The sequence below is a fragment of the Desulfurivibrio dismutans genome (genome assembly GCF_029210385.1).
GTDB classification, from domain to species: Bacteria; Desulfobacterota; Desulfobulbia; order Desulfobulbales; family Desulfurivibrionaceae; genus Desulfurivibrio; species Desulfurivibrio dismutans.
On sequence record NZ_JARGDQ010000002.1, the window covers coordinates 1 to 230,686 of the forward strand.

Genomic DNA, 230,686 nt, shown 5'->3' on the forward strand with positions numbered 1-230,686 from the left:
TGCCGGGATGTGGATAGGGAACTTTGCGCATGATCCATACTCCTTCAGTGGTAATCGACAATCTCGACATCCTTGGGGCCTTCCGGTGTCCACACAAAACAGATCCTCATCTGCTCGTCAACGCGAATGCTGTACTGCCCGGCCCGGTTTCCTTGCAGCGCTTCCAAGCGATTGCCTGGCGGCACCCGCAGATCGTCAAGCTTACCGGCCCGGTTCAACATTGCCAGCTTGCGCATGCCCACGGATTCGATATTCACGAACCGTTTGACCCGCTGACCAGCGAACAGCCTTTGCGTATCCGAACATTTGAACGACTGAATCGACATGATTTATACTAACGGCACACGACCGTATTGTCAAGCGTTAGGGAAAGAAAGGAAGAATGTAAAATGGGGACAGATTGAACGAGTTCTCAGGCGGAATTGCCGTGAAATTGGGTCGCGGTAGGGATGCCGGTTGCCCGGCACCCCCCGCGCAGATCCCGGCGTGCGGGACTACCGCACCGGACTCCTGCCTCGGACCAGGCGCGGGACTACGTTGGTCGCTTCCGGGATCTCCCGGCTTCCGGACAAAGGGCGTGCTGACATGCCTTGGTTCTACGACTCCGCGGGTTCACTGAAGCACTCGCGATAGTGCACTCCAGCATGCTGCCTTCCCCATCAGACAACAAGGTCGGCAACCCGGATGAGGTGATTTCGGAGCTCAATAGCCCGGCCTGCCAGTACCCCTGTCAACGCTTCGCCGCCCGCCTTACAACGGGCCGACGCATGACTCGGGGCCATGACTGGTCGCTAGCCTTTATCATGCGGGGGACTTACACCCCCTACCCTTTGCCGGCTTTGGCCGGCGCTTTCGGTCTGACCCCAATTTCCCCTCAATTTCCACCCAATTTCCCCATTTTCTCAACAGGCCGGGGATGCCCGGTACGCTGGGCAAACAAAAAAGGACAACGACCAAGCAAGTGGTCGTTGTCCTTTGGTTTTTGGTAGCCGGTGCCAACGGGCGCCGGTTTATTGGTTGTTATCAGTTACATGATCATCCCGCCGGTCGTTTTGGCCACCGGGGGATGATCACTGGGGATGTTACTGGTGACAGAACATGCAACCCTCACCACGTCCCAGCCAGTCTTCGTGGCTGCTGTTGCCCTGCATATCACCGCCCATGGCGGTCATGTGGGCCTTCAAGTCAGCCTTGGCAACGGCATCGTCTGGCTCATGGCAAGAGAAGCACACCGATGACAGCGGCGAATTAACTCCGGTACCGATACCATCATCGTAATCAGCCTTGCCACCATCGGCGATTACCCCAAGGCGCTTGCTGGAGTCAACCGGCAGCTTTTGGCTGTCGTTGACGTGGCAGGCGTTACAATCGAGGATGGTGTTGGGGTAGGTGATGGCGTAATTCCGGTACGCGTCAAATTCAACCTCGTATCGGCGCTCAAAGGTATCACGTTTTTCACCCACCCCGTGGATGGCGTGGATCATAAACATGAAATCAACGGTACCCTGAACCTCGCTGCCATCACGGCTGAGCGAGCCGGCGTTGTGACAGGTTACACAGGAGGTTACACCGGAGGCCACATCGGCGGTGGTGCCGTGCCGGCTAACCGTGGTGTGACAGCCAAGGCAACTCTCGGTGGCCACAATGGCGCGGCGATCAAAAGTCACCACCTCGCCAGCAACAGCATCCCACTTAATTGACTGCACGGTGCTGCTGATGCCGCCTTGATCGATCACCACAAAACCGTTGCGATCAGCCAGGCCGGCAAGAAAACCAGTAAAGATGGTGGTTGCCTCGTTATCGTCGACGTTAATTGCGGTTTCAGAGGCGTCGGAGCTAATCTGTTCTACCGGACGCCCATGATCACCGTTGCTGGTCACCCCACCTTCATTGGTCCAGTCATCGCCGTAACCAAAGCCGACGCCTATACGCGCACTGTTTTCTCCACCATCGTGAAATTCAGTGAACGTCACCGGGACACCGTCCTTAAACACTTGCCAGGTAACCACCAGGTCGTCAACATTTGCCATAACAACCTCAGTAATCTCATACTGATAGCTGCGCGCTTCGTTAAGCTCGGCAATGACCGCCGCTAAGCCCTTGTTGTCATCAAGCTCACCATGGTAGAAGTCAGCGGTACCAGCCGTGGTACCACGTGCGGCTTCTTGGTTGGTGTGACACTGGGTGCAATCATTAGCGGCAAAATGGAAGATGGTGTCCGGGTGGTTAACCGGCTCGGTATGACAGGAGACGCAGGTGTTCAGCGTTACCCTGTTCCAGTCTTGGTTAGCAGCGGGAACCTCACCCGTATGGCAGGAGGTACAGTTCTGAGCCCCGTTTTCACCGCTTCCGGTCCGGCCAAAAAGCCAGTCGGGGTAGGTGGTGGCGCTGTAGTCGCCGCCGGCGTTACCAGCGGCCAAGTATCTGTCACCGCCCACATGGATGGTGTGAATCATGGTCATCATGTCCACCGGGTTCCAGCCATCAACCTCGGGCACGGAGCTGTAGGCTTCGTAGGTGAAGGCGTTGTGGCAGGTGGTGCACTGCTGCGGGGAGTAACGACTGGTGTGCTTGTCGAAGGCCACCAAACGTTCACCGTAGTCACCCTCACCACGGTCACCGTGACACTTGACGCAGGATGCCAGGGTTTCGGCGGTGACCGCCTGGGGAATCTCGGCGTCATCAGCCAGTACAGTGCCATCACCTGTAATGTATGCTACAGCCATGTATTCAAAGGGCACGAAACGGTCGCCGTTTACCTCAGTTTCCTGCGAACTGACGGAAATGCGGTAAATTGCCTCATCATCCCACACGGCTGCGGCATCAATATCTGCCACTATCCCTTGGACATAGGCTTGATAGTCGGCATCACCTTCGGTCCCGTCGGGGCGATCATTGGTCCAATAAGCGCCGGCGGAAAAGTCGATGGGGGTACCATCGTCGGCGAAGGTATAGCTAAACACGCCGTCGGCATCCGCCTCTACATAGTCACCACGACGAACCCGCAGGTTGCCGGCACGGGCTACAACTGCCCCTAACATCTCTTCATTATCATCTGTCCGCAGCCGACTGCGCTGCAGCATGCTGACCCAGGAGTTGTCCGCGGCCGACCATTTGGCAATGGTAAATTCGGCCGGCACTTCGTCCTGGCCGTCAACGGTGAACTCCATGGTGATGGTACGCGGGCCATCGCCTACGGTAACGCCGGTGATTTCAGCGTCCAGCGGCATCAGCACACGATGCGCCTCTTCAGCACTCAGACTGAAGGCATCCTGACCCGGAGGACCCTGAACGCCGTCAACGCCGTCAACGCCGTCAACGCCGTCAACGCCCGCAGAACCTCTTTTACCATCGTCGCCGCTACAGCCGAACAGGGCCAAAGACCCTCCCAGCAGGCCGATAGCAAACAATCTTCCCAAATCCAATTTCTTTTTCATCAGCACATCTCCTCCCTAACGCTATTGTTTTTTATGGGACACCGAGGCCACTTTCACAGCCCCAGTCCATCCACTATGGTTGCAACGGTCTCCCAGGCCCACCTTCTTGGCGGGCATGGCGCCGCATACCCAACCGCCTCCCTCAACCGGACAGAAACTCTGACCGGACTTCAAATTATTGGTAATTCTAGCCTCCCGTCCCGCTTACTGCAAGCAATAAATTGGTCATCATCACCTATTTCCTGCACAGATATTCAACCATTGTCGCTTGGGGAAGGACAGCTACCAGACAGGCTTACTGGCCGCATGAGGGTCATGGCAGCCCATACAGGCATTTTCGGAAGCAGGATTCACCGGCCAGCCTCCACGCGCCCCATCCTTGGTGGCAAAATGGGTATCCCAGATCACCCAGGCCGACGGCACCGGTAAACCGGCGTCGTCAAGCGCGCCATGGAATGGAATCTTCTCGGTGTCAAGATAGTAGACAAAGACTTGCTCGGCGGCACTATACTCAGCCTTGAGAAAGACCTGATGGCATGCGGTACAAAGATTGAACAGACGGGAATATTTAGTTATCTCTTTACCATCTTTTTGCACCACCGTCGGTGACGCGCGCAACTCGCCGGTATGGCCGTCGTGGCAGGTCCGACACTGTATCGGCGAGGGGTCTGCAATGGCACCAGCACCGGGCAAAAACTCCGTCAGCTCCTCGCCATCCATCCCGACCGTCTGGCCGGCGTAGGCACGAAACCCTTCGTCGCTATGACAGCGCTGGCAAAGCGCGCCAATCTTGTTGACTTGGCCGGCATGGGCGCTTCCTCGATACGTATCCAGAATATCATCGGCATAATAGCCGGTGAAACTCCCCTGGCCGGCGTAGGCGCTGTGCCCGGCCGGCAAGGCTTGGTGGCATTGGCCGCAGGCCTGGTAATCCGGGGTCGGGTTGGGGTGTTCCGGGAAATTAAGCCAGTGCAGGGTGCCGGCGCCGTGGCAGGCCTCGCAGCCCACGGCGGTCATGCCGGCCGGGGGCTGCTGGTGGTCGGTAAACCAGGGGCCCAGGTTGAGGCCGTCGCCGATGGGATCGTGGCAGGCCAGGCATTGCTGGTCGGCATCGGCCCCGATGGTGCCGGGGGTGGCGTGGCGGGAAGCCAGGTAGGTGGCGGCGGGATCGGTGTTGGTCACCTTGCCGGGGTTTTCATGGCAGGAGAGGCAGCGGTCGGCGCCCACATAGCGGGCGCCTTCGGCATCGGTGCCGTAAAGCGGGTCAAGAATATTGTCCGCCGCCGGGTCGGCATCGCTGCTGCAGGCGGTGAACAGCAGCAGGGTGAAGATCGCCAGCAGCAGGGCCAGGTTTTGGCCGAGCTGCAGCAGCCGGCCGGTTGGGGGAGAGAAATTATCGTTGATCCGGTTCATCTTGATTCGGTCGGTTCCAGGTTTGGTGTTCATGGTTTCAGTGGCAGCGCCCGCAGGTGGCCCCACCGGAGGCCTTGCGCAGGCGGTCGGCCCGGGTGGAGGACCAGTCGGAGCCGTGGGGACTGATGCCGCCGGGGCCGGACTTGGCGCTGTGGCATTGCATACAGGTGTCACCGCCGGGGTGGCAGGCCTGGCAGGTCTGCAGGTTGCGGCGGGCCTCGCGGGCGTGGTCCTGGCCCCAGGAATGCATGCTGGGGGCCACGGTGTCGGAACGGTGGCAGTCATCGCAGCGCGCCAGGGCGCCGGGGCCACGGAAATCTTCATGGATGGCGGCGATATCGCCGTCCATGCCCAAATCGAAAGTGCGGCGGTGGGACGGGCTGCCGGGCCGGAGATCGCCCCGGCGGCGGAAATCGCTGTGGCATTCGTTGCACGAGGCCGGCTCATGGCAACTGGCGCAGAGCCGGGGGTTGGTGCGGGCGGCAAGAGGATGACTGACCCGGAAATCGCTGCGGTGGACGTTGAGCAACGAGCCGCCGAACTTGCCCATCTCCTGGGCCGGACCCTGGGCGTGGCAGTTGAGACAGTAGTTCTGCTGATGGCAACCGGCGCAGTCCAGTTGGCGGTTTTTGGCCAGCGGCCCGTGGTTGAAACCCCACAGCGGGCCGTGGGTGTTGACCATGCCGGGAAACTTGACCATTTCGGTAAACTCCTGGTCGTGGCACTGCAGGCAGGCCCGCCGCTCCGGGGTAATGGTGGGGGTATCCGGCAAATGGCAGGTAATGCAGGGCGAGCCGGGAAAGACCAGGTAGCGGTGCTGCTCGTGGTCGAAGGTAAACTGGTAGTCCTGCTGGGCGGCGACCGGCGACGGCCCGGCGACGGTGAAAATCAGCAGCCAGCCGCACACGGCCGGCAGACAAGCGCTGAATATGATTTTTAAGCTCGGCATGGTTCTTTTCTATCAGAAGTTCAGGTTCAAGCGCAAGGTGGCGCGGTTATGGTAGCCCCAGTAGCCGCTGCTCTGGGCCCGTTCCAGGCGGGCCTGGAGATCGAGATCGCTGGTCAGCCGGGCGGTTAGATCGGCCCAGAAGCGGGAACTTAAGGTGTCGTCTTCAAACTCGTCCAGGCGGCGTTCCAGCACGTCCAACTCGGTGCCGATGCCGCCCTGGACGTGGGGGGTGAAGAGCCAGGCAACCCGGGCCCGGACCCCCTTCATGTCCTGGCCTGAGTCGCCGGCGTAGCGCCAGACGCCGCTTAGGTGACCGGAAAAGCGGTTGATCCGCACCTGTTCCAGGCCGGCTTCAAAAACATCGGCGTCCCGGTAGTCTTCATAAATCTCCCGGCTGTAGCGGATAAAGCTGCGCCGGCCCTGGCCGTGGTAGTAATTGAGTTCCGCCATGGCCTCCCGGTACTTGCTGACCGCAAAGACCGAATAGATGGAGGTGGCGGAGAATACCGGCAACGAATAAAGATATTCGGTGCGCAGGCCCCAGCGGTCGCTGCGGTGGTAATTGGAGCCGATCAGGCCGTAGCTGACCCGGTCGCCCAGGTAATCGTACTGGATCTCGCCGTAAAGGTTGAGCAGCTGGCGAAAGCCGTAGTCGAAATCGGCCCCGATGAGCTCGGTGGCCTTGTCGGAATCCTCCCGGCGCTGCACATAGGAAAGCCCGGCCACCAGGGTGTCGTCGTTAAAGCGGCCCCGCACCTCGCCGCCCATCAGGGTATCCTTGGCGGAATAACTGGTGTAGAAGGCCACGTCGCCGCCGCCGAAAAGGCTGAAAGTAAAGGGCGAAAGCGCCCCGCCGGGGCGAAAGTCCAGGGTCAGGCCATCAAGCAGCGAAGCGCCGGCGGTGACCGCGATGAACTGGCGGCCCAGGCGAAAGTCGATTTTGTCGAAAAGGTCTTCCTGCTGGTAATAGGCGTAATAGAGGCGACTGTCGGCCCAGTCGTCCTCGTTGCGAAGGTCGGTGCCAAGCCGGCCGTAGGCGTAAACGGCGTATTTCTCTTCCACTTCCTCGTCAAAGTGGCGCAGGTTGAGCTGCAGGTACTGAAAGAGCGGGGCCGAATCGGAACGGCGGGATTCGGTGCGGTACTGGATCTCACTGGAGGCCCGACCGCTGATCTCCACCCCGGGGGTGGATTCTTCGATGTATATCGGCGTCAAGGCCGGATCGCCGACCGCCGTAGTCGCCAAAGGCAGCGTCTGGGCGGCCAGGGGGGCGGCGACGAGGCCAAGAAGCAACGGAACCGCCAGGAGGAGCGGGAGAAAAAAGGGGACCGATTGATTTTTTGCCTTTTTTGCCGGGGGAAAAAAACAAATCGGTCCCCATTTTTCCCTCGGCCGAGTTGCTGAAGCCATGAAATCTTGTCGCTTGGTTAAAGTTAAGGTTGCACGGGGCGCAGGTGACCGCGCAATTCGCCCGGCACATGGTGGCGGGTGTGGACGTCGGCGAAAATCATGCCTTCCTCGATGGCCGCCACCAGGGCCGCCAGCTCGTGGCCGGCCAGGGGGCCCTGCAGGTCCTCAGCCCGGATTTCGCCCTGGGCCAGCACCCCGTCGAAACGGCCCTCCACCACCTCCCGGCGTTTGCCGTCTTCGGGGAAGAGCCAGACCACGATGGGGCCGTAGCGGTCTTCCGGGCCGCCGTACTGGAGGTGCGACATGAAGGCGTCCTGCAGGTTTTCCACCTCCAGCTTGTAGGCCAGCACCAGGCCGTCGGCACTGAGTTCCATGGTCAGCCGACCGCCGGCATGGGTTTCCACCGGCCGCACACCCATGGCATCCGGCTGCAGTTCGGCGATAAAGAGTGGGCCGGCGGCGGCGGGCTTACCGGCCGCCGCCACCAGAGCGCCGCCGATCCCCAGGGCCAGCAGGAAGGCGAGAAAAGAGAAAAAACGGTACTTGTTCATCATGCTACCTCGTATTTACCGGGAACACTGCTGCCGGGCGGCCTCGGCTTCGTCCTGGGCCGGTTCCAGGGCCAGGGCCCGGTCGATGTAAGCGGCGGCCTCTTCACACTCACCCTGGTGGGCCAGGGCCAGGGCCGCCATGCCGTGGGCGGCGGCCAGGTCCGGATCCAGTTCCAGGCTGCGCCGGGCGGTGTCCAGGGCATGCTGGTAGTTACCGATATCGAGAAAACGCTGGCCCATGCGCAGGTTGCGCCGGGCCACCGCGCTGTCGGCCCGGGGGTCCACCGAGCGGGGGCTTAAGCGCTGCTGCAACTCGGCGTCGTCGATCTCGCCCAGGGTGCGCAGTACCTTGGCCTTGACCCGGGAGCAGAAGTTGATCTGGGTGTAGGGCTGGTAGGCGGTGAGCAGGCCGTCGGCGTCGGTCACCCCCACCACCGGATGCAGGCGAACGCCATAGCGGCCGTAAAGGGTGTTACCATCATCCACCAGCACCGGGCCTCGAAAATTGGCGTTTTCCACCACCGCCTTCACTTCCTCGGCGGGGTAGCGGTCGGAAACCAGGGCCGTCCAGCGAACCGGGTAGGCGGCCAGATCCTCGCCGCAGCGGGCCATGTCGGCCAGCCCCCGGCGGGATGGCTCGGGGCCGGGGCGAAAGAAGATAAAGACGTTGGCCCCCATTTCATGGTCCAGCAGGGTGGCCTCGCCGCCGTCGATGGTGGGCAGGGTAACGTTTTCCAGCACGTCCTTACCGGCTTCCAGGTTATAAAAAGCCGCCCCGGGCTCGGACCAGACCAGTTGCGGCAACAACAGCATCGCGGCCATGGCCAGCGACCCCAGCCAGTGTCTACATTTCATACCGACCTCCCCGGGGAACTTTCCCCTGCGGCATTTTTACGACATTATTCTTTGGTGTTATCGTAGCTCAGGGTCTGATGACAGGTACGGGCACAGGAGCCGCCGGTGTCGGTCTTGGTGTAGTTAATCGGCAGCATCCAGTTACGCGGCCCAAAGGGGACGGCGTCGCGGACCTGGTGCGGGTTTTCCGAGGCATGGACCTCGTGGCAGGCGCGGCAGGTGCGGCCCCGGTCGGGCTTATTGACATGAACGTAGTGCAGATTGCGGGAGCCATCGCGAAAGCGGGTGGTGGTGGTGGTTTCCGGGTCCAGCATGTTCTCTTCGTTGTGGCAGCGAAAGCAAAGGGCGTAGTTGTCGCGCTCGTAAGGGGCGTAGAAGCGCTCGGGGAACGCATCCACCAGCAGACTCTGGTGTTCACCGCCGTGGGTCAGGTGGCAGGCGCTGCAGTCCTTGCCTTCCACCGGCCCGTGATGGTAGGGGTTTTCTTCCAGCAGGGTGGCGAAATTGGTCCGCACCCGGCCGTCGGCGCCCGGCTTGTCGTGGCTGTGGCAGGAGATGCAGAGATCGAAGGGCAGCTTGGTGAGCAGGTGCTGAATATCGGAAGCGTGAGGGTTGTGGCAGTTGAGGCAGGCCATCTCGTCGATCACCGCGTCATGCTGCACCGCAGCCTCGGTGATGGTCTGCTGGATCTCACCGTGGCAGCCCAGGCAAAGGTTTTTGGGTTCCTCCACCAGCAGGCTGGGAGCCGGCGAGTTGTGCGGGTTGTGGCAGGCGGTGCAGCTCATCATGGCCGGCGCATGGACCACCGAACTGCCTTTGATCTCCTGATCCATGTCGTAATGGCAGGTGGCGCACAGGGCCCCAACATCATCGGCGATCTTGCCGGGGCTTTTGCCGTCCGGCTCACTGGCATCATGGCACATGCCGCACTGGCCGGTGAGATAGGGGGCGTGGGCGGAAACCGCCTGGTCATCGGCAATCGGGGCTAACGAAGGCATGGCGGCGGTGCCGGTGGTGGTGGCCACCAGGAAGCCGCCGGCGACCAGCGACCCGGCCACCAGCAGGGCGGCGGCAAAGGAACGAACGTTGAACATGATGCGAACTCCTCTCTCACAGTTGTTAATAAAAAAACCTGCGGTCTAAAAAGGACTGCTGCCAGGGGTAAAACAAACGGTACACCGTCATTACAAAATATTTACACCCGTGCCTGGAACTATGTAGTAGGAGAAGGCCGTTCTGTCAACGAAAAACACGATAACCGCTCTCAGAACCGGTACTCCTCCTCGGTTTCCAGCCTGATCTCCCCCTGGATGTTACCGCGCACAATATAACGGCGTAACACCGTGTCGGCGGCCATGGCCAAGGCAAAAGGGGTGACCTCGCCGCCGGGAAAGAAGTAGATCCGGGGCAGCAGGCGCTGGTCGTCTTCATGATCCAGGTAGGGCAGGTTAACCGGGGTGTCGTCGTCTTCCAGGAACCGCAGTTCCAGGCTGAAGTCGTGGTCCAGCTTACGGGGACGCAGGGCGCCGGCGGTGAGCAGATGCCAGTCGCCGTCGCCGAAGCGGTAGAAACGATATCCTTCGGCATGAAAGCCGACGGCGGTGGGGGTGGAGGTAAGCAGGGTCTCCTGGCCGGCCAGCCGCAGCAGGGCCGCCAGCCGCTCGGCCTCGGTTTCCAGGGGGCGCTCCCGGGTGCCCAGGGAAAGACCAACCACCCCCACCAGCAGGCCAAGGATCAGCAGAACAACAATGACCTCGATAAGAGTGAACCCTTTATTATTGCAACCGTTCACCAAAGCCCATAACCTGCTGATTTGTCGACTATTCTATTCAATGTTCCAGTTGCCTATCTCGGCGTTGATTCCCTCGCCGCCGGGGCGGCCGTCGGCGCCATACGAGAAAATGTCGATCTCGCCGTGCACCCCGGGGTTGAGATACTGGTATTCGCCGCCCCAGGGATCGCGGGGCAGGCGGTCGATGTAGCCGCCTTCACGCCAGCGCCGTGGTTCGGGCTGGGTGGTGGGCCGTTCCACCAGGGCCTCCAGGCCTTGTTCGGTGGTGGGATAGAAGAAGTTATCCAGCCGGTAGAGACGCAAGGCGCTTTCCAGGGCCCGGATATCCTGGGCCGCCTTGGTCAGCCGGGCCTGGTCGGGGCGATCCATGATCCGCGGCACCACCACCGCCGCCAGAATCCCCAGGATCACCACCACCACCATGATCTCGATCAGGGTAAAACCGGCCTGCCGTTTCATTTGTTCCTGCTTATTGTTCGGCCAACGCATTTTTGCTCCTCACTTTTGCTCCTCACTTCCTTACTATGGTTGTTGATCAAACTTATGGTTGTTGGTCAAAAGTCCTTGGTTCTGGCAACGGTGCTCCGGACGCGCTCACCAGCGGCCGGAAAAACGTAACGGGATAGCCCCGTCGCGACCCGGGGAACCCAGGAAGGCCAGCACTCTGGTCAGCTCCCGGTCCTCGGGGTCCCGGGGGGTAAGCCCGGTGTTGAGCTGGTAACCTTCGGCATCAAAACGCACCACCCCGTCGACGGCCAGGGGACCGCCCTGGTCCCGGAGATTTAGCAGCAGTTCTTCCCCGGCGGACTCGAAGGTGCCGGTGAAATCACCCAACTCCAGGGGGACCGGCTGCAGGGCCTGGAAGTTCAGCAGCCAGATCTCCCCTTCCGCCGCCACCGGCCGCCCGTCTTCCAGTACCAGCCGGGGCAGCTCAACGGCCAATCGCCCGTCAACCGCCAGGCCGAAACGGCGCAACTGGTCGGCAAAGGCCGCCAAGGGCACCTCGGCCCGCAGGTCGGTCAGTTCCGCCCGGCCGAACTGGGGCCCTCGGTAGCCGCTGCTGAAAGCGGCGGCCAGCCGCCCCTCGCCGCCGAAAATCAGTTCGATTTCCCCCCGGGCCGGAGCCCAGGGCAACGGTTTAAAGCGCCAGGAAAGCTCGCGCACCGGGTTGCCCAGCACCCGGCCGGCGGCGGCGTTGCCGTGGTGCCAACTGCCGCTTAAGCCGTGCAGTTCCACCAGATCCACCCCGGCCTTCTGCAGCAGCGGCCAGGCCAGTTGGGCCGGAAAGTAATAGACCAGAAAAAAGATAAAAAAAGCAAGCCCCAGGACCAGGTGTTTCTTCCAGGTAAACATGATTCAACTTGCCTCGACGTCACGAATTAAAGTCAGGCGGGCGTTGACCCGAGCCGCCTGCCCGCCCCGGGCCGGCTCCACCACCACCTCCACCACTTCAATGCCGTGCCGGCCGCTCAGGCGGTCCAGCCAGCGCAGCAGGTCGTCGAAAACGGCGTCTTCCAGCCAGACCCGGACCTCGCCGCCGTCGCCGGGCTCCACCCGCTGCATGGCCCGGCCCAGGCCGTACTCCCGGGCGCTGCTGTCGATGGCCGCCAAAGGCGAGCCGGCGGCGCGGCCACCGTCGTCGGCGGTGATGGCGTAACGCCGAACCTCTTGGGCCGCCTCCCGCATCCAGGCCAGTTCCTGCTCCCGGGTGGCGATTTCCCGCTGCAGCGTATCACGGGAAGAGCTCAGTGGCGCCAGCAGCAGCAGCCAGACCAGTAACGGTACCAGCAGGCCCAGACCGATAAACAGCAGCGGTCGCTGCCGGGGCGGCACGTCGGCCAGCAGACTTTCCAGGCGGGCCTCCAGTTGGGCGCGGATTTCTTGCAGTTTGCTCATCGCGGCTCCCTCACCTGCAAACGGGCCTGTACCCGGTCGTCGCGGGTGGTGGCGGTGCGGATATCCACCTCCAGGTCGTGGCTCTCCAGTTGCGCCTTGAGTTCATCCAAGGCCCGCAAATCGCTGATGGTAAGCTCCAGGTCCAGTTCTCCGGCCCGGTAGCGCAGGCCCCGCAACTGCAGGCCGTCCGCTCCGCTCAGCACCGGGCCGCCGTCGGCCAGCAGGGGCAGAAAACCGCGGCCGTCACCGGCGCCGCCGTCGGCGCCGCGCAAGGTCTGGAGCTGGTGTTCCATTTGGGCCCGGGGATTGACAATGCGCTGGGCGGCGGGAAAGGCGGTACGATAAACTTCGATTATTTCGTCGTGCAACCCTTCATGGTAACGGCTCAGCCGCTGGTTTTCCAGCAACCCCAGGCCGGTGTGGGAAAGCAGCAGCAGCAGGACCAGCACCACGGGCAGGCGCCAGCGCCGCCAGTGCTTTTCCCAGTGGGCCTGGGGGCGGTACTCGCCCTGCAGCAAGTTGAGGGTCGCTTTTTCCCTGAGGTTCTCAGCCAGCAAGGCAAAAACATCACCGATCCGGTGGCGTCGGGCCACCAGCACGGCCAGCTCTTCCGGCAACTCCGGGGCTTCTTCCTCATGGTAAAGGGTCAGCCGCGGCTCATTGCCAATACCCGGCATGCCGGGCAGAATGGCCAGGCTGTCGCGGTCCATCCCAAAACCGTCCTGGAGACCACTGCGGACCAGGGCCGAACCGTTGGCGGTGAGCAGCAGCGACGGCCCGGGGGCGGCCGCCTCTGGACCGTCGGAGTCGGCCAGGGGGACGGCCAGAGTGTCGGGCACCAGGCCGGTGGGGACCAGGCCGTGCGCCCGGCATAGTTCAAGCCAGTAGTCCAGGCGCTGCCGGGTGATTACCGCCACCGCCAGGGCGCCGCTTTGGTCGGCCTCCCCCACCGCGAAATGCTGGTCTTCCACCTCGTCGGCTAGAAATTCTTCCAGGGCGTAGGGAATGGCGGCCAGCAACTGCTTGCGGTTGCCTGGCGGCAGGCTGACCCGGGTAAGCAACACCTCGCTGCCGGGAATCAGCACCCACAGGCGATAGCCGGCCGCCAGGGCAGCCAGATCGGCCAGGCTTCCCCAGCCGGCCACTTCCGCCCCGTCGGCCTCAAACTTCCGCCAGACGCATTCGGCCGGCGCCCGCTCATCCAGCCTGACAATAATTTTCTTCATAAATATAAATTACCTACTTCTTTGGAGAGTCCGGACATTTTCCCCTTCCCTTTGCAGCAGGCTGTGCAGCATCACCCGGCTCTGTCCGATGACGGCCTCGGATTGTACCATAAAGTACCGGCCTTGGACAGTGAGCAAAGGGCCATCCTCGGTTCCCAGGCCGGTGCCGGCCAGGGCCGGATGTTCGAGAAATTCCGCCATGGTGTAGCCCATCTCGGGCCGATCCGCCACCAGCTGTTCAGCCCGGTACGGATCTATTCCTTCGGCCAGAGCCGCCAGCACCGGGGCCGGCGCGGTGTTGACGTTGACCGCGGCAACCTCGGGCAGGGCGGTGAGCAGGGGCTTTAAACATTCTTCGTAGCCCTCGTGCTCAAAACCGTAAACCAGGGCCAGTTCGTCGGCGTCGGTAAGCGGCCGATCAGCGGTGCGGTAGGGCGGATTACGCCGCAGGTATTCACCGTCTTCGGCACCGCCGGGAAAACGGGGTTCCTGGTCGGCGTCCAGCCAGTCCGACACCGCCTGCTCCAGTTCTTCTTCCAGGCCGCAGTAACGCAGCAGGCGACGAAACATCAGCCGCTGATGCTCCTGCCCGCTCTCACTGCCCAGCACCAGGTTGTTGACGTTGAACAACCCCTGCAGGTCATCCACCCGCACACTGAGATGCCCCCCTTCCACCGGGATCGGCGGCAGGGTGTGACCCAGGTATTCATACTCCTCACCTTCGGCGGCCCGCCCCAGCAGCAGCCCGGCCCAGGACTCCACCCCCCGGGCGTACAGATAGGCCTGATCACCATGGATGATGTTGCCGGTGCGGCGAATGTCAAGCTGCTGGGCGGAGATCATCGCCGCCGCCACGCTGGCCACCAGAGCGGCGGCCAGCAGGGCGCTGATGAGCGCTGCTCCCCTTTCGTTGCGAAAACGCCCGGCAGCACCACAGCTTGCGGCGATCAACCCGGCTTGCGTACCCGGTGTACGCGGCGCCGGGCTGCTTGCCGCAATCTGCGTCTCTGCTGGAAGTTTTCCAGGCCGGTTACCACAAACTAACACTACTGACTTTTTTTTAATTACCGTCATCCAGCGTCACCTTGGCTGATGGGGAAAAGGCGGCGCAGGCGGCCCCAGTCCTCCAGTTCCAGCCAGATCTCCACCCCGGCGGGCAGCAGTTCCACCGGGAAAGCCACCGGCGGCGGCTCCTCCCCTTCTTCCCGGTCGGCGGCCGGCGGCATTCCCGGCTGGACGGTGTCCGGCGGCCAGCGTTCGTGCCAGCTGCCCTGCTGGTCCAGGAACCGGATTTCCAGCGCCTCCACCCCATCCAGCAGACGCTGGCTGAAGGGTTCCAGGCGCGGCCCCCGATCCAGCACCGGCCAGGTTTCCCGGAACAGCTCGCCGTCTTCCAAGCGGTAACGCAGCCGCTGCAGGGAATTGCCGGCCCGGCCGGGCACGTAAACCGCCCGGCCACCCCGGGTCATGGACAGCCCATCGTCGGGGTTGAGGCCGTAATACATGGCGGGCCGGTGGTTGCCGTATTCATCCCGGACCCCCCGGGCCCTGGCCTGCTGCAGGTCCAACTCCAGGCGGGCAAAGGTCATCTGCACCGCCGCCAGGCGATCGGCCTCCAGCCTAGTCTGCTGGCGGCTGTCCAGCATGGCCTGGATACTGGTGAAGGTCAGCATGGAGAGCACCGAAAACAGCGCCAGGGCCACCAGCAGTTCCAGCAGCGTAAACCCACCGCTTACCTTCATTGCACTCTCCGGAAGACGGTGAGCACCGCCGCCGCCTCACCTTCTTCACCGCCGACGGGCCAGACCCGGATCTCCACCTCGCGCATCTCCGGCTCCGGGGTGTCCTTGATCTCGATTTCCCAGGACCATTCGATATCCGCCAGCATGGCCCGGCCGCTGTTGGGATCCCGTTCCCAGCCCACCGGTGACAGGGTGATCTCCGCCGCCCGGTTCATCGCCACCCAGTGAGCAAAGGTCTGTTCCTTAAGGTGGAACAGGTTATTGACCGCATTCCCCGCCGCCTGCACCGCACTGACCGCCACCAGCCCCAGCACCAGCAGGGCGATGATAATCTCGATCAGGGTAAATCCCCCCTCGGAACGAGCCCGGCACATTACAGCTTTTTCCCCAAAAAACAAAGATTTACCAGAAAATAAACGTTCAGCAGTGCCGCAGATTCGGGCAAGCGGCCCGGCGCCGCGTACCCCGGGTACGCAAGCCGGGCCGATCGCCCGAAGGTGCGGTGCTGCCGGACGTTTACCAGGCGGCTCATTGGACCAACTGGTTAAGTTCAAAGATGGGCAGCAGAATGGCCAGGACAATGACCAGGATGATACCGCCCATGACCACGATCATCAGCGGCTCGAACAGGCCCATGGTGGCCGAGATCACCGTTTCCGTCTCCCTTTCCTGGGTGGCGGCGGCCCGGTCCAGCATCTGCTCCAGGTTGGAACTGGCCTCGCCGCTGGCGATCAGATGGATGGTCAGGGGGGGGAAATAACCTTCGGCCTGCATGGCCTTGCTGATGCTGGCCCCCTCCCGGACTTTGGTCCGGACTCGCTCCAGGGCCTCGCGCAGGGTCAGGTTGGCCACCACCCGGGAGGATATTTTCAGCCCTTCCAGCACCGGCACGCCGCTGGCGATCATGATACTGAAGGAACGGGCAAAACGGGCCGAATCCAGGGTGCGGATAAACTTGCCGATCAGCGGCAGGAAAAGCAGACGGCCATGCACCCGGCGGCGGATTTTTTCCCTTTTCAGCAGCACTTTAGCCAGAAAAAAGGCACCGACGGCCAGCATCAACAGGATCAGGCCGTTGGCCTGGAGAAAATCGCTGACCGCAATCAGGCCGACGGTGAGCGCCGGCAGAGTTTGGTCAATATGGGCAAAGACCTCCACCACCTGGGGCACCACGTAGACCAGCAGGGCGGAAATGACGGTAAAGGCCACCACCGTGAGCAACACCGGGTAAAGCAGGGCCAGAAAGACTTTTTGTTGCAACTGCTGGCGGGATTCGGTGTAATCGGCCAGCCGTTCCAGCACCACGTCCAGGTGACCGGCCTGCTCACCGGCGGCCAGGGTGGCCCGGTAAAGTTCGGGAAAGACCCGGGGGAAGTCGCCCAGGGCCCGGTCGGCGGCGTAGCCCTCCAGGATGCGGGAGCGCACCGCCATCAGCACGCTTTTCAGCCGCGGCTTTTCCGCCTGCTCGGCCACCGCTCCCAGGGCCTCTTCCAGCACGATGCCGGAACGGACCAGGGTGGCCAACTGGCGGGTAACCACCGCCAGGTCCGAGGCCTGAATCCGGCCGCCGCCCAAGCGACGGCCCGGGGACTTGCCCCGCCCTTCGGCCACCGGGTTGACCGCCAGCGGCATCAGTCCCTTTTCCCGCAGTTGCTGGCGCACCTGGCGCGGGGTGTCTCCTTCCAGCACCCCCTTGCGGGTCTTGCCAACGGCGTCCACCGCGGAATACTCGAAGGCGCCCATCTAATCCTCCCTGGTAACCCGCAGCACTTCCGTCACCGTGGTGTCGCCGGCCAGGATCCGGCGCCAGCCGTCCTGGCGCATATCCGGGCTCCTGCTCCGGACGTACTTTTCAATCTCGTACTGGCCGGCCTGGTTATGGACCATCTCCTGCAGATGCGCATCGGTGGCGACCAGATCATAGATGCCGGTACGGCCGGTAAACCCCTGGTGGTGACAATGATCGCAGCCCCGGGGGCGATAAATGGTGGGCAGGTTGTTGATGTCGGCCTCGACGCCGAGGTCGGCCAGCTCGGCCGGGGTTACGGTGTAGGGCTCCTTGCAGTGGGAACAGAGCACCCGCACCAGGCGCTGGGCCAGCACCCCCACCAGGGTGGAAGAAAGCAGGAAGGGTTCGATGCCCATGTCCCGCAGCCGGGTCACCGCGCCGACGGCGGTGTTGGTGTGCAGGGTGGAGACCACCAGGTGGCCGGTGAGGCTCGCCTGCACCGCGATTTCAGCGGTTTCCAGATCGCGGATCTCGCCCACCATGACCACGTCGGGGTCCTGCCGGAGGATGGCCCTGAGCCCCCGGGCGAAGGTCATTTGCACCTTGGGGTTGACCTGGGTCTGGCCGATGCCGTCCAGGTAGTACTCGATGGGATCTTCCACGGTCATGATATTGCGGCTGCTTTCATTGAGCCGGGTGAGGGCGGCGTACAGGGTGGTGGTCTTGCCGCTGCCGGTGGGGCCGGTTACCAGGATGATGCCGTTGGGGCGATGAATCATCCGGTCCATCTGGGCCATGGCCTCCGGGGCCATGCCCAACTGTTCCAGGTCCAGGCGGCCGGCCTGCTTGTCCAGCAGGCGCAGCACCACCCGCTCACCGTAGCCCGAGGGAATGGTGGAAACCCGCACATCCACCGGCCGGCCGGCGATCTTCAGCGAGATCCGGCCATCCTGGGGCAGACGTTTCTCGGCAATATCCAGCCGGGCCATGACCTTGAGCCGGGAGATCACCAAAGGGGCCACCAGCCGGCTGGGCTGCATCACTTCTTTCAGGATGCCGTCCACCCGAATCCGCACCCGCAGGCGGTTTTCAAAGGGTTCGATGTGGATATCGGAGGCGTTTTCCTTGACCGCCTGGGTCAGCAGCCCATTGATCAGGCGGATGATGGGGGCGTCATCCTGGCTTTCCAGCAGGTCTTCGGGCTCGGACAACTGCTGGGCGATGGAATCCAGGTCGAATTCCTCGCCGAAATCGCCGCTGTTGAGCAGATCCTGCTCCGCCCCGCCTTCGTAGGCCTGCTGCAGCAGGGTTTCATAACGCTCGCGGCTGACGCTTTCCACCTGCAGCGGCAGGCCGAGAAAACGGCGCACCTCGGCCAGGGCCGCCGGAGTCGCCCCGACCCGGCTGATGACCCGGGCCTTGCCCTGGTCGATTTCGGCCACCAGCACCCCCTGCCGTTTGGCAAAGGAAAAGGAAGGCCGTTTACTGGGGGCGGTTACACTCAAAGCTGCTTACTCTACCGGTTCCAGAGATTCCAGGGGGACCGGCTCGACCGGGGCCGCGCCGGCGTCTTCACCGGCTTCCGGGGCTTCCGGGGCCGGATGGAAATGCTGATCCTCAAAGGCCTCAAACTCCAACAGCACCGGCTGGTCCTGACCTGGCATCAGTTTGACCCCTTTCCGATCCCGTTCCAGTTGCTGTTCACGCAGCATATCGTACTGCCCCTGGGAGATCCGGCTGCTCATATCCTGATCCCGGAGAATGACCGGGCGCAGAAAAACCATCAGGTTGCGCTTGGAGCGTTCACTGCGGGTATGGCGAAAAAGGGCGCCCAAAAGGGGGATGTCCCCCAGCAGCGGCACCTTGGAGACCGTCTCCTGGACATCGTCACTGATCAACCCGCCCAGCACCAGCACCTTGCCGTCCTCCACCAGGACGCTGGTATTGATGTTGCGGGTATTGGTCACCAGACCCGCCGCCAGGTCATCGCGCTCGACACTGGAAACCTCCTGCTCGATCTGCAGCCGGATGACATCACCCTCGGTAACCTGGGGCTTGACCCGCAGCTTGATCCCCACATCCCGGCGCTCCACGGTCTGGAACGGGCTGCCGCCGACCCCGGTGGCGCCTTCGGTGAAGCTGCCGGTGAGAAAGGGCACGTTCTGGCCGACGATGATCTCCGCCTCCTGGTTGTCCATGGTCACCAGACTGGGAGTGGAGAGGATGTTGGTATCCCCATCCCGGGCCAGGGCGTTGACCAGCGCCCCGAAGTTGAAAAACTCCCGCCCCATGATCTCGGTGCTGCCGGAAAAGACCCCCATGTTGAAGCCGCCCAGGCCGGCCAGGGCGGCGATGCTGCCCTCGTCGCCGGCGGCAATGCCGCTCATGCTGGCCCCGGAGCCGGGGAAGTTGGTGCCACCGATTACTTTGTCGGCATCGGCGGAAAACCACTGGATCCCCAGGTCCACCGCCTTGGCGGTGGAAACTTCGGCGATCACCGCCTCGATCATCAACTGGGCCCGGCGGATATCCAACTGGCGGATCACCGTCTGCAGGTTCTGCAGCACCGCCGGCGAGCCGGTCATGATCAGGGCGTTGGTGTTGGCGTCGGCCTGGATATCCACCTCCTGGCGCTGCTGGGCCCGGCGCTCCTCGCGGGAGCCGTCATAACTGCCCATGCCGGTTAGAATCGGCACCAGGTCTTCGGCCTTGGCGTGCCGCAAAAAAATCACCTGGGTATCTCCCCCCTTGGCCAGGGGGGTGTCCAGGTGCAGAATGGTGGCCTTGATCCGCAGCAGGTGATGCGGATCACCCTGCAGCAGCACACTGTTGGTCCGGTTGTCGGCCACCAGTCGCAACTGCTCGGCGGACAACCGGCCGGTGCCCAGTTCCATCTCCCGGATCACCGACACCACGTCGCGGGCGTCGGCATGCTCCAACCTGACGATTTCCATTTCACCGCCGGAGCTCTGGTCCAGGCGGCGGACAATGCGCAGCAGGCGCTCGACGGTGCCGGCCCGTTCGGTGATGATCAGGGCATTGCCCTCCTTGATCGCCAGAGCCGACATCTGGCCGGAGCGGGTATTGAGCATGGGACGCAGAATGGGAACCAGACGGTCGGCCTGGAGGTACTGCAGGCGGTAGATGCGGGTGACGATGCGGTCTTCATCCAATTCCAGCGGCTGGTCGGTATCGGCGGTGATCACCAGATCCTGCCCGGCCTTGGCGGCGGGAATGATCTTGACCACGCTGCCGGTCTCGACGGCGGCATAATCATGAACCTGGAGGATGGAGAGAAAAACCCCGTAAACCTCATCGGCCCGCAGGGGTTGCGATGAAACGATGGTGATTTTACCCCGCACCGCCGGGTCAACGATAAAGGTCTTGCCGGTGATCCGGGCCACCGAGTTGATCACCGACTCGATATCGGCTTCCTTGAAATTGAGGGTGATGGTTTCGCTCAGCCCGGGCCGGGGCAGCAGCAGCAGGCCGCAAAGCAGGATGCCCGCCAACAGCAGCATCAATCTCAATGGACGCCGCAACCGGCGCCGGGTGGAAAAAACTTCAGATGAAACCATAAATTCCTCAACTAATTAAGCAGGCCGACTTTCTGCGCCGGGGCCACGGAGTCAGCGAATGGCGATGGTACTGCTGCGCTGCTGACCGTCCCGTTCGAACACCAACCGTATTTCCCGGGCGTTGCGCAACTCCTCGAAGGCGACCATGGCCGCCCCGGCATCGGACAGCGGGATGCCGTTGACTTCATATAAAATATCGTCGGGCTCAAGCCCCAGGATATCAAGAAAATCGCTGCCCCCCGGAGCCGCCAGGCGAAACCCGTGCCGCCCCCCCTCCGGATTGTGGATGTATACCTCCACCTGGCGGGCCAGATCCGGCAGGTTGGCCAGGGTGCTGTTGACAAAAGAACGGCTTACCTGCCGCCGCTCACCCCCGGCGGGCGCCGTCGTGGCCGCCGGGGCGCGCCGTCCGGCCACCGGCAGATCCTCGTCCCGGTCCTCCAGGTACAGGGTTTCCAGCTGCCCGGCCCGGCGCAACAGCACCCGGTCGGGATAGATCGCCTCGATTTCCGCGTTGCCGGGCACCGTGTCGCCAACCCCGTAGACCTCGTCATCCCCCCGGCGTTCGGCAATCACCGCCAGGCCGCGTCGGCCGTCGGCGGTGGCCAGCAGTCCTTTCAAGGTCAGGCTGAGGGTGGTTTCAGGGGCCTCGACCATGGCCAATGACAGGGCGGCGGCCTCGGCCTCGGGATCGGCTTGCGGGTCGGGTTGACCGAAGAGATGCAGCGCGGCCAGTTTTTCCCCTCTGGCCGGGTCCACCGCCACCCCGTCGGAACGCCGAGCCGCCGGGCCGGTGGCGGCGGGAGCGCTGATGACCGGGGCCGGCTCCGGGGCGGGCAACAAAAACGCCCAGACCAGGCGAGCCGAGGCCTGGGCCAGGAAAATAACCAGTACCAGCACGCACAGGGTACGAAACTGCTCCAGGCGACGTTCATTGGCCACCAGGGCGCGCCAGAATTCACGGCCGGGCAAAGCCGTGGGCCATGACCCGGCGCCACCGGTCCGCTCCCGTAACCACGTTGTGGAAAAAATACTCACGATCTCAGGTTTATCCGCAGGCTGCTGCTTGCCGGCCATAAAACCGGTAAATAGTTTGTAAAACTCAAGGGATCAATCTAACAGAGTGCCGTATTATCGGCAAGCAAGTTTTGATGATTGCGCAAGAAGTCATCAACGCGCCCCCCGCTTCCATGGACTCTTTTTGCGACTTCATCAGTTTTGTGCAGGCGTTCACCACAACTCCAGCTCCCGGTGGGCCAGTTCGGCGCGAACCTCGTTCCAGCGCCGGCGCAACTGCGCCAGCCGCTCCTGTTCCCCGGGGCGGCTCATCAGGCCACCCTCGCGGGCGGCTCGGGTTTCCCGCACCAGTTGATCTCCCAACCGGCGATAGTAGCCATGCAACTCATCATCCGTCATGACCAGGTAATCCCGTTGCAGCAGCGCCTCGCTCTGCCGCCCCAGTTCCGGGGCGCAGGCCCCGGCGGTCAGCAGCAGGACGGCAAGTATTGCCACCAGCAGGGATAAAAAATTATTCCGCACCAAGTTTCTCCGCCAGTTCAATGACCGCCATGGCGTAGCGGAAGGAGTTGTTCCAGTGGGTGATGGCCTGAAAGTTGGGGTAGGCGGCCAGATAACGGTGGCCGCCGCCGGCCTGCTCCAGGGCCACGATCCGCAGCGGGCGATTATCGTGGGAGGGCGGCAACTCAACCCCTTGGGCCTGTTCGATGACCGGCCGGGGCAGCACCCCCCGCCGACCGGCCCCGGCGGCCTCGGTCAGGCGTGGATCATGCAGTTGGGGGCCGAGTTCGGCATACCAGGGTTCACCGTAACGCCAGCCGAAGTGGCGCAGGTAATTGGCGATGCTGGCCAGCACATCGGGCACCGAGTTGATGATATCGCGCCGGCCGGAGCCGTCGAAATCCACTGCATAGGCGCGATAGCTGGAGGGGATGAACTGGGCCTGGCCAAAGGCGCCGCCATAGGAGCCACGCACGGTCCGGGGGTCAAGTTCCAGCTCCCGACAGATCAGCAGGAAATCAATCAACTGCCGACGGTAAAATTCGCTGCGGCGGGGATAGGCGGCAAAGATGGTATTCATGGTGCGAAAGATCCTGAAAGAGCCCGACTGGCCGCCGTAGTTACTCTCAAGGCCCCAAATGGCGACCACGATCTCCCGCTCCACCCCGAACTCCTCTTCGATGCGATCCAGCAACCCGGCATGGCGTTTAAGCAGCACCCGACCGTTGCCGACATTCCACCAGGCGTGCAGCGGCGCGGCATAACGGTGATAGGGCCGGGCTTCCCACTGGGCGTCCATCAGCTCCAGCACCCGGCCCTGGATAGTCACCCCGCCGAACCACTGCTCCAGTTGCGCTTGGCGAAAACCGTGCTCATCGACCAACTCCCGCAGCAGTTCCCGGTAGGCCGCGGAGTCCAGCTCCAGCGGGCGGCCGTCGGCGGCCGGGGCCGCGACCTCGGCGGGCAACTCCCCGGCGGCGGCCGGCGACACCCCCGACCACAGCAGCATCGTCAACCCCAGAACCAGGCAAAATAAAGCAGGGTATCGCACAACCTCTCCCTTCATCAGCGGCCTAAAAGGCGGCCTCGAAGGCTCGCCGGAAATCACCAAGTTGGTCCGGGGGCAGGACGTTGATGCCGGCGGCGCCGGCCCGGCCGCCGCCGGTGGGAAAAGCCCGGCACAGGGTATCGGCCCCCCGGGGCCGCGCCAGGGGGGCCCGCACACTGACCAGAAAACTGCCGTCGGCGCTTTCCACCAGCAGGGCGTGGGCCTGTTCCGGGTTGGCACGGGCCAGCTCGTTGGCAAAAACCCCGCTGACCCGGCGGGCCCAGGACTGGTCGGGCAGGCGCCAGACCCGGCCGGCCGGAGTTTCCTGCCAGGGCGCCACGGACCGGGCCTGTTCCAGGTCGTCATGGAAGCCCTGGCGCAGGATGGCCAGCACCGGCGAACGATGACAGAACTCCCAGGGATCGGTATAACCGCTTACCGCCCGGTACAGCTCCACCGGGTCGAAATGCAGATCCGTTACCGAGGCGCCGTAGCCGTTGTAATTAAAAAGCTCGCCCAGCTCCCGCAGGGCTGCCGTCTTCTTCTCATCCAGCCCCAAAGAGATAGCGGCCCGGCGGGCCGGGCCGTGGAGGTTGTCGCCGAAGGCGGCGGCCACCGCCCAGGGGCGAAAACGGCCGTCCAACAACTGATCGACAATCAGCGAGGTGCAAAGTTCCGGGTCCGGGTTGATATGGGCCTCGAGATGGGTATGCTCGGGAATGTCGCCGGCGTGGTGGTGGTCGACGTACAGCACCCGGCAGGCGGGCAGCAGTTGCTCCAGGGCCTCCCGGTTGCGATCCAGCGAAATATCCAGCACCGTCACTTCGGCCCGGGCCGGCGCCGCTTCCGCCACCACTCGGGCCAGCAGGGCGATATCCCGCTTGACCCCGCTGACCAGCCGGGCCCCGGGGCGGGGCGAGGCCAGCCGCAGTTGGTGCAGGGCGCAAATGCCGTCGGCATCGCCGTTGAACACATCAAAACAAAGTCTGGTCATCAGATCCCCCTTTTCAGCCAGCGTGGTATTTCCCCCAGGGTATCCAGGGTGAAGATCACCATGAAGCTCTTTTCATCAACGTAGCGCCGCACCTCCATCTCCACCGCCCAGCAGTGGGGGTGGTAAGTCACGCCAAAGGAGGCCTCGGCGATATAATCTTCGGTCAGCGATTTATTGACCATGCCGCGAAAGGTCAGGGATTTCCCCACCGGGGCGGTAAAGCCGGCCCGGACATCACGACTGCTGTCCCCGGCTTCGGTGTAAAAATAAGGCTCCCGCATACCGAGATGCTTGAGATAACGGTAATTGAGGGTCAGCGAACCGCCGGCCAGACGATAGGTGCCCTGGAGTTCGTAACGGTTGACCTTCTGGCCGTACATGCTGAGGTTGGTCTGGTAGCGCAGATCCAGGCTGGGTAGAGGCGAGGCCTGCAGGTCAAAACGCAGGTCGGAAAGCTCCCGGCGGCTCTCATCGGCCACCAGGTCGCGCCGGGCTTCATCGATATCATAGGTCTGCATCATCTTGAAAAAAGCCAGGGGCCGGGACCAGAAGTCGCCGGCCGGAGCCGCCGGTTGCACCTCCAACGGCGCCGGCGCCGGGTCATCCAGGCCGGCCGGGTTTTGCCGGTCACCGTTAACCGTCGGCACGGTGGCCGCAGTGGCCCGATGGCCGAAAACTTCGAAATAATTGTTCAGCTCGTAGGTCAGCCAGTTTTTCCGCTCCAGCCGATCAATACTGTCCAACTCCGGCAGTTCGCGCTCGCCGCTGCGGCTGACATAGGTGTAGACCAGGTTGGGTCGCACCATGTGCTCCAGACCCGGCGAGGTTACCGGGTGATCCAGGGCGGCCCGGGAGCGCCCGCCGGGAGTCAGCCGGAAATCCCGTACCAGGGTGGTGGCGAGATTGGCCTCGAAGTCGAAGGCGGTGCGATCCTGGTAACGGTCGTACTCCCACTGGTGGTCATCGTGCTCGGTAACCTGGTACATGGTCTGGCGCACCCCCACCGTGGCCCGCCCTTCGGTCCAACCCCCGCTGCGGGGCAGGGGCGCGATCAGCTGGGGATGAAGATCGAGCCGGTGGGCGCCGATTCCCTTCTGGCGCCAGTAATGGACATATTCATTGCTCCAGGACATGCTAAGGGGCTGGTTCCGCAGGGGGCTGCGGCCGGAGGCATGCAGCCGGGGCAGGGCCTGCAGCGGGGTACCCAGGCGATTACGGTCAACAACCTGCCCCTGGTAGTTCAGGGTGTGGCGGCTGTCCTGCTGGGCCATCAGCTCACCGGCCACCAGGGTAGTGGGGCGGAGACGGAAAAGCTGCAAGGTGGAACGGCGAGTGGCCAGCGAAGGCTCCTGCAACTCGCGGTCGAACAGATCCTCGAAATCGCTGGTGGAGCGAGCATACCCCATGCGGCCGGAATCGAATTCCATGATAAAGTCCTGGTCGGAAACCAGGTCCAGATCCAGCCGCAGCAGCAGGTCGTCGCCGAAATCGTGATCGGCCTTGCCCCGCAGCCAGTAGCGCTGGCTGCTGTCCCGCAGCCAGCCGTCATTACGATAGTTGTCATCGACGGCGTCCTCATGCTCGTCCTGCAGGTAGGTGAGCTGGAACATGCCCAAAGAGCCGGGGGCGGCGGCATAACGGAACTCGGCGCCGGACTGCAGGCCGCGCCGGTCCATGTACTTGGGATACAGGGTAAGATCGGCACTGGGCGAGAGGTTGATGAAATATGGCAGGGCCAGGCCGTCGCCCCGGCGGTTGGAGCTGGAGAGCTCCGGGGCCAGGAACCCGCTCTGGCGGTGAACATTGGCCGGCGCCATCAGGTAGGGCGAATAGATAGCGGGCACTTCCTTGACCTGAAAGCGGGGATGAACAAAGTGGGCCAGGCCGTCGATGGTAAGGTGGATCCGCCGGCTTTTGATGGACCAGGCGGGGCGGCAGTCGTCCTCGGGGCGGCAGGCGGAATACCAGGCGTCTTCCAGATAGTAGCTTTCCGGACCGGTTTTTTCGATATGCCTGCCCCTGATGTAAACCCCGCTTTCCACCAGATGGATGGTGGCCTGCTCCAGGCTGCCGGTCTGGCTTTCCAGGTGCAGCACCAACCCCGCAGCCGCCACCTCTTCGGCAGGCGACTCCAGACGTACCCGGCCATGGGCTTCGACGATGCCGCCTTCCGGATCGTAAACCATCCGGTCGGCCCTGATCGCCAGGGGGGCCCCATGGCTCTCCGGCCGGGAGAGCACCACCTCACCCTCGGCAATTACCCGGCTCGGCTCCACCTGGTGAGTCAAACTGTCGGCGCTGAGCTCCCACAGCGGCACCGCCGGACTCCGCCGTTCCTGGGCCCAGGCTCCGACCGGCAGCAGCAGGAGCGGTAACAGGAGCGGCAGCAGGAGCGGCAGCAGACGCAAGTGATCGCTGGCCACTGGTATCCTCTTTCCCCGGGCCTTAGGCCCCCGGTGCCGTTTTACCGCCACCGCCCAGGGTACACATGATGGCGCCGGTGCAGCCGGAGCTGACCATGGCGGCGTAACGGGCGGCATAACCGGTGGTGAGCTTGGGCGCCGGCGCCGTCCAGGCGGCCCGCCGCTGGTCCAGCTCCTCTTCGGCCACTTCCAGTTTCATACGATGCCGGGGAATATCGATGCTGATTTCATCCCCCTCCCGCACCAGGGCAATGGGACCGCCCACGGCGGCCTCCGGCGAGACATGGCCGATGCAGGCGCCCTGGGTGCCGCCGGAAAAACGGCCGTCGGTGATCAGGGCCACGCTTTTGCCCAGGCCCATGCCGATGATGGCGGCGGTGGGTGAAAGCATCTCCGGCATCCCGGGCCCCCCTTTGGGGCCGCAGTAGCGAATGACCACCACGTCGCCGGGGTTGATCTCGCCGTCCAGAATGGCGCTGTGGGCGTCGGTTTCGCCGTCGAAAACCCGGGCCGGGCCGCGATGAACCAGCATCTCGTCGGCCACCGCCGACTGTTTGACCACCGCCCCGTCCGGCGCCAGGTTGCCGTAGAGCACCCCGATGCCGCCCACCTTATGGTAGGGGTTGCTCACCGGCCGGATCACCTCGGCATCGTAAGTTTTTACTTTTTCCAGGTTCTCCCGCAGGGTTTTGCCGGTGGCGGTCATCACCTCCAGGTTGATATCCACCCCGCCCTTGACCAACTCATGCAGCACCGCCGGGACCCCGCCGGCCTCATCCAGCTGCTGCAGGCTGTGGGGGCCGCCGGGGATCAGGCTGCACAGGTGCGGGGTGCGGGCGCTGACCTCGTTGAAATGGCTCAACGGCAGCTCCACCTCGGCCTCATGGGCGATGGCCGGCACATGGAGGACGGTGTTGGTGGAGCAGCCCAGGGCCATGTCCACCGCCATGGCATTCTCAAAGGCCTCGGCGGAAGCGATGTCCCGCGGGCAGATATTTTCCTTGAGCAAGTCCATCACCGACATCCCCGCCTGCTTGGCCAGGCGGATGCGGGCGGCGGCCACCGCCGGGATGGTGCCGTTGCCGGGCAACGCCAAGCCAATGGCTTCAGCCAGGCAGTTCATGGAGTTGGCGGTGAACATGCCGGCACAGGAACCACAACCGGGACAGGCCTTGTCTTCCAGTTCGTTGAGCTCCTCCATGGTCATGGTATCGGCCCGAACCTTGCCCACCCCTTCAAAAACGCTGACCAGGTGGACATCCTGGCCGCGAAAGCGACCGGTGAGCATGGGCCCGCCGCTGACCATCAGCGCCGGGATATTGACCCGCAACATGGCCATCAGCATGCCGGGGGTGACCTTGTCGCAGTTGGGCACCGTTACCAGGGCGTCGAAGGGGTGGGCCATGGCCATGATCTCCACCGAATCGGCGATGATTTCGCGGCTGGCCAGGGAGTATTTCATGCCGGTGTGGTTCATCGCCAGGCCGTCACAAACCCCGATGGTGGCAAAGGAGATGGGAGTGCCGCCGGCCATCCGCACCCCGGTTTTGACCGCCTCGACGATCTTGTCCAGGTGCACGTGGCCGGGGATAATCTCGTTGTGGGCATGGGCGATCCCCACCAGGGGGCGACGGATCTCCTCATCGCTGTACCCCATGGCCTTAAGCAGGGAACGATGGGGGGCGCGTTCCAGTCCTTTGCGCAGGGCGTCGCTTCGCATGGCTGTGGTTTCCTTATCAGAGTAGAGTTAAGGGATGGAAAATACCGGTGAACCAGGGAACAAAAACCTCAGGACGGCACACCGGGGAGCATTTTTGCAAAATCCATAACCTACGCAAGGGTCGGGCTACTGTCAAGCGTTAAACCTTAACCCAGCCGGGCAGGGTCAAAATCGCGTGGGGTCTGAACAGGGGCCAAGACCGATGACTTTAACCCTGCCCCGCCGTTTGTCTCCGTAAAATGGCTTGCCAATTGCCGACCTTAGCGGTAAGCTGACCCAAACTATCTCATTGAAAAAGAAGACCTTACCTGAATACTAACCATATGAACTTCATCTTCGGCCCGGTCAACTCCCGCCGCCTCGGGATCTCTTTGGGCATCGACCTGCTGCCCCCCAAAATCTGCAATTTCAACTGTATTTATTGCGAGGTGGGCCCCACCACCGAGTTCACCAACGAACGGGGGGAGTATGCCGACACCGCCGCCATTATCGCCGAAATCGAGGCATTCCGGGCCGATGAGGCGGCGGTGGCACGTCTGGACGTCCTGACCATCACCGCCTCCGGCGAGCCCACCCTGCACCTCGGCCTGGGAGAAATCATCGCCCACTGCAAAAAAAAGATCGCCAAGCCGGTGGCGGTGCTCAGCAACGGCTCCCTGCTCCATGACCCCCAGGTGCGCCGGGAACTGGCCCAGGCCGACATTATCATTCCCTCGCTGGACGCGGCTCGGGATGAGAGTTTTCGCCGCATCAACCGACCGGACCGGCAGTGCCGCTTAAGCGAGATCATCGACGGTCTGGTCGCTTTCCGGCGAGAGTTTACCGGCCATTACTGGCTGGAGATCCTGCTGGCCAAGGGGATCAACGACACGCCGGCCGACCTGGCGGCCCTGGCGGCGGCGGTGGCAAGGATCAAGCCGGAACGGGTGCAGCTTAACACCGTGGCCCGCCCGCCACTGGAAAGTTTCGCCAGACCCCTGCGGGCCGAAGAATTACGGGCGGCGGCGGCGGCGCTGCCGGTGACGGTCGATATTCTCACCGACCGCGCCGCCGATGCCCCCCCCCTGGTAAGAGATGTTTTGGCCAGCAAACGAGGCCGTCGCGAAGACGAAGAGGAGGTGCTGCACCTGCTGCGGCGCCGACCCTGCACCGCCGCCGACATCAGCACCGCTCTTGGAATGGAACGGGAACGGGTTGACCAGGCCACGGCGCAACTGACCGCAGCCGGCCATGTCGGCACCTCCCATCATCGCGACCAGAAATATTACATTGTCCTGCCCCGTGGGCAGGAGCATCCACAGGATTAAACCATGAGCGACGAACGAACACGTTCCGTACTGGACCGGGTCAGCCAATGGCTGGGCCGCAAGAAAGACACCAACCCCAACGAATCCCAGCCAGAGGAAAACGGTAATATGCCGGAAAAGCAAAATAAGCCAGCGGCCGCAATAGTGACCGACCATCAGCAACCGGAAGCGCAAGTCGAGGCCAACGGCAACGGCGAAACGTCAACCGGTGGCAAAAAACCTGCCAAAAGCCCTTCCGCCCGCCGCCGTGAGCAACGGGCCCGGGCCAAGGAGCGGGCCGCCAAGGCGGCCAACGATGAAGCTCCGGAGCTGGATGGCAAACCAGCCCCGGCTGAAGCCCAAAAAACATCGGCCACCGGCAACGCTTCGGCTAAAACCGCCGGCGGCCGGAGCAAAGGACGCAGCCCGGCCAAAGCCAAGGCTAAAGCCACCGCTGACAAGGTTCCAGCTAAGACCGACCCGGATTCCACCGCGGCCAAGCCCCGGAGAAAAAGTCCGGCTAAAAGCCAGGCCAAACCAAAAACCGAAGACACGGCCAATACCGCCGACACAGCCAGCGGCAAAAGCCGCCGCCAACCACCGGCCAAAGGTAAGACCAAAGAGAAATCCGAAGGCGCCACCGGGGTTAAGTCCACCCCCAAAGCCGGGGCCGGGGCCAGTTACAAGCTGCTGATCAACACCGACGAGCCTGAGGAGTGCCGCCTGGCCCTGGTCGAAAACGGTAAAGTGGAAGGCTTTTACATCGAATCCACCAGCGGCGCTCAGTGCAAGGGCAATATCTACAAGGGCCGGATTACTTCGGTGGAGGCCAACCTGCAGGCGGCCTTTGTCGATATCGGCCTGCCCAAAAACGGCTTTTTGTCCTTCAGCGAGATCCACCCCGAATACTATGAAAAGGAGGTGGACCCGGACACCAACTGGAAAAGTCTTAAAATCCAGGACATGGTCAAAAAAGGCCGGGAGGTGCTGGTGGAGGTGGTCAAGGATGCCACCGGCAACAAGGGCCCCAGCCTGACCACTTATCTCTCCCTGCCCGGCCGCTGCCTGGTGCTGATGCCGGGCAGTGATTCCGCCGGCATTTCCCGCAAGATCGACGATGAGGAGCAGCGCCGCAAACTGCGCGAGATGGTAGAGGGGCTGAACATCCCCGAAGGGATCGGCTATATTATCCGCACCGCCAGCCAGGAGATCACCAAGACCGCCCTCACCCAGGATCTGCGCTTTTTGCTCAACCTCTGGACCGAGATCAAGAATAAAGGCCAGAGCGTTCCGGCTCCGGCCCTGCTTTACAAGGAACAGAACATCATCGCCCGTTTCCTGCGCGATCATTACACCACCGACATCAAGGAGATTCTGGTGGACAACGAGGAGGCCGCCGAACAGGTGAAGGATTTCCTGCAGTTGCTGCCGGCGACCCAACGCAAGAAGACCACCGTCAAGCTGCACCAGGGCAGCCAGCCGATCTTCCATCAGTACCACGTGGAAAAGCAGGTCGAGCAGATGTTCCAGCCCACCGTTTCCCTGCCCTCCGGAGGAAGCATCGTCATCAATCCCACCGAGGCCCTGGTGGCCATCGATGTCAACTCAGGCCGCACCGCCTCCAAAGACCGGGATTTCGAAGAGAGCATCTTCATCGCCAACATGGAGGCCGCCGAGGAGCTGGCCCGCCAGCTCAAGATGCGAGACCTGGGCGGACTGATCGTGGTGGATTTCATCGATATGCGCTCCGCCGCCCATACTCGGGAGGTGGAGAAAAAGGTGCGGGAGTGCATGAAAAAGGACAAGGCCAAGGTGGATTTCTCCCGGATCTCCAAATTCGGCCTGATGCAGATCTCAAGGCAGAAGATGGCCGCCCCCATCCAGACCACCAGCTACAAGACCTGCCCCCACTGCGAGGGTCGGGGCATGATCCGCTCGGTGGAAAACATGGTGCTGAGCTACCTGCGCCAGATTCAGACCGGGCTGCACCAGCGCAAGGCCAGCAAAGTAAAGTGCCGCCTGCCGCTGGAAGTGGCCCAGTACATCTTCAACAAGAAACGGGAAGATCTGCTGGAACTGGAAAAGGAGTATCAGGCTGAGATCATCATCGAAGTCGACCCCCTGATGCTGTCGGCGGATACCAACATCGAATTTTTAAAGGAGTAGATTATCGCTGGTATAAATTTACCGCCCGGTTGTGCTCGCGGAGGTTGGTGGAAAAATGGTGGGAGCCGTCGTTGCGGGAGACGAAGTAGAGGTAATCGGTGTCTTCCGGGTTGAGCACGGCGGCAATGGCCTCGCGGCCGGGGTTGGCGATGGGCCCGGGGGGCAGGCCATGGATGGTGTAGGTGTTGTAAGGCGTGGGGGTGCGCAGATCCTGGCGGGTGAGGCGGCGGTCGAAACTTTGCAGCCCGTAGATCACCGTGGGGTCGGTCTGCAGGCGCATGCCCTTTTCCAGGCGATTGAAAAAGACCCCGGCGATTTTCGCCCGCTCCTCGGCCCGGCCGGTTTCCTTTTCGACGATGGAGGCCAGGGTCATGATCTCCCGGCGGTTCAGGCCGACGTCGTTGCCCATCTCCGCCAGCAGTTCATCCAGCACCGCCCGGGCCCGGCGAACCATGACGGCGGTGATCTCTTCCTTGCTTTGCCCACGGGTAAAAAAATAGGTATCGGGAAAGAGCCAGCCTTCCAAGGTGGGCGAGTCCACCGCAAAAAGCGCCGGGGTTGCCGGCGCGGCGGCAAAGGCGACAAAACTCTCCTCGGCCAGCAGTTGCTGTGCGCCAAGTAGCCGGGCCACCTGGTACAGGTTGGCTCCTTCGGGAATGGTGACCTGGCGGCGGACGGTACGGCCGGAAGCAAGCAGTTGCAGAATTTGCCGCGGGCTGGCGCCGGCCGCCACCGCATATTCCCCGGCCTTCAGTTGCCCGCGATAACCGCCAAAAGCAGCCAGCCAACGAAAGCGCCGATCGGGGCGCAGTACTTCCGCCTCCACCAGGGTCCTTTCGATGACCGAAAAGGGTGAGCCCGGTACGATATAAACCAGGGTTTCACTCCTGGCCGGACCGGTCCCCATGGCATAAGCCCAGAACCACAGCAGGGCCGTCAACCCCGCCAGCAGCCCCAGCCATAAGGCCGGGCGGCGGCGGAAGTTCCGGGGCCCGGACAGCCACCGATCCAGTTCCATGATTAGCTAAAGATCATTTTAAGGATCTGCTCCATGTTCTTCACCGGCACAAAGGTGATCTTGTCTCGCAGATCCTTGGGGATCTCCTCCAGGTCTTTCTTGTTGTGCTGGGGGATCACCACCGTGGTGATCTCCGCCCGCAGGGCCGCCAGGGCCTTTTCTTTCAGACCGCCGATGGGCAACACCCGGCCCCGCAGAGTAATTTCCCCGGTCATGGCCACGTCGGGGCGGACTTTCTTGCCGGCCAGGGCCGAGTAAAGGGCGGTGGCCATGGTGACTCCGGCCGAGGGGCCGTCTTTGGGGATGGCGCCGGCCGGGACATGGATATGGATATCCAGGTCATCAAAATAGTTCTCTTCCAGCTTGAGCTCCTTGCGCCGGGTGCGGCAGTAGCTCAGGGCGGCCTGGGCCGACTCCTTCATCACCTCGCCCAGCTGACCGGTGAGGGTCAGGTTGCCCCGACCCTTCATCAGCGACACCTCGACGTAAAGGATCTCGCCGCCCACCTCGGTCCAGGCCAGGCCGGTGGCGATCCCGGGCCGGTCGATCATTTCGCTTTCCGCCTCGGGCAGGTAACGGGCCGGCCCCAGGTAACCGTGCAGGGTCCGGCTGCTGATGGAATACGGTCCCTTGCCACCCTCGGCGATCTTGCGGGCCACTTTGCGGCACAACGCCCCGATTTCCCGCTCCAGATTTCGCAGCCCCGCCTCCCGGGTATAGTGGGTAATCAGCCTTGAAATTGCCGCCTCGGCAAACTTGATCTGGTTCGGCTTTAAACCGTTTTCCTTGATCTGCCGGGGAATCAGGTAGCGTTTGGCGATTTCCACCTTTTCTTCATGGGTGTAGCCCGCCAGGCGGATGACCTCCATGCGATCCAGCAGGGCCGCCGGGATGGTGTCGGTCATGTTGGCGGTGGTGATGAACATCACCCGGGACAGATCAAAGGGCAGGTTGAGGTAGTGGTCGGAAAAATCGGTGTTCTGGGCCGGATCCAACACCTCCAGCAGAGCCGAGGAGGGATCGCCCCGGTAGTCGGTGCCCACCTTGTCGATCTCATCCATCATGAACACCGGGTTGTTGCTCTCCACCGTCTTCAGACCCTGGATGATGCGGCCCGGCATGGCTCCGATGTAGGTCCGGCGATGGCCCCGGATTTCGGCTTCATCCCGCATACCGCCCAGCGACAGGCGGTGAAACTTGCGCCCCAGGGCGCGGGCAATGGACTGCCCCAGCGAAGTCTTACCCACCCCGGGCGGGCCGACAAAGCAGAGAATCGGCCCCTTGCTGGACTTGTTGAGCTTGCGCACCGCCAGGTACTCGAGGATCCGTTCCTTGACCTTTTCCAGCCCGTAATGGTCGGCGTCCAGAACTTCCCGGGCCACTTTCAGGTCCAGCCGGTCTTTGCTGGACTTGCGCCAGGGCACATCCTGCAGCCAGTCGATATAGGTGCGGATGATGGAGGCCTCGGAAGCGTCGGGGTGCATCATCTCCAGGCGCTTGAGCTGCTTGAGGCCTTCTTTTTTTACATCCTTGGGGAAACTGCCCTTGTTGAATTTATCCCGCAGTTCTTCCAGCTCCTGGGATCGCTCGTCGACATCACCCAACTCTTTTTTAAGGGCCTGGAGCTGCTCCCGCAGGAAGTACTCTCGCTGGCTGCGCCCCATCTCTTCCTTGGCCTCGGACTGAATCCGGGCCTGGACGGTGGAAACCTCCAGCTCTTTCTGCAAAAATTCGGCCACCTTGCGCAACCTGGCCACCGGGTCCAGCAATTCCAGCACCGACTGGGAGTCGGACACCTTGAGCTGCAGGTTGGACACCACCAGGTCGGCCAGCCGGCCCGGCTCCTCGACGTTATTGAGCACCACCATCAGATCCGAAGACATGATGCCCTTGAGCGCCAGGATTTTTTCCGTCTGCTCCCGGACGTTGCGCATCATGGCCTCGATTTCCACCCCAATTTCCTCGACGTCATCGTCGTGCAGGAGTTCAATATCGGCCAGCAAATAGGGCTTTTCCTGAGCAAAATTGGTAATCCGGGCCTTGTTCACCGCCTGCACCAGCACCTTGAGCCGGCCGTCGGGCAGTTTCAGGGTGCGCATCACCATACAGACCATGCCGGTGTGATAGATCTCCTTGATGCCGGGCTCATCCACCCCGGCATCTTTCTGGGCCACCAGCACGATCAGCTTGTCACGGCTCATGGCCTCGTTGACCGCCCCCACCGAAGAAGGCCGGCCAACAAAAAGCGGCAGAATCATGTAATTGAACACCACCACATCGCGCACCGCCATCACCGGCAGCTGAGCGGGAATATCCCGTTCGTTGACCTCGGCAGCACCTTCGAATTCGGGGTCGATACTGTCTTCCATATGCACGAAATATCCTCCTTATCGGGATAGAAAATGGGCAATTGCAGCAGGCCCTTCACGGCCTGGGCGATAGAGGAAACTAAGCATCCCCGCCCGGCAAGTCAAGGGGAAACGCACCTGTCCCGCTTACCGCAATCCGGGGCGCGGTTGGATAGACCAGCAGCCTACACTTTGGCCAGCCAGTGAGCAACCGCCTCCTGCAGGCGGGCGCGATAGCCCTCGCCGCCGCCCAGGCCGCTGCGGCCAAAGGTATAATTAATTTCCAAAAAAAGCGGCTCCTGCCCGCCGGACGGAAAAATCAGGTCGAAGCCGGCCAGGTTGATGCCAGTCTGCCGGCAGAAATCCCGCACCATGGACCGACCCCGGCGCTGCAGCTCGGGGTCGGCCTGGCGGTCGATCACCCCGTTGCGAGCCAGGTTATGATGAAAGGCGTTGGGGTTGACCCGCCAGTAACTGAACAGTTGCTCGCCGATCACCGTCACCCGCAGATCCCGGCCGGTGCCGGGGATGTATTCCTGCACCACAAAACCCCGTTCGCCTTGCCACTCCCGCCTCTCCAGGCCGGTCAGCAAATGCTGCAGCTGCGCATCGTCAGCCACCAGCCAGGTGCTGCCGCCCTCACCGCCAAAGCGGGCCTTGAGCACCAGGGGAAAAGTGGGCCGTTCCACCTTGAGGCCCATTTCGGGATGCTCCCCCACCATGGTCTCCACCCGGGGAAAAATCTGGGTCCGGGGGTGAGGCACGTGATGCTGCCAGAACAGCAGGGTGTCGCCGGTCTTGCCTTCCCAGCGGAACCGGCAGTCGTAATTGGGAAAGACCGCCGGGGCACAGTGGCGACACAAAAAATACAACTCCCGCCCCACCGTCTGGGGCAGAATCACCGCCCGGCTGCGCCGCAGCAACTCCGGCAACTCCGGCTCCCAGACGGAACGGTCCCAGATAAACCGGTCCCCTTCAATTTCCGGATGAAAAGAGATTATCTCCCCGGCGGCGGTCATCGGGACGCCCTTAAATTGCTTGCAAAAAGCATGAGCACCTACCATTATGCATCGTCGTTTTTTACTTGATTCTCTGAAAGAGGAAACCATGTCCCTCCCCGCCGCCCCCCAAACTCCCGAGATTTTATCCGCCGTCGCCTTCTTTGCCGACCAGGCCCCGCCGGCCCCCGAGCTGTTCCCGGCCGCCGCGCCGGTCTGGGAAGGCCTGCGGGGGCTCAAGGGCCTGCTGGAGCAGCGCGATTATCCCGCCTGGACCCATAAGCTGGGCGCCGCCGACGGTCCCCTGCCGCATACCATGGTAATCTATCAACCCCACCAGGACAACGGCGCGGTCCCCGCCCCGGTCACGGTGATCCCCGGCGAGGAGTGCGAGATCATCTACGGCAGCGCCGACAAAGGGGGGCTTCAGGTCCGCCGGGGCGGTGAACTGCTGGCCGGAGCCAGTGTCCTGATGGCGGGCACGATCATCATGGGGCGACGTTTCGATCTGGGCCGGGGGGTGCTGGTGGAATCCGGGGCTTTCCTGAAAGAACCGCTGGTGGTCGGAGACCACTGCGAGATCCGCCAGGGCGCCTACCTGCGCGGCTATTGTCTGATCGGCCGCCGCTGCGTGGTGGGGCATGTCACCGAGGTCAAACATTCGATTTTCTGCGATGACGCCAAAGCCGGACACTTTGCCTACCTGGGCGACAGTATTCTGGGGCCCGGGGTCAACCTGGGAGCGGGCACCAAACTGGCTAACCTGCGGTTTGCCGCCGGCGAGGTCCAGATTCGCTACCCCGGCGGCCGGATCGCCAGCGGCCTGAAAAAATTCGGCGCCATTTTGGGGGCCGGCTGCCAAACCGGATGTAACGCGGTAACCAACCCCGGCACCCTGTTGGGGCGGGGCAGCGTCGTCATGCCCAACACCACCGCCCCGGCCGGTTATCATCGGCCCAAAACCATGATCAGGTAAGCCCCTCAGACAACCGTGGCGTAGTGGTGCAGGGCAAAGATAAATTCATAACCCAGGGCGATGAGCAAAAAGATCCGGGCAATCCCGAAGCGAGATGGAATCTGCCCCGCCACCTTGCGCACCACCAGCACCACCAGGTAGGTTAAGGCGGCCAGCAAAGGCAGCGACTGCAGCATGTGCCCCAGGGTGGCCAGCAGGGTGTCCAGGGGCTGCCCCGGAAAATAGCGCACCGAGGCCAGCAGATAGAGGACCGCAAGGATGGTGATAATGATCGTCGGACGTAAGGACATGTTTTTATTTCAAAAAAGATTAACCCTATAACAACTTACTGGCTGCGAACTTAACATATGAACCCTGTTTTCGCTCTTTATTTTCCCGACACTCTGCCCCCCACCGCCACCGTCAACGGCCTGGCGGCGCTGCCTTTTTCCATCCACTGCCTCCGCTGCTGGCCGGGCGATCAGCCGCCCGCTCCCTGGTCCGAGCTGGTCGCCGCCGGGCGCCTGGCAATGGTTACTTCCTTCGACCCCGGCGAAGACGGCCGGCGGCTGCAGAACCTGCTGCGGGAACTGGAAGGCCGCCGGGGGGAAGACGCCCTGCTGTTCGCCCAGGGGTTGGCGGCCGAATTCAGCGCCCGTCGGGAAGAAACCGCCCCGGAACTGATCGGGCCGCTGCTGGGCCAGACCAGAGACCACCACGCCGACCGGCAGCGGGAAGAACTATGGCAGGCCCTGCTGCTGCTCAAACTGGCGGAGAACCTGGAACGGGGGGAGCTGGAAATAGAGACCGAACTGCAGGCTTTCGAGGCCAGGCGGGCCGCCCTCTTTCGGCGGCTGAACGGCAACGAGGAAGAGGCAGCGGCCAGCCAGAGCCCGGCCCAGATCGAGGAACCATCTGGGCCTGTACGCCCCTGGCGCCAAGCAAGGCGATTGCTGCGGGCCTGGAGCCGGCTTTTTCTCCGCAGTGGTGTCTACCCGGAACTGCTGCTCAGCGCCGACGCCGACGCCTGGAGCCTGTTAACTGAACATGCCGAAAAAATGGGCTGCCCGCCACAGCCTTTGGCCACTCTGCAACTGCCGCGCCTGACCACCGGGCCGGAGGCAGCCACGGCCACCGCAAAACAATGGCCGGGGCTGGAAGCCGGACAAGGGCTGATCAGCGCTTTACAGCAGGCTGCAAATGAGGGCGGCGGAGAGCAGGCGGCCGCGGCGGCGGCGGAGTGGAACCGGCAGGTGGCGGAGCACGAGCAAAACCACCCGCCGGGGAGCCAGGCATTAGAGCTTCAGCTTCTCCCTGGGATCCCGCTGCCTCGGTTAATCAGCGATTTCAGCCGGGAGGCCGAGGCCCCGGAGGCAAAAACGACCGGACCGGCCCATGGCTTGCTGGCCCTGTATCGTGCCCGTTAAAAACGGGGTGACGGCGCTCATAACCACGCCCACGAGGGGGCGGTTATGAGCGATAGGGATTGATGCTGATCACCGGACAATCGGCCCGCTTGATCACCTTTTCCGCCACGCTGCCAAACAGCACCCGTTCCAGGCCGCGGTAACCATGGGTGCCGATGACGATCAGATCCACCCCGGTCCGGGTGGCATGCTCGACAATGCTGTCGGCCACATCGCCGGTGAGCACCCGGGTCTGCACCTGCGCATCGGGCGCCAGGCATTCCTGGATAAAGCTCTGCATCTTCTCTTCGGCGTTGCGGATCATCTCCTCCTCAAACTGGGCGATGGGCTCGCGGGGCACGAAAAAGCCGGAATAATCATCGAAGCTCTGCACCACGAAAACCACCGCCAGCTCCGCCTTGAAACGCTGGGCCAGCGAGGCGGCCAGGGCCATAATTTTGCACGAGTTGGCGGAAAAATCCACCGGCACCAGAATTTTACGGACATCGTCCATTACCGACCCTCCCCGGAAAGATGATAAACTCACCATGATTAACCGAAACCATGCCAAGGCCAAGGCCGCCACCGGCGAACCTGAAGACAGGCTACCAGCGGCTCCGGAAGATTGTCAAGCGCTATGCTCCGCCGCCTTGGCCATGGAGGAAATTTTCGCCGCCGACGGCCTGCTGGCCCACCAACTGCCGGGTTTTGAGGCGCGGGAGGGACAACTGGCCATGGCCCGGGCGGTGGCCGCCACCCTGGCAGACCAGCAAAATAAAGGAGTCGATCCTTATCTTGAACAGGACGGCCGGAACTACGACGACCCACATGCAGCGACGCCCCCCCGTGACCACTCACAACGCCTGCTGCTGGCCGAAGCCGGCACCGGCACCGGCAAGACCCTGGCCTACTTGATTCCCGCCGTACTTTCCGGCCGCAAGGTGGTGGTCTCCACCAACACCATCAATCTCCAGGAACAGATCCTGGCCAAAGAGATTCCCTTTATCCGCCGGCATCTGGCACCGGGGCTCAAAGCGCTTTGCGTTAAAGGGCGGCAGAATTACCTTTGCCTGTACCGTTGGCACCAGTTGCAGGTCAACCCCCAGGGTCGGCTGTTCAAGGGAAGCGCCGCCGACCACGGCGAGCAAAACCTGGAGACCATCGCGGCCTGGCTCAACGAAACCCACACCGGCGACCGGGGCGAACTGCGCGGCCTGGCCGACGACTCACCGTTGTGGGCCGGCATCAGTGCCGCCGCCGGCCACTGCCTGGGTTCATCGTGCCCCCACGGAGCCGACTGCTTCATCACCCGACTGCGCCAGCGGGCGGCCCGGGCCCAGTTGCTGATCGTCAATCACCATCTGTTCTTCTCCGATTTGGCGGTGCGCCGTTTCGGTCATGCCGAGGTGCTGCCCCGCTACGAGGCGGTGATCTTTGACGAAGCCCATCACCTGGAGAACATCGCCACCCGCCATTTCGGGCTGTCTTTAAGTCATTACCAGATCATCGATCTGGTGCGCGATCTGGAAGCCATGGCCGAGGCCCGGCTGCGGGAGCGGGACCGGGCCGGGGTGGTGCAAACCGCCCGGGCCCTGGCCGCCGAGGCCGGCGCCTTTCTCGATTTTTTCCCCTCCCGCCGGGGCCGCTTCCCACTGCGGGAGTTGATCGCCGCCGAGCCCATCTGGCCAGAGCTTTGCCAGTCGCTGACCACTGCCTTTACCGCCGTTATCCGACCGCTGGAAGAACTGGCCCGCAAGGAGGAGATCTGGGGCCCGGTGCTGCGGCGCTGCCAGGACCTGCTGGCCACCTTCAAAACCATCACCAACCCGCCCCCGGTCGGGCAGGCGGCGGCCGAACAACCACCCGGCCACGCCTCCATGCCCCAGCTGCCCCGCAACACCGACGGGCTGGCCACCTCCCCGGCCGACGGCGACCAGGCGGCACCCCCGGCCCCGGTGGCCGCCGATGCCGCCATCTACTGGTACGAGCGGCGGGAAAAAACGGTGCAACTGGCCGTCTCTCCCATCGACGTGGCCGGCCACCTGCAGGAGCACCTTTACCGCCAAGTCAAGGCGGCGGTCTTTACCTCGGCCACCCTGCGCACCGGCAACGATTTTCGCTATGTCAAAGCCCGCCTGGGCCTGCCGGCGGACTGCCCGGCCCTGGACCTGGCCACCCCTTTCGACTACGCAAACCGCACTCTGCTTTATGTGCCGGATCAGGATTTTCCCGAACCCAACCAGCCGGCCTATCCAGCTCGGGCCCGTCAGGCCATGCGGGAGATCATCGGCCACTCCCGGGGCCGGGCCCTGCTGCTCTTTACCAGCATCAGCGCCATGCGCCAGGCCGCCGAAGAGCTGGCCGGTTGTCGTCTGCCCTACCCGGTGCTGGTGCAGGGAGAGGCGCCGCGTTCGCTGCTGCTGGAGGAGTTCCGCCGTCAAACCCGCTCGGTGCTGCTGGCGGTGGCCAGCTTCTGGGAAGGGGTGGATGTGCCCGGGGAATCGCTGAGCTGCGTGATCATCGACAAACTGCCCTTTGAGGTTCCCAGCGATCCTGTTATTATGGCCCGGGTCGACAAGATCAAAGCCGAGGGCGGCAACCCCTTTTTCGATTTCCAGGTGCCCCGGGCGGTGCTGACCCTGCGCCAGGGGGTCGGCCGCCTGATGCGCGCCACCAATGATCGGGGGGTGCTGGCGATCCTTGATGTCCGGCTGTTCAACAAAGGTTACGGCCGTATTTTTCTGAAAAGCCTGCCGCCCAGCCCCCTGAGCCGGGAACTTGGGCAGGTAAAAAAATTTTTCAGCCGGGAGCAAACATGAACCCCGAGGAATTAAAACAGCAACTGGCCACCGCGTCCGGTGAAATCAACCAGGTTATCCAACAGGATCTGGCGCTGGTGACCAACCCCCGACTGGCGGCCATCCTGGAGCATGCCCTGCTGGCCGGCGGCAAACGAATCCGCCCCCTGCTGACCCTGCTGGCCGCCCAAATGGTGCAGAGCGCAGCGGCGGCAGAGCCCCCTCCGGCCGCAACGGTTGCCACCCCCGAAGCATTGCAGCAGTTGGCCATTTCTTTTGAATATCTGCACACCGCCAGCCTGCTCCATGACGATGTCATCGACCATGCCTCCCTGCGGCGGGGCTGGGAAACGGTCAACACCCGCTGGGACAGCGGCAGCGCCATTCTGGCCGGCGATTTTCTCCACGCCCGGGCCCTGCTGCTGGCCGGTCGGGCCGGCGGCATCGACTGCCTGGAATTGATCGGCACCGCCACCCAGGCCATGGTCGACTCCGAGTTCATCCAGCAGGAGGCGGCCGCCAACCAGGACTGGCGGGAGGAAACCTATTTTGCGGTGCTTAACGGCAAGACCGCGGCCCTGATCGCCGCCGCCTGCGAAGCCGGCGCCGCCGCTGCCGGTGGCACTCCGGCCCGGCGCCGGGCGCTGCGTACCTACGGGGGCAACCTGGGCCTGGCTTTTCAGATCATTGATGACCTGCTGGATTACCTGGGCGAACCTGGCACCACCGGTAAGGCGGTGGGCAACGACCTGCAGGAAGGCAAGATGACCATGCCCCTGCTGCTGGCCCGACAACGGGCAACCGCCGACCAGCAGGCCGAACTGGCGGCGGTGCTGGCCGCTCCGCCGGAACAGCGACCGGCCCATTTCACCAGCGTCAGGGAACTGCTGGAGCAAACCGGGGCGCTGGCCGCCTGCCGACAACGGGCGGAAGAGCTGATTGCCGCCGGCGAGCAGGCCCTGGCCGTCTTTCCCGCCAACCCCCAGCGCAGCCTGCTGAACGCCCTGGGTCAATACGTGCTGCAGAGGGACAAATAACATGCCTCCCGCTCCCCGCAAAAAAACCGGGACCACCGCAAAACGCCCCGCTGCCGGGACTCGCCGTAAAGCACCGGCCAAGGCCCCCAACCGACGTCGCTCGGCCAAAAAAGGGCGCCTGCTGCTGCCGGCCTGGCGGCCTCTGTTGCTGGCGTTGCTGCTGCTGGTCAGCCTCGGGGCGCTGGCATACCTGGTTTTTCTGCACCAGCCCCAGCCCGGCGATTTTCCCGCCGAACCGTCCCCGACGCCAAGCAGTCTGTTGGACCCCCGGGAGGAAGACATTGCGAAAACTCCCGGGGATTCTCCACCCACGGCAGCCACCCGCGGCCCATTACCCCGGGAAGCTTTACAACCCCCAGCGCCGGCGACCGAAACGCCGCCGGCGCTGGCCGATGACCCTCGCCCCCGGCTGGCCCTGATCATTGACGATATGGGTTACCGTCCGGAGATCGAGCGCCAGATGCTGGAACTCGGTCTGGAGCTGACCTTCTCTTTTCTCCCCTTTGCCCCCCACCGCCACGAGATCCTGACCCGGGCCCGGGAACAGCACCGAGCCATTCTGCTGCACCTTCCCCTGGAAGCCCTGGACGACAAGTGGAACCACGCCACCGGTCTGCTGACCACCAGGATGAGCGACGAGGAAATCGTGACCGGTTTTGCCGCCGCGTTAAACGAAATTCCCATGGCCACCGGGGTCAGCAACCACATGGGCTCCCGCTTCACCGCCGACCGGCGGGGAATGCAGGTGCTGCTGGCGCAACTGCCCCGCTTTGACCTCTATTTTCTCGACAGTCTGACCACCTCGGCCAGTGTCGGGGCTGAAATTGCCGCCGACCAGGGCCTGCCCTTCCTGCGCCGGGATGTCTTCATTGATCATCATCGGGAACCGGAAAAAATCCGGGCGCAAATCGACCGTCTGCTAAGCATTGCCGAAGAACGAGGCTGGGCGGTGGGCATCGGTCATCCCTATCCGGAAACCCTGCAGATTCTGCAGGAAAAAGAAGCCGCCCTCAGGGAGCAGGTAAGGCTGGTCAAACTGGATAAGCTGGTCAAACTGCATGGTCAACCCTGACCCGACCCCAGGTGTGCCCCGAGAAGTATTTTTTTCTTTACTTTCGGGCCGCGAGCTATTAAACCAACAACTTAAGCGCAGCTTGACAAGGCTTCGCCGCTTCGCCACATTGTTCCATTACCTACCGGGTGCCGCACAATGAATGAGAAGAATATTGCCGAGATGGCCAAACTGCTGAAAACCATGGCCCACCCCATCCGGCTGAAAATCCTCTGCCTGCTCCAGGACAAGGAGTTGACGGTGGGGGAAATCCACCGCCAGGTCCAGACCACCAACGCCAACGTCAGCCAGCACCTCAACATCCTCCGCAACCAGGGCATCATCGACTTCCGCAAAAACGCCAATTTCATCGTCAACCGGATCAGCGAAGGCCGCATCCTGGAGTTGATCAAAACCATGCACGAGCTTTTCTGTTCCGAGGAAGAATAGCAACCCACCTTCTTGATAATTTTGGTTCACACCCCTGCCGGTTAAGTGAACATCTTTTCCCTGGATTTCCTGGTTGATTTTCGCCAAGCTTCTGTTCCGGTAAGGTACCCGGCCAACACTCCGGTGGACTTTCCCGGATCGCCGAGGCAAGAACCCCCTGGTGGCGACCCTCCCTATGCAACCAGGAGTTTCTTGTTGTTTCACGATCCCTCCGTCATCTTCTTGGGCGGAGGGATTTTTTGTTATGTAAACAAAGAGTAAGCATTCTGTTAACTCTTGTTCACAGATTAGCCCAAGCCGAGAATCAGGCTTATCTATCATTTCTCCTCCCTCTCTGTTTATGTCTGTTAATGTCTGCCGTAAAAATTGCGATCTCAGGATCCAAAATCGGTGTTTTACCAACCGAAGACAGACGGCAAGACGCCATCATTAACACTATTTTAAAGAGTTGGGAGGTAGAGAAATGGAAAGAAAAGGCAAAAACAGCCTGATCAAATCGCTTGCGCTGGCGGCGGTCTTGATTTTGGGCACCGGGCTGTCCGGCTGCAGCGGCTCGGACGGCAAAGACGGCAAAAGCGTGAACATGGATGATGTAACCCAAGCCGTCCTGGACGAACTGGCGGGCGAAGAAACCATCACTCTGGAACCACGACCGGAAGACGAGGAACTGGCCGGTCAGCCAAGGGGCGATTATGTTGGCTCCGCGGCCTGTGTTGAGTGTCACTCCGGCGAACATGCCGGCTGGGCCGGCACCGTACATGGCAAGATGATTCAAGTGGCCAACGAAGACACCATGGCCCCCTGGGCCCGGGAACAGTTTGAAGATTTACTGGCCAACGACCCCGACAGCATTTACCTGGGCATCGGCCGCGACGGCTGGCGCGGTCAGTTGCAGTCAATGGACCAGATCAGGTACGTGGTCGGCGGCAAATGGAAGCAGCGTTACGTGGTGAAGAGCGACGAAGGTCACGTCTTTCTCCGCTACCAGTACTACTGGTCCAAAGCGGACGGCACTCACGACCACTGGTCCGAAGGGGACGATCGCGATGATCGCTGGCATGATTACGGTGGCAACAACGGTTGACCGGGCGTGGCAAACCCTGAGCCACCGCAGCAGCCGCCACCAACTGGCAAATTTCCTGCCGCCGCAGCTTATCGTGCCTGGTTTCGCCCTCAAGCTGGAGCAACTGTTTACCAACATCTTCCACAACGCCCTGGACGCCACCCCGCCGGACGGAACCATTACGGTCTACGGCCATAAAGACCAAGACCAGGTCATTATCACCGTCAGCGACCAGGGCAAAGGGATGGACCACGAACAACGGGAACTGGCCATGGATCCCTTTTACACCACCAAAGACGCCGGCCATGGTTCCGGGCTGGGGCTCTCCATCTGTTACGGTATCATGATCGAACACGGCGGCGAGATCAACCTGCTGCCCCGCCCCGACGGCCGGGGCACCACGGTAAAGCTGGTTTTCCCGGTTGACCTGCCGGGTTTTCGCCAAAAGCATGAAAGGGGGGAGGTAACCACACATGACCAGGATTCTGATCGTCGATGATGACCATGAACTGCGGGAAACCATCAAGGAAGTTATTGAACAGGAAAATTTCCAGGCCACCACCGCCCAAAACGCCGATGAAGCCCTGGCCCTGGTGCAGCATGATTCTTTTGACCTGATCATCCTGGATATGGTGATGCCGGGGACCGACGGCATGAACGCCATCCCCCTGCTCCGCAGATACTCACCCGGCAGCCGAATCGTGGTGATCACCGCTTTTTCCACGGTGCAGAATGCGGTGCAAGCTTTGCGCCAGGGAGCCCACGATTATCTCAGCAAACCCTTTACCATCGAAACCCTGCTGGCCACCATCGGGAAAAACCTGCAGGAAGCCAGTTTTACCGATTGCGCCGAAACCCTGGATAGTGAAGATATTTTCCAGGGGCTGGCCAATCAGTTGCGACGGCAGATCATCTTTACCCTGAAACAGCAGGGTAATATGTGTTTCATGGAGTTGGTCCGGGCGCTGGCCATTGAGGATCACACCAAGGTCAACTTTCACCTCAAGGTCTTACGCGAAGCGGGGTTTATCGAACAGGATCAGAAAAAATGCTATATTTTGACCTCGGCCGGAGAAAAGGCGGCTTCCTGCCTGGCTTTCATCAACAAAAACCTGGGCCTGACCGACTGACGCCCCCCTTAGGTGATATTTTGCTTGACAGCCGACCTCGATATAAATACATTTGTATATGTTGAATTTGACTGGCGCAGGCTCAAGCGCAAAACTTCACCATCAGGAGGTGCATTATGAGCTGGCTGTTCATTGTGGCGACCAACGACGCCGAAACCGTGTTCAATGCCGCCCGGCTGGCCAATGCCAGTATAAAAAAGGGCAAGGAAGTCAACATGTTCATGCTGGGCAAGGGGGTGGAGTATGAGCAGATCGGCACCCCGGAGTTTGACGTTAATGGGCAACTGGCCGAATTCGACCAGTTGGGAGGCAACTTTCTGGTCTGAGGCAGCTGCGTAAAATCCCGTGGTCTTACGGGATCAGCCTCCTGCCCCCTTGGCGTGATGACCGATCTTTATGATATGATCGAGGAAAGCGAACGGGTTTTCACTTTTTAACCAGCCGGCGGCGCAAACGCCTTAAGGGCGGCCTCGGCAACGGCAATCCCGACCGCAACCGGGGACAGATTTGAGATTTTAAATCTGTCCCCGATTGCACGTTTAAGCTGACCCGATCGCCACCAGTGGTGGCGCCCCTTTTCCGCTTACGGTGAATTCGGGCCACCGGGCCGCCACCCTCAACCAAATTCTGGAGACAACATGGGCAACGGCAAAAAAATCCTGGTGCTGGGCGGCTCCTTCGGCGGCCTAACCGCCGCCATGGAGATTAAGCGCCGGCTCGGCAACAAAGCCGAGGTCACGATAATCAGCAAGGACGACCACTTTGTCTTTTTGCCCTCCCTGCCCTGGCTGGTCACCGGCCACCGGACGGGAGAACGGCTTTCCCTGCCGTTGAGCCGGATACTGCCGCCCCGGCGGATCGAGTTTATCCGGGCCTCGGTCAAGGGAGTTGATCCGGCGGCCCAGCAGGTGCAAACCGACCAGGGAGCGCACGGTTACGATTACCTGGTGATTGCCACCGGCCCGCACCTGGCCTGTGAGGAAATCCGGGGCCTGGGGCCGGAGCAGGGTTTCACCCACTGTGTCTTCTCCCTGGAAAACGCCCGGCAGGCCAAAGCCGCCTGGGAAAAGCTGCTGGCCGACCCCGGCCCGGTGGTGCTGGGCTCCACCCAGTTCGCCAGTTGCTTCGGACCCTACTACGAACTGGCCTTCGAGCTGGATTACCAACTGCGCCGCCGCAAGCTGCGCCACAAGGTACCCATGGTTTACCTCAGCTCCGAGCCTTATCCGGGCCACATGGGCATCGACGGCGTGGGCCGCTCCCGCCGCTTCATCGAGGACGAATTTGCCGAGCGAGACATCAAAACGGTGGTCAACCAGTCGGTGGCCGGTATCGAAGCCAACACCATCCATTTGGCCGACGGCTCCACCCTGCCCTTCAAGCTGGCCATGCTGGCCCCGCCCTTCAAGGGGGTGGGAGGGGTGGCGGAGCTGGGCAACCCCCGGGGCTTTATCCCGGTGGACCAACATTACCGCCACCCGCAGCACCCCAATATTTACACCGTGGGAGTGGCGGCGTCCCTGGCCCCCCGGGAACCGACCCCGGTGCCCACCGGGGTGCCGAAAACCGGTTACATGACGGTCAAGATGGCCCAAACGGCGGCGGCCCACCTGGCCGCCGAGATCGATAACCGCCCGTCCCCGGCCGGTCTGGCCATCGACGAGCTAACGGTGATCTGCATGCTGGACATGGGCAACACCGCCACCCTGATGCTGGCCGACCCCATCCTGCCGCCGCGCCAACGCACCATCCTGCACAAAAAGCGCTGGGTCCGCTGGGCCAAGGCGGGGCTGGAACGTTATTTTCTCTGGAAGATGCGCCACGGTCGTAGTAATCTACCCTGAATACGGTAAAATCACTCAGCCGATGGCCAAAAGCGGTGATCGGCCTGGCTGAGGGTAGGCTGACAAAGCTGAGGACGGCAAACGACAACAGGGTCTGACTTTGAAAAACGGGAACTCCGACACCACCAACACCACCGGCCCCGACCTGCGTGACCTGACGGCCCTACTCAAGGGGCTGGCCGATGAAAACCGGCTGCGCCTGCTGCTTTATCTGGCCGCCGGCGAGAAAACGGTTTCCAGCCTGGTGGCGGCAAGCGGCCTTTCTCAGCCCCTGGTCTCCCATCATCTGAAGGAGTTACGCCGGGCCCTGCTGGTGGAGGTGGAGCGCCGCGGCCCCTTCGTTTTCTGCCGCCTGGCCGACCCGCGCATCACCGCACTGCTGGAACAGTGGCAACAACTTACCACCGAGTTGGTGGCCCGTCGGCACCATTTATAAAGAGCGCCCGGCTTACCAAAAGCGCCCGGGCCACGCCGCCGCTTTTGGTAAGCCGGGTATTCAACAACCCCTTAACAGTCCGTTTTTCAACGGGCTGCTAACAAACCCGGCAACAGAGCGGAGAACAACCATGCAGGAACTGGAAAAAATACTCACCGACCAGGAACCCGACGACGCCCTGGAGCAACTGCTGCCTCTGGCCCGGCAACTGCTGAGCCATCTGGACGACGAGGCCCGCCGCGCCTGGTTCACCCGCCTGCTGGAAGGCGATGACCGGGACAAACTGGCCGGAATGGTCAACCTCTGACTGGCCCGCTGCCTGGACGAAGGTGTCGATCCAACCAACATGTGCCAGAACCTGGTCCACAAAGTTGCCGCTTCCAAACAGCTGCAGGCCGTGGCCGAACCGGAAATCCTCGGCCTGTTTGAAAGCTGGCTCGATGAGCTGGAGGAAGAGGCCGCCGCCTATCTGAAGAAAAACCCCGCCGCCGACCATTTTGAACTTGCCTCCGCCCTGGGGCTGTCGGCCAGTGGCGCCGCTTTTCTGCTGGCCAAGCACAAAAACGGCGGTGTGGAACAGTAGCATGACCTACGAAGAACTGCGGGCGGCCCTGGATCTTTTCGATCTGGACGAAGGCGCCACCCTGGCCGAAATCAAGCAGCGCCACCGGGAGCTGGTCAAACGGCATCATCCCGACCACCACGGCGGCGACCCCGCCGATGATGCCGTTGCCACCGGTGATGTTTCAGGTCACCGGCAACCGACAGCGGCAAACACCGACCACCGGAACCAGGAATTGATCCGGCAAATCAATGCCGGTTACCGGCTGATCCTCGATTATATCCACAACTACCGATTTTCCTTCACCCGGGAAGAGTTCTACAAGCAAAATCCCGACCAGCGGCTGCGCCACCAGTTCGGCAACGACCCCCTGTGGGGCAACGGCTGGCGGTAATGGTTGATTTTCTGGTGTAAAATTTTGCGATTAGCCATTCCATGGACTTTAAATTCAGATCCTGCATCGCCAACCATTACCTGCTGGACGTTCAGTCTGACCGGTTGAAAAATCCCGTCTGCTCCCTGACCGAACAGCAGTTCACCATCACCGGCGCCCTGGATTTCCTTTTTCAGAGATTTTAGCAGATCCGCGCGCCAAGCCCCTGCCACCCCGCCATGTTCCATTCCTGAAACACTCCCCGCAACAACAAGTACTCTGGCCATGGCGTTCGCGTCATTTCGGAAAAAAGCTGACAAAAAGCGATTCGGCTTGACAGTGCCTCTTTATATTAATACATTTTTATATGTCAATTGGCTTGTGCTTGCATGTTACCCCAAACTAGGAGGAGATACCATGAAGATCAACAAGTTAGGCAAAACAGCGGCAGCCGGGACCATTATGGTGGGAATTCTGCTTTTCCTGGCGGTCCAGGGGGCCTCGGAACGGCTGGCCCCCCGCAACTGGCAACCGACCGATGCCAACCCTCGCCTGCTGGTCACCCCGCTGGAGGTGTGGGAGCATCGGGATCAATGGCTGGTGGTGGACCTGCGGGACCGGGAATCATACCTGGCGGGCCACCTTCCCGGCGCCATCCATTTGGGTGATCGGGCCCACAAGCTGCTGCGCACCGACATGTTCGTTCCCGACTTCCGCCGGGAAGAAAGCCCCCGAGCCGGCGAGGTTTATGAGCACCTGGCCATGCAGCCGGTGGCGGAACTGGAACGAGTTTTTTCCCGGGCCGGCATCAGCCATGGGCAGACGGTGGTGCTTTACAGCGACTACGAGGACACCCTGCCCGGCTACACCTTCGTACCCTTCGTGGTTCTGGAATACCTGGGCCACCCCGATGTCCGGGTGATGGACGGCGGCATCGAAAACTGGTGGGCCCACCGGCTGCCCGTCGAAACCAGGGAAAACCGCCTGCCGCCCAGTAACTTCCGGACCCGACTCCGGCCTCAGGTGATCGCCGACGAGACGGAGGTACTCAGCATCGCCCTGATGAACTTGGCGGTGCTGGATGAAATGGGAATCGACGATCGGCGAATCGACATGCCTCAGTTGGTGGACAGCCGGATCGCCGATGAACATTCCGGCGCCCAACCGGCACCCCCCGGCCACGCACTGTATGAAGCCGGCGCCCGGGCCGGTCGGATCCCCCAAACCACGGTCAACGTGCCCCACTGGCAGCAGTTCGCGGACATGGAAACTCTGCTGCTGAAACCCATTCCCGAGCTGGCAGCCATGTACGCCGCCCTTGACAGGGAAAAGAGAACCATCGTATACTGCTACATTGCCAACCGGGCCTCGATGACGTACTTTATTCTGCGCCTGCTGGGCTTCAACGACCCGGCCGTGTATCATGACAGCTGGATTGTCTGGGGCAACAACCCGCAACTGCCGCTGGCCTTCGATCGCGGCGTGTCCGGGGCAACCACCCCCAGAGCGGGCGGCTACCAATAATCAACAGGTTTTGCGCGCCGAAGTCGAGCAACTGCAACGCGCCCGTTCCGCCGATTGAGCATCGGCAAATCACCTTTACTGGAAGAGATCATGTCCGGACACCAATGGATTCTCCCCGCCCTCAACCGCCCCCGGCTGACCATCGCCCTGCTGGTGCTCTTCGCCCTGGCCCTGGCCGCCATGCTTCCCCGCATCACGGTGGACACCAACCCGGAAAACATGCTGGCCGCCGACGAGCCGGTGCGCCTGTTCCATGACCAGGTTAAGAAGGAGTTCACCCTGCACGACATGGTGGTGCTGGGAGTGGTCAACGAGGAGCACCCCGACGGGGTCTTCAACCCCGAAACCCTGGGTCGGGTACTGGATCTTTCCCGTTTCGCCCAGGACCTGAGCGACCCGGACAACCCGGAACATCGGGTGGTCAAACGCTACGTCATTGCCCCGGACGTGGTGGACTCCATCGAACAGGACGGGCCCGGCCAGATCCGCTTTGAATGGCTGATGCCTGCCGCCCCCACCACCCGGGAAGAAGCCCTGGCGGTGCGGGACCGGGCGCTGAACAACCCCATGCTGGCCGGCACCATGGTTTCAGAAGACGGCCAGGCCCTGGCCATCTACCTGCCGCTGAGCACCAAGGAGTACGCCTACCAGGTACGCCGCGCCCTGCTGGACAGGATCGAGCAGTTCGGAGCGGTACCGGAAGAGTTTCACATCACCGGCCTGCCGGTGGCGGAAGAGACCTTCGGGGTGGAGATGTTCATCCAGATGGCCATCTCCGCCCCCCTGGCGATGGTGGCCATCTTTCTTTTGATGCTCTTTTTCTTCCGCCAGCTCAACATGATCATCGCCCCGATGATCGTCGCCATGCTCACCGTGATTTCCACCATGGGGCTGCTGATCGGCACCGGCCAGACGGTGCACATCATGAGTTCCATGATCCCCATCTTCCTGATGCCCATTGCGGTGGTGGACAGCATCCATATCCTCTCGGATTTTTTTGATAAATACCAGGAGAGCCGCAACCGGGAAAAGACCCTGAAGGAGGTCATGGACCACCTCTTCACCCCCATGCTGTTCACCTCGCTGACCTCGGCCGCCGGCTTCGCCTCCCTGGCCCTGACCCCGATCCCGCCGGTGCAGGTGTTCGGCATCTTCGTGGCCATCGGGATTATCCTGGCCTGGCTGATCACCATCCTGCTGGTTCCCGCCTACATCATGCTGCTGAAAGAAGAGAAGCTGGCCAATTTCGGCCAGCGGCCGGTCGCCGGTGAGCTCAAGGCCGGAGCCGCCGTCGGCGCCCCCCTGCTGGTGCGGCACCTCAACTGGCTGGGCGGCTTTACCTACCGGCACGCCAAGCTGATTGCCGGCGGCAGCGCCCTGGCCCTGGTGGTGGCGGCCATCGGCATCAGCCAGATCCAGGTCAACGACAACCCCATGAAGTGGTTCACCGAAAAGCACCCCATCCGCCAGGCCGACCGGGTGCTCAACCAGCACTTTGCCGGCACCTACGAGGCTTATCTGGTGCTGGAGGGCCTTGATCAGGAACCGGCACCCGCCGCCCTGGCCACCGAACTGTGGGAGTCGCTGTGGAACCAGCATGCCCATCCCGACCGGGTGCCCTGCGATCTCTTCCTCGATCCGCCCGAGTGGTGGACCCTGGAGGCCCGCTATGAGGCGGAAAACCTGGCCAAGGAAGTCACCGACCCGGACGAGTTTTTCCGCCGCCTGGAAAACAAATGGGAAGAGCGCCTGTTTGCCGCCGAGGATGACGCCAATTACGATTTCTGGCTCGACGCCCTGGACCGGCTGGGTGAGATGCAGGGCCGGGGGGCGACCTTCCGCCAACCGGAGGTGCTGGCCTGGCTCATCGAGCTGGAAGAGCACCTGATCCGGGCCGGCACGGTGGGTAAAAGCAACTCCCTAACCAGCCTGGTACGCAAAGTCTACCAGGAACTGCTGGGCGGCGAACCGGCGGATTACCGTCTGCCGGAAAGCGCCGCCGGGGTTTCCCAGACCCTGATGGCCTTTCAGAACAGCCACCGACCCGACGATCTCTGGCATCTGACCACCCCGGATTTCCGCAAGGCCAATATCTGGCTGCAACTTAAAGACGGCGACAACATGGTGATGGAGCGCACCCTGGCCGACCTGGAGGAGTTCCTGGCCGCCCATCCGCCGCCGGTGGAGTTGCGCCACGACTGGGCCGGGCTGACCTACATCAACGTGATCTGGCAGGAGAAGATGGTCTACGGCATGCTCTGGGCCTTTCTCGGCAGCTTCGCGGTGGTTTACCTGATGATGACCCTGCTCTTCCGCTCGCCGTTGTGGGGCCTGCTGGCCATGATCCCCATCAGCGTCACGGTGGCCTTCATTTATGGCTTGATCGGTTTTATCGGCAAGGACTATGATATGCCTGTAGCGGTGCTCTCGGCCCTGACCCTGGGGCTGGCGGTGGATTTCGCCATCCACTTTTTGCAGCGCTCCCGCCAGGCGTACCAAGAAACGGGAAGCTGGGCGGCGGCCCGCAGCCGGGTGTTTGCCGAGCCGGCCCGGGCCATCAGCCGCAACGCCATCGTGGTGGCGGTGGGTTTCATGCCACTGCTGGCCGCCCCGCTGATGCCCTACAAAACGGTGGGCTTCTTCCTGGCGGCGATCATGGCGGTGTCGGGGCTGGCCACCATGTACATGCTGCCGGCGGCCATCCGGCTGCTGGAAAAACGACTCTTCAAGAGGTAATTTATGACTTCGCGGATCCTTGCCCTTTCCCTGCTCTTTTTGCTCGCTTCCGCCACCATGGCCTGGGCCATGCCGGTGGCGGAGATTGTCGAGCGGGCCAACCTGGCCTCCTACTACGCCGGCGACGACGGCCGCTCCGAGGTGCGGATGACCATCACCGACGCCCAGGGCCGGGAGCGCCAGCGGCAGTTCGTGATTCTACGGCTCAACCTGGAAGAGGGCGGCCGCCAGCTCTACTACGTCTATTTCGAACGGCCCGCCGATGTCCGCCGCATGGTCTTCATGGTTCACAAATACCTGGAACGGGAAGATGACCGCTGGCTCTTTCTGCCCGATCTCGACCTGGTGCGCCGCATCGCCGCCGCCGACAAGCGCAGCAGTTTCGTCGGCTCCCACTTCCTCTATGAAGACGTCTCCGGTCGGGCCCCCACCGAAGACCGGCACGAGTTGGCGGAAGAAACCGCCGTGCATTATGTGCTGGACGTCACCCCCCGGGAACCGGAGACGGTGGAGTTCTCCCGCTACCGGGTGTGGATCGACAAGGAAAATTTCCTGCCGGTAAAGGCGGAATATTACGACCGCGGCGACAACCACTACCGGACGGTGGAGGCCCTGGAGATCGAAGAGATCGACGGTTTTCCCACCGTGGTCAAGTCCCGGGTAATGGATCTGGAAGGCGGCGGCGAGACGGTGATGGAATTTGCCAGCGTACGCTACGATATCGGGCTGGACCAATCCCTGTTCACCGAACGCTACCTGCGCCGCCCACCGCGCGAGGTGCGCCGGTAAACGTCCAGCAGCACCGCATCTTCGGGCGATCACGGGGCGCCTCAGGGCAAGGGGCAAGCCGGGTGAAACATGGACGGGGGGCGCGGAAACCGGTAGCGGCGGGTTTGTCGGCGGCCGGGCGCATGGACGCGCAGGAGGACGCCGACACCTCGGAGGCGGGCAGGAGGCCCGCCGAGAATGAGCCGCTGCCGGTTTCCGCGCCCCCCACCCCCTGGCCACAACCAAGTTCTTGGGAGCTTGCCGGCTGGCCATCGGCCCTGGTTAACACTGAACTATTGGAAAAATTATGACTCGTCTGTTTAAACATATGCTGCCGGCGGCTTTGACCGCCCTGTTGCTGCTGCCGCTGCCGGCGGATGCCGAAATTGCCGGGGTGCAGGATTATTTTTATGACCGCTTTGAGGTGGACCTGCACGGTTTTACCGAGGGCCGGGGCGGGCTGCGGCTGGACCGGGAAGAAGATCAGCGGGACGCCTCCATCGGGGAAGCGCGGCTGCAGTTGGATTTCAGCCGCTGGCTGGGCGACGGCGAGCTGCGGTTGAAAACCGACCTGCTGGCCGACGGGGTGGAGGAAGAGCTGAAGCTGGAGCTGCGGGAGGCCAACTATGCCTTCTCACCCCATCCCGACCTCGATATCCGCCTGGGTCGCCAGGTGCTGACCTGGGGCACCGGCGATTTGCTCTTCATCAACGATGTCTTTGCCAAGGACTGGGAGTCATTTTTCATCGGCCGCGACGACGAATACCTGAAAAAGGCCGCCGATGCTGTGCGGCTGGGGGTGTTTGCCGGGCCGGTCAATCTGGACCTGGTCTATGTGCCGCTGGTCACCCACTCCACCTACATCGACGGCTCCCGGCTTTCGTACTGGCATGGCGGGCGGCAGCAGATCGTCGGCCGCGACGAGATCGCCCGCGACAAAAGCCGCAACCGGGTCTTCCGGGACAGCGAATACGCCCTGCGCCTGTATCGCCAGCAGGCCGGCACCGAGTACGCCCTGTACGGCTACTACGGTTTCTGGAGCACCCCGGAAGGGATGCAGCAAAGCTCCGGCCGCCTGATCTATCCCCGGCTGGCGGTCTACGGGGCCAGTGTCCGCCGGCCGTTGCTGGGCGGCATCAGCAACCTGGAGGTGGGTTATTACCACTCGCTGGATGACTCTTCCGGCCGCGATCCCCTGGTGCGCAACAGCGAATGGCGGCTGCTGGTCGGCCACGACCGGGAACTGGCCCGCGACCTCACCGCCGGGATCCAGTACTACCTGGAGCGCAAGGTGCAGTACAACAATTACCTGGCCTCCCTGCCCCCCGGCGCCCCGGCGGCGGACCGCAACCGCCACCTGCTGACCCTGCGCCTGACCCGGCTGCTGCTGCAGCAGAACCTGACCCTGTCGCTGTTTGTCTACTGGTCACCGTCGGACCAGGACGGCCACCTGCGCCCCAAGGCCAATTACAAGATCAGCGACCAGTTGGCGGTGGAGGTTGGCGCCAACCTGTTCCGCGGCAGCCGTGACCATACCTTCTGGGGACAGTTTGAGGACAACAGCAACGTCTACTTAGGCCTGCGCCGCACTTTCTAATCTTTACAAACGGAGACCAACCACATGATTGTCAACGACTGGATTCACGTCTTTGCCGGCACCTTTATCTTGGTCGGCCTGGCCCTGGGCACCTGGGTACACCCCTACTGGTATTTCCTGCCCGCCTTTGTCGGCGCCAACCTCTTTCAGTACGGCTTCAGCAAATTCTGCCCCCTGGGAATCATCCTCAAAAAACTGGGCGTACCGGAAAACCGAAGCTGACAGCCAAGTAAGCTGGCCAGTTGTAAATGATTACGCCCCCTCTGGGGTAAGTGCTCACAGGTACCGAAGGTTGCGGCAAGCGAGACGGCGATGCGTACCTTAACGTGAGGCCGGCTCGATCGCCGCAAGACGCGGTGTCCTGTGAGCGTTTACGACCAGTTTCCCATATCTTCTTGCTGCACTCTCGCCCGGAACGGAACAACCGCTCTTCTTCCGCCACTCAATGTCTTAAACGGCTCCCAAACAAAGCAGAAAAAAGGGAGCTTTTTCTTCGCAATCTGCGGCTGGTCAACGAGCGGGCCGGGGTGGAGCCGGAAGTGATCGACCTGCTGGAAGCCTTCGCCCGGCTGGAGCTTGACCGAGGACGGCCGCCCAACCTGGCGCCGGCCCGGCCGCCCAATCCAGCCAAAAAGGTTCGCCTGTTCCTCGCCGCCAATAACCACCTCCCCGCCCCGGCCCTTGACTTTCTGGCCGCCTATTGTCAGCGAATTTACGAACAGGGTGTGGTTTGCCTCCTGAATCCCGCCCATCTGGCCCAAACCGTTTCCTTGCCCTTGAACCGGTTGCAGCATCTGGCGGCCACCGCCGAGCGCCATTACTTTTCGTACCCGATCCCCAAAAGTGACGGCAGCACCCGCCTGATCCACGCTCCTCGACCTGAATTGAAAAAGGCGCAACGGGGCGTTCTCGATGAAATTCTCGCTTTTGTGCCCCTCAACCCCCACGCCGAGGGCTTTCGCCGCCGCCGCTCCATCGTCACCAACAGCCGGCGGCATGTGGCAAACCGGGTGGTTGTCAAGTTGGACATTGAGGATTTTTTCCCCAGCATCACCGCCCAGCGAATTTTCGGGGTGTTTACCGGCCTGGGCTATCCCCGACAGGTAGCCGAACTGCTGACCGGCCTGACCACCCGCCGGGGAGTCTTACCCACCGGCGCGCCTACCAGCCCCTTTCTTTCCAACCTGGTCTGTCGCCGCCTGGACCGGCGGCTGGCGGGAGTCGGGGAGAAGATGGACTACGAGTATTCGCGATATGCCGATGACCTTACCTTTTCCAGTCAAAACAGAAACATGACCCAACTGCTGCCTTTTCTGCAGGAGATTATCCGGGAGGAGGGCTTTGCCGTCAAGACTGCCAAAACCCGCATCCAGAGAAACGGCGGCCAGCAAAAGGTCACCGGGATCGTGGTTAATTCCCGGCCCAATATCGCCCGCCGGGAAATCCGCAACCTCCGAGCGATAATTCATAACTGCCGCCGGCAGGGAGAGCTGCAATTGCAGGCATACAGATACGCCGCCGCCCGGGGAGCGGCCCGGCCGGAACAATACACCATCGACGCCCTCCAGGCTTCTCTGCGGGGCAAAATCAATCTGGTGCGGCAGGTCAACCCGGAAATCGGAGAGCGCCTGTTGCGGGATTTTCTGACGATCAGCTTTCATGGTTGAAACGAACACCACCAAATTTTCCCGGTTCCTGCTTTGGCAGATACTGTTTGGAGCAGTATTGCTTTTTCTGCTGCCACCGGCCTCCTGGGGGGCAACCGGGATCATTGTCGCCCGGACCGATGCCTTCGAAAGCATCAGGAGCCTGATGAGCAATACCTCGACCCTGACCAGGGCCGGCAGAGAGTATGTCACCGGTCGCCATGCGGGCCGGGATTTGGTCCTGGTGCGCTCGCCCATGGGCAAGGTCAACAACACCATCACCACCCAGATCCTGTTATCCGAATTCGAGGTTGACCTGGTGATCTCCATCGCGCCGGCGGGGGCAGTAGATCAAAACCTGAAAATCGGCGACATGGTTCTGGCCGACCGGGTTTACCAGCATGATTTCGGCACCATCAAACCTTATGGCTTCATCTGGGGCAGAACGCCGGACGGCACCGGCTGGGAAGATGAGGGGTACAATGCCCATCCGGAAACCGCCGCCATGGAACAGGCCTGGAGGAGATCTAAACCGGCCGGGCAGAAAGGATGGAAACTGGTCATTGGCCCCGTGGTCAGCGGTGATCAGATGATCGCCGACGAAGAAAAGCGTGACTGGTTGCGGAGCAAATTTCAGGCGGTGGCCGTTGATATGAGCGGGGCTGCCATCATCCAGACCTGTTTCGCCAATGGAGTGCGCGGCCAGATTGTCCGGATCATCACCGACCAGGCCGATATCGCCGCCCGCAGCGATTTCGAGGCCTCTTTCGGTCCGGACAATTACGAACCTGACTACCGGCTGCTTATCAAAATTCTCCTCGACGCCGCCCCCTGAGCGCAATCATAAAGTTACCCCGAAGAGACCCGCCATGCAGAAAAAAATTTTAATCTTCTCGATCACCTGGTTGCTGCTGTTGTCGGCCCTGCCGGCTGCTACCCAGGCCGCGGATCGTTATTACCTGCTCGTTCAGGCCCGAGCCGCTCTTTCCCTGGGAGAGCAGGGGACCGCCATCGAGAAATACACGGAATACATCGCCGCCCACCCGGCGATCACCGGCCGCAAAACCGCATCGTTTCGCAGAAATTCGCAATACTACCTGCGCAACCTGCTCATTGCCTACGGCGGCCTGATCGAGCAGCAGCAAGCCTTGGGACTATACGAACAAGCACGGCAGAATCTGGATCGTCTGCAGCAGGTTCGGCAGGATAATCAGTTCGGATCCAAAAACCTTTACAACCTGGCCAAAATATATCGTGACCATGGCCGCACCCGGGAAGCGCACGCCGCCCTGCTGACCATTGTTGCCGACCAGCAGCGGGCTCCCCAAAAAACCAACAACAAGGTATTTGTCCGGGCCAGCGCCGAACTGGCGGAAATTCACCGGGAAGAAGACGACCAGCAAGCCCTTGCCGCAGTGCTTGACGCCGCCGTCAACGGCATTGAACTGTTTGGGCTCGATCTGAAGGATCGTTACCGGATAGGCCGATTGCTGCTGGATAATGGTGATCGTCCCAAGGGCGAAAAGATTCTGCGCGACATGATCGAATCCATGACCCTGGATGATCTGGCCGCCGAGGAACACGCCCTGATCCGCGCTGTTTCAGCGTTATTGCGGCTCAGGGCGGCCGACAAGGAGACCACCGCCCAATTGCTTGCTGGTTTGGATCGCTTTGAGGGGGTTTATGAACTGGGCCTGCGCAATCAATATTCCCTGGCCATCGCCTGCCTCAACACCAGTCATCATCAAGCCCGTGGGATCCGGATGCTGGCCGAAATCAAAGATCGGTTCCCCGCCACCACCTATGCCCGCCGGGCGCTTTTCGTCCTGGGCCGTACAGCCGCAAGCGCTGAAGAGTGGGGCCAGGCCATGCACCATTACCAGGAATACATCGACCGCTACCCCGAACCGCGTTTTTTCTCATTGAAGGCGTATTCTCGCCTTATCGACAGCCAGTGGGCCAAACTCAAGGATCACGAGCTCATTCGGGCCGAATCCCGGCGCCTGGCCGATCTGGTCAACGATATCGCCGATTACGAAACCCAGTTGAACCTGGCCCGGGATCTCCGGGACAAGGGTTTCGATGAATTGGCGGCAGCCACCTTCAGTCTGGGGGAGGCCGCCGCCAGTGAGCAGTTGCGGCGGGAACAGCGGGCCGAAAAGCGGCTGCGAATCTTATGGAACCTGCAAAGATACGGCTATCCCTTGCAGCGATTTTCCCTGGTGGAGGAATCGGCCGCCGCGGCCCTGGAACTGATCGACGATCCCCGCAACACCTCTACGCGCGCCAAGGAAAGCACCAATTTTATCAAATCCCAGAGCCTGATCTGGCTGGGCCAGGCGCAACGGCGACAACAGCAACCTGATGCGGCCCGCAATGCTTTCGCGACTTTTCTCAGGGAGTTCCCCGACAGCCCGGACGCCGATTATGTTCGTTTCAATCTGGCCGACATCCACGAAGAAGAAGGAGAAACTGCCTTGGCAGATGAACTCTACCGCCGAATTGAGACCGGAGTCTGGCGGGAGCGAGCGGAGCGCCGGCAACAGCGGGGGAACAGCCGATGAAGTGGGCCAAATTTGCCCTGCAATTACTGCTTTTGCTGTTTCTTTTCGTTCCTGCCACCGCTGTCGCCTGGGAATGTTCGGCCTCCATCGCAGGACCGCATTGGGTAAAGATCGGGCGGACCATCACCTTAACGGCTGAAGGATTGCCGGCGGGTGGTTCTTACAGCTGGTCCGCCACCCCGAATCTTTTTCCCCGTGGCTCCACGGCCACCCTGACCGGATATAAGCCCTCCACCTCCGATTACATCAGGGTGTCGATGCGCTACGCCACCCCCAAAGGCAACTCCTGCAGCGACACCAAGTGGATTTACGCCCACCCGGCCTGCGAAGTGCTGGTTTCCGGGCCGGGCCAGGCCGGGGTGGGGGAAGCGGTCAACCTGGGTGCCGCCGCCGATCCGTCTGATGGCGTTTTTGCCTGGAGGATCAGCTCGGGTAGCGGTAGCATTGCCGGTGATGGCCCCAAAGCAGTTTACATCGGCGATCAACCGGGGGAGGTGGAGATCGAGGTTGCCTACACCACCAGCGACGGGGCCGAAACTTGCAAGGGTTACCATCAACTCAGCATTGTGGAGGAATGCTCATTGACCATTGACGGCCCCAGTGAGACCCCTTTGGGTGACACCATCGGCCTGCTGGCCACGGGAACTCCTGACGGCGGATCATACCAGTGGACGCCACTTACCGGCCTGACCCCAAGCGATGACCACCAAAGCGGAACGGCTTATTTCACCCCGGAAACCGCCGGGTTCCACGGGTTGCACTTGCAGTACACGACTACCAGCGGCGAGACGTGCCAGGACAGTTATCCGGTGGTGGCTTATAAACTGGAAAGCCTGACCCCCACAGCGGTCTGTTATGACTCCGGCACCACCCTCCAGCATTCTGATTTTGACCTTTTGACCATGCCGGCGGGCTATGAGAGCACGGTAACCTTTATCCCGGCAACGGTGACCACCTTATGGCGAACGGAGGAGGTAGAGGTAACCGGCTCGTGCAGCGACGGAGACAGCAACAATGCCGTTAGCACGGTTCTGGTGGTAAACAAGGACGTCAAACAAACGACATCAGTTGCCATCGAGATTCCGAACTATGTAAATGACGCCTTGGAGACAATCGGAGTCGGCGACGCCACCGACCTCAGGATGGCAACAGATTTCGAAAGATACAGCGAATGCTGCTCCGGCACCAAAGTCGGCTCTTCCACCAGCGGGAGCGCGACAGCCGGGTTGCATATCGATGCCGGCCCGTTCACCATTGTCGGCATACCCCTGCCGCCTAAGATCAAAGATTATGTCACTCTCGACGCCATGGCGGTAACGGTCACCGGCGGTACCGATGCAGAGATCAACGGCAATTACGATGCTTGTCAGGACTCCACCCAATGGAGCGGCTCCGGAGGTTTGGCGGCGACAATCGAAGTGGGTGGTGAGGTGAAAGCCCAAAGCCCTAATGAGGTTGTAGTTTTTAAAGGAAAACTTAGCGGAAAATCAGGCGTATCGCAAACACTAGAGGTTGAGTCGGCAGGTCTGCTTATTTCTGGTGAATGGTCTGGTTTAAATGTTTCCGGGACAATATCACTAAGATTGCGCCGAATGACTATAATTGAAGAATCTGTCCATAGATTCATGGTTGATAGAAAAGAGCTGTTGCCTGCTTATGTGTCATTACCAGTTTTAAATGACTAAAATTTAGGAGATAAAAATGGTAAAAAAAATTCTAATTTTATTTTTCGTATCATTGCATCCTATAGTATGTTATGCAAGCAATTATGATGACCCGATTAAGATAACCACCATAACAAGAACACAAGCCGATTACTTGTCGCCGGAAAATACTTTGTTTGCTGTACAGTCTTGTTTAGAGACTCAAGATATGGATTGGTGTGACGAGCTTATGACCAATAAATCACTCGCTCGCGATATAAAACTTTTTCAGGAAGCAGGTATAGATCGTAGCGAAATGTTCCGGTTACAAAAAAGCGTTAAAGAATCATTTATAATTGACAAATTTGAATTCAAGGATGCTGTGGTTATTTTGGTTGAGGATCATGAACATAACGGCAGTGTTAATATCATACCGTCGACTTTTGTCAAAGAAGATGGATTATGGAGGTTAACAAATAAATATTCTGCCGACCAAGATCTCCATAAATATTTTTATTATATCCCCCCGCTTTTCTACGGCAAGGGGGGGCGCCCAACCGATGTGAACAAGTTTCTAGGCTACGCCCAGCCCACCGAGGCTCGAACCGAACTTGCTCCCGGAGCGAACAGCTATACTGTTCACGTTTATTATGGCCGAACTGTCGATCCGGCCACTTTTTCGGCGGAACTGAACCGGGAGGATATCAGCGCCCTGTTCTCTCCCGAGCCCTTCACCGACGAGGAGCTGGAAATTCCTCTCCAGCCGGGCCGCAACACCCTGGTGCTGTCCATCGAAGGGGGTCGCAATGATGGCAAAACGGCCCGGGATACCGATCGCCTGGTCTTTATCGTGCCGTGACACACGGAGATACTCTATATTGGGGTGGCTACGAAAGCCCCGGTTGGCGCAAAACTCTTAATATGGTATGGTGCAAAAAACTTAACAAACCATATTAAGAGCTGGTGGCGCCAATGCCGTATTTGGACTCAAAAGCAACAAACCGTCTGGACGAGAAATTATCCCTGTTGAATTCCTGTCGACCTTTCCCCGAGGCGGCGGTTAGAAAGCTTAAGGAGCAGTTCGGCTTGGAAATGACTTACAACTCCAACGCCATCGAGGGGAACAGCCTTACACTCAAGGAAACCTTTCTGGTCATAAGCGAAGGTCTGACCATCAAAGGTAAGCCACTCAAGGACCATCTTGAGGCGAAAAGTCACACTGAAGCCCTGGAGTATTTATACGAATTAGTGGCCAAGGGCCGGGGCATCACGTTCTCGGAGCGCCTGATCAGGGAGTTCAATCAGATTGTGATGCGCGATCTCGATAAAGAATGGTCCGGCCGGTACCGGAACAGCAACGTAATCATCGGCGGGGCCGATCATCAGCCGCCCGAAGCAATGGAGGTTCCCCGGTTGATGCGGGAACTGGTCGCTTGGGTACGGCGAAACAGGATGGTTCTGCACCCGGTTGAGCTGGCGGCCTTGTTGCACCACCGGCTTGCCCACATTCATCCTTTTTTTGACGGCAACGGCCGGACCTCCAGGCTGGTCATGAATGTTGTCTTGATGCAGGCCGGTTTTCCATTGGTGGTTATCCTGAAAACCGATCGAAAAAAATACTACCGGACCCTGGCCGAGGCCGACCGGGATAATCATGGCCCCTTCGTACGCTTCATTGCCCAGGCGGTTTTTCGGTCACTCGATATCTATCTTAAAGTGCTCACCCCGGCCCGGAAGGCCGGGGAACGTTTCATCCCTTTAGCCGAGCTTGCCAAGCTCTCACCGTTTTCTCCCAAGTATCTCAATCTGTTGGCCCGCACCGGCAAGCTTGAAGCCCATAAAGAGAGGCGCAACTGGTTGTCGTCGGAAGAGGCGCTCAAAAGGTATCTGGACAGCAGGGAGAGAAAGAGAAGAAGCTAAAGTTGCGCTCCGGGCTTCGGCGATTTGGCGGCAGCGACCAATCGGCAGGCTTGACGGTTACCGCCGGAACCGCTACGCTTAGTTGCCATGGAGCCCAGAATCTTCACCGCCAAATACCTGCTCAAGACCAACCCCTATTTCTTTGCGGTGCTCCGTGAGGCCCAGGATCTGGAAAGCGCGCGCGGGCGTTTGCTGCAACTGGTTGACCGGTGTGAAGCCCGCAGCGGCGGCAAAGAACTGGGGCAGGGGCAGGACGCCGGCATCCGGGCCCGCGTCCGCGACTGCGCTGGCGTCCTGCGTTCGATGATCAAACCGGACGCGGAGGAAGCGGCGGGATTCAGTGTGGCGCAAGCCCTGTGGGATATCGCCCGCCATCAGCCCCGGCCGGAACTGACCCCGGCCTTTTATGCCGAAATTTTTTATCTCTGCAAAGGGCTGGAGGGGCAAGGACCGCGCCGGGCGCTGGATTCCATCCATCTCACCGCCATCGAGGCCAGCGGCCGCCCCGCCGCCCGCATCCGCTCCCGCCAACTGGACGATCTTTGGAGCGAGGTGGACCGCTACATGGAATCCTACCCCCTGGGGATGAACGAAGCGGCGGTGGCCCGGCGCCAGGGCCGCCGGGATAAGATCATCAAGGAACTGGGGGCCGATCTTGACTCCTGGCATGACTGGCGCTGGCAGATCCGCCATATCGTGCGGGAGCTTGAACCCCTGGAAAAACTGGTCAGGCTGAGCGAGACCGAACGGGAAGCGGTGGCGCTGGCCCGCAAGCACCGGTTGCCGTTTGGCATCACCCCCTATTACCTGAGCCTGATGGATGACGACCCGGGCGGTCGGGACGCCTCCATCCGGGCCCAGGTGCTGCCGCCCATGAGCTATGTGCAGGGGGTGCTGGCCGCCAAAGACCCATCCTGCCTAGATTTCATGGGTGAAGAGGACACCTCGCCCTTTGACCTGATCACCCGCCGCTACCCCGCCATCTGCATCTTGAAACCCTACAACACCTGCCCCCAGATCTGCGTTTACTGCCAGCGCAACTGGGAAATCGACGAGGTGATGGCCCCGGGAGCCTTTGCCGGCATGGACAAAATCAAGGCGGCCATCGGCTGGATCCACGATCACCCGGCCATCCACGAGGTGCTGATCACCGGCGGCGACCCCCTGGCCATGGGCAACGAAACCCTGGCGGCGATCCTTGACCAGGTGGCGGCGATCCCCACCGTGGAGCGGATCCGGCTCGGCACCCGGACCCTGGTCACCATGCCCATGCGCTTCACCGAGGAGCTTATGGAGCTGATCGCCCGCCATCACCAGCCCGGCCGGCGGGAGACGGCGGTGGTAACCCATATCCAGCACCCATATGAGATCACCCCGGAAATGGTGGAAGCGGTCAACCGCCTGCGGCAGCATGGAATTCCGGTCTACAACCAGCTGGTTTACACCTTTTTCATCTCCCGCCGCTTCGAGGCCGCCTGCCTGCGCCGCCAGCTGCGTTTAAGCGGTATCGACCCCTATTACACCTTCAACACCAAAGGCAAGGACGAGACCATCGGCTACCGGGTGCCCATCGCCCGGCTGATCCAGGAGCAGGAAGAGGAGGCCCGTTTGCTGCCGGGCCTGGGCCGCACCGACGAGGCGGTGTTCAACGTGCCGCGCCAGGGCAAGTGTTATCTAAGAGCCCGGGAATACCGCAACCTGCTGGCCATCAAACCCGACGGCGCCCGGGTGTACGAGTTTCTCTCCTGGGAAAAAAAGGTCTCCCAGCACACCTCCACCTATCTCAACGAAGACGTGCCGATTCTCGATTACCTGGAGCGGCTGAAAAACATCGGTGAGAGCATCTCGGACTACGAATCCATCTGGTATTACTACTAGGAAAAAGTGCGCCAGCACCGCATCTTGCGGGCGATCAGTCCCGGCGATATAGCGCTGCTATAATCGCCGGGACTGCTTGCCCCAACCTGCGGCACTGGCGCACTTTTTCCGCGATGCTTGCTGGTTTTTGCTTACTGAATTTTTACTTAATGGCAGAGCAGCGCTTGGGATATTTTTTCGCCGATGGGGGTGAAGGCGGTTCGGGCGCTGGGGTGATCTGGGCAACGGGGCAGGCGGCCGAGGATGGTGGTTTGGCCCAGTTCGGCGATGGTGCGCCGGTTGTCGTTGACGATGACCTCCGGCGGGCTTGTTTCCTCGTCGCTGAACACCAGGCCCGCTACAGGGATATCGCGGCGGCGCAGGGCCTCCAGGGTCAGCAGGCTGTGGTTGATGGTGCCCAGGCCGCTGCGGGCCACCAGCAGGGTGGGCAGTTTGAGTTCGGCCACCAGGTCGATGAGCAGCAACTGCCGGGTTAGAGGCACCAGCATCCCCCCCACTCCTTCCACCACCAGCACCTCATGGGCCGCCCGGGCCTCTGTAAACAAGGACAGCAGACGGGCCGGGTCAATTTCCCGGCCTTCCTGATCTGCTGCCAGGTGGGGCGAGGCGGGCAGGCTGAAACGATAAGGCACCGCCAGCTCCAGGTCGAGACCGGTCAAAATACTTGGTCCTGGCACGACTTTGGTGATCCCATGAAGATCCGGGTCGGCACCGCCCGGCCGGGGAGGCTCACCGGTCAGGGCCTGCACCGTTGCCAGGTCTTCGGGCAGTTCCTCCTCACAGCCGGTGGCGGCCCATTTCTGGTAGCCGGCGTCAATGCCCCGGCGGCGGAGAAAATCCACCAGCAGGCCGCTGATCAGGGTCTTGCCGACGCCGGTGTCGGTGGCACCGACAAAGATCGCTCGGGGTAACTTTTTCATGGGGGTTTACTCCTTTTGGGCCTGCACCAGGAAAACCTGGAAGCTGATCCGGTAACCGTGGGGTTGGCCGGCAAACCAGCGGCTCAACTCGCGGTAGTGCCGGGTGGTAAAAGCGGCGGTATCGGCCGGGCGGCCGGGACCACCGGTGCCGGTGTAACGAAAGTGTCGCAGCAACTCGCCGAGATCGGAAAAGCGGCGGTTTAAAAAATATTCCTCCACGGTGGCGGCGGGGAACACCGCCGTCACCATGGCCTGCAGTTGCTGATAATCGACAAAGTTGCGGGCCGCCACCCGGAGCCCACCGCCGGAGACCGCCCGCAACCCGGCGTCCAGTTCCGGCATGGACCGGCGCCCGAAAATGGTGGTCAGCAGCCGTCCGCCGGGCTGCAGGCCGGCCTGGATGGCGGTCAGGGAGCGGGGCAGGTCGCTGAACCACTGGAGGGTGGCGTTGGCGGTGACCAGGTCGAAAGCGGCACGGTTGGCGGCCAGAAACTCCTCCCCTTCCCGGCACAGCAGTTCCAGACGGGGCGAGTTGAGGCATTTCTCCCGGGTCTGCCGCAGCATGGCTTCGGAGAAATCAAGGGCTGTGATGTGAGCGTGCGGGAAATTATCGAGCAGCCGCCGGGTCCAGTTGCCGGTGCCGCAACCCAGTTCCAGTACCGCCCGCGCGGCCGGGTCCGGCGGCAGCCGCTCGGCCAGCAGGGCCAGGGTACGCCCCTGGACATCGGCATGGGCATCGTAGGTGGCGGCGGCCCGGCTGAAACGCCGACGGATGCCTTCCTTGGCATTATCATCCGTCCTCCGTCCTCTATCCTCTGTCTTCGATCTTCCGTCTCCCGTCTTCTGCTCCAGAAAAATCGCATGCCCGCCATGTTCCAGCAGCCGCTCCTCGGCGCCGGGCCAGCGCAGGCGCTGTTCCACCGGGGCGATCACATCCCGGCGGCCATGGACGGCCACAACCCGGCAGCCGGCCGGCAGTCCTTCAGGAGCGGGCATCGGGGCGGCCAGCAGTGCCAGCCCGTGCGCCAGCACCTCCGGCGCCCGCTCGGCCGCCGCCAGGCACTCTTCCTCCAGTTCCCGCTGAAAACGGCGGTACGCCGCACGATAGCCCAGGAAGCATTTACGGTAAAAGGAGCGCAGGAAATCTTGTGGTTGCCGCGCCAACTCGGCCCGGATGTCGGCCAGTTCGCCGGCGGGCCAGGCGGCGCGTACCGCCAGCAGATGCACCGCCGTCACCCGGCCGGGATAAAGCCGGGCCAGTTCCAGGGCGCAACGCCCCCCCAACGACCAGCCGATGATTTCACACTGCTCGATGCCTTGTCGATCCAGCCAGGCGCCGAACCCCGCCGCCAGGGCATCGGGGTCAAGCACCCCCCCGGCAACCGGACAAAAAGCCGGATCTTCGCCACCCAGGATGCCCACCCGGCCGGTAAATCCCCAGCCGGGAAGAAAAACTACGGGACGCCGGGAATCATCTCGAGAGGGAGGGTAACTATCGGTGATCACTGTGGCCATTTCGGATTGATTGCCGACAAATCAGGGTTTGCCGGGCCGGATCCTGGTCGGCCCGGCAATGTTTGCCGTTGCTGGCGGTCAAAAGCGGGCAGTTTTCGGTGGCGGTGGCGACCACCATGGCGTCACCGGCCCGCAGCCCGCGCATTTCCGGCGTGATGTCTATATGGACTGGACATAATGTCTTCCGGCCACCAGGTTGTCAACGATAAATATCCTCTCCGAGCCGGGTCAAGCGGGCTGGTTTACCAAAATTTTCGGGAGCCGATTTACTTTCGGCCGTGGCAAGCCCACAGTGTAACAGAAGCTTGGAGAGCCGCCGGCCTTTTGCCGGAGGAAGTTGATTCATCAACCAAAAGAGGAGAACCGACCATGAGCACCCAAATCAAGTGGCACACCGAAATGAACGAAGCCCTGGAACTGGGACGGGAGACCGACAAACCTGTTCTGCTGGATTTCTTCAACCCCCAATGAATTGGCTGCCAACAGTATGGATACAGTTACGTATCCCGAAAGCAAAGTGGCACAGTTCATCGAGAAAAACCTCGTTCCGCTGCGGATTCCCTCCGACAGCAAGCCTTACCCGGAAAAATTCAACATCAAATGGACACCGGCGCTGATCGTGCTGGGTCCGAATAGGGAGGAGCACCACATGGTTGAGCAGATGCCAGAGCCAACGGACGGACCAATTTATGATTGACAACGGCTTGTTTTTCCGCTTTATTCTTCCGGGTTCAGGTTGGCCGCCACGGAGTGGCAATACCACGCCGCCCGACGGCCGGCCGCCGAAGTAAAACGGAAACTGTAGCCATGCCCATAAAACCGCTGCTCAACCCTTTTTCGACGCCGCCCGGTGGGTTGCCACTCGGCCGGCGGCTGTTGCTGCTGCTGTTGCTGTTGCCGTTTTTTCTGTTGCCGGCGCAGCCCGGCGGGGCGGGGGCCGCCGCCCCGCTTTACGCCGCAGCCCATGCGGCAAACTCCCCGGCGTCCGAGACCCGTCCCCTGGTGCTGCGGCTCAGCGGCTGCTCGGTGAGCCGCACCGGCTACCTGGAACAGTTGAGCGCCGCCTTCACCCAACGCACCGGCATCCGGGTCTTGCTCAAGGGCGGCGGCTCCATGACCGGACTGCTCACCTTGGATGCCGAAGCCTCGGACCTGGCGGCCAGTTGCCTGCCCCCTTCGGCCGATCACGTTCCCGCAAGCGTTCGCCTGGTACCGGTGGCCGGTGATGCCCTGGTTTTTGTCACCCACCGGGACAACCCGGTGGGTGATATCGGCCTGGAGCAGGTACGGGAGATATTCCTGGGCCAGATCGACAACTGGCGTCAACTGGGCGGCCCCGACCGGCCGTTGGCGGTTTACCTGCAATACTCCCGCCATGGCGCCAGAGGCAGCGGCTTTGACAACCATGGCATCCCTTTCACCCTGCAGCAACAGGTGCTGGACGGCCGGCCCATCGCCGTGGCTCCGCAAGTCTTTTTTCCCCGCCCCTCGGGCGGCCTGGTTGAAGAAAGCGTGGCTCGCGACCCCGACGGCTTCACGGTCAGCGGCTTCACCTCGGCCCGTATTCGCCCCGGTCTGAAAATGCTGGCCATAGACGGCATCGCCGCCAGCAAGGAAAACATCAGCAGCGGCGCCTACCCCACCCAACTGCACCGCCACCTCTACCTGGGACTGGCTGACGACGCTGCCCCCGCCGCCCGCCGTTTTCTCGCATTCGCCCTTTCACCCGAAGGCCAGCAACTGATCTCCGGGCTCGGCGCCATCGCCCTACATGAACTGCCATGAACCACGCTCCCCGCTTTATTCCCCTGGCCATCCGGATTTCGACCATCGTGGTCGGGGTGGTGGCGGCAATAGGCCTGGCGGCCACGGTTTTTCTGGTGAACCATCTGGCCAAGGATACCGAGGCCCAATTTGTCCAACGGGGCCAGACCCTGAGCCTGATCCTGGCCAAACTGGTCAGTGAAGGGATTGCCGAAGAGAATTTGGACCTGGTCAACCGGGCTTCGTATATCATCAGAGAGAAGGATGTGGTCCAGGTTTGCGTCTACAACGAGTTCTGGGGCCGGATAGAAGTTTACCCCCAGCAGACCGGAAGCGTGCACGAGCCGGAACTGCCGCCGACCATCCTGGCCGCCGCCAATTTTTTTGCCTCCTCCCCCGAAGCCCGTTTTTTTTACACCCGGGACGACCACGGCCCGCAGCACGTTTTTTTTGCCCGGGTGTTCTACCAGCCTTTCCACGATGCCCCCCCCATGGATGCCGGCTTCGTGGTCGTGCACCTCAGCGACCGACAACTGGCAACGGCCCGCCGGGAAATGGTGCGCACCCACCTGGCGACAGCGGCGCTCTTCAGCCTGGTCACCATCCTGCTGCTGGTCTGGCTGCTGCATGTCCAAGTGGTCAAACCGCTCAAGGGCTTGCACCGGGAAATGGAGGATTTTACCCGGCAGGGCGCCCCACCGGCCCCGCCGCCGACGGTCCGCGACGAAGTCGGCGAGTTGAAGCGGCAATTCAGTGAAATGGCGCGGACCATTCGCCGTCGGGAAAGGGAAAGCCACCGTTTTCAGCAGGAACTGCAACGCTCCAACCAGGAGCTGGAACAGTTCGCCTACGTCGCCTCCCACGATCTCCAGGAGCCCCTGCGGGTAATCTCCGGTTTTGTCCAACTGCTGGAAAAACGCCAGGGTGATAAAATCGACGCCAAGGGGCGGGAACACATGGCCCACATCGTGGAGGCCACCGGCCGCATGAAGGAGTTGATCAACGACCTGCTCAGTTACTCCCGACTGAGCACCAAGGCCCGCCCGCCGGAGGCGGTGGACCTGAACCAGGTCGTGACCAGGGTCGAGGCCAACCTGGCCCAACTGATCGCCGAAAACGTGGCCGTCATCGACTGCCCCGAGCCCCTGCCCACGGTGCGGGCCGAAGCCGGCCAGATGACCATGCTGCTGCAGAATCTGCTGACCAACGCCGTCCGCTACCGCCGAAACGACCAGCCACCCCGGATTACCATCACCGCCCGGCGGGAGAACGGAACCTGGCGGCTGGCGGTGGCCGACAACGGCATCGGCATCGAGCAACAGTACTTTGATCGTATCTTCAAGATATTCCAGCGGCTGCACACCCGGGACGAATATCCCGGCACCGGCATCGGTCTGGCCATCTGCCGGAAAATCGTGGAACGCCACCGGGGCCGGCTGTGGGTGGAATCCACCCCCGGCCGGGGTTCAACCTTTTATTTTACCCTGCCGAAGGGTGAAAGCGAGCCGGCCGAGGGCTCACAGCCATAACAAGGAGGAGAGGGCCGTGGAGGCATCAAACAGGGCAGCGCCCAACGTGGAAACACCGAGCAACAACGTGGACCTGATCAACATCCTGCTGGTGGAGGACAACCCGGCCGACATCTGCCTGACCCGGGAAGTCTTCGCCGACTGCCGGCTCGCCAACAATCTGGAGGTGGCCCGCAACGGCCTGGAGGCCATGGAATTACTGCGGGGCACCACGGAGCAGGAAAAAATGCCGGACATCATCCTGCTGGATCTCAACATGCCCAAGATGGACGGCCGCGAGGTCTTGCAGGAGTTAAAAAAGGACTCCCGACTCTGCACCATTCCGGTGATCATTCTCACCACCTCGGACGCCGAGCAGGACGTGCTCAGGTCCTACCAGTTGGGGGTCAACTGCTATATCACCAAGCCGGTGGACCTCAACCAGTTCATCAAGGTGGTCCAGACCATCGAAGATTTCTGGCTGGCGGTGGTCAAGCTGCCGCCCCGCCCGCCGCTATCCTGTTGAATAGTTACCTGCCAGAATAAGCTAGTCAATTAAGTCGAAGTTATAGAGAAAGAGCCATGCACCACATTCTCCTGATTGAAGACAGCCCCGCCGACGCCGCCCTGATCCGGGCCATGGTGGAGGAAATCGATTCGGTAAGCAAGTTCACCCACTGCCAACGGCTGCAGGAAGCGGCGCCGCATCTCACCGGCGAAGACTGCTGCCTGGTCCTGCTGGACCTCAACCTGCCGGACAGCGAAGGGCTGGCAACTTTAAAGGGGGTACGCGCCGCCCGCCCCCAGGTGCCGGTGGTGGTACTGACCGGCCTGGACGACCAGGACCTGGCCCTCAGCGCCATTCGCAACGGCGCCCAGGACTACCTGGTCAAGGGCGAAACCGACCGGCAACTGCTGGAGCGGACCATCGGCTACGCCCTGGAACGTCACCAATTGCGGCAGGAGCTGGAAAAAAGTATGGAGCGGATGCGGCTGGCGGCCCGGGTGATGGAGGCCGCCCTGGAGGGCATCTTTGTCACCGATCCGGATTTCCGGATCATCGAGATCAACCCGGCCTTCAGCGAAATTACCGGCCTGCGGCTGGAGGAAATCAGGGGTCGTCGCCCCCGGGTCCTGGGCGCCGGCTCCTACGAGGAAGAGCGTTACCTGGAAATCGAACAGACGATGAAAAAAGGCGGCTTCTGGCAGGGCGAGGTCTGGCACCGGCGCAAGGACGGCGAGGTCTACGCCGCCTGGCTCAACGTCAGCCCCCTGCGCGATGAACGGGGCCGGGACGGCGGCCACGTGGGGGTGTTCATGGATATCACCCAGCGCAAGCTGGTGGAAGAGCACCTCAAGAAGATGGCCCATTACGACGTGCTCACCGGCCTGCCCAACCGCGCCTTGTTCCACGACCGGCTGGACCAGGCCCTCCACCGGGCCGGCCGCAACGGCGACAAGGTGGGGATTTTGTTTCTCGATCTGGACAAGTTCAAACCCATTAACGACCAACTGGGCCACGACACCGGTGATTTGATCCTGCAGGAACTGGCCCAACGGCTGCAAGGCTGCATCCGCAAATCAGACACCGTGGCCCGCCTGGGCGGCGACGAGTTCACCATCATCCTGCCGGAGATCGACCAGCCCGAGGCCGCCATCCACCTGGCGGAAAAGATATTAGACGCCATCGCCGAACCCTTTTTCCCCAAAAACATCGAGTGCCGCCTGGCAGCCAGCATCGGCCTCAGCCTCTACCCCGAACACGGCCAGGACCGGGAAACCCTGCTCAAAAAGGCCGACTGCGCCATGTACCAGGCCAAGGAAGAGGGTAACCGCTATTATCTCTTCGGCACTTGAACCCAAAAAACGGCTTGCGACCGGCCCCACCCCTCATTAATCTGCCACCATGGCAAACATGGGCGGCATAACAACCAACGACGAAACCGGAACCCGGCCGGGGCTGGACTACACCACCCTGGAACGCCTGCGCCGGGAGCACCCGGCCTGGCGACTGCTCTGTTCGGAGCACGCGCCGCTGGTGGCCAGCTTTCTTCACCGGGTATTCATCGCCCCCAATGTCCGGATGCTGAGCCGGGCCGACCTGGCCGAGGCCCTGGAAGACCAACTTTTCGCCCTGCGGGAGGAACTTGGTGAACAGGCCTTTCCCAAGCCGGCGACCGCCTACCTCAACGACTGGGCCGACAACGACAAGGGCTGGCTGCGCAAGTTCTACCCCCCCGGCAGCGACGAGCCCCATTTCGATCTCACCCCGGCCTGCGAAAAGGCCGTCAGCTGGCTGGGCGGCCTCAGCGAGCGGTTGTTTGTCGGCACCGAATCCCGTCTGCTGACCATTTTTGAACTGCTGCGCCAGATCGCCACCGGCCGCGAAACCGACCCCGAGACCCGCATCGCCGAGCTGGAAAAGCGCCGGGGGGCCATCGAGGCGGAAATAGAGCAAATAAAAAAAGGGGAGCTGAGCCTGTTGGACGACGCCGCCGTCAAGGACCGTTTCCAGCAGTTTCTGCAACTGGCCCGCGAACTGCTCACCGACTTCCGGGAAGTGGAGGAGAACTTCCGCAAGTTGGACCGCCGGGTGCGGGAGCGGGTGGCCCGCTGGGAGGGCGCCAAGGGCGAGTTGCTGGAAGAGATCATGGGCCGGCGGGACGCCATCGCCGATTCGGACCAGGGCAAGAGCTTCCGCGCCTTCTGGGATTTCCTGATGTCCCCCAGCCGCCAGGAAGAGTTGAGCCGGCGCCTGGAAAAAGTGTTGGCCCTGCCACCGGTGGCCCGGTTGACCCCCGATCCCCGGCTGCAGCGGATCCACTACGACTGGCTGGAAGCGGGAGAGAGCACCCAGCGCACCGTGGCCCGGCTCTCCCAGCAGTTGCGCCGCTTCCTGGACGACCAGGCGTGGCTGGAAAACCGCCGCATCATGGACCTGCTCCACAACATTGAAAATAATGCTTTGGCCCTGCGAGAAAACCCACCAACCGGCGCCTTCATGACCATGGCCGGCACCGCCGCCGCCATCGAGCTGCCCCTGGAGCGGCCCCTCTTCCGACCGCCCCGCGCCGTCACCATCACCGCCGCCACCCTGGAGGAAGGACAGGCCGAAACCGACCCCGAGGCCCTTTACCGCCAGCTGGTGGTGGACCGGGCGGAACTGGCCCGCCACCTGCGCCGCGCCCTGCAGACCCGAAAGCAGATCAGCCTGCGGGAGCTGGTGGCCGTCCACCCCCTGCAGTACGGGCTGGCGGAACTGCTGGCCTGGCTGCAACTGGCCGGCGAAGATCCCAAGGTCAGGATCGACGAGGAGAGCGCCGAAACCATCTCCTGGCAGACGACGGAGGGCCACACCCGCCAAACCGAGCTGCCCCGTATCACTTTCAGGCGATAATCAGGTGGCCGATGGCAAAATCGCACAGGGCAAGACGGGCCATGGAAGATGTTAATTCATTGACAAAAAACGGACCCCCATGAAGATGAACGAAAACAACCGGCAAACCATAACCGACCCTCCCCCCGAGGATGAGGGACGGGAGCTGGCCGCCCTGGTGGTACCCCTGCTCAAGGGGGTGCTCTACCGGGAGGACGAACCGAGCCGCTGGCAGAGCCTGCTCAACCTGCAGGCCCGGGTGCGGGATTACGTGGCGGTGCTGGATCTGGAGCTGCTTCTGGACGAGGCGGAAGGTTACGCCTTTCTGCGCTCCCGCCCGGAGGACGAGCAGGAACCCACGACCGCCAAGGCACCCCGGCTGATGGTTCGCCGCCAGCTCTCGTTTCCGGTCAGCCTGCTGCTGGCCCTGCTGCGCAAGAAACTGGCGGAATTCGACGCCGGGGCCGGCGGCGGCGACAGCCGGCTGGTGCTGGGTCGCGAGGAGATCGTGGAACTGATCCGGGTCTTTCTGCCGGCGGGCAGCAACGAAACCCGCCTGTTCGACCAGGTGGACAGCCATCTCAACAAGATCGCCGATCTGGGCTTCATCCGCCGGCTACGCGGTTCGGAACCCATGTGGGAAGTCCGGCGCATCATCAAGGCCTTTGTCGATGCCCAGTGGCTGGCGGAATTCGACCAGCGCCTGGAGGAATACCGCCTGCACCTGGCCGGCCCCGAGGCTCCCGCCACCGCCGGAGAACCCCATGACTCCTGAACCCATGCGGCTGGATTTCAGCACTGACGACCGCCGGGCCGGGTTCCGGCTGATGCGCCTGGAAGTTTACAACTGGGGCACCTTCCACGACCGGGTCTGGACCCTGCGCCCGGGCGGCGACAACGCCCTGCTCACCGGCGAGATCGGCTCCGGCAAGTCCACCCTGGTGGACGCGGTGACCACCCTGCTGGTGCCGGCCCAGCGCATCGCCTACAACAAGGCGGCCGGGGCCGAGAGCCGAGAACGCAGCCTGCGCTCCTACGTGCTGGGCTACTACAAGTCCGAACGCAGCGAGTTGGGCGGGCGGGCCAAGCCGGTGGCCCTGCGCGACCATCATCACTACTCGGTGATCCTGGGGGTCTTCCACAACGCCGGTTACAACCAGACCATCACCCTGGCCCAGGTCTTCTGGCTCAAGGACAACCTGGGCCAGCCGGCCCGCATTTTCGTCGCCGCCGAGCGGGACCTTACCATCACCTCCGACTTCGCCGGCTTCGGCCGGGAAATCACCGCCCTGCGTAAACGGCTGCGCGCCTCTTCCAAGGTCAACATCTTCGACACCTTTCCCCCTTACGGGGCCTGGTTCAAGCGCCGTTTCGGGATCGAACACGAGCAGGCCCTGGAGCTTTTTTTACAGACCGTTTCGCTGAAATCGGTGGGCAACCTCACCGATTTCGTCCGCCAGCACATGCTGGAGCCCTTTGCCGTGGAACCCCGCATCGAGGCCCTGATCGGTCACTTTGACGACCTCAGCCGGGCCCACGAAGCGGTGCTCAAGGCCAAGGACCAGGTGGCGCGGCTCACCCCCCTGGTGGCCGACTGCGACCGCTACGACCGGGAAGCCGCCCGGCGCGACCAACTCACCGCCTGCCGCGAGGCCCTGCAGCCCTGGTTTGCCCAACACAAGCTGGCACTGCTGGACGAACGGCTGGCCACCCTGAACGAGGAACTGGAGCGCCACCAGCTCAAGATCACCAACCTGGAAGAACAGCGACGCGGGCTGCAGAGCCGGGAGCGGGAACTGCGGCGCCATATCGCCGAAAGCGGCGGCGACCGCCTGGAAAACCTGGCCGAGGAGATCCGGCAACTGGCGGAGCAGCAGCAACAACGCCGCCGCAAGGCCGAGCGTTACCAGGAGCTGGCCGCCGGGCTGGGGCTAACGGCGGCCGCCGATGAGGAAGCCTTTCTCAACCAGCGCCAGTGGTGCGACGCCCTGCGGGAAGAAGAAACGGAAAACGAGGCCCGCCTGCAGAACCAAATCAACGAAACCGGGGTACGGCTGGCAGAGGGCCGGCGGGAACACGAGCAGTTGGCAGCCGAGATCACCGGCCTCAAGGCCCGGCGCAGCAACATCGCGCAACAGCAGGTCGCCATGCGCCAGCGCTTAGCCAAGGCCCTGGATTTGAAGGAAGAGGAACTGCCATTTGCCGGCGAGCTGATCCAGGTGCGGGAGGAGGAGAGCCGGTGGGAAGGGGCCATCGAGCGGCTGCTGCACAACTTCGGTCTTTCGCTGCTGGTGCCCGAACAGCATTACACCAAAGTGGCCGCCTGGGTCGATGACACCGACCTCAAGGGTCGGCTGGTCTACTTCCGGGTCCGCCCCGGCCGCGTGGGCGAGCCGCCACCACCGGATGCCGACCTGCTGCCAAACAAGCTGGCGATCAAGCCCGAGACCCCCCTCTACGACTGGCTGGAAGGGGAAATCGCCCGCCGCTTCGCGGTGATCTGCTGCCACGACCAAAAACGTTTCCGCCGCGAAACCCGGGCCCTGACCAAAAGCGGCCAGATCAAGATGCCAGGCGAGCGCCATGAAAAGGATGACCGCCACCGCCTGGACGACCGCCGCCGCTACGTGCTGGGCTGGACCAACGCCGCCAAGATCGCCGCCCTGGAAGAGCAGGCCGGCCGGCTGGAGGAAGAACTGACCGCCGTCGGCCGACAACTGTCCATTCTGCAACAGGAACGGCAGCGGCTGCTGGAACGCCTCAACTTGCTGACCAAGCTCGACGAGTACCGGGATTTCCGGGAACTGGACTGGCAACCGGTAGCCCGCCGGGCCGCCGAGCTGGCGGCGGAAAAAAAGGAGCTGGAGGCCGCCTCCGACCTGCTGCAGACCCTGACCGGTCAACTGGTCGAAACGGAAAATCAGCTGGCGGCGGTGGAGGCCAAGCTGGAGGCCCGCCGGGAACAGCGGACCCGAACGGCCCAACGCCACCAGGACCTGGGTGAAATGCGCCAACAGCTAACAGAACTGCTGGCCGCCGTCGGCGACCAAGCCACCGCCTGCTACCCCGAACTGGTTCGCCTGCGGGCCGAGGCCCAGCCCGAACAGCCCCTGACCTTGGAAAACTGCGACGCTAGGGAGCGGGAGCTGCGGGAGTGGCTGCAAAGCAAAATCGACAACCTCGGCCGCCAGCTAAGCAAGTTACAGGAAAAAATCGGCGCCGGCATGCGGGGCGTCAGCGAGACCTACCCCCTGGAGACCCGGGATATGGACGTGGCGCTGGCCGCCGCCGGCGACTACCGCCAGTGGCTCGACCGTCTTAGCGCCGACGACCTGCCCCGCTTCGAGGCCCGCTTCAAGGAGTTGCTCAACGTCAACACCATCCGCGAGGTGGCCGGTTTCCAGTCGCAGCTGATCAAGGAACGGGAGAAGATCAAGGAAAACATCAAGCGGATCAACCTCTCTTTGGCCCACATCGACTACAACCCCGGCCGTTACATCGTGCTGGAGGCCCGCGCCGCCGCCGACCAGGAGATCAAGGAATTTCTGGGCGACCTCAAGGCCTGCACCGAGGAGACCCTCACCGGCTCCACCGGCGACCAGTACTCCGAGGCCAAGTTCCTGCAGGTCAAACGGATCATCGAACGCTTCCGGGGCCGCGAGGGACGCACCGAGGCGGACCGCCGCTGGACCGCCAAGGTGACCGATGTTCGCAACTGGTTCGTCTTTGCCGCCAGCGAGCGCTGGCGCGAGGACGATCGGGAACACGAGCACTACGCCGACTCCGGCGGCAAATCCGGCGGCCAGAAGGAAAAGCTGGCCTACACCGTGCTGGCCGCATCCCTGGCCTACCAGTTCGGCCTGGAATGGGGGGCGGTGCGCTCCCGCTCCTTCCGTTTCGTGGTCATCGACGAGGCCTTCGGCCGGGGCTCCGACGAATCGGCCCGCTACGGCCTGGAGCTGTTCGCCCGCCTCAACCTGCAACTGCTGATTGTCACCCCCCTGCAAAAGATCCACATCATCGAACCCTTCGTGGCCGCCGTCGGCTTCGTCCACAGCCCCGACGGCCAAACCGCCACCCTGCGCAACCTCACCATCGAAGAGTACCGGGCGGAAAAAGAACATCGGCAGGGGCGCAAACCATGACCCTTGAGCGGGCCCAAATAGATGAGTTTCAAATTGTCACCAAGCAGGCCCGACCACGACTGGGCCAGATTTGTGATCCGTTGAGGCATTTAGACACGAAAAACTTGCCCGCAAAACGCAGGAGTGGTAGCATAAATCATGCCTGAAAAAAAGGTAATAGATCGAACCTTCGCCATTTCCAGAAAACGCGGCAATGGCATCCTCCGCTATGAAATTTGGGAAACCGCTGGAGTTGTAACCCGATACAACCTGGCCTACATCAACCACCTGATCTACAGCGGCGATAATGGCCGAGTGGTTGGTTATGACAACAAACATGGTCACCATCGACACTATAAGGGGGCGGTCGAACCGATAAAAGCAACAAGTTTTGCCGAGCTTGAAAAACGTTTCGAGCAGGACTGGACAACCGTATTGGAGGAGTACAATGCGCAACGTAACCGTTAAAACCGGTACCGTTGAGGATTTTCTGGCCCGGAGCCGCAAAATAGCCCGCCGTATGGACCGGGGAAAGGAACTTCAGCCTGAATATACCCTTACCTTCGAGGACCCGGCGGATATGTTTTCCGTAATGAGCCCCGGTCGCCTGGAGCTTTTTAGGGCGGTCAAAAAGGAACCTTCGTCGATCACCGCCTTGGCCCAGCGTCTCAAGCGTGATCGCAGTTCGGTCAAGAAAGATATCGATCAGTTGATGGCCGCAGGTTTGCTGGATGTAAAAGAGGTGCCCCTGCCGGGACACGGTCGGCAGAAGTTTGTCCGGGCTGTAGCCGACAGCATCCAATTACAGGCGGTAGTGGCGTAAATCCTGTTGTACCCGACTAAAACAGACTTACCCGGATAACAGGGAAAGGGCCATCGGCACAATGGAGTATATACCGAACCATAACAGTCCGTTTTTCAACGGGCTGTTAGCGGCCACCAAGATCGACATCCGGTTTTAGGCCGACGCCCGTGATGCCCTTTTAAGGCCATGTTGGAATAGGCAGCACGAAAAACCGCCAACGATGAAAACCATGAAAACACTTTATCGGGAACCTTTCACCCCATGAACTGGACCACCCCGGTGGAGCTGCGCCGCCAGGTGCGGAAATTGTGGGACCGGGGCCAGCTGCTGGCCGAGCTGGCCGGCGGCGAGAGCATTTTCCCCCGGCGACTGACCCTCAAAACTCCCACCTCGACCCAACTGGCCAGTGATTTTGGCGCCGTCCGCGACTGGATCAGCCGATTGCGCGCCGGGGCCGGGGGCACCGAAACCGGGGCTGACGGAGCCGGGGCTGACGCCCCCGGCCGTAACCACGACGCTGACGCCGGGGGTGTGCATGGCAGCGGCAAATACCGGATTCAATGGCGGGAGATCAACCACCGGGTACTGGGTCGCAACCGGGTGCCGACGGCGGTCTGGCTCGACAGCCTGGACCAGGCCCTGGCCCTGCGCCTGGATGTTTTCACCGACCTCAAGCTGCCGGTGCGCCGGGTCTTTATCACTGAAAACGAGATCAACTTCCTGGCCTTCCCCCGCCTGGCGGCCAGCCTGGTGATCTTCGGCGCCGGCTACGGCTTCGAGGAATGGTCCCGGATAAGCTGGCTGCAAAAGCAGGAAATCCACTACTGGGGCGATATCGACACCCACGGCTTTGCCATCCTTAACCAACTGCGGCGGATTTTCCCCCAAGCCCGTTCCCTGCTCATGGATCGGGAAACCCTGCTTGCCCATCGCCGCCAGTGGAGCACCGAACCCAAACCGCAAAAACGCGACCTGCCCCGCCTGCAGCCGGCGGAAGCCGCCCTCTACGACGATCTGCGCCATGACCGCCTGGGGCCATCCGTTCGCCTGGAGCAGGAAAGAATCGCCTACAGCCGCCTGCTGGATATTTTTTAAATTTGATGGTCTCGCCAAAACTTGTTAATCGTGCTCGGTCGGCATCGCCACTTTTTACGGCGCCGGCACTTCGGCAGCCCGCAAAAAAAATGCCGTGACATGTCGACGCCAACCCCGGCGCCCGTCAGGGCCTGATGCTATTCGGGGAACAGTACCATGTGGCGGACATCGGCGTGGATGCCGATCATCTCGCCGGTGGCATGCGAGCAGTGGCTGGGGACCAGGGCCTGGACCGGGTGGCCGCTGCTCAGACGCAGGGTGTAGAGAATATTGGCCCCGCGAAAATCCCGGCGCAACACCTCTGCCTTGACCGGGCTGGCGTCATCGTGGATGACGTCCTCGGGACGGACCAGGACGCTGACGCGGCTGCCGGATGTTATTTTTTCTTCACCAGCACCGCTGTCCACGCCCTTGAGCAGGCCCAGGCCGGTTTCCACCGCGCCACCGGCCTCCACCACACCCGGCAGCAGCACCCCCTCGCCGATGAAGTCGGCTACAAAACGGGTTTTGGGTCGGTGGTAGAGGTTATAGGCGGTGTCCCACTGCTGCAGGATGCCGTCATGCAGTACCCCGATCTCGTCGGCCATGGCGAAGGCTTCGAACTGGTCGTGGGTGACCAGAAACGCGGTGAGCTCTTCCTGCTTGAGAATGCGCCCCACCTCCCGGGCCAGTTTTTCCCGGATCTCCATATCCAGGCTGGAAAAGGGTTCATCCAGCAGCAGCAACTCCGGTCGCGGAGCCATGGCCCGGGCCAACGCCACCCGCTGTTGCTGGCCGCCGGACAACTGGTGAGGGTACAGCGGCCCGCTTTCCTCCAGGCCGATCAGCACCAGCAGTTCCGCCACCCGCCGGCGGCGGTTTTTGGCGTCCAGACCACCCAGGCCGAAGGCGATATTATCGGCCACACTGAGGTGGGGAAACAGTGCCAGGTCCTGGAAAACCATACCCACCCGGCGTTTTTCCGGCGGCAGAAAGTGACAGTGGCTGCTGACCAACCGGCCGCCCAGGCGGATCTCACCTTTGCGCACCGGTTCAAAACCGGCGATGGCCCGCAGCAGGGTGGTCTTACCACAGCCGCTGGGCCCCAGCAGGCAGCCGATGGCCCCGCCGCCCAGTTGCAGATCGATCCCTTTGACGATGTCGGGACCGCCGTAAGAGATATGTACGTTTTTTACTTCCAGTTGCATAATATCTCCCCTATTTTTGCTCGCGGCGGCTGCGGGCAATGGTCAGACTCAGCAGGATCACCGGCACGATCCCCGCCGCCACTATGGCCAGGGCGGCCAGGCTGGACTCGGCCAAAAATTCGTCGGAGGCCAGCTCAAAGGCCCGCACCGCCAGGGTGTTGAAGTTAAAGGGGCGCAGCACCAGGGTGGCGGGCAACTCCTTGAGGACATCGACAAAAACCAGCAACAGGGCGGTGAGCAGGCTGCCCCGCAACACCGGCAGATGCACCCGCCGCAACACCTGGAAGGGGCGCATCCCCATGACCCGGGCGGCATCATCCATGGACTGCTTGACCTTGCCCAGGCCGGCTTCCACCGCGTGCAGGGCCACCGCCATAAAGCGGGCCACGTAGGCAAAGAGCAGGGCCGCCACGGTGCCGCTGAGCAACAGGCCGGTGGAGATATTAAAATTATCCCGCATCCAGCTGTCAACGGTATTGTCCAGCCAGGCGAAGGGGATAATCACTCCGATGGCGATCACCAGCCCCGGCACCGCATAGCCCATGCTGGCCACTTGGACCCCGACCCGGATCACGGGAGTGGGCCGCAAACGCTTACCGTAGGCCAGCAGCAGGGCCAGGGTCAGGGTCAGCAGGGCGGCGCCGGCGGCCAGCAGCAGACTGTTGCGCATCAGCACCAGGAAATCAGCGTCGAAAGTGTGTTCCCAGGTGGCCCAGGCCCAGGCTCCAAGCTGAGCCGCCGGCAACAAAAAGCCAAGCATAAGGGGCAGCAGGCAGACCGCAAAGGCGGCCAGGGCCCGGCCGCCGCACAGTTGATAACCTGGCAGGTCCTGGTGGCGCTGGCCGGTGTTGTGGTAACGAGCCCGGTGCCGTGACCAGCGCTCCAGTACGATCAGTACCAGGACAAAGGTCATCATCAGAGCGGCCAGCTGGCTGGCCGCGTCGATATCGCCCAGGCCGTACCAGGTGCGAAAAATGCCGGTGGTGAAGGTGTCGACCCCGAAATACTGGACGGTGCCGAAATCGGCCAGGGTTTCCATCAGGGCTAAAGTCAGTCCGGCGATGATGGCCGGCCGGGCCATGGGCAGGGCCACGGAGAAAAATGAGCGCCAGGGGCCGCAGCCCAGGGTGCGGCTGGCCTCCAGCACGCAGACCGATTGCTCAAGAAAGGCGGCTCGGGCCAGCAGGTAAACATAGGGGTAAAGCACCAGGGAGAGCATCAGCACCGCCCCGGGCAGGGAGCGTATTTCGGGAAACCAGTAGTCACCGTGGCCCCACTCGAACCAAGCCCGCAGGGCGGTCTGCAGAGGGCCGGTAAAGTCCAGCATGCCGGTATAGGTGTAGGCAATGATGTAGGCCGGCATGGCCATGGGCAACAGCAGCGCCCACTGAAAAAAACGGCGGCCGGGAAAGCGGCATAGGGTACAAACCCAGGCGCAGGAAACCCCGATCAGCAGGGTACCGAAGCCCACCCCCAGCATCAGCAACAGGGAATTGCCAACGTAGTCGGGCAGCACGGTGGCGGCCAGATGCCGCCAGACCTCACCGGTGGGCTTGAAAACGGAGGACAGCACCACCAGCACCGGCACCGACAGCGCCAGGGCCACCAAGGGCACCCCCACCCCCCAAAAGTCAAGCGGACGGGATCCCCCCCGCCCACCGATATACCGAGCAAAAAAGTGTTTCATCGGCACAACAAACGTTTTCCCACCAGTAAAAAAGTAAATACCCACGGGGACACCCCGCAGGTATAAAAAAGCCATCAGCCGAAAGTCTATTGGTTGTGGCAAAGGGGTGGGTGCCGATAAAACCGGTAGCGGCTCATTCTCGGCGGGCATCCATGCCCGCCTCCGAGGCGGCGGCGACCTCCTGCACGTCCCATGTGCCCGGCCCCGCCGCCGAACCCGCCGCTACCGGTTTTACCGGCACCCGTCCAGGCCCCAGGCACCTTGCCTGTTGCACCCAGGCTTTCTCTTATTCCCCTCAAGTAAGTATCGTGTAACCGGCTGTAATATCGCAGCCAGCAAAAACTTACTTGCCGACAAATCGCCGCCACAGCCGGCGTGGGATGCTAATGCCCTGGTTCGTAACACTGAAAAACTTTCAGCATTGCCGCAGATTTGCGCAAGCAGCCCCCGCGAGTATAGCAGCGCTATATCGTGGGGGCTGATCGCGCAAATCTGCGGTGCTGCTGTGCGTTTTTCTAGCGCCAACCGGCGCGGTCCATCAATCTTACCGCTTCCGGGTTATATTCACCCAGGCGGGCCAGGTCAAGGTCATCGGCCTTGAATTCACCCCAGGCGGCCAGGGTGTCACTCAACTCCACCCCGGAGCGTACCGGAAATTCGTAGTTGGCCGAGGCATACCAACTCTGGGCCTCTTCACTGACCAGAAACTCCAGCAGCTTAACGGCATTGTCCCGGTTACCGGCATACTTGGTCACCCCGGCGCCGCTGACGTTGATGTGGGTGCCGTAACCATCCTGATCGGGCCAGATCAGGCCGATGGCCGCCACCGCCGCCTGGTCGGCCTCGTTGCCATTGGCCATGCCGCCAATGTAGTAGGTATTTACCACGGCCACGTCACATTGTCCAGCGGCCACCGCCCGGATCTGGTCGCGGTCACCACCCCGGGGTGGCCGGGCCAGGTTGGCCATCAGGCCCCGCACCCACTCTTCGGCGGCCTCCTCCCCTCCATGGGCGATGCGGGAGGCCACCAGGGACTGGTTGTAGACGTTACTGGACGAACGAATGCAGATCTTGTTGCCCAGTTCCGGATTGGCCAGATCGGCATAGGTGCTGATCCCCGCCGGGTCAAAACGATCCTTGGCGTAGATGATCACCCGGGCCCGCTTGGAAAGACCGAACCAGTGCCCTTCCGGATCGCGCAAATTGGCGGGAATCACCGCGCTTAAAACCGCCGACTCGACGGGCTGAAAAACCCCGGCCACCATGGCCCGGCTCAGATTGCCGGCATCCACGGTGAGCAGCAGATCGGCCGGCGAGTTGCGGCCCTCGCTCTGCAGCCGCTGCAGCAAGGCCTCCGGCCGACCGGCCACCAGATTGACCTTAATACCGCTAAGCTCGCTAAAACGATCCAGCAGCGGCTTGATCAAAGCCTCCTGGCGGGCCGAATAGATATTGACCTCATCGGCGGCGGCGGATGTCGGAGCGCCGGCCACGCTGAAAGCGAGCAGCAGCAGGGGAACCATAAAAGAGCACAAACGATGCATGACCATAATCTCCCAAAAAAGAATTCACATACCGGCGGTCCCGAACAGACAAGCAACCTTAAATACCGCACCGGGACCATAAATTACCGCAGACGAATGGTTGCGCGCCGGACCATCCGTCGGTTTCAAGTTTTATCTACCACTGTTTTTTGGAGATGTCTAATCTTTTTTTAGATACCAATAACTTTATGTTGCCCTCAACACTTGGGAGCCGTTACAACCTTTGGCCATTTGCCATACCAGATGCCATGGTCGGAGTTATGCTTTTCGGAAAACCAGCAAGTTGCGGCAAGCGCCGGAAAAAGGGAGGGTAAAGGCTACGGTTTGCTCCAGACAATATGGTGAATCGGGCTGCTGTTGCCGCCAGGCGGCCAGCTCCGTTTCGGCCCGGGGCCCTTTCATACAGATCACCCGACCGCCGGCCGGGCTCAAGGGGGCGCAAAGGGCCAAGAAAGGGGCAATGGCGGTAAAGGCACGGCTGGTGATCACCGCAAAGCGGCCCGCCAGCTCCTGATCATCGGTGGCCTCCGGCTCCAGTCTTTGGGCCAGCACCACCGTACCGTCATGGAGCCCCAAGGTGCGGATGACATGGCGAAGGAAAGAAACCCGCTTCAAACGGGGTTCCATCAGGGTAACGGCGAGAGCCTCGGGCCGCCAGCACTTCAACGCCAGCCCGGGAAAGCCGGCGCCACTGCCCACATCCAGCAAAGGTAAGCGATAGCTGGGATCCCGGTTGTTTAAGCTGGCCAGCAGGGGCCACAAGGTGAGAGAGTCGAGGAAATGGGTTGCCAGCAGTTCCTGCGGCGGCGCGGCGGCCACCAGGTTGATGCGGCGGCTCCATTTAAGCAGTTCGTCATGGTAACGGCAGAGCCGGGCGATGGCCGCAGGTTCGGGCGGCACCCCCAACCGCTTAAGCCCCACGGCCAGTATGTCGGCACATCCCCGGCTCACAAGGACGCTCAGGAAGAGGAAACGGTGGGCAGGTACAGTTTCTGGAAACGCACGAAGTACTCCACCCCGGACCAGACAGTGAGCACCATGGCCACCATCAGCAGCACCTCGCCCACTTCATGCAGGTAGGGCAGCGGCAACAGGGAGGCGGGAAAAATCAGTACGCACAGGGCGATATACTGGAACACGCTTTTCAACTTGCCCATCCGGCCGGCGGCAATGACAATCCCGGCATCGGCCGCCACCCCCCGGAAGCCGGTGATCACCAGCTCCCGGGCCAGAATCACAAAGGCCACCCAGGCCGCCACCTTACCCAAAGGGATCAGCATGATCAGGGCCACGGCGATCAGCACCTTGTCGGCCAGGGGGTCCATCAGTTTGCCCAGCACCGACTCGCTCTGCATCTTACGAGCGAAATAACCGTCGGCCAAATCGGTGAGCGCCCCGGAAAGAAACAGAATAAAGGCGACCAGGCCGGCCAGTTGACCCGCCCCGGGCAACAGGCAAAGCAGGATAAAGGGCACCACCGCAAACCGGTAAGCGGTTAGCAAATTGGGCAGGGTTATGATCTGACGATGGGGCATCGTTCTCTACTTACGGGGTCTTTTGGCCCAATCGGAAAGAAATTTCTCCATGCCGATGTCGGTGAGCGGATGGGCCGCCAACTGGGAAATCACCTTGAAGGGAATGGTGGCGATATGGGCTCCCATCAAGGCTGATTCCACCACGTGGATGGGGTTGCGAACACTGGCCACGATGATCTCGGTGGTGAACCCGTAGTTCTCGTAGATGGTGAGAATATCCTGGACCAGGTTGAGACCGTTTTCGGAAACATCATCCAGCCGCCCGACAAAGGGAGAAACGTAGGCGGCTCCGGCCTTGGCCGCCATCAGGGCCTGACTGGAGGAAAAAACCAGGGTGACGTTGGTTTTGATCCCTTCTTCGGCCAACTTCTTGACCGCCTTGAGCCCCGCCGTGGTCATGGGCACCTTGATCACAATATTGGGGTGCAGCTTGGCCAACTGGCGCCCCTCTTCCACCATGCCGTCGCTTTCCGAGCTGATCACCTCGGCGCTGATGGGGCCGTCCACCAGGGCGGTGATCTCTTTGAGCAGGGCCTCGAAAGGTTTGTTTTCCTTGGCCACCAGGGAGGGGTTGGTGGTAACGCCATCCACCATGCCCATCTCCACGGCCTGGGCAATCTCTTCCAGATTGGCGGTATCGATAAAAAATTTCATGGTTTCCTCCGGAGGTTTAAATAAATTAACGGTGACTGAATATGTCAGCCGGCTGAGTTATCCTTTTTCTTTTCGACAAAAGTACGGCGACACTTCTCACTGCAGAAAAAAAACTCCTCCCCGTGGTGCTGATGCCGCAGGGCCTGACCGCGGGGCACATAAGCGCCGCAGGAGGGATCCTGCACCAGTACGTCATTAATGGCCGCCCGCTCCCGCTGGTCTTCCGCCGCCAACCGCTTTTTGCGGCCGGCCATATACAGACGGTATAGCAGATAACCCAGCACAATGATGATAATAATTTTCAGCGGGTGCATAAATACCGTCCTTATTATTCGTCCCAGTCTTCGGGGATCAGCCGTTGCCCCTCCACCGCTGCCAAAGAGGCGGCCATGGTGGCGATGTTTTGCCGCGCCCCCGGGGGCACCAGCGTCGGGGCCAGTTCCCGCAGGGGCTCCAGCACAAAACGGCGGCGGCGCATCTCGGGATGCGGCACCACCAGGTGGGGCAGGTTGATCACCTGGTCGCCATAAAGCAGCAGGTCCAAGTCAATGGGCCGGTCAAATCCCTGGTGTTGCCGGTCCCGACCCAATTCCGTCTCGATCCGCAACAGCAGGGCCAGCAGTTCTTCCGCCGCCAACTCAGTGTCCAGTTCCCCCACCGCGTTGGTAAACCACTGCTCGCTTACCCCGCCCACCGGCTCACTGCGCCAAAGCCGGGACAAGCGCCGGGCGGTAATACCCGGCACTGCCCCCAACCGCCGCCAGGCCCGGAGCAAGTTGCGCCGCCCTTCGCCCAAATTGGCACCCAGCCCGATATAGGCCACAACCCTCAAAAATCTTCGAGGCCCAGGACATCGAACATGTTGTACAGCCCTTTGGGCTTGTCCACCACCCAGGCCGCCGCCAGCGCCGCCCCGCGGGCGAAGTTATCGCGGTTGTGGGCCCGGTGGGTCAACTCCAGGCGCTCGCCGGCGCCGGCAAAATAGACCGTGTGCTCACCGACGATGTCACCGGCTCGGATGGTCTGGATGCCGATTTCCTGGTCGGTACGCTCACCAATGATGCCGTGGCGGGCATACACCCCCACCTTCTCCAGGTCGCGCCCCACCCCTTCGGCCACCATCTCCCCCAGCTTGAGGGCGGTGCCGCTGGGGGCATCTTTTTTCATTCGGTGGTGGGCCTCGACGATCTCGATATCGTAACTGTTGCCCAGCACGGCGGCCATCTTGCGGGCCACCTTGAACAGCACGTTGACCCCCACCGCCATGTTGGGCGCCTGCACACAGGGAAAGGCATCGGCGGCCAGGTTACGCAAATCATCCAGGTTTTCGGTGGTTAACCCGGTGGTGCCGATGACCATGGCCTTGCCTTTGGCGGCCGCCAGACGGGCCAGCTTCATGGTGGCCTCATGGAAGGTGAAATCGATCACCACTTCCCCCTGGTCGAGCGCCTCCGCGGGATCTCCCACCATCTTGATCCCCAAAGTGCCCAAACCGGCCAGCTCACCCAGGTCGCTGCCCACCTCCGGGCTGTCCGGCCGTTCAAAGCCGGCGACCAGCTCCAGTCCCGGCTGCTGCTGTACCATGGCGCAAATCCGGCGCCCCATCCGGCCGGCCGCCCCGGCCACAATTACCTTGGTCATGCCTGGCTCCTTACAGTAAACCGCATTGCTGCAGCACTTGTTGCAATTTGGTCTTGCCGGCTTCATCCATGGCATACATGGGCAGCCGAACAAAATCTGATTTAATTTTGCCCATCATGCGCAAAGCGGTTTTGGCCGGTACCGGGTTGGTGTCAAAAAACATTGCCTGCATCAGCGGAAACAGCCGATAATGGAACTCTCTGGCCTTGGCGTTATCGTTGCTCAAGGCCGCCTCGATCATTGCCGCCATCTCCCCCGGAGCGACATTGGAACTCACCGAGATCACCCCGGTGCCACCCACCATGACGGTGGCCATGGAGGTGAAATCATCGCCGCTCATCACAGCAAAACCGTTGGGGCAGAGGCGGATCACCTCGCTGACCTGCTGCAGGCTGCCGGTGGCCTCCTTGATGCCGACGATGTTGTCGATCTCGGCACAGCGGGCCACGGTGGCCGGCAACATGTTAACGGAAGTGCGACCCGGCACGTTGTACATGATGATGGGAATATCCACCGCCTCGGCCAGGGCCTTGAAGTGCCGGTACAGCCCTTCCTGGGAGGGCTTGTTGTAGTAGGGGGTGATCAACAGAGCGCCGTCGGCCCCAGCCTCCTTGGCGTGCCGGGTCAACTCGATGGACTCGCTGGTGCTGTTGGAACCGGTGCCGGCCAGCACCGGCACCCGGCCGGCAACGGTCTTGATGGTCAGCTCCACCACCCGGTGATGTTCATCGTGGCTCATGGTGGCCGCCTCACCGGTGGTACCGCAGGGCACAATGCCGTGGGTGCCGGCGGCGATCTGAAATTCAATCAGGTCGATCAGCCCCTGTTCGTCAAGGCTGCCGTCGGGATTGAACGGCGTGGCGATGGCCACGAAGGCGCCGCGAAATTTGTTGCTCATGGTTTCTCCTCCTAAGGACAATATCGTTACAATCTTCGCAAGGCTTCTTGATGGAGTTGGCCGTCGTAAATAAAGTCCGCCGGTCCTTCCAGTTTCACTTCGCTGAACTCATCACCATCCCGGCGATAATGGATCACCAACTCTTCCCGGCCGGAGGTGATGATCCGGGTAGGTGCGGCGGCCAGCCCCAGGGAGCCGGCCACCAGGGCGGCGGCCACCGCGCCGGTACCGCAGGCCAGGGTTTCATCCTCCACCCCCCGCTCATAGGTTCGCACCCGCAGCAAGCGATCACGGGGCACCACATCTTGCGGCACCCCGTGATCGCTTGCTGCCGTTTGCGCTCCGTGATCGATTAGCGTTTCCCGGCCCACGAAGTTGACGTTGGCCCCGGCGGGGGCAAAGTGGGGGTGAAAACGGAAGTGGCGACCCCACTCTTTCACCGGAGCGGCGTCAATATCATCCACCAGCAGCACGGCATGCGGCACTCCGGTATTGACCAGGTGCACGGTTTGCTCCATGCCGTCGGGGTTGTCCAGCCGCAGATCAAGCTGCAGGTTTTCCGGCGGGGTCATGGTCAAGCACACGGTGGTACCGGTGACCTCGGCCTCGATGATCCCGGCCAGGGTGGCAAAACGCATGTGAGCCGGGGCGATCCCCTGCGCAAAAGCAAAGCGGGCCGCGCAACGGGCGCCGTTGCCGCACATCTCGGCCACCGAGCCGTCGGCATTGAAAAACTGCCAGCGGAAATCGGCTTCTTTACTCTCTTCGATCAGGATCAGCCCGTCGGCCCCTACGGAAAACTTGCGCTCGCACACCGCCCGGGCAATTTTCTGTGCCTGGGCGGTATCGCTAAAAAGCGACCGCCGATGGTCCATCAGGATGAAGTCGTTGCCGGCGCCGCTCATCTTGGTGAATGGTATGGGAAATTGCATAATAATTACGACTCTTTAAGAAACCCCGGAATCTCTTCCCCCCGGATCAGGTCGGCATAGCTTTCCCGGCGGCGGATGACATGAAACTCGGCGCCGTTGGCCAGCACTTCCGCCACCCGGGGGCGGGAGTTGTAATTGGAGGCCATGGTAAAACCGTAAGCCCCGGCGCTTTTCACCGCCAGCAGTTCACCGGGACGGGCGGCGGGCACCTCCTGGTCGCGGGCCAGAAAATCGCCGGTCTCGCAGATGGGCCCCACCACATCGGCGGTCTGGGTCGCGCCATCTCCCTGCACCACCGGCACGATGGCATGATACGCATCATAGAGGCTGGGCCGGAAAAGATCGTTCATGCCGGCATCCACCACTATGAACTTCTTTTCCCCGCCCTGACCGCTTTTGGTGTAAAGCACTTTGGTCACCATGATCCCGGCGTTGCCCACTATAACCCGGCCCGGCTCCAGGATCAAGGTGCAGTCCAGCTCACCCAGGGCCTGGCGCACGGCGGCGCCGTATGCAGCGGGCTCGGGCGGCTCTTCCCGGTCATAGCGAATCCCCAGGCCGCCGCCGATATCGAGATATTTGACAGCAATGCCGTCGGCGGCCAGCCGGGCCAGGAACTTTTTGAGTTTGTCGATGGTATCGACAAAGGGTGAAACCTTGGTCAACTGCGAGCCGATATGGCAGCTGACCCCGACGATTTCCACCCAGTCCATCTTTTGCGCCCGGCGGTAAACCGCCGGCGCTTCGGCAATGGGAATGCCGAACTTGTTTTTGGCCAGGCCGGTGGAGATATAGGCATGGGTATGGGGATCCACATCGGGGTTGACCCGAAACGAAATCCGGGCCGTCACTTGCAGTTCGGCGGCACAGCGGGCCACCACCGTAAGCTCCTGCTCCGACTCCAGGTTGAACATCAAAATCCCGGCCTCAAGGGCCTGGCGAATCTCCGCCGCGGTCTTGCCGACCCCGGAATAGACGATCTTACCCGGCTCAATACCGGCGGCCAGGGCCCGGTAGAGTTCACCGCCGGAGACGATGTCGGCACCCCCCCCCAGCCCGGCAAAGAGTCGCAGGATGGCGATGTTGGAGCAGGCCTTGACGGCAAAGCAGGTCAGGTGATTCAACCCGGCAAAGGAGTCGTCCAGGGCCCGGAAGTGGCGCTGCAGAGTGGCGGTGCTGTACAGGTAGAAAGGAGTGCCCACCTGGTCGGCGATCTCCGGCACCGCCACCTCTTCGACCCACATGACCCCGTCCCGGTATTGAAAATGATCCATAAAACGCCCTCAACAAGGTTTTAATAATCGTTCAGCAAGGCCCCGGGGCCGACAAAGTCACCGGCTTTGGCACCGGGGTGAGGGCCATGCGATTTTGACGTTGCCCCGTCACGGCCGGTTAAACGGCAGTTCGTTGCCCGCCTCACTGCGGTTGCCCTCGGCATCGACGGCAACCAGGCGGTAGTACCAGGTGTCGGCCGCCGCCGGCGGCCGGCGGTCGAGGTAGCTCAAGGCCGGGGCCGATAACCGGCCTATTTCCCGGGACTCTTCCTCGCCGGCCAAACGGCGCAGCACAACAAATTCGACGATATTACCATCTTCCGGCATCTCCCAGAGCAGGCGCACCCCCTCCCGCACCGGTACCACCGCCTCCAGGGTCGGAACCGGCGGCGGAGTCAGATCCCGGGCGACAACCCGAACCGTTTCCCCCACCGGGCCGGCTATCTGGCTCTCGTCATGGACCGCCCGGGCCTGCACCCGATAGTAATAGGTCCGACCGCCCACCACCTCACGGTCGATAAAATCAGGGTCATCGGCCTGGGCCAGAACCCGAAAATCCTCCCCATCATCGGAGCGGTAAATCCGGTAGCGCAGCTCGGCTGGCACTTCGGCCAACACAGGGATTTCCCGCGGCGGCTGCCACCGCAGCCCAACCAGCCGGTCGCCGGCCTCGGCGGTCAATCCACCGGGGGCGCCGGGCGGTGTCAGCCAGGTAAAAGCAATCCGGTTGGACGGCGCACTGGCCAGCAGCCAGCCGGCCCGGCTCCGCACCTGATAAAGATAACGGTGGCCCGGCAGCAGTTGAGTTTCGCGGTAAACCAGGCGTTCACCGGCGGCTATTTCATTGCGCACTGTCAGCGGCCGGCCAAACGGGGGCGGCTCCTCTGCCCGGTACTCTGCTTCCGGCACCACCGCTCGGTAGAGCTGAAATTTTTTAACCCGGTAGGGCAAGCGTTCACCCTGTAACGTCCGACGGGGTACGGTCCAGGAAAGCTTGATGCCGCGTTCATCAAGAACAAAATCCAGGTCGGCGATGGGGGCCGGCAGAATCTCCTCCGGCGGCCGCGGATCGGTTTTTTTACCGCAACCGGCGGCAAAAAGCAGCAGCGCCATTACCCCAAACACCAGGCAAAACCGGCGAAAACCGGAGGCTGCCCCCGGTTTTTTGATCAACTCCCCCATGATAACGCCACCCACTATTTCAACGCCATTACCCGACAGACAGCTCCGCCTCGGCCCGGGCGATGGCCTCTGCCACCCGGGCTCCACCGGTGCCGCCCACGGAGTTGCGGCTGTTGACCGAGCCCTCCACCGACAGCACGGCAAAGACATCCTCTTCGATGCACTCGGCAAAGCGCCGCAGCTCGGTCAGGCTCAACTCGGCGATATCACGGCCCTGCTCCAAGGAATAGGCCACGGCCCGGCCGACGATGGCGTGGGCCTGGCGGAAGGGCACCTGCTTGCGCACCAGGTAATCGGCCAGGTCGGTGGCGGTCATGCAGCCCCGGCGCAGGGCCGCCGCCAGGTTTTCTTCCTTGAAGCGCAGCCCGGCCATCAGTTCGGCGGCCAAGGCCAGGGAGGCGGAGACGGTGTCCACGGTGTCGAAGATCGGCTCCTTGTCTTCCTGGAGATCGCGGTTGTAGGCCAGCGGCAGGCCCTTGAGCAGGGTCAGCAGGGCCATCAGGTGGCCCACCACCCGGCCGGACTTGCCGCGGATCAACTCCGGCACGTCGGGGTTTTTCTTCTGGGGCATGATGGAACTGCCGGTGCAGAAGGCGTCGGGCAGCTCGACAAAGGCGAACTCTTCGCTGGTCCAGAGCACCAGCTCCTCGGCCAGGCGGCTTAAATGGACCTGGATCAGGGCGGCGGCGGCGGCAAACTCGATGACGAAATCCCGGTCGGCCACGGTGTCCAGGCTGTTGGCCGAGACTTCGGGGAAATCCAGCAACCCGGCGACATACTCACGATCGATGGGCAGGCCGGTGCCGGCCAGGGCCGCCGCCCCCAGGGGCAGAACGTTGATCCGCCGGCGGCAGTCGGCCAGGCGTTGACGGTCGCGCTTGCACATCTCGTAGTAGGCCAGCAGGTGGTGGGCCGCCAGCACCGGCTGGGCCCGTTGCAGGTGGGTGTAACCCGGCATCACGGTCTGCCGGTAGCGACGGGCCTGGGTCACCAGGGAGCGCTGCAGCTCGGCCAGCAGACCATCCAGGCGGTCGCACTCCTCCCGCAGGTAGAGGCGGAAATCCAGGTTCACCTGGTCGTTGCGGCTGCGGGCGGTATGCAGCTTTTCCCCGGCGGGACCGATCTTTTCGGCCAGGGTCTTTTCGATATTCATGTGAATATCTTCCAACTCCGGCCGAAAGACAAACTCGCCCCGCTCGATCTCGCCTTCTATTTCATCCAGCCCACCCAGGATCAACCGGCACTCCTCGTCGCTGATCAGCCCCTGGCGAGCCAGCATGCGGGCATGGGCCCGGCTGCCGGCGATATCGTGGCGGTAGAGCCGGCAGTCGAAATGAACCGAACAGGTAAAGGCCTCCACCGAGGCCGCGGTCTTTTCCGCAAAACGCCCGCCCCACATCTTCATATCGCCGGTTTGCTGCTGCTTCAATGTATATGATCCTCAAAAGTATAACGAAACAAGGCCAATTGTTTAGGCAACCAAGGTAAACGCTGAGCAGTGCCGCAGGTTGCGGCAAGCGGACCGGCGCCGCGTACACCAGTACGCAAGCCGGGCCGATCGCCGCAAGATGCGGTGCTGCTTAGCGTTTACCGGCCTGCATGCTCAAGCGCAGTCCTTGCAAACGGATAAAGCCCTCGGCGTCGGCCTGGCGGTAGACCTCATCCTCTTCGAAGGTGGCGAAGCTCTCCTGGTACAGCGAGTTTTCCGACTTGCGGCCCACCGGGATGCAGTTGCCCTTATAAAGCTTGAGCCGCACCACCCCGTTGACCGTGCTCTGGGCATAATCCATGGTGTTTTGCAGCATTTTCATCTCCGGCGAGAACCAGAAGCCGTTGTAGATCAGCTCGGAATAGCGCGGCACCAAGGAATCGCGGATCTTCATGACCTCACGGTCCAGGGTGATGGTCTCCAGATCGCGGTGGGCACAACGCAGGATGGTGCCCCCCGGGGTCTCGTAAACCCCGCGGGACTTCATGCCGACAAAACGGTTTTCCACCATGTCCAGCCGGCCCACGCCGTTGGCGCCGCCCAGTTGGTTGAGCCGGGCCAGCATGGCCGCCGGGCTGAGGCGTTCACCATCGATGGCCACCGGATTGCCCTGCTCGAAGGTCAGCTCCAGATAGGTGGGCTGGTCCGGCGCCTTTTCCGGGGCCACCGAGAGCTTGAACATGGCCTCTTCCGGCTCGTTCCAGGGGTCTTCCAGGATGCCGCCCTCGAAGCTGATGTGCAGCAGGTTTTCATCGGAACTGTAGGGTTTTTCCTTGGTCACCGGCACCGGAATACCGTGTTTTTCGGCATAGGCCATGAGCTTGGTGCGGGAGTTGAGGTCCCACACCCGCCAAGGGGCGATGATGGTCAGTCGGGGGTTTAAGGCCAGGTAGGAGAGCTCGAAGCGCACCTGGTCGTTGCCCTTGCCGGTGGCGCCGTGGCTCACCGCGTCGGCTCCGCAGGCTTCGGCGATCCGCACCTGTTCCTTGGCGATCACCGGCCGGGCCAGGGAGGTGCCCAGCAGGTAGGAACCTTCGTAGATGGCGTTGGCCCGGAAGGCGGGAAAGACGTAGTCGCGGACGAACTCTTCCTTCAAATCGGCGATGACCACCTCGTCGGCACCGGTGGCCAGGCCCTTTTGCCGCACCGCCTCCCAGTCCTCCTCCTGGCCGATATCGGCGGCGTAGGCCACCACCGGGCAGTTGCAGGTTTCTTTGAGCCAGCGCAGAATAACCGAGGTGTCCAGGCCGCCGGAGTAGGCCAGGACGATTTTGTTCACTTTGGGGAGCATCATTATTATTTCCTTGCGATAAAATCGGCCAGGATGGCCGCGTGGATGTGCATCTTGTTTTCCGCCTGGTCCCAGACCACCGATTGCGGCCCTTCCAGCACCGCCTCGCTGATTTCCTCGTCGCGATGGGCCGGCAGGCAATGCAGCACGATGGCCTGCGGGTCGGCCTGGGCCAGCAGCCGGCTGTTGATCTGGTAGGGGCGGAAGACCTGGAGCCGGTGAAGCTGTTCGTCTTCCTGGCCCATGCTGGCCCAGACGTCGGTGTTGATCACGTCGGCCTCGGCCACCGCCTCGGCGGGATCCCGCACCAGGTTGATGGGGCGGGCGGCGTCCACCCGGGCGGCCTTGAGGATCTCCATGTCGGGGTCATAATCTTCGGGGCAGGCCAGGGTCAGGGCAAAGCCCAGGCGGGCGGCGGCCTGGATCCAGGAGTTGGCCATGTTGTTGCCGTCTCCCACCCAGGCGACTTTCAGCTTGTCAAGCTTGCCCTTGTGTTCGATCACCGTCATCAGGTCGCTCAAGACCTGGCAGGGATGATGCAGGTCGGTAAGGGCGTTGATCACCGGCACATCGGAATAGCGGGCCAGTTCCTCGACGATCTGCTGGCCGAAGGTGCGCACCACCAGGCCGTCGACGTAGCGGGCCATGACCCGGGCCATGTCCTTCAGGGGCTCGTTACGAGCCAACTGGGTGTCGCGGGAGGAGAGGTAGATGACCTGGCCGCCCAGTCCGTACATGGCGGCCTCGAAGGAGACCCGGGTGCGGGTGGATGGTTTTTCGAAGACCAGGGCGATGGTGCGCCCTTCCAGGTCCCGGTGACGGATCCCTTCCCGGCGCTCACTTTTCAGGACCAGGGCCCGGTCGATCAGGGCGACCAGCTCGGCGCCGCTGAAATCCGCCAGGCTGAGCAGATGTCGTGCCATGTTTGTTCCGTTGTTTTCGTTATTTAACGTTACCAAAGACATTAAGGTCATTGGTTGTGGCCAGGGGGTGGGGGCCGCGTAAACCGGTAGCGGCTCATTCTCGGCGGGCATCCATGCCCGCCTCCGAGGCGGCGGCGGCCTCCTGCGCGTCCATGCGCCCGGCCGCCGCCAAACCCGCCGCTACCGGTTTCCGCGGCCCCCGTCCAGTGTTCACGCGGCTTGCTTTTCGCTCTGAGACACCCTGCAACCGGTGGCACTGCCCCGGCCAGCCTTGAAAAAGGACGAACCTAGACACTTACAAAATATCAACCACCTTTGTAAAGGTCTTTTTCTTGCCCCGCCGTCCTTAACGGATCGCGTCCGCCACCAGTTCCAGGGCCCGGTCGATTTCCGCCCGGCTGACCACCAGCGGCGGGATAAAGCGCAGGGCGGTGTTGCCGGCAAAATTGAGCAGCAACCCCTGTTCAAAGAGCTTTTGCACCATCGCCGGGCCTTGGTCGCGAAATTCTTCCCGCAGCACCAGGCCCTGGATCAGCCCCATGCCGCGTACTTCCTGCAGGCGGTCGGGGTAACGCCGCACCAGCTCGTTCAGTCCGGCGGCCAGGTAAGCGCCTTTTTCCCTTACTGCGGCCAGGAAATCCGGGGCCAGCATGGTGTCCAGCACCGCCAGGGCGGCGGCGGCGGCCACCGGGTTGCCGCCGAAGGTGGAGGCGTGGGTGCCCGGGGTGAAGGCCGCCGCCACGTCTTCCTTGGCCAGCATGGCTCCCATGGGCAGGCCGTTGGCCAGGCCCTTGGCCAGGGTGATGATATCCGGGACCACCCCCAGCTGCTCGTAAGCCAACAGGCTGCCGGTACGGCCCATTCCCACCTGGACCTCGTCGAAGATCAACAGCAAACCGTGGCGGTCGCAAAGCTCGCGGATGCCGCGCAGGTACTCCGGCGCCAGGGGACGCACCCCGCCTTCCCCCTGCAACGGTTCACAGAGCACGGCACAGGTCCGCGGCCCCACCAGCCGCTCCAGGCCTTCAAGATCCCCAAAGGGGGCGTGGAGAAAACCGGCCGGCAGGGGCTCAAACCCCTCATGGAACTTGCTTTGGCCGGTGGCGGCCACGGTGGCCAGAGTCCGGCCGTGGAAAGAACCGGTAAGCGAAATGATTTCGTATTTACCCTCACCGCTTGCCTTGCGGGCCAGTTTGAGGGCCGCCTCGTTGGCCTCGGCCCCGGAGTTGCAGAAAAAGACCCGGTCGGCAAAACTGTGCGCACAGAGCTTTTCCGCCAGCTTGATCTGCGGCACGGTATGGTAAAGGTTTGAAACATGGACCAGCTTTTCCACCTGCTCCCGTACGGCGGCCGATACCGCCGGATGGCAGTGCCCCAGGTTGCAGACCGCGATCCCGGCCACGAAATCCAAATACTCCCGGCCGTCGGCATCATGCAGGGTACAGCCGCTACCCCGCACCATGGTCACCGGCAACCGCCCGTAGGTGTTCATCAAAACTCCGTTCCCCCGCTGGTTCCACTGCTCGTTGGCGCTCATTTTACTATCTCCGTTCCCACCCCGCTCTGGGTAAACATCTCCAGCAGAATGGCATGTTCCTTACGACCGTCAATAATATGGGCCTTGCCCACCCCGCCGGCCACCGCCTCCCGGCAGCAGCGGACCTTGGGGATCATGCCGCCGCCCACCACCCCGTCGGCGATGAATTTTTCCACCTGGCCGGAGGCGATGGAGGAAATCAGCCCGCCCTCTTTATCCAGCACCCCGGCCACGTCGGTGAGCAGGATCAGCTTGGCGGCCTTGAGTTTGGCCGCCACCGCCCCGGCCACCAGGTCGGCGTTGATATTGTAGGCCCGGCCGTCATCGCCCACTCCCACCGGCGCGATCACCGGGATAAAGCCTCGGGCGTCCAGGGTTTCCAGTACAGCGGCATCAACCCCCACCACCCGACCCACCCGGCCGAGATCAATCAGCTCCGGCGGCGCGTTTTCCACCTGCTCCTTCATGATCTGCATCTTCTCGGCCCGGATCAGGTCGCCGTCGCGGCCGGAGAGGCCCACGGCCCGGCCGCCGTGGTAGTTGATCAAACTGACGATCTCCTTGTTGACCTTGCCCACCAGCACCATTTCCACCACGTCCATGGTTTCATGGTCGGTGACCCGCATCCCCTGCACGTAGCTGGGGGTGATCTGCATCTTGTCGAGAAAGAGGTTGATCTGCGGGCCGCCGCCGTGCACCACCACCGGGTTGATGCCGACATATTTCATCAGGATGATATCGAGGGCGAAATTTTTCTTCAGTTCCTCGTCCACCATGGCATGGCCGCCGTACTTGATGACCACCGTGGCGTTGGCGAATTCCCGCAGGTAGGGCAGGGCCTCGATGAGGGTTTTAGCTTTGTCCAGGCTGTTGTTCATGTTATCTCTTGCCTTATATATTAGTTAAGGACGCTTGGCACGTTTTGTGCTATCCTGAAAAATCTGTGTTACGATGAATCTGAAACGGGCGAAACAATCCCTATACCGGTCCGGAAATGAATTCTATAAAGTAATGGTTTCACCAGCCAGGACGCAAGCAGAAAGCGGCACTGGTTCTGGTTATTGTGCGTAAGGGGAGCAAAAAGTCCATGGACGGACTTTTTTGCGGATTCATCCTATTTAGGTTACGAATTAACAAATATGCGATTCTTTTTGATTTTTTTTAGCTTGGGGCTGCTGCTGGGCAGCATGCCGCCTGTTTCTTTCGCTGCGGCGAGGGGAGGAGCGGAACCGGTGCGAATTGAATCGGACCGGATGGAAACCGGGGCTGAACCAAACTCGGTGGTGTTCAGCGGCCAGGTAGTAGCCCGCCAGGGTGAGCTGACGGTTTATGCCGAGACCATGACCATCTTCCACCTCAGCCAGGAAGAGCAGGAGCAGTTGCCGCCGGGGGATCGGCGGCAACTTAAAAAACTCCACGCCACCGGCCAGGTCCGGGTGGAGGCCGAGGAATGGATCGGCACCGGCGACACCATGGAGTACACGGAAACGGAACGCAGGGTACTGCTGGCCGGCAACGCCCGGGCCTGGCAGGAGGGCAACCTGGTCACCGGCCAGTCGATCACCATCTATCTCGACGAAGGCCGAAGTATCGTGGAACGGGGCGAAGACCCCGAAAAACGGGTGCGGGCCTTTTTTTATTCCGGCGATGATTCCCCCGGGGCCGACGATGAAGCAACCCCGTCCCCTGAGCCGCCCACCGATGAAGATGAACCGGCGGAGCCCGCGACCAATGATAACCAGCCACCGCCGCCGGCCGATCCGGAGGCCCCATGAGTTCAGCCGCACCACTTCCGAAAACGCAGCTGGCCACCCGCGACATCGTTAAACAGTACAACAGGAGACGGGTGGTGGACGGCATCAGCCTGTCGGTGGAAACCGGCAGCGTGGTGGGCCTGCTGGGCCCCAACGGGGCCGGCAAAACCACCACCTTCTACACTATCGCCGGCTTTGTCCGTCCCGATGCCGGTCGGGTGCTGCTGGACGAGCAGGATATTACCGCCCTGGCCATCCACCGCCGGGCCCGCCTCGGTTTGGCCTACCTGCCGCAGGAGTCCTCGGTGTTCAAAAAGCTCAGCGTGACCGAAAATGTCCGCATTATCCTCGAGCCTCTGGGGCTGGGCCGCCAGGAGATCAAACAGCGCATCGACTCCCTGCTGGAAGAATTGAAACTGGGCTACCTGGCCGATAACCCGGCCCACTCCCTGTCCGGTGGCGAACGGCGGCGGGTGGAGATCATGCGGGCCCTGGCCATGCAGCCCCGGTTTATTTTACTGGACGAACCATTTGCCGGCATTGACCCGCTGTCGGTGGCCGACCTGCAGCAGATCATCAAAGATCTGAAAAACCGGGGCCTGGGAGTGCTGATTTCCGACCACAACGTGCGGGAAACCCTGGCCGTCTGCGACCGGGCCTATATTGTCAACCACGGCCAACTCTTGACCAGCGGCACGGCGGAAGATATTATCCGTTGCCCCGAAGCCCGCCAGATGTACCTGGGCGAACATTTCACCCTTTAACCAAGAAGACCGACCATGGCCCTGGAACTGCGACAAAGCTTGAAACTTAGCCAGCAACTGGTGATGACCCCCCAGCTGCAGCAGGCCATCAAGCTGCTACAGCTTTCCCGACTGGAACTGGTGGAAACCGTCCAGCAGGAACTGGAGGTCAACCCGGTGCTGGAAGAGGGCCTGGACCTTTACGAGGATGGCGGCAGCGCCGTCGATGAACCGCTGCCGGACTCGGCCCTGGCCGGCAATACCGCTCCCGGCGAAGAACTCAACCGCCCCGAGCCGGAGCAGACCGCCGAAGTCACCATGGACTCCTCCTCGGCCCTGGGGGAGATCGACTGGGGCAACTACCTCAATGAGTATGCCGGCGACCAGAGCGACGGCGGCTACTCCGGCAGCGCCGGCCGCGACGACGACGCCCCGCCTTCCCGCCTGGATATCTTAAGCGTCCGGCCTTCGTTAAGCAGCCACCTGCAGTGGCAGCTCAATCTCTCCCGGATCAGCGACCAGGGCAAGGAGGTTGGCGACTTCATCATCGGCAATCTGGATGAAAACGGCTTTCTGCTGGTCAGCCCCGAAGAGATCCGCACCCAGACCGGCTGCTCGCCCGCCGTGGCCGACAAGATGCTGGAGCTGATCAGGGAGATGGACCCCGCCGGAGTCGGCGCCCAGGATTTGCGTCACTGCCTGCTGCTGCAGCTATCCCGGCTGGAACTGGGCGACTCGCTGGCGGCCCGGATTGTCAGTAATCATTTAAACCTGCTGGAGACCCGCAATTACACCGGGCTGGCCAAGGCCACCGGCGCCACCACCGCCGAAGTAACGGCGGCGGTGGAGATTATCACCGGGCTCAACCCCCGGCCGGGCCGGCTTTATTCCGACGAGGAGCCGGTTTACATCTTGCCCGACGTCTATGTTTACAAACTGGGTGAAGAATACGTGATCATGCTCAACGACGAGGGTCTGCCCCGGCTGCGGATCAGCAACTACTACCGGGACATCCTGGACAAAGACTCCAGCGCCCCGGGGGAGACCAAAGATTACGTGCAGGACAAACTGCGCTCCGCCATGTGGCTGATCAAGTCCATCCAGCAGCGGCAGCGGACCATCTACCGGGTGGTGGAAAGCCTGCTCAAATTTCAGCGCGATTTTTTTGAGCACGGCATCAACAAGCTCAAGCCCATGGTGCTGCGCGACGTGGCCGAGGATATCGGCATGCACGAATCCACCATCTCCCGGGTAACCACCAACAAGTACGTCCATACCCCCCAGGGCACCTTCGAACTGAAATACTTCTTCAACTCCACCATCTCCACCGAGGGCGGGGACGGCATGGCTTCGGAGAGCATCAAGCAGCGGCTGAAAAGCATCATTCAGCACGAAGACCGAAAAAGACCCTTGAGCGACAGCGCCATCGCCGCTGTTTTCAGCCGCGACGGCATCCGACTGGCCCGCCGCACGGTGGCCAAATACCGCGAACAACTGGGGATTCTCCCTTCAAAACTCCGCCGCCGGCCTTAACCGGGCATCCGTTTAGGGCTTGTACATTTTGGCTGTTTTCGATATTGCTTTTAGTTAGCAGCCCAAACGTTTATCATCGACGGCTACTTATTATGAATGCGATCAAGAAGGCCGAACAGGCCGTTATTATTCCGGAACTGGCCGCCATTACCCGCAAGGAAGTGTTGCAGGAACTGGCGGCGGCGGCCGTAAAGCAACGTCCGGAACTGGAACTGGAACGACTTTACGCCATCCTGGAGGATCGGGAAGAGCTGGGCTCCACCGGCCTCGGCGACGGAGTCGCCATTCCCCACGGCAAGGTGCCGGAACTGAATGAGATGATACTGGTTTTCGGCCGCAGCACCAATGGGGTCCCCTTTGCCGCCCAAGATGGCCGCCCCATTCATCTTTTCTTCCTGCTCCTGGCCCCGGCCGCCAGCAGCACCCCCTATCTTGGCCGCCTGGCCGAACTGGCCCGTTTCCTCCGGGACCCCCAGGTCCGAGCTCGCCTGCTGCAGGCGGAAAACCGGGAAGAGCTGATGTCAATCCTGCAGGGCGAAGACCAGGGTGATCATGAATAGGCCTGAAACCAGCGGGCAGGCGGTAAGCGGCGGACGTTTAAACCTGACACTGCAAAGCTTTGGCCACAAGCACGGATCGGCCCCGGCCGCCGACCTGGTTTTCGATGCCCGCCCCCTTCCCAACCCCTACTGGGAAGCGCCTTTACGCCACCGTCACGGCCTGGAGCCGGAGGTTGCCGCCTATGTTCTGCGACACCCCCAGGGGGAGCGTTTTCTCGCGCTGCATCTGGACCTGCTGCGTTTTTACCTGCAACTGGAGGCCTCCCGCGACCAGCACCGGGAGGCCATTACCATCGCGGTGGGCTGTACCGGCGGCCGCCACCGCTCCCCGGCGGTAACCGAAGCCCTGGCCGAGGCTCTGTCAAAGGCCTTGGCCGACACCGGCCTGCCGGTAAAGATCACCACCCGGCACCGCGATATCGACAAGCAATAACATTGCAAACGTTTACCGCCCGTTATATCAACACGTTAATGGCCCTGGTGAGCGGCAACCAAGCCGGGTAGCTTAACCTGCTCCCGGTCAACCTCGCAAAAAAAACATGCCCAGCCAACCCCCTGCCATTGATTCCCGCTTGCTCGCCGCCCTGCAACAGGTGGTGGGCAAAAAACAGGTCGCCACGGCCCCCGAAGAACGGCTGAGTTATGCCTACGACGGCTCCGGCCGGGAGTACCCGCCGGCGGCGGTAGTCTTTCCGGCCAACAGCGATCAGATCGCGGCGGTACTGCGGCTGGCCGGCAAATACCGCACCCCGGTGATCCCCCGGGGCGCTGGCACCGGCATGTGCGGCGGGGCGCTGGCCACCCGGGGCGGCATCATCCTGGCCTTGAGCCGGATGACCAAAATTGTGGAAATCGACGAAGACAACCAGGTGGCAGTGGTCCAGCCTGGGGTGATCACCGCCGAACTGCAAGCGGCGGTGCGGCGCCACGACCTTTACTATCCGCCCGATCCCGCCAGCCGCGCCTTCTGTACCATCGGCGGCAACGTGGCCTGCGGGGCCGGCGGGCCGGCGGCGGTCAAGTACGGGGTTACCCGCGACTATGTGCTGGGGCTGACGGCGGTGCTGGCCAACGGCGACATCATCCACACCGGGGTGCGCACCGCCAAGGGAGTGGTGGGTTACGACCTTACCCGGCTGCTGGTGGGCAGCGAAGGCACCTTGGCGGTGATCGGCGAGATCACCCTGCGCCTGGTGCCGGCCCCGGCGGCCAAGCAAACCATGCTGCTGCTCTGCCGCGATCTTCTGCAGGCCACCGGCCTGGTCAGCGCTATTTTGCGCCGGCTGACCCCCGCCACCCTGGAATACCTGGACCGCACCGCCTTAGGCCTGGTGGCCGACCGCCTGCCCACCGGGCTCATTGAACGCTCCCAGGAGCAGATCGGGCAAAACCCGGCGGCCATGCTGCTGCTGGAGCTGGACGGCAGCCCCGAAGAGGTGGCGGGACAAACCAGGCAGCTCAAGGAGTTCCTGCAGGACCAGCAAGGGGTGATCCTGCACGCGGCGGCGGACCACGAGGAGGCCGAGCAACTCTGGGCCGCCCGCCGGGCCGTCTCGCCGGCGGCTTTCAAGCTGCGGCCCCACAAGATCAGCGACGATGTCGTGGTGCCCCGCAGCCGCATTCCCGATCTGGTGGCCACCGCCGAGCAACTGGCGGCCGGCACCGGCCTGCCGATTTTCACCTTCGGGCATGCCGGCGACGGCAACATCCACGTCAATATCATGCTGGATCGGGACAACGAGCAGGAACGCCGGGCGGCGGAAACCGCCCGGCAAGCCATTTACAAGCGGGTGCTGGAACTGCGGGGCACCCTTTCCGGCGAACACGGGGTGGGGATCAGCAAGGCGGCGGCCATCACCGCCGAGGTGGACCCGGCCAGCCTGGAGTTGATGAAAAACCTGAAAAAACTCTTCGACCCGGGCAACATTCTCAACCCGGGTAAGATTTGGGGGGAGGGGGTCAGGTCTTGACATGACAGTTTGGTTTGGGTCAAACTGTCATGTCAAGACCTGACCCCCTCTGCGGCGGCGGCGATCTCCTTTTGCAGGGCGGCGGCGGCCGCTGGCGGGTCGGCGGCATCTCGGATGGGGCGGCCCACCACCAGGAAGTCGGCGCCGGCGGCAATGGCGGCCCCGGCGGTGGCGGTGCGCTGCTGGTCATCAGATCCGGCGGCCCCGAAGGCCCCGGCAGGGCGAATACCGGGGGTAACGATCAAAAAATCCTCGCCCCATTGGCGGCGCAGGGCCAAAACCTCCCGGGGCGAGGCCACCACCCCTGCACAGCCGGCGGCCAGGGCCTTGCCCGCCCGCTGCAGTACCAATTCTTCGGCGGTGCCGGCCCAGCCCGCCTCCCGCAACTCCTCCTCGCCGATACTGGTAAGCACCGTCACCGCCAACACCTGTAAGTCTCCCCGGGCCGCTTCCGCCGCCGCCTGCAGCATGGCCCGGTCCTGGCCGTGCACCGTGGCCAGGCTGACTCCGTGTTCCCGCAGGCGGCGCACCGCCCGGTAAACGGTTTCGGGAATATCATGAAATTTAAGATCAAGCATCACCCCGTGCCTCCGCCCGGCAATCTCTTCCACCACCGGCCACCAGCCGGCGGTGAACAACTCCAGCCCCACCTTGAAAAACCCTACCCGGCTCCCCAACCGCGCCACCCACTCCCGCGCCTGGCCGGGCTCCGGCACATCGAGGGCAAAAATCAACCGCCGGTCCGGCGTGATCGTGGAGGAACGCCGGGAATCAAAAGCTTCTGCGGTGGTACGTTGATCGCTTCGCATGCCGTTGATATAGCCCGGGCCGCAACCACCTGCAAGATCTTTCCCGAGCATGGTATTTATTTTCTTGATTTTTGCTTTATTTTTCTCTATCGTTGCGGACAATCGCCCGCCGGACGGGGTTTTATGCCGACGAACGGGCCGCAACCCCTGGCCGGCCGGGCTGATCGGAGGGTGAAAAAAATTTGAACCGCGATCAAAAAATTTAAACTTTTGGTCGGTTTTTGCTTGACAGGGGATGGCAGTATCTATTAAATAATTCAGGAGCTTTCAGCTTGTCCCCCGTTAAAATGCAATATTGACGGGGCTAAACAAGACCGCAAGATGTAGGGACGGGCGCTTGAGCGCCCGTCGGGTACCCAACCAAAAGGAGTATAAGGAGAGCATCATGAAAGAGATCAAAGGTTCCACCGTTCGGCGGCGCTATGCCCGCTTCCCCCTGACCCTGGCGCTGGGCGCCATGGTTCTGACCTCGGGCGCCATCGGCGTCGGCACTTCCACCGCAGAAGCCGCCGTAGCCACCAAGGGCGAAACCGGAATCACCCTGAGCGGCGACGCCCGTTTGCGGGGCTTCTGGCGCGAAGATGCCGATTTCAGCTCGGCCGACGACACTAACCGTCAGCTCCAGCATCGTATGCGGATTGCCGTAGACGCTCAAGCCGCTGGCGGCACCTCGCTGCACACCCGTTTTCACATGGCCAACAACGAGATGTACACCTGGGATTCCATGGCCAACAACGCCAATAATGACAGTGGTACCTCCAGCCTCAACGTCGCCACCGACTACCTTTATGTCCGGGTTCCCGTCGCAACCGGCACCGTGACCCTGGGCCGTCAGGTGTTCAACTACGGGCACAAGTTCAGGGTCTGGGACGGTCGCGGCGACCGCCTTACCTACAGCCAAAAAATCACCGATGACATAAGTGTTTTCGGCTATTACCAGAAAATGCAGGAATCCCAGGCTGGTAGTGGTCCCGGTGTTGCCGCCGAAGACGAAGATCGCAACCTGTACGCCATCGGCATGGGCTACAATGCCGGGCCGCTGACCGCCAACGCCCAGATTCGCCACCATGATCAGGAATGGAGCAACGGCAACGACGGCCAGGAACTTGTCGGTTTCGTCACCTACCAGATGGCCGACCTGACCCTGGAGTTCGAAGGTCACTTCACCACCGGCGATCTCTTTGAGAACGCCGAAGATGACAACCAGCAGAAATTCTACCTCGGTGCTGCCTACCAGTTGGGCGACACCACCCTGACCGGCGGTCTGGCCTATGCATTGGCTGGCTCCTCCGCCAGCGGCTTCTTTGACAAGATCTCCATGTTCCACAACACCAGCGGCGGCCATGGCCTCGGCCATACCGCTTTCGGCGCTTCAGCCAACCCAGTCGATAAGGCCATGGCTGTAGGCGTGGGCGCCAGCCACAAGCTCAGCCCTGAGCTGACCCTGGGCGGTCGACTGGCTTACACTGCCTATGATCTGTACAATGACAATGCAACTGGCAATGACGATCCTTCTGTCGTTTCCGTTGACGCCAGCATGGCTTACAAGATTAACGCCAGCACCACCTATCATATCGACGCCATCTACGCCAAGCCCGATAATGTGACCAACGATGACGACGCCTACTTCGGCCTCAGCCACCGTCTGGAAATTCGCTTCTAGTTTCGGCTGCAACTTAGTGTAATAGCCAGATCTTCTGATCCGGCTGCAAAAACCCCCGATCGGCATTCCCGGTCGGGGGTTTTTTTTACCCTTGCCCCGGCCCTCTCCCCCAACGTTGAACCACCGGAGTGAAAAACAGGATTTTACTTGACCTCCGTGAGCGCTCTGCTTTAAAGTACGCGGTGCTTATTTTGTAACTAAGCGGCGGAGGGAAACTTGGTAGTGGTTCCGGCAATAACCTCAACAGTTCCCATCAACCCGAGGAGAGTGACAATCATGAGTGGAGAAGACAGCAAGATTGAAAGCATGATGCAGGAAAAACGGCTCTTTGCACCGCCACCTGCCCCCGCCGACACGGTTTCCGCCAAGAGCATGGCCGAATATGAAGAGTGGTACCGCCAGTCCATGGACGATCCCGAAGGATTCTGGGCCCAACGGGCCGAAGAGTTGATCCAGTGGGACAAGAAGTGGGACAAGGTCCTGGAAGCGGACATGGTAAAGCCCGAGGTCAAATGGTTCAAGGGCGGCAAACTCAACGTTTCGGTCAACTGTCTGGACCGCCACCTGACCAACGGCCGCCGCAACAAGGCGGCCCTGATCTGGCAGGGTGAACCCGAGGAAGACGTCAAGGTTTACACCTACCAGATGCTGCACACCTCAGTTTGCCGGATGGCCAACGTGCTCAAGAGCATGGGCGTGGGCCGGGGCGACCGGGTGGCGGTTTACCTGCCCATGGTCCCCGAGCTGGCCATTATTCTGCTGGCCTGCACCCGCATCGGCGCCATCCACAGCGTGGTTTTTGCCGGGTTCTCGGCCGCTAGCCTGAAGAGCCGGATGCAGGACTGCGAGGCCAAAGTGCTGGTCACCGCCGATGCCGTTTTGCGGGCCGGCAAGACCATTCCCCTGAAACCCAACGCCGACGAGGCCCTGGCCGAATGCCCCAGTGTTAAGAACTGCGTGGTGGTTAAGCGGGGCGGCAACGAGATCAACATGCAGGAGGGCCGTGATTCCTGGTGGCACGAAGCGGTAACCGCCGACGGCATCACCTCCGACTGTCCCCCCGAAAGCATGGACGCCGAAGATACCATGCTGATTCTCTACACCTCGGGCTCCACCGGTAAACCCAAAGGGGTGGTGCACACCACCGGTGGTTACCTGACTTACGCCGCCCAAACCTGCCGCTGGGTGTTTGACCTCAAGGATGACGATGTCTACTGGTGTACCGCCGATATCGGCTGGATCACCGGCCACAGCTACATTCTCTACGGGCCGCTGGCTTTGGGCGCTACCTCGGTGATGTTTGAAGGGGTGCCTAGTTGGCCCAAGCCCGATCGCTTCTGGCAGATCTGCGATAAGTTCAAGGTCAGTATCTTCTACACCGCCCCCACCGTCATCCGCTCGCTGATGCGCGAGGGCACCGACTGGCCCAACAAGCACGACCTTTCTTCCCTGCGGCTACTGGGTTCGGTGGGTGAGCCCATCAACCCCGAGGCCTGGATGTGGTACCACGAACACATCGGCAAGAGCAAACTGCCGGTGGTGGACACCTGGTGGCAGACCGAAACCGGCGGCATCATGATCTCCGCCATGCCTTACGCCACTCCCCTTAAGCCCGGTTCAGCCACCAAGCCCCTGCCCGGGGTGGACGCCGCGGTGCTGCGGGAAGACGGCAGCGAGGCCGGCCCCAACGAAGGCGGCCACCTGGTGATCCGGCGGCCCTGGCCCGGCATGCTGCGCGGCGTCTTTGGCGACCCGGAGCGTTACAAGAAGACTTACTTTTCTCGCTACGAAGGGATCTATGACCCGGAAGACGGCGCCCGCAAGGACGAGGACGGCTACCTCTGGATCATGGGCCGCCTGGATGACGTGATCAACGTCTCCGGCCACCGCATGGGTACCGCCGAGGTCGAATCGGCCCTGGTGGCGCATCAGGACGTGGCTGAGGCGGCAGTGGTGGGTGCCCCCCACGAAGTTAAGGGCCAGACCATTTACGCCTATGTCTCGCTCAAAAGCGGGGTTAACCCCAGCGACGAGCTGCGGGCCGCCCTGCGCACCCAAGTGCGCAAGGAAATCGGTCCCATCGCCACGCCGGAGTTCATTCAGTTTGCCGACGGTCTGCCCAAGACCCGCAGCGGCAAGATCATGCGCCGGATTCTGCGCAAAATCGCCGCCGGCCAGACCGAGGAGCATGATTTCGGGGATACCTCCACCCTGGCTGATCCGTCGGTGGTGGACACCCTGGTGGCGGGCAGCAAGGAGTTCATTAAATAAAAAATGGAAAATATTATGAAGCGTCTTTTTCTGTTTTTTGTGCTGCTGTTTTCTGCGCTGCTGCCCTTCGCCACCACCGCCCTGGCCGACCAGGAGCCGCCACCGCCGCGCCTCGGCATGCTGCCGCTGGAGCTGATTGCCCCCCAGGAGGTGAGCTATCTGCAGGAAGGGATCAGGACCATGCTGGGCAGTCGCCTGGCGGCCGGCGGCCGGGCCGTGCTGGTGGATCGCGGCCGATTGACCCGTGAACTGGCCGGCCTCGAGCAGGCGCCCACCGAACTTGAAGAATTTGCTGCCCTGGGCCGGCAACTGGAGGTCGACTACCTGGTGGGCGGCGTGCTTACCGCGGTGGGGGGTGGTCTCAGCCTGGATATTAATGTTTATGAGGTCGGCTCTGAAGGTAAGGCCCACGGTTTCTTTGCCACCGCCGCTGACGAAGACGAGGTGATCCCCCAGGTTGATCAACTGGCCCGGGAAATCCTGGATTCCCTCTTCGCCCCGGCCCCCGGGCCAACCCCGGCACAGGCCCCGGCACCCATTACCCCCGAGACCGGACAACCTTCCTATGTCGCCCCGCACCCCCAACGGCAGTTGCTGGAATCCCGCGCTCCCCGGCCTTCTTCATCCCTGATCCGGCCCACAACCATTGACCGGCTCCGCGGCGATTTTAAAAGCCATGATATTTCCCTGGATCTGCAGGCCATGGAGACCGCCGACGTCACCGGAGATGGCGAAATGGAGGTCATTCTGGCCGGCCGTAACCGGGTGGAGGTCTACCGGCGCGACCAGGACCGCTTTGTCCGCATGGGTACCATCAACACCCTCAGCCGCTACCCCATCCACTATCTTTCCGCCGCCGATCTCAACCGTAACGGTCGGGCGGAAATCTACATCAGCGCCGCCGACCTGAACCGTCCCAACTCCCTGGTTATCGAATGGAACGGGACCGATTTCGTTCGCACCCACGACAACCTGCCCTGGTATCTCCGCGCCATGCGCCTGCCCGGCGAGGGTATGACCCTGGTGGGCCAGCAGGCCGGCGGCGGTCGCTTCATGGTGCCCGGCCTGCACCGGCTGTACCCCACCGCTGACGGCGGCCTGGAAGAAGAAGGGCGGTTGAGTCTGCCGGGGCGGCTTAACCTGTTTGACTTTGCCTACGCCGATCTCACCGGCAACGGCAGCGACGAGATCATCACCGTTACCCAGGGCGAACGCCTGGAGGTGCTGGGGGCCGGCGGCGCAAGGCTTTGGCGCAGCAGCCTCCACTATGGCGGCACCACTCGCCATTTGGGCGGCCAGGAAGGCCTTGATGATGGCCCGGTTCCCCATGAAGTGGAGGCCTCCAAGCACTACGTGCCCTCCCGCATCGTCATCCGGGATGTCACCAACAACGGCCGACCTGAGGTGATTATAACCCAAAACCACCCCTCATTATCCCGGGCGGTGGGAAGGCTGCGTTCGTACGCCAGCGGCGAGATCCACGCCTTGCGCTGGGACGGCGCGGGGATGCAGGAACTCTGGAAGACCCACGAAATCGAGGGCTACATCGCCGATGTTCAACTCGGGCCGGACCTGGCAGCCACCGACCAGGACGGTCAGGGGTGGCGCGGCGCCGAACTGTATGTCGGAGTAGTCACCAAAGCCGGCGGTTTCGGCCTGTTTTCCAGCCCCACCAGCGCCATCCATGTCTACCCGGTGGAATACCTGGAAAACAACGAGTAAGCAAGCTAAAGGCTAATGAGAGGCGCCCACGCGCCAAGCGTAAAAAAAGGGTGGGCCGGATCAGATTGATCCGGCCCACCCTTTTTAATTTCTGGCGCGCCTGGCAGGATTCGAACCTGCGACCTACGGCTTAGAAGTCCGTTTTTTTATCTTCCCGCTTTTTCCCATAGTCTCACAATCCCTTGACATTAAATGCTTTCCTCTTTATCCTGTTTCCCATAAGTACCCTTGATTTCCCCTTAAAAGTTGGACAGGAGTTGGACAACTTTTAAGATGGAAACATAGACAGGGCAAGAGGAGGCTGGCAGCATGGCAACATGGAATAGGTCAAAATACCCAGGTATTAGATACAGGGAGCACGACACCCGCCGTCATGGGGTCGGAAATAAACCAGATCGGTACTACACCATTTTTTATAAGCTGGATGGAAAGACAGTGGAAGAGGCCGTGGGCTGGGCCAGTCGGGGCATGACCGAAAAGAAAGCCGCCGCGATCCTGGCCGAGCTGCAAGAGAATCACCGCCGTGGCACCGGCCCCCGAACCCTGAAAGAAAAACGGGAGCTGGGCGCAGCTGAACGCCAGGAGCAGGAAGAGCAGGCCACGCAGGACGCCATCGACAACCTGACCCTTTCCGCCATATTCTATGACAAGTTTATCCCCCACATCCAAGCGAACCGCCGCGCCCTCAAATCGTGGAAACGAGACGAAGGCCTTTTTCGTCTCTGGATTGCCCCGGTTATCGGCAATAAACCCCTGCGAGACATTGCCCCTTTTGACCTTGAGAAGATCAAGAAGAGCATGACGAAGGCCGAAAAGGCCCCCCGCTCCATCGTCTATGCCTTGGCCACAATCCGCCTGGTGTTCAACTTTGCCCTGGCGCATGACCTTTACACCGGGAAGAACCCGGCAGGCCCGGCGGGCAAGGTGAAGAGGCCGACCACCGATAACAGTCGAACGCGCTACCTTTCACGGGAAGAGGCGGTTGCCCTACTGGCCGAACTTGCCGCGAGGAGCCAGGATGTTCACGACATGGCCTTTCTGTCGCTTTATACCGGCATGAGGGCAGGCGAGATTTTTTCCCTGACCTGGGCGGATATTGACCTTGATGGGGGTGTAATCATGCTCAGGAAAACCAAGGGCAACAAGAACCGGGCTGCGTTTATGACCGGGGCAGTCAAGGCCATGCTGCAAGCCAGAACAAAAAGCGTACCGGCTGGGCTGGTGTTCCCTGGCCGCAATGGGGTAAAGATCGAGCAAGCGTCTGACACCTTTACGCGGGCAGTTGACAAGCTGGGGTTCAATGAGGGTATCGCCGACCGGGAGCAGCGTGTCGTCTTCCACACCATGCGTCACACCTTCGCATCCTGGTTGGTTGAGATCGGTACCGATATTTACTATGTTATGAAATTGATGGGGCACTCTGACATAAAGCTCACGATGCGTTATGCCCACCTTGGAAAAAACTCATTGAGGGCGGCGGTGCATCGTCTTGAGGCGGCAGGATGAACCGGCCCGGAGGCGGCACGGAGATAATATATGGCTGAGAAAAAGTGGATTGATACTCCTGGCTTGAAGGATATTCTTGAAAAAGATGTGCCTTTGGCGGGGGAACTGTTGGCCAGTAACAGATACCCCATTCTTGTTAGGGGAATGCTTCGGACAGGCAAAAGCCACATTAGAGATAAAATATGGGAAGCAAGTGGTTTGGAGAAAATTAAGGAGGGGGTTATCAACTGTGCTGCAATACCAGAGAATTTGGCCGAGGCCATCCTTTTTGGGTACAAAAAAGGAGCATTCACAGGAGCTAGTAACAATAAGCCCGGTTTGCTCTTTGATGAATCCATACCGCCAAAAGTTGTCTTCTTAGAAGAGATCGGTGAATTACCTCAATACGTCCAAGCGAAACTCCTGGTTTTTTTTGATACTGGAGCTTTTATGCCAGTTGGAGCCGAGTGGGGACAAGGGGTAAAATCAACTTTGGTAGTTATAGCAACGTCAAATGCGGAAGATGATAAATTTCGGCCTGACTTTTTGGCTCGATTTTGGGAAGTAAAAGTGCCCCCTCTTCATGAGCGGAGAGAAGACATCCCCTTTTTTCTAAACCTTTTTTTGGAGGGAAAAGAACAGCAACTTACAACAGAAGAGTTATTCCATTTAATGGCTTACAATTGGCCAAAGGGAGTTACTGAAATTGAAAAGACGTGCATAAAGATAAAACATTATATTTTCACGATGAAACTTGCACGTTCAGAACGATATGATTTTGTGAAAAAGTTACTCACATCACTTCCTCCCGCTTACGATAATTATATGCAATATTGCCATTATCTTGTTTGGCATGCAGATGATTATACAATAGAGAAATTATTCCCTTATTTTTGCATAGACTGGCCTAGCCCTAACAAGCAACCAATGGTTTACGATATTCATAAATTAATAAGAGAGTGGAAGGCGTGGTGTTTTTTCTTTGACCAGAACCCTAAATCACCGACAAATATTTATGAGGACATCCAGAAAAAAAAACCTGGTAAAGGTGGTTATTACGCAGATATTTTTCATCACTGGGGAGACAGCAAAAGAACTCTTGACCAATCATATGACAATGATCATAGGCTCGCATATTTTGTAGATTTTTTAAAAGAGCAAAAAATGTGGAACGAAGATGGCCTAACTTTTTTAAACAACTTTAGAAGAAATGCTTTTGAGGAACTTTTTGAGGCGCCAGAAGAAGAAAATAGCGCTGAAGCAGTGCAAGGGCAGCCCCCTCCATTTGAGACGATGCGCCCAAGTGACTATCTCGATCAATTTTGGGATTATCAGGTAGAGCGTGGCCGGACGGGGGCAGAAATAGAGAAGAAGTATGGCATAAATAGAAAAACAGCTGAGACCAATATGAGGAATGTGAAGAAAAGATCAACCGCGAGAGAGGATTGATATTAATCCAAACAGGATTTAAATTAATCCTTTGAGTTCGATTGGCGCAGTTAGCTCTCCGTGAACTGATCCGCGCATTTACTTAAAAATTTATATAATATCAACCCGTTATGGCGCTTGTCATGACGGGTTTTTTTGTTGGCACGGACATTGCTGTAGTAACACCCAAGAACCCATGGGATTAAGAGGGATTAATATAAATGTTAGAGAGGAGCAAAATGAGAGATCCCGACATTATCGAACATTTAAGACAACAGCTGCCTGTGGCTTTTGGGAGAACAGAAGTAGAAAAACTTCTCCCGGGAATCACCTCATCCAAAACGCTTGCGAATCTCTCAAGTTGCGGAGAAGGCCCGCCTTTTTATTACCATGGAAGAAAGGTTTTTTATGAAAAAGAGGGTTTTCTCAGTTGGCTTTCAAAGAGAATTAAGCCAGGAAACTATTGAGGCCATCATCATGATACGACATCTTATTTGTACTATGGTGGTATGTCAAACTCAAGATGGCGAGAGATCCAGAATTGGATGTCATCGGCTGATTACTGAGGGTGAGCCGGGATGAGTTCAGGTATTTACTTGGAATCAGAGCTTTTGACTTCGGCTACCGTCAAAGGATTTGGCAAATGGGAGTGGAAAATCTATCTCAGATTTCTACAAGGGTCCTTTTCAAGCCCAAAACGACCAAGAACCGGTCGTCAGAAAAGATCGTCGTCAATAATGGTGAAACAATATGATTGACGCGGCCCACACTCTGCTCGCTGCTGGTTTTTCAGTCATCCCCACCGGAGCAAACAAGAAAGCATCTATCCCCTGGGCACAGTACCAACAACAGAGGATGACGGCGGATGAGGCCAAACAGCACTTCACCAATGGCGCAAGGCTGGCTATTATCGGTGGGAAGGTGTCCGGAAATCTCGAATGTCTGGACTTTGACGACCCCACCACATACCATCCTTTTCTTGACCTGCTGGAAATGCGGTGCCCTGGCCTACCGGATAAGCTGCTGAAGAGACAGACCCCTTCCGGTGGGTATCATTTGATTTATCGTTGCTCTACTCCTGTTGCTGGCAATCTCAAACTTGCCATGATGCCGGGGGTAGATGATGACGGAAAACCGAAGGAAGACGTCCGTATAGAAACCAGGGCTGAAGGCGGATATTTTCTTTCAGCCCCTTCTGAGGGCTACAGGGTTCTTTCCGGCAGCATGACAAAATGCCCCACATTGATCGCTGAGGAAGTGGATGTGATCCATACCACGGCCAAGGCGTTTGACCTGCGAAAATCTACCAAAGGAGGGACCACTCCCCGCACCAGCGAAAACAGCAATTCACCCGGCAGCCAATTTAACCAGGCACACCAAGTGGCCGACATTTTAGAGGCCAAGGGCTGGAAGGTAGATAGGCGTACTACCTTGGGAACGGGATGGACGCGGCCCGGCAAGGATAAAGACACTTCCGGCGTTTTGTTGGATGACAGCGGCAACTTCTATGTCTTCAGCGCAAACGCTTACCCGCTGGAGCCTGGGCAGTCTTACAGCGCTTTTGCAATTTACGCCGCCTACAATCACGGCGGAGACTATTCAGCAGCAGCCCGCGATCTTGCCCGTCAGGGTTTCGCGGAGCAACCGAGAGCCGTTTCAAATGAAACGAAATCGAAAATCAAACCATTACCCGCCACCTTGGACCCAGTTGCACAATTTGATTACGACCTGCTGCCGGAGGCCCTACGGGACTGGTGCCGTGACGTTGCCGAGCGTATGCAAGCCCCGCCTGACTTCGTGGCTGTGGGCTTGCTGGTGGCAGCGGGCGCAACCCTAGGGCGTAAGATCGGGATAAGGCCGCAACAGCACACACCCTGGACCGAAGTTGCTAACCAGTGGGGCTTGATTGTGGCCCGGCCCGGCAAGCTCAAAACACCATCCCTGGATGACGCCATGGGACCGCTTAACCGGCTCATAGCATCCGCGACAGATCGGTTTCAGCAGAAGCTGCGGCAGTACGAGCGGGAAAAAGAGGCTGAAGAACTGCGGCAGCAGGCCAGGAAGAAAGCGGCCAAGGATCGGCTGAAGGAAAACCCCGACGCCGACATCTCGGACTTGCAGGGGCAGGAGATGGAGTCGCCTACCCTGCGCCGGTACAAGACCAATGACCCGACCCCGGCCGCCCTGGGCGAACTCCTGCGAGTAAACCCCAACGGTTTAATGGTCTTTCGTGATGAGTTGGTCTCTTTGTTTCGGCAGCTTGACAAGGAAGACAACGCCGAGGGGCGCGGATTTTACCTGACGGGATGGGGCGGTAACTCCCCGTACACGTTCGACCGCATCGGGCGCGGGCTTAACCTTCACCTGGAGGCGGTCTGCATTAGTGTGCTGGGTGGTACTCAACCGGGGAAGTTGGCAGGGTACATCCAGGAAGCCGTCAAAGGGGGGGCTGGTGATGATGGCCTGCTGCAACGGTTCGGGCTGCTGGTCTGGCCCGATGACCACCACAAATGGCAGAACATCGACCGGCCCGTCAATATGGTCGCCAAAAATGCCGCCTACGCAGCTTTTGAACACCTGGACAAGCTGAACCCCGCCGAAGTAGGGGCAAAGCAGGACAAGGACTTCAGCGGCGACCCAGAGGGCATACCCTATCTACGTTTCGACACCGAAGCCCTAGCCCTGTTCACCGAGTGGCGGACCGACCTGGAAAACAAAAAGCTCTGTGGCGACGACCACCCCGCGATTGTCTCTCACTTAGCAAAATACAGAAAGCTGGTGCCTTCACTGGCCCTGATCTTCCATATCATGGACGGTGGATCAGGGGCTGTTACCTTGCCTGCGGTGCTGCGCGCCCTGGCCTGGGCGGAGTATCTCGAAACGCACGCCAGAAGGGCTTACGGCGCTGTTACAAAACCGGAGGTGGGGGCAGCCAAAAGCATCCTGAAGAAGCTGAAGTCAGGAACCCTGGCTGGTTCATTTACGGCCCGCGATATATACCGTGCAGGCTGGACGGGTTTAGGTGATCGGCAGACAGTGGTCGATGCGCTAGAGCTGCTGGTTGATCACGGCTACCTGGGAGAGCAGGTCGAGTCCACCGGCGGCAGGCCGACAAGTGCCTACAACTGGCAGGGGGTGGGGTGATGAGCTACCTCGAAAAACTGAAAAAACTGAATATGCCGCCGAACCACACTGACAAAACTGACAAAAGTACTTTTGTCAGTTTTGTCAGTACCCCTCAGAGGCATTTTTCACTTTTTATTGATGAGGATGAGGGGGAAACGGCCCAAAAAAATGAAAATATGCCCCCTAACCCTACTGACAAAACAGACAAAAGTATTCAGGGCGATGAAGAAGAGATCAGGGCGACGGGGAACCGCACCTGGGAGCGTGGTAACCCGCACCTCTGCGATTGCGGTTTTGAAACTGGCTGGACGCTGGGCGGTGCGCCTCTTTGCCCTGGCTGCTGGCACGACCAGGCACCAAAGCAGGAGGCGGCCAGTAAGCAGGCCACGCCGGCCCCGGCCAACTGCGAAGGCTGCGCCGATCTCTTACTGGACATCACCGGCGGTGAAAGAACACCGGGCTGCTCGCCCAGCGGCGACGGCCTTTCCGACTGGCAACCACTGACGGCACTGGCCAGCTGCCCGCTCAACAGCGGAGGCGAACGGCACCACCGTTCAGCTAATCGCTCGTCCTCAATCCTCTCTGTTCCAGACAACTCATTAAGGAGCTATTGCAGTGCCTGATAGCACGCAAAAAACACGCCAAATTGACGGCAAATGGAAACCAGGCACCAGTGGCAACCCCACCGGCAGGCCAATCAGTAACCCCGCCCGGCGGCTACTGGCGGATAACTCGGAAAAACTGGTGCAAGCGGCCATCGACAAGGCACTTGACGGCGATACGGCGGCCCTGAACGTTTGCCTGTCCAGGATATTGCCCGCCTATCGGCCGACGATCAAACCCGTTGTGCTGAACGTTGATCCGTCGGCTGACCTGGTGGAAATCGGTCGGCAGGTGGTAAGCGCGGTGGCCGCCGGTGAATGCCCACCAGACGTTGCTGGTCAACTTCTACAGGGGCTGGGAACCCTGGCAAGGATTACCGAGATCGAAGAGCTTAAAGACCGTCTTGCCGCCCTGGAGACTGCTATTAATCTCAATAAAGGTGCAAAATGAAGATCAAAGACCAGACGTATGAGAACCTGACCCCGGATCAGCGGGTTGTTGCATTGATGGAAGCCAGCATCCGGGACGACGAGGCCGAAATGCGGCGGCTTGTCGCAACTACCCCGCGCAGGACTTACGTCCAAGGGGACGCAGCAGTTGTTGACAAATTGGAATGGCTAACCGCCCTGTGCATTGCCATTGAGCTGGATATGGCCAATATGGCCCTGACTGCCTTTCTGGTGCAAAAACATGACGGAATAAAGGCGTCGTTCAACGAAGCGGCTATCATGGCCGCGATGAACGAAGCCAGTGCCCGGTGGTTTGAAAGCAGAAATGTCCCTCGTGAAACCTGGCTGAAATTCCGACCCAAGCGCCATTTCATGGTGGACAACCTGATTGACCTGGCGCCTGAACCTGCTGATTTTGACGTACAAAATATTCTGGACCAATGGGCCAGGCAGGACATTTTCTGAGGCCGTCATGCAAATTCCAAAATCAACATATCAATCTCTGTCCCCAGCTCCCCGCGCCGTTGCGGCCTTCCTGGCAATCAACCGTTGCGATGGGAGCGAGGCAGAAAAACTGGTTGGCTCCGCCCCAAGGGGTGGGGGTCACGGGAAGCCAATTCTGGCCCTGGGCCAGGCAATTGACGCCTACAATCGTCTGGCCGGTCACTTTTTCATTCAAATGCAAAGCAGGCTCGATCTTTGGTCGGAGACGCTGGCCTACTGCGAGGCTTGGTTGGCAGCTGGCGGTGATCTTCAGGATGAGGGGTATCTTGGCAAATACAAAAATCTTGACCACCTAAAGGGCGAAGCGACTGAGTGGGCGGCGTCATTGGAGGCGGTCAGGGTGGCGGTCAGGGAATGGGCTGATAACAGCGGTGTTCCAAGAAAGGTGTTTTCCGGCCCTCTGGTCTTGGTGGACCTTGAGAAACCCCTGGGCGACTTCAAGGCGGACAATGAAGTGCTGGCCGTGGTCCGGGAATTATTCGATGACCGCTTATCTTTGGCCTGGTGAATACAGGATTGTACACCATCATTTACACTGAGAGGCAAGATCATGGCTAAAAATGCAGCCCGGGCAGGGTACAGCCCGAAAGTGGCGCGACAGGTGGCGGCCGAGAACATGACAAAACCTGTCATTGCCGAAGCGATCAGGAAGGCGAAACAGGTGCGGACGGGACGCGTCCAAGTTGATCAGGATTATGTGATCAACAAGATCAAGGAGACATTGAGAGGTGCTCCCAGGAGCGTCCGGTTCTGGATAAGGCGGGAAACCCTGTGTTGGTAGAGACGGCGACCGGCGATCTGACACCGGCATACGAGTTCGACGCCATGGCCGTGCTGCGAGGTGCTGACCTTCTCGCGAAGCACGTAGGTCTCTACGAGCGGAACAACAACCAGAAGCGTTTGGACCTGGGCGGGGACCCTCGCTCCGTGCTGGAGGTCTTGATAAGCAAATTGAACAAGTTGATAGTCAGGATGGGGCAACCACGGCATCAGGAGAAAATAGTGGTTAGCTACGATTTGGATACCAAAGCGCACGGCCAGGAGTTGGTCGATGCGTTGATTATCGGCCTTCACGGCCTCAAAAAACCTTAACGGAGGTATTTTTATGGAAAGATTTCGAACCAAACACCATGTAGTCGGCGGGGCTGTGGGTATCGACATTCCTGGCGGGGTGCCGCTGGAAAGCGTTGCCAGCGTCTTGTCGGGTGAGCTGCGTGATGTCCGCGCCCTGATGGCCCGCTTTGGGGGTGCCGCACCAGCGGGTGAGGCCATGTGGACCTTGGCCCGTGAGCAGCAGACCGCTGACCGGTTGGCCGAACTGGAAGGCTAAATCACGCACTGCGTGACGGCACAACCGGTAGGTGCTACGAGGTTGTGTTGCCCCGCCCCACCGATCCGCTGCGATTGGTGGGGCTTTTTGTTGCCGAAAACAGGCGCATATGACAGAGGTGGTCCCCCATTTTCGGACAGTGTTCTAAGGTGGACAGCCACCCACTACGGCTGACGAAAAAGGATCACCGAAGAGCAATATCAAGCGTAGCCGTTACACAGAGGAGTTCAAAGTCTTGAAAGCACTCAATGGCGAGCAAACCGCAGCCGAGCTTGGCAGACGCTGTGGCTGTCCCAACCTTTCCGAACAACCGGGGCCACCTCTGTCCAGAGTGGTTAAATTAGTTTGGTTCAAGCTGAACGAATGAAAGTGACCACCCTTGAATGAACGCGAAAGGGCTATGCAGGTAGATGTTCCCATTTCAAACTTCCCTTGCCATTGATGTCGAGACCAGAACCGGCGCTCACTGCCCTGGAAGCCCAAAATCCCGTCAAATATAGGAGATGGGTAATCGGTAACCGGAAAAAGGCTTGTAGATAATTATTTTGAATATTATAGAGGATACGAGTCTACCGGCTTCACCGTCGGAATATGGAAATGCTGGGATATACCCGGTTTAGGATGATATACAGATCTGTATAATTACTTTTGGGGCTACTGGGCTCGGCATGAATATTCCTCTAGCATTTGAAAGTCTGAACGAGACCGATATTCGGGAGGAGGTACTTGCCCCCCTTATTAGAAGTCTTGGCTACAGCTCAGGGACACCGAACAACGTTATTCGAGAACAGTCGTTGCGGTATCCAATGATGTCTCTCGGTCGCAAGGACACCAAGAGAGATCCTGCGCTTCGGGGTAAAGCGGACTACATTCTTGAAGTACAACAACGTGTGCGCTGGGTTATCGAAGCAAAGGCCCCAGAGATCACTCTCGGCGTAGACGACATAGAACAAGCATGGACATACGCCAACCACCCAGAAGTTCGTGCCGTCTATTTTGTTCTATGCAATGGCCGTGTTCTTCTTGTTTATCGAACTGTTCACGGCCCTGAAGCACCGCCAGTTCTTTCTCTCACATATGAGCAGTTGGAGTCGGACTTTCAGGTACTCTCGAATCTTGTCAGCCCCGACGCTCTGCTGCGAGACTTCCCTGACGTAGGAATCGACGTTGGAGTACCAATAGCTCCTGGGCTTAGATCAATTGCTCGGATCACAAATGGCTTTATTCGCTATGAAGCCAATAGCCTTGGGTCGCCGATGCTGAGTGAACTCCAAAATGGAATCCGAGAAGGAGCTATCGAGCGCGATAGCAATGGAACATTAGTTGTATTCTTGAAGACTGGCGGACCTAGTAGTTCTCTTCAAGAGCTTAACGAAAGGCTGGGACTTTCTATATTTGAAATGACCAGTCCAGACACCCAGCTTTCCAGCGACCCATCGCATCCAACGTTATTAACTTATGCTCATCGTGTCATTCTCCCGGCCGGCGAGAAATTACTTGACCTGAACACTTGGAAACATATTCAGCTTCCCCAAAATATTACCTGCGATGTTTGTTCAAGGGCTAGCGGCGTATTTGAAAACCGCATCTTTTCCGGGCGCTTTATGACGGATATGCATTACCTTGAATCTGGTATGACCGTCAACATGTCTGGCTCGTTTGAGGTTCATCTTGCGTAGCCCCAACCTGCGTAAAAAGCTGCGCAGGCCACTCACTTCTACGTTATGCCGCTGGAAAGCGACGCTGGAAGGACCGTACGAGTTGAGAGTGTGAAGAACGAAACGTTCTCCGGAGTTTTATCTTAACCACGATAAGACCACTGAAGCCTGCAATCAAGAGTCAATTGGATCGATGAAAGACTCAACCACCGACAAATATTCAGCTGGCGAACAGGGACTGGGATACATTTACCAGGCGCGGCTGGCCCTGCTCCATCTCCTGCAATTGCCTGAGGAAACCGCCGTCTTCCTAGAAAAGGATGATGACCTCGATTTCATCGACGGCGATGGCGGAAAATCTCTGGCCTCGCTCAAACACAAGGCGGTCGGTGACCACTTAACCGATCTTTCGACCGATTTCTGGAAGTCCGTCAATATCTGGTTGGCGCGGTACAAACGTGATGGCCGCGCCGCATCAAACCTGCGGTTCTTCCTATTCACCACTGGCACGGTGTCGGCCGGCTCGTTCCTCACCCGCTTCCTCCCCGACCAGCCTCTCTCCTCCGGTGATGCAGCCACTCTGACCGAGTTGGCGAATGCCGCGCTCGCCAAGTCGAAGTCACAGCTCATTGGCCAGATCGCCAAGGAGTTCAACGAACTGAGCGACCCCGAGAAGCAGAGTTTTCTCGAACGTATCCTGATCCTCGATGGAAGCCCGCGCATTGGCGACATCCCGGCGACGATCAAGAACAAGTACATGCGAAGCGTCCGGCGCGATCACCGCGAGTTCGTCTTCGAGCGACTCGAAGGTTGGTGGAACGATGCCGTCATCAAGCAGTTGACCAACGCCAGAACTGAAGGAATCTTCGGCTACGAGGTCTCGGACAAGCTGTCCGCCTTTGCCGAGGAATACAAGATCGACAACCTCCCCATCACTTTCCGAGGAAAGGTGCCCGCCGACGACATCGACACCGAGACCGACCCGCGACTGTTCGTAGTGCAACTGCGCGAAATCGGTATTTCCTCCAACCGGATCAGGAGCGCGATCCTGGACTACTACAGGGCGTTCGAGCAGCGGTCAGCCTGGGCGCGTGAAAACCTCTTGGTATCAGGAGAGGTCGAGGAATACGAAGATCGTCTTGCTGATGAGTGGAATCGTTACAAGGATGTCGCATTTGAGAAACTAAAGGAGGACAGCGCCGAGGACGCACTGCAGGAAGCCGGCGCGATCGTCTACAACTGGGCGGAGTTCGAGACAGGGAAGATCGAATCCCTGCGCATCCGCGCGCGGGTGACCGAGCCCTACGTTCTCCGCGGCAGCTTACACATCTTGGCGGATACCACTCCGGAACCCCGGGTCTATTGGCATCCCAGGTTCCTCGACCGTCTTGGCAAGGTGCTGGGGGTGGCTAAATGAAGCGATGGGACCAGCGCCCCTTTGAGATAAGGAATTTGTTCAACCCCGCCTTCTGCGGCTTGGTACTGTTCCGCGCCCTGCATAGCTACGAAGAAGAAGACGCCCGCGGAATGCCCTTCTCGCTGTCGCTGCTGGTGTTGCCCCTGTGCCTGCACAAGGACTCACGCGAGGTAATCGCTAGTAGCCCGCGTAGTTACCTACTCAAGACCACGGAGAAAAACCAGCAGCTAATGGTGGGCTTCGCAGACAGGGTCACCCAAATGCTGCCCTACACGTTCGAGGGGTTCGGTCTGCTGATGGAAAGGGGCTGCATTGTCATCGCTGACGACGGGCGCATACAAACAGTGCCAAATAAGGTGCGCAAGACCTTCACTGGAACAGACGAAACCGTCTCATGCCAGAAAGTGGCGCGAGTCTTCGGAAGGGAATTCGCGCGAATCGCTGACCGGGTGACCGTTTACATGACTTTCGGGATTCGTCCATGAAGATTAGTTCTATTCACATCTATAGCCACGACGGCCAACGCCGGGATCTCCAGTTCAAGGTGGACGGGCTAAACGTCATCACAGGCCGATCCTCCACCGGTAAGTCCGCGCTCTCCGAGATCATCGAGTACTGCATGGGGCGCTCCTCGTTCAACGTCCCCGAAGGCGTCATCCGCGACAAGGTGGCTTGGTTCGCCGTGATCTACCAGTTCGAGAACGAGCAGGTTCTGGTTGCCAAGCCGACCCCGACCGCAGGTGGTGCCAGCTGCAGCACTGCGATGCTGCGGCGGGGAACTCAATTGCGGGCCCCTTCGTTCAAGGACCTGGCAGTCAACACGGACGACGACACCATCGTCGAACTGCTGTCGCGTCTGCTCGGAATTCCCGAGAACCGTACCGAAGTGGCACTCGAACACAGCCGCGACAGCTTCGACGTGAATGTAAAGCATACGATTTATTACCTGTTCCAGAAGCAGGGGCTGGTTGCCAACAAGGACCAGCTTTTCTACCGCCAGAATGAGGACTACCAGCCGCAGACGATCCGCGATACGCTTCCGATCCTTCTCGGCGTTTCCTCCCGCAACCGCTATGAACTCGAGTCCAAGCTGCGCACGGCTAAGAGGGACCAGAGGATCAACACGAAGCAGTTGGAGCATGCGCGCGACGCCGTCGACACGTCGCACGATAAGGCCATCGGCCTTTACTCGGAAGCCAAGGCGGTCGGCGTCATCGGCAAGACCGACGGGAACCCCAATCCCAATGCGATCATCGACGCATTGAGATCGGCCCTGTCGTGGAAGCCCGAAACGGTACCCGACGACGACGGCAGCCGGATTTCGTGTCTGGAGGAAGAACTGGTCCAGTTGCGCAAGCAACGCCGCGAGACCCAGGCCAGGATCGATTCGACGCGCCAGTTTGCCATGCGGGCCGGGGGCTACGAAAGCGAGGCCGCAGAACAGGTGGACCGGCTGTCCTCGATCAAGGCGCTACCGAAGAACCCAGAGACCGGCGAGTGGCAATGGCCGTTCAGCGAGCGGAACCTGGCACTAGAATCGCCCATCGCCACCGTTCTGCTCTACGAGCTGGCGTCGCTCGACAAGGAGTTGCGCATAGCCACCGGCCAGCGTCCCAAGCTCGAAGCCTACCTCACCGATCTGGCCAGCACGGTGGATGAGATCGCGGGCGCCATCAGGCGGAAGGAAGCGGAGCTTTCCGCGGCGTTTTCGGCCAACGAGGTCATCGCACAGATAGGGACCCGCAACAACGCGGCCGCGCGCGTCGTGGGCCGTATAAGCCTGTTCCTTGAAACCCTCCTCCCGAACGAAGATCTCGCCAGGCTGGAAGCGGATAATCGCCGCATCAAGAACAAGGTGCAGCAGCTAGAGGACCAGATCGGCGCCGACGACAGCGACGAACGCTTAGCTTCGATCCTCAACAACATCTCCGCACAGGTAACGCGGTACATCCAGACGTTCAACGCTGAATTCGGCTCATACCCAGCGCGGCTCAATCTGTCTCAGTTGACGATCATCTTCGATCGACCTGAACGTTGGGTCCCGATGGCCCGGACGGGAGGCGGAGCGAACCATCTGGCCTACCACCTGTCGGTGTTGCTCGCCCTGCATCTGTTCGCTGCCCAGAACAACCGCCCGATCCCGCGCTTCCTCCTGATTGACCAGCCGAGTCAGGTTTACTTCCCGTCTGAACAGGTCTACAAGGATGCCGATGGCTCAGTTCAGAGGACCGAAGCCGACGCCGACCTCAATGCCGTGCGCCGGCTATTCGAGTTGTTGCTGCAGTTCACTCAAGAGGACGTCCCCGGCTTCCAGTTGATCGTTACAGAGCACGCAAATCTTCGAGAGCATTGGTTCCAGGACACCTTGGTAGAACTGCCTTGGACAAAGCCGCCAGCGCTGGTTCCTGAAGACTGGAATCAAGAATGAATCATTCGCAATGGGGCAGTAACATAAGATGAACGCTGTCCGTTCTGACGCCTGCAACTGGTTATAGACGGCTGGCGACTTATCCGAGTGGCGATTCATAACAATCAATTGCACCTGATTAAGCTTGGCTGCGCAAAATTTGCCGGCTGAATTGGACGTTGACCTCCTGACAAACGCGGAGTCACATGGAACAGAGCCAACTGAATTGGATCGCCAACTTCATCTGGGGCATCGCCGACGATGTCCTGCGGGATCTCTACGTTCGCGGCAAGTACCGCGACGTCATCCTGCCGATGACCGTCCTGCGCCGCCTCGATGCGGTGCTAGAACCAACCAAACAGGCCGTCATCGACATGAAGGCCTCCCTCGATCAGGCCAAGATCGTGCACCAGGACCAGGCCTTGCGTCTGGCGGCGGGCCAGGCCTTCTACAACACCTCGAAATTCACCCTGCGCGACCTACGGGCGCGCGCCAGCCAGCAGCAGCTCAAGGCCGACTTCGAGGCCTACCTGGACGGCTTCTCGCCGAATGTCCAGGACATCCTCGAGAATTTCGAGTTCCGCAACCAGATCCCGCGCCTCTCGAAGGCCGACGCCCTCGGCACCCTGATCGAGAAGCTGCTCTCGCCGGACATCAACCTCAGCCCCAACCCGGTGCCGAACGGCAACGGCTCTGTGAAGCACCCAGGCCTCGACAACCACGGCATGGGTACGGTCTTCGAGGAACTGGTCCGGCGGTTCAACGAGGAGAACAATGAGGAGGCCGGCGAGCACTGGACCCCGCGCGACGCTGTGAAGCTCATGGCCAAGTTGATCTTCCTGCCGGTCGCCGACGAGATCGACTCCGGCACTTACCTCCTTTACGACGGCGCCTGTGGCACCGGCGGCATGCTCACCGTTGCCGAAGAGACGCTTAAGGAGCTCGCCACGGCGCACGGCAAGGAGGTGGCCACGCATCTCTATGGGCAGGAGATCAACGCTGAGACCTACGCCATCTGCAAGGCGGACCTCTTGCTCAAGGGCGAAGGCGACGCGGCGGACAACATCGTCGGCGGCCCGGAGCATTCGACGCTGGCGAACGACGCCTTCCCCTCGCACGAGTTCGACTTCATGCTCTCCAACCCGCCCTACGGCAAGAGCTGGAAGAGCGATCTCGAACGCATGGGCGGCAAGGGCGGCGTCAAAGACCCACGCTTCGTGATCGAGCACGAGGACAATCCCGAGTATTCGCTGCTTACCCGCTCCAGCGACGGCCAGATGCTCTTTTTGGCCAACATGCTCAGCAAGATGAAGCGTGACACCAAGCTCGGCAGTCGCATCGCCGAGGTGCACAACGGCAGCTCGCTCTTCACCGGCGACGCCGGCCAGGGCGAGAGCAATATCCGCCGCTGGATGATCGAAAACGACTGGCTCGAGGCCATCGTCGCTCTGCCGCTCAACATGTTCTATAACACTGGCATCGCCACCTACATCTGGGTGCTCACCAACCGCAAACCCGAACACCGCCAGGGCCGAGTGCAGCTCATCGACGCCACCCATTGGTTCAAGCCGCTGCGCAAGAACATGGGCAAGAAGAACTGCGAACTCGCCGACGAGGACATCCGCCGCATCTGCGACACCTTCCTCGCCTTCGAGGAGACCGAGCAGTCGAAGATCTTTCCCAACGCCGCCCTCGGCTACTGGAAGGTGACCGTCGAGCGGCCTCTGCGCCTCAAGGGCATCGACCCGGAGCGCGCCCACGCCGCCAAGGAGATCAAGGCACTCAAGGAGACCGCCGAGCGCGGCGACGACGCACCTCCGGTCATCAAAAAGATCCACAAGAAGGGCGCCGCCCCTGACCCGCTGCGCGGCCTGTTCGCGGCCACCATTGACGGCAAGCCTGCGGTGGTCGAGTACGAGCCCGATCCCGACCTGCGCGACACCGAGCAGGTGCCGCTGCTGGAAGAAGGCGGCATTGAGGCCTTCCTGCGCCGCGAGGTGCTGCCCTACGCCAAGGACGCCTGGTATGTGCCCGACAGCGTCAAGACCGGCTACGAGGTGAGCTTCACGCGCTATTTCTACAAACCGCAGCCGCTGCGCACGCTGGAGGAGATCAGGGCCGACATACTCGCCATCGAAAAGGAAGCCGGAGGGCTGCTGGGCGACATAATTGGAGGAAGTTAGTCATGAGCTCGCGTGAAGAGATGCTGGCTTCGATAGCCAACACGATCAAGGACTACCGGACTGGTGAAATTCCTGTTCTCACTCCGGAGCATGTCGACCTCTGGGTTAAGCAGTTCGACGAAAGTGTACAATTACCAATGCTCCGCGAGATGGATCACGTGCTTAAAAAAACCTACTTCTCTCTCGAAGCGGTAACCCGATTCTTGAAAGGTCTGGTCATTACGGAAAACCTGGCTGGCAAGGACCCCTGTGCATTCTGGCGCGGGGTCCACTTCCTGGACATCCAAGGTGGTGGGAACAGCCAGACCGAAATGTTGGCGCTCTTCAACAAAATACTTCAAGAAACGTGTGGCTTTGGGATCGACCAGTGCGGCGGTCACAGTGCGGTTTATTTGTATCTCGATGATGGTATATTCACTGGTAACCGCGTGCGTCGTGATCTTGAGAAATGGATAGAGAACCAAGCCCCTGGCGAGGCTTCGCTTCATGTCGTAACCATAGCGCTCCATAGTGGTGGTCAGCACTATGCCAGGGGGCACATAAATGCATCTGCCGCTCGCGCAGGAAAAACAATCGATATAACGTGGTGGCGTGCAATCGAGATGGAGGACAGGAAGGCTTATCGTAATATGGCGGACGTTCTGTTACCCACCGTTATCCCCCAAGACGAGACCGTGGAGAATTATGTTCAGGCGATGAAATACTCGCCTACGCTCCGGCACCCAGGAAATGTTGGTAAAAATGCGTTGTTTTCAAGTGATGAAGGAAAAATCCTGCTTGAGCAGGAGTTTCTCAAGGCAGGAGCGCGTATTCGCCAATTGTGTCAGAATTTAGGTGCAACTCAGCGGCCGCTGGGACATATGACACTTGACACGCTCGGATTCGGGTCGCTCGTTGTCTCTTTTAGAAACTGCCCTAACAATGCGCCCTTGGCGCTTTGGGTCGGTGAACCATGGTACCCCTTGTTTCCACGCACCACAAACACCCAAACCGCTACCAAACGCCTGATTGAAGGATTTACGAAGGGTCTGGTCCAGTGAACTCTGATCAGCTAAGGACATATAACCGTACCACGAGCGTAGTCTTCCTCAAGACGAAGGAGGCGTTCGGTGGTCTGTCCAATATGGCTGGCGGATTTCCCCTACGAGTGAATAAAATGGGTATCCTCACATCCGAGGCGCTCTACCAGGCTTGCCGCTTTCCACACCTGCCTGACGTGCAGCACTTGATCATCGAGCAAAGAAGCCCGATGACAGCGAAGATGAAGAGCAAGCCCTATCGGCGTGATTCGCGGCTGGACTGGTTTCAGGCGCGGGTTAAGATCATGCGATGGTGTTTGCGGGTGAAGCTCGCGCAGAACTGGCTCGCATTTAGCGAGCTTCTGCTGGAGACGGATGACCGGCCAATCGTTGAACAGTCCCGCAAGGATGATTTCTGGGGTGCGAAGCCAATTGATGAGCGCACCCTAGTTGGCATGAATGTTCTTGGCCGATTACTGATGGAGTTGCGAGAGGCGGTAAAGACAATGAGTCGCGAGTCGCTTTTGATTGTGCAACCACTTGCGATTCCCGATTTCTTTTTAGGTGGAATGCCTATAGGGATAGTCGCCGCAGAGGGTTCTGAGCTGAGTGGGGCAAGAGAGCAGGCCCCCGCACAACCGGTAATTGGTCATGTAAGTGGCCCAGCGTCAACGCAATTATCCCTGTTTGACCAACCAATGATGAAGGTATCTCTGACGGCCGTGAATCTGGCAATCAGTGAAAGGTGCATACGCATCACAGACCTCAAACCTTACCCTGAGTTCAAGGATTCGTTGCAGGAGTGGCTTGGTGATGTTCCTCAACACTGGTCCGTGGTGCCAAATCGTGCGCTATTTGCAGAGGTAAAGGAACGTAATCACTCAGATGAAGAAATGCTGTCAGTCACGATTACGAGGGGAATAGTCAAACAGAAAACCTTGCTAGAAAACAGCTCTAAGAAAGACAGTTCCAATCTGGACAGGTCCGCATACAAGCTCGTTCGGCCACGCGATATTGCTTACAACAAGATGCGCGCGTGGCAGGGAGCGATTGGAGCTTCTACGCTGCGTGGAATTATCAGCCCGGCGTACGTCGTCATGCGTCTGCGCAACGTTGAGGATTTGCCGAGCTACTTCCACCACCTCTACCGCACACCACAGTTTGCAAAGGAAGCAGAGCGCCGGTCCTACGGCATTACGTCAGATATGTGGAGCCTTCGACCTGAACACTTCAAGATGATTTACACGCCACTTCCCCCAACCGACGAGCAGGCGGCGATCGTGCGCTTCCTCGACCACGCGGACCGGCGGATTCGGCGCTACATCCGGACCAAGCAGAAGCTGATCAAGCTGCTGGAGGAGCAGAAACAGGCCATCATTCACCGCGCCGTCACCCGCGGCCTTGACCCCAACGTCCGCCTCAAGCCCTCCGGCGTGGAGTGGCTGGGGGAGGTGCCGGAGCATTGGGAGGTGTGCAGCTTCCCACGCTGCGCCGTCGAACGCGCCGACTACCGTGGGGCGACGCCAACGAAAACTGAAAGTGGCGTCTTCCTGGTCACGGCGAAGAATATCCGCAAAGGATGGATCGACTACGAAGCGTCCCGGGAGTTCGTATCCCAGCGCGACTACCCTGCAATCATGCGGCGCGGACTCCCTCGGATCGGCGATCTTCTGCTTACGACTGAAGCCCCGCTGGGCAACGCCGCTTTGGTGGATAGGGAGGATGTGGCGCTGGCCCAGCGAGTAATTCGGTTCCGCATGGATTCAGACCTGCTCAATAGCAATTTCGCCTTGCGCGCGGTGCTGTCTCCCTACTTCCAGCACCAGCTCCTTCAACGGGGCACTGGGTCAACGGCGCTCGGCATCAAGGCAAGCAAGCTGCCGCAACTTCAGATTCTTTGTCCGCCGGTTGCGGAGCAGAAGGCGATACTGAGCTTTATCGATGGCCGGTGCACGCCACTCGACAGAGCCATCACTCGGGCGCGTTCAGAGATCGACCTCCTCCGTGAATACCGCACCCGCCTGATCGCCGACGTGGTCACCGGCAAGCTCGACGTGCGCGAGGCGGCGGCGCGGTTGCCGGACGAGGTCGAGGAGCCCGAGCCGCTCGACGAGATCGAGACCGAGGGTGAGCCCGACGAGGCAGGCGCTGACGACACCGACGCCGTGCGGGAGGAGGCCGAGGCATGACCACCGACACAAGCGAATGCGGCCTGGAGCGCCTTGTCTGCACCGCGCTGACCGGCGATGCCTGCGACCCCGGCGTGGGACCAGCCACCGCAATGCACGAACGTCCGAGGGTCTACGGCGCTCTTTTTAACGCGCCGGTCACGGCACGTTCAGGCGGCTGGATCTGTGGCACGCCCGATGACTACGACCGCGAGTACTGCGTGGATCTGGCCCAGCTCTCGGCCTTCCTGGTCGTAACGCAGCCCGAGGTCGCCGGGGCGCTGGCGCTCGATGAGGACGGCCCGACGCGGCGCAAGTTCTTGGCGCGGCTGCAAGGCGAGATCAGTAAGCGCGGCACCATCGACGTACTGCGCCACGGGCTTAAACACGGGTCGCATACCATCGACCTCTTCTACGGCACCCCTTCGCCGGGCAACGAAAGGGCCGCCGAACGCTATGCCGCCAACCGCTTCAGCGTCAGCCGCCAGCTCCGCTACAGCCGTGACGAGACCCAGCGGGCGCTGGACCTGGGGCTGTTCATCAACGGCCTGCCGGTGGCCACCTTCGAGCTGAAGAACAGCCTCACCAAGCAGACGGTGGAGGACGCGGTCCAGCAGTACCAGCGCGACCGCGATCCCCGCGAGAAGCTCTTCGAGTTCGGGCGCTGCGTGGTGCACTTCGCGGTGGACGATCACGAGGTGCGTTTCTGCACACACCTAAAAGGCAAGGGTTCGTGGTTTTTGCCCTTCAACCAGGGCTGGCAGAGCGGCGCCGGCAACCCGCCCAACCCGAACGGCCTCAAGACCGACTACCTCTGGAAGCGCGTCCTTACCCGCGAGGGGTTGACCGACATCCTTGAGAACTACGCGCAGGTGGTCGAAACCAAAGACGAAAAAACAGGCCGCAGAAAGGCGGCGCAGATCTGGCCGCGCTATCACCAGCTCGATGTGGTGCGGAAGCTGCTAACCGACGCGCGGACGCGTGGCCCGAGCCGGCGCTACCTGATCCAGCACTCGGCGGGCAGCGGCAAGTCGAACTCCATTGCCTGGCTGGCGCATCAGCTCATCGGTCTGAAAAAAGACGGGGGGGCGCTGTTCGACTCGATCATCGTCGTCACCGACCGCCGCATCCTCGACCAGCAGATCAGGGACACCATCAAGCAGTTCGCCCAGGTGGGCGCCACCGTCGGGCACGCCGAACGGTCGGGCGACCTGCGCAGGTTCATCGCCGAGGGCAAAAAGATCATCATCTCCACGGTGCAGAAGTTCCCGTTCATCCTCGACGAGATCGGCAGCGAGCACCGCGGTCGGCGCTTCGCCATCATCATCGATGAGGCGCATTCCAGCCAGGGCGGGCGCACCTCGGCGGCGCTCTCGATGGCGCTCTCCACCGCCGGGGCGGAAGAGGACGACGAGACCCTGGAGGACACCATCAACCGGCTGATGGAGGCCAAGAAGCTGCTGCCCAACGCCAGCTACTTCGCCTTCACCGCCACGCCGAAGAACAAGACGCTGGAGATCTTCGGCGAGCCCGAGCCCCAGGCCGACGGCAAGGTGAAGCACTGGCCCTTCCACAGCTACACGATGAAACAGGCCATCCAGGAGGGCTTCATCCTGGACGTGCTCAAGCACTACACGCCGGTGGGGAGCTATTACAAGTTGGTCAAGAAGGTCGAGGGCGATCCCGTATTCGACAGCAAGCGGGCGAAAAAGAAGCTGCGCCGCTACGTGGAGAGCCACGAGCACGCCATCCGACTCAAGGCCGAGATCATGGTGGACCACTTCCACGAGCAGGTGCTGGCGCTCAACAAGATCGGCGGCCAGGCGCGGGCCATGGTAGTCACCAGCGGGATCGAGCGGGCGATCCTGTACTTCCACGCCATCCGCGACTACCTGGCCGAGCGCAAGAGCCACCATCAGGCCATAGTAGCCTTCTCCGGCGAGCACGAGTACGGCGGGGCCAAAGTCACTGAGTCGTCGCTTAACGGCTTCCCGTCGAGCCGGATCGCCGACCGGATTCAACAGGACCCCTACCGCTTCCTGATCTGCGCCGACAAATTCCAGACCGGCTACGACGAGCCCCTGTTGCACACCATGTACGTGGACAAGGTGCTCTCGGGGATTAAGGCGGTGCAGACGCTCTCGCGGCTCAATCGCGCCCACCCCAAGAAGCACGACGTCTTCGTGCTCGACTTCATGAACGACGCCGACACCATCCAGGAGGCATTCGCCGACTACTACCGGACCACGATCCTGGCCGAGGAGACCGACCCGAACAAGCTGCACGACCTCAAGGCCGCGCTCGATGACTCTCAGGTCTACGCTCCCGAGCAGATAGACCAGCTCGTGGCGCTCTACTTAGGCGGGGCGGATCGGGACCGGCTCGATCCCATCCTTGATGTCTGTGTCGCCGTGTACAAGGGGCAGCTCGACGAGGACGGGCAGGTGGACTTCAAGGGCAAGGCCAAGGCGTTTTTGCGCGCCTACGGCTTCCTTTCGTCGATCCTGCCCTACACCAACGCCGAGTGGGAGAAGCTCTCGATTTTCCTCACCTTCCTCGTGCCCAAACTGCCGGCGCCGGTGGAGGAGGACCTGTCCAAGGGCATCCTCGAGGCGATCGACATGGACAGCTACAGGGTGGAGAAGCAGGCGGCGATGAAGATCCAGCTCTTCGACGCCGACGCGGAGATCGAACCGGTCCCGACCACCGGCGGCGGCCACAAGCCCGAGCCCGAGATCGACCGGCTCTCGAACATCCTCAAGGTCTTCAACGACCAGTTCGGCAACATCCCGTGGACCGATTCCGACCGCGTGCACAAGCTCATTACCGAAGACATTCCTGGGCGAGTCTCCGCGGACGTGGCTTACCAGAACGCCAGGAAGAACTCCGACAAACAGAACGCCCGTATCGAGCACGACAAGGCCCTGGCTCGCGTGATGACCGCGGTGCTGAAAGACGATACCGAGCTGTTCAAGCAGTTCATGGACAACGAGGGCTTCCGACGCTGGCTGACCGACACGGTGTTCGGGCTGACTTACGAGGCGGCGGGGTAGATGGCCTGACCCGCCGATAAGGGGAAATAGGGGTTCTTCCCGGTTTTCAGTGCGTAGCCGGATATATATCGAGTCCACCGAAATGAAACAAGATCAGGAGAAAAATATGTCGCAAATTAAAACTGGTTTGTGCGAGGAATGTGGCAAGGATTACAGTGAGATTAAGACCGTCTGCGGTCATTGCGGCTATTCTCCCCATGGCGAAGCCATCATGACCAAGGAGGATCCTCATTGGAAGTGCGGGAATTGCGGCAGGACCGTTCAAGCGCTTCAGCCGCCGGAAAAATGCCCAAGCTGCGGCGAGATTTGTGATTTCAAAAACGTTTCCTGCTACCTCCCTGAATGCGGGGGGCCGGGCAATGTTGACCCGCGGCTTTGATGGTTGCAGATTCTTCCAAAAGCGACAGCTCGATCAGATGGTAAGTATTTGCCGATTAACTTGATTAATTTATACTCGGAATTAACACCCACCAACAAGGCCTGGGGGTAACTTTGGGGGTAACTGAATATAATTGAAAAATGATTATCGCACGAAAACATTGTGATAATTCTTGTTTTCAGATGACGGCGCCGGAGCAGAAGAACCTCGCCCTGGAGACGCTCCGCAAGCTGCTGAACGACCAGATTCGCATCACCGAGCGCACGAACCTTGTCCAGAGCAAGAAGTTCCGCGAGGCGCTCGAAGACGCCATGCTGCGCTACACCAACAAGGCGATCTCCACCGCTGAGATGATCACTCGGCTGATCGACCTGGCGAAGCATCTGCGGGACGCCCAGAGGCACGGCGAGGAGCTCGGCCTTAACCGCGAGGAGACCGCGTTCTACGACGCCTTGGCAGAGAACGAGTCGGCCCGCGAAGCGATGCAGAGGGATTCGCTGCGACTCATGGCCCGCGAGCTGACCGAGATGGTCAAGAACATGCCCAAGCTCGACTGGACCCAGCGCGAGTCGGTACGGGCGAGCCTGCGGCGGAATGTACGTCGGCTGCTGGCCAAGTACGGCTATCCGCCAGATCTGGCGGAGGGTGCAACCCAACTCGTGCTCAGGCAGGCAGAGGTTTCGACGGAAAACTCGGAGCAGTGATGGCTTGGTTCGGTGGCGGGACGCCCAAGAACAACATGCAGCTGACAGCGCTTCGCGCCGCAGCTGTTGCTGGGCGTTGGGTGCGAGTGCCAGACGCGTTACGTTTGAGCAGGACGACCTATGTCTAGTCGGGACGACTTTACGCAGGAAGCCAAGCGCCGACTCGCTCACCGGGCGGGGTACAGGTGCTCCAACCCTATCTGCCGTGCGCTTACTGCTGGCCCAAGTGATGCCACGTCGGATGCCACAACTAGCATTGGCGTGGCGGCGCATGTTAGCGCTGCTTCGCCTAAGGGGCCGCGATTCCGCGAAGAGCTCTCGGCCGAAGAAAGAAGCTCCATTGATAATGGAATATGGCTTTGTCAAAACCACGCGAAGGAAATCGATGATGATCCACGGCGGTTTCCTGAGACCATATTACTTGCGTGGAAGGAAGAAGCGGAGCGCGTTGCACGGGAAGAAGTCGGAATTCCCGCTGGAGAAGCACCATACCTTGTCAAGGTAGAAGCGTTTGCCGAGCGAGATGAGGGCGGGCGGATCATTGTTTTCGGGAAGGCGAATCTCCCCAACGATACAAAATTAATGATTTCCGTTAGAGAGTCCGGCGGTGGATGGCTCTACGGCCAGGATAAGTGTGCAGTTAGGCATGGCGCCTTCTCAAGCAAGGGCTTTTCTGACAAAGGTGATCCGTTACCCGCGAAGCGCTATCATATCGAGATATTTAGCTACTTCAATGTTGCGTGGAGGCAACCAGAGGCGGTTCTGTCCGGCGTCGGGAGCTTAGGTCGCAGGTTGATTGGTCCACAGGTTGATAAGGTGGATCCCGAGTTTGAAGACTCGGAGAAATACGTTTCAGCAGTGTTTGAGTTTCCCGTAGGGAACCATCCTAGCTCCCGCAGCGAAGGCTATTCTGAGGGCGCTGCGCTTGAGGCTGTGAAGGCGGCTGTCTTGACAGTACAGGGGCGTGGAAAGTCCAGTGAGCCGGTGGGCAAGGTAGTTGAATGGTTTCTAGGCGTCCCCGGCCTGAAGGCAAAGGACGGGTGGTCGGCTCGTGAGTTAAAGGATGGCGTTTACGAGGTCGTATTTTCCTACTGGGAAGGAGACTCCACGTCGCTTGCCAAGTGGACCGTCGTGGCCGGATCAAGGCAGGTCACGTACGAGAACAGAAACGCGAAGATTATGAGCTACCTGTCCGATGAGGAGAAGTAAACTATTAAAATAGCCCATCTGGCCAGACAGCCACGGCCATCGAAGCCTGCCAGCAGGCGATCAGGATTGACCCGGAATATGCCGTTGCCTGGTACAACCTGGGGGCTACCTACGGGTTTTGCGTGAAGGGGCGGTAAACGAAAATCGTTCTTTGGTTGAAAAAGTTGGACAGGAGTTGGACAAAAAAAGAACTGACAAAAAGGGGTTACAGCCTCTAGTGCTGCAACCCCTTGATTTTTCTGGTGCGCCCGACAGGATTCGAACCTGTGACCTACGGCTTAGAAGGCCGGTGCTCTATCCGGCTGAGCTACAGGCGCAAAATCGGTAAGCGGTCAAGGGGCATCAACATACCGGGTTTCCTTGAGCGGTGCAGCAAAAAATTAGTCATCACGCCGCCGGCTATTGACTCCGGTAAACGCTTGCCAAAATCCAAGTTGCACTCTAAAGGGCTCGGCCCTGCCCATAAAAAAAACGCCCCGGCCAGAAAAAAGGCCCAGGGCGCTGTAAAAACTTACAAAACGGTAAAACCGGCAAGCCGGAAGGAAAACGTTCAGCAGTGCCGCAGGTTGCGGCAAGCGGGACGGCGCCGCGTACACCAGGTACGCAAGCCGGCCCGATCGCCGCAAGATGCGGTGCTGCTGGACGTTTTCCCTACATCATGCCGCCCATACCGCCCATTCCTCCCATGCCGCCCATGCCGCCCATGCCGCCAGGCATGCCGCCACCACCCTTGTCATCTTCCGGGTGCTCGGCAATCATGCATTCGGTGGTGAGCAGCAGACCGGCCACGCTGGCCGCGTTCTGCAGGGCAAAACGGGTAACCTTGGCCGGGTCGATAACCCCGGCTTCCAGCAGATCCTCGAACTTCTCGGTGTCGGCGTTGAAGCCCTTGGTCAGGTCCTTCATGTTCTTGACCTGCTCGACAATCACCGAACCTTCCAGACCGGCGTTGTTGGCGATCTGGCGAACCGGTTCCTCAAGCGCCCGAACCACGATCTTCTTGCCCAATTCCTGATCGTGGGACAGCTTCAGTTCCTTGAGGGCCTTGAGGCAACGGAGATAGGCCACGCCGCCGCCGGGGACAATACCTTCTTCCACCGCCGCGCGGGTAGCGTTCAAGGCGTCTTCGACCCGAGCCTTTTTCTCCTTCATCTCCACCTCGGTGGCGGCTCCAACGTTGATTACGGCCACGCCGCCGATCAGCTTGGCCAGGCGCTCCTGGAGTTTTTCACGGTCGTAATCGGAGGAAGACTCCTCAATCTGGGCCCGGATCTGCTTGACCCGACCTTCCAGCTTGTCCTTATCGCCGGCGCCGTCGATGATGGTGGTGTTGTCCTTGTCGCAAACCACCCGCTTGGCCTGGCCAAGATCATTGACGGTGATGTTCTCCAGCTTGATGCCCAACTCTTCGGAAACCACCTGGCCGCCGGTGAGGATGGCGATGTCTTCCAGCATGGCCTTGCGGCGGTCACCAAAACCCGGAGCCTTGACCGCGGCCACATTGAGGGTGCCGCGCAGCTTGTTGACCACCAGGGTGGCCAGGGCCTCGCCGTCCACGTCTTCGGCGATGATCACCAGGGGCTTGTTCATCTTGGCGATCTGCTCCAGAATGGGCAGCAGGTCCTTCATGTTGCTGACCTTCTTTTCGCTGAGCAGGATGTAGGGGTCTTCCAGGTTGACCTCCATCTTTTCGGGGTCGGTGACCAGGTAGGGAGAGAGATAGCCGCGGTCAAACTGCATACCCTCGACCACGTCCAGGGAAGTCTCCATGCTCTTGGCTTCCTCCACCGTGATCACGCCTTCCTTGCCTACCTTGTCCATGGCCTCGGCAATGATATTGCCGATGGTGGGATCGTTGTTGGCGGAGATGGTACCCACCTGGGCGATTTCCTTCTGGGTCTTGGTGGGGGTGGCGATGTTCTTGAGCTCAGCCACCACCGCTTCCACCGACTTGTCGATGCCGCGCTTGATCTCCATGGGGCTGTTACCGGCGGCCACCAGTTTGGAACCTTCGGTGTAGATGGCCTGGGCCAGGATGGTGGCGGTGGTGGTGCCATCACCGGCCACGTCGGAGGTCTTGGAAGCCACTTCCTTGACCATCTGGGCGCCCATGTTCTCGAACTTGTCCTTAATTTCAATTTCCTTGGCCACGCTCACCCCGTCCTTGGTGATGGTGGGGGCGCCGAAGGATTTTTCAATCAATACATTGCGGCCCTTGGGACCCAGGGTAACCTTGACCGCGTCGGCCAGGGTGTTGACGCCGCGCAGGATCGACTCGCGAGCTTTGCTGCCGTACTTGAGATCTTTTGAAGCCATAGTTATCTTCTCCTTCTACATCTGTATTTGAACAATTATTATGCTTACTTTTCCACCACGCCGAGGATGTCATCCTCGCGCATGATCAGGTACTCCTCGCCCTCGATCTTAACCTCGGTGCCGCCGTACTTGGAAAACAACACCCGGTCGCCGACCTTCAGCTCCACCGGCACGCGCTCACCCTTGTCGTTATGCCGGCCGTTACCAACCGCTTCCACGGTGCCTTCCGCCGGTTTTTCTTTGGCGCTGTCGGGGATGATGATGCCGCCTTTGGTCTTTTCTTCTTCTTCCAGTCGTTTGACCAGAATACGGTCGTTCAATGGCCGAATTTTCATGGACTACCTCCGTCTTGCATTAATCTGAAAGTTAATGTGGGTCACATATAACAACAATGGAAACGGACCGCCCGCATGGACAGCCCGAAAACAAACCAAACCCAAGCTTAGCTGCGTGATGGCGCAAACACTATGTACGGCAAAAGGAAAAATCAAGAGCCGGCTAAAAATTTTTTCCAGCCAAAGAAAGGGAACGCGGCGACAATAATATCGCTGCCACCAGGGCGGTTCAACGGCAGCCCCAAAACGGGTACTGGACCACCAGGACCCATACCCCGCCCGGTCACCCATCGGGGCAACGGAGGGGTAAACGCCCAGCAGTGCCGCAGGTTGCGGCAAGCGGCCCGGCGCCACGTACCTCAGTACGCAAGCCGGGCCGATCGCCGCAAGATGCGTTGCTGCTGGGCGTTTACAGGCGGACCACCCAGCCGTGGGGATCGGCTTGGCGACCATACTGAATGGCGGTGAGCTCGTTGAAGAGCCGCAAGGCCAGTTCCCCGATCTTACCCCGGTTGATCAGGCAGTCCCGCCCCTTATAATGGAGGGAACCCACCGGGGATATCACCGCCGCCGTGCCGGTGCCGAAAACCTCGCGCAACTCGCCACGCTCATTGGCGGCAAAGACCTCGTCGATGGTGATACTGCGCTCCTCCACCGGCAGGTTCCAGTCGGCCAGCAACCGAAGCACCGAATCCCGGGTAATGCCGGGCAGGATGGTGCCGGACAGCGGCGGGGTGACGATACGATCCTTGAAGACAAAAAAGATGTTCATGGTCCCGACTTCTTCCACCAGCCGACGCTCCTTGGCATCCAGCCACAGCACCTGGGTAAAGCCCTCCTGCTGGGCCTCCACCGCAGCCATGATGCTGGCCGCATAGTTGCCCGCGGTCTTGGCCTCGCCTACCCCGCCGGGCACCGCCCGGACATATTTGTCGGTGACATAGATCTTCACCGGGTTGAAACCCTCCGGGTAGTACGCCCCCACCGGGCTGAGGATGATGAAGAAGAGATATTCCATGGCCGGCCGCACCCCCAAGCCGGCCTCGGTGGCCACCATGGTGGGGCGCACATAAAGGGAGGCCCCGTTGTCCGCCGGCGGCACCCAGTCGGCATCAATTTGCAGCAGGGCTTTAAGCCCGGCGAACACCGTTTCCACCGGCAGCGTCGGCATGCACATCCGGGTGGCGGAGCGGTTCATGCGCTCCAGGTTGGCCAGGGGCCGGAACAGATAGATACCGTCATCCTGGCCCCGGTAGGCCTTCAGGCCCTCAAAAATCGCCTGGCCGTAATGCAGCACCATGGCCGCCGGATCCAGGGAAAAGGGGCCGTAGGGCCGTACTTCCGGCTCATGCCAGCCCTGTTTGGCGTCGTAAGGCATGACCAGCATGTGGTCGGTGAAAATTTTCCCGAACCCCAGCGCCTTGTCGCTGGGGAGGCTGCGGCGCTGGTCCGGGGGCAGGATCTGGGTTTTGATTTCCATCAGGCAACCTGTTGCTTTTATGGGGTAGTCGCCACGGGCGTGGTTTGTTTTTAGTTTTTACAAAAATTTTCCGCAATATAACGGAGTTCTGGGGCCAGGGAAACAACTTATTTCATAAGTAACTATCCAGATCATCCTGGCCAGATCATTCTGACACGTAACTGTCCAGCAGTGCCCCAGGTTGCGGTAAGCTGAGTCGGCGTAGCGTACATCAGGTACCCAAGCCGACCTGATCGCCGTAATATGGGGTGTTGCTGGACAGTTACATTCCATCGCGCATTTCACTTGGCAACCAGCGGTGCTTTTAGTTACAGTGGGCAAAGGCTGTCCGGCAGCCGCATTCATTCGGCTGCCGGACAGCACCCTCGACATGAGCCGGGTGGTCAAAACGCCAGGCGGAAATAACGTCCCCACCCCCATACGGACCGCCATCTTCTGAATAAAGGCAGAGCAATGCAAGAATCATCACCATCCCCCATGGTACTGCGCTATTTTCTGCTCCTTTTTCTGGTTTCCATGCTGTTGCTGGGGTGGCTGTTCTGGCCTTTTATTTCGGTTCTGGTGCTGTCCTATCTGCTTACCCGGTTGTTTCGCCCCATTTACCAGTTCATCAACCGCCGTCTCCCGGATTTTTTTGCCTCCCTGGCCACTTGTACCCTGGTGGTGCTGCTGGTCTTTATCCCTTTGGTCTTCTTTGTCATGGCCCTGGCCCAGGAGGCGCAAGGGCTTTATGACTGGGGCCGGGGGGCCGGGGCCACCCTGGGGGCCAGGCTGCGCGAATTTCAGACCAGCCCGCTGTTCGTTCACCTGCAGGAAACTGCCGCCCTGCTGGGTTATTCCCTGCAGCCGGAAGATATTGGCCAGGCCCTGGCCGGTATGGCCAGGGAATTGGGTTTGTTTCTCTATAATCAGGCCAGCAACTGGGCGGCCAACCTGATGATGTTCGTCCTGGGTTTCTTTCTGACCATCGTCACCATTTTTTTTCTGCTGATGGAGCACGACCGGTTGCTAAACTATATTTTCCGGCTCTCGCCGCTGCCGGACAACCAGGAACGGCAGCTGTTCGCCAAGTTTGATGAAATCACCGGAGCGGTGCTGATCGGCAACGGCATCTGCGCGGTGATCCAGGGCATTCTGGGGGGGCTGATTTTCTGGATGTTCAATCTTGGTCCGCCGGTGCTCTGGGGGGCGATCCTGGCGGTGCTGGCCTTTCTGCCCATTGTCGGCATCGGGCTGGTGATGGTGCCGGCCACCATTTTCCTGTTGATTAAAGGCAACCTGGCGGGAGCTGTCCTGCTGGTGATCCTGTACGGCATGATCACCGTCCTGATTGAATCGGCGCTTAAGCCCAAACTGGTGGGCGACCGGGCCAAGATGCATATCCTGCTGGTCTTTTTAAGCATCATCGGCGGCTTGAACGCCTTTGGGTTTCTCGGTATCATCTACGGTCCGCTGATCGTCACCGCCTTTCTGACCCTGGCGGAAATTTACCTGACCAGTTACGACCGGTACGTCAAAAAGTCAGTCCCGCGCTGAAGTCTCTTTTACTCCTGAAGTTGAGCAATATGGGCAACCTGTCTGACTCACAGCCAACCACCACCTCCAACCACGTGGATCGACAAATTATGAGCGTTATCGGCATCATCGGCGGCTCCGGCCTGGAAAGCCCGCAGATCCTGGAAAACACCCGGGAAATAACAGTAGAAACCACCTACGGCCCCCCCTCCGGCCCGCTGCTACGCGGGCAAATTGCCGGCCGGGAGGTGGTACTGCTGGCCCGTCACGGCCGAGAACACACCATCCCCCCTTCTCAGGTGAATAACCGCGCCAACCTGCTGGCTCTGCAACAGCAGGGTTGCACCCACCTGCTGGCCAGCGCCGCCTGCGGTTCTTTACGCCGGGAAATAGGCCCTGGCGAGCTGGTAATTCCCGATCAGTTGATCGACTTTACCCGCTTCCGGGCCGTTACCTTCCACGACCAGTTTCCCCCGGGGATCGAAAACGCCCGGCATACCGCCCTGGCCGAACCGTTCAGCGACGAAATTCGGCAACAGTTGCTCAGCGCCGGCCAGCGCCTGGAACTGCCGCTGCATCCCGTGGGAACCATGTTGACCATTGAAGGGCCGCGTTTTTCCACCCGGGCCGAATCAAGGATGTTTCAGACCTGGGGGGCGGATCTGGTCAACATGACCATCGCCCCCGAGGCCGTTTTGGCCGCTGAGCTGGGGCTGCCTTACGCGGTGGTGGCCATGGTTACCGATTACGACTCCTGGAAGGAAGATGAGCCGCCGCTGCGGGTGCCGGAGCTGGTGGCGGTTTTCCGGGGCAATATCGAAAAACTTAGCCGGCTGCTACAGGCCGTCCTGCCTCGAATCACTGAGCCTCGTTAAAAACTGTTGTTATCTTTTGCCAACCGGACTTTGCATGCCGACCATGCCACCATCCTCGCCTGTCCACCTTAAACTGCTGATTTTCACCCGTTATCCCGGGCCGGGCCAGGTTAAAAGCCGGTTGACCCCGGCGCTGGGCGCGGCGGAAGCCGCCCGCCTGCAGCGCCGGATGAGTGAGGCGACGGTGCAGACGGCCCGCCGTTTGCGAAACATTTTGCAAGATTCCGAGGTGGTCGAGGCCACGGTGCGGATTTGCTATACCGGCGGGCGGGCCGCCTCCTTCCGGGCCTGGCTGGGTGAGGATCTGGAGTATCAGCGCCAGGCGGAAGGTGACCTGGGCCGGCGATTACAGCAGGCTTTTGAGCTGGCCTTCCGGCCGCGGCTGGCCCATCAGAGCTGCGACGGCCTGGAGTGCGGGACTCCCTTAAAGGACCGGCGCCTTGGCAATGAAATAGAGATGACCCTGGCGGTCGGCTCCGATGTGCCGAGGCTGACGGCGGAACTGCTGCGGGAGGCGATGAAGAAGCTGACCACCCACGACCTGGTGCTGGGCCCGGCCGAGGACGGTGGCTATTACCTGCTGGGCCTGAAAGAGCCACAACCGGAACTGTTTCGCAATATCAAATGGGGGAGCGACCAGGTGGCCGCCCAAACCAGCGCCGCCGCCGCCCGCCTCGGCCTGACCACCGCCTTCTTGCCCCCTCTGCCGGATATTGATCGCCCCGCCGACCTGACGGCCCTGGCCAATGATGAACGGTTTACCGACTTTTTCGGCCAACCCCCCAGGCTGTCGGTGATCATTCCCACTCTTAACGAAGCCGCGGTTTTACCCTCAACCCTTGAACACCTGCAGCAGGCGGCAAGCCGCCCGGGATCGGAAATTGAAATTATTGTGGCCGACGGCGGCAGCCATGATCAGACCCGCCAACTGGCCAGAAGCTTCGGAGCCACAGTGATTGAGGCCACCAGGGGCCGGGCGGCCCAGCTCAATGCCGCCGCCGCCGAAGCCCGAGGGCAGGCGCTGCTGTTTCTGCATGCCGACACCGTGCCGCCCCGGGATTTTCCAGCTCTGATTTTCCAGACGCTGGCCGACCCAACCACGGTGGCAGGGGCTTTCAGCCTGCAAATTGACGCCGCCGGGGCGCTGTTGCGCCTGCTTGAACGGGGCGCCAACCTGCGCGCCCGGCTCCTGGGCCTGCCGTACGGTGATCAGGGAATTTTTCTCAACAAAAGGGTGTTCGAGGAAATGGGCGGCTTCCCGCCGCTGCCGATCATGGAGGATTTTCAGTTGGTTCGGTGGCTGGCCCGGCGGGGCCGGGTGGTCATCCGCCCCGAAAAGGCACGCACCAGCGCCCGGCGCTGGCGACAACATGGAGTCCTGCGGACTTTTTTGATCAACCAGGTTATGGTCCTGGGCTTCTGGTTGGGTATCAGCCCGGACCGTCTGGCCCGGTTCTACCGTAACCAGAGGTAAGCATGAAATGGTCGGGGCGAGAGGATTCGAACCTCCGGCCTCCTGCTCCCAAGGCAGGCGCGCTACCAGGCTGCGCCACGCCCCGACTTACTGCAAGGGAATGATTTATTAGCATCCCCCCGAGTTAAGGTCAAGGAGAAAGCACCGATGGGGAGGGCGCCAGGCGCGGCCAAAAAAAAGGCGCCACCGGACATAACAGGTGCAAAACTGTTGACGCGAGTCCGCCGGCTTGCTATATTTGCCGCTTTCGTTCCCGGGTAGCTCAGTTGGTAGAGCAGGTGGCTGTTAACCACCCTGTCGGGGGTTCGAGTCCCTCCCCGGGAGCCATTTGAAAATCTGGTATCAACAGATGCCAAACGATAGTGACCCCGCCTTCCATCCGGAAGGCGGGGTTTTTTGTTTTTCAATACTGAACATGACGCGCTGTTATCTGGTTGACCAGGTAATTTTTTGTTTGTTTTTGCTCACTGGTGTCCGATCAGATGTCAAATAATTTTAACTGGCTTTTTGTTTCGGATTTATTTACAATTCCACGCAGAGTGCGTTCTTCGCAAAACCACGTGCCTCCCAATGGTTAGGCGGTAAATCTTTTGTGATGTGACTACCACTACATGGTTGTCACGGAGGACTGCAAAGTGGCAGCACATAAGAGCCTGCAAGTGCCCTTTGGTGGAAACGGACTCAGGCGCCGCATTCTGCTCCCCCTTGGCCTCGCGTTACTGCTCAGCACGGTGGTTACCATTTTCGCTGGCCTCCACATCCACAGTCTGCATGTGGCCAGAGAGGGGGGACAGCGCCAGGAGGCAATCCAGGCGCTGCTACCGATTCTGCTGAATAAAGAGCTTTTCCACCTACGCGCCCACCTCGACGGTCTGGCCACCTGCCCGAACTTTCAGCAAGCCTGGCTGACCGGCGACCTTAACGCTCTTGAAGCCCGGGTAGCCCAATTACCCGCCGGGCTCAAGTCACACCATGAATTCTTTGATCTCTCCCTGCTGCAACCCGACCAAACGTTGCTTCTGCGCTGGCAAACACCCTTATGGCACCATGAACGTTCAGGCAGCGAGGTTCTGGCCCGGGCCGCACAATCGGGCGAGCCGGCTCATGGGCTGGAACTTGATCCGGCCGGGATACTTTTGCTGCGGCTGGTGTATCCGCTGCCGTCGGAAGGTAAACTGGCGGGTTTTATTGATCTCAGCGCTGAAATTCATGGACTGACGGCAACTCTCCAACGCTCGGTGGGCAGTGATATCTGGCTGGTCACAGCCAAAGAAAAACTTGACCGGAAAAGCTGGCTGCGCCTGGCCGGGCCTGACGGGCCCTGGGAGTGGGGGCGCTTGGCCAGGCATGTGGTGCTGGGCGACAACCGGAAGAATATCCCACCGGTACTGCGCGACTTTATGGCTCGGCCGCATCATCAACATACCCTGAAAACTTTCACCTCCACCGAAAAGGGCTGGACGGTGCAGGGCGGCCAGGTCCCGTTGCTGGACGATACCGGCCTTGAAATCGGCGAGATTTTCTTTCTTGACGACACTTCGGGGCTGATCGCAGAGCTTAACCGGTTGCGCCTGTTTTTCCTGGTAATTACCGGAAGTACGGCCGCCGCTGTCTTTACCTTTCTCTTTTTCTTTCTCGGCCGAATCCAGGCCACCCTGTTTGCACAGAAAAAGGCCTTGCTCGACGAAATTGACAGCCGGAAACACACCGAAACCGCTCTTCGCCAGCTGCAGGAGGACCTTGAACGCCAGGTGGCCGAACGGACCCGGGCACTGAGCGATACCAACCAGGCGCTGCAGCGGGAAATCACCGAGCGGCAGCAAACCGGAGAAGAGTTGCGCCGGGCCAAAGAGGAGTGGGAAGAAACCTTTAACGCCATGGCCGATACCGTTACCATCCTGGACCCGGAACTGCGCATTATGCGCGCCAACCGGGCGACCGGCGAACTTTTGGGGCAGTCGGGGGAGCAGTTGGTCGGCCGGCACTGTTACGAATTATACCGGGGAACAGCCGAACCCTGCCAAGGCTGTCCGGTGACCAAAACCCTTGGCGACCACCGTCAGCATACCAGTGAGATTGAACACTGTACCCTGGGCAAAACTCTGCTGGTTGCCGCCTCGCCTCTGATCGGCGACGACGGTGTCTGCCGCGGAGTGGTGCATGTCGCCAGGGATATCACCGCCCATAAAAAATTCGAGGCCAGGCTCCAGCAAACAAAAAAAATGGAGGCCGTAGGCACCCTGGCGGCGGGAGTTGCCCACGACTTCAACAATATTCTCACCGGCATCCTCGGCCACAGCGAGTTGATCTTGCGTGGCAACACCGACGATTCGGCTCTGCGGGAGGATATCAACCGGATACTGGAAATGGGCCGGCGGGGGGCGGGCCTTACCCGCCAGCTCCTGGCATTCAGCCGTGAGCAGAGTGCCAGGATGCAACCGCTAAACCTTAATGAACTGGTGGAAAATCTAATGAAAGCCCTCGGCCGCCTCATTGGCGAAGATATCGAGGTCACCTTCAATCTCAACCCTGATCTCGGCATCGTCAACGGTGATCCGGGGCAACTGGAACAGGTCATCCTTAACCTGATGGTCAACGCCCGGGATGCCATGCCCACCGGCGGCACCATTACCATTTCGACCAGCAACGTCGAGCTTGATACCGATCAGGCGGCCCGTCATCCCGGAATGACCCCAGGCTCCCATGTAATGCTGGCCGTTTCCGATACCGGCAGCGGCATGGACCCTGAAACCCAGGAGCATATCTTCGAACCGTTCTTTACCACCAAAGAAATCGGGACCGGAACCGGGCTGGGGCTGGCCACCGTGTACGGCATCATCCAGCAGCACCACGGCAGTATCTGGGTGTACAGCGAAATCGGCGGCGGGACCGTGTTCAAAATCTTTCTACCACAGACGGCGGCGCCGGACAGTACCCAAGCCACCCGGGTTTTTCCGGATCTGCCCGGAGGTCGGGAAACCATTCTGCTGGCTGAGGATGAAGCGGCAGTGCGCGACATCCTCAAGCGCACCCTGGGTGCCTTAGGCTACAAAGTTTTGACGGCCCGAGGTCCAGCCGAGGCGGAAGAGCAGTTTGCCGCCGAACCGGAGATCGACCTGTTATTCACCGATGTGATCATGCCGGGCGGCAACGGCATGGATCTTTACCGGCGGCTGGCGGCCCAGCGATCCGGCCTCAAAGTGCTGTTCATGTCGGGTTACGGTGAGGCGGTCATGAAACAGAAGGAGATGGATTTTGCCGGGTTTCCCTTTATCCAAAAACCTTTTGCCACCGTCGATGTCGTCCAGGCGGTGCGGAATGCCCTGGATACATAAGCCTGTCTTTCCCTGGACCCACTCATTATCAACCGCCGGCAACAGCGCCGAAATTTCACCTACAGGGAAAGGGCCTTCTTGGGGCAGTTGACGACGCAGTTTTCACAGCGCATGCACTCCAGGCTGGGCACGTAACCCTGCTCTTTGTAGGCCCCCGGATAAGTCTGGATCGGGCAGACCTTTTGGCACAGACCGCACTGCTTGCAGTCGTCGGCCACCTTCAACAGATGCGTCTTTGGCGCCATCACCCCCTGCATCGAGGCCATGGGGCAGAAATTACACCAGGATCTGGGTTTAAAGTAGAGCCCGAAAGCCACGGCGATGGTGGTGGCCACCGTCCACATCATGACAAAAACCGCCCCGATTTTGGCCGGATCACCGCCGGAGGCGATCAGCCGGCTGACCATCAAACCCATGAGCAGCACAAAAAACAGCCAGCGAAACCAGGTTTTCTTGAACAGCTTCGGCATCTCCCGGTGCAGGCTGATCTTGCTCAGCACCCGCTCGTGAAAGGCCCCCATGGCACAAAGCCAACCACAGTAGAGGCGCCCCCAGAAAAAAGTCATCACCATCATGGTAACCATCATCGCCAGGGCCAGATACCCCAGGTAGGGCTGGTAAACCCCGCCGATAATCACCAGCGGCACCAGCGGCGCCAAAAAATACTGTATTATTCTACGATTCTTTTTTTCTTTAATGACCCTCATGACAACCGCCCCTTAACTGAAGATTAAGCGTTAAATAATTTAATCAAACAATTAAATAACACAGCTCGCTTATTTCGTCAAGGGGCAACAAAGGCCAGAAATGGCGGCTCGGTTCAGCGGGTGGTGATCTGGCGGCGGGCCAGCAGGGAGCCGTCCAAACGATAAAGCTCGGTCAGGGCCAGACGGTAGGCTACTTTGGCATCCACTTCCGCCAACTGGCTTTCCAGCAAATCGCGCTGGGCCCGGGCCACGTTCAGGGCGGTGCTGCGCCCCACCTCGAACTTGACCTCTTCCACCCGCAGCACCTCCTCCTGGAGGCGGCGGCGCTCGGCGGAGGCATCAATCTGGGTGCGGGTTCGGTGGGCCTCAAGATGGGCCTTGCGGACATCCAATTCCACCAGTTGGCTCAGATTGCCAAGGCTGGCCTCGGCCTGGTTGCGACTGGCGCGGGCCCGGGCATCAACGGCAGCGGCGGCCCGGTTGCCTCGCAACGGCAAGGAAAAACGCAACCCCGCGGAGCCGGCGTAGGTCGAGTCATCGATTAACTCACGGAAGGAGCGACCGAAACTGTCGGCGTAGCCGGTTTTGCCCAGGGTGATAAAAAGATCCAGGCGGGGCAGCAAGCCGTTGCGGGTCTGCACCACCTCCAGCTCGCCCTGTTCCAGCCGTAGCCGGGCCTCACCCAAATCTGGCCGCATTTGCCGGCTCAGGGCCACATGCTCCAACACCGGGTCGGGTGCCGTTTGGGGAACATAAGGGGTTTCCCGCGGCACCGGCTGGAGGGTCCAAATCTCGGCCATCTCAGCATAGCGGCGTTGCTGGGCCATACCGGCAGTCGAACCGGCAGGCGCCGGGTTAACAAGGTTCAGCAACTCCAACCGTGCCTGGTCCCGGCTGCTTTCCCCGTCGATCAGGCTTTGGCGGCGGAAAGCCAGTTCCGCCTCGGCGGCGGCCCGTTCCACCGCCGCCACCGTTCCCACCTCGATGCGGCGCAACACATCCTGTAACTGGGATTGTGCCACGGCCAAAGATTGGCGGTAGATGGCAATCCGGCTTTCCGCCAGCACCAGCTCCCAATAGGCCCTTTCCACCTCCGCCACCAGGCTCTGGGTAAAGCCGCGCAGTTCATACAAAGAAACCAGCACCTCGAGATCGGCCTGACGCACCCCGACCAGGTTGGCCTCTCGACTGCCGCCGCGCAGCAGGGCCTGGGTCAGGCTCAGGCTGGCGCCGGCCCGATGGTGCAGGCCATCGGGGGTATTTTCGGCATCGCTGCGCCGTTGCTCCAGGGCCAGCTCCAGGGCGGTGCCGGTGGCCAGTTCCTGCTCCACCCCCAACCGGTAATTCTCCGTTTCCGTGCGCCGGTAATCGTCACCAAAAGGGATTTTTTCGCGGCCGGCTGATGCTTCGGCAAACAGCGTCGGATCAAACACCGCCCGCTCCTGTTCGGCAAAGGTGCCGCTGATCAACGGCCGGTAGAGCTGAATTCCCAGCGAACGGTTATTGGCCAGGGCCATGACCACCGCTTCTTCCACCGACAGCTCCAACCGCCCCTGTTCATCGGGTCGGGGAAACTGGTCGGCCGCCGAGCGGGGCAGATAGCGCTCCAAGTCCAGCCGACGGGCGGCGGTAGCCGCCTCCCTGGCACTGGCCGCCGCCTCCGGCGTCTCTGGCATGACCAAATCCGGCGGCAGTTCACCGGCCTCACTGGCAACGACTCCCGCCGGCAGCGCTGCCACCGCCAGCCCGGCCAGCAGAACCACCAGCAGGGCGGCCCAGTAGCTTTTCCGGTGCGGCTCTTTTGTCCGCATACCTTGCAGGCTGTCAGCCCTTTGCCGTTTTTCCCGATAAAGCATGACGCCGGCCTCTCTCCAGATGGTGTAATGTTGCTGTTTTGTTTTACTGCTGCCGCTCAGCGCGGTGCCGGTACATTAAGGAGTAAAGCACCGGAATCAGCAGCAGACTGATAAAGGTGGAGCTGAGCAGGCCGCCGACCACCGCTCGGGCCATGGGGGCCTGCTGCTCGCTGCCCTCCCCCATTCCCAGGGCCAGGGGCAACATGGCGAAGGTGGTGGTCAGGGTGGTCATCAGGATCGGCCGCAGTCGCCGTCGCCCCGCCTCCCGGGCCGCCTCCAGGGCCGGCCAGCCCGCGTCACGTCGCAGCCTGGTGGCCTGGTCCACCAGCAGGATGGCGTTGTTGACCACGATCCCCACCAGCATGATGCCGCCGATGTAGGACTGGGCATTGAGGGTGGTGCCGGTAAGCAGCAGCATCAGCACCACCCCGATCAGGGCCATGGGCACGGCGAACATTACCACCAGGGGATCACGCAGCGATTCGTAAAGGCTGGCCATCACCATGTAAACCAGCAGCACCGCCAGCAACAGCCCCAGGGCCATTTCGCTGAAGGCCTTCTCCTGCTGTTCGTAATCGCCACCGAAGGTAATGTCAATCCCCCGGGGGACGGGAATGGTTTCCAGTCGCTGGCGAATATCGGCCACCACCGAGCCCAGGTCCCGGCCGGCCAGGTTGGCCTGCACCCGGCTGACCCGCTGCTGGTCCTGGCGCTCGATGGTCAGCGGACCTTCCGAGCGTTCCACCGTCACCACGTTGGCCAGGGTGACGAACTCGCCGGCGTCGTTGCGCACGGCAATATTCAAAATATCGTCAAAATCAAGCTGTTCCGCCTCTTGCAGGCGCATGAAGATGCGGTACTCTTGGCCGCCGTCGCGGAACTCGCCGGCGGTGGCGCCGGCCATGGCAAGCTCGACGGTGCGGGCTATGCGGGCCACCGACAGACCCAGGTCGGCGGCCCGCTGCCGGTCTATACGCAGCAGCTCCAATGGCACCCCACCTTCCCGGCTCAGGCGCAAATCGGAGATTCCCTCGATATCGGCAATGGCGTCCCGCACCTGGCGGGCCACTTGGTCCAACTGCGCCAGCTCAAAACCACGTACCTCGATGACCAGCCGCTCATCCTCGGCTCCGGCAGCCAGGCGCAGAATAAACAGCCCCCCGGTACGGGTGCGGATCTCCACCCCGGGAATATCACGCAACAGAGGCCGCAGGTCGGCGGCGATCTGCTCGCTGGAGCGCTCCCGCTCCCGCATCGGCACCATGACCAGACGAATATCGGCGTTGGCCGGCGCCCCGGTGCGCCAGGAAGTGCCCCCGACCCGAACCACCGAGGCCCTGGTTTCCGGGACCGCCGGCATGATGATTTTTTCCACCTGCCGCACTTTTTCATCCAGCAGGGCCAACTGGGTGCCGGTTTCCATCTCTACGCTGATCCGCACCTGGCCCTCATCGGCCTGGGGCATGAACTCGCTGCCCAGGTGGGGCAGCAACATCAGGGCCAGGACAAACATCGTGACGAAAAAGATCACCACCGGTCCACGGTTGTTTAAGGCCCCATCCAGGGTGCGCTGGTAAAAAGTTTCCAGGCCGTTAAACATTCCCGCCAGCAGCCGCAGCAGGGACGCCCGCAATCCCCGCTCCCCTTCCCCGGCCACCGCCGCCGGCCGTACCAGGTGGGCGGCCAGCATGGGGGTCAGGGTCAGGGCGGTGATCAGGGCCGCCAGTAGGGCAAAACCAACCACCAGGGCCAATTGGCGGAACAGCACCCCGGCCAGTTCCTGGGCAAACAGGATGGGGAAAAAGATCACCAGGGTGGTCAGGGTGCCGGCGACCACGGCGGCGGCCACCTCGCCGGTGCCCTGCTCCGCCGCTTCATGGGCCGCCTTTTTTTCCTTATCCCGCAGGCGGGCGATGTTTTCCAGCACCACGATGGAGCTGTCCACCATCATCCCCACGCCCAGAGCCAGACCACCCAGGGTCATCAGGTTGAGGGTAAAGCCGCCAAAGTAGATCAGGGCGAAGGTGGAGATCACCGCCACCGGGATGGCGGTGGCCGCCACCAGGGTGGAACGCAGGCTGCGCAGGAAAAAGAGCAGCACCAGCACCGCCAGGGAACCGCCATAGAGCAGGGAGCGGCCGACATTGTCGATGGAGCGCTGGATGTACTCGGAAAAATCAATGATGGGAACGATCTCCATCTGGGGGAAATCCCGGTTGAGCCGCTCCACCTCATGCAACACCCCCCGGGCCACCTGCACGGTGTTGGCGTCTGGCTGTTTGCGGATGGCCAGCCGCACCCCCGGTTCATCGTTGATCCGTACAATGCGGCTTACCTTGCGGTGGGTGTCGACGATCTCGGCCACCTGCTCCAGGGTGATGGTAGCGCCGTCGCGCACCGCCAGCACGGTGGCGGCCAGTTCCGCCAAACTGGTGAACTGGCCAGGGGTGCGAAGGGTGACCTCCAGTCGGCCCCGCTCGATCTCGCCGGCGGGCACGGTGATGTTGGCATCCCGCAGGGCCTGGCGGATGCCGTCCAGGGTCAGGCCCAGGGCGGCAATCTTGTCGGCGTGGAGATTGACCTGGATCTCCCGCTCCAACCCCCCCCAGACATCCATGGAGGCCACCCCCGCCACCCTTTCGATCCGGAAGCTCATCTGCTCATCGATGAGCCGTCGCAATTCCAGGGGGTCCATGGCGCTGGCGGCCCCCAGGATCAGCACCGGGGTGGCGGAGATATCGAATTTGCGCACCTGGGGCCGGGACACCTCATCGGGCAACTGATTCATCACCCGGTCCAGCCGGTCCCGCAGGTCATTGGCCGCCACATCGATATCGGTCCCCCAGGCAAAGGAAACCCGGACGCTGCTTACCCCTTCCGAAGAGTTGGAGTTGATGCTCTCCACCCCGGCCACCGCCGCCACCGCCTGCTCGATGGGGCGGGTGATCAGCTCTTCCACTTCTTCGGGACTGGCATTTTCGTAACTGGAGGAGATGGTGAGGGTGGGATAGGTGACCTCGGGCATCAGGTCGATGGGCAACCGGGAGAGCGACACCGCCCCGATGATCACCGCAATCAAGGTGACCATGGTGGTAAAAACCGGGCGACCGACGGTGAAACGGGCCGGGTTCATCAGCCGCCCTCTCCCGGCGCCACCGGTTCAGAAATATTGATCCGGGCACCGTCGCTGAGCAGGTGCTGGCCCAGGGTGACCACCCGGCCGCTGATCTCCGGGGCGACGATCTCCACCATCTCCCGGCTCTGCAGGCCCAGCTCCACCGGCAGGTAACGGACGCTTTCACCGTCTTCATGCACCAGGAAAACGGCGTACTCACTGGGGCGCTCGACCAGGGCGGCGCGGGGCACCAGCAGGGCGTCATCCTTGCGGGCCACCTCGATCTCCAGGCGAACGAACATGCCGGGCTTGAGCATCTGCTCGGGGTTTGCCACCTCCACCTCCAGACGGGCCTGGCGGGTGGCCTCCCGCACCACCGGGGCCAGGCGGGCCAACTCCCCGGTGAAGGAGCGCCCGGCCACCGCATCGGCCCGCACCGTTACCGCCTGACCGGGCCGCAGCAGCGGGTAATCACGCTCCGGGGCGTGGGCCACCGCCACCAGGCGGTCAATACCCACCAGGGAGAACAGCGGGGTGTTGGCGGCCAGCAATGAACCTTCATCCACCAGGCGCGCGGCAATCACCCGTTCCGGCTCACCGCCCTGCCAGTCGGCCCGGATTTCGGTGTAGGAAAGGCGCAGCTCGGTGGCGGCCAGGGCAGCCCGGCGTTGGGAAACCTGGGCCGCGGCCACCTGGGCCTTGGCCTGCTGGGCCTCGTAGTTGGCCAGGGCGCCGTCCAGTTCCGCCTCGGAGGCCACCCCCTGGCGGCGCAGGCTCTGGGCCCGCTCGTACTCCCGGCGGCTGGTGGCCAGGGCGCTTTCCGCTTCCGCCAGGCCGGCCTTGGTCACCGCCAATTCGGCCCGCGCCTTGTCCACCTCCAGGCGATACTCGTCACTATCCAGCCGGGCCACCACCTGGCCCCGCCGGACGGTATCACCCAGATCGACGTAAAGCTTCAGCAACCGGCCGCCCACCCGGGCGGCCACATCAAAACGGGAGACGGGCTGGAGGGTGCCGGTGAAGGTGCGCCGTTCGACAATCCCGCCCCGCTGTATGGGCGCCACCTCCACCGCCACCGCCGCCTCCCGGCGGGGACCGTCGCCAACCACCGACACCGGACCGCGTTCGTCCGTCCGGCCAAGCAACCAGTGGACGCCGGCCAGCAAAAAAAGCGCCAACACGGCGCCGATCAATGTTTTCAGGGTTGCTCTGTTCATCATATTTTGGATGATAATAAATCTTGCCTGAGTTGTAAAAAATATAACCACGGTCAAAACAGTTTACCATAACAAAGGGAGGACAACCGGGGTGACGGGAGGTTCCTGGTTCTTGACAGATCGGCAAACAGGAGTAAGATAGTAATCAATTACTCACTTTGTTCGGAGCAATTCATGACCAACACCACTAAACATCTGCCCGCCGAACAGCGCCGGGCCGCCACCGTCAACGCCGTGCTTGAACTGGCCGCCCGGCACAATCCGGGTAAAATCACCACCGCCGCCATCGCCCGCCAGATGAACCTGACCCAGGGGGCGCTGTTTCGCCATTTTCCCAACAAGGAAGCAATCTGGCAGGCGGTGATGGCCTGGGTGGCCGAGCAGTTGCTCAAACGGGTGGACAAGGCAGCCCGCCGGGCTCCGGGACCGCTGGCCGCTTTAGAGGCCATGTTCCAGGCGCACATTGCCTTCGTTGTCGCCCACCCCGGTATTCCCCGCATGCTGTTCCATGAATTGCAGCACCCCCACGATTCGCCGACCAAAACCATGGTCCGCAACCTGGTGCAGCGTTATCGGCAACGAGTGATCGAACTGCTCGAGGCCGGCAAAAACGCCGGCCAACTAGCCCCGGAGGTTGAGGCCGACAGCGCCGCCGTCCTCTTTGTGGGGATGATCCAGGGGTTGGTGGTCCAGTCCCTGCTGGCCGGCGGGCCCGAACAGATGGAGGCCGCCGCCCCGGGGGTTTTTGCCCTGTTTAAACGGGGGATTGCGGCCTCCGGACCGGCCGGCAACCAATTTCAAACAGGGGAATCACCATGAGGTTTGCTTTCTTAAGACCCGCGGGCCGGCTACTGCCGATTGCAGCCGGTCTGCTGGCGGGAATCGGCTTGTTGGTGCTGCTGGTGGTCAATCGCCAGATCCCGGACCACGGCGAGACCGGGCCCAAGGTACCGACCTTGGCGGTGATAAAAGTGCAGCCTCAGCAGTTGCGCCTGGAAGCCCGGGGGCACGGGGTGAGCCGTCCCGCCGAAACCTGGCAGGCCATTGCCAACGTGGCCGGACGGGTGGTGGAACGTCATCCAAAACTGGAAAGCGGCAATCTATTGCCCAAGGGAACCTTGTTACTGGCGCTCGACCCGAGCCGCTACCGGCTGGCCATCGCCGAGGCCGAGGCCGAACAGGCCTCGTTGTCCGCCGAGCAATCCCTGCTCGATACCGAGGAGGAAAACACCGGCCGCCTGCTGGCGCTGGAGCAGGAGCGACTGAACCTGGCCGAACAGGAACTGGCCCGCTTTGAACAACTGGTGGAGGAGGGTTCCGTGTCGCGCTCCCAGCGCGATGAACAACGCCGCGCCACGGTGGCGCAGCGCCAGGCGGTGGCCTCGCTGGAAAACCAGCTGGCGCTGCTGCCCAGCCGCCGTGACACCCTGGGGGCCCAGATGGCGCGGGCCCAAGCCCGTCTGGAACAGGCTCGGCAGGATCTGGCGGATACCCGCTTCGTCGCCCCCTACGATCTGCGCCTCGGCGAGGTGGAGGTCGAGCTTCACCATTATGCCGCCGCCGGCCAGCGGCTGTTTAGCGCCGACAGCATCGAAGCGGCCGAGATCGAGACCCATATCCCGCTGCCCATGTTGCGCCGACTGATGGGCAGCGTGGTGCGCCCCACCCCGCCAGAAGACACCCTTGATATTGGCCAGCGGCTCGACTTTTCGGCCATCGAGGCGCAGGTGCGGCTGGCCGGTTTTGACGACATCCGCTGGCCGGCGCGGGTAACCAGGGTGACCAGCGGGCTGGACCCGACTACCCGGGCGGCGCGGGTGGTGGTAACGGTAAAGGCTCCCTACGCCGGGGTGGCGCCGCCCGACCGACCGGCCCTGCAGCCCGGCATGTATGTACAGGTGCGGCTCAACGCCATGAGCCGGGAGTCGCAGTTGGTAATCCCGGCCACGGCGGTGCACGCCGGGGAGGTTTATCGAGTCACCGATGATGACCGCCTGGAACGGGTGGCGGTGACGGTGGCCTTCGAACAACACGATCTGGCCGTCATCACCGAAGGGCTTTCGCCCGGCGATCGGGTAATTGTCGACGATCCGGTGCCGGCGCTCGACGGCATGGCCCTCGAGCCGCGGCGCGATACCGCGCTGGAGCGGCGCCTGCAGGCCCTTGCCCGGGGTGAGACACCATGATTCGCTGGTTCGCCGGCCATCCCACCGCAGCCAACCTGCTGCTGGTCATCCTGCTGGCGGCGGGGCTCTTTGCCGCGCCGTCACTCAAGCGCGAGACCTTTCCCGATTACCGGCCGGTGGAAGTGAGCGTCGAGGTGGTCTATCGCGGCGCCAGCGCCGCCGATGTGGAGGATGCCGTCTGCCGGCGACTGTACGATGCTGTCAAGGGCGTCGATTACCTTGATGAGCTGATCTGCGTGGCCCAGGACAACCTGGCCAGCGCCACCGCCACCATGCAGGCAGGCGGCGATCCCATCCGTTTTCTCAACGAGATCGACACCGAGGTCAACGCCATCACCGATCTGCCGGCGCGCGCCGAGGCGCCGGTGGTGCGGGAGCTGCACCGCAGCGATCTGGTGGCGGCGGTGGCGGTAGCTGGCGACATGCCGCCGGAACAACTGGAGGATTACGCCCTGGCCCTGGAGGCGCGGATCATGACCCTGCCCGGGGTCGCCGGGGTCGTGATCCATGGTCTCTCCCAGCGCCAGTGGCAGGTGGAAATCCCCCGGGAGGTGCTGGGCCAGTATGGCCTGTCGGCACGTGAGCTGGCGACCCGGGTGGCACGCCAGAATGTCGACATGCCGCTGGGCACCCTGGAGACCCGGCAGCGCGACATCCAGCTGCGTTTTACCGATCAACGCCGCTCGCTGCGCCAGCTGCGGCAACTGGTGGTGGTCTCCGACGAACGGGGCGGCGAGCTGACCCTGGGGGAGATCGCCACCCTCAAACAGGTCGGCGAGCGGGAAGAAGAGCGGGTCCACTTCAACGGCGAACGGGCGATAGTGCTGGAGGTGAGCAAGAGCCTGCGCGACGACTCCCTGCGGGTGATGGACGATCTTACCGGGCTGGTCGAGGCCGAACGCCAGCGCTTTGGCGGCGGCGTGCGCCTTGCCGTCACCCAGGACATGACCAGCATCGTGCGCGATCGCCTGCAGATGCTGGTAAAAAACGGCCTGCTGGGGTTGGTGTTGGTGGTGCTGGTGATGAGCCTGTTTTTCCGCCCGCGCCTGGCCCTGTGGGCGGTGTTGGGCCTGCCGGCCGCCTTTATGGGCGCCTTTTTCGTCATGGCGCTGACCGGCCTGTCGCTGAACATGATCACTCTGGTGGCCCTGCTGATGGCGATCGGTATCGTCATGGACGATGCGGTGGTGATCACCGACAACATCGCCGCCCACGCCGCCGAGCAGGACTCCCCCCTGTCGGCGGTGGTCGCCGGCACCCGCCAGGTGCTGCCGGGGGTGCTGTCGTCGTTTCTGACCACGGTCGCGGTCTTCCTGCCGCTCTCCTTTCTGGCCGGCGAACTCGGGGCGGTGCTCGAGGTATTGCCGGTGGTTTTGATCGCCGCCCTGGCCGCCAGCCTGATCGAGGCGTTCTGGGTCCTGCCCCATCATCTTAAAGGCAGTCTGCCACGACTGCGCGACAGCCACGACTCGCGCTTTCGCGCCGCCTTCGAGCGGGGCTTCGAGCGGTTTCGCGAACGGGTGGGGACGCTCGCCGACCGGGCCATCGTCTGGCGCCGCACGGTGTTGGGACTGGTGCTGCTGGTCATCCTTGGCTCGGCCGGGTTCATGGCCGGCGGCCACATCGGCAGCGAGGCGATGCCCGACATCGAAGGGGACGTGCTCGAGGCGCGCATCCTGATGCCCCAGGGCACGCCGCTGGCGCGCACCGGGGAAGTGGCCGCGCAGGTCGAAGCGGCCATGCGCCAACTCGATGAACGCCTGACCCCGCAACAGCCGAAGGGAGCACCGCTGGTGCAGGCCATCCAGACCCGCTTTAACTACAACCCCAGCGCCCGCGAGGCCGGCGCCCATGTCGCCACGGTGATGGTGGATCTGCTCACCGCCGAGCAGCGCAGCGTCACTCTTGACGAGCTGACCGCAGCCTGGCGCCAGGCGATCGGCCCCGTCGCCGGGATCCACAGCCTGATCATCCAGGAACCGGGTTTCGGGCCGGCCGGGATCCCGGTGGAGCTGCGCCTGCAGGGCGAGGATCTGACCGCCCTGAAGGCGGCGGCCCGCGACGCGGCGGCGCACCTGACCGGTTATACCGCCGTCTATAACGTCATGGATGATCTGCGCCCCGGCAAGCCGCAGCGCAGCCTCTCCCTGGCCCCGGGTGCCCACGGGCTGGGGCTGAGCGCCGAGGAGGTGGCCGCCCAGTTGCGGGCGGCGCTGCTGGGCGAAGTGGCCGATACCCTGCGCATCGGTGAACGGGACGTGGAGATCCTGATCCGCCAAGCCGAGGGCGATCGCGACAGCCTCGATGATCTGGCTGATCAGACCATCATGCTGCCCGACGGCAAACAGGTGCCGCTGGGCGAGGTGGCCCGGATCAGCCAGCGGCGCGACTGGGCCCGCATCACCCGCATCGACGGCCGGCGCACCGTCACCGTCGAGGCCAACGTGGATGCGCGCCTGAGCAGCGGCCAGGCGATTGTCAGCGATCTGCGCGCCGGCTGGCTGGCCGACTTCCAGGCGCGTCATCCGAAGGTGGACGTGATCTTCGAAGGCCAGGTGGCCCGTTCCGCCGAGACCGGCGGCTCCATCGCCCGCGGCCTGCTCATCGGCCTGGTCGGCATTTTCGTGATTTTATCATTTCAGTTCCGCAGCTATGTGGAACCATTGATCGTCATGCTGTCGATCCCGCTGGCCTTCATCGGTGCGATCTGGGGTCATGTGCTGATGGGCTATTACCTGTCGATGCCGTCGCTGATCGGTGCCGCCGGGCTGGCCGGTATCGTGGTCAACAATGCCATCTTGCTGATCCACTTCATCAAGGGCCATCGTGAGCGGGGCCTGCCGGCCATCGCCGCCGCCGGCCAGGCCAGCCGCGATCGCCTGCGGGCGATCCTGATCTCCTCGTCCACCACCATCGCCGGGCTGGCGCCGCTGCTGGCGGAAACCAGCACCCAGGCCGACGCCATTAAACCATTGGTTATCTCCGTGGTATTCGGCCTGCTCAGCGCTACCGTACTGGTGCTGCTGGTGATCCCGGCGCTTTATGTACTGTTCGACGACTGGGGGTGGACCCGGCCCACCGAGGCCGGCGGGGAGCAAGGATAAACAGCCGCAAGAGGCGGTGGCCCTGATCCATTTCCGGTTGCTGGCCGGGGTCGACCGCTGGAATCAAAACTCCATCAAAGGTTAGAGCTACATGAACAAAGTAAGGGAATATTTCTGCAAGATGAAAGGAACGGGCCAGTGTCCGCCCCGAGTCAGCACCAGCGAGATCTTCTGGTCCTGGCTGGGGGCCTTTGTGGGAATCATCGCGGTGGGCCTGCTCCACTACCGGTTGGTGGACGGCACCGGCCTGCTGCTCATCGTCGGTTCTTTCGGGGCCTCGGCGGTGCTGATCTACGGGGCCCCGGCCGGTCCCTTGTCCCAACCACGCAACCTGGTCGGCGGCCATGTGCTTTCCGCCCTGATCGGGGTGGTCTGCTACCAGCTGCTGACGCCCCATCTCTGGCTGGCGGCGGCCCTGGCGGTGGCCACGGCCATTGCCTTGATGCACCTCACCCGGACCCTGCACCCGCCGGGCGGGGCCACTGCCCTGATCGCGGTCATCGGCGGCCCGGAAATCTACGACCTGGGTTACTGGTATATTCTGCTGCCGGTGGGCAGCGGGGCGTTGATCATGCTGCTGGTGGCGTTGCTGATCAACAACATCCCGGCCTCCCGCCGCTATCCTGCCTTCTGGGTATAAATCGGCGGCACCAGCCGGACAACTCTCCGACCAAGGGAAAACAAATGGGTAGGATGGAGCAGCATCAACGTTTTATGGATATGGCCCTGGAGCAGGCCCGGGCGGCCTTGAAGGCCGGAGAATTTCCGGTGGGGGCGATCCTGGTGGCCGAAGGCGAGGTGGTGGCCGAGGGCTGCCGGCAAAACAGCGGCGGCGTCGCACCCACCGAGCTGGACCATGCCGAAATTGTGGCCCTGCGCCGGCTGCTGACCCAAAATCCGGAGATCAAGCGCAGCTCGTTGACCCTGTATGCCACCATGGAACCCTGCCTGATGTGCTACGCCACCCTGCTCCTTAACGGCGTGCGGCGCATTGTTTACGCCTACGAAGACGTGATGGGCGGCGGCACCTCCCTGGAGCTTGCCCGGCTGGCCCCCCTCTACCGGGAGATGGCCCCGGACGTGCAAATCATCCCCCATGTCCGGCGGCGGGAAAGCCTGGCACTGTTCCAGGAGTTTTTCCACCGGCCGGACAACCGCTACTGGCAGGACAGCCTGCTGGCGAAATACACCCTTGCACAATAACCCCTCAATTTTACAGCCGTTTCAAAAGACTTAAACGTGTATATGATCACGGGTTTCGAGCGAAAATAAGCGGTTGCGGTTACGGCCTGCCGCAGGTTGCGGCAGGCCGGACGACACCCATACATCGGTAAGTGAGCTGGCCAAACAACACCTACGTCGGTGCTACCAGAGGGGTTACGAAGCTTACCAGGAGCCGTTGGTCAACGCCGGCTTGCGGCCGAAAATCAGCTTGGCGGCGATAAAGAGGGCAGAGAGCAGCAGCAGCGGTGCCAGCAGTTGCCAGGAGAGAAACTCGCCGGGCTCATCCATGGTGGTCAACTGATAGATGGCGGCGGAATAGAGATAGCCCTTGATCACAAAGCCGACAACGGTGGAGAGCACGAAGTAGCGCAGAGGCAGGCCCAGTATCCCGGCGCCGTAGTTGATCACCGAGTGGGGGAAGCTGGGAAAGATCCGCACCGCGCAGAGGGCGACGAAATCGCCGTGGCGGCGGATAAAGTTGAACAGCGGCTTATGGCGGAGCCGGGCGCTTTCATGGCGGGACAGTCGCCGGGAAAGAAAATAGCCCCCAACCGCCCCGCCAACCCCACCGATGACAATAAGCACCGTGGCCACCACCGGCACGAACAGGGCGCCGGCCAACCACATGAAAAAGGAACCCGGCAGGGCCAGGGCGTAAAAGACCACCATGGCCAGAATAATCAGGGGTGGAAACCACCAGTGATGAGCATAGTGACGACTGGCCTCCAACACCTCCAGCCAGTCCACCAGCTCCAGCCGCTGAGCCAGTATTCCCAGCACCAGCAAGGCCGCCAGCACCAGCAACTGGTACGAAGGGCGACGTTTTTTGGGGTTGCTCAGTTCATCCATCGACACTAATCCCCATCAACTGCTCACCAGCGCAGCGACCTTTTTCTGCAGGGCGGCGGCAATCCGGCCGGCCCGGCCATTTACCGGCCGACCAGTAACCGTTACCGGCTCTGACGACCGTTGCTCATCTTGCTCTCTCTTTTCCGCCAGCAACTGCTCGGCGGTCATTGGCCGGCCAAACTTGATGCTGATGGGGTGCGGTTTAAAAAAATTGCGCCCCCGGGGCCAGGCCAGGTTGGCGCCGGCGATATGGGCTGGTACCACATAAACCGGCCGGCGGTCAAGCAGCATCCCGATTCCTGAACGGAAGGGCTGCAGCCGACCGTCCCAGGAGCGCTCACCTTCCGGAAACCAGACCAGGTTGCAGCCATTATCCGTAATAACCGCGCCATAAGCCAGGCTGGTGGCAGTGGCCCGGCGTGGATCGATGGGCACCGCCTGGCCCAGGCGGCAGACCAGGCGAAAAAAAGCATTGCGGAAAGCCACCTCGGCGTTGCCAGCGTAATAGGTGCGGCGAAACAGCGGGAAGGGCAGCGCTGCGCCAATGGCAAAGGAGTCCAGAAAACTGACATGATTGGGGGCCAGAATAAAAGGTTTTTCTTTTGGCAGATGTTCCAACCCCTCCACCCGAAGCCGGAACAGTAAACGAAAAAGAAACCGGTTTAGTTGATACAGCCCCCAGGCCATGGCTATCTGCAGAGAGTTGAGGGGCTTGAGCCAGCGACGGCTCTGCTCTTTGAGCACCGTTTCCGGCTCGTCCAGAGGATCAAAAGCGGTAAAACCCTTGCCCAGGGCGCTGAGCTCAATAACCTCGTGTAAAAGATCCCGCACCGTTTCCACCCGGCCGATGACCTCCTCGGTCAGCTGCACGTCGGCCTGACGGCCGATTTCGGTGGCCAGGTTAAGCCAGCCCAAAGAATCAACCCCCAAGTCCAGGTGCGGGCTGGTGTCCGGGCTGAGCCGCACCTTGGGATAGTGCCGGGCCAGCCAATCCCAGACCCGGCGGGCCGCCGGGTCCTCCAGCAGGGCCCGATCGTGGTCGGACATTTCGGACCAGGACACCGGCCCTGCCTCACTGGGCTGGTGCTGGTGGTCCCGAGCTTGCCGGTAGCGCTCCGGCAGCAGGTGGCGGCGGATCTTGCCCAGCCGGGTGCGGGGCAGGGCCTCACGGCTGAGGGCAAACTCGTCGGGCCGCTGGTAGGAAGGCAAGTTATGGGAAACCGCCAGCAGGGCCTGGCGCAGAGCCGCCTCTTCGTCCTGTTCGCCGGCCCGGCGCAGCGCGGCCAGTTCCGGCACCAGCAGCACCGCCAGCCGGCCTCCCCGGCTGAGCACCCCGGCTTCGCGGATGAACGTATGGGTGACCAGCCGGTCTTCCAGGGCCTCGGGCTGGATATTCTTGCCACCGGCGGTGACGATCAGGCTGGAGGCGCGGCCGACCAGGAAGAGAAAACCGTCCCGGTCGAAATAACCCAGGTCGCCGGTACGAAACCAGTCATCTTTGAAGGCTGCCCCCGTCTTTGCCGGTAAGTTGTGATAACCGGCAAAGACGTTGGGGCCTTTGGCCAGCACCTCGCCCATGGGCTGATCCTGTGCCCCAGCCGCTGTTTGTTCCCCGGCCCTTTCGCCTGCCGGCTCGGGGTCGGTGGCCGATGCCCCGTTCGCCCGCTCTTCCCGGCTCTTCTCGCCTTCACGAGCCGGCTGCTTTACCCGGCTCTCCCCCTCTTCCCGATCGTTTTCGGCCCGGTCATTTTCCGCCGCCACCGGCTCCAGCCGCAGTTCCACCCCCGGCACCGCCCGGCCGACGCTGCCGAGCCGACCGCCCACCGGAGGGTTGATGGTTAGCAGCGGGGCGGTTTCGGTCAGCCCGTAGCCAATGGCCACCTGCCAGCCCAAGGCCTCCAGCCGCTCGGCCAGTTCCGGGTCCAGGGCCGAGCCACCGGAGGCCAGCAGCCGCAGAGAAGCCCCAAAGCGGCGATGCAGGGGCGCCAGCAGCAGCTTGCCCGCCCGCAGCCCCAGCCGCCGCTTGAGCCAGGCGCTCACCCCAAGGGCACTACGGAAATATAGCCGGGCCGGCGCCCCGCCGTCCGCCACCTTGTCGGCAATGCCCTGGTACAGGGCCTGGTAAAGACGAGGCACGCCGATCAGGGCGGTGGCCCGGCCGGCCTTCACCGCCCGCAGAATCCGGGGCCCGGTCAGCACGTCGGGCATGATCAGGGGCAGGCCCAAGGCCAGCGGGGTGAACATGCCCACCACCAGGGGATATACATGATGAAAAGGTAAAGGGAGCAGCACTCGGTCGCTGGCACTCACCAGTCTGGCGCCACCCACGGTCTTGAGCTGAAAGACCAGGTTGGCATGGCTCAACGGCACCCCCTTGGGCGGCCCGGTGGTGCCGGAGGTATAAAACATGGCGGCGGGATCTTCCGGGCGGCGGCGGGGGAAAGCGGACGGTGGTGGACCGGTGGGTAAATCATCGAAGGGCAGCAGTTCCAGTTTCCCGTTTTGCTTTGGCCCCGCCCGCTCGGGGTGCGGCTCATTCTCGGCGGGCTGACGGCCCGCCTCCAAGGCGCCGGCTGACGCCGGCAAACCCGCCGCCGCCGGGAAGCGGGCCTCCCGAGAACCGCCCGGCTGGATTTTGGCAAAGCGCGACTCCAGCCCGGCGCCGATGAAAAAATAGCGGGCGCCGCTGTCCGCCGCCACATGGGCCAGGCCGTCGTCGTCGAGCTGGGCGTCCAGCGGCAGCAGCACCCCGCCGGCCCGCAGCACGGCCAGGGCGGCAAAGATCCATTCCGGCCGGTTTTCCCCCAGTAGGCCCACCAGCTCGCCAGGCTGAAGCCCCATGGCCAGCAGCCCCCCGGCCACTTCATCCACCCGGGCGCCCAACTGCCGATAAGACCACCGCCGAATCTGCTCCGCCTCCACCAGAACCAGGGCCGGCTGTTCCCCCCATTCTGGTAATCCCACCAGCAACTCCGTCAATGACCCATATTCTTTCGCCATAAAAAAATGCCAACCTTCCAAGTCATTGGTTTTGGTCACGGGGTGGGTGCCGCAAAACCGGGTAGCGACTCATTCTCGGCCGGCATCCTGCCGTCCTCCGAGGTGCCCGCCGCCTCTTGCGCGTCCATGCGCCCGGCGGCGGGCAAACCCGTCGCTACCCGGTTTTACGGCACCCGTCCAGGCACCATGCTGCCTTCATCTTGCCCTGCTACCCCGCTACCGGTTTCCGCAGCCCCCGTCCAAGGATCACGCGGCTTGCTTCTCGCCCTGGAATATCCCGTGATTGCATACAACAACCGAGCCGTTTTTTGTCACCAACACCCTACATGCCCCGGCTGAAGCCCGGCAGCGCCGCAGGTTGCGGCAAGCGGACCGGCGCCGCGTACTCCAGTACGCAAGCCGGGCCGATCGCCGCAAGATGCGGTGCTGCCGGGCTTCAGCCTCTTCAGCCTAGCGGAACCAGCGTAGGCGCAAGGTGTTCAGCACCACCGAAATGGAGCTGAAGGCCATGGCGGCGGCGGCCAGCATGGGGTTCAGAATAATGCCCCAGATGGGGTAGAGCGCCCCGGCCGCCACCGGGATCAGCACGATGTTGTAAAAAAAGGCCCAGAACAGGTTCTGCCGGATCATCCGCATGGTGGCACGGGAGAGCCGGATGGCGGTGGGCACGCCGCCCAAATCGCCGGAAATCAGGGTGATGTCGCCGGCCTCCATGGCCACGTCGGTGCCGGTGCCGATGGCAATACCCACATCGGCCCGGGCCAGGGCCGGGGCATCGTTGATCCCGTCGCCCACCATGGCCACCACCCTGCCCTCGTCCTGCAGATTTTTGACCGCCTTTTCTTTGTCCTCGGGCAGCACCTCGGCCAGTACCCGGTCGATACCCACCTTGGCGGCAATGGCTTGGGCGGTGTGGCGGGCATCGCCGGTGAGCATCACCACCTCCAGGCCCATTTCCCGCATCTTGGCAATGGCCCTCGCCGATGATTCCTTGACCGGGTCGGCCACCGCCAGCAATCCGGCAAACCGGTTATCCACCGCCACCAGCACTGGGGTTTTGCCCTGGCCGGCCAACTCCCCGGCTCTCTCCCGCCAGCCCGGCTCCAGCGTCACCCCTTCCCGTTGCAGCAGCCGGGCATTGCCCACCAACAGGTGGCGGCCGGCCACCGTGGCCTGCAGGCCATGGCCGGGCACGGCGGTGAAATCGCTTACCGCCGCCAACTCCAGGTCGCGCTCCACCGCCGCCCGGACCACGGCTTCACCCAACGGGTGTTCCGAGGCCTGCTCCACCGCCGCCACCAGGGCCAGTAGCCGATTTTCGCCGCCGGCCGAGGTCTCATCCCGGTCGGCCGCCGGGGCGGCAAATTCCCCCGCCGGCAGGATATCGGTCATCGCCGGGGTGCCGGCGGTGATGGTGCCGGTCTTGTCCAACACCACGGTGTTTAGCTTGTGGGCCAGCTCCAAGGATTCGGCTCCCTTGATCAGAATGCCGTTTTCCGCCCCCTTGCCGGTGCCCACCATGATCGCCGTGGGAGTGGCCAGCCCCAGGGCGCAGGGGCAGGCGATGATCAACACCGCGATAAAGACGGTGAGGGCGAAGATCAGCGATGGTTCGGGGCCGAAAGCCCACCAGAACAAGGCGCTGACGGTGGCGGTGAGGATCACCGCCGGCACGAACCAGGCGGCGATCTGGTCCACCAGCTTCTGCACCGGCGCCTTGGAGCCCTGGGCCGCCTCCACCAGGCGGATGATCTGGGCCAGCATGGTGTCCTTGCCCACCTTGGTGGCCCGCATCCGGAAGCTGCCGCTCTTGTTGATGGTGGCCCCGATCACCTGGTCGCCGGGCTGTTTGCTCACCGGCAGGCTCTCGCCGGTGAGCATGGCCTCGTCGATACTGGAGCGGCCCTCGATGATCTCGCCGTCCACCGGGATTTTTTCACCGGGCCGCACCAGGATGACATCACCCGTCTGAACCTCTTCAATGGGGATGTCGAGCACGGTTTCCGCCCCGGCCGGAGCGGCGGAATCCCCGGCGGCCGGAGCGGCGGAATCCCCGGCGGCCGGAGCCGACGACGCTGTCGCCGGCTGGGCCGATGGGGCCGTCTCCACCGCAGCCGAGGACGACGGGACGGCGGGAAACGAAGCCAGCGCGGCCGGTTCCCCCGCCGCCGGCAGCTCGCAGGCCGCGCCGTCTTCGCCCAACCCGCAGGCCGGTCCGGCGGCATCGTCCCCGGCGGCCGCCGTAGCCGACGCGGCCGGGCGCACCACCCGGGCGGTCTTGGCCTTGAGCCCCATGAGCTTGCGCATGGCCTCGGAGGTCTTGCCCTTGGCCCGGGCCTCAAGCAGACGGCCTAGCAGGATCAGGGTGGTGATCACCGTCGCCACGTCGTAGTAAAGCTGGTAGGGAAAGCCAAGATTGGTGAGGAAAGTCGGCGCCACGGTCATGGCAGCGGAGTAGAACCAGGCCGAGCTGGTGCCCATGGCCACCAGCACGTTCATGTCGCTGGTGCCGTGGCTCAGCGAGGCCCAGGCGCCCCGATAGAAACGCCAACCGGAAAAAAACTGCACCGGAGTGGTGAGCAGCAACAGGGTATAGGGGTTGCCCAGCCAGGCCGGCACCACCACCAACGCCCAGTCGTGCAGGCCCATGGGGACCATCTCCGGCAGGCTGCCGTACAGCACCACGGTGGTCAGCAAGGCGGCTATGGAGAAATCAATTTTAAGCCGCCGCAGGGCCCGGGCCCGCTCTTCCCGTTCCCGGTCCACCGCCGCCGCGTCCTGCTCGGCGGGGGCGGCCTTAAATCCCAGGGATTCGATGGCCGCCATCAACTCTCCGGTGGTGACCTGCGCCGGATTGTAATCAATGTATGCCTTTTCCGCCGCCAGGTTGACCCTGGCGGCAAGCACCCCTTCGTGGCGGGAAACCACCTTTTCAATGCGGGCCACGCAGGAGGCGCAGCTCATGCCGGAGATTTTCAACTCCAGGCGGTCCGGGGTTGCTTTGGGGTCTTTAAGAACGGTTTTTTTCAAGGTTTGATGCTCCGACGGGCCCAGCGCCATCATTTTTCCACCACGGATAACAGTGACCTCACCTGTCGTCTGAGGTCCGTGGCGGAAAAGGATTAAGCACCGGTATATTAATGGAAATCACCGGTAAAGTTTTCTAAGATAATGTAAGATACCGTATGATACATAATTGTTCTTCATTTTAAAACCTCTCACCCGGTCACGGTTCATCATTCACCAGCATGCCCACCCGCCTTTTTACCATAAGCGCGATTTTACTCGCGCTGCTGCTGTTGCTGGCCGCCGGCCTTTACGCCCTCCGGGCGGAGGTGATCGGCCCGCGCCTGCTGGCCGCCGCCAACACCTATCTGGGCCCGGCTCTGGGGGTTGAACTGGCGGCCGGCAAGGTCGGGGGAAACTACCTTAACTCATTAATTTTAAAAGATATTTACACCGTAAAAAAAGTTGCTGCCGACGGCGAGTTACCAGCCTTCCAGCCGGAACTGGAGGCCCGGCAACTGCGCCTGCGCTATCAACTGCCGGCCCTGCGCCATGGGACAGAAGCCTTTCTGGCCACCCTCCGAATCGAACTGAGCCGGGGCCGCCTGACCCTGCAGCTGCCGCCCGGAGCCGAAGTCGACTCCGAAAAAACAGCGGCCCTGCCCGAAGCGGCGGAACTCCAGCAACTGTTTGCTACCATCGTCGAACTGGCCGCCCTACTGCCGGCCATCAGCCTGGATCGGGTTGATTTGCGGCTGCAAAGCCAAGACCTTGCCCTGGCGGCCAACGACCTTGCCCTGAGCTTTTCTCCGGCAACCGACCCCGCCAAGGATACCTCCCGGCTCACCCTGCAAAGTGGGTCCTTCAGTCTGCAACATCCCCGGCTGCAGCTTCTGCAGGCCCCGCTGGCACTGGAACTGCAGGCCGGCGGCGACAAACAGGACGGCAGCCTCACCATCTCCCGACTGGAATGGCAAAACCTGCTGGCGGTCAGCACCGGCCGCCTCTCCTGGTCGGAACCACCCGCCGGCGAAGTCAACTTATACGACCCGCTGAATCAACCGGCTCAAGCCATCCCTGAGCTCGACCTTGAAGTGCAACTGCAGCTTCTGGAGACGGCATTGCATGGGCGGGCAACCCTGACTCCGGACCACTGGCGTGGCGAGCTGGCCACCGGTTCCTTCAACCTCGCCCGACTGGCCGAGTTCTGGTTTGAACCACCCCGGTTGAGCGGTAAAGTCACGCTCGCCAGCCGCCTTGAGATGGCCCCCGCCGCCCCTTGGGAAACCCTGAGCGGTGAGCTGGAGCTGCAGCTTGCACAGGGAGCGGTGGCGGAACATCGGCTGGACGACCTGGAGCTGCAGGCCCGCTTCCGGCAAGGTGAACTGCAGTTGGCCCGGTTGACCGCCGGCCTGGCGGACAACCGGCTGGAGTTGGCACAACTGCACCTGCCTTTGCCGGCCCTGCTTGCAGCCGACCTTAAACAGTTGCTGCACCGGAGCCGGCTGGCGGAGTTACGGCTCGATTTTCGCAACCTGCCCGAACTGCTCAATGCCGCCGGCCTGGAGGCAGCGACCCTGATCCCGGCGCCATTTTTGGAGCTGACCCGGCAGCAACTTCAACTGCAGGCCGGCCTGGAACACGGCCTCCTGCAGGTCCGGGAGTTAAACCTGATCAACGATACCGGCCGCCTCACCATCCCCCGGGCGGTCATCGGCCCCTGGCCACCAGATGATGATTATTGGCAACTTCCGGTGGAGGGTGAGGCGCACCTGGAAATCAGCAACCTGGGTGAATTCACCCGCCGCTGGCAATTACCCGCCCTGAGCGGCCGGCTGCAGGGCGAACTGGCCGTGCAGGGCATCCCGTCCGATCCTCGAGGTTTTGTTATCCTGGAAGCCGCCGATCTCCGCCGACCGGGTCTGGAACTGGATCACCTGCAGCTCACCCTGCGGGGCGACCGCCAGCAGTTGCACCTGGAACGTCTGCACCTGAAACACGACACCGATTACTTTCAGGCCGGCCTGACGGTTGACCCCTCTCCCCTGCTGGAGGCGGTGCTGGCCAAAGAACCGATCGCCGCCACTGCCGAGGGAAGCGAAGGGAAGAAACCCAGCCCCGCGATCAACCTGGAAAAACTGCTGGCCGCCCTTAACTGGGAAAACCTGCAGGTTTCTTTTAACTTCGCCGACCTGGCCGCATACCACGAACTGCTGCCGCCAGCCTGGCACACCGGCGGCCGGCTGCAGGGCGAACTCAGCGGCGACGGCACCCTGGAACAGCCCCGCCTGACCGCCAACCTGCAGCTTTACGACCTGCAGCTGCCGGCCGGTGACCGGCCGGCGCCGTGGCCCAAGCTGGATCAGGTAACGGCCGACCTGCAACTGGCGGAGCAGCAGTTGCAGGTTAAGCAGTTTTCCGTCCGGCGCCACCATGACCGGCTTCAGGTAGCCGGCCGGCTCCGGCTGCCCGGCTATCGCCTGCCGGAATTGCCGGAACCTGCCGCCATGGAGTTGCAGGAATTAGAAATTACTCTTGCGGTGTCGGAACTGGCCGCCTATGCCGATTTGCTGCCACCGCCGTTGCAACCGGCAGTCCCCCCGGCGCCGCTGCCGATTGCAACCGGAGAAGAACCAGCAGCCGAAGCCGGAACTGCCCCGCCGGCCGGCCGCGGCCTGGATGGCGCCCTGACCGCCCGGGTCCAGGGCGGCGGCACCCTGACCGACCATGCTTTCACCGCCACGGCCGAACTTACCCGAGGCCGGCTGGCGGATTTCCGCCTGCAGAGCTTTAGCGGGCAGGCTGAATTCCGCCTGCCGGGGGGTGATCCGGGCGCCTTGCAGTTGACCGGCTCCTTTCAGGCCCAAGAGCTTTACCGCCAGGCCGATCTCCTGGTTCGGGAACTCAGCAGTGACTTAGGCTATACCGCCGGCCGCCTCACCGTTACACGGGGGAAGGCGAGCAACGACCAGGGCCGATTGCGGATGGGGGGCGAAATGCATGGTCTGGGGACCGAAACTCTGACCTTGCATTTCAACCAGCTGGAGCTTGCCACCGATGATTTAACCCTGATTCTGGCCGCCCCGGCCAGGCTGCATTTTTCCGGCGGCCGGCTGCATGACGCCGAACTGGAAATGACGGGGCTGGGCGCCTACCTCCATCTCCAGGGCGGCTATGACCCCAACGCTCCCGGCGCCGAACTGGACTTCCAGGCCCGTTTGCGCAGCGATGAGTTGAGCTGGCTTGGCCCCTTGCTGCCCGGTGTCCGCCGGCTGGAAGGAAAGGTGGCGGCCGAGTTGGAACTGTTCGGCTCACCGGCCGACCCGCAAGTTCGGGGGACATTCGAGTTGGAAGAGGGCGAGTTGCGGCCCGAAGGCGACACCCCGGCTTTTCGGGAAATCCGGGCCCGGGCCGATTTTGATGCTCAAGGCCTGGAACTGCGTTATATCGATGGTCAGTGGAGCGGCGCCCCTCTGACCATCCGGGGCCGGGTCGACTTCCCCCCCGCTTTCCCTCTGGCTTTCAGCGGTGACAACATCAGCCGGGAACTGCGTTTAAACCTTACCCTGCAAGGTGAAGAACTGCTTTTTTACCGGGCGGAAGGGATCAGGCTCCGGGGCCGAACCGACCTCAACCTGACCGGCCCCCTGGCCGCCCTGCACCTGGCCGGAGAGGTGGCCATCAGTGAAGGCCGCTACACCCGCAACGTCGATTTCCTGGAGATGTTCCGGGCCCCCGGCGGCCCTCGACGGTCCGGCGGCCTGCAGCTTTTTTCCCTGACCGCACCACCCTGGCGTGAAATGACCTTCAATATCCGGATCATCGCCGACCATCCCTTCACGGTGGCCAACAACATGGCCCGCGGCAGCCTGCGGCCCAACCTGCGCCTCGGCGGCAGCGGCGAACTGCCGGTGCTAACCGGAGAAATTTATCTGGACCCCACCCGGCTCACCCTGCCTTCTGGTCGCTTCCAGATTGAATCGGGCCTGATCCGTTTTCCCGAACAGGATCCCGACCGGCCGGAGTTTGACCTGCTGGCCACCGCCCGGCTGCTGGGTTACGACATCAACATGGTGCTACAGGGAACCGCCGACGAACCGGTGCTGACCTTGAGTTCAACCCCACCGCTGGGCGACGACGAACTGCTGCTGCTGGTGCTTACCGGCCAGCCCCCGTCAGCGCTGGGCCATGAAACCGCCCGGCGGCGGGCCGGGATGAACATGGCGGTCTTTCTTGGCCGCGACCTGCTGGCCCGGATCTTCCACGGCGATGATCCGCCCAGCGACGAGGCGATCCTGGAGCGTTTCCATATCGACGTGGGCCGTGACATCACCCGCCGCGGGGATGAAACCATCGAAGCCGAACTGCGGCTGGTGGACGACCTGATCCGCCCCGGCAACCGCCTGTTCATCACCAGCGAAAAAGATGTCTACGACGACTTCAACATCGGTCTTAAGATCGTTTTCCGGTTCCGCTGATGCCTTTTTTTCTCATACATCATGCCCCCTCAAGGTCATTGGCTTTGACTCCGGGGTGGGGACCGCAACCGGGACGGTGGCTGCCGTTGATGCTGGGCTGGTGGCTACTGCTCCTGCTGACGGCTTGGCCCGGCCCGGCGCCGGCTGAAGATTACGTTGCCCCCGACCGGCCACCGGAACCAGAGGTCGTTTTTCACTTTATCGGTAATCGGGACTTGACCGAAGAACGCCTGCGCACCGCTGCTGCCGTCGATCTCCGGCTTTTTACCCGCCACCGCCGGCCTACCGCCATCGATGATGCCGCCTACCTGATGCAGCTGGCCTACCGCCGGACCGGCTACCATTTTGCGGAAGTGGCATACGAACTCCATGAAACTCCCAACGCCCTGGCCGTAACCAGGGTGGACTTCCTGATCAGCGAAGGCGCAAGGGTGCTGCTGGGCGATTCGGGGTTTGCCGGCAATACCGTGTTCAGCAACCGGGAGTTGCGGGAGTTGCTGGAAAACATCATGCGCGGCGAGGGCACCGGGCCGCCGCCTTTCATTGAGGCCAGGCTTAACGAAGCCACCAGCCGGATCAGGGAGCTTTACCTCAACGAAGGCTACCGGGGTGTCCAAATCGAGGTGGGCGAGGTGCTTTTCCTGCCAGCCAATCGGGAAACCAGAACACTGGCCAACGGCGCCTTGTTGGCCACCGTTACTATTAACATCGACGAAGGCGAACGCTGGCTGATTGCCGGGATCGAACTTGATCGGTCGCCGCCGGACCCGGCAACGGCGGAGATTGACCGGGCCCTGGCCGCCGCCAAAGATGAACTGCTCGACAGACCCTATTTCACCCGGCGCAAACTGGTCCTGCGTAGCCATCTGCTGGAGGCCTTCCATGCAACCGGCTACCCCGAAGCCCGGGTGCAAATCCACGACCAGACCGGCGATGTCCCGGGGGAAATTTTCCTGCTGGCCGAAACCGCCAGCGGTCCCCGGGTGATCATCGAGGAAGTTGAGATCAGCGGCAATCGGCGCACCAGAGACAGTTTCATCAACCGGCGGCTACTCCTCTCTCCCGGTGAATTGTACAACGAACGCCACCGCCGAGAATCCTTCCAGGAGCTTTACCGCAGCGGTCTTTTTAACCGAATCGATTTCGAACTGCTCCCCATGGATGAAGAAGAGTCTGCGCCAGTCCTGATCCCCACCGATCCGGCCGCACCGCCCGACCCAGCAACAACGACGGTCCGCCGGCGGCTGCTGGTGGAGGTTGATGAAGCCGACAGCCGGGAGCTTTTCCTGGCTGGAGGCTGGGGTTCTTATGAGATGCTGCGGCTCAGGGCCGGCTTTGTTAACCGCAACCTCTTTGGACACGGCCGCATTCTGCGCCTGGAAACCGGCGCCTCAATGAAAGGCACCGAGGTGGAGACCGGCATCACCGATCCCTGGTTCCTGGAAAGCCGGGTACAGGCCGATTTCCCGATTTTTTACCGGGTCCGGGAAGAGCCTTCCTTCACCCGCACCGAAAAAGGGCTGGGGCTGCTTTTTTCCCGGGAGCTGACCCGGGACCGTACCGCCTCAGTGGGCTACCAGGTCCGACGCAGCGATATCAGCCAAATCAAGGCCGACACCGACACCGAAAGCCTGGAGAGGGGCTACGGGATTGCCAGCCTCAAGTTTCAGCTCAGCCGCGACACCCGCAACGACATCTTCTTCCCCACCGCCGGCCATCGCACCTACGGGGCGGTGGAAACCGCCGACAAGGTGCTGGGCAGTGAGTTGGAATTTTTCCGTTTTACCGCCGGCTGGCGCAAATTCCGGCCTGTCAGCCCTACCCTGACCCTGGGGGCGCGGGTCGATTCCGGCCTGATCATCCCCAGCCGCGACCAGGTAACCATTCCCTTGGGGGAGCGGTTTTACAGCGGCGGGGAAAATTCAGTGCGCAGCTTCCGGGAAGGGCGGCTGGGCCCCAAAGATCTCAAAGGCCGGCCGGTGGGGGGCATGGGTTTCAACACCCTGAGCCTTGAGTTGCGGCGCCGGCTCACCGACAAACTGGCCCTGTCGGTTTTTGCCGATTACGGCAATATCTCACCCAACCGTTCCCGGGCCGAGGAAGATGAAGAGGCCTTCACCAGCGGCTCCGAGGTAATCGACGCCACCCTGGATGATTTTTTTAGCGATTTTCGTCCCGGCCTGGGCGCCGGCCTGCAGTATCTGCTGCCGGTGGGCCCGGCCCGCCTGGATGTGGCCTTCAACCCCGACCGCCAAGACGACCGCCACGAAACCACCTACGTGATCCACTTCAGCCTGGGCATGGCTTTTTGAAGCCAACATCCAAGTCGCACCCAGCCAGGACGGGGGCCGTAAAACCCGGGGCCAAAAACTAATGACTTTAACGGCGCTCGGAAAGGCCGTCGTCAGGGCGTGAAAAAATCCCTCTTTTATGGTAACTAGACCACCAGACTACCAGACTACCAGACCACTTTGCCCCTTAACCTCAATTTCTCGCGGGAGGATATTTTTTCATGGCACGGATCAACGACAACTACCTCAAACTCAAGGCCGGTTACCTCTTTCCCGAGATCGGCCGACGGATCAAAAACTTCACCGAGGCCAACCCCGAGGCCAAGGTTATTCGTTTAGGCATCGGCGATGTCACCCGGCCCCTGGCCCCGGCAGTAATTGAGGCCTTTCACCGGGGCATTGATGATCTGACCAAGGTTGAATCCTTCATGGGCTACGGTCCCGAGCAGGGCTATGACTGGCTGATCGATACCATCATCGAACACAGCTTTGCCCCCCGCGGGGTGCAGTTGAAACGCTCCGAGGTCTTTGTCTCCGACGGCTCCAAGTGCGACTGCGGCAACATCCTCGACATCTTCGATTTGGGCAACAAGGTGGCCATTGGCGATCCGGTCTACCCGGTGTACAACGACACCAACGTCATGGTGGGCCGCACCGGCGAGGCCGATGACAAGGGGCATTACGAGGGTATCGTCTATATCCCCTGCACCGAGGAAAACAACTTCACCCCGCCGATCCCGCAAGAAAAGGTGGATCTGATCTACCTTTGTTTCCCCAACAACCCCACCGGCGCGGTGGCCGGCAAGGAGCAGTTGCAGCAGTGGGTGGACTACGCCCTGGCCCATGAGGCGGTGATCCTCTTTGACGCCGCCTATGAAGCCTTTATCACCGACCCGGCCATTCCCCATTCCATCTACGAAATTCCCGGGGCGGAAAAGTGCGCCATCGAGTTTCGTTCCTTCTCCAAGACCGCCGGCTTCACCGGGGTACGCTGCGCCTTTACGGTGGTGCCGGAAGGCTTGACGGGCAAGACCGCCGACGGTAAAGAGGTGGCCTTAAACGGCCTGTGGAACCGCCGCCAGGCCACCAAGTTCAACGGTGTGTCCTACCCGGTGCAGAGGGCCGCCCAGGCTGTCTACTCGCCAGAGGGCTGGCGCCAGAACCAGGAGATCATCGCCTACTACCTGGAAAACGCCCGGCTGATCCGGGAAGGGCTGCAGGCCGCCGGGGTCACCTGTTTCGGCGGCACCAACGCCCCCTATATCTGGCTCAAAACCCCAAACGGGCTCTCCTCGTGGGACTTTTTCGACCGGCTGCTCAACGAATGCCACGTGGTGGGCACCCCCGGCTCGGGCTTCGGCCCCGCCGGCGAGGGGTACTTTCGCCTGTCGGCCTTCGGCCAGCGGGAAAACGTCGAAGAGGCGGTGGCCCGGATCCGCAAAAACCTGGCTTAAATGGGCGATATTCAACAAACCCTGCAGGATGTTTTCGGTTTTGCAAGCTTTCGGCCCCAGCAGCGGGAGATCATTGAAGACCTGCTGGCCGGCCGCGACGCCTTCGTGCTGATGCCCACCGGCGGCGGCAAATCGCTCTGCTACCAGCTGCCTGCCCTGCACCGCCCGGGGGTGGCGATCGTGGTCTCGCCGCTGATCTCGCTAATGAAGGACCAGGTGGACGCCCTTAAGGCCCACGGCATCAGGGCCGCCTGTTACAACTCGGCCCTGGAGGCGCAGGAGGCCCGGCAGGTACTGGCCCGCCTGCACGGCGGCGAACTGGATCTGCTCTATGTCGCCCCGGAACGGCTGATGAAAGAGGATTTCCTGGGCCGCCTGCAAGAGCTGCCGCTGGCCCTTTTTGCCATCGATGAGGCCCACTGCGTCTCCCAGTGGGGTCATGATTTCCGGCCCGAGTACATCCAGCTGGGCCGGCTGCGGCAAAAATTCCCCGCCATCCCGCTGATCGCGCTGACTGCCACGGCCGAGCCCCATACCCGCCAGGATATCATCCAGCGGCTCAACTTGGAGAAGGCCCGCTGCTACCTCACCAGCTTCGACCGGCCCAATATCCGCTATACGGTGCTGGAAAAGAAAAAACCTTTCCAGCAGTTGCTGGATTTCCTGAGCGACCGCCGGGACGAAGCGGGGATCATTTACTGTCTGAGCCGCAAACGGGTGGAACAACTCACCGCTAAACTTCAGGAGGCCGGTTTTGCCGCCGCCAGTTATCATGCCGGCTTAAGCGGCGATGAACGGGGGCGGGTGCAGGATGCCTTCCTGCGCGATGATCTGCCGATTATCGTCGCCACCGTGGCCTTTGGCATGGGGATTGACAAGTCCAACATCCGCTATGTGGTGCATCATGACGTGCCCAAGAATATCGAGGGCTATTACCAGGAAACCGGCCGGGCCGGCCGTGACGGCCTCGACTCCGAAGCCCTGCTGCTTTTCGGCATGGGGGATGTGGCCCTGGCCCGCGGGCTGATCGACAACTCCCAAAACGAGGAGCGTCGCCGCATCGAGACCCACAAACTGTCGGCCATGGTGGGCTTTGCCCAGGCCACCGGCTGCCGCCGCCGGGTATTGCTGGGTTATTTCGGCGAAACGTTGGCCGCCGACTGCGGCAACTGTGACACTTGCCTGGATCCGCCGGAGATGGTGGAGGTCACCGAGGACGCCCGTAAGGCCTTAAGTTGCATCTACCGGGTCAACCAGCGTTTCGGCCTGGGCCATGTGGTGGACGTGCTGCGGGGCTCGAAAAACCAGCGGCTGCTGGAGCTGGGCCATCACCGGCTCTCCACCTACGGTATTGGCGCCGAGCAGGACAAGGATTACTGGCAGGCTCTGCTACGGCACCTGATCCACCGGGGTTATGTCGAACAGGACGTGGGCAACTTTTCCGTCCTCAAGCTGCACCCTTCCAGCCGCCCCCTGCTGCGGGGCGAGACCACCCTGCAGATGGGCCGCCCCCGCACCAGACCGACCACTACAGACAGCGCCGGCCCGGTTGGAGCCGGCAGCAAAAGTGTTCGGTCCGGGGCCAGTAAAGGACCGGCAGGGCTGGCGGCGCAAAACCGGGAAATGTTTGAACAGCTGCGACGGTTGCGCAAGGAGATCGCCGACCAGGACGGGGTACCGCCCTTCGTAGTTTTCAGCGACGCCGCCCTGGTGGCCATGGCCGCCCGGCAGCCGGCCGATGAAAAAGAGTTTCTGCAGATCCACGGGGTGGGCCAGTACAAACTGGAACGCTACGGTGAACGTTTCCTGGCCGCCATCAAAGAAAAGCGGGCGGCCGGGGTGGCAACAGACCAGGGTTGACTTTCGGCAAGGAGCTAGCAATGGACATCTTCGGCCAGTACCTGCAAGAAATAAGCTGGGATGAAATCATTCTCACCAGCCTCCGCATCATGCTGATTCTGCTGGCGGCTTGGGGGTTGATGCTCTTTGTCCGCAAAACCCTGGCCCGGCTGGAAGAAAGGCTGCTGGAAGAGGGCAAAAAAGAAGGTGAACCCCCCAGTGAAGCGGCCAAGCGAGTGGAAACCCTGATCCGGCTGATCCGCCAGGCGGCCCTGATCATGGTGAATATAACCGCCGCCCTGATTGTGCTGCGGGAAATGGGGGTGGATATCGCCCCCATTCTGGCCGGCGCCGGCATCGTCGGCCTGGCGGTGGGCTTCGGCGCCCAGAACCTGGTCCGCGATATAATCGCCGGGTTTTTCTTTATTCTCGAAAACCAATTGCGGGTGGGGGATGTGGCCGTGGTCAATGGCACCGGCGGGCTGGTGGAAAAGATCAACTTCCGCACCCTGGTGCTGCGGGACCTGGGCGGGGTGGTCCATGTCTTTCCCAACGGCACGGTTACCACCTTAAGCAACATGACCAACGAGTGGTCGGCCTACATCTTCGACATCGGGGTGGCCTACAAGGAAAACACCGACCGGGTGATCGAGGTGATGAAAAAGGTGGGCGATGAATTGCGAGCCGACCCCGAGCATGGCCCGCTGATTCTGGAAGATCTGGAGGTTTTCGGGGTGGACAAATTTGCCGACTCAGCGGTGGTGATCAAGGGTCGGATCAAGACCAGGCCCATCCGCCAGTGGATGGTGGGCCGCGAGTATTTGCGTCGCCTAAAACTGGCCTTTGACCAGCACAAAATCGAAATCCCCTTCCCCCACCGCACTCTGTACTTCGGCGAGGCCAGCAAGCCGGTGAACCTGCAACTGCTGAGCCCCAACTTCAACCTGACCCCAACAACAACAAGCAACCCAACGGACCAACAGTAAGGCCCATCCCCCCCCGCCAAGGCAGAAAAGCGCCGGCAGTGCTGCAGCTTGCGGCAAGCGGCCCGGCGCCGCGTACCCTAAGGTACGCAAGCCTGGCCGATCGCCGCAAGATGCGGTGCTGCCGGCGCTTTTCCTATTGCCAGCTGAGGACCAGGCGGGTGTAGTAAGTGGTATCCAGCCGCTCTTCCACCACCGGCCGGCTTTCATAATCGTTGCGGACCCCCATCCGCAGCTTCCAGAAGTCGCCGGTGCCCACCGGAATCTCCAAGGCGCTGTCGTGGAACACCCGATAATCGCCAAAGTCGGCAAGACTGGGGGAGTAGGTCAGCTCGTTGCGCAGGCTCCACTGGCGACCAAACTCATAACGGTGAACCAGCCCCAGGTCCATGGTGGGGTCGGAATCACTGCCTAGCTCGTTATCATAACGGGTATAGCGATAGCCGATACCACTCCTGGCTACCAGGGTATGATGCTCCCGGTTGAGGAGCCGGTAGGACAAACCGGTGCCGGAGGTGGAGCGCCACCTTATCCGATCGATCACATCCTTTTCCAGTGCCGTCCGGACGTACCAACCCAGGTACTTGCTGGGGAAAGATTCATAATCGGCCGCCCCCAGCATTCGATCGGTGGTTTTCTCACCATCGGTTTTCCGGCGCTCATATTCCGTGATCAGCTTCAGAGCATCATCGGTCCCCTTTAAAGTGGCGGTCAGACCGCCCCCCAGCCCGAACTCCCGGGTATTGCCCTCCTTGCCCACCAAATCCAGTTCCGCCTCATACAGCCAGCGCCGCAACTCCTCCCCGGAGGCATCCGACACCCAGGCCGGCAAGGAGAAAGAGATGAGAAAAACCACCAACACCAACGTACCGCGAGCAAACATAAAAAACCTCAGCATTTGGTCACATGGAAGATCGTGCCATTGGCTCTCAATCTGTAGAAACAAACCACATGACAACATGTCATTAGTCAACAAAAAATGATCATTCCAGTCAACCTTAAATGGCCTGCTGCCACAAGAGTTTTTTTCAAAATATAACTTCCCGGCTGTCAGCAAAGCACCCACCGGGCAATACGCTTGACAACCACCTCGGTAAGCCCCTATGGTAACTTGCGATTGAGGTGTAATTTTTTGTAACTGTCCAGCCGCACCCCATCTTGCGGCGATCAGGTCGGCTTGAGTACCTGATGTACGCTACGCCGACCTGGCTTACCGCAACCTGGGGCACGGCTGAACAGTTACGTGCCAGAATGAGCCGGCCAGAATGAGCTGGATAGTTACATTTTTTTTATGTTAGTCGGTCCTTTGGCCGGTTGACGGCCTGACCCCAAATAAACCGAGGAGTTGCCCTTATGGATGATTTCATTTTTCACAATCCCACCAAAATTCTGTTCGGCCCCGGCCGGGAGACGGAAATCGGCCGGGAACTGAAGGAGGCCGGAGTCGGCCGAGTGTTGCTGGTCTATGGCCGCAACTCAGTAAAAAAAAGCGGTCTGCTGGCGCGGGTGAAGGATTGCCTGAAGGCGGTAGGAGTGGAATTTATCGAGCACGGAGGGGTGGTCTCCAACCCGGTGCTGAGCCATGTCCGCCAGGGTATCACCCTGGCCCGGGAAAACAGCGTGGAGGCGGTGCTGGCGGTGGGCGGCGGCTCCGTACTGGATGAGGCCAAGGCCATCGCCGTGGGGGTGGCCGCCGATGTTGATGTCTGGGAGTTTTTCACCGGCCGGGAGGTAACCACCGCCCTGCCGGTGTTTACCGTACTGACCCTGGCCGCTTCCGGCAGCGAAATGAACGGTAACGCGGTGATCACCAACGAAGAGACCAGGCAGAAGTACAACATCGGTACCATTCACGTCTACCCGAAAGTTTCCGTCCTCAATCCGGAACTGACCCATTCGGTAAGCCCTGAATACTCCGCCTATGGCGCGGTGGACGCCATCGCTCATCTAATCGAGGCCTACTTTACCAAAAAGCCGGGTACCCACCTGCAGGACCGCCTGGTGGAAGGCCTGATCCTGACCATCATGGAAAACGCCGAGGTTATCCGTGATCAACCCGAGAACGCCCAGGCCCGAGCCACCATGATGTGGGCCGCCACCCTGGCCTTAAACGGCCTCACCCCGGCCGGAGTCGGCCCCTACACCTTCCCCAACCACATGATCGAGCACTCCCTGAGCGCCCTCTACGACATTGCCCACGGAGCAGGCCTGGCCATCGTCATTCCGGCCTGGATGCGGTGGTACCGGCCACAAAACTCCGAGCAGTTCGACCGCTTTGCTCGCGAGGTTTTCGGGCTGGATCAAGGAGAAGAAGGTATTACCGCTTTGAAGAAGTGGTTCAAGGAACTGGGCTGCCCCGTCACCCTGGGTGAAGTCGGTATCGCCGCCACCGATATTCCGGCCATCCGGGACAACGTTTATGATACCGCCAAACTCTGGGGGGTCGATCAGCTTTACCCGCCCGCCGCCATCGAGGAGGTCCTGCACCTGACGGTGGCCTGAGTTGAACGTCTACCCTAGAACAGGTCCGCAATGTAACCGGCCCCGTGATAATGGCAGGAGACACAGTCACCGACATAGCCGGCAAAGTGCAGCGACCCGCGAAGCCCGTTACCAACGTCCCCGCCCTGCTCATGGGTATGACAAACCGCGCAGAGCTGTTCAAAGTTACGTTCGCTGACCGCCACCGAAGAACTTAAGACCGCAGCGTCGGTCAATTCGCCGGCGGTATCGGCCCGCTCGGTAATCAGATAGGGGTTACCGGAAGAGTGGACGAAGTGGCAGTCGGTGCAACTGAGCACCATGCCGGCTTCATAACCGGCCCGGTAGACGTTGGGCAAGCCGGCCGACACCACTGGTTTGTCGGCCTGGGAGGTGCCGGACCGGAATCCGTGAATGTCGGCGGTGGCCCGGCGTTCGGCATCGGTGCTGCCGGCACCCATAAAGGACCGCTGCAGATCGGTATAAACCGGGGCCTGAGGCAGTTCGGGATATCTCAGCGGCGGCGGGATAATATCGCCGACGGGGGTGGAAACCCCGTCAAAGTCGTGGCAGGTGAGGCAAAAATCGTTGATGGAATCATAGCTGACCCCGGCCCGAAAACGGGTCAGATCATCGTTCAAATCAAAGGTGCCGTCCATGTTGGAGCGTTCATGGCAAACCACGCAATCGACGTCCCGCAAGGCGTTGCCGCCGATATGGGTGATGGTGTGGGCATGCTCCTTTTTGAATTGCCCGGCGCCGGCCATGACCCCGCTGTTGCCGTGGCAAATCAGGCATTCCCGGCCCTGGACGGGATCCAGGCCGTTGGTGTCGTGACAGGCCAGGCAGGACCGCTGGACATCACCGCCCACCCGGTCGGCCAATCGCACCAGGCTGTCGGCGATCCCTTTCATCTCGGCATGCATGGCCTCCACCCGTTCCATGGGGTGGCAGGTAAGGCAGTCTTTGCGGCCCCAACCCAGTCCACCGGCATGATCATCGGAGCTGAGCAGCCGCGGCGCCACCCCGGTACCGGGGGGATCATAGTCATCTTTGGCCGCAGAGCTGCTGCCGCCGCAGGCGGCCAGCAACAGGCCGGCGGAGATGACAAGCACTGCCAGGGTTATCGGGTTCCAGCTTTTCATCAAGCTACCTCTGTCTTGCTTAATTACCGCGGAATCGCCGCAGCAGTTCCCGCAGAGCGCCAACCGGATCGTCGGCGTAGTAGGGGCTGTCTTCGGTGCGTGCCTTTTCCTCGTGATAAAAAAGGTACTTGGTCCGCACCTGGCTGCCGTGACAATCAACACAGAAGGTGGCGGCGGGGTCACCCATTTTGAGGAAGGCCTGCTGGGGCGAAGTTATCACCTTGTCTTCCCGGGCCAGCAGCTGCCGACTCCAGATATGGGGATCATGGCAGGTGGCGCAGACAAACTCCCGCTCCACCGCCGCCATGGTCTTCTCAGGGTCGGAGAGATCCAGCCGGGCCAGCAGGACCGGGTCGGTGAGCAGCAGGGCCTCCGGGTGGCGGTACAGACTCACCCGGGAATCCTCACCGGGCTCGCCGGGCCGGTGGCAATCCAGGCAGAGACGGTTCTGTTCCTTGTCATCGGGCAACACACCGGCAAGATCCCGCCCCCAGAGCCGATCACCATGGGCGTTGTGGGGAGCGTGACACTGTTCGCAAACCCCCAGTTCCATCGCCCGGCCGGCATGGGCCGAGAGGTCATGGTCACTGTCGATGACCAGGGCCGGAGTGCGGTGGCATTGGGCGCAGAGCTCACCCCCGCGGTTATCGACCAGCAGAAAGCTGCTGCTCACGTCACCCTCCAGCAGGTAACCCGGCCCCGGTTCTGTCTGGCCGGGCGCCCAGCGATGGACATCATGGCAGGAAAGACAGGTAACCTCCTGGTCGGCCAGTTCCTCGCTGCTCTCGCTTTCTTCCGGTTTTTCGCCCATGGGGTGGCTGATCTCACCGATCAATCTCTCACGCCCCACCCGGTTTTCTTCATGGCAGGAAAGGCAATAGAAATTTTCCGGATTGCGGCTAATGGCCTCGGGATAAGTCACCTCCGGCGGTGCCACAGCAAACCCAACCGGTTCTGGCCCTTCGTGCATCAGGTGGCAGGCGCCGCAGGCGCCGCTCATTCCCGGTTTCTCCCCCCGGATGTTGCGGTATTCCAGTTCAAAGAGGCGAGGATCGTGATTGGCGCCTTCCACCACCATCTGGTCGGTGTGGCACCGGGAGCACATCTCGGTGAAGTCCTCGATCCGCAAAAAGCGGGTGGAGATCAGGCCGCGTTCATCTCGGCCCTCCGGAGTGCCGTAAACCTGCCCCAATGACTGATGGGAGTCATGGCAGGTGTTGCAGTAAATTTTGTCGCCCGGTGTGAAATCGTGGTTATAGAGCGGCAGGCCATGGTCATCCCGGGGGCTGGCTCCATCCAGGTTGACCCCGACGCTGTGGCTGTAAGGTCCGGCCAGTTCCATTTCCAGCCGGCCCCGGCCGGGAGCGTGACAGGTGTTGCAGGCCTCGGTGGCGGGATCCTCCCCGGCCCGCATCTCCTGCTGCCAACCGTGGGCGCTATGACAGATGCCGCACAGACCGGCGTCGGCCACGTGCTGTTCATTAAGATTTTGCAGTTGCAACTCGAGATCGGTGATCAGCAGGTTGTGGGGGGTATCTTTGATCACCTTTTTGCTGTCGTGGCAGGACAGGCAAAGGTCCGACTCCCGGGTATCGGCCATCACCAGCAGGGCCTCTTCATCCTGCCCCTGGTGAATATTATGGCAGGACTGGCAGGTCAGCTTTTCATCCTCCAGCCGGGCGCCGGCTTCTTCCAGGGCGGCGGGAAACTCGGCCTGATCAAAATCCACATCCATTACATGGGCCAGGAAATCACCTTCACCGGCTTGCCGTATATTCTGCTCTTCGTGGCACTGACCACAGAAATTGGCCATCCCCGCCGCCACCGGCAGCAGGCTCTCCTGCTGCTTGGCGCCATGGACCACATGGCAGGAGTTGCAGATCACCTCTTCGGCCATTTTGCGCCCCGGTCGCAGGCGCAACTCCCGCAGATCGCCGGGAAACCCCTGGGCGATCTCCTCCCCCACCGAATGGCGCCCCTTGGCGGGACCGGTATCGTAATCCTGATGACAGGCCATGCACATCTCGGAGTTGGGGTTTTCCATGCGCAAGAAAAGATCATAGCTCAACTCTTCCACTTCGCCGGACTGGGCCGAATGAATGGTATGGCAGGTACCGCAATAAATTTCGTCGTTAACACTGAGCGGAAAGCGGCGCTCATCGATTTCCATTTCCTCGGAGGGTTTTTCAAACACCGTGTGACGCTTGCCGGTCCAGACATAGCGGGAATCGGCGATATAACCGTCGTGGCAGCTGTAGCACATCTCCTCGTCGCTTACCAGCCCGTAGGTGCTCTTCATCAACACATTATCGCCCACCCAGGGGATCAGGGTTTCAACCTCCTGTTTAAACTCGTCCATCCACATGACATGGCAGACGGCGCATTCCCGCTTGGACGACTCTTCCAGCAAAGCGCCGGGGTGGGCTTGGACCTGACCGCCAAACAGCAGCAGCAATGCCGCCAGGGTCAGGGCCGACAAAAGCGGGCGCCAGCGCCGTGTCGAGTTATCTCCGTTCCACCCCCGACCGCTCATGGTTCCAGTCTCCATACACTTACTCGGTTTTCCAGCTGTTCCACCACGTAGAGGCGATTATTGGCAAAGGCCATGTTGGTGGGAGTCCGAAAGCGGATATTTTCTCCCTGACCATCAGCCAGGATCCCCATCAGTCCACCGGCCGTTCGAAAGACCTGAATCACCCCGGTATAGCTGTCGGAGACAAAAGCCCGGTCACCCACCACCAGTACTCCCTTGGGGCGAAACAACCGCCCCGGGGTGATGCCCCACCCCCCCAGCCACTGGGCCTGGCGCCCGGAAGTCCGGAACCCCTTGACCCGGTTGTTGATCACATCCACCACAAAGATGACGCCATCGGCATCGATATCCAGAGTGGCCGGGAAACGAAACTCGCTGCTCCCTTCTCCAAATCGTCCCCAGTGCCGCAGCCTTTCACCTTCCCGGTTGTAAACCTGAACCCGGTGATTGTTGTTGTCGGCCAGAAATATCTCACCGGCAGGGGAAACCACGCAATCGGTAATATCCGGTTTTTCGCCCTCCTGTACCGGGACTACGTCAAAGCCGCCCAGCAGCGCTCCACGGGTTGAATAGGCCAGCAGGCGACCGGTTTCCGCATCCGGCACGTAAAGGCCGCCGTCACCGCTGGCACAGATGCCGATGGCCCGGGGAATTTCACGGGGGCTGCCAAACTGGCGACGATAGTTGCCCTCCAGGTCGTACACTGCCACCCGGTGATTCATACCATCCAGGACATAGAGCTCGCCATCAACGATGGTGAGATCGGTGGGCAGTTCCATGGCCAGGCCGGCGGCGTCCTCAATGGCAAAGTCAAATTCCACCAGGATCTTCTCGTAGGCCAGGGCCGCACGCGGCCCGGCGACCGAAAGCAGGGTCAGCGCCAGCAACAGCAGCAGCAACCGGCTTGGTTTATGACTTGGGCCGGCAACCATCAGCGACCCTCCCGGCGCGGTGAAAACAGCTGGGGTAGATGGAAACGCTCATCCTGGTCGTATTTCTCAATCAGGCCAAGAATGGCGCTGCCGGTCAACTCCCGGATCCGCTGTTCGGAGTAGCCCAGCTCCCGGAAGGGCAGGTACTGGATCTCCGGGTCGTGGCAATCCCGGCAGGAGACCGGCTCCGGGGTCAGGCCGTCGTGGAGGCGGCGCAGGTAATCGACCCGCTGGCCACGACTCAGGGTCGCCTGCAGATCCTGATATTCGCTGCTCAGGATGGCCCGGTCGGGCCCGTCAAAGCGTTCCAGCCGGCCGTTGCGCCGGACAAAGGGAGCAATGCGGCAATCAACCCGCTCCTCCACCCGGGTGTCGCAACCCAGGGCCTCGTCCTGAACCTCGCCGCCATCCTTGGAGAACCAGTAGAAATTGGCAAACAGCTCTTCCCCGTTCTGCTGCCGGGGCACATGGCACACCTCGCAAGAGAAGTAGAAGGTGTGCATATTGATGTAAGAACGCTTGATATCGATATCCTCATGGACCAGATCACCATGGCACGCCACACAGGAAGAATGCTGGTCGGAGGCGATATCGATCCCCACGTTATGGAAATGCCCGCTCAAGTCCTCGATGGAATCCAGCCGGTACCCCCGATACTCCTCCTTGTTGTTGAAACCCTCCAGGGCACTGATACCCTCCAGCCGGACCTCTTTCAGTACGGTCTGGGGTGGCGGCTCGATTTTCTTGGGCCGCTCCCGGGGGAAAAAGCCATGGGAGCTGTAAATCGACAGATCCAGGATCATCCAGATCAGGACCACGGCAACAGCCGAAATCACCCCGCCGAAGATCAGCTTGGTGGACTTTCTTTCCTGCCAGTGATGCTCATGCTCCCCGGGCTCGTACTGGCCCTTGATCTCATGCTCCAGCCCCTCGGCCTTCATCATCGTCACGTACTCATCGTAGTGCTCCTCAATCATGTCGTGTTCCGACAGGTAGCCGGTGATGAAGACCCGCCCCATGGGGAATTTATGGCGGTGCAGATGGGTGTTGTAAATATGCCAGACCAACAGGAAGCTGGCGGCCAGCAAGGCCTCGTCGGTATGGGCGATGTAGGAGATGTTGAATACGATGCCGGGTAGGTAATGGGAGAAAAACTCCAGGTTCCACATAAAGATGCCGGTCAGGCCCAGCAGCGGGGTGCCCCAGTAAACAGCGAAGTAGTCGAACTTCTCTTTCCACATGAACTTATCGTAGCGGGGCTTTTTGTCACTGATAAAAAGGTGATACTTGATGTAATCCACCAGGTCGGTGCCATCTTTGACATGGGGAATCATCGGGACGTTGTAAAAGGCCACCAGGGCGTTCCAGAAGGTGAATTCCCCCCGTTGCCTCATGGGCTTGATGTCCTCCCGGTAAAAGACGGCGATGAAATAGATCATGTGGTAAACAAACAACGTACACAGTGCCACCCCGGCAATGCGGTGCAGGATGGGGGCCATCTCGATGCCGCCCAGCAGGGCAAAAACGTGCTGCCAAAAGACGGAATCCGGAAATTTAAGGGGAAAGCCGGTGAGGATCAGAATCAATACCGACAGGGCCAGCCAGATATGCTGGATCCGCTGGTGCAGGCTGAACCGGAAGAAGAACTTATCCCCATTGTAGACATATATCCGGTTTCTCCGAAACTCGTAGGGAGAAACGGGCAGTTCCGTCCTGGGCCGTTGATTATCATTGCCGCTACTTGTCATGATGCTTGTCCCTTTCTTTGATCAACCCGGCATCAGGGAAAAGTCCCCGAATCTGCTCCAGAATCATCAGCACGTAAACCCCGATCAAAACACCGGCCAGCAGCACGATGAACATGTAGTAGACATAACGCTCGACCACGTACTCCGGCAAGTTGGTGTCGATGTGGACGCCGATATCACCCACATAAGGGCCGGCGTTTTCATGGCAGCCGATCTGGCTGCAGGTGGCCTGGCGATTGTCCGGATGAATGGCAGAGAGCGGGTCATCCTGGCTGCGGATCAGATGCACCGATTCACCGCGGTTGCTGTGGCAATCGGTGCAATCCGGCTGAGCCCGGCCGCCGAAAGCGGTCCATTTGGCGTGGAAGGTGTATTTGTAAGAATAAACCGCCCGTTTCAGGTCATGTCGCTCAATAAGTTCCGGGTTGTCGTGGCAATTGGCGCACATCTGCTCGATAACACCGGCGGAGCGGGTGTGTTCCAAACGGCTGCTGACGTGCTTGTAAAAGGACTCGGTAAACCCTTCTCCTTCATGACAGGAAACACAGCGTTCCATGGCCTGTTCATCAAGGCCCTCGTAGACATCCCCCTTGAAGTAGGTCATGGGCTGGTACATGGGTTCTTCCCAGTGGCAATCAATACAGCCCGGCATATCGTCGGCGTACTGCTTCAGGTTACCGTCCTGATCATAGCGCGAGTGGGCGCCCTGGGTCATGAAGTTCTGGATTCGTTCATGGGTAAAACGCTCGCCGGTGGAAGGCTCAACAATATGGCACTGCTTGAGGCAGTTAACCTCCTCCACCGGCAGCATGTGAGGCACCATATCGATATCGCCGTGGCAATCGCCGCACTGCACCCGGTAATGGGGCCCCTGTTCCAGCAGCCGTTCGTTGATGAACAACAGGCGCAACTCGTGATTTTCGTCAACTCTGGCCAGACCGGGGTACTTGTGGCACATCATGCAGTTTTCCGCATCGGCATGATAGTAGCGTTCCGCCGCCGCCCGATCACTCCAGACCAGAGAGACCAGCAGCAGACAGCCAAGAGCCCCCAAAGCCGGTAATGTTCTTCCGATCAACCTCATCTGTCAATTCCTCCCGCACCATGACAGGCCGCGCACAAGGTTCCCTGGCGGGCCGGCAAACGCATGTTCCTTTCCGGTTTAAGTTCACTGACGGGCCGCATTTCACTGCTAAAATCCGGCAGGCCCAGGCGAAAATCCCGCCGTACCGGCTTGCCGGGACGGACCATCTGTTCAAATTTACTAATCACCTCCGGCGGCAACTTATCTTCGTCGTAGCGCACACCGGCCGGATGATCCTCGGGGAAGACCCCTTTTTCATGGGGGTTATGGCAGGTAGCGCAGGTGATCCGCCCTTTTTCATCCATGGGCAGTACCACCCCCAGCTCCTGTTCGGCCTGTTGCGCCGCCGCCATGGTTTTTTCCGACGGCTGTTCCAGGTGCTCGGCCGCCCCGGCATGGGGGGTCAACAAGTGACAGCCGATACAGGTTACCGACATCTCCTTGCGCAACTGATAATCCTGGGGTGAAGGCGCCGCTTCGGGGTCCGGCACCTGACTATGGCAAAACAGACAGCGCCGCTCCTCGATGGCGCCGGCCGGATCCAGTTGCCCTTCATGGGGGTTGTACTCCTCAACATCTTCCCGGCGATGGCAGGCGTAACAGAAGTTCAACAGTTCCGGTTCTCCCGCCACCATCTCCACCGTCGTCGGCGCCGGCCGCAGGAAATTGGCCTTCTCCCGGCGATCCCGCCTTTCACAGGCCGGGGTGTGATCATGGCAGGTCAGGCAGGTGGTCTTTCCCTGGTCATCCAAAGGGAATTCCGCCGGAATACTCACCGCCTCGGAGTCAACCCCGCCCACCGGATGGGGCTCACGGCTGGCCCGGCCCCTGGTGTGGCATACCGTGCACATGGTGTTGCCATCTCCCCGCAGGTACAGCTCCTGGCGGTCGGGCCGGGAGGTGTGGCAGGCCACGCAAGCGTTGGCCTGCCAGTGGGGATCTTCCCGGTAAAATTCGGTCCCGAAAGCCCTGGTTAGTTCCGCTTCGATCTCCGCCAGCGGGGGGGCGCCGGCCCGGGCGGAACCCAGCGCCATGGCCACAACCATCACCGTTGCCAGCACCCCGGCCCCCGTCAGCCATCCCCTTATTTTCATACCTTCATTAGTCATAGCTGTGGCCCGGTTTAAAATCTTCTTCTGCCGCTGTGGCAATCGATACAGAAATTCGCGGTGTGGCAGGCATTACAGGAGGCCGGATCGATCTGGGCCTCAATGCCGTGGAAGTAACGGTACGACCTGGTATGCACCACGTTGAAATTGGTATCCCGCCGGGTGTGGCAGTCGTTGCAGAACGACGGATTATTGTGGCAGGAGACACAGGTCTGGCGATCGTTACGGGCATCCAGACCATGATCTCTGGTCCAGTCGTGCAGATGGGTGGGCGGCCGGATATCATCCATGTCGGTATGGCAGGCCATGCACTCCTGGGTGGCGGCCAGATCGCGGGTTTCCGGATCAACATGGCAGTAATGACAGATGGTCATGGTGCCAAACAGTGATTCCTCGGCCACCGCGAAGACCTGGGGGAACGCCTGTTCTTCCAAGGTGGTAAAGTAGTGGCAGTCCATACAGCCGAAGCCGTGCTCCACCAGAGTGTCGACATGAACATCGTGTTCAAAGAGCTGGGCCGGGGTCCGGGTAATCAGCCCGGCACAGCCGGCCATAACCAGGAGGCTGAGAATAATCAGTGCCGTATTCTTACCGGAAAAGTTCATGGGGCAACCCTTTGCGCGGCTTTGCCCAGGGCAAAACCGAAGAGGTAATCAAACCGCAAGCCGACTCGAAAATCGTTGCGGTACTCTGGGTTATCACTGCGTTCCAGGTAACCGGCCAGTTTCCACTGCTTCCCCGGTTTATAACCCAGTTCGACATTGATACTCTTGGCGGTCTCTTTATCCCTGAGGGGCTTATTGATCCTGACCAGTTCCATGCCCACCAACAGATTCCAGACCCGGTCGTACTGGTAATCGACGCTTACCGCCATGCCGTTGGCTTCGGCCAGGTGACTGTTGAAGTGGTACAGGCCGGCATCGAACAGCACACCCCTGGATTCCCGGTAGTCGCCAATCACCCCGCCTTTGACGATACGCCCCCGGCGCCAGGCGCCGTCGGGCATCTCCAGCTCGGTATAAACCGAACTCTGGTAAAAGGCGATCTCCGGCCGCCAGTCGTAGGTAATGATATACTTGGCCCGATCCTCGCGGCCGGTGGAGAACAGGGAGATGATCAACTCACGGTCGGCGGGGTAGTCATCGCGGACATCGTAACGGTCGGCCTGGAGCACTACCCGCAGTTTTTCCGAGTAAATCATAAACATGCGAGCACTGAGGCGGTCCACCACCGACTTATCCGGGTTGTAGTCCAGGCTTCCGTCCAGCGCCACGATCAGCTCATCCCGCTCTTCCTGGGGACGGGGAATAAAAAAGTCCTTGCCGCCGCCGATACCGAAGATCTCACGATAAACGTCGCCGCCCCCCCCTTCCCGCGAGTAGGAGGCGTTGGCCCGGACCCCCTCGACGCCACGGAGGAAGATCTTACCGCCGGCCAGATAGTCGCCGCTGTCGCGGAACTGGCGCTCGAAACGATCACTATGGATTTCCATGTACCGGGGCTGACCGGCATACAGGGAGTAACCGAAAGGCCGGTCCGGCCGCTGAGTGAAATGAAATCCGTCCAGGGTAAGAAAACGGTGACTTTCCAAGGGAAAACGGCCAAGCATCAGGTCATTGCGGCCCTCGAAGGTACGGTGATTACCGTATAGATAGTAGATGCTGGTGGCGGAATCACCCCGCTGCCACTCATAGGCGTATTTGCTGAAGCCGTGCAGGGAGAGATTGGCCACCGGCAGCCGTTGGGCATCGAAGGAAAGGTAGTTGACCATCACCGATTCCCGGGTGCCGTCACGGACCTCGCGATCCTCGTAACCCATGGTGTATCTGCCGGTTATCTCAGCCCCTGTTGCCGTCTTTCCAGCCAGGAAGAGCAGCAGCAGGACCAGGGAGAAAACTCCGATTTTGCCGGATGAAATCTTCATCAGTATCCTTCCAGGTCTTCCAGGCTCAAGCGCAGCAACTCCGCCGCATACTGGTAATTGTGAAGGCCGTAGCTGCCGTCCCGTTTAACAAAGAGGTAGTTGTATGCCGCCCGGTTTACCGCCTCCAGTCTCTCGCCGGTAAGGCTTTGTTCGTAGTTATGAATAATGGGAGAAAGCAGATCCTCACGGCCGGCCAGTGCGTTGATCCTGGTCTGCAGTTCTTCCAATTTTTCTTTGATTTCGCTAAAACGGCCCAGAAAGTCGAAACGATTACCTTCTTCCGGCAGGGCCAAATTGCCGGTGTGACACGTTAAACAACCGGTTACGGTATAATCATCGGCGGTTGCGATATCTTCTCCCTCATAAAGCCGCCGCTGATGGGTAATAACCTTGTCTCCGTTATGCTCGGCCACCATATGGCAACCGACACATTTATCCGGTACGATCCGGTGTACTCCTTGGGGAATATTTTCCTGGCCGTACTCGTAACCGCCTATTCCTTCAAGCATCTCCGCCTGATTACCATGCAGATCCTCACCCACCGCCGGCAACACGATGTAGGCGTTGTGACAGGAATAACAAACCGCCGCCCGGCCGGCATCGAAAATCTTTTCTATTTCTCCTTCCCCAACTTTCAAAGGCATGGCTATCTCACCATGGGCCCGCAGGTGTGAAACCTGACTGCCCTCATCATGGGGATCGTGACAGACCACGCAGGTAATGCCTTCCGGTTGCTCGATATCAGCCGGCGCCAAGGTTTTGCCGTGCATCCGACCGATGAAGTACTGGCCCACATGACAGTGGTAGCAGGGATAGGTATCAACCACCCTGATCCGGCCATCCACCACGTAATGGGCGTCAACATGAAGGTCTCCTTCCCAGGCGTAATAATAGTCCCGACCGCTGATCTGCTCATCGGGGCGGATGTTGTGGCAGGCCATACAGGGGCCCTGGCTCAGGCTGGCCTGATAGTCATGATGAAAGCCGCTGCCGTCGGGAGGAGTCCCGCCGCTGCCGGCCGGGCCATGGCAGGCCTCGCAGCTGACCCCCTGCAGATGAGGGGCGTCACCGGCGTCTTTGGTATCATGATAGAAAAAGTCGGCAAACCCCCAGCCAGGATCGTAGCTGACGGCATTGCGGTCGGTGACCAGAAAACCGGTGGTATGGCAGTTGAGGCAGACCGCGTCGTCATGATCAGAGGAGGCCAGGTTTTCGTAGGCCGCAGCGTGGTTTGATGCCTGCCAGGGGGTGATCAAGTTGCGCAGGGTATCCCTACCGTAAATGTCTACGTAATCACTCTCACCAAACTGCCCGGCATGGCAGTAACCGCAGTAATTGCTGATCTCCCCGTCACGCAGCACATAACTGTAGCTGCCGGCGGTGATGTTAACGCTGTCCTGGTCATCCCCGGCGGTCAATTGCACGGTATAGCGTCCCACCCGGTCGGGAATGAGTTCCACTTCCCGGCCGGTGCCGGTAAGTTGCGCCGTTGACCCGACCGGTTTTTCCAGTAACACCCAATCGTAGCCGGCATAGGGCTGCTGGCTGACATCGTTTTCCCGGCCACGCAACTGCACCCGTTCACCACGTTGCACGACGTTGATCCCCCGAAGGGGATCGGCAATCTCAACACCGTTTTTGAGCACTCGCTCGGCATCGGCATACCCGTCCCATCCCAACTCGATCAGTGGTAAGGGATGAGTTTTGGCGGTAGGAGGAATATCCCGGATGACCACCACGAAACGGCCAAAACCGTCAGTCGTGGCGGTCAGCACACCCTGGTCTGGGTAGTGACTGGCGTTTTGTGTCTGATTATTACGTCGCAACAGCAGTTCATCCTCCACTCCCTGGGCCGCTACCACGCTTTGCCGGTAAGGAATATGAACGATCACCGTGCCGGCGGCCGCTACTTCGTTGCCTTCAACGTCGAAAAGAATCAGGTCATAAAGATTACCCACCGGAATAAAGCCGTTTTCCCGGACCGGCGAGGGGTCAAGTTGAATCAGCAGGCGGCCGCCGGCGGCCGCCGTCAGATTCTGGCCGTTGATCTGCAGCCCGGCAAACTCTCCCTGGCCGACAAAACTGATTTCACCGGCGTCATTAACCCCGGTACTGGTCTCTCGGACCTCACCCGTTCCGATACCGGCAACCTTTTTGGAACCATCGGCATCACCACGACAGGAAGTAAAAACAAGCAACAAGGAAAGAGAAAAAAGAAGACAGCAGAAAAAAGCAACGGGGGAAATGAAAAAGCGAGAGAAGGAGAAGTCATAACCGGCGATTATGGGACCGCTGGTGGGCAACGGGGGACCGCCGGGCAATGGTCGGCGTAAAACACGCCGTCGACAAAAAAAGTCCATGGCTCTACAACCCTCCTCCAGATACTACAGTCTCATTTTTAGTTCCTTCACCAGACCAGTGGAACCAAAAACCCTCGGGAGTCAGCTATAGTGAAAAAGGAAAAGCCATGTCAACTCAAAAATTACCTTTAACCCTTGTAACTGTTTAATCTTTTTCTTTTTTATAAGACAAAATCAACGTTTTCAAGGTTAGTTAACCTAACAAGGAAGAATGTAAAAAAAATCTTACCTTTTCTTAAGGTGACCATTAAATAACATTGTTTTATTAATGGTTTCAATAAAATGACCGTTCTTTCTTTTTTGTTAGTTGTCCATCCCCAACTGCTCCATTACCAGACGATGAAAGTTGGGCCGAATTTTTTTTATTTTGTTGTTACTTCGACAGGGGTGAACCCTGTTGGTCAACAGCACCATAATCAATTTATTTCGTGGGTCCATCCATATGGAGGTGCCGGCATAACCCAGGTGGCCGATACTTTCCACCGACAGATAAGGTCCGCCGGATGAGTTGCCCGGAGAAGGGGTATCAAATCCGGCGGCCCAAGTATTTTTCCCACTTTCATCCCATCTTCGACAGCACTGTAAAAAATATTCCCGCTTAAAAAACTCATCCTGACTTGCAGGACCTGTTTCACCCCAACCCAGGTCAAACATATATTCCAGCAACCGCACCACCGCACTGATGGAGCCAAAAAGGCCGGCATGCCCCGCTGCTCCTCCCAGCAGGGCACAATTTTCATCTCCTACCTCGCCCCGCAGCAACCGGCGCCGCCACAGGCAGTACTCTCCGGCGGCGTAGATCCCAGGTCTAACTCGCCCCGGAAAATTAAAAAAAAGTTGCTCATCAATTCCCAAAGGACAAAAAAAATCTTCCTCCACATAAGCGGCCAGATTTTTTCCACTGTGCTCCTCGACGATGAAACCGGCCAGTATGAAACCGAGATCACTGTACACCGAACGGCTACCCGGGGGATAAGCCAGCGGTCGGTCAAGGATAATTTCTGTTATCTCCTTTTTTACCCGTTGGTAGCGGGCCTTTTTTATCTGCTCATAAAAAGGGTAGTAGGCCGCCAGGCCGCTGCGATGGGTAAGGATGTCCTTGAGGGTTATTTTTTTCTTATCCGGTGGCACCTTAACTGCCAACAACTCTTCCAGGTTGGTATCAAAGCCAAATTTTCCCGCCGTCATCAGACTCAGTACGGCCGGCAGGGTGGCCAGGGGTTTGGTAAGTGAAGCCAGATCAAAAAAAGTTTTTTCATTTATTTTTTGCTTCGCGTTATCCTGATAAGAAGTTTCTCCCCAGCAGCTGATCAGCCGGTGCCGGCGGGAACCGGTGCCTTCTGCCACAGCCATGGCAGCACCGGGAAAAACACCTTGCGCCAGAGCCTGGAAAAAAAAATTTTCTAAGATTTTGTTTTGTTGTGAAAAAAAATTTTTCATTATTATTATTTACCTATAATTATTTATTTTTTTCCCATTATCCGGTATGTTTTCGGGATTGCTTTACACCTTGTACGGAACCGGGAATGCGCGGTTTAAAAAATGGTTCCCAGGTTGCCAACAAAACTATTAACATAACGGCTGCCCGGGGTGTTGATTGCCTGTTGATAAGTTGGTTAAAGAAAGGGGTAGCGGTTTTAATCTTTTTTTCAAAAGAGCTGTTCTTGAAAAAAAATATAAATAAATTATCTGGTTAAAGAGTTATTCCACAATTCAACGCGGTTTAATAACCATAATATCTTTTTAATTCATATCTTTTACTTATTAAAGGGACAACTCCATGACTCTCGCCCTCAACGTTTCCCGCTCGGATTTTCTTACCGCCCTGGCAGCCCTGCAAAACATCACCGGCAAAAAAGGCACATTGGCGGTTCTGGCCAACATTCTCTTCGAGACCGATCAGGAAGGTCTGGTTATGACGGCTACGGATCTGGAGGTTGGTATCCGCTGTCGCATTCCTGCCGAAATACTGGCGGCGGGCAGTATTACTCTGCCGGCCCGCAAACTGTTTGAACTGGTCAAGGAGTCGGAGGAAAGTCATCTTCATCTGGAAGAACAGGATAACAAATGGGTAAAAATCAGCGCCGAAAGTAGCGACTGTCGTTTATCCGGTATCAGCGCCGACGAATTTCCCTCCTTTCCTCCCTATCGTGAGGACAATCTGGCCGCGGTTCCTACCGCACTGATAAGCGAATTAATTGACAAGACCATTTACTCGGTGGCCCATGAAGGGGAGAATAATTTCAATCTGGCCGGGATTTTACTGGAAAGAGAGATTTTGGCGGAAGGAAACTTTCTCCGGATGGTTTCCTCCGATGGCCATCGGATGTCGATGATGGAGGGACAGGTTGAGACTGACCTGGGTTCTCTGGAGATGGACCGGGTTATTTTAATTCCCAAGAAAGGGATTCAGGAAATTCGCAAGTTATGTGATGAGGAAGATACTGTTTTTCTGGGATTGGAAGAAAAACAGGCGGTGGTTAAAGCCGGTGGCTACACCCTGGTGGTACGCCTGATGAGCGGTGATTTTCCCGATTACAAAGGAATTATTAAGGCAATTGACAAGTCAAAACACATCAGTGTTGATCGCCGGAAGATGATGCACTCCCTGAAAAGGGTCAATATCTTCACCGAAGATCGCTACAATGCGGTTAATTTTATTATTGAAAATAATAAGATAACTTTATCTTCCCAAAATATGGATTATGGCAGCGCCCGGGAAGAGGTTCCCGCCGGTTACCAGGGTGAGACCATGGAAATAGGTTTTAATGGAAAATATTTCTATGAAGCGCTGCAGGTTATGGCAAGCGACAAGGTAAAGGCCTATATAAATTCCGAAGAAAGTCCCTGTCTGCTCCAGGGTGACAAGGATCCCGGTTACCTAAGTGTTATTATGCCCATGAAACTTTAATGGCCCAGCAAAAACCCGCCAAACGGAAAGACCAGACCAACCTGAACCAAAAAATTGGAAAAACAGCCTTGAGTGATAAAGAGACAGCAACCAACGATTACGGCGCCGCCCAGATTAAAGTTCTATCCGGCCTGGAAGGGGTAAGAAAACGGCCGGCGATGTATATCGGCAATACCGCCGAGGAAGGTTTGCACCACTTAGTCTATGAGGTGGTGGACAACAGTATCGACGAGGCTCTGGCCGGTTATTGCACCCGGATTAAAATAACTTTTCATAAGGACGGCAGTGTCAGTTCGGAGGATAACGGGCGCGGAATTCCGGTGGAGATGCACCCAACCGAAGGGGTGTCGGCTCTGGAACTGGTCATGTGTACCCTGCATGCCGGGGGCAAGTTTGACCATTCAACCTATAAGGTTTCCGGCGGCCTGCACGGGGTTGGGGTTTCGGTGGTCAATGCCTTGAGTATTAAAACCGTGGCTGAAATCAAACGCAACGGCAAGATATACCGTCAGATATACCGTTACGGTATCAAAGAAAGCGAGGTGGAAGTAATCGGTGAGACGGAAAATAGCGGCACCAAAATTACCTTCTTGCCGGACCCGGGAATATTTACTGAAACCACGGAGTTCAAATATGAAATAATCCAGGCCCGACTGCGGGAACTGGCTTTTCTCAATAAAAACGTCAAAATCAAACTTCACGACGAACGCACCGGCGCTGAGGATGAATTTCATTTCAAAGGTGGTATCAAATCATTTGTAGAATATCTCAACCGCAATCGGACCCCGGTACACGCCGAGCCGGTATTTGTTCAGGGGGAAAAAGACAACGTCCAGGTGGAGGTGGCTTTTCAGTATTTTGAGGGCTACACCGAACGACTGCATTCTTATGTTAATAATATCTACACCAAGGAAGGCGGCAGTCATGTTGCTGGTTTTCGCATGGCACTCACCAAATGTATCAACCGTTATGCCAGCGATGACATCGTTCCCAAAAATCTGCGGGAGAAACTGAGCGGTGATGATGTCCGGGAGGGTATTACCTGTGTTATATCAACCCGGGTACCCAACCCCCAGTTTGAAGGTCAAACCAAAACCAAGCTGGGTAACAGCGAGGTCAAATACATCGTCGATTCCATTTGCCATGAAAAGATTTCCCGCTACCTGGAGGAAAACCCCCAGGAGGCCCGCAAGATCCTGAGCAAGGCGGTGGAAGCGGCTCGGGCCCGGGAAGCGGCCCGTCGGGCTAAGGAACTGTCCCGCAAGAAGGGCAGCGGCATTGATGTGCTGATGGCCGCCAAGCTGGCTGAATGCCAGTCCAAGGATCCCAAAATAAGGGAGATTTTCCTGGTGGAGGGAGATTCCGCCGGTGGCAGCGCCAAACAGGGCCGGGATCGTTATTTCCAGGCCATACTGCCCCTGCGCGGTAAGATAATGAACGTTGAAAAGGCCCGTTTTGAGAAGGTATTAGGCAGCGAGGAGATAAAACAGATCATCGCCGCCCTTGGCACCGGCATTGGCAAGGAAGAGTTTGATCTCGACAAACTGCGCTATCAAAAGATCATCATCATGACCGACGCCGATGTCGACGGGGCCCATATCCGCACCCTGTTGCTCACCTTTTTTTATCGCCAGATGCTGCCGTTGGTGGAAAACGGCAACGTCTACATCGGCCAGCCGCCGCTTTTCCGGCTGAGCCGAGGCAAGAAGGAGCAGTTCTTTCTCGATGATCATTCTTTAAACGGTTTTCTCTTCCACCAGGCCAGCACCATGTGCAGCATCCGCACCGACGATGGACGGACCATTGAGGGTGAGGAACTGGTGGCGCTGCTCAAGGATCTTTCCTATTACCAGCGACTGGTGGATTACCTGGAACGAAGCAATCTCTGGGAGGATATCCTGCGTTTCCTGGTGGCCGAGGATATCCATTCCGCCGATCAATTTGAAAGCGAGCCGTTGCTTACCCTGTTGCATGAAAGGTTAAGCGGCGAAAAATTAATTCTGGGTAATATCCGCCCCTGCCGCTGGCGCCCAAGTTGTTACGAATTCGACGCGGCCTTGAAGGATAAAGCCCATTTGCTGGTTACCATTGGGCCGCACATTCCGCTGTTACCAGAGTATCGTCAGGTGCTTAAACATTATCCCCGGGTTAAGGATTACCTGGACCAGAAGTTGACCGTGGTGGTGAAAAACCAGGAAACTGAAGTCGCCTCCTGGCGGGAGATGCTGGAGGTCATCCGCAATGAATCCTTCAAGGGCAGTTCATTGCAACGCTACAAGGGTTTGGGTGAAATGAACCCGGAACAGCTGTGGGCCACCACCATGAACCCGGAAAACCGGATTCTGTTGCAGGTAACCATTGATGATGCCGAGGCGGCCGACGATATTTTCACTACTTTAATGGGTGACAAAGTGGAACCCCGCCGGGAGTTTATCCAGAACAATGCCCTGGAAGTTTCCTCCCTTGATATATAGCTCGTCACCATAACTTAACGGTAAGGTTTTAATTCCCATGGTTGAAGCAACAGATAAACCGGCGCTGCCGCCCACCATTTCCATCGAGAAAGAACTGCGCAAGTCCTACCTGGACTACGCCATGAGCGTCATCATCGGCCGGGCTCTGCCCGACGTGCGCGACGGCCTGAAGCCCGTACATCGTCGGGTGCTGTTCGCCATGCGCGAGCTGAATAATTACCACAACCGCCCCTTTCTTAAATCCGCCAGGATCGTCGGTGACGTAATCGGTAAGTATCATCCCCACGGCGATTCCGCCGTCTACGATACTTTGGTGCGGATGGCCCAGAGTTTCTCCATGCGCTACCCCCTGGTGGACGGCCAGGGCAACTTCGGCTCGGTGGATGGTGATCCGCCGGCGGCCATGCGTTACACCGAAGCCCGGATGACCAAGATCGACCAGGAGTTAACCACCGACCTGGACAAGGAAACCGTCGATTTTATCCCAACCTACGATAACTCCATGGTGGAACCGCTGGTCCTGCCGGCCCGCATTCCCAACCTGCTGATCAACGGCGCCGCTGGGATCGCGGTGGGGATGGCCACCAATATTCCGCCGCACAACCTGCGGGAGGTCATCGACGGTCTGATCGCCATGATTGAGGACCCCAATATCACCGTCAGTGGCCTGATGGAGCACATCAGCGGCCCTGATTTTCCCACCGGCGCCTACATCTGCGGCCGGGCGGGGATCCGCGAGGCCTATGAAACCGGCCGTGGTTCCCTGCTGCTGCGGTCCCGCTCCGAGGTGGAAAAACAGAAAAACGGCCGGGAGTCCATCATCATCACCGAAATCCCTTACCAGCAGAACAAGGCTACCCTGATTGAACGGATTGCCATGCTGGTTAAAGAAAAAAAGATTGAATCCATCTCCGAGGTGCGGGATGAATCCGACCGCCAGGGCATGCGCATCGTGCTTGAGCTGAAAAAGGATGAAAACGCCGAGGTGGTCATCAATAAGCTCTACAAGATGACGCCTCTGCAGCGCAGTTACGGGATTATTCTGCTCTCCATTGTCAACAACCGACCGGAAATTCTCAACCTGCGTCAGATCCTGGAGCATTTCATTCTCCACCGCAAAACCGTGGTCTACCGGCGCACCGCCCATGACCTGCGCAAGGCCGAAGAAAAGGCCCATATCCTGGAAGGCCTTAAAATCGCCATTACCAACCTCGATGAGGTGGTAAACCTGATCAAATCCTCCGCTAACCCCCAGGAGGCCAGGGAAGGGCTGATCAGCCGGTTCGGCTTGAGTGCCATCCAGGCCCAGGCCATTCTGGAGATGCGGCTGCACCGTTTGACCGGTTTGGAGCGTGAGAAGATCATTGAAGAATATGAAGCCCTGATGAAGGAGATAGAGTGGCTGCGCAAGGTCCTGGCCGACGAGTCTCTGGTGCTGCAGATCATCCGCGATGAATTTGAGGCCATTCGTGAACAGTATGGCGATGAGCGTTGTACCGAGATCATAGAGGCCCCCGACGAGATTCTCCCCGAGGACATGATCGCCCGCGAAGACATGGTGGTCACCGTCACTCATGCCGGTTACATCAAACGCAACCCCGTCGACCTTTACCGCTCCCAGCGCCGGGGCGGTAAAGGGATTCGTGGGGCCAATGCCATCGAGGATGATTTCATCAGTTGGATGCATGTGGCCTCAACCCACGATACCCTGCTCTTTTTTACCAGCAGGGGCCGGGTTTTCTGGCGTAAAGTCTACGAAATCCCCCAGGCTGGCCGCCTGGCCCGAGGCAAGGCGGTGGTTAACCTGCTGGACCTGGCCCCGGAGGAGAAGCTGGCGGCGATTCTGCCCGTGCAGTCCTTCGAGGTGCCCGAGGGCAAGGAGTGTTACATTCTGATGGCCACCAAAAAGGGCGTTGTTAAGAAGACCACCATTGGGGAGTTCAGCCGGCCGGTGCGGCGGGGCAAGATCGCCCTGACCTTCCGGGAGGATGATGAAATTCTGGCCGCCGCCCTTACTTACGGCGACAACGAAATCCTGCTGCTATCCCGCAAGGGCATGGCGGTGCGTTTCCATGAAGGCGATATTCGCCCCATGGGACGCGGCGCCACCGGGGTACGGGGGATCAACCTGACTCCGGCGGATGCTAAGACCGGGTTGGATGCCGACGAACTGGTCGGGGTGACAGTGCTCTCCGGTGATTCGGAAAGCACTATCCTGGTGGTAACCGAAAACGGCTACGGCAAGCGTACCTTGGTCGATGAATACCGTTTGATCCGCCGCGGCGGTAAAGGGGTTATGGCCATCAAGGCCAGCCAGCGCAACGGCAAGGTGGTGGGCATGCTGCAGGTCACCGATGAAGATCAGGTGATGATGATCACCAATGCCGGCCAGATCATCCGCATGCCCATGCGGGACCTACGGGTGATCGGTCGCAACACCCAGGGAGTGCGGCTGTTCAATCTGGGTGAGGAGGAAAAAGTGGTGGCCCTGGATCGCCTGGCCGAGTCGGTTAGCGAGGAGAGTGAAGAGTGTGAAGCCGATCCTGAAAGCGTTGCTCCGCCGGAGAACGGCGATCAGGAAACAAACCCGGAAGAGCAGGCATGACCGGCGACCCCGAGCCCAGCAGCAGTAAGCAGGAAAGATCGGCCGATGAGCGGATAGCAATCATGGGGGCCGGCAGTTGGGGTACGGCGCTGGCACTGGTGCTGGCCCGTAAAGGTTTTCCGGTTGAACTCTGGAGCCACACCCCGGAGCGGGTGGGGGAGATGCGCCGGAAACGGGAAAACCGCCGGTACCTGCCCGATTTTCCCCTGCCTGAAAATATTTTTCCCGGTTCCGATCCGGCCGTGGTGGCAGGCTGTAAAGCCGTCGTCATGGCCGTCCCCTCCCACGGGTTTAGGGCGGTTTTTAAAAGGATAATTCCTCATCTGGCCCCCGGCGCCGCCATCATCTCCGCCGCCAAGGGGATTGAAAACGATACTCTGCTGACCATGACCCAGGTCATGGCCCAGGAGCTGGAAACAACCACTTCCTCCTCCCCGGTGCCGGGTCCCGAAGGTTGTTCCGGCGGTACCGGGGTGGCGGAATTACCGTTGGTGGGTCATCCGCTGGGAGTCCTGGCCGGGCCCAGTTTTGCCCGTGAGGTGGCGGAAGGCCTGCCCACCGCCGTTACCGTGGCCGCTGGCCGGGCCGAAGATGCCCGTTTTTTTCAGGAACTGTTTTTTACCGAACGTTTCCGGGTCTATGCCGGCACCGACCTGATCGGTCAGGAACTGGGCGGGGCGCTGAAAAATATTATCGCCATTGCCGCCGGTATCAGCGACGGGCTGGGTTACGGTACCAACTCCCGGGCCGCTCTGATTACCCGGGGCCTGGCGGAGATCACCCGCCTGGGGGTAAGAATGGGGGCCCAACCTCTGACCTTTTCCGGCCTGGCCGGCCTGGGGGATCTGGTGCTGACCTGTACCGGCGATTTGAGCCGTAACCGCGGGGTAGGGCTGAAACTGGGTCAGGGGATGACCTTAGCGGAAATCCTTGATGAGATGCAGATGGTGGCGGAGGGTGTAAAGACCACCGCTTCCGCTTGGGCCCTGGCGCAAAAGCTGGCCGTGGACATGCCTATTTTGGAGCAGGTTTACCGGGTACTTTACCAGGATAAAGCATGCCGAGAGGCAGTGCGGGATCTGCTGGCCCGGGAAGGGCGCGATGAGTTGGAATATTGATAAATATGAAGCCTAAACTTACCAGTACCGTTAAAGCCGCCGGTTGAGCCGCCAAACTGGGTCCGGGGGATCTGGACCGGGTATTGGCGGACCTGGGTGTGCCGGGGATTGATGATCCCCGCCTGCTGGCCGGTATTGGCGGCGGCGAGGATGCCGGGGTCTATCGCCTTAATGACGAGACCGCCCTGATCCAGACGGTGGATTTCTTTACCCCCATCGTGGATGATCCTTATCTGTTCGGCCGGATCGCGGCGGCCAATGCCTTGAGCGATGTCTACGCCATGGGCGGCACCCCGCTGCTGGCCATGAATCTGGTGGCTTTTCCGATTAAGAAACTGGATTGCGCCATTTTACGGGAAATTCTTAAAGGCGGGCTGGATACCTTGACTGAAGCCGGAGCCCTGCTGGTGGGCGGGCACTCCATCGAGGACGAGGAGATCAAATATGGCCTTTCGGTTACCGGTACCGTTCACCCCAGCCGCTTGCTGCTTAATTCCGGTGCCCGGCCCGGCGATCAGCTGCTGCTGACCAAACCCCTCGGTACCGGGGTGTTGGCCACCGCCATCAAAGGTGGTCTGGCCGGGGCCGGCACGGAAGAGTTGCTTGGCCGGGTGATGGGGCTGCTCAACCGGGAAGCGGCCCAGGTGATGTCCAGCTCCGGCGCTCACGCCTGTACCGATATCACCGGCTTTGGTCTGCTGGGCCATCTCCATGAAATGGCCGCCGCCTCTGGGGTGGAGATTACAATCGATTCCTCGGCGGTGCCCCTGCTGCCGGAAACCCTTCATTTTGCCGGGATGGGGATAATTCCCCAAGGCGCCCACCATAACCGGCAGCACTTTCACCAGTTTGTCATCTCCCGGTTGCCCGATACCGATCCCCGGGAGATGGTCCTTTATGATCCGCAAACCTCCGGCGGTCTGCTCATCGCCGCCCCTCCCAAGGCCATCGCGGCCATGGCCGCACGTCTGCACAACCGTCGTTACCCGCTGGATTTCGGGATCATCGGTGAAGTCACCGATGGCCCGTCCGGGCAACTGGTTATCTCCTGATCTTCCATTATAAACAGTATGTTAGTGGTTTGTTGTGCCATGTTGCGGAAAGTTTTTATCTGCGACCTTGTGGTATTTTTTTTGTTTAACTCGTTTTTTTATATTGACATATCGGAACATTTAGACAACATGATATGTGTTTGTTTTTTTCATGAACTTTTTGCTCGTCCTGGGGGGCAGGGCCCCTGACTGAGCTAACCAGTTTCTTTTGCCGGTTTACCGCTTGTTTTATAAGCGGTACGCAACCGTCGGCAATCATGTCGGAAAAGATGATCCATAAGCTCAGGAGAAGAGAGATGCGGAAAAAGATCAGTATGTTGGCTCTGGCCGGGGCGCTGGTGATCCCGGGAGCGGCACTGGCCCAAGAATTGAGCCTGGAGGAAAAGGTAGAGGCCCTGACCCGGGAGGTGGAAGAACTTAAGGCCCATACAGCCGAGATCGACGATACCCTGTGGCATGACATGAGCACCCGTTTTCATTTATCCGGGGATTTTCGCAGTCGTTACGATTATTACAGCCGTGATCGTTACGTGGGTACGAATTACGTTGATACCGGCAGCGGCGTGATGATGCCCACTGACATTAAAAAAGTTACCGAAAAGAACAGCAGTCTGATGACCAACCGCCTGCGGCTCAACATGTACGCCAGGGCCCAGGAGAACGTCGAATTTGTCGGTCGTCTGGCCATGTTCAAGGCCTGGGGTATGCAAAGTACCCCTGATAATACCGGGGATTTTCCAGCCATTGATGGTAACTCCAGTCGTCGTCCGGAAGACAACAAGCTGCTGGTGGATCGGGCCATTATCAACTGGAACAATATCGCCGACACCAACTTCTGGTTTTCCATCGGTCGCCGCCCCACCACCGACGGTCCGCCCAGTCAGCTACGGATGAACAGCGAAACCCGGTTGGCCACCCCACTATCCTACATGGACTGGCCTTTTGACGGTTTGACCATCGGTTATGCTTACGACAGTCTGTTCAACGTTATCGACCTGCCCGGCCGGGTCCGTTTCTGCTTCGGTCGAGGTTTTGAGGCCGGTCTGGGAGAAAATACCCTGAAAGATACCGATTTCATGGGAATAAGCTGGGATATCTACAATAATAATGATCGCTTTGTCTACTTCCAGTCTTACGTGGCCAAAGATGTTTTCAACTTTCCCGACATGGATCAGGCAATTGTAGACCAGATGAACCAGGATATGGCGTATAGTGCCCTTGCCATGGCTCAAAGTTATGGGCTGACCCCTGCACAGTATGGACCAATTTTTGAGGGTATGACCCCCATGGAAAGGGACAATATCGGTGATATTTACCATACCGCCGCCCTCTACAAAGATCGAGCGCAAAACTTCCATTACTTTGTTGCCGGTGGCTGGAGTCGGACTGACCCCAACAGTAACGGAATGTTCAACGACAACGCGGCCGGAATGCAGGATTTGCAAGCGGCCCTGGCCATGACCGCCGGGCTGAATCCGGGAGATCCCGGCTATGTACCTTTTGCCAACTACAGCCCCAATACCAGCTCTGAAAACGGGTACTCCATTTACCTGGGAGCCCGCTACGATCTGCCCAATACTCAATTCAAGTTCGGCTTGGAATACAACTATGGCAGTGAGTACTGGATTGGGATGAGCCCGGGTCATGACGACATTTACGCCTCCAAGCTGGCCACCCGTGGCCATGTTTACGAGGTGTACGGGATCTATGATATTCCCGGTAGAGCGGTTTCCAGTTTCGGTAACGCCTTTATCAGGGTGGGTTACCAGCATTACGACTATAATTACACCGGTTCCCTGGACTGGAACACAAAACCTTACGATTTAAGCAGTTCTTCGGAGCGGGCTATGGCCACCTACATGGGCATAGAAACCGTCGACAAGGCCGATCAGGTTTACGTGACCTTTGAGGCCCGTTTCTAAATCTCCTCCTGCGCCCGCTGGGTAGTGGCTGTCGCCGCCCCGGTGGGCGTTTCTTATTCCCTTCCCTGCTCCAGTTCAGTTGCTGCCACACAGCGGTTGCGCCCCGTTTGCTTGGCCCGGTAGAGGGCCTGGTCGGCCCGGGCAAACAGCTCTTTTTCCGAACTCATCTGCCGGTTGAGACCGGCCACTCCGATACTGACGGTGATGGCGATATCCGGCCACTGCTCGTCTTCCTTGCTGTTTGCCGTCACCATGACATCTTCGGCGATGCTGCGGCGCAGTTTTTCCGCCAGTTTCAGGGCCCCTTTTTCCGGGGTGTGGGGCAGCATGATCAGAATTTCCTCTCCCCCGTAGCGGGCGATCAGGTCGGTTTCCCGCAACTGGCTTTTGATTTTTCCCACCAGGTTGATCAAAGCGCGATCACCGGCCAGGTGGCCGTGGGTGTCGTTGACTACCTTGAAGTGATCGATATCCAGCAACAGGATCGAGAGGGGCAAGTGGTCGCGGCGGGAGAGCAGAAACTCTTGGCGCAGCATGTACTCCAAATAGCGGCGGTTGTAGATGCCCAGCAGAGGGTCGGTAATGTTTTCCTGCTCAAGAATGCATATTCGTTTGAGTTCCAGGGTGGTTTTGAGCGAAAGGAGGTTGACCAGCAGGACAAAAATCGCCCCCAAAAAAAGAATGAATGGGCCGATCAGGTCAACACGGCTGAGAACGCCATCCTTTTCCTGCTGTAGGAAAACGTAACCCAGGTAGCTGATAAAGAAGAAAAAAATGAAAATACCAAGAACCTTCCAACCTCGCCGCAATTCATCCTGGGGCAGTTCCCGGATCAGTTTGTGGACCAGGTAAATAGAAGCCAGGTGCATGGCGGATCCGGCCAGCACCAGGATGTTCAGGAAGGTTATCATGCCGGATTTCTCTTATGGAAAGATGGTCTGAAACAAAGAGGCAATAAAAAATATATCTGCAGATGGGGATAAGTCAATGTTTATTGTCGTTTGCGACTGGTTATGTTTACTGTTCGCGGGAGTGGTTTAACTTGCTTTTGCGTGGTGAAAAAAGAGTGATGGGGAAGTGGAGAATGGTAACACTTTGTTACAGTGGTGTAAAGTAGAGGAAGGGGAGCAGTGTTTATTGATGCTTGCCGGTTTCCTGCGGGGGGCCAAAACGCTCTTCGATGCAGTGCATGATGCTGGCCAGAGCCGGTTCGGCAATGCTGTAGAATACCCGGCGGCCATCGCGACGGCTATCCAGGAAGCCGCGATCTTTTAACAGCCGCAGATGTTCAGAAACCATATGACTGGGCACTTCGCAGGCCCGGGCCAATTCTCCAACCGATTCTTCATGATCCAGTAGAATCTGTACGATCAGCAAACGATGCGGGTGGGCCAGAGTACGTAGGCACTCGGCGGCTTTTTCCAGGATATCCATGGATAAAAGCGGGACGGAATGGGACACTGTTTCCTTTTCCATAAGGTTCACGCCCGGGTTGGCGGTGTTTTCTATCGTTGTCTGTTTCATGTTTAACATACGGTGATTCGGGAGTTTGAAACCAATCGTGACTGTTTATAATAAACTCTACTACCACATGGAGCAGAGCAAAGCAAATATAATCGCTTTTTCATTGACCAAGTTAGTTACGATCGGTATAGGTGCCCCCCATGGACTTACTGCAGATCATCATCCTGGCCGTGGTGCAGGGGCTCACCGAGTTTCTGCCCATCTCCTCGTCGGCCCACCTGATCCTGGTGCCGGTGTTGACCGACTGGCCGGACCAGGGGCTGAGTTTCGATATCGCCGTGCACCTGGGCAGCCTGGGGGCGGTGATCTGTTATTTCCGGCGGGAGCTGGCGGCCATGAGTCGGGACTGGTACCGCTCGGTGCGGACCCGTGAGTTGGTGGGGGAAAGCCGCCTGGCCTGGGCGGTGCTGCTGGGCACCATTCCGGTGGGGCTGGCCGGCCTGGCTCTCAAGGGGCTGGTGGAGAACCAGTGGCGCTCGCCGTTGGTGATTGCCGCCTCCCTTATCGGTTTCGGCCTGCTGCTGGCCTGGTCGGACTGGAAACATAAAAACGGCCGGGACGAACACAGTCTGAGCTGGCAAGACGTGGCCATCATCGGCGGCGCCCAGGCCCTGGCCCTGATCCCCGGCACCTCACGCTCCGGCATCACCATGACCGCCGGCCTTTTCCTGGGCCTGAGCCGCGAGGCCGCCAGCCGCTTTTCCTTCCTGCTCTCGATCCCGGTGATTATTCTGGCCATCGGACTGGAGACGGTTACCCTGGTGCGCAGCGACGAGGTGGTGGACTGGCTGAGCATGCTAATCGGCATCGCCCTGGCCGGCATTGCCGCCTACCTCTGCATCCACTACTTCCTGGCCTTCATCCGCCGGGTGGGTATGCAGCCCTTCGTGGTTTATCGTATCGCCTTAGGGTTACTGCTTTTCTACTTCTTCTGGTAAATGCCCGGCAGCACCGCGGAAAGCGGCGATCGGCCCGGCCCACAAGGGGACAGCTTTCAAATCTGTCCCCGATCAGGCGCTTGCCGCTTGCCGGGACGTGCTGAACATTTGCCGGGTTATGTTGTAAGCGACCTTCAGATCGGCAGGATCTGCATTTCCTTTTTGGTGGGATGCGCCCCGGCCAGTACCAGCCCCTTGCGGCCGTCGATGCTGATATAATCCCCCAGGCCGATTTCCACCCCGTTGATCTCGCAGCGCTGCTCACTCTCATAGACCTTGAGGTTGGCGCAGCCCACCACGCAGGTCTTTTCCAGGCGGGTGGCCACCACCGCCGCGTGCGAGGTCTGGCCGCCGCGGGCGGTGAGCAGGCCGTCGGCCACGGCGATCTCTTTGATGTCTTCCGGCACCGTATCCTGGCGGATGAGGATGATCGTCGCCTCGGGATCTTCCTGCTGCAATTGCCGGATATGCTCCTCGTTGAAGGCCGCCCGCCCGGCCAGGGCGCTGCCGCTGACCCCGACCCCGTGGGCCAGTACTTCGGCGGCGGCCCGGTCGCCGTCGGCAAAGACCAGGAAGCTTTCCTTCTTTTTGATGGTGATCATGTCCCGGGTCTGCAGGATGTAGAGATCATCGGGGTCGGGGCTCTCGAAGGTAAACTCGATCTCCTGGGCGTTCCAGCGTTTTTCATACACCAGTTGCCGGCAGATGGTTAGCAGCCGTTCATAAACTTCCGGAAAGCGCCGCTCCAGGGTGTCTTCCGGTTCCCGGCCGTCCAGCTCCGCCTGCTCCACTGAGATGGGATTGGTGGTCACCAGGCCGCTGACGATATCCTCCCCCTGGTCCCCCACCGCGTAGTCGCCCCACAGGGCCACCCGGCTGACTTTCCGGTAAGGATGGGCGGTGAACAGCACGCCGCTGCCGGCTTGGGCATCGATGTTGCCGTACACCATAGTTTGCACGATCACCGCCGTGCCCCAGTCGTCGGAGATATCCATGATCTGCCGGTAATCGCGGGTTTTGGGGGTGTTCCAGGAGGAGAGCACCATCTCCACCGCTCCGGTGAGCTGCAGCCAGGGGTCTTCGGGAATGCCGATGCCCAGGCCGCGCACCATCCTCTGGTACTCCAGGGCCAGATCCCGGATCTGGGCCGGGGAAAAGTCGCGCTTGTAGCGCACCTTGCAACGCTCCTTGGCGGCGTCCATCAGTTCCTGGAAGCAGTCCCGCTCCACCCCCCGGGCCATGGCCCAGGATTGGATAAAACGGCGGAAGTTGTCCCAGGCCAGAAACTCTTTGCCATCCTGGCGAGCAAACTCGCCAACGATATCCTCGTTGAGCCCCAGGTTGTGGATGGTGGCCATCATCCCCGGCATGGAAATGGCGGCCCCGCTGCGCACCGACAGCAGCAGCGGGTTGGCCGGATCACCGAAGGTTCGCCCGGTCTGTTGTTCCACCCGGTTGAGCCCCAGGCGCAGGCGGGCCATGAAATCATCCCGGCTCTTGATGAACTCCTGCAGTACCGGCCAGCAGCGGAAAACCTCGGTGGTGACCACCAGCCCCGGCGGAACGGGATGGTTTTCGTCGGCCAGCAGGGTCAGGTTGTAGCCCTTGTTGCCCAGCAGGATAAGGTTGATCCCCCGATGGTGGCGGGGGTGCAGCGAGCAGATGGCCCGTTCCGGGTTGTAGGTCATCAGCAGGTCCAGGTGTTCTTCATCCAGCACCTCCCGTTGGGCCTCCAGGGTCTGGTAGATGCGGGTGATGAAGTTGTCCAGATGCTGCAGGCCGAAGGTGGAGGCAATCAGATCCCGCATGAAGCTTTCCGACAGGCGGTTGATGTTGCCGCTCAAATCACTTTCCTGCCAGAGGAAGCGGTACTTGGGCAGCAGGTTGTCCTCGCCGATCTGGGGGATGATGATGCTCAGGTTGTTCTCGTGGAGGTTGGTGTAATAGGTGTAGATGACATCCTTGACCCCCTCCGACAGGCCCCGGAAGATGTCGAGAAACTGGGTGTAGGAAAAACGCTTGATGCCCAGCGAGTTACTGAGCAGCGACATGTAGGTGGTGAGCTTGCGGCTGCTGATGCCGTCGATCTTCAGAGCCCGCAGGTAGAGGCGCAGACACTTGATGATGCGGATAAAGGTGGCCTTGGTGATAATATTTAAATTAACCGTGTCCGGCAGCTTTTCGAGATAGTTGTTGGCCAGGTTCTCCAGCCGGAAGGTCAGGCTCAGGGCGTCGAACTTGCGTTCCTGGTAGCGGCCGTACACCGAGGGGATATCCACCGCGATATGGCGCTTGTGGTAAATACTTTCTTGGGCGACAAACTTTTCCTCGCTTAAAATAACTTCTTTCAGCCTTTCCAGGTGGTCCAGCAGGGCGTTTAAGCACTCGAAGGTATCGCAGATCTCCAGGTCGGCCAGCAGTTGCTCCATCTCGGGGAAATCATCGATGGCCTGTTTCAGGTGCTGGCGCAGCTCCTCGGTGCCCAGGTTGTACTTCTGGTGACAAAGCCGGTACATCCGCACCAGCAGGTCAAAGCGGCGCCGCTCCCCTTCCGGGATGTCGGTCTGCTCGGCCAGCCAGGCCCGGCGGCGGGTGAAATCCCAGTTGAGCAGGTCCTCCACCTTGCGGATATGCTTGAGCTTCCACACCCGCTGGCTCAGCCGGTGCAGCTGATCGACAAACTCGCCTTCTTCTCTGATCTGCCGCCATACCTCCTCCGGCAGGTAAGGCGCCAGCCGCTGCTTGTTACGGTCCTTCCAGAAGAGCAGGATCGCTTCCTGGAAATCAACAATCAGGTTGCTGGACTCCACATGGCTCTGCTTGCGCAGAAAGTGGATCAGCAGGTCTTTGCGCTGGTGGATTTCATCGAGTTCGGTGGACACCTCCCGCAGCTGCCCTTCCGCCCCGATATCGTTGTAAAAGACCGGCACCAGCTTGGCGAACTGGGTTACCAGGTTGTAGACCGGTTCGATGGGGTGGTTGAGCAGCTCGGTGATGTCCCGCTGGAAAAGATCGGTGTCCTTGAGGCAGGTGCCCGAGAGCTTGAGGTTGATGATCAGGGCCGAAAAGAGGGTGGAGCACCACTTGGGCTCCTGGCCGATGAGGTTGAGCCAGACCCGGATATTGGCCAGGTGGGCGGGGTTGGCCAAAGGTTGCCAATCCTCGCCGATGCCGGTGACGTTGGCGTACTGGAAGCCGAAACGCACCGTCTCCCACAGGAAAGTCTCCACCAGTCGGGAGTTGCCCCGCTTGAAGACCTCGCTGCCGATGACCTGGATGCACTGCAGTGAGGTATGGGGATAACGGCGGACGTTGCTTTTCAGCAAAGCCAGGGTGGTGAGCAGGAAGCGTTCGATCTCTTCAAAGGTCTGGCGACGGATCAGTTGCACCAGGCTGCGGTTGATCTCCCGCAGGGTTTCCTCGTGGATCAGGCTCAGCCCCTTGGTTTCCATGATCCGGAAGAGAAAGAGCAGCTTGCGGTTTTCCGCGAAGCGATCGGGGCAGAGCGGGTCTTCGTAGTCGCACTGGTTGGCTGTAGTCGCAATATCGGTGTTTTCGGCGGCGGCCGGCAAGTTCTGCGGAGTTGTCTGTGGAGTTGCCGGGTCATTTGGTGGACCGTCGCCGTCGCCGGTGAGCTTGTCAGGAATCTCCTTGTAGAGCCGCACCAGGTCCAAATGATCGGGCAACTCCAACAGGCGCGAAAGAGAGGTGGCGGGGTCCCGGTGGGCAATTTGGCCCACTTCCGCCAGGTGCTCCCGCAGTCGGGCGTGGGAAATCTCCTGGAACAGCCGGCCGGCCTGCCAGCCCCGGCAGAGGGTGGCGCATTCGGAGTCAAACCAGGGCTGGGGGTCTTCCTCCTCCAGCCAGTATTGGTAATTGAGGGTGAGCAGCCGTTCAAGCAGCCGGGCCGCCGCCTCCAGGTCGCAGAGGCGCATTTCCTCGCCCGCTTCCGATTTCGACGGTTCCGAATCACGGGGGGACAGGTCTGCAACCTGTCCCCGCTCACCCGTCGCCGCTCCGGCTGTCGTCCCCGACGGCCCTCCCCGGCCGCTTTCCCCGTGGCTTCTCTGGTCGGTTGCGGCGGCGGTGGTTGCCGGCTGGCGGCATTTGCTCACCAGCCGGGCGATGATCCGTTTGCCGGAGTGCTGGCCCTGCACCAGGGGTAGCAAAAGTTGGTCGTCCAGGGTTGCCAGCTGGTGGCAGCAGTGACTGATGGTTTGCCGGAAGTTGCCCAGTTCGTGGGGTTTGAGCAGCACCACCAGCTTGTCAAAAAAGGCCAGCAGGGCCTCGCCGGCTTGGGCTTGCAGCACCTCGTTTTTGGCCGTTTCCTGCAGGGAGGCGTGCAGTATGGCAAAAAGCCGAAGGCAGGCCTCCGGGCCCTTGGGGTGCCGCCGGTAATGGTCCAGATGCTTAAGGGTAAAGGAACGCAGTCGGGGCAGGATCAGCCGCCAGTTGCGGTAGGGGTGACTGATCTCGTAAAGCAGTTCCTCCAGCGGCCCCCTGATGCCCTGGTAGCCCGCCACCACCTCCAGCAGCACCTGCCAGTCGGGGTCCAGCTCGACGCACTCCACCGCCGTCTCCTGCAGGTTGGCCCGCAGGGCATCGGATTCAAACCCCGGCTTGCAGATCAAGTCTTTTTCATCGCTATTGTCGGAAACGGTCATTTGGTCAGTCGCTCAATGATGCGTTTGGCCAGGTGCTCGTTGATCTCACGATGCCGCGGCACCGGCTCCGAGGCTCCGGAGGCGGGGTTGTGATAAATGTCATGTTTCCCGCCATGCCGCAGGAGGATGCATCCGGCCTGTTGAAGACAGTTGACCAGATCCCGCTGCTTCACGCTACCTCCAGTTCCGCGACTCGTCTGATCCCCGGGATCTCCTCATCGGCGAACATTTCGACCAAATCAGTCAGGTGTTCCCGCAAATCCTCCAGGTCGGAGCCCTGGGTCCAGTGATCCGGGTAGTCGTTGAGGTAGCCCAAGTATGTGCCATCCGGTTCTTTCCAGTAGGTAAACTTTATTTTCCGCATTTGCTTCTCCGGCCTATAAAAGCTTACGCTCGTTCATGTGCAGGATCAGATCCAGTACCCGGTTGGAGTAACCCCATTCGTTGTCGTACCAGGTCAGGATCTTCAGGGTGGAGCCCAGGACTTTGGTGGACAGGGCGTCCACCACCGAGGAGCGGGGGTCGCCCTGGTAGTCGATGGAGACCAGCGGTTCCTCGGAATAGCCCAGGTAACGGTCGGCGGCCTCGGCCAGGGCCCGGTTGACCTCCGGTACCGAGGTTTCCTGCTCCAGCTCCATCACCACGTCCACCAGGGAGACATTGGGAGTGGGCACCCTTACCGCCAGGCCGTCGAACTTGCCCTTGAGTTCCGGCAGCACCAGGGCCACGGCGGCGGCGGCCCCGGTCTTGGTGGGAATCATGGACATGGCCGCGGCCCGGGCGCGACGCAGGTCGCTGTGGGGGAAATCCAGCAGCGACTGGTCGTTGGTGTAGGCGTGGATGGTGGTCATCAGGCCGCTTTTGATCCCGAAGCGCTCCGAGATCACCTTGGCCACCGGGGCCAGGCAGTTGGTGGTACAGGAGGCGTTGGAGACGATGTGGTCGGTGGCCGGGTCATACTCTTCTTCGTTGACCCCCATGACGATGGTCCGTACCTCCCCCTTGGCCGGGGCGGTGATTACTACCTTGGCGGCGCCGGCGTCCAGGTGGCTTTGGGCCTTGTCGGCGGCGGTGAACAGGCCGGTGGCCTCGATGACGTACTCCACGCCCAACTCCCGCCAGGGAATCTCGGCGGGGTTGCGTTGGCTGCTGACCCGCACCGCTCGGCCGTCCACCACGATTTCCCCTTCGCCGGCCTTCACTTCGCGTTTATAAGTACCCATCACCGAATCGTATTTAAGCAGATGGGCCAGGGTGGCGGGCGGGGTGAGGTCGTTGATGGCGATGATTTCGATTTCTTTGAACTGCGGGTCGGTATCCACCGCCCGGAAGATGCTGCGGCCGATGCGGCCGAAGCCGTTGATGCCGACACGGATAGTCATGTTGTTCCTCCTTGTTTTAGAGCTGCCTGTGGGCTTGGTGGTAAAAATCCAGGTACTGGTGCATCACCCGGTTCCAGGTATAGTGTTCCCGAATATGCTGAACGGCGGCCCGGCGCATGTCAAGCACCTTTTCCGGGTGGCGGCGGAAAAGAGTCAGGGCGCGCTGCATGGCGCCCATTAAGGCGGCTGATTTGTGTTCCCGGTAGCAGAGCCCGGTGACCCCGTCCACCACTTTGACCAGGCCGCCGACGTGATGGACGATGGGCAGGTTGCCCAGCAGTTGGGCCATGTAATCGGTCAGCCCGCAGGGTTCGTAGCGCGAAGGGATCAGAAAAAAGTCGCCGGCGGCAAAGACCTGGTTGGCCACCATGGGGTCGTAGCCCTGGAGAAAACAGAGCCGGCCCCGGTTGCTTTCTGCCTCCGCCAGGCGAACCAGGGCCTGTTCGCAACCCTTGTCGCCGGAGCCCAGGATCAGCACCTGAAAGCCCCGGTCCAAGGGCAGCAGGGTTTCCAGGGCCCCCAACAGTTTGTCCACCCCCTTCTGGGCGGTCAGCCGGCCGACAAAGGTGAACAGGGGCATTGGCAGGAGCAGGCCGCTGGCCGGGCCATCCGCCGGAGGCGGGCCGGCGGCCGGGTCCGGGTCCAGATAACCGGCCCGGCGCAGACCGGGCCAGCAGTCGGCGGTCAGGTTTTCCACCAGTTGCTGCCGGCATTTTGACTTGCCGGCTAAATCCCCCGTGCCGGGCGAGAAAGCGGCGGGCAGCCCAAGTTTAGTCGGTTCTTCGGGGTTGAAATCAGCCGGGTTGATGCCGTTGGTGATCCCGTGCAGAGTAATGCCCCGGCCCAGTAACCGGTGGCCCAGCCAGCCGGTGAGGGCGTCGTCGTCGGTCTGCTGTAGTTCGCGGGCGTAATTCTCGCTCACCGTGTTGAGCGGCGCGTAATTGGCGGCGGCCAGAAAAGGATCGAATTTGCCGTCCAGCAGGTTGTTGTCGATCACCCGGGGCGGCAGGCCGGTAATTGCCTCGGCAAAGGGCAGGTCGTCCACCTCCTGGTGGTAGCCCGCTCCGGCGTTGTGGACTGTGACCACGGCGGCGGTGGCGGCAAAGTAATGGCGGTAACCTTCCAACTCACGGATCATGGCCGGCAGCAGGGCGGTGTGACCGTCGTGGCAGTGAATGACCTGCGGTTTTGCCTCCTGGCGGATCATCAGGGCCAGGGCGCCTTTTTGCAGCAGAACGTTCATGGCGAAATAATCGAAATGACCGCTGCCCTGGTGATGCTGGTGGTTGAGGGCCTCTTCAGCGGCGGTGTAGGTGTAGACCCCCTGTTTTTCCTGGTAGCGATGGGCGTCCAGCAGGTAAATAGAGAGGGCGCCGCCTTTGCCGCCGCCTTTGCCGCCAACTTTGCCATTGTCGGGCAGCGCCGTCGCCGGCCGCAGGCTTTGGTCCTTGCTGCGGGCCGGCGGCGGCGCCAGGTGGCGGGCGAATATTCGCACCAGTTCACGCCGCTCCACCCCCACATAGTTCATGTCCACCTCGAAGTGCAGGTTGGCCGGGGCAAAACCCAGGGCCTCGGGGTTCATGAAGCCGTATAAAGGCAGCACCACGCTGACCCGGTGGCCGGCCAGGGCCAGGGCCTCGGCCAGTTGGCGCACCACGTCCTTGACCCCGCCGGCCCCGGCCAGGCCGTCATACTCCCGGGTAATCATCCAGATTTCCGGTAAGCGGCCAGTCGGCACCGTGGCCTGCGGCGATTGAGCCGGCTGGCGTGCCGGGGTCTGCGGCCCCATCTTGCCTACCGTGTTGGTAGCCTGATCGTTTATGGCCGACTTTTTTTTCATGGTCGATCATCCGGGGTAAAATGATTTTTTGTCCGCTGTCCATCGTTTTCTGCCGACTGAACCAGGGTGCGTTGGCGCAGCAGGTGATCGGCCAGGACCAGCCTGGTCATCGCCTCGCAGACCGGGATAATCCGGGGGATGGCGGAAATGTCGTGGCGGCCTCCGACCTTGATGGTCACCGGTTGCCCCTGCCGGTTGATGGTTTGCTGTTCCCGGGCGATGGAGGGAATGGGTTTGACCGCCGCCCGGATGATGATTTCGTCGCCGTTGGCAATGCCGGCCAGAATACCACCGGCATTGTTTCCCGTGAAACCCTCCGGGGTGATGGGGTCGTTGTTTTCCGAGCCGGTGAGGCGGGCGGCGGCAAAGCCGGCCCCGATCTCCACTCCCTTGACCGCCCCGATGGACATCATGGCCCGGGCCAGTTCGGCATCGAGTTTGTCGAAAACCGGCTCCCCCAGCCCCGCCGGGCAGCCGCTGACCCGGATCTCGACGATCCCGCCCAGGGTGTCGTGGTTCCGGCGAACCTCGTCGATGCGGGTAACCATGGCGGCGGCGGCTTCGTTGTCCGGGCAGAATAGCTCGTTTTGGCTGATCTCTTCCAGGTTACAGCGCCGGGCGGCAACCCCGCCCAGCTCCACGGTATAGGCCCGCACCCTGATGCCTGCGGTGGCCAGTAGTTGGCCGGCCACCGCCCCGGCGGCCACCCGGGCCGCCGTTTCCCGGGCCGAGGCCCGGCCGCCGCCGCGGTGGTCGCGCAAGCCATATTTTTTTTGATAGGTGATGTCGCCGTGGCCCGGCCGGTAAATATCTTTCAGGTGGTCGTAGGATTTGCTGTGGGCGTCCCGGTTGAAGATCACCAGACTGATGGGGGTGCCGGTGGTTAGCCCCTCGAAGGTGCCGGCGAGGATCTCCACCCGGTCCGGTTCCTTGCGGGGGGTGGAGGCGGGGCCGCGGCCGGGGCGGCGGCGGTCCAGGTCGGTCTGGATAACTTCCGGGGTCAGGGGAATGCCCGGCGGGCAGCCGTCCACCACGGCTCCCACCCCGGTGCCGTGGGATTCGCCCCAGGTGGTAATCTGAAAAATTTTGCCAAAGGTGTTGCCTGCCATATTGTTTACTCGCGGTTTTTGATGATTTGCCGCTGCCGCTCAAGAATGGCGGACGGCCGGTTGTTGGTGTTAGCTGTGATGAATCCGCAAGAAGCCATCACAGCGCCTATGGACTTTTGGCGATTTCATTAACTTTTTTGAGGGGTGGTTTCGTGGTTTCATGGTTGCTCTGCAGGCAGTCAATGATCCGCTCGACGATGGCTGTCGGATCGGCGGCGGTGGTGTCGATTTCCAGGTTGGCCGCCTGTTGATACAACCTTTGCCGCTGTTGCAGCACCTCTGCGATTTCCGTCAGTTGCCCCTGGCTGGTCAGGGCCGGCCGCTGTTGGTCGCTGACCGCGTCGGCGCTGATACGTTTTGCAATGGTGGCGGCATCGGCGGTGAGCCAGATAACCGGCCAGGAAGCCTTGATGGCCGGCCAGAGATCTTCCTGTAAAACGGCGCCGCCGCCGGTGGCTATCACCCACCCCGGTTGGTGGGACGCCGCTGTGGGCCCGGCGGGACAGGAGCGGTCAGCCTCGCCGGTGAAAGCCTGGGTGGCCCGGGGCCGGCTTAACTCCCGGAGCAGTTCCCGCTCCCGCTGGCGGAAATAGTCCCATCCATGGGTGGTGACCATCTCTTTGATGCTCATCCCTTCCCGCCGGGTGATTTCCCGGTCCATATCCAGGAACTCCAAGTCCAGGCGGGAAGCGAGCAGTTTACCCACCACGCTTTTGCCACAGGCCCGGTAGCCGATGAGAAAGATTTTAGTCCGTTCCACTGCCGATCTTTTCATCCTCTGCTATTACCATATAACCAGTCAACTTAACAAGTTAATCCACAGGCGAGCATGATGCTGACCACCCTGTTTGCGAAAGATTATGAAAAAATGCTTGCACGATTTTTTGTTTATGATAACGTTTACTAAAAATAGATGTCGTCAACTGTCATTTATTAACTTGTCACTTTCAAATAAACTAAAGGAGTGTTTAGCCATGAGTTACCTGCACGATGAAGACTGCTGCTGCGGCGCCATTCAGGTGGGCCAGGAAGTACCCGATTTTGAAATGGAAACCTACGAGCCGGCCAAGGGCGATTTCGGCAAGTTTTCCCTGAGCGAGCAGAAAAAACAGGGCAAGTGGACGGTATTGGTTTTCTATCCCGCCGACTTCACTTTTGTTTGTTCCACCGAGCTGGCCGACCTGGCCGACGAGTATGAAAATCTCAAGGCGGCCGGCGCCGAGGTGGTGACGGTGAGCACCGACACCGTGTTCACCCACCTGGCCTGGAAACGGGAAGAAAAGTTCCTGGAAAAGGCCCAATACCCCATGGGGGCCGATCGTACCGGTGAGGTTTCGCGGCTGTTCGGAGTTTACAACGAAGAGACCGGCCTGGACCTGCGCGGCACCTTCATCATCAGCCCCGCCGGGGTGCTGGTGGCCTCGGAGATCAATTTTTACAATGTCGGCCGTAACGCCAAGGAGTTGCTGCGCAAGCTGCAGGCCAGTGTTCACGTGGCCAACCACCCCGACGAGGCCTGCCCGGCCCGCTGGGAACAGGGTGCCAAGACCCTGACCCCCGGCCCGCAGATGGTGGGCAAGGTTTACGACGCCCTCAAGGGTTGATCGGGTGACGGATTTTTTTCACCCACGGCCTGGAACTAATTTTCCAGGCCCTTGTCTCTAAGACAAGGGTGCCATAAAAAAGCACTCCGCATACCCCTCCGGGCTCTTCCTGTCATCTCTCCCCCTCCCCCTCCATGACAGGAAGGGCCTTTTTTTTTGGAAAACGTTCAGCAGCACCGCATCTTGCGGCGATCGGCCCGGCTTGCGTACTGAGGTACGCGGCGCCGGTCCGCTTGCCGCAACCTGCGGCACTGCTGAACGTTTTCCTGTTTGGTTGTTCGGGGGTTTTTTTGTGGGGTGCCTGTCGGGCTTTGCGGTCCCTTCCCCGGTGCTAAAGCCAAAGAATTTGGCGGCTCCCTGTTGTCCTCGGTTTTTTCCTGGCGTATTGTTCGGGGTTTTGGGTAAAGTGGGCTGATTATGCACGCTCCCAAAGCATCGGCAATCAACATTATCTGGCTGGGGATGATCGCCGTGGCCACGGTGACCGCCGCCTATACCGGGCGGATGGACGAAGTGACCACCGCCTCTTTTGAGTCGGCCAAGTCCGGGGTGATGCTGGCCATCGGCTTGATCGGGCCCATGGCCTTCTGGCTGGGGCTGATGAAGGTGGCCGAGGCCGGCGGGCTGATGCGGATGATCGCCCGGGCCCTGCGACCGCTGATGACCCGTCTTTTTCCCGATGTGCCCGCCGAGCACCCGGCCATGAGCGCCATGATCATGAACATGGCCGCCAACACCATGGGCCTGGGCAACGCCGCCACCCCCATGGGCATCAAGGCCATGCAGGAGTTGGACAAGCTGGCCCAGGAAAAAGGCACCGCCACCAACGCCATGTGCCTCTTTCTGGCCATCAACACCTCCAGCGTTACCCTGCTGCCCCTGGGTGTGATCACCGTGCGGGCCGCCGCCGGCGCCACCAGTCCGGCGGAAATTCTCATTCCCGCCATCGTCGCCACCTTTTGTTCCACCATGGTGGCCATTACCATGGCCAAGCTGATGGCCGGGCCCGAGCCGGGCAAACCGCCGCTGCCGGGTGGCTTTTCCGCCACTTCGGGGGCTGGTGCTTCCTCCGCCGTGGCCGGTAAACCGGCGACGACGTCCGGCCCGCCGGCCGATAAAACCACCACCACTGCCGAGGAAACCAGCCGTTCCGGCCAGGCACAGGAGCCGCCGCCGGACCGGGAACATACCCTGAGCCCGCCCGGCAGCGCCGGCCGCTTTTTCATTTTGCTGCTGTTGCTGGCCTTTGCCGGCGGTATCGTTTACCGGCTGTTCTTTGTTGCCGGCGGTGGCGGCGAGGAAAACTCCATCTCGGTGATCGGCGCCGTTTCCACCTGGATCATCCCCATGCTTATCGCCGGTTTGCTGATTTTCGGTTATCTTCGCGGGGTCAGGGTGTATGAGGTGGCCACCGAGGGGGCCAAGGAGGGGTTCAACACCGCGGTGCGGATCATCCCCTTTCTGGTGGCCATCTTCGTGGCCATCGGCATGTTCCGGGCCAGTGGCGCCATGGAGATCATGATCAAGGTGCTCTCGCCCTTCACCGAACGGCTCGGGCTGCCCGCCGAGGCCCTGGGCATGGCCCTGATGCGGCCCCTTTCCGGCAGCGGCGCCTTCGGCATGATGAGCGAGATCGTGGCCCGCGACCCGGACAGCTTCGTGGCCTTTCTGGTTTCGGTCATGCAGGGCTCCACCGAGACCACCTTTTATGTGCTGGCGGTTTATTTCGGCGCCGTGGGCATCACCCGCACCCGGCATGCCCTGCCTGCCGCCCTCACCGCCGACGCCGCCGGGATCGTGGCGGCGGTGGTTGTTTGTAACCTGTGGTTTTAGGCAAACGTCCGGCAGCACCGCATCTTTGGGCGATCAGCCCGGCTTGCGTACGGGTGTACGCGGCGCCGGGCTGCTTGCCCAAACCTGCGGCACTGCTGGACGTTTGCCGCCCTTTTTTATATTCTTGAATTTTGTTTGTTATAAGGAGATAGCACGATGAAGCAGATTATTGTTTTGGCCACCCGCAACCGGGGCAAGGTCAAGGAGTTGCAGGAGATGCTGGCGGGTTTTCCGGTGGAGATTCGTTCGCTGGACGACTTCGGGCCGCTGCCCGAGGTGGTGGAGGACGGCGCCACCTTCGATGACAACGCCTACAAAAAGGCCATCTTTACCGCCAAGGCCCTGGGCCTGCCGGCCATGGCCGACGATTCCGGCCTGGCGGTGGAAGCCCTGGAGGGTGCGCCGGGGGTTTACTCGGCCCGCTATGCCGGCGAGGCGGCCGATGACGCGGCCAACATTGCCAAAGTATTGAAAGATATGGAAGGCCAGGAAGATCGCCGGGCCGCCTTTGTCTGCGTGCTCTCGCTGGCGGTGCCGTCCGGCCCGGCCCTTACCTACGAGGGGCGCTGCGAGGGGGAGATCACCCACGAACCTAAGGGCAGCGGGGGCTTCGGCTACGATCCGGTAATGTTTTACGCCCCCTTGGGCAAGACCTTTGCCGAGATGAGCCCGGAGGAAAAGAACCGGGTCAGCCACCGGGGCCAGGCCATGGCCCAGGTGCGGGAGGAGTTCGACAAGATCCTCAAGTGGCTGGAGCACAGGCTGATGGAAGGGAAGGATCCCAAGCCGGATCACCGTGAATTTGAGCACAATGACTGGTCCGAGGAGGTCATGGTAAAATGACCCCGAGCCAACCCGCCATCACCCTGCTTGACTACGGCGCGGGCAATGTGCGCAGCGTGCGTAACGCCATCCGCAAATTGGGTTTTACCGTTAAGGATGTGGCCCAACCGGCCGATATTCTGCAGGCCGAAAAGCTGATTTTTCCAGGGGTGGGCAGCTTCGGCGCCGCCATGGCCAGCCTGCAGCGCCAGGGCTACCTGGAGCCGCTGCGGGAATACCTGCTGGCCGGGCGGCCCTATCTCGGCATCTGCCTGGGCCTGCAGACCCTGTTTGAGGGCAGCGAGGAGTCCCCCGGGGTGGCCGGGCTTGGCCTGATCAAGGGGCGGATCGAACGCTTCCGTGATCCCGGTCTGGCCGTGCCCCAGATCGGCTGGAACGGGATTGCCATCCGCCAGCCCTCGTCGTTGTTTGCCGACTACCGGGAAGAAAAACTCTACTTTGTTCACACCTACCGGGCGGTGGCCAACCAGGAAAACCGTGACTGGATCCTGGCGGAAACCACCTACGGCGGCGATTTCATCAGTGCCGTGCAGCAGGGCGAGGTGGTCGCCTGTCAGTTTCACCCGGAAAAAAGCGGCCAGGCGGGGCTGAATATCCTGCGCAATTTTCTGCAAGAGCCCAAGGCCGCGCCCCGGCCGGTAACCACCGGCACCCCGCTGTCCGGTGTGCCCCTGGGTGCTTCGGGCTATCCCCCGGCCCGCACCAGGCTGGCCAAGCGGATCATCGCCTGCCTGGACGTGCGCAGCAACGACCGGGGCGACCTGGTGGTGACCAAGGGCGACCAGTACGATGTCCGGGAGACCGGCGGTGAGGTGCGCAATCTGGGTAAGCCGGTGGAGCTGGCGGCCCGTTACTTTCAGGAGGGGGCCGATGAGGTGACCTTTCTCAACATCACCGCCTTCCGTGATTTTCCCCTGGAAGACCAGCCCATGCTGGAGGTGCTGGAACGGGCCTCGGAAGAGGTCTTCGTGCCCCTGACCATCGGCGGCGGTGTCCGGGAGTTCACCGATGCCAACGGACGCTTTTACTCGGCCCTGGACGTGGCGGCCCGCTACTTCCGGGCCGGGGCCGACAAGATCTCCATCGGCAGCGACGCGGTGACGGTGGTGGAGGAGTACCTGCGCCGGGGCCGCAAGAAGGACGGCAAAAGCTCCATCGAGCAGATCGCCTACGTGTACGGTAACCAGGCGGTGGTGATTTCCATCGACCCGCGCCGGGTGTACGTCAACCGCCCCGAAGACGTGCCCCACCGGGTGATCCCCACCGCCTTCCCCGGCCCGGGCGGCGAAGAGTATTGCTGGTACCAGTGCACCGTCAAGGGCGGCCGCGAGGGCCGCGACTTGGACGCCGCCACCCTGGCGGTGGCCTGCGAGGAGCTGGGAGCCGGGGAGATCCTGCTCAACTGCATCGACAAGGACGGCACCAACTCCGGCTTTGATCACGAGCTGATCAAACTGGTCAAGGAGGCGGTAACCATCCCGGTGATCGCCTCCAGCGGCGCCGGCAGCCCCGAACACTTCAGCGAAGTCTTCACCGCCACCAACGCTGAAGCCGCCCTGGCCGCCGGCATCTTCCACCGCCGCGAGGTGGAGATCTCGACGGTCAAGGAGCATCTGCAACGGCATGGGATTGAAGTGCGGTTGTGAGGTTTTACGAAGGGTTTCAGGCGGCTGGGGGGCAGTTCATTTGCCGCTTGCTGGTGTAAATGCCGACATCTTGCGGAATCAGGCTGTTTGGGGGGTGGTTTTTTCTTTGACATGCCGGTCGGCAGCCGTTATTGACAAAAGTGTCGGCTTTTGAGGGGGAAGTTGCACCGGTTGTCGCTGATGCCCCTTTTTTGAAGGGTCGAGAAAAACAACTTCCTATCACCGCCCCCTGTATCACGCTAGGCAATAGAGGGGGTAGTGCCATTTTTTTGGCATGCTGGGCTCTGTTATTCAGTTTTATTGTGGAGGTTGATTTGAATACCTATTACATTTTCAAGATCGTTCATCTTACCGGGATATTTTTTGTATTCAGCGCCCTTGGTGGGCACATGTTCAGGGCGGCGATTGGTAGCAAAGAAGATAATCCGCTACCAAAGTTTATTGGCATGTTTCACAAGGTTGGACTCCTGATTGTGTTGCTTGGCGGCCTCGGCCTATTGATGCACTTCAGTAATATCCAGGCGTTTGGTTGGATCATTGTCAAGTTTTTTGTACTAGTAATGCTGGCAGTATGGCCACTGTATTTATATGGCACTAAGGAGAAGCTGCCCTGGTTAGGGGGCGCCGCTATTCTGTTTGGTTTGGTGGCCACGTTTTTTGCGTTGTATAAGCCTTTTTAACTCAACTTTCTGACTTGTGAAGTCGGAAAGTCAATAGTGGCACGAAAACCCTACGCAGCTTTTTGCAGTTGATAAAACCGGCGCTCACAGGCAGCCGGCGAAAGATAGCCGAACTCTTCTTGGTCATCCGGCAAGCCGGAATTGAAACTTGGAATTGACTTTGCGTTTGCCACCCCTCCTCCGGATCTTGACGCCTTGATGAACCGGCATCCGGCGTTTTCGTGCCCTGGACGAAGAAATGGGTAAGCCGGTGCGGATGACCGTCAGTTGTTTTGAGCACCGCCTGAGGAACAAGATTTTTTTGGTGCAAAGTTCGGTTGCCGAAGGCGCCGGAATGGACTATTGTCGGCAAAACTCAAGGGCGATTAGCTCAGCGGGAGAGCACTGCCTTCACACGGCAGGGGTCACTGGTTCGAACCCAGTATCGCCCACCATTTAGCCGGCCGGACAACTACCGCGACTCCGGCATCGATTTCCCCGTAATGCTCCCTTTTGAGGAGCGGTGATGCCGCCCCCTTTTTGAGAATAACCGCCCGTTTTTTCGTTTGACATCTTTTGGGTTTGGGGATATTTTATGTCGTTTGCAAGTGAAAGAGGCTGTCCAGCTTTTCTTATGGATGCAAAGGTAAACCACAGACGATCGACGAAAAGGCGGTGAAGGTTAAATGATCGAAGTTGAAGTCAGGGGTGATGTTGAGCATGCCATCCGCATTCTCAAGAAGAAGCTCCAACTCGACGGCATGAAAAAAGAGCTTAAAAGGCGCGAGTATTACGAAAAACCCAGCGCCAAACGCCGTCGCAAGACGGCGGAATCGCGGCGCAAGCTGCGGAAACTGATGTATAAAATGGAGCGGGACTAACCCGCTGTTCGGGGGCGGTGATCATGCCCAGCGGCCATGCAGCTTCCCGTCACGATCCCGCGGCCCGTTTTAAACGCCCCGGTGACCCGCTTTTTGAAGTGGTCACCGGGGCGTTGCCGTTTGTCCCTCCCCTGCTGGATTTTTTCCTCCAGTACCTGGCCGCCGAGCGGCGGCTGGCGGCCAATACCCTGGCCGCTTACCAGGCCGACCTGCTCTCCTTTTTTGCCTTTCTGGCCCGTCCGTCTTCGGGTTCGGGCAGCAGCAGGAAGCCGGTGGCGGTCGTGCCCATCACCGACATCAATCAGATCGGTCCCGAGCATCTGCGGGCCTATCTTGCCGCCTGTCAGCGCCAGGGGGTCGCGCCGCGCAGCAGCGCCCGCCGGATTTCCGCCCTGCGCGCCTTTTTTCGTTTTCTCCAGGCGGAGCAACTGCTCCAGCAGGACCCCAGTCTGCTGCTGGATCTGCCCAAGACCGGTCGGAGTTTGCCCAAGGTGCTCAGCAGTGCCGAGGTTGAGCGGCTGCTGACGCCGCCGGCCTCGCCTCCCTCTCCCCTGGCCTTGCGCAACCATGCCATGCTGCACCTGCTTTATGCCACCGGCATGCGGGTTTCCGAGTTGGTCAAGCTGCCGGTGGCGGCGGTCAGCCAGGCGGGGCATCTGCGGATTTTGGGCAAGGGCCGCAAGGAGCGGCTGGTACCCTTTGGCGAGGCGGCCCGCCAGGCCATGGCGGTCTATATCACCCAGTCCCGGCCCCGGCTGCTGAAACGGCGGCGCAGCGATTTTCTTTTCGTCACCGGCCGGGGCACGGCCATGACCCGCCTGCGGTTTTGGCAGATCGTGCGGGAAAGTGCCCGAACCTGCGGCATCAATCGCGAGATTAGCCCCCATGTGCTGCGCCACTCCTTTGCCACCCACCTGCTGGAACACGGTGCCGACCTGCGGGCGGTGCAGGTGATGCTGGGGCATGCCGACATCGCCACCACCCAGATCTACACCCACGTCGACACCGCTCGCCTCAAATCCATCCACCGTAAATTCCATCCCCGCGGCTGAATACTTTATCCACTTGCCGCCTGCCGCAAGGCTAAGTAGACTGGGCGGCATGGATCTGATAACCACCCACATCAACGCCGACTTCGATGCCGTGGCCTCCATGGTGGCGGCCAAGAAGCTCTATCCCGAGGCGGTGCTGGCCTTTGCCGGGGCCCAGGAGAAAAACCTGCGGGCTTTTTTCGCCCAGTCGGTGGATTACCTCTACGACTTTCAACGATTGAAAAATATCGACCTGACCAAGGTCAGCCGGTTAATCCTGGTAGATACCCGGCAGCCCTCGCGCCTGGGGGAACTCGCCCGCTGCTTGGCAAACCCCGGCCTGCAAGTGCATATTTTCGACCACCACCCCGAGGCTCCCGGCGACCTGCGGGGGGTGGTGGAGCATATCCGGCCGGTGGGTTCCACCACCACCATCATGGTGGAGCTGTTCCGGCAGCGCGGTATCGAACTGAGCCCCGAAGAGGCCACCCTGCTGGCCATGGGCCTTTATGAAGACACCGGTTCCTTTCATTTCGACACCACCACCCCCGAGGATATGCAGGCCGCCGCCTGGCTGCTGAGCCAGGGGGCCAACCTGCACACCGTCACCCAGTTCATCGCCCAGGAGCTAACCAGCGCCGAGGTTACCCTGCTGGGGGATCTGATCCGTTCCGCCACCACCTACACCATCCAGGGGCTGGATATCACCGTGGCCAAGGTGGACACCGAGGATTATTTCGACAACTTCGCGGTGGTGGTGCGCCGTTTCATGGTGATGGAAAACCTCAACACCCTGTTTGCCCTGGCCCGCATGGGGGAGCGGACCTACCTCATTGCCCGCAGCCGTATCCCCGAGGTCAACGTGGGTGAGATTGTGCGCGAGTTCGGCGGCGGTGGCCATGCCTCGGCGGCCTCGGCCACCATTAAAGAGTTGACCAACATCGAGGTGGAGGAAAAGCTGATCCAGGTGCTGCACAAACAGGTGCTCCCCCGCCGCCGGGCCGCCGACCTGATGAGCTCACCGGTGATCAGCGCCCGGCCCCATATCAACATCCGCCAGGCTGACGAGTTGCTCAACCGCTATAATATCACGGTGCTGCCGGTGGTGGACGACCGGCAGCAGGTGGTGGGCCTGATCTCCCGCCGGGTGGCGGGTAAGGCCATTCAGTTGGGGCTGGAAGAGCAGCCGGTCAACGACTACATGACCACCGATTTCGCCACCCTCACCGCCGCCGCCACCCTGGGCGACATCCAGGAGCTGATCATCGAGCACCGCCAGCGCATCATCCCGGTGGTGGACGGCCGCAACGGTGAACTGCAGGGGGTGATCACCCGCACCGACCTGCTCAACCTGCTGGTCAACGACCCCTCCCGGCTGCCCCGCGGTCTTTACAGCGAACAGTTGCCCTCCGGGGAGCGCCAGCGCAACCTGCAGAACCTGATGGTGGAACGGCTGGGCCGCCGTGTTGTGGTCCTGCTGCGGACTATCGGCGAGGTGGCCCAGGAACGGAAATACCACGCCTTCGCGGTGGGCGGCTTTGTCCGGGATCTGCTGCTGCAGGAAAAGAATTTCGATATCGACGTGGTTATCGAGGGCGACGGGGTGGTCTTTGCCAAAGACCTGGCCCAACGCCTGGGCGGCCGGGTGCGGGTGCATAAAAAATTCCAGACGGCGGTGGTCAAGCTGCCCGATGGTCTCAAGGTGGACGTGGCCACCGCCCGCCTGGAATACTACGACTACCCGGCAGCCCTGCCCACGGTGGAACTCTCATCCCTCAAACTAGACCTCTTTCGACGGGATTTCACCATCAACGCCATGGCCATCCATTTAAACCCGGACACCTTCGGCACCCTGATGGATTTTTTCAACAGCCAGAATGATCTTAAAGACCACAAGATCCGGGTGCTGCACAACTTGAGCTTTGTCGAAGACCCCACCCGCATCTTCCGGGCTATCCGCTTTGAGCAGCGGATGGGCTTTACCATCGGCCGCCACACCGAGCGGCTGATTAAAAACGCGGTGAGGATGAACCTCTACGACCGTTTTTTCGGCTACCGCTTCTTTGGCGAGTTGAAAGGCATCCTCAGCGAAGAAACCCCCCTGCCGGCCATTCGCCGGATGGCTAACCTGGGCCTTTTGCCCTTCCTGCACCCGCGCCTGAAGCTGGAGCCCCGGCTGGCCAAAACCCTGGACGAGGCCCAGGCCGCCCTCTCCTGGTACCAGTTGCTCTACCGGGACGAAGTATGCCGCAACTGGCTGGTCTACCTGCTGGCCCTTACCGTTAACCTCAAACGGAGCGAATTGCAGGATTTCTGCCGACGCTTTGAAGTGCCGGAGCGGAGCCGACAGCAGTTGCTGGGGGAAAAAACCGCCGCCCAACAGGCGGCCACCGTGTTGCGTCGCGCTCTGCCGGACAGCAACAGCGGCATCTACCACCTGCTCTCCGGGCTCGGCCCGGAGGGGTTGCTTTATCTACTGGCCATCAGTCGGAAAAAGGCAGCGAAAAAGGCGATTTCCCTATATGTTACCGAGCTGAGTTCGGTGCGCCCGGAACTCAACGGCCACGATCTCAAGGTGCTGGGATACCGGCCCGGCCCGGTGTTCCGGCAGATCCTCGACCAACTGCTGGATGCTCGCCTGGACGGCCAGGTGAAAAACCGGGAAGAAGAACTGGTTTTTGTGCGGCGAAATTTTCCGCCGGCGAAGTGAGGTTTGCTGCGAAAAAATGAAGTTCACGATGAAAATACCATATACCCCGACCTTTACCCTGGCCGACCTGCGGCAGGTGCTGGTCAATCTGCTGATGCTGGCCGCCGGCGGCACAATCTGCGCGGTGGCGGTCAACGGCATCATCATTCCCCACGAGTTTGCCGCCAGCAGCGCCACCGGTCTGACCCTGATCATCAAAGAACTGGTGCCGGCCATGGACGTCGGGGTGATCTACATGCTGCTCAATATCCCCCTCTTTCTGGGGGCGATGATGGCGGTGGGTCGCCGCTTCTTCTTCTACAGCCTGGCCGGCACCATCATCTTCTCCCTGGCCCTGGCCTTTGTCCACGTCGACCTGAGGGTGGAAAACGACATCCTGGCGGCGGTGTTCGCCGGGATTATCATCGGTATCGGCGGCGGCATCACCCTGCGCTCCCAGGGCTCCGCCGGTGGCGCCGACATCCTGTCGGTGATGCTGATGAAGCGCTTTTCCATCCCCCTGGGCACCACGGTGCTGGCCCTGAACCTGGTGGTGCTGTCGCTGACGGCGGTGGTTTTCTCCCTGGATGCGGCCCTTTATACCCTGATCCAGATCTACGTGGCGGCCAAGCTGATTGACCTGGTGGTCACCGGTTTGAGCCAGCGCAAGGAGGTCATGATCATCTCCAAGCACTGGCCGGAGATTAACCGTGAGATTTTGCGCGACCTGCGCCGGGGTACCACCATCATCCCCGCCCGGGGCGGCTTTTCCGGCAGCGAGGAAAACATGCTGTACGCGGTGGTCAACTTCCAGGAGATCGGCCAGCTCAAGACCATGATCCGCACCATCGACCCCGACGCCTTCGTGGTGGTTACCGAGACCATGGAAGTAATGAACTACCGCATAGGCAACCAACCTCACTGGTGAAAAACGTTCAGCAGCACCGCATCTTGCGGCGATCGGCCCGGCTTGCGTACTGGAGTACGCGGCGCCGGGCCGCTTGCCGCAAGCTGCGGCACTGCTGAACGTTTTTCGCGTGGGTAGGGTGATTGGGGGAAACTGGAAAGAACTGCTGAACGTTTTTTGCTTGGGCAGGGTGGTGACTGGGGGAAACAGGAAAGGGTTGTTCAGGCCGCAATGCCTTTGGGTGGCAACTTCCAAGGGGCGTTCCCGGGTGGGATGCGGTTGGTTTTTTCGCGGGTTCGTCCTCCGGACGCCTCGGAGGCGGGCGTCAGCCCGCCGAGAATGAGCGAAAAAACAACCGCATCCCACCCCCAAACGGGGCGGTCAGTGGAAGCAAAAACCAACCCATCCCACTCCAAACGGGCAGTCAGTGGATACGCATAACCAAACCAGGCATCATTCAGTCGCGGTGAGCTTCTGCTGGATCTCCTGGGGTACCGGGGCGTATTCCCGGAAGCTGCAGCGGAAGCTGGCCCGGCCCTGGGTCAGGGATTTCAAGGTGGTGGAGTAGCGATGCTGCTCGGCCAGGGGGGTGA

The 230,686-nt window shown here is 60.6% G+C and carries 184 protein-coding genes, 4 tRNA genes and 2 pseudogenes (1 of these 190 cut by a window edge); 105 read left to right on the forward strand and 85 right to left on the reverse strand.

The annotated features are described in order from the left end of the window. Nucleotides 1–44 precede the first annotated feature (44 nt). The 25 genes from P0N66_RS02060 to ilvD form a co-directional block, all read right to left on the reverse strand. Entirely contained in the window at nucleotides 45–326 is a 282-nt protein-coding gene (locus P0N66_RS02060; protein ID WP_275802292.1) for a type II toxin-antitoxin system RelE/ParE family toxin, read from the reverse strand. Nucleotides 327–1,082: 756 nt separating this feature from the next. Further along, on the reverse strand, nucleotides 1,083–3,437 hold the full coding sequence (locus tag P0N66_RS02065) for an OmcA/MtrC family decaheme c-type cytochrome (protein ID WP_275802293.1): 2,355 nt from the start codon (nucleotides 3,435–3,437) through the stop codon (nucleotides 1,083–1,085). A gap of 282 nt (nucleotides 3,438–3,719) precedes the next feature. Next, nucleotides 3,720–4,883 carry a hypothetical protein gene (locus tag P0N66_RS02070; RefSeq protein ID WP_275802295.1) on the reverse strand — a complete coding sequence of 388 codons (1,164 nt, stop codon included), beginning with the start codon at nucleotides 4,881–4,883 and terminating at the stop codon, nucleotides 3,720–3,722. A gap of 4 nt (nucleotides 4,884–4,887) precedes the next feature. Next, nucleotides 4,888–5,799, reverse strand: coding sequence for a cytochrome c3 family protein (locus P0N66_RS02075; RefSeq protein WP_275802296.1), 912 nt, complete (start codon nucleotides 5,797–5,799; stop codon nucleotides 4,888–4,890). 12 nt (nucleotides 5,800–5,811) lie between these two features. After that, entirely contained in the window at nucleotides 5,812–7,092 is a 1,281-nt protein-coding gene (locus P0N66_RS02080) for a hypothetical protein (protein WP_275802298.1), read from the reverse strand. 140 nt (nucleotides 7,093–7,232) lie between these two features. Next, entirely contained in the window at nucleotides 7,233–7,763 is a 531-nt protein-coding gene (locus tag P0N66_RS02085; RefSeq protein ID WP_275802300.1) for a CHRD domain-containing protein, read from the reverse strand. Nucleotides 7,764–7,775: 12 nt separating this feature from the next. After that, nucleotides 7,776–8,615, reverse strand: coding sequence for a hypothetical protein (locus tag P0N66_RS02090; protein WP_275802301.1), 840 nt, complete (start codon nucleotides 8,613–8,615; stop codon nucleotides 7,776–7,778). 44 nt (nucleotides 8,616–8,659) lie between these two features. After that, nucleotides 8,660–9,709 carry a cytochrome c3 family protein gene (locus P0N66_RS02095; protein ID WP_275802302.1) on the reverse strand — a complete coding sequence of 350 codons (1,050 nt, stop codon included), beginning with the start codon at nucleotides 9,707–9,709 and terminating at the stop codon, nucleotides 8,660–8,662. A 170-nt stretch (nucleotides 9,710–9,879) separates the two neighbouring features. Next, nucleotides 9,880–10,407 carry a type II secretion system minor pseudopilin GspH gene (gene gspH, locus P0N66_RS02100; RefSeq protein ID WP_275802304.1) on the reverse strand — a complete coding sequence of 176 codons (528 nt, stop codon included), beginning with the start codon at nucleotides 10,405–10,407 and terminating at the stop codon, nucleotides 9,880–9,882. Nucleotides 10,408–10,440: 33 nt separating this feature from the next. Next, a complete protein-coding gene (gspG, locus tag P0N66_RS02105) occupies nucleotides 10,441–10,866 on the reverse strand; it encodes a type II secretion system major pseudopilin GspG (RefSeq protein WP_275802306.1) in 426 nt (141 codons plus the stop codon). Between the two features lie 135 nt (nucleotides 10,867–11,001). Further along, complete coding sequence (locus P0N66_RS02110) at nucleotides 11,002–11,760, reverse strand: type II secretion system protein N (protein ID WP_275802307.1); 759 nt, start codon at nucleotides 11,758–11,760, stop codon at nucleotides 11,002–11,004. A gap of 3 nt (nucleotides 11,761–11,763) precedes the next feature. Further along, nucleotides 11,764–12,303, reverse strand: coding sequence for a type II secretion system protein M (locus P0N66_RS02115; protein WP_275802309.1), 540 nt, complete (start codon nucleotides 12,301–12,303; stop codon nucleotides 11,764–11,766). After that, nucleotides 12,300–13,529 (reverse strand): type II secretion system protein GspL, encoded by a 1,230-nt coding sequence (gene gspL, locus P0N66_RS02120; RefSeq protein ID WP_275802311.1) that lies wholly within the window; start codon nucleotides 13,527–13,529, stop codon nucleotides 12,300–12,302. The genes P0N66_RS02115 and gspL overlap by 4 nt, the downstream gene beginning before the upstream one ends. A gap of 9 nt (nucleotides 13,530–13,538) precedes the next feature. Further along, nucleotides 13,539–14,480 carry a type II secretion system minor pseudopilin GspK gene (gspK, locus tag P0N66_RS02125; protein ID WP_275802312.1) on the reverse strand — a complete coding sequence of 314 codons (942 nt, stop codon included), beginning with the start codon at nucleotides 14,478–14,480 and terminating at the stop codon, nucleotides 13,539–13,541. A gap of 119 nt (nucleotides 14,481–14,599) precedes the next feature. Then, nucleotides 14,600–15,271, reverse strand: a complete 672-nt coding sequence (gene gspJ / locus P0N66_RS02130) for a type II secretion system minor pseudopilin GspJ (protein ID WP_275802313.1) — start codon at nucleotides 15,269–15,271, stop codon at nucleotides 14,600–14,602. Next, nucleotides 15,268–15,645, reverse strand: coding sequence for a type II secretion system minor pseudopilin GspI (gene gspI, locus P0N66_RS02135; protein ID WP_275802315.1), 378 nt, complete (start codon nucleotides 15,643–15,645; stop codon nucleotides 15,268–15,270). Before gspI ends, gspJ begins: the two co-directional genes overlap by 4 nt. Nucleotides 15,646–15,799: 154 nt before the next feature. Next, nucleotides 15,800–17,014, reverse strand: a complete 1,215-nt coding sequence (gene gspF, locus P0N66_RS02140; RefSeq protein WP_275802317.1) for a type II secretion system inner membrane protein GspF — start codon at nucleotides 17,012–17,014, stop codon at nucleotides 15,800–15,802. Continuing rightward, nucleotides 17,015–18,505, reverse strand: a complete 1,491-nt coding sequence (gene gspE, locus P0N66_RS02145) for a type II secretion system ATPase GspE (RefSeq protein WP_275802318.1) — start codon at nucleotides 18,503–18,505, stop codon at nucleotides 17,015–17,017. A 6-nt stretch (nucleotides 18,506–18,511) separates the two neighbouring features. Beyond that, entirely contained in the window at nucleotides 18,512–20,578 is a 2,067-nt protein-coding gene (gene gspD / locus P0N66_RS02150; protein WP_275802320.1) for a type II secretion system secretin GspD, read from the reverse strand. Between the two features lie 51 nt (nucleotides 20,579–20,629). Then, nucleotides 20,630–21,616, reverse strand: coding sequence for a type II secretion system protein GspC (gene gspC, locus P0N66_RS02155; protein WP_275802321.1), 987 nt, complete (start codon nucleotides 21,614–21,616; stop codon nucleotides 20,630–20,632). A gap of 192 nt (nucleotides 21,617–21,808) precedes the next feature. Continuing rightward, nucleotides 21,809–22,117: a hypothetical protein gene (locus tag P0N66_RS02160; protein ID WP_275802323.1), complete on the reverse strand. Its 309-nt coding sequence runs from the start codon at nucleotides 22,115–22,117 to the stop codon at nucleotides 21,809–21,811. Beyond that, on the reverse strand, nucleotides 22,107–23,105 hold the full coding sequence (locus tag P0N66_RS02165) for a lytic murein transglycosylase (RefSeq protein ID WP_275802324.1): 999 nt from the start codon (nucleotides 23,103–23,105) through the stop codon (nucleotides 22,107–22,109). The genes P0N66_RS02160 and P0N66_RS02165 overlap by 11 nt, the downstream gene beginning before the upstream one ends. 64 nt (nucleotides 23,106–23,169) lie before the next feature. Further along, nucleotides 23,170–24,138 carry an acetyltransferase gene (locus P0N66_RS02170; protein WP_275802326.1) on the reverse strand — a complete coding sequence of 323 codons (969 nt, stop codon included), beginning with the start codon at nucleotides 24,136–24,138 and terminating at the stop codon, nucleotides 23,170–23,172. Continuing rightward, entirely contained in the window at nucleotides 24,138–26,561 is a 2,424-nt protein-coding gene (locus P0N66_RS02175; RefSeq protein ID WP_275802328.1) for an LPS-assembly protein LptD, read from the reverse strand. The genes P0N66_RS02170 and P0N66_RS02175 overlap by 1 nt, the downstream gene beginning before the upstream one ends. Nucleotides 26,562–26,583: 22 nt before the next feature. Continuing rightward, entirely contained in the window at nucleotides 26,584–28,281 is a 1,698-nt protein-coding gene (gene ilvD, locus P0N66_RS02180) for a dihydroxy-acid dehydratase (protein ID WP_275802329.1), read from the reverse strand. 323 nt (nucleotides 28,282–28,604) lie between these two features. Between ilvD and P0N66_RS02185 the strand changes: the two genes are divergently transcribed. After that, on the forward strand, nucleotides 28,605–29,588 hold the full coding sequence (locus P0N66_RS02185; RefSeq protein ID WP_275802331.1) for a radical SAM protein: 984 nt from the start codon (nucleotides 28,605–28,607) through the stop codon (nucleotides 29,586–29,588). Nucleotides 29,589–29,591: 3 nt separating this feature from the next. Continuing rightward, nucleotides 29,592–31,733 (forward strand): Rne/Rng family ribonuclease, encoded by a 2,142-nt coding sequence (locus tag P0N66_RS02190; protein ID WP_275802333.1) that lies wholly within the window; start codon nucleotides 29,592–29,594, stop codon nucleotides 31,731–31,733. Nucleotide 31,734: 1 nt separating this feature from the next. Here the strand turns inward: P0N66_RS02190 and mltG are convergent, their stop codons facing one another. The 3 genes from mltG to P0N66_RS02205 form a co-directional block, all read right to left on the reverse strand. Then, a complete protein-coding gene (gene mltG / locus P0N66_RS02195; RefSeq protein ID WP_275802335.1) occupies nucleotides 31,735–32,751 on the reverse strand; it encodes an endolytic transglycosylase MltG in 1,017 nt (338 codons plus the stop codon). Between the two features lie 2 nt (nucleotides 32,752–32,753). Next, entirely contained in the window at nucleotides 32,754–35,120 is a 2,367-nt protein-coding gene (lon, locus tag P0N66_RS02200; protein ID WP_275802631.1) for an endopeptidase La, read from the reverse strand. A 164-nt stretch (nucleotides 35,121–35,284) separates the two neighbouring features. Then, nucleotides 35,285–36,118 (reverse strand): ATP-grasp domain-containing protein, encoded by an 834-nt coding sequence (locus P0N66_RS02205; RefSeq protein ID WP_275802336.1) that lies wholly within the window; start codon nucleotides 36,116–36,118, stop codon nucleotides 35,285–35,287. Nucleotides 36,119–36,164: 46 nt separating this feature from the next. Here P0N66_RS02205 and P0N66_RS02210 point away from each other — a divergent pair, with 46 nt between their 5' ends. Continuing rightward, entirely contained in the window at nucleotides 36,165–37,073 is a 909-nt protein-coding gene (locus P0N66_RS02210) for an LbetaH domain-containing protein (protein WP_275802338.1), read from the forward strand. Nucleotides 37,074–37,078: 5 nt separating this feature from the next. On the opposite strand, the gene P0N66_RS02215 is transcribed toward P0N66_RS02210, so the two are convergent. After that, on the reverse strand, nucleotides 37,079–37,363 hold the full coding sequence (locus tag P0N66_RS02215; RefSeq protein ID WP_275802340.1) for an inner-membrane translocator: 285 nt from the start codon (nucleotides 37,361–37,363) through the stop codon (nucleotides 37,079–37,081). A 57-nt stretch (nucleotides 37,364–37,420) separates the two neighbouring features. On the opposite strand from P0N66_RS02215, the gene P0N66_RS02220 reads away from it, so the two are divergent. Further along, nucleotides 37,421–38,479 carry a hypothetical protein gene (locus P0N66_RS02220; RefSeq protein ID WP_275802341.1) on the forward strand — a complete coding sequence of 353 codons (1,059 nt, stop codon included), beginning with the start codon at nucleotides 37,421–37,423 and terminating at the stop codon, nucleotides 38,477–38,479. A gap of 43 nt (nucleotides 38,480–38,522) precedes the next feature. On the opposite strand, the gene P0N66_RS02225 is transcribed toward P0N66_RS02220, so the two are convergent. After that, on the reverse strand, nucleotides 38,523–38,972 hold the full coding sequence (locus P0N66_RS02225; RefSeq protein ID WP_275802343.1) for a universal stress protein: 450 nt from the start codon (nucleotides 38,970–38,972) through the stop codon (nucleotides 38,523–38,525). A gap of 34 nt (nucleotides 38,973–39,006) precedes the next feature. Between P0N66_RS02225 and yoaA the strand changes: the two genes are divergently transcribed. From yoaA to P0N66_RS02355, 25 genes are all read left to right on the forward strand, one after another. After that, complete coding sequence (gene yoaA, locus P0N66_RS02230) at nucleotides 39,007–41,277, forward strand: DNA repair helicase YoaA (protein WP_275802345.1); 2,271 nt, start codon at nucleotides 39,007–39,009, stop codon at nucleotides 41,275–41,277. Further along, complete coding sequence (locus P0N66_RS02235; protein WP_275802346.1) at nucleotides 41,274–42,293, forward strand: polyprenyl synthetase family protein; 1,020 nt, start codon at nucleotides 41,274–41,276, stop codon at nucleotides 42,291–42,293. The genes yoaA and P0N66_RS02235 overlap by 4 nt, the downstream gene beginning before the upstream one ends. 1 nt (nucleotide 42,294) lies before the next feature. Beyond that, on the forward strand, nucleotides 42,295–43,365 hold the full coding sequence (locus P0N66_RS02240; protein WP_275802348.1) for a divergent polysaccharide deacetylase family protein: 1,071 nt from the start codon (nucleotides 42,295–42,297) through the stop codon (nucleotides 43,363–43,365). 138 nt (nucleotides 43,366–43,503) lie between these two features. After that, nucleotides 43,504–43,794 carry an ArsR/SmtB family transcription factor gene (locus P0N66_RS02245; protein ID WP_275802349.1) on the forward strand — a complete coding sequence of 97 codons (291 nt, stop codon included), beginning with the start codon at nucleotides 43,504–43,506 and terminating at the stop codon, nucleotides 43,792–43,794. Between the two features lie 463 nt (nucleotides 43,795–44,257). Next, nucleotides 44,258–44,878: a hypothetical protein gene (locus P0N66_RS02250; RefSeq protein WP_275802350.1), complete on the forward strand. Its 621-nt coding sequence runs from the start codon at nucleotides 44,258–44,260 to the stop codon at nucleotides 44,876–44,878. After that, entirely contained in the window at nucleotides 44,841–45,356 is a 516-nt protein-coding gene (locus tag P0N66_RS02255) for a sensor histidine kinase (protein WP_275802351.1), read from the forward strand. Before P0N66_RS02250 ends, P0N66_RS02255 begins: the two co-directional genes overlap by 38 nt. Continuing rightward, a complete protein-coding gene (locus P0N66_RS02260; RefSeq protein ID WP_275802353.1) occupies nucleotides 45,331–45,987 on the forward strand; it encodes a response regulator in 657 nt (218 codons plus the stop codon). The genes P0N66_RS02255 and P0N66_RS02260 overlap by 26 nt, the downstream gene beginning before the upstream one ends. A gap of 116 nt (nucleotides 45,988–46,103) precedes the next feature. After that, entirely contained in the window at nucleotides 46,104–46,313 is a 210-nt protein-coding gene (locus P0N66_RS02265) for a hypothetical protein (protein ID WP_431189993.1), read from the forward strand. Nucleotides 46,314–46,625: 312 nt separating this feature from the next. After that, nucleotides 46,626–47,831, forward strand: coding sequence for an NAD(P)/FAD-dependent oxidoreductase (locus P0N66_RS02270; RefSeq protein ID WP_275802355.1), 1,206 nt, complete (start codon nucleotides 46,626–46,628; stop codon nucleotides 47,829–47,831). A 100-nt stretch (nucleotides 47,832–47,931) separates the two neighbouring features. After that, a complete protein-coding gene (tsoR, locus tag P0N66_RS02275; protein ID WP_275802357.1) occupies nucleotides 47,932–48,267 on the forward strand; it encodes an ArsR/SmtB-type metalloregulator TsoR in 336 nt (111 codons plus the stop codon). A gap of 130 nt (nucleotides 48,268–48,397) precedes the next feature. Continuing rightward, nucleotides 48,398–48,850 (forward strand): LULAXC motif selenoprotein TsoA, encoded by a 453-nt coding sequence (tsoA, locus tag P0N66_RS12795; RefSeq protein WP_338140538.1) that lies wholly within the window; start codon nucleotides 48,398–48,400, stop codon nucleotides 48,848–48,850. Nucleotide 48,851: 1 nt separating this feature from the next. Next, on the forward strand, nucleotides 48,852–49,223 hold the full coding sequence (locus P0N66_RS02290; RefSeq protein WP_275802362.1) for a J domain-containing protein: 372 nt from the start codon (nucleotides 48,852–48,854) through the stop codon (nucleotides 49,221–49,223). Nucleotides 49,224–49,264: 41 nt separating this feature from the next. Next, the gene (locus tag P0N66_RS02295) at nucleotides 49,265–49,408 is read left to right on the forward strand and encodes a putative type II toxin-antitoxin system PemK/MazF family toxin (RefSeq protein WP_275802363.1); all 144 of its coding nucleotides are present in this window, start codon (nucleotides 49,265–49,267) and stop codon (nucleotides 49,406–49,408) included. Between the two features lie 211 nt (nucleotides 49,409–49,619). After that, entirely contained in the window at nucleotides 49,620–50,726 is a 1,107-nt protein-coding gene (locus P0N66_RS02300; RefSeq protein ID WP_275802364.1) for a sulfurtransferase, read from the forward strand. Nucleotides 50,727–50,816: 90 nt separating this feature from the next. Next, on the forward strand, nucleotides 50,817–53,462 hold the full coding sequence (locus P0N66_RS02305; RefSeq protein WP_275802365.1) for an efflux RND transporter permease subunit: 2,646 nt from the start codon (nucleotides 50,817–50,819) through the stop codon (nucleotides 53,460–53,462). Nucleotides 53,463–53,465: 3 nt separating this feature from the next. After that, complete coding sequence (locus P0N66_RS02310; protein ID WP_275802366.1) at nucleotides 53,466–54,251, forward strand: outer membrane lipoprotein-sorting protein; 786 nt, start codon at nucleotides 53,466–53,468, stop codon at nucleotides 54,249–54,251. Nucleotides 54,252–54,537: 286 nt separating this feature from the next. Beyond that, nucleotides 54,538–55,827: a hypothetical protein gene (locus P0N66_RS02315; RefSeq protein ID WP_275802367.1), complete on the forward strand. Its 1,290-nt coding sequence runs from the start codon at nucleotides 54,538–54,540 to the stop codon at nucleotides 55,825–55,827. A gap of 24 nt (nucleotides 55,828–55,851) precedes the next feature. Next, complete coding sequence (locus tag P0N66_RS02320) at nucleotides 55,852–56,049, forward strand: YgaP family membrane protein (RefSeq protein WP_013164409.1); 198 nt, start codon at nucleotides 55,852–55,854, stop codon at nucleotides 56,047–56,049. A gap of 50 nt (nucleotides 56,050–56,099) precedes the next feature. Then, complete coding sequence (locus P0N66_RS02325) at nucleotides 56,100–57,494, forward strand: reverse transcriptase family protein (protein ID WP_275802369.1); 1,395 nt, start codon at nucleotides 56,100–56,102, stop codon at nucleotides 57,492–57,494. Then, nucleotides 57,487–58,308, forward strand: coding sequence for a 5'-methylthioadenosine/S-adenosylhomocysteine nucleosidase (gene mtnN / locus P0N66_RS02330; protein ID WP_275802371.1), 822 nt, complete (start codon nucleotides 57,487–57,489; stop codon nucleotides 58,306–58,308). Before P0N66_RS02325 ends, mtnN begins: the two co-directional genes overlap by 8 nt. A gap of 34 nt (nucleotides 58,309–58,342) precedes the next feature. Next, entirely contained in the window at nucleotides 58,343–60,037 is a 1,695-nt protein-coding gene (locus P0N66_RS02335) for a tetratricopeptide repeat protein (protein ID WP_275802372.1), read from the forward strand. Further along, nucleotides 60,034–61,722 carry a hypothetical protein gene (locus P0N66_RS02340; protein ID WP_275802374.1) on the forward strand — a complete coding sequence of 563 codons (1,689 nt, stop codon included), beginning with the start codon at nucleotides 60,034–60,036 and terminating at the stop codon, nucleotides 61,720–61,722. Before P0N66_RS02335 ends, P0N66_RS02340 begins: the two co-directional genes overlap by 4 nt. 16 nt (nucleotides 61,723–61,738) lie before the next feature. Next, nucleotides 61,739–62,539, forward strand: coding sequence for a hypothetical protein (locus P0N66_RS02345; protein ID WP_275802376.1), 801 nt, complete (start codon nucleotides 61,739–61,741; stop codon nucleotides 62,537–62,539). Between the two features lie 167 nt (nucleotides 62,540–62,706). Further along, nucleotides 62,707–63,600 carry a Fic family protein gene (locus tag P0N66_RS02350; RefSeq protein ID WP_275802377.1) on the forward strand — a complete coding sequence of 298 codons (894 nt, stop codon included), beginning with the start codon at nucleotides 62,707–62,709 and terminating at the stop codon, nucleotides 63,598–63,600. A gap of 87 nt (nucleotides 63,601–63,687) precedes the next feature. Continuing rightward, the gene (locus P0N66_RS02355) at nucleotides 63,688–65,478 is read left to right on the forward strand and encodes a KamA family radical SAM protein (protein ID WP_275802379.1); all 1,791 of its coding nucleotides are present in this window, start codon (nucleotides 63,688–63,690) and stop codon (nucleotides 65,476–65,478) included. A 146-nt stretch (nucleotides 65,479–65,624) separates the two neighbouring features. Here P0N66_RS02355 and bioD read toward each other — a convergent pair whose 3' ends face one another. Then, nucleotides 65,625–66,398, reverse strand: a complete 774-nt coding sequence (bioD, locus tag P0N66_RS02360; RefSeq protein WP_275802381.1) for a dethiobiotin synthase — start codon at nucleotides 66,396–66,398, stop codon at nucleotides 65,625–65,627. Between the two features lie 6 nt (nucleotides 66,399–66,404). After that, nucleotides 66,405–67,913, reverse strand: a complete 1,509-nt coding sequence (locus tag P0N66_RS02365; protein WP_275802382.1) for an alpha/beta fold hydrolase — start codon at nucleotides 67,911–67,913, stop codon at nucleotides 66,405–66,407. A gap of 487 nt (nucleotides 67,914–68,400) precedes the next feature. On the opposite strand from P0N66_RS02365, the gene P0N66_RS02370 reads away from it, so the two are divergent. The 11 genes from P0N66_RS02370 to P0N66_RS02420 all read left to right on the forward strand — a co-directional run bounded on the left by P0N66_RS02370 (nucleotide 68,401) and on the right by P0N66_RS02420 (nucleotide 80,585). After that, nucleotides 68,401–68,610: a hypothetical protein gene (locus tag P0N66_RS02370; RefSeq protein WP_275802384.1), complete on the forward strand. Its 210-nt coding sequence runs from the start codon at nucleotides 68,401–68,403 to the stop codon at nucleotides 68,608–68,610. 110 nt (nucleotides 68,611–68,720) lie between these two features. Continuing rightward, nucleotides 68,721–69,698, forward strand: a complete 978-nt coding sequence (locus tag P0N66_RS02375; protein WP_275802386.1) for a substrate-binding domain-containing protein — start codon at nucleotides 68,721–68,723, stop codon at nucleotides 69,696–69,698. Then, the gene (locus P0N66_RS02380) at nucleotides 69,695–71,206 is read left to right on the forward strand and encodes a sensor histidine kinase (RefSeq protein ID WP_275802387.1); all 1,512 of its coding nucleotides are present in this window, start codon (nucleotides 69,695–69,697) and stop codon (nucleotides 71,204–71,206) included. The genes P0N66_RS02375 and P0N66_RS02380 overlap by 4 nt, the downstream gene beginning before the upstream one ends. A 16-nt stretch (nucleotides 71,207–71,222) precedes the next feature. Continuing rightward, nucleotides 71,223–71,711 (forward strand): response regulator, encoded by a 489-nt coding sequence (locus P0N66_RS02385; protein ID WP_275802389.1) that lies wholly within the window; start codon nucleotides 71,223–71,225, stop codon nucleotides 71,709–71,711. A 56-nt stretch (nucleotides 71,712–71,767) separates the two neighbouring features. After that, nucleotides 71,768–73,042 carry a diguanylate cyclase domain-containing protein gene (locus tag P0N66_RS02390; RefSeq protein WP_275802390.1) on the forward strand — a complete coding sequence of 425 codons (1,275 nt, stop codon included), beginning with the start codon at nucleotides 71,768–71,770 and terminating at the stop codon, nucleotides 73,040–73,042. Between the two features lie 58 nt (nucleotides 73,043–73,100). Then, nucleotides 73,101–74,582, forward strand: a complete 1,482-nt coding sequence (locus P0N66_RS02395) for a DUF3375 domain-containing protein (RefSeq protein ID WP_275802391.1) — start codon at nucleotides 73,101–73,103, stop codon at nucleotides 74,580–74,582. Between the two features lie 85 nt (nucleotides 74,583–74,667). Next, the gene (locus tag P0N66_RS02400) at nucleotides 74,668–75,336 is read left to right on the forward strand and encodes a DUF4194 domain-containing protein (protein ID WP_431189996.1); all 669 of its coding nucleotides are present in this window, start codon (nucleotides 74,668–74,670) and stop codon (nucleotides 75,334–75,336) included. After that, nucleotides 75,326–78,706: an ATP-binding protein gene (locus P0N66_RS02405; protein ID WP_275802394.1), complete on the forward strand. Its 3,381-nt coding sequence runs from the start codon at nucleotides 75,326–75,328 to the stop codon at nucleotides 78,704–78,706. Before P0N66_RS02400 ends, P0N66_RS02405 begins: the two co-directional genes overlap by 11 nt. 138 nt (nucleotides 78,707–78,844) lie before the next feature. After that, on the forward strand, nucleotides 78,845–79,153 hold the full coding sequence (locus P0N66_RS02410; protein WP_275802396.1) for a toxin-antitoxin system TumE family protein: 309 nt from the start codon (nucleotides 78,845–78,847) through the stop codon (nucleotides 79,151–79,153). After that, on the forward strand, nucleotides 79,134–79,508 hold the full coding sequence (locus P0N66_RS02415) for an HVO_A0114 family putative DNA-binding protein (RefSeq protein ID WP_275802397.1): 375 nt from the start codon (nucleotides 79,134–79,136) through the stop codon (nucleotides 79,506–79,508). Before P0N66_RS02410 ends, P0N66_RS02415 begins: the two co-directional genes overlap by 20 nt. 243 nt (nucleotides 79,509–79,751) lie before the next feature. Beyond that, nucleotides 79,752–80,585: a Wadjet anti-phage system protein JetD domain-containing protein gene (locus P0N66_RS02420; RefSeq protein WP_275802398.1), complete on the forward strand. Its 834-nt coding sequence runs from the start codon at nucleotides 79,752–79,754 to the stop codon at nucleotides 80,583–80,585. A 137-nt stretch (nucleotides 80,586–80,722) separates the two neighbouring features. On the opposite strand, the gene P0N66_RS02425 is transcribed toward P0N66_RS02420, so the two are convergent. The 19 genes from P0N66_RS02425 to argB all read right to left on the reverse strand — a co-directional run bounded on the left by P0N66_RS02425 (nucleotide 80,723) and on the right by argB (nucleotide 99,237). Further along, entirely contained in the window at nucleotides 80,723–81,772 is a 1,050-nt protein-coding gene (locus tag P0N66_RS02425; protein WP_275802400.1) for an ABC transporter ATP-binding protein, read from the reverse strand. 10 nt (nucleotides 81,773–81,782) lie between these two features. After that, the gene (locus P0N66_RS02430; protein ID WP_431189997.1) at nucleotides 81,783–83,459 is read right to left on the reverse strand and encodes an ABC transporter permease; all 1,677 of its coding nucleotides are present in this window, start codon (nucleotides 83,457–83,459) and stop codon (nucleotides 81,783–81,785) included. Between the two features lie 133 nt (nucleotides 83,460–83,592). Beyond that, nucleotides 83,593–83,733 carry a hypothetical protein gene (locus P0N66_RS02435; protein ID WP_275802403.1) on the reverse strand — a complete coding sequence of 47 codons (141 nt, stop codon included), beginning with the start codon at nucleotides 83,731–83,733 and terminating at the stop codon, nucleotides 83,593–83,595. A gap of 241 nt (nucleotides 83,734–83,974) precedes the next feature. After that, the gene (locus tag P0N66_RS02440; protein WP_275802404.1) at nucleotides 83,975–85,003 is read right to left on the reverse strand and encodes a Fe(3+) ABC transporter substrate-binding protein; all 1,029 of its coding nucleotides are present in this window, start codon (nucleotides 85,001–85,003) and stop codon (nucleotides 83,975–83,977) included. A 258-nt stretch (nucleotides 85,004–85,261) separates the two neighbouring features. Beyond that, complete coding sequence (gene rsmG / locus P0N66_RS02445; protein ID WP_275802405.1) at nucleotides 85,262–85,954, reverse strand: 16S rRNA (guanine(527)-N(7))-methyltransferase RsmG; 693 nt, start codon at nucleotides 85,952–85,954, stop codon at nucleotides 85,262–85,264. Nucleotides 85,955–85,962: 8 nt separating this feature from the next. Then, a complete protein-coding gene (gene pgsA, locus P0N66_RS02450) occupies nucleotides 85,963–86,538 on the reverse strand; it encodes a CDP-diacylglycerol--glycerol-3-phosphate 3-phosphatidyltransferase (protein WP_275802406.1) in 576 nt (191 codons plus the stop codon). A gap of 6 nt (nucleotides 86,539–86,544) precedes the next feature. Next, nucleotides 86,545–87,192: a fructose-6-phosphate aldolase gene (gene fsa, locus P0N66_RS02455; RefSeq protein ID WP_275802407.1), complete on the reverse strand. Its 648-nt coding sequence runs from the start codon at nucleotides 87,190–87,192 to the stop codon at nucleotides 86,545–86,547. Between the two features lie 44 nt (nucleotides 87,193–87,236). Next, on the reverse strand, nucleotides 87,237–87,506 hold the full coding sequence (locus P0N66_RS02460; protein ID WP_275802408.1) for a YHS domain-containing protein: 270 nt from the start codon (nucleotides 87,504–87,506) through the stop codon (nucleotides 87,237–87,239). A 14-nt stretch (nucleotides 87,507–87,520) separates the two neighbouring features. Further along, the gene (gene folK, locus P0N66_RS02465; RefSeq protein WP_275802409.1) at nucleotides 87,521–88,015 is read right to left on the reverse strand and encodes a 2-amino-4-hydroxy-6-hydroxymethyldihydropteridine diphosphokinase; all 495 of its coding nucleotides are present in this window, start codon (nucleotides 88,013–88,015) and stop codon (nucleotides 87,521–87,523) included. A 5-nt stretch (nucleotides 88,016–88,020) separates the two neighbouring features. Then, nucleotides 88,021–88,833, reverse strand: coding sequence for a 4-hydroxy-tetrahydrodipicolinate reductase (dapB, locus tag P0N66_RS02470; protein WP_275802410.1), 813 nt, complete (start codon nucleotides 88,831–88,833; stop codon nucleotides 88,021–88,023). 10 nt (nucleotides 88,834–88,843) lie between these two features. Beyond that, entirely contained in the window at nucleotides 88,844–89,731 is an 888-nt protein-coding gene (gene dapA / locus P0N66_RS02475) for a 4-hydroxy-tetrahydrodipicolinate synthase (RefSeq protein ID WP_275802411.1), read from the reverse strand. Between the two features lie 26 nt (nucleotides 89,732–89,757). Next, the gene (gene dapF / locus P0N66_RS02480) at nucleotides 89,758–90,663 is read right to left on the reverse strand and encodes a diaminopimelate epimerase (protein ID WP_275802412.1); all 906 of its coding nucleotides are present in this window, start codon (nucleotides 90,661–90,663) and stop codon (nucleotides 89,758–89,760) included. Between the two features lie 5 nt (nucleotides 90,664–90,668). Continuing rightward, nucleotides 90,669–91,937, reverse strand: a complete 1,269-nt coding sequence (lysA, locus tag P0N66_RS02485) for a diaminopimelate decarboxylase (RefSeq protein WP_275802413.1) — start codon at nucleotides 91,935–91,937, stop codon at nucleotides 90,669–90,671. A gap of 108 nt (nucleotides 91,938–92,045) precedes the next feature. Then, the gene (locus P0N66_RS02490) at nucleotides 92,046–93,119 is read right to left on the reverse strand and encodes a fibronectin type III domain-containing protein (protein WP_275802414.1); all 1,074 of its coding nucleotides are present in this window, start codon (nucleotides 93,117–93,119) and stop codon (nucleotides 92,046–92,048) included. Between the two features lie 28 nt (nucleotides 93,120–93,147). Then, nucleotides 93,148–94,548 carry an argininosuccinate lyase gene (gene argH / locus P0N66_RS02495; RefSeq protein ID WP_275802415.1) on the reverse strand — a complete coding sequence of 467 codons (1,401 nt, stop codon included), beginning with the start codon at nucleotides 94,546–94,548 and terminating at the stop codon, nucleotides 93,148–93,150. Nucleotides 94,549–94,699: 151 nt separating this feature from the next. Beyond that, complete coding sequence (locus P0N66_RS02500) at nucleotides 94,700–95,899, reverse strand: argininosuccinate synthase (protein WP_431189998.1); 1,200 nt, start codon at nucleotides 95,897–95,899, stop codon at nucleotides 94,700–94,702. A 5-nt stretch (nucleotides 95,900–95,904) separates the two neighbouring features. Beyond that, a complete protein-coding gene (argF, locus tag P0N66_RS02505; RefSeq protein WP_275802417.1) occupies nucleotides 95,905–96,822 on the reverse strand; it encodes an ornithine carbamoyltransferase in 918 nt (305 codons plus the stop codon). A 346-nt stretch (nucleotides 96,823–97,168) separates the two neighbouring features. Then, on the reverse strand, nucleotides 97,169–98,359 hold the full coding sequence (locus tag P0N66_RS02510) for an acetylornithine transaminase (RefSeq protein WP_275802418.1): 1,191 nt from the start codon (nucleotides 98,357–98,359) through the stop codon (nucleotides 97,169–97,171). Further along, on the reverse strand, nucleotides 98,356–99,237 hold the full coding sequence (gene argB / locus P0N66_RS02515; RefSeq protein ID WP_275802419.1) for an acetylglutamate kinase: 882 nt from the start codon (nucleotides 99,235–99,237) through the stop codon (nucleotides 98,356–98,358). The genes P0N66_RS02510 and argB overlap by 4 nt, the downstream gene beginning before the upstream one ends. Nucleotides 99,238–99,591: 354 nt before the next feature. On the opposite strand from argB, the gene lptA reads away from it, so the two are divergent. The 6 genes from lptA (at nucleotide 99,592) to P0N66_RS02545 (ending at nucleotide 104,919) form a co-directional block, all read left to right on the forward strand. Beyond that, a complete protein-coding gene (gene lptA, locus P0N66_RS02520; RefSeq protein WP_275802420.1) occupies nucleotides 99,592–100,134 on the forward strand; it encodes a lipopolysaccharide transport periplasmic protein LptA in 543 nt (180 codons plus the stop codon). Beyond that, nucleotides 100,131–100,877, forward strand: coding sequence for an LPS export ABC transporter ATP-binding protein (gene lptB, locus P0N66_RS02525; protein ID WP_275802421.1), 747 nt, complete (start codon nucleotides 100,131–100,133; stop codon nucleotides 100,875–100,877). Before lptA ends, lptB begins: the two co-directional genes overlap by 4 nt. Before the next feature lie 15 nt (nucleotides 100,878–100,892). Then, nucleotides 100,893–102,389 (forward strand): RNA polymerase factor sigma-54, encoded by a 1,497-nt coding sequence (gene rpoN / locus P0N66_RS02530; protein ID WP_275802422.1) that lies wholly within the window; start codon nucleotides 100,893–100,895, stop codon nucleotides 102,387–102,389. Nucleotides 102,390–102,481: 92 nt separating this feature from the next. After that, nucleotides 102,482–102,949 (forward strand): PTS sugar transporter subunit IIA, encoded by a 468-nt coding sequence (locus P0N66_RS02535; RefSeq protein ID WP_275802423.1) that lies wholly within the window; start codon nucleotides 102,482–102,484, stop codon nucleotides 102,947–102,949. Continuing rightward, nucleotides 102,942–103,382, forward strand: coding sequence for a RapZ C-terminal domain-containing protein (locus P0N66_RS02540; RefSeq protein WP_275802424.1), 441 nt, complete (start codon nucleotides 102,942–102,944; stop codon nucleotides 103,380–103,382). Before P0N66_RS02535 ends, P0N66_RS02540 begins: the two co-directional genes overlap by 8 nt. 106 nt (nucleotides 103,383–103,488) lie before the next feature. Next, nucleotides 103,489–104,919 carry an FAD-binding oxidoreductase gene (locus P0N66_RS02545; RefSeq protein WP_275802425.1) on the forward strand — a complete coding sequence of 477 codons (1,431 nt, stop codon included), beginning with the start codon at nucleotides 103,489–103,491 and terminating at the stop codon, nucleotides 104,917–104,919. A 32-nt stretch (nucleotides 104,920–104,951) separates the two neighbouring features. On the opposite strand, the gene pyrF is transcribed toward P0N66_RS02545, so the two are convergent. Continuing rightward, nucleotides 104,952–105,728 (reverse strand): orotidine-5'-phosphate decarboxylase, encoded by a 777-nt coding sequence (pyrF, locus tag P0N66_RS02550; protein ID WP_275802426.1) that lies wholly within the window; start codon nucleotides 105,726–105,728, stop codon nucleotides 104,952–104,954. Between the two features lie 385 nt (nucleotides 105,729–106,113). Here pyrF and P0N66_RS02555 point away from each other — a divergent pair, with 385 nt between their 5' ends. The 25 genes and pseudogenes from P0N66_RS02555 to P0N66_RS12845 all read left to right on the forward strand — a co-directional run. Then, nucleotides 106,114–107,391 carry a porin gene (locus P0N66_RS02555; RefSeq protein WP_275802427.1) on the forward strand — a complete coding sequence of 426 codons (1,278 nt, stop codon included), beginning with the start codon at nucleotides 106,114–106,116 and terminating at the stop codon, nucleotides 107,389–107,391. A 276-nt stretch (nucleotides 107,392–107,667) separates the two neighbouring features. Further along, nucleotides 107,668–109,662, forward strand: coding sequence for an acetate--CoA ligase (gene acs, locus P0N66_RS02560; RefSeq protein ID WP_275802428.1), 1,995 nt, complete (start codon nucleotides 107,668–107,670; stop codon nucleotides 109,660–109,662). Between the two features lie 15 nt (nucleotides 109,663–109,677). Then, nucleotides 109,678–111,384 (forward strand): FG-GAP-like repeat-containing protein, encoded by a 1,707-nt coding sequence (locus P0N66_RS02565; protein WP_275802429.1) that lies wholly within the window; start codon nucleotides 109,678–109,680, stop codon nucleotides 111,382–111,384. Nucleotides 111,385–111,693: 309 nt separating this feature from the next. Then, nucleotides 111,694–112,890, forward strand: a complete 1,197-nt coding sequence (locus P0N66_RS02570; RefSeq protein WP_275802430.1) for a tyrosine-type recombinase/integrase — start codon at nucleotides 111,694–111,696, stop codon at nucleotides 112,888–112,890. 30 nt (nucleotides 112,891–112,920) lie between these two features. Next, nucleotides 112,921–114,318: a sigma-54-dependent transcriptional regulator gene (locus P0N66_RS02575; protein WP_275802431.1), complete on the forward strand. Its 1,398-nt coding sequence runs from the start codon at nucleotides 112,921–112,923 to the stop codon at nucleotides 114,316–114,318. A 729-nt stretch (nucleotides 114,319–115,047) separates the two neighbouring features. Beyond that, nucleotides 115,048–117,441, forward strand: a complete 2,394-nt coding sequence (locus tag P0N66_RS02580) for a DUF3987 domain-containing protein (RefSeq protein WP_275802432.1) — start codon at nucleotides 115,048–115,050, stop codon at nucleotides 117,439–117,441. After that, nucleotides 117,441–118,046, forward strand: coding sequence for a hypothetical protein (locus tag P0N66_RS02585; RefSeq protein ID WP_275802433.1), 606 nt, complete (start codon nucleotides 117,441–117,443; stop codon nucleotides 118,044–118,046). The genes P0N66_RS02580 and P0N66_RS02585 overlap by 1 nt, the downstream gene beginning before the upstream one ends. 121 nt (nucleotides 118,047–118,167) lie before the next feature. Next, nucleotides 118,168–118,476: a hypothetical protein gene (locus tag P0N66_RS02590; protein ID WP_275802434.1), complete on the forward strand. Its 309-nt coding sequence runs from the start codon at nucleotides 118,168–118,170 to the stop codon at nucleotides 118,474–118,476. Then, nucleotides 118,473–118,940, forward strand: a complete 468-nt coding sequence (locus P0N66_RS02595; RefSeq protein ID WP_275802435.1) for a hypothetical protein — start codon at nucleotides 118,473–118,475, stop codon at nucleotides 118,938–118,940. The genes P0N66_RS02590 and P0N66_RS02595 overlap by 4 nt, the downstream gene beginning before the upstream one ends. 7 nt (nucleotides 118,941–118,947) lie before the next feature. Further along, nucleotides 118,948–119,487 (forward strand): hypothetical protein, encoded by a 540-nt coding sequence (locus P0N66_RS02600; protein ID WP_275802436.1) that lies wholly within the window; start codon nucleotides 118,948–118,950, stop codon nucleotides 119,485–119,487. A gap of 42 nt (nucleotides 119,488–119,529) precedes the next feature. Beyond that, nucleotides 119,530–119,760: a terminase small subunit gene (locus P0N66_RS12835; protein WP_431189994.1), complete on the forward strand. Its 231-nt coding sequence runs from the start codon at nucleotides 119,530–119,532 to the stop codon at nucleotides 119,758–119,760. Next, entirely contained in the window at nucleotides 119,754–120,071 is a 318-nt protein-coding gene (locus tag P0N66_RS02605) for a hypothetical protein (RefSeq protein WP_275802437.1), read from the forward strand. Before P0N66_RS12835 ends, P0N66_RS02605 begins: the two co-directional genes overlap by 7 nt. A gap of 13 nt (nucleotides 120,072–120,084) precedes the next feature. Then, nucleotides 120,085–120,309, forward strand: coding sequence for a hypothetical protein (locus P0N66_RS02610; RefSeq protein WP_275802438.1), 225 nt, complete (start codon nucleotides 120,085–120,087; stop codon nucleotides 120,307–120,309). A 668-nt stretch (nucleotides 120,310–120,977) separates the two neighbouring features. Next, nucleotides 120,978–121,988, forward strand: a complete 1,011-nt coding sequence (locus P0N66_RS02615; RefSeq protein ID WP_275802439.1) for a type I restriction enzyme HsdR N-terminal domain-containing protein — start codon at nucleotides 120,978–120,980, stop codon at nucleotides 121,986–121,988. 172 nt (nucleotides 121,989–122,160) lie between these two features. Beyond that, complete coding sequence (locus P0N66_RS02620) at nucleotides 122,161–123,384, forward strand: ABC-three component system protein (RefSeq protein ID WP_275802440.1); 1,224 nt, start codon at nucleotides 122,161–122,163, stop codon at nucleotides 123,382–123,384. Next, nucleotides 123,381–123,869, forward strand: a complete 489-nt coding sequence (locus P0N66_RS02625) for a three component ABC system middle component (RefSeq protein ID WP_275802441.1) — start codon at nucleotides 123,381–123,383, stop codon at nucleotides 123,867–123,869. Before P0N66_RS02620 ends, P0N66_RS02625 begins: the two co-directional genes overlap by 4 nt. After that, nucleotides 123,866–125,812 carry a DUF3732 domain-containing protein gene (locus P0N66_RS02630; RefSeq protein WP_275802442.1) on the forward strand — a complete coding sequence of 649 codons (1,947 nt, stop codon included), beginning with the start codon at nucleotides 123,866–123,868 and terminating at the stop codon, nucleotides 125,810–125,812. Before P0N66_RS02625 ends, P0N66_RS02630 begins: the two co-directional genes overlap by 4 nt. A gap of 185 nt (nucleotides 125,813–125,997) precedes the next feature. Then, nucleotides 125,998–127,974: a type I restriction-modification system subunit M gene (locus P0N66_RS02635; protein ID WP_275802443.1), complete on the forward strand. Its 1,977-nt coding sequence runs from the start codon at nucleotides 125,998–126,000 to the stop codon at nucleotides 127,972–127,974. Nucleotides 127,975–127,976: 2 nt separating this feature from the next. Beyond that, the gene (locus P0N66_RS02640) at nucleotides 127,977–129,014 is read left to right on the forward strand and encodes a phosphoribosyltransferase-like anti-phage protein (protein ID WP_275802444.1); all 1,038 of its coding nucleotides are present in this window, start codon (nucleotides 127,977–127,979) and stop codon (nucleotides 129,012–129,014) included. After that, nucleotides 129,011–131,182, forward strand: coding sequence for an NADAR family anti-phage protein (locus tag P0N66_RS02645; protein ID WP_275802445.1), 2,172 nt, complete (start codon nucleotides 129,011–129,013; stop codon nucleotides 131,180–131,182). The genes P0N66_RS02640 and P0N66_RS02645 overlap by 4 nt, the downstream gene beginning before the upstream one ends. After that, entirely contained in the window at nucleotides 131,179–134,214 is a 3,036-nt protein-coding gene (locus P0N66_RS02650) for a type I restriction endonuclease subunit R (RefSeq protein ID WP_275802446.1), read from the forward strand. Before P0N66_RS02645 ends, P0N66_RS02650 begins: the two co-directional genes overlap by 4 nt. Before the next feature lie 211 nt (nucleotides 134,215–134,425). After that, nucleotides 134,426–134,593, forward strand: coding sequence for a rubredoxin-like domain-containing protein (locus P0N66_RS12840; protein ID WP_431189999.1), 168 nt, complete (start codon nucleotides 134,426–134,428; stop codon nucleotides 134,591–134,593). 179 nt (nucleotides 134,594–134,772) lie between these two features. Next, a pseudogene (locus P0N66_RS02660) lies at nucleotides 134,773–135,297 on the forward strand (DUF3387 domain-containing protein); the annotation flags it as partial. Between the two features lie 261 nt (nucleotides 135,298–135,558). Next, complete coding sequence (locus P0N66_RS02665; RefSeq protein ID WP_275802449.1) at nucleotides 135,559–136,506, forward strand: hypothetical protein; 948 nt, start codon at nucleotides 135,559–135,561, stop codon at nucleotides 136,504–136,506. A gap of 32 nt (nucleotides 136,507–136,538) precedes the next feature. Beyond that, a pseudogene (locus P0N66_RS12845) lies at nucleotides 136,539–136,643 on the forward strand (tetratricopeptide repeat protein); the annotation flags it as partial. 103 nt (nucleotides 136,644–136,746) lie between these two features. On the opposite strand, the gene P0N66_RS02670 reads toward P0N66_RS12845, so the two are convergent. The 4 genes from P0N66_RS02670 to P0N66_RS02685 form a co-directional block, all read right to left on the reverse strand. Next, nucleotides 136,747–136,823 (reverse strand) — tRNA-Arg (locus tag P0N66_RS02670). 334 nt (nucleotides 136,824–137,157) lie between these two features. After that, nucleotides 137,158–138,822: a chaperonin GroEL gene (gene groL / locus P0N66_RS02675; protein ID WP_275802450.1), complete on the reverse strand. Its 1,665-nt coding sequence runs from the start codon at nucleotides 138,820–138,822 to the stop codon at nucleotides 137,158–137,160. Between the two features lie 44 nt (nucleotides 138,823–138,866). Beyond that, complete coding sequence (gene groES / locus P0N66_RS02680; protein ID WP_275802451.1) at nucleotides 138,867–139,157, reverse strand: co-chaperone GroES; 291 nt, start codon at nucleotides 139,155–139,157, stop codon at nucleotides 138,867–138,869. 409 nt (nucleotides 139,158–139,566) lie between these two features. After that, entirely contained in the window at nucleotides 139,567–140,637 is a 1,071-nt protein-coding gene (locus tag P0N66_RS02685; protein ID WP_275802452.1) for a branched-chain amino acid aminotransferase, read from the reverse strand. A gap of 453 nt (nucleotides 140,638–141,090) precedes the next feature. Between P0N66_RS02685 and P0N66_RS02690 the strand changes: the two genes are divergently transcribed. From P0N66_RS02690 to P0N66_RS02700, 3 genes are all read left to right on the forward strand, one after another. Continuing rightward, nucleotides 141,091–142,173, forward strand: coding sequence for an AI-2E family transporter (locus P0N66_RS02690; RefSeq protein WP_275802453.1), 1,083 nt, complete (start codon nucleotides 141,091–141,093; stop codon nucleotides 142,171–142,173). Nucleotides 142,174–142,262: 89 nt separating this feature from the next. Next, nucleotides 142,263–143,027: an S-methyl-5'-thioadenosine phosphorylase gene (mtnP, locus tag P0N66_RS02695; RefSeq protein ID WP_275802454.1), complete on the forward strand. Its 765-nt coding sequence runs from the start codon at nucleotides 142,263–142,265 to the stop codon at nucleotides 143,025–143,027. Between the two features lie 34 nt (nucleotides 143,028–143,061). Further along, the gene (locus P0N66_RS02700) at nucleotides 143,062–144,501 is read left to right on the forward strand and encodes a TIGR04283 family arsenosugar biosynthesis glycosyltransferase (protein WP_275802455.1); all 1,440 of its coding nucleotides are present in this window, start codon (nucleotides 143,062–143,064) and stop codon (nucleotides 144,499–144,501) included. A gap of 8 nt (nucleotides 144,502–144,509) precedes the next feature. Here P0N66_RS02700 and P0N66_RS02705 read toward each other — a convergent pair. Beyond that, a tRNA-Pro gene (locus P0N66_RS02705) sits at nucleotides 144,510–144,586 on the reverse strand. Nucleotides 144,587–144,752: 166 nt separating this feature from the next. Between P0N66_RS02705 and P0N66_RS02710 the strand changes: the two genes are divergently transcribed. Both P0N66_RS02710 and P0N66_RS02715 read left to right on the forward strand, forming a co-directional pair. Further along, nucleotides 144,753–144,828 (forward strand) — tRNA-Asn (locus P0N66_RS02710). Nucleotides 144,829–145,136: 308 nt separating this feature from the next. Continuing rightward, complete coding sequence (locus P0N66_RS02715) at nucleotides 145,137–147,836, forward strand: hybrid sensor histidine kinase/response regulator (protein WP_275802456.1); 2,700 nt, start codon at nucleotides 145,137–145,139, stop codon at nucleotides 147,834–147,836. 59 nt (nucleotides 147,837–147,895) lie between these two features. Here the strand turns inward: P0N66_RS02715 and P0N66_RS02720 are convergent, their stop codons facing one another. The 4 genes from P0N66_RS02720 to P0N66_RS02735 all read right to left on the reverse strand — a co-directional run bounded on the left by P0N66_RS02720 (nucleotide 147,896) and on the right by P0N66_RS02735 (nucleotide 154,734). Further along, a complete protein-coding gene (locus P0N66_RS02720; RefSeq protein ID WP_275802457.1) occupies nucleotides 147,896–148,543 on the reverse strand; it encodes a 4Fe-4S binding protein in 648 nt (215 codons plus the stop codon). 113 nt (nucleotides 148,544–148,656) lie between these two features. Next, nucleotides 148,657–150,354 (reverse strand): TolC family protein, encoded by a 1,698-nt coding sequence (locus P0N66_RS02725; RefSeq protein WP_275802458.1) that lies wholly within the window; start codon nucleotides 150,352–150,354, stop codon nucleotides 148,657–148,659. Nucleotides 150,355–150,442: 88 nt separating this feature from the next. After that, on the reverse strand, nucleotides 150,443–153,532 hold the full coding sequence (locus tag P0N66_RS02730; protein WP_275802459.1) for an efflux RND transporter permease subunit: 3,090 nt from the start codon (nucleotides 153,530–153,532) through the stop codon (nucleotides 150,443–150,445). Further along, entirely contained in the window at nucleotides 153,532–154,734 is a 1,203-nt protein-coding gene (locus P0N66_RS02735; RefSeq protein ID WP_275802460.1) for an efflux RND transporter periplasmic adaptor subunit, read from the reverse strand. The genes P0N66_RS02730 and P0N66_RS02735 overlap by 1 nt, the downstream gene beginning before the upstream one ends. Before the next feature lie 171 nt (nucleotides 154,735–154,905). Here P0N66_RS02735 and P0N66_RS02740 point away from each other — a divergent pair, with 171 nt between their 5' ends. The 5 genes from P0N66_RS02740 (at nucleotide 154,906) to P0N66_RS02760 (ending at nucleotide 161,224) form a co-directional block, all read left to right on the forward strand. Further along, entirely contained in the window at nucleotides 154,906–155,550 is a 645-nt protein-coding gene (locus P0N66_RS02740) for a TetR/AcrR family transcriptional regulator (protein ID WP_275802461.1), read from the forward strand. Next, a complete protein-coding gene (locus tag P0N66_RS02745; protein ID WP_275802462.1) occupies nucleotides 155,547–156,917 on the forward strand; it encodes an efflux RND transporter periplasmic adaptor subunit in 1,371 nt (456 codons plus the stop codon). Before P0N66_RS02740 ends, P0N66_RS02745 begins: the two co-directional genes overlap by 4 nt. Continuing rightward, the gene (locus tag P0N66_RS02750; protein ID WP_275802463.1) at nucleotides 156,914–160,021 is read left to right on the forward strand and encodes an efflux RND transporter permease subunit; all 3,108 of its coding nucleotides are present in this window, start codon (nucleotides 156,914–156,916) and stop codon (nucleotides 160,019–160,021) included. Before P0N66_RS02745 ends, P0N66_RS02750 begins: the two co-directional genes overlap by 4 nt. Before the next feature lie 91 nt (nucleotides 160,022–160,112). Beyond that, entirely contained in the window at nucleotides 160,113–160,661 is a 549-nt protein-coding gene (locus P0N66_RS02755; RefSeq protein WP_275802464.1) for an HPP family protein, read from the forward strand. A 44-nt stretch (nucleotides 160,662–160,705) separates the two neighbouring features. Next, a complete protein-coding gene (locus P0N66_RS02760; RefSeq protein WP_275802465.1) occupies nucleotides 160,706–161,224 on the forward strand; it encodes a nucleoside deaminase in 519 nt (172 codons plus the stop codon). A 183-nt stretch (nucleotides 161,225–161,407) separates the two neighbouring features. On the opposite strand, the gene P0N66_RS02765 is transcribed toward P0N66_RS02760, so the two are convergent. The 3 genes from P0N66_RS02765 to P0N66_RS02775 all read right to left on the reverse strand — a co-directional run bounded on the left by P0N66_RS02765 (nucleotide 161,408) and on the right by P0N66_RS02775 (nucleotide 168,058). Further along, complete coding sequence (locus P0N66_RS02765) at nucleotides 161,408–162,094, reverse strand: TVP38/TMEM64 family protein (protein WP_275802466.1); 687 nt, start codon at nucleotides 162,092–162,094, stop codon at nucleotides 161,408–161,410. 15 nt (nucleotides 162,095–162,109) lie between these two features. Next, entirely contained in the window at nucleotides 162,110–165,094 is a 2,985-nt protein-coding gene (locus P0N66_RS02770) for an AMP-binding protein (protein WP_275802467.1), read from the reverse strand. 450 nt (nucleotides 165,095–165,544) lie between these two features. Then, complete coding sequence (locus tag P0N66_RS02775) at nucleotides 165,545–168,058, reverse strand: heavy metal translocating P-type ATPase (protein WP_431190000.1); 2,514 nt, start codon at nucleotides 168,056–168,058, stop codon at nucleotides 165,545–165,547. A gap of 284 nt (nucleotides 168,059–168,342) precedes the next feature. Between P0N66_RS02775 and P0N66_RS02780 the strand changes: the two genes are divergently transcribed. The 5 genes from P0N66_RS02780 (at nucleotide 168,343) to P0N66_RS02800 (ending at nucleotide 179,148) form a co-directional block, all read left to right on the forward strand. After that, nucleotides 168,343–172,578 carry a translocation/assembly module TamB domain-containing protein gene (locus P0N66_RS02780; protein ID WP_275802469.1) on the forward strand — a complete coding sequence of 1,412 codons (4,236 nt, stop codon included), beginning with the start codon at nucleotides 168,343–168,345 and terminating at the stop codon, nucleotides 172,576–172,578. Nucleotides 172,579–172,667: 89 nt separating this feature from the next. After that, a complete protein-coding gene (locus P0N66_RS02785) occupies nucleotides 172,668–174,890 on the forward strand; it encodes a BamA/OMP85 family outer membrane protein (protein ID WP_275802470.1) in 2,223 nt (740 codons plus the stop codon). 200 nt (nucleotides 174,891–175,090) lie between these two features. Beyond that, nucleotides 175,091–176,323: an LL-diaminopimelate aminotransferase gene (locus P0N66_RS02790; protein ID WP_275802471.1), complete on the forward strand. Its 1,233-nt coding sequence runs from the start codon at nucleotides 175,091–175,093 to the stop codon at nucleotides 176,321–176,323. Next, nucleotides 176,324–178,183: a DNA helicase RecQ gene (gene recQ, locus P0N66_RS02795; RefSeq protein ID WP_275802472.1), complete on the forward strand. Its 1,860-nt coding sequence runs from the start codon at nucleotides 176,324–176,326 to the stop codon at nucleotides 178,181–178,183. A gap of 20 nt (nucleotides 178,184–178,203) precedes the next feature. Next, a complete protein-coding gene (locus P0N66_RS02800; RefSeq protein WP_275802473.1) occupies nucleotides 178,204–179,148 on the forward strand; it encodes a mechanosensitive ion channel family protein in 945 nt (314 codons plus the stop codon). A 133-nt stretch (nucleotides 179,149–179,281) separates the two neighbouring features. Here the strand turns inward: P0N66_RS02800 and P0N66_RS02805 are convergent, their stop codons facing one another. Next, nucleotides 179,282–180,028, reverse strand: coding sequence for a DUF481 domain-containing protein (locus P0N66_RS02805; RefSeq protein WP_275802474.1), 747 nt, complete (start codon nucleotides 180,026–180,028; stop codon nucleotides 179,282–179,284). 470 nt (nucleotides 180,029–180,498) lie between these two features. On the opposite strand from P0N66_RS02805, the gene P0N66_RS02810 reads away from it, so the two are divergent. Continuing rightward, a complete protein-coding gene (locus tag P0N66_RS02810) occupies nucleotides 180,499–181,647 on the forward strand; it encodes an iron-containing alcohol dehydrogenase (protein WP_275802475.1) in 1,149 nt (382 codons plus the stop codon). A gap of 14 nt (nucleotides 181,648–181,661) precedes the next feature. Here the strand turns inward: P0N66_RS02810 and P0N66_RS02815 are convergent, their stop codons facing one another. From P0N66_RS02815 to P0N66_RS02860, 10 genes are all read right to left on the reverse strand, one after another. Continuing rightward, complete coding sequence (locus P0N66_RS02815) at nucleotides 181,662–182,771, reverse strand: cytochrome c3 family protein (protein ID WP_275802476.1); 1,110 nt, start codon at nucleotides 182,769–182,771, stop codon at nucleotides 181,662–181,664. A 19-nt stretch (nucleotides 182,772–182,790) separates the two neighbouring features. Further along, a complete protein-coding gene (locus P0N66_RS02820; RefSeq protein ID WP_275802477.1) occupies nucleotides 182,791–185,304 on the reverse strand; it encodes a cytochrome c3 family protein in 2,514 nt (837 codons plus the stop codon). Beyond that, on the reverse strand, nucleotides 185,301–186,236 hold the full coding sequence (locus P0N66_RS02825; protein WP_275802478.1) for an NHL repeat-containing protein: 936 nt from the start codon (nucleotides 186,234–186,236) through the stop codon (nucleotides 185,301–185,303). The genes P0N66_RS02820 and P0N66_RS02825 overlap by 4 nt, the downstream gene beginning before the upstream one ends. Then, complete coding sequence (locus tag P0N66_RS02830; RefSeq protein WP_275802479.1) at nucleotides 186,236–187,984, reverse strand: formate dehydrogenase subunit gamma; 1,749 nt, start codon at nucleotides 187,982–187,984, stop codon at nucleotides 186,236–186,238. The genes P0N66_RS02825 and P0N66_RS02830 overlap by 1 nt, the downstream gene beginning before the upstream one ends. Beyond that, nucleotides 187,974–189,068, reverse strand: a complete 1,095-nt coding sequence (locus tag P0N66_RS02835; RefSeq protein WP_275802480.1) for a hypothetical protein — start codon at nucleotides 189,066–189,068, stop codon at nucleotides 187,974–187,976. Before P0N66_RS02835 ends, P0N66_RS02830 begins: the two co-directional genes overlap by 11 nt. Continuing rightward, nucleotides 189,065–190,177: a cytochrome c3 family protein gene (locus P0N66_RS02840; protein ID WP_275802481.1), complete on the reverse strand. Its 1,113-nt coding sequence runs from the start codon at nucleotides 190,175–190,177 to the stop codon at nucleotides 189,065–189,067. The genes P0N66_RS02835 and P0N66_RS02840 overlap by 4 nt, the downstream gene beginning before the upstream one ends. A 14-nt stretch (nucleotides 190,178–190,191) precedes the next feature. Beyond that, nucleotides 190,192–190,782, reverse strand: a complete 591-nt coding sequence (locus P0N66_RS02845; protein WP_275802482.1) for a cytochrome c3 family protein — start codon at nucleotides 190,780–190,782, stop codon at nucleotides 190,192–190,194. Continuing rightward, nucleotides 190,779–192,101, reverse strand: a complete 1,323-nt coding sequence (locus P0N66_RS02850) for a hypothetical protein (protein WP_275802483.1) — start codon at nucleotides 192,099–192,101, stop codon at nucleotides 190,779–190,781. Before P0N66_RS02850 ends, P0N66_RS02845 begins: the two co-directional genes overlap by 4 nt. After that, nucleotides 192,101–194,461 (reverse strand): multiheme c-type cytochrome, encoded by a 2,361-nt coding sequence (locus tag P0N66_RS02855; RefSeq protein ID WP_275802484.1) that lies wholly within the window; start codon nucleotides 194,459–194,461, stop codon nucleotides 192,101–192,103. Before P0N66_RS02855 ends, P0N66_RS02850 begins: the two co-directional genes overlap by 1 nt. A gap of 303 nt (nucleotides 194,462–194,764) precedes the next feature. Next, on the reverse strand, nucleotides 194,765–195,901 hold the full coding sequence (locus tag P0N66_RS02860; RefSeq protein ID WP_275802485.1) for a serine hydrolase domain-containing protein: 1,137 nt from the start codon (nucleotides 195,899–195,901) through the stop codon (nucleotides 194,765–194,767). 86 nt (nucleotides 195,902–195,987) lie between these two features. On the opposite strand from P0N66_RS02860, the gene P0N66_RS02865 reads away from it, so the two are divergent. From P0N66_RS02865 to P0N66_RS02895, 7 genes are all read left to right on the forward strand, one after another. After that, on the forward strand, nucleotides 195,988–196,158 hold the full coding sequence (locus P0N66_RS02865; RefSeq protein ID WP_275802486.1) for a hypothetical protein: 171 nt from the start codon (nucleotides 195,988–195,990) through the stop codon (nucleotides 196,156–196,158). Between the two features lie 83 nt (nucleotides 196,159–196,241). Further along, complete coding sequence (dnaN, locus tag P0N66_RS02870; protein WP_275802487.1) at nucleotides 196,242–197,372, forward strand: DNA polymerase III subunit beta; 1,131 nt, start codon at nucleotides 196,242–196,244, stop codon at nucleotides 197,370–197,372. A gap of 68 nt (nucleotides 197,373–197,440) precedes the next feature. After that, nucleotides 197,441–199,846: a DNA topoisomerase (ATP-hydrolyzing) subunit B gene (gene gyrB / locus P0N66_RS02875; protein ID WP_275802488.1), complete on the forward strand. Its 2,406-nt coding sequence runs from the start codon at nucleotides 197,441–197,443 to the stop codon at nucleotides 199,844–199,846. Nucleotides 199,847–199,883: 37 nt separating this feature from the next. Next, nucleotides 199,884–202,451 (forward strand): DNA gyrase subunit A, encoded by a 2,568-nt coding sequence (gene gyrA, locus P0N66_RS02880; protein ID WP_275802489.1) that lies wholly within the window; start codon nucleotides 199,884–199,886, stop codon nucleotides 202,449–202,451. Further along, the gene (locus P0N66_RS02885; RefSeq protein ID WP_275802490.1) at nucleotides 202,448–203,569 is read left to right on the forward strand and encodes an NAD(P)H-dependent glycerol-3-phosphate dehydrogenase; all 1,122 of its coding nucleotides are present in this window, start codon (nucleotides 202,448–202,450) and stop codon (nucleotides 203,567–203,569) included. Before gyrA ends, P0N66_RS02885 begins: the two co-directional genes overlap by 4 nt. A 5-nt stretch (nucleotides 203,570–203,574) precedes the next feature. Further along, nucleotides 203,575–204,621: a selenide, water dikinase SelD gene (gene selD, locus P0N66_RS02890; RefSeq protein WP_275802491.1), complete on the forward strand. Its 1,047-nt coding sequence runs from the start codon at nucleotides 203,575–203,577 to the stop codon at nucleotides 204,619–204,621. Between the two features lie 296 nt (nucleotides 204,622–204,917). Further along, on the forward strand, nucleotides 204,918–206,543 hold the full coding sequence (locus tag P0N66_RS02895; RefSeq protein ID WP_275802492.1) for a DUF3373 family protein: 1,626 nt from the start codon (nucleotides 204,918–204,920) through the stop codon (nucleotides 206,541–206,543). A gap of 53 nt (nucleotides 206,544–206,596) precedes the next feature. Here the strand turns inward: P0N66_RS02895 and P0N66_RS02900 are convergent, their stop codons facing one another. Further along, a complete protein-coding gene (locus P0N66_RS02900) occupies nucleotides 206,597–207,454 on the reverse strand; it encodes a GGDEF domain-containing protein (protein WP_275802493.1) in 858 nt (285 codons plus the stop codon). Between the two features lie 223 nt (nucleotides 207,455–207,677). Further along, the gene (locus P0N66_RS02905; protein ID WP_275802494.1) at nucleotides 207,678–208,019 is read right to left on the reverse strand and encodes an ArsR/SmtB family transcription factor; all 342 of its coding nucleotides are present in this window, start codon (nucleotides 208,017–208,019) and stop codon (nucleotides 207,678–207,680) included. 188 nt (nucleotides 208,020–208,207) lie between these two features. Between P0N66_RS02905 and P0N66_RS02910 the strand changes: the two genes are divergently transcribed. Beyond that, nucleotides 208,208–209,005, forward strand: a complete 798-nt coding sequence (locus tag P0N66_RS02910; protein WP_275802495.1) for an undecaprenyl-diphosphate phosphatase — start codon at nucleotides 208,208–208,210, stop codon at nucleotides 209,003–209,005. A 134-nt stretch (nucleotides 209,006–209,139) separates the two neighbouring features. Here the strand turns inward: P0N66_RS02910 and P0N66_RS02915 are convergent, their stop codons facing one another. The 7 genes from P0N66_RS02915 to P0N66_RS02945 form a co-directional block, all read right to left on the reverse strand. Further along, a complete protein-coding gene (locus P0N66_RS02915; RefSeq protein WP_275802496.1) occupies nucleotides 209,140–213,669 on the reverse strand; it encodes a PEP/pyruvate-binding domain-containing protein in 4,530 nt (1,509 codons plus the stop codon). Beyond that, nucleotides 213,666–213,842, reverse strand: coding sequence for a type II toxin-antitoxin system HicA family toxin (locus P0N66_RS02920; RefSeq protein ID WP_275802497.1), 177 nt, complete (start codon nucleotides 213,840–213,842; stop codon nucleotides 213,666–213,668). Before P0N66_RS02920 ends, P0N66_RS02915 begins: the two co-directional genes overlap by 4 nt. Then, nucleotides 213,839–214,033: a type II toxin-antitoxin system HicB family antitoxin gene (locus P0N66_RS02925; RefSeq protein ID WP_275802499.1), complete on the reverse strand. Its 195-nt coding sequence runs from the start codon at nucleotides 214,031–214,033 to the stop codon at nucleotides 213,839–213,841. The genes P0N66_RS02920 and P0N66_RS02925 overlap by 4 nt, the downstream gene beginning before the upstream one ends. Nucleotides 214,034–214,046: 13 nt before the next feature. Then, entirely contained in the window at nucleotides 214,047–215,051 is a 1,005-nt protein-coding gene (gene gap, locus P0N66_RS02930) for a type I glyceraldehyde-3-phosphate dehydrogenase (RefSeq protein ID WP_275802500.1), read from the reverse strand. A gap of 16 nt (nucleotides 215,052–215,067) precedes the next feature. Then, a complete protein-coding gene (locus P0N66_RS02935; RefSeq protein ID WP_431190001.1) occupies nucleotides 215,068–216,759 on the reverse strand; it encodes a glycogen synthase in 1,692 nt (563 codons plus the stop codon). A gap of 128 nt (nucleotides 216,760–216,887) precedes the next feature. Beyond that, a complete protein-coding gene (gene aroC, locus P0N66_RS02940) occupies nucleotides 216,888–218,000 on the reverse strand; it encodes a chorismate synthase (protein WP_275802502.1) in 1,113 nt (370 codons plus the stop codon). Nucleotides 218,001–218,106: 106 nt separating this feature from the next. Next, nucleotides 218,107–218,775 (reverse strand): shikimate kinase, encoded by a 669-nt coding sequence (locus tag P0N66_RS02945; RefSeq protein ID WP_275802503.1) that lies wholly within the window; start codon nucleotides 218,773–218,775, stop codon nucleotides 218,107–218,109. A gap of 199 nt (nucleotides 218,776–218,974) precedes the next feature. On the opposite strand from P0N66_RS02945, the gene P0N66_RS02950 reads away from it, so the two are divergent. The 10 genes from P0N66_RS02950 (at nucleotide 218,975) to P0N66_RS02995 (ending at nucleotide 230,114) form a co-directional block, all read left to right on the forward strand. Beyond that, nucleotides 218,975–219,604: a peroxiredoxin gene (locus tag P0N66_RS02950; protein ID WP_275802504.1), complete on the forward strand. Its 630-nt coding sequence runs from the start codon at nucleotides 218,975–218,977 to the stop codon at nucleotides 219,602–219,604. A gap of 417 nt (nucleotides 219,605–220,021) precedes the next feature. Further along, nucleotides 220,022–221,437, forward strand: a complete 1,416-nt coding sequence (locus tag P0N66_RS02955; RefSeq protein ID WP_275802505.1) for a nucleoside recognition domain-containing protein — start codon at nucleotides 220,022–220,024, stop codon at nucleotides 221,435–221,437. A 156-nt stretch (nucleotides 221,438–221,593) separates the two neighbouring features. Then, the gene (locus tag P0N66_RS02960; RefSeq protein ID WP_275802506.1) at nucleotides 221,594–222,280 is read left to right on the forward strand and encodes an XTP/dITP diphosphatase; all 687 of its coding nucleotides are present in this window, start codon (nucleotides 221,594–221,596) and stop codon (nucleotides 222,278–222,280) included. Beyond that, the gene (gene hisF / locus P0N66_RS02965) at nucleotides 222,277–223,926 is read left to right on the forward strand and encodes an imidazole glycerol phosphate synthase subunit HisF (RefSeq protein ID WP_275802507.1); all 1,650 of its coding nucleotides are present in this window, start codon (nucleotides 222,277–222,279) and stop codon (nucleotides 223,924–223,926) included. The genes P0N66_RS02960 and hisF overlap by 4 nt, the downstream gene beginning before the upstream one ends. A 131-nt stretch (nucleotides 223,927–224,057) precedes the next feature. Beyond that, a complete protein-coding gene (locus P0N66_RS02970) occupies nucleotides 224,058–224,606 on the forward strand; it encodes a hypothetical protein (RefSeq protein WP_275802508.1) in 549 nt (182 codons plus the stop codon). A gap of 359 nt (nucleotides 224,607–224,965) precedes the next feature. Continuing rightward, a tRNA-Val gene (locus P0N66_RS02975) sits at nucleotides 224,966–225,040 on the forward strand. 231 nt (nucleotides 225,041–225,271) lie between these two features. Then, nucleotides 225,272–225,466, forward strand: coding sequence for a 30S ribosomal protein S21 (gene rpsU, locus P0N66_RS02980; protein WP_275802509.1), 195 nt, complete (start codon nucleotides 225,272–225,274; stop codon nucleotides 225,464–225,466). Nucleotides 225,467–225,489: 23 nt separating this feature from the next. Then, nucleotides 225,490–226,518 carry a site-specific tyrosine recombinase XerD gene (xerD, locus tag P0N66_RS02985; RefSeq protein ID WP_275802510.1) on the forward strand — a complete coding sequence of 343 codons (1,029 nt, stop codon included), beginning with the start codon at nucleotides 225,490–225,492 and terminating at the stop codon, nucleotides 226,516–226,518. A gap of 49 nt (nucleotides 226,519–226,567) precedes the next feature. Next, the gene (locus P0N66_RS02990) at nucleotides 226,568–229,207 is read left to right on the forward strand and encodes a CBS domain-containing protein (RefSeq protein ID WP_275802511.1); all 2,640 of its coding nucleotides are present in this window, start codon (nucleotides 226,568–226,570) and stop codon (nucleotides 229,205–229,207) included. A 28-nt stretch (nucleotides 229,208–229,235) separates the two neighbouring features. Then, nucleotides 229,236–230,114, forward strand: coding sequence for a YitT family protein (locus P0N66_RS02995; RefSeq protein ID WP_275802512.1), 879 nt, complete (start codon nucleotides 229,236–229,238; stop codon nucleotides 230,112–230,114). A 432-nt stretch (nucleotides 230,115–230,546) separates the two neighbouring features. On the opposite strand, the gene P0N66_RS03000 is transcribed toward P0N66_RS02995, so the two are convergent. Further along, on the reverse strand, nucleotides 230,547–230,686 hold the final stretch of the coding sequence (locus P0N66_RS03000; RefSeq protein ID WP_275802513.1) for an elongation factor G. Its footprint extends 1,969 nt past the window's final position; the window shows 140 of its 2,109 coding nt (coding positions 1,970–2,109); its start codon lies beyond the right edge, outside the window; it ends in the stop codon at nucleotides 230,547–230,549.

What these genes read in the sequence shown, in the direction of transcription:
- P0N66_RS02060 (WP_275802292.1), bottom strand. Translation starts at nt 326, where the DNA reads ATGTCGATTCAGTCGTTCAAATGTTCGGATACGCAAAGGCTGTTCGCT.
- P0N66_RS02065 (WP_275802293.1), bottom strand. Translation starts at nt 3,437, where the DNA reads ATGAAAAAGAAATTGGATTTGGGAAGATTGTTTGCTATCGGCCTGCTG.
- P0N66_RS02070 (WP_275802295.1), bottom strand. Translation starts at nt 4,883, where the DNA reads ATGAACACCAAACCTGGAACCGACCGAATCAAGATGAACCGGATCAAC.
- P0N66_RS02075 (WP_275802296.1), bottom strand. Translation starts at nt 5,799, where the DNA reads ATGCCGAGCTTAAAAATCATATTCAGCGCTTGTCTGCCGGCCGTGTGC.
- P0N66_RS02085 (WP_275802300.1), bottom strand. Translation starts at nt 7,763, where the DNA reads ATGATGAACAAGTACCGTTTTTTCTCTTTTCTCGCCTTCCTGCTGGCC.
- P0N66_RS02090 (WP_275802301.1), bottom strand. Translation starts at nt 8,615, where the DNA reads ATGAAATGTAGACACTGGCTGGGGTCGCTGGCCATGGCCGCGATGCTG.
- P0N66_RS02095 (WP_275802302.1), bottom strand. Translation starts at nt 9,709, where the DNA reads ATGTTCAACGTTCGTTCCTTTGCCGCCGCCCTGCTGGTGGCCGGGTCG.
- gspG (WP_275802306.1), bottom strand. Translation starts at nt 10,866, where the DNA reads ATGAAACGGCAGGCCGGTTTTACCCTGATCGAGATCATGGTGGTGGTG.
- P0N66_RS02110 (WP_275802307.1), bottom strand. Translation starts at nt 11,760, where the DNA reads ATGTTTACCTGGAAGAAACACCTGGTCCTGGGGCTTGCTTTTTTTATC.
- P0N66_RS02115 (WP_275802309.1), bottom strand. Translation starts at nt 12,303, where the DNA reads ATGAGCAAACTGCAAGAAATCCGCGCCCAACTGGAGGCCCGCCTGGAA.
- gspL (WP_275802311.1), bottom strand. Translation starts at nt 13,529, where the DNA reads ATGAAGAAAATTATTGTCAGGCTGGATGAGCGGGCGCCGGCCGAATGC.
- gspJ (WP_275802313.1), bottom strand. Translation starts at nt 15,271, where the DNA reads ATGAAGGTAAGCGGTGGGTTTACGCTGCTGGAACTGCTGGTGGCCCTG.
- gspI (WP_275802315.1), bottom strand. Translation starts at nt 15,645, where the DNA reads ATGTGCCGGGCTCGTTCCGAGGGGGGATTTACCCTGATCGAGATTATC.
- gspF (WP_275802317.1), bottom strand. Translation starts at nt 17,014, where the DNA reads ATGGGCGCCTTCGAGTATTCCGCGGTGGACGCCGTTGGCAAGACCCGC.
- gspD (WP_275802320.1), bottom strand. Translation starts at nt 20,578, where the DNA reads ATGGTTTCATCTGAAGTTTTTTCCACCCGGCGCCGGTTGCGGCGTCCA.
- P0N66_RS02165 (WP_275802324.1), bottom strand. Translation starts at nt 23,105, where the DNA reads ATGCTGCTGTGGTCGGGGGTGTCGCCGGCCGCCGCCGGGGAGTTGCCC.
- P0N66_RS02170 (WP_275802326.1), bottom strand. Translation starts at nt 24,138, where the DNA reads ATGACCAGACTTTGTTTTGATGTGTTCAACGGCGATGCCGACGGCATT.
- ilvD (WP_275802329.1), bottom strand. Translation starts at nt 28,281, where the DNA reads ATGCGAAGCGACGCCCTGCGCAAAGGACTGGAACGCGCCCCCCATCGT.
- P0N66_RS02185 (WP_275802331.1), top strand. Translation starts at nt 28,605, where the DNA reads ATGAACTTCATCTTCGGCCCGGTCAACTCCCGCCGCCTCGGGATCTCT.
- P0N66_RS02190 (WP_275802333.1), top strand. Translation starts at nt 29,592, where the DNA reads ATGAGCGACGAACGAACACGTTCCGTACTGGACCGGGTCAGCCAATGG.
- mltG (WP_275802335.1), bottom strand. Translation starts at nt 32,751, where the DNA reads ATGGAACTGGATCGGTGGCTGTCCGGGCCCCGGAACTTCCGCCGCCGC.
- lon (WP_275802631.1), bottom strand. Translation starts at nt 35,120, where the DNA reads ATGGAAGACAGTATCGACCCCGAATTCGAAGGTGCTGCCGAGGTCAAC.
- P0N66_RS02205 (WP_275802336.1), bottom strand. Translation starts at nt 36,118, where the DNA reads ATGACCGCCGCCGGGGAGATAATCTCTTTTCATCCGGAAATTGAAGGG.
- P0N66_RS02210 (WP_275802338.1), top strand. Translation starts at nt 36,165, where the DNA reads ATGCATCGTCGTTTTTTACTTGATTCTCTGAAAGAGGAAACCATGTCC.
- P0N66_RS02215 (WP_275802340.1), bottom strand. Translation starts at nt 37,363, where the DNA reads ATGTCCTTACGTCCGACGATCATTATCACCATCCTTGCGGTCCTCTAT.
- P0N66_RS02220 (WP_275802341.1), top strand. Translation starts at nt 37,421, where the DNA reads ATGAACCCTGTTTTCGCTCTTTATTTTCCCGACACTCTGCCCCCCACC.
- P0N66_RS02225 (WP_275802343.1), bottom strand. Translation starts at nt 38,972, where the DNA reads ATGGACGATGTCCGTAAAATTCTGGTGCCGGTGGATTTTTCCGCCAAC.
- yoaA (WP_275802345.1), top strand. Translation starts at nt 39,007, where the DNA reads ATGATTAACCGAAACCATGCCAAGGCCAAGGCCGCCACCGGCGAACCT.
- P0N66_RS02235 (WP_275802346.1), top strand. Translation starts at nt 41,274, where the DNA reads ATGAACCCCGAGGAATTAAAACAGCAACTGGCCACCGCGTCCGGTGAA.
- P0N66_RS02240 (WP_275802348.1), top strand. Translation starts at nt 42,295, where the DNA reads ATGCCTCCCGCTCCCCGCAAAAAAACCGGGACCACCGCAAAACGCCCC.
- P0N66_RS02245 (WP_275802349.1), top strand. Translation starts at nt 43,504, where the DNA reads ATGAATGAGAAGAATATTGCCGAGATGGCCAAACTGCTGAAAACCATG.
- P0N66_RS02250 (WP_275802350.1), top strand. Translation starts at nt 44,258, where the DNA reads ATGGAAAGAAAAGGCAAAAACAGCCTGATCAAATCGCTTGCGCTGGCG.
- P0N66_RS02255 (WP_275802351.1), top strand. Translation starts at nt 44,841, where the DNA reads ATGATCGCTGGCATGATTACGGTGGCAACAACGGTTGACCGGGCGTGG.
- P0N66_RS02260 (WP_275802353.1), top strand. Translation starts at nt 45,331, where the DNA reads ATGACCAGGATTCTGATCGTCGATGATGACCATGAACTGCGGGAAACC.
- P0N66_RS02265 (WP_431189993.1), top strand. Translation starts at nt 46,104, where the DNA reads ATGAGCTGGCTGTTCATTGTGGCGACCAACGACGCCGAAACCGTGTTC.
- P0N66_RS02270 (WP_275802355.1), top strand. Translation starts at nt 46,626, where the DNA reads ATGGGCAACGGCAAAAAAATCCTGGTGCTGGGCGGCTCCTTCGGCGGC.
- P0N66_RS02290 (WP_275802362.1), top strand. Translation starts at nt 48,852, where the DNA reads ATGACCTACGAAGAACTGCGGGCGGCCCTGGATCTTTTCGATCTGGAC.
- P0N66_RS02295 (WP_275802363.1), top strand. Translation starts at nt 49,265, where the DNA reads ATGGACTTTAAATTCAGATCCTGCATCGCCAACCATTACCTGCTGGAC.
- P0N66_RS02300 (WP_275802364.1), top strand. Translation starts at nt 49,620, where the DNA reads ATGAAGATCAACAAGTTAGGCAAAACAGCGGCAGCCGGGACCATTATG.
- P0N66_RS02305 (WP_275802365.1), top strand. Translation starts at nt 50,817, where the DNA reads ATGTCCGGACACCAATGGATTCTCCCCGCCCTCAACCGCCCCCGGCTG.
- P0N66_RS02310 (WP_275802366.1), top strand. Translation starts at nt 53,466, where the DNA reads ATGACTTCGCGGATCCTTGCCCTTTCCCTGCTCTTTTTGCTCGCTTCC.
- P0N66_RS02315 (WP_275802367.1), top strand. Translation starts at nt 54,538, where the DNA reads ATGACTCGTCTGTTTAAACATATGCTGCCGGCGGCTTTGACCGCCCTG.
- P0N66_RS02320 (WP_013164409.1), top strand. Translation starts at nt 55,852, where the DNA reads ATGATTGTCAACGACTGGATTCACGTCTTTGCCGGCACCTTTATCTTG.
- mtnN (WP_275802371.1), top strand. Translation starts at nt 57,487, where the DNA reads ATGGTTGAAACGAACACCACCAAATTTTCCCGGTTCCTGCTTTGGCAG.
- P0N66_RS02335 (WP_275802372.1), top strand. Translation starts at nt 58,343, where the DNA reads ATGCAGAAAAAAATTTTAATCTTCTCGATCACCTGGTTGCTGCTGTTG.
- P0N66_RS02340 (WP_275802374.1), top strand. Translation starts at nt 60,034, where the DNA reads ATGAAGTGGGCCAAATTTGCCCTGCAATTACTGCTTTTGCTGTTTCTT.
- P0N66_RS02345 (WP_275802376.1), top strand. Translation starts at nt 61,739, where the DNA reads ATGGTAAAAAAAATTCTAATTTTATTTTTCGTATCATTGCATCCTATA.
- P0N66_RS02355 (WP_275802379.1), top strand. Translation starts at nt 63,688, where the DNA reads ATGGAGCCCAGAATCTTCACCGCCAAATACCTGCTCAAGACCAACCCC.
- bioD (WP_275802381.1), bottom strand. Translation starts at nt 66,398, where the DNA reads ATGAAAAAGTTACCCCGAGCGATCTTTGTCGGTGCCACCGACACCGGC.
- P0N66_RS02365 (WP_275802382.1), bottom strand. Translation starts at nt 67,913, where the DNA reads ATGGCCACAGTGATCACCGATAGTTACCCTCCCTCTCGAGATGATTCC.
- P0N66_RS02370 (WP_275802384.1), top strand. Translation starts at nt 68,401, where the DNA reads ATGGATACAGTTACGTATCCCGAAAGCAAAGTGGCACAGTTCATCGAG.
- P0N66_RS02375 (WP_275802386.1), top strand. Translation starts at nt 68,721, where the DNA reads ATGCCCATAAAACCGCTGCTCAACCCTTTTTCGACGCCGCCCGGTGGG.
- P0N66_RS02380 (WP_275802387.1), top strand. Translation starts at nt 69,695, where the DNA reads ATGAACCACGCTCCCCGCTTTATTCCCCTGGCCATCCGGATTTCGACC.
- P0N66_RS02390 (WP_275802390.1), top strand. Translation starts at nt 71,768, where the DNA reads ATGCACCACATTCTCCTGATTGAAGACAGCCCCGCCGACGCCGCCCTG.
- P0N66_RS02395 (WP_275802391.1), top strand. Translation starts at nt 73,101, where the DNA reads ATGGGCGGCATAACAACCAACGACGAAACCGGAACCCGGCCGGGGCTG.
- P0N66_RS02400 (WP_431189996.1), top strand. Translation starts at nt 74,668, where the DNA reads ATGAACGAAAACAACCGGCAAACCATAACCGACCCTCCCCCCGAGGAT.
- P0N66_RS02405 (WP_275802394.1), top strand. Translation starts at nt 75,326, where the DNA reads ATGACTCCTGAACCCATGCGGCTGGATTTCAGCACTGACGACCGCCGG.
- P0N66_RS02410 (WP_275802396.1), top strand. Translation starts at nt 78,845, where the DNA reads ATGCCTGAAAAAAAGGTAATAGATCGAACCTTCGCCATTTCCAGAAAA.
- P0N66_RS02415 (WP_275802397.1), top strand. Translation starts at nt 79,134, where the DNA reads ATGCGCAACGTAACCGTTAAAACCGGTACCGTTGAGGATTTTCTGGCC.
- P0N66_RS02420 (WP_275802398.1), top strand. Translation starts at nt 79,752, where the DNA reads ATGAACTGGACCACCCCGGTGGAGCTGCGCCGCCAGGTGCGGAAATTG.
- P0N66_RS02425 (WP_275802400.1), bottom strand. Translation starts at nt 81,772, where the DNA reads ATGCAACTGGAAGTAAAAAACGTACATATCTCTTACGGCGGTCCCGAC.
- P0N66_RS02430 (WP_431189997.1), bottom strand. Translation starts at nt 83,459, where the DNA reads ATGAAACACTTTTTTGCTCGGTATATCGGTGGGCGGGGGGGATCCCGT.
- P0N66_RS02440 (WP_275802404.1), bottom strand. Translation starts at nt 85,003, where the DNA reads ATGCATCGTTTGTGCTCTTTTATGGTTCCCCTGCTGCTGCTCGCTTTC.
- pgsA (WP_275802406.1), bottom strand. Translation starts at nt 86,538, where the DNA reads ATGCCCCATCGTCAGATCATAACCCTGCCCAATTTGCTAACCGCTTAC.
- fsa (WP_275802407.1), bottom strand. Translation starts at nt 87,192, where the DNA reads ATGAAATTTTTTATCGATACCGCCAATCTGGAAGAGATTGCCCAGGCC.
- P0N66_RS02460 (WP_275802408.1), bottom strand. Translation starts at nt 87,506, where the DNA reads ATGCACCCGCTGAAAATTATTATCATCATTGTGCTGGGTTATCTGCTA.
- dapB (WP_275802410.1), bottom strand. Translation starts at nt 88,833, where the DNA reads ATGACCAAGGTAATTGTGGCCGGGGCGGCCGGCCGGATGGGGCGCCGG.
- dapA (WP_275802411.1), bottom strand. Translation starts at nt 89,731, where the DNA reads ATGAGCAACAAATTTCGCGGCGCCTTCGTGGCCATCGCCACGCCGTTC.
- dapF (WP_275802412.1), bottom strand. Translation starts at nt 90,663, where the DNA reads ATGCAATTTCCCATACCATTCACCAAGATGAGCGGCGCCGGCAACGAC.
- lysA (WP_275802413.1), bottom strand. Translation starts at nt 91,937, where the DNA reads ATGGATCATTTTCAATACCGGGACGGGGTCATGTGGGTCGAAGAGGTG.
- P0N66_RS02490 (WP_275802414.1), bottom strand. Translation starts at nt 93,119, where the DNA reads ATGGGGGAGTTGATCAAAAAACCGGGGGCAGCCTCCGGTTTTCGCCGG.
- P0N66_RS02500 (WP_431189998.1), bottom strand. Translation starts at nt 95,899, where the DNA reads ATGCTCCCCAAAGTGAACAAAATCGTCCTGGCCTACTCCGGCGGCCTG.
- argF (WP_275802417.1), bottom strand. Translation starts at nt 96,822, where the DNA reads ATGGCACGACATCTGCTCAGCCTGGCGGATTTCAGCGGCGCCGAGCTG.
- P0N66_RS02510 (WP_275802418.1), bottom strand. Translation starts at nt 98,359, where the DNA reads ATGAGCGCCAACGAGCAGTGGAACCAGCGGGGGAACGGAGTTTTGATG.
- argB (WP_275802419.1), bottom strand. Translation starts at nt 99,237, where the DNA reads ATGAACAACAGCCTGGACAAAGCTAAAACCCTCATCGAGGCCCTGCCC.
- lptB (WP_275802421.1), top strand. Translation starts at nt 100,131, where the DNA reads ATGAGTTCAGCCGCACCACTTCCGAAAACGCAGCTGGCCACCCGCGAC.
- rpoN (WP_275802422.1), top strand. Translation starts at nt 100,893, where the DNA reads ATGGCCCTGGAACTGCGACAAAGCTTGAAACTTAGCCAGCAACTGGTG.
- P0N66_RS02535 (WP_275802423.1), top strand. Translation starts at nt 102,482, where the DNA reads ATGAATGCGATCAAGAAGGCCGAACAGGCCGTTATTATTCCGGAACTG.
- P0N66_RS02540 (WP_275802424.1), top strand. Translation starts at nt 102,942, where the DNA reads ATGAATAGGCCTGAAACCAGCGGGCAGGCGGTAAGCGGCGGACGTTTA.
- P0N66_RS02545 (WP_275802425.1), top strand. Translation starts at nt 103,489, where the DNA reads ATGCCCAGCCAACCCCCTGCCATTGATTCCCGCTTGCTCGCCGCCCTG.
- pyrF (WP_275802426.1), bottom strand. Translation starts at nt 105,728, where the DNA reads ATGCGAAGCGATCAACGTACCACCGCAGAAGCTTTTGATTCCCGGCGT.
- P0N66_RS02555 (WP_275802427.1), top strand. Translation starts at nt 106,114, where the DNA reads ATGAAAGAGATCAAAGGTTCCACCGTTCGGCGGCGCTATGCCCGCTTC.
- acs (WP_275802428.1), top strand. Translation starts at nt 107,668, where the DNA reads ATGAGTGGAGAAGACAGCAAGATTGAAAGCATGATGCAGGAAAAACGG.
- P0N66_RS02565 (WP_275802429.1), top strand. Translation starts at nt 109,678, where the DNA reads ATGAAGCGTCTTTTTCTGTTTTTTGTGCTGCTGTTTTCTGCGCTGCTG.
- P0N66_RS02570 (WP_275802430.1), top strand. Translation starts at nt 111,694, where the DNA reads ATGGCAACATGGAATAGGTCAAAATACCCAGGTATTAGATACAGGGAG.
- P0N66_RS02575 (WP_275802431.1), top strand. Translation starts at nt 112,921, where the DNA reads ATGGCTGAGAAAAAGTGGATTGATACTCCTGGCTTGAAGGATATTCTT.
- P0N66_RS02580 (WP_275802432.1), top strand. Translation starts at nt 115,048, where the DNA reads ATGATTGACGCGGCCCACACTCTGCTCGCTGCTGGTTTTTCAGTCATC.
- P0N66_RS02585 (WP_275802433.1), top strand. Translation starts at nt 117,441, where the DNA reads ATGAGCTACCTCGAAAAACTGAAAAAACTGAATATGCCGCCGAACCAC.
- P0N66_RS02595 (WP_275802435.1), top strand. Translation starts at nt 118,473, where the DNA reads ATGAAGATCAAAGACCAGACGTATGAGAACCTGACCCCGGATCAGCGG.
- P0N66_RS02600 (WP_275802436.1), top strand. Translation starts at nt 118,948, where the DNA reads ATGCAAATTCCAAAATCAACATATCAATCTCTGTCCCCAGCTCCCCGC.
- P0N66_RS12835 (WP_431189994.1), top strand. Translation starts at nt 119,530, where the DNA reads ATGGCTAAAAATGCAGCCCGGGCAGGGTACAGCCCGAAAGTGGCGCGA.
- P0N66_RS02610 (WP_275802438.1), top strand. Translation starts at nt 120,085, where the DNA reads ATGGAAAGATTTCGAACCAAACACCATGTAGTCGGCGGGGCTGTGGGT.
- P0N66_RS02615 (WP_275802439.1), top strand. Translation starts at nt 120,978, where the DNA reads ATGAATATTCCTCTAGCATTTGAAAGTCTGAACGAGACCGATATTCGG.
- P0N66_RS02620 (WP_275802440.1), top strand. Translation starts at nt 122,161, where the DNA reads ATGAAAGACTCAACCACCGACAAATATTCAGCTGGCGAACAGGGACTG.
- P0N66_RS02625 (WP_275802441.1), top strand. Translation starts at nt 123,381, where the DNA reads ATGAAGCGATGGGACCAGCGCCCCTTTGAGATAAGGAATTTGTTCAAC.
- P0N66_RS02630 (WP_275802442.1), top strand. Translation starts at nt 123,866, where the DNA reads ATGAAGATTAGTTCTATTCACATCTATAGCCACGACGGCCAACGCCGG.
- P0N66_RS02635 (WP_275802443.1), top strand. Translation starts at nt 125,998, where the DNA reads ATGGAACAGAGCCAACTGAATTGGATCGCCAACTTCATCTGGGGCATC.
- P0N66_RS02640 (WP_275802444.1), top strand. Translation starts at nt 127,977, where the DNA reads ATGAGCTCGCGTGAAGAGATGCTGGCTTCGATAGCCAACACGATCAAG.
- P0N66_RS02650 (WP_275802446.1), top strand. Translation starts at nt 131,179, where the DNA reads ATGACCACCGACACAAGCGAATGCGGCCTGGAGCGCCTTGTCTGCACC.
- P0N66_RS12840 (WP_431189999.1), top strand. Translation starts at nt 134,426, where the DNA reads ATGACCAAGGAGGATCCTCATTGGAAGTGCGGGAATTGCGGCAGGACC.
- groL (WP_275802450.1), bottom strand. Translation starts at nt 138,822, where the DNA reads ATGGCTTCAAAAGATCTCAAGTACGGCAGCAAAGCTCGCGAGTCGATC.
- groES (WP_275802451.1), bottom strand. Translation starts at nt 139,157, where the DNA reads ATGAAAATTCGGCCATTGAACGACCGTATTCTGGTCAAACGACTGGAA.
- P0N66_RS02685 (WP_275802452.1), bottom strand. Translation starts at nt 140,637, where the DNA reads ATGGAAATCAAAACCCAGATCCTGCCCCCGGACCAGCGCCGCAGCCTC.
- P0N66_RS02690 (WP_275802453.1), top strand. Translation starts at nt 141,091, where the DNA reads ATGCAAGAATCATCACCATCCCCCATGGTACTGCGCTATTTTCTGCTC.
- mtnP (WP_275802454.1), top strand. Translation starts at nt 142,263, where the DNA reads ATGAGCGTTATCGGCATCATCGGCGGCTCCGGCCTGGAAAGCCCGCAG.
- P0N66_RS02700 (WP_275802455.1), top strand. Translation starts at nt 143,062, where the DNA reads ATGCCGACCATGCCACCATCCTCGCCTGTCCACCTTAAACTGCTGATT.
- P0N66_RS02720 (WP_275802457.1), bottom strand. Translation starts at nt 148,543, where the DNA reads ATGAGGGTCATTAAAGAAAAAAAGAATCGTAGAATAATACAGTATTTT.
- P0N66_RS02725 (WP_275802458.1), bottom strand. Translation starts at nt 150,354, where the DNA reads ATGCGGACAAAAGAGCCGCACCGGAAAAGCTACTGGGCCGCCCTGCTG.
- P0N66_RS02730 (WP_275802459.1), bottom strand. Translation starts at nt 153,532, where the DNA reads ATGAACCCGGCCCGTTTCACCGTCGGTCGCCCGGTTTTTACCACCATG.
- P0N66_RS02735 (WP_275802460.1), bottom strand. Translation starts at nt 154,734, where the DNA reads ATGATGAACAGAGCAACCCTGAAAACATTGATCGGCGCCGTGTTGGCG.
- P0N66_RS02740 (WP_275802461.1), top strand. Translation starts at nt 154,906, where the DNA reads ATGACCAACACCACTAAACATCTGCCCGCCGAACAGCGCCGGGCCGCC.
- P0N66_RS02745 (WP_275802462.1), top strand. Translation starts at nt 155,547, where the DNA reads ATGAGGTTTGCTTTCTTAAGACCCGCGGGCCGGCTACTGCCGATTGCA.
- P0N66_RS02750 (WP_275802463.1), top strand. Translation starts at nt 156,914, where the DNA reads ATGATTCGCTGGTTCGCCGGCCATCCCACCGCAGCCAACCTGCTGCTG.
- P0N66_RS02755 (WP_275802464.1), top strand. Translation starts at nt 160,113, where the DNA reads ATGAACAAAGTAAGGGAATATTTCTGCAAGATGAAAGGAACGGGCCAG.
- P0N66_RS02760 (WP_275802465.1), top strand. Translation starts at nt 160,706, where the DNA reads ATGGGTAGGATGGAGCAGCATCAACGTTTTATGGATATGGCCCTGGAG.
- P0N66_RS02765 (WP_275802466.1), bottom strand. Translation starts at nt 162,094, where the DNA reads ATGGATGAACTGAGCAACCCCAAAAAACGTCGCCCTTCGTACCAGTTG.
- P0N66_RS02770 (WP_275802467.1), bottom strand. Translation starts at nt 165,094, where the DNA reads ATGGCGAAAGAATATGGGTCATTGACGGAGTTGCTGGTGGGATTACCA.
- P0N66_RS02775 (WP_431190000.1), bottom strand. Translation starts at nt 168,058, where the DNA reads ATGAGCTGCGCCTCCTGCGTGGCCCGCATTGAAAAGGTGGTTTCCCGC.
- P0N66_RS02780 (WP_275802469.1), top strand. Translation starts at nt 168,343, where the DNA reads ATGCCCACCCGCCTTTTTACCATAAGCGCGATTTTACTCGCGCTGCTG.
- P0N66_RS02785 (WP_275802470.1), top strand. Translation starts at nt 172,668, where the DNA reads ATGCTGGGCTGGTGGCTACTGCTCCTGCTGACGGCTTGGCCCGGCCCG.
- P0N66_RS02790 (WP_275802471.1), top strand. Translation starts at nt 175,091, where the DNA reads ATGGCACGGATCAACGACAACTACCTCAAACTCAAGGCCGGTTACCTC.
- recQ (WP_275802472.1), top strand. Translation starts at nt 176,324, where the DNA reads ATGGGCGATATTCAACAAACCCTGCAGGATGTTTTCGGTTTTGCAAGC.
- P0N66_RS02800 (WP_275802473.1), top strand. Translation starts at nt 178,204, where the DNA reads ATGGACATCTTCGGCCAGTACCTGCAAGAAATAAGCTGGGATGAAATC.
- P0N66_RS02805 (WP_275802474.1), bottom strand. Translation starts at nt 180,028, where the DNA reads ATGTTTGCTCGCGGTACGTTGGTGTTGGTGGTTTTTCTCATCTCTTTC.
- P0N66_RS02810 (WP_275802475.1), top strand. Translation starts at nt 180,499, where the DNA reads ATGGATGATTTCATTTTTCACAATCCCACCAAAATTCTGTTCGGCCCC.
- P0N66_RS02815 (WP_275802476.1), bottom strand. Translation starts at nt 182,771, where the DNA reads ATGAAAAGCTGGAACCCGATAACCCTGGCAGTGCTTGTCATCTCCGCC.
- P0N66_RS02820 (WP_275802477.1), bottom strand. Translation starts at nt 185,304, where the DNA reads ATGAGCGGTCGGGGGTGGAACGGAGATAACTCGACACGGCGCTGGCGC.
- P0N66_RS02825 (WP_275802478.1), bottom strand. Translation starts at nt 186,236, where the DNA reads ATGGTTGCCGGCCCAAGTCATAAACCAAGCCGGTTGCTGCTGCTGTTG.
- P0N66_RS02830 (WP_275802479.1), bottom strand. Translation starts at nt 187,984, where the DNA reads ATGACAAGTAGCGGCAATGATAATCAACGGCCCAGGACGGAACTGCCC.
- P0N66_RS02835 (WP_275802480.1), bottom strand. Translation starts at nt 189,068, where the DNA reads ATGAGGTTGATCGGAAGAACATTACCGGCTTTGGGGGCTCTTGGCTGT.
- P0N66_RS02840 (WP_275802481.1), bottom strand. Translation starts at nt 190,177, where the DNA reads ATGACTAATGAAGGTATGAAAATAAGGGGATGGCTGACGGGGGCCGGG.
- P0N66_RS02845 (WP_275802482.1), bottom strand. Translation starts at nt 190,782, where the DNA reads ATGAACTTTTCCGGTAAGAATACGGCACTGATTATTCTCAGCCTCCTG.
- P0N66_RS02850 (WP_275802483.1), bottom strand. Translation starts at nt 192,101, where the DNA reads ATGAAGATTTCATCCGGCAAAATCGGAGTTTTCTCCCTGGTCCTGCTG.
- P0N66_RS02855 (WP_275802484.1), bottom strand. Translation starts at nt 194,461, where the DNA reads ATGGACTTTTTTTGTCGACGGCGTGTTTTACGCCGACCATTGCCCGGC.
- P0N66_RS02860 (WP_275802485.1), bottom strand. Translation starts at nt 195,901, where the DNA reads ATGAAAAATTTTTTTTCACAACAAAACAAAATCTTAGAAAATTTTTTT.
- P0N66_RS02865 (WP_275802486.1), top strand. Translation starts at nt 195,988, where the DNA reads ATGCGCGGTTTAAAAAATGGTTCCCAGGTTGCCAACAAAACTATTAAC.
- dnaN (WP_275802487.1), top strand. Translation starts at nt 196,242, where the DNA reads ATGACTCTCGCCCTCAACGTTTCCCGCTCGGATTTTCTTACCGCCCTG.
- gyrA (WP_275802489.1), top strand. Translation starts at nt 199,884, where the DNA reads ATGGTTGAAGCAACAGATAAACCGGCGCTGCCGCCCACCATTTCCATC.
- P0N66_RS02885 (WP_275802490.1), top strand. Translation starts at nt 202,448, where the DNA reads ATGACCGGCGACCCCGAGCCCAGCAGCAGTAAGCAGGAAAGATCGGCC.
- P0N66_RS02895 (WP_275802492.1), top strand. Translation starts at nt 204,918, where the DNA reads ATGCGGAAAAAGATCAGTATGTTGGCTCTGGCCGGGGCGCTGGTGATC.
- P0N66_RS02900 (WP_275802493.1), bottom strand. Translation starts at nt 207,454, where the DNA reads ATGATAACCTTCCTGAACATCCTGGTGCTGGCCGGATCCGCCATGCAC.
- P0N66_RS02905 (WP_275802494.1), bottom strand. Translation starts at nt 208,019, where the DNA reads ATGGAAAAGGAAACAGTGTCCCATTCCGTCCCGCTTTTATCCATGGAT.
- P0N66_RS02910 (WP_275802495.1), top strand. Translation starts at nt 208,208, where the DNA reads ATGGACTTACTGCAGATCATCATCCTGGCCGTGGTGCAGGGGCTCACC.
- P0N66_RS02915 (WP_275802496.1), bottom strand. Translation starts at nt 213,669, where the DNA reads ATGACCGTTTCCGACAATAGCGATGAAAAAGACTTGATCTGCAAGCCG.
- P0N66_RS02925 (WP_275802499.1), bottom strand. Translation starts at nt 214,033, where the DNA reads ATGCGGAAAATAAAGTTTACCTACTGGAAAGAACCGGATGGCACATAC.
- gap (WP_275802500.1), bottom strand. Translation starts at nt 215,051, where the DNA reads ATGACTATCCGTGTCGGCATCAACGGCTTCGGCCGCATCGGCCGCAGC.
- P0N66_RS02935 (WP_431190001.1), bottom strand. Translation starts at nt 216,759, where the DNA reads ATGATTACCCGGGAGTATGACGGCCTGGCCGGGGCCGGCGGGGTCAAG.
- aroC (WP_275802502.1), bottom strand. Translation starts at nt 218,000, where the DNA reads ATGGCAGGCAACACCTTTGGCAAAATTTTTCAGATTACCACCTGGGGC.
- P0N66_RS02945 (WP_275802503.1), bottom strand. Translation starts at nt 218,775, where the DNA reads ATGAAAAGATCGGCAGTGGAACGGACTAAAATCTTTCTCATCGGCTAC.
- P0N66_RS02950 (WP_275802504.1), top strand. Translation starts at nt 218,975, where the DNA reads ATGAGTTACCTGCACGATGAAGACTGCTGCTGCGGCGCCATTCAGGTG.
- P0N66_RS02955 (WP_275802505.1), top strand. Translation starts at nt 220,022, where the DNA reads ATGCACGCTCCCAAAGCATCGGCAATCAACATTATCTGGCTGGGGATG.
- P0N66_RS02960 (WP_275802506.1), top strand. Translation starts at nt 221,594, where the DNA reads ATGAAGCAGATTATTGTTTTGGCCACCCGCAACCGGGGCAAGGTCAAG.
- hisF (WP_275802507.1), top strand. Translation starts at nt 222,277, where the DNA reads ATGACCCCGAGCCAACCCGCCATCACCCTGCTTGACTACGGCGCGGGC.
- rpsU (WP_275802509.1), top strand. Translation starts at nt 225,272, where the DNA reads ATGATCGAAGTTGAAGTCAGGGGTGATGTTGAGCATGCCATCCGCATT.
- xerD (WP_275802510.1), top strand. Translation starts at nt 225,490, where the DNA reads ATGCCCAGCGGCCATGCAGCTTCCCGTCACGATCCCGCGGCCCGTTTT.
- P0N66_RS02990 (WP_275802511.1), top strand. Translation starts at nt 226,568, where the DNA reads ATGGATCTGATAACCACCCACATCAACGCCGACTTCGATGCCGTGGCC.
- P0N66_RS02995 (WP_275802512.1), top strand. Translation starts at nt 229,236, where the DNA reads ATGAAAATACCATATACCCCGACCTTTACCCTGGCCGACCTGCGGCAG.